Consider the following 230,686-nt stretch of genomic DNA (forward strand, 5'->3'; position numbering starts at 1 on the left):
AGGGGAAGACCAAAGTTGTATCCGATATGTGTAAACATCTCTCGGACAGTCTGCGTTATATTGTCTCTTCACCATACGCGCATGTGACTTTGGCTGAGGAGCTTCAACATACGAGACATTACCTGTCCCTTGTACAGCAAAAGTACGAGGAGGATCTGGAATGGGACATCTGTGCTGACGAACTGGCAAACGAAATCCGGTTGCCACGGTTGGTCATTCAGCCGTTTGTGGAAAACTGCATTGAACATGCCTTTGCCAACACTGCGCCGCCTTGGCATATCCGGATTACCGTGAAGCAATATAACGGATTATGGGCTTTGGAGATCAAGGATAACGGAGAGGGGTTTCCACCCGATAAGATCCAGGAGATTGTAGCCAATATTCAGGCATCGGGCTCCGGAATGAACCAGACGGCCGATCGTGCTACAGCCCTTGGTAATATGGGGATTATCAACAGTGTCAATCGACTCAAACTAATGTATAACAACCGACTCTTTATTAATATATTTAACAATCATTCTGAAGAGCAACATGGAGCAACGATTCAGATCATCGGCTCACTGACGAAAGATTTTTACTAGCGAGGAGGCATAGGCGATGTATAATGCGATGATTGTAGAGGATAGCAAGCCGATATTACGTAATATTAAAATGCTCTTGGAAACGCTGAGCTTCCCGATTCGTGTAGCGGCTACGGCAACGAATGGAGAGGAGGCTTTGGCAGCGATAAAGCAGTCATCGATTGATCTGTTGTTGACCGATATTCGAATGCCAAAAATGGATGGTCTGTCCCTGATTGAGCAAGCCAAGCTTGCCAACCCGGATCTGAAGGTCATTCTAATTAGCGGATACAGCGATTTTGAATACACAAGAAAAGCATTGAACCTGCAAGTGTTTGACTATTTGCTAAAACCTGTCGAACGAGAGGCGCTTGAAGAAGTCATGGGTCGGGTAATTGACCAACTTGATCAACAGATGTCCAAGGAACTGCTGGATCTGCAAGAAATCATTCATCCCCAATGTGAGACTACGCTCAAAAAGGGGGAGGATTTTCCGCCCTTATTCAGCCAGATGATGATGATTATGAGCAAACAACCCTTCACCGCAGGGAATGAACGATGGGTGCAGCTGGAGCTTGAGGTGATGGTGAAGGATTTTTTCCCATTCTATTCTTGTCGTGTGTACACCAGCCAAACGCCATATCAATTTATTGCCTTTGTTAACAAGAGTGCACTTGAGGTGTATTCTTCCGTACACGAATGTCTTGAATCCTTGAGACGGCATTTGGTTGCGCATGACATCTATGCGATTATTGGAGGACAACTTCTATTGGCTGAGTCTGGTAATCTGCCTGAGCTCTATCACCGCATGTCGTCCATTATGTCTGAGCAGCAACGGTTGAAACAAGGAATAGTGTTGGATACCGGGAATCCGGTATCAATGGCTAGATCCGAGACAGGCTGTCTGGATTCGGTGCTGGAATCTGTTTTTGTACAGATGATACAGGCCCGGCAGAAAGAACGGTTTGCTCTTAAGTTATCTGAATTGTTGAATCAATGGGCAGAGGAAAATGTACATATGACTGAGGTGGAACGGTTTATTGGATTGATCGTAGACACGTTTGCTCATCTGTACGAGGAACAGGGCTCGGGCATGAGATTGGGGTTGGAGCTTCGGGCAAAACAATTCGTCCAGGCACAGTCCTATGCTGATTTTTGCCGGGAACTGACGGAATGGACGGGACAGTGTTTCGATATGCTGCAATCCCACGTCCGCAAAAGCAAGGCGATCCTGTTCGAACAGATTGACGATTACGTAAAACTAAATAAATACTCTCCATTGTCGATCAACGACATTGCCATGAAGTTTCACGTCAGCCCGTCCTATGTCAGCAGAGTGATCAAAAATGAAACACAAATTACGTTTGTTCAGTATTACACCCAGCTTCGCATTCAGGAAGCCTGCAGACTGATGGAAAGCCAGCCGGACATGAAGTTTAAGGAAGTATCCGATTTGCTGTCGTTTAGTGATCAGCACTATTTCTCCAAGGTGTTCAAAGAGTATACAGGGCTAAGTCCTACCGAATATAAACAACAGATGCTTGGTATAGAGAACCAATCATAGCTAACAAACCCTTTTTATTTATGCTATAATACGAAACAAATACGGCTTGTTACTGAATTCATTCAGGCAATACCTATGTATATACATGCTCAACGTTTCTTTGGGTGTGTACATATATGGGTTTTTTTGCGTTTACTTGCCGGTTGATTCTACTAAAAATGGATACAGAGAGGAAGATTCACTTTGGAAAAAGAAAAGAAAAAAAGGTCATTTTATAAGAAAGGAGGAGCCAATTTACGATTAATGAGTACTAGGCTGATTGCAGCTTTCCTTGCGGTGCTTATTATCCCAACTGCACTTATCGGTTATTTCTCGTATCATAGTGCCAAAGATCAGGTGCAACAAAAAATGACAGAACCCATCAACACAATATTAACGATGACAGGACAGCATATTAACAATCTGGTCGGGGAAAAAGCAGAATTATTGAGTTATATAGACCGTATGTATGGCTCCGCTCCCAGTCAGGCAAACAACGAAGCAGTACAAGTAGGAATCGAGCAATTAGCAGATACATATCCTGATATTCTTGGCATAACTGTGGGCAGCGACCAAGGAAGTGTTATATCATCTCCAGCAATAGATGAAGCGACATATGATCCACGCAGCACGGAATGGTATTCCTATGGTATGAGTAACAATGGATCACTCTATTTTTCGAGTATTATGACAGATTCAGTATCCGGGAAGATTTATGTAGAAATTTCAAAGGCAATTTCAAATCAACAAGGTGTAGCAAGTATTAAACTTGATCTGGAGCAATTAGCCAAAGAAATATCTGATGTGGATGTAGGAGGTAATGGAAGCCTGATTGTAGTTGACTCCAATCGAACAATCGCAGCTTGGTCCGGTGCCATTGTAAAAGGTGGGGGAGGAGAGCTCGGCGGAGCGCTTATTGAGGGTATTCCCGTTCATCCGAATACAGCTTCAAGTTCCGACGACCCGATGGCATTTTCCCAATTTGTTAGAACAGATCTGGCGTATGATTTGGAGGTGTATAACGGTGTTAATGCTTTGACGGGATGGAATGTCATTGCTTTGATGGGCCATGAGGATTTTATCGCCGCAGCGAAACCCATCATGGTATCGAGTCTAATCGTCATTGCTGTATCTGTAATGATTGCCGGAGTTATTATTTTCTTCATTCTGAGATCATTTATTGTACCCATGCAAAAACTGCGAAAGGCCACTCGCAGCGTAAGAGAAGGGAATCTGTCCGAGCGGGTTAATCTTAAAACTGAAAATGAATTTGGTATATTAGCCAATGATTTTGACCAGATGACCATTTCCCTTCAATCGGTGGTTGCCGAACTTCATCAGACGTCATCGTTGTTAAGTCACTCTTCCCAAATGATTCAGGAAAGCACAGAACAAACCACCCAATCGGTTCAACATGTGGCGGAAACCATGCACCAGACTGCGGAATCAGCTGTCGTTGGGGCGGAAAACTCGGAACAAACCGCGAATGCCGTAGAAGAGATGGCGAGAGGCATCAGTACAATTGCAGAATCTGCGAGTGCCATCGTTGATTCGGCTGAAGAGACGGAGCGCGCTGTTGCTAATGGTGGAAAAACCATTAACCAGGTCAGAGAACAAATGCAACATATTATCGGAGCTGTTGAAGAAACCTCGGCATTGATTAATGAGCTGTCCAGTCTGTCCACCGAAGCCAATCGAATGAATGAAGCGATAGCGGATATTTCTCGGCAAACCAATCTTCTATCACTGAATGCCTCTATTGAAGCATCAAGAGCAGGAGAACACGGTAAAGGTTTTGCTGTTGTTGCTGGTGAGGTGCGTACGTTATCCATGCAATCCAAACAAAGTGCGGACGACATTGGCGCTACCATTGGCAAAATGCTTGATCTGATTGCAAAATCCACCTCCCTTATGAATGATAAAGTTCGCAATCAAGTTGGTGAGGGAATGCGGATCAGCCAAGAAGCTTCTGCAACCATATCCAACATTGAACAATATACAACTCATATCGTGGATCAAATTCAGGATATATCTGCTGTCTCAGAACAGTTGTCAGCCAGTACGGAGGAAGTCTCGGCTACCGTTGCCGCGATGAGTCACATCTCTAAAGTGTCGGCTGATAGCGCTCAGACAACTTCAGCAGCAGCCCAAGAGCAAATGGCGGCAATGGAGGAGATATCCGCATCTTCTGCACAGCTATCCAAAACAGCAGAGAATATGCAAGAACTGGTTCGCCGGTTTAAGCTCTAGAGTAGAAGTAAGTAAGTTTGAAACGAAACGTGTTAAGCAAAAGGCGTTCCCCAAAGGGAGCGTCTTTTGTGCGCTTAGCTGAGAGAGAGGAGTAGGAATGTGATCACTCATCCTCAACATATCCTTTCCAGCATTCCGGATGAAACGAGTTCGCAGACAATAGAGGTAGGATAATGCAATAATTCAGTGAATTTATATATGAAGAGATCTGATAAAATGAATGAAAAGCTGGGAGGTAAAGCCATGAAAAAGCCCATGATCGGTGTACTGCCTTTATATGATACTGACAAAAAAAGTTACTGGATGCTTCCGGATTATATGAACGTAATAGAGGGAGCAGGCGGGATTCCGATTATGCTGCCTTTGACAACGGATACCGAGATTATAGGAACATTGGTTAATGAATTCGATGGCTTCCTGTTCACCGGGGGACATGATCTCAATCCGGAGCTGTATCATGAGCATGCAGAGGTCGCCTGTGGAGAGTTATGTATTGAACGCGATATGATGGAGTCGGTATTATTACAAAAGGTAATTGAGTTTGATAAGCCAGCCTTTGGCATATGCCGTGGACTACAATTATTTAACGTTGTTTTGGGTGGTACGTTGTATCAAGACATTCCGACTAGCCTTCAACTTCATGTGAACAAGATCGTTAATCATAAGCAAAGTCCGCCGTATACGAATCTTGTACATGATGTACATATTGAGAAAAATAATATCCTATACGATATTTTGCAAACAGATACGATAAAAGTAAACAGCTATCACCATCAGGGGATCAAAATGTTAACGGATAAATTAACGGCCGTGGCAGTCGCTGAAGACGGACTCGTCGAATCCGTAGTCATGCCGAACCGTTCATTTGTTTTGGCTGTGCAGTGGCATCCAGAGTACAGCTACAACGTAGATGACTGTAGTCAAAAGTTATTTGCGGCGTTTGTTAATGCTTCTCAATCCCCGCGCTATAATGTCCATATTAAAGATATCACTGCATAATCTGGAGCAGAGAAAAGACCTCCTGTTTATAAAACAGAGGAGGTCTTTGTATTGGTGAATCTAGTCGTGATGATGAGTAATCCTGGTATTAGCATTGAAGTGGACTGATTATTTTAATCCAGACTTGGTGTTGGCTTGTTCTTCAGCATGAAGGGAAGCAATCAGCTTCTCGCCTTCAACATCCAGGTTTGGCAGAATGCGATCCAGCCATTTCGGAAGGGCCCAAGCTTTGTCTCCGAAAATAGCCATGATGGCTGGAACCAATCCCATACGGATGATAAAAGCATCGATCAAAATGCCTACGGCCAAGGTGAAACCAATCTGTTTGATCATGACATCATCGGTGAAGATAAAACCTGCAAATACAGAGACCATGATCACTGCTGCGGCAACAACCACGCGACTGACCTGATTGTACCCATGAATGACGGATTCGGTTCCGCGATGACCGTGGACATATGATTCACGCATGGAGCTAACAAGGAAGACTTGATAGTCCATTGCGAGGCCATACAAAATACCTGTCACAATGATCGGCATAAAGCTCAGCAACGGTCCGCCGGTATCAAAACCAAAGAGCGAATGCAGCCAGCCCCATTGGAATACAGCAGTCGTAATCCCGAATGTAGCCAGGATACTAAGCAGGAAGCCAATTGTTGCTTTGATAGGAACGATGATCGAACGGAATACGAGTAACAGGATGATCAGCGATAGCAGGATGATAATACCTACATAAATAGGGAATACCTGCGCGAGTTTAGCAGACATATCAATGTTAACAGCCGTAAGACCCGTAACTCCAAGCTTCACATCATAGGTCTGTGCGATACTCGAATCAGTCGATCGCAGATCACTGACCATTGTTTTAGTGAGCGTATCGTTAGGACCCGTTTTTGGAATGAGACTAAAGATAGCCAAATCTTCTGTCATTCCAAGCGGTGTAACCTGTGCTACGTTGTTTTGACCTTGCAGCTCCATCATCAGACCACCCAAGAGTTCCGGCGTGACTTTTGCGGAAGATTGATTAGGCTCTGCGACCAGAATAAGTGGTCCGTTGAATCCTTCTCCGAAGCCTTCCGAGATAGCATCATAGCTCTGTCTTGCATCCGTATCCAGATTCGCTGAGGAAGCGCCAGGGATACCCATTTCCATTTTCGAGATAGGTATCGCGGCAAAACCAAGAATAATGATAATCGCGATAATGGTAGCCCAACGATTCTTGATAATGAATTTCACCCATCTATCCGCAACTCCGTGACTAGCGGCTTTAGGATGTTTCGTGCTTTTCTCACGAGCTTTGGCTGAACAGATGCGTTCTCCTACCAATCCCAGCAAAGCCGGCAACAGGGTTAAAGCAACAAATACGTTGATGAGTACAGTGGCTGCTGCAACCAAAGCCATCGTAGACAAGAATGTGAGACCAATGACGAGCATACCACATAGTGCAATAATGACGGTTAACCCGGCAAAAAATACTGCGCTGCCCGATGTACCAATGGCTCTGGCTGTTGCTTCTTTGGCGCTCAAGCCTTGATCAATGATCATTCGACGTTGGCGATTAACAATGAAGAGAGCGTAATCGATTCCAACAGCCAATCCAACCATGAGAGCCAGAACGGAAGTGACACTTGGCATTTCGATGAATTTGGAGATTGAGAATGCTCCACCTACTCCGATCGCAACACCCAGTAGTGCAGTAATCAGAGGCAGACCTGCTGCAACAACGGAGCCGAGTGTGATCAGCAATACGATTACAGCAATGACCAGTCCAACAATCTCTGCGGAGCCGACCCCAATCGATACCGCTTTGAGCGTTTCGCCTGGCAAGACCGTAATATTGGTTCCTTTCTCTACTGTCATAACGGATTGAATAACAGAATCAAATACATCCTGCGTTATGGCAGACTGCTCGATTGTAAATTGGAACTGGAACAGTGCAATACTGCCGTCTGAAGAGATCAGCATACCAGGTACAGGAACACCATCCACCATCAAAGGTCCGTAGGGAGGAGGCGTGGTTGTTGCGGATTGAGCCGCACCCGCAGACTGAGCATTCTGAGCCATCTCAGCAGAAGCCCCTGAATTACTCGCTTCAGCTGCATAATCGGCAGGGTTAAGGACTTTGTCTAATGCGTAAACTTCATTAACACCTTTCATAATGGCAGCCAAACGTTCAGGTGTATCCAAACGCTCGTTGTCCGGTGCTTTGAACACAACACTTCCTTGACCGCCGGAGGCGGCTGGCAATTCTTTTGCTAATTGATCCAGAACCTTCTGCGACTCTGTGCCTTCAATCTTCATTTCAGAACTGATGTGAATACCATTGATACCAATCATGGAGATGACAATTCCCAGAATTAATACCCAGCCAATGATAAAGTAGGCAGGTTTGCTAAAAGCGGTTTTCCCCACTCTGTATAATAATGTAGACATTTATCTATTTTACACTCCCTCTATGATGAATGTGGATGGTTGGCATGTTCGAATCCTGCCCGCAAATGACTAAACGTCGTTTCCAAAAATTGATCGAAGGTGATAGCACCGGGCTTGGTATCTTCAGTAAAGACTTGTCCGGGCAGCAGCACATTGAGTCTTCCATCAATTAATGGCAGTATCGTTCCATATAGTGCGTTAATTAGAAGATAAGTATAGATCTCGTCATACTTCCCGTTGGATAAGTCTAATAAGGTATCTTGTGCCTGCGTCTGCATCCGGTGCATGGCTCCGAGGTAATGAGGTTCAAGCACGGGATGGGTCTGGGATAGCGAGAGTAGCTGATGAAGCCTTCCAATTAGTTCTGTTGTAAGTTGCATCTTGATCAGGTCATACAGCAAGTCTAACAAGGAGGCGTGTTCAGGCATTTCGGTAAGTAACTCTTCGAGTTCCGTTGTATTCTGAACGGATATTGCGCCTCTTGCTACGGCTTCTTCTTTACATGTGAAGTAGTTAGCAAATGTTCTACGTGAACAACCCACCCGATGCACGATATCTTCGACCGTAAAGCCATCAAGCCCGTGTTCAAGGGTAAGTTCAAACGCTGTAACAGCAAGCGCTTTTTCAGTTGCTTCTTTCTTTAAATGTCGCAAGTTTCGTTTAATCATTGTTCTCCGCTTATGCGTTCACCTCCCACACCATGACTATGGTTTAATTCTTTTTAAGAAGAGTACACTTACTGAATATGCACTTTGTGAGGTTTATCATAACAACATGTTGCCCATTGTGCAAATTTACTCATTGTGCAATTATTTCACATGACGTTTATACTGCGAATCAATGCTTCAACTCCTGAGGAATTGAATGGTATAATCAATAGAAAAACTTGGGGCGATAACGAGATATGAGTAGTCGTAGACAAAGTTTATTGGAAACAGCACTTGCACTATTTTTAGAGCATAGTTATGCAAATACAACAATCCAGATGATCCTGGATCAATCGGGTGTATCCAAAGGCACATTCTACAAATTCTTCAATTCTAAAGAAGATTGTTTATATTCAATTATTGATCAGCGCATGCAAGAGGATGTGTTCATTCGCAAAGAACTTGAACAAAATCACTATACATCGGATTACGACTTGCTCGTAGATCAGATTGCGATTCCTATGTCTGTACCTAATAAAGAGCGAGTATGGGAATTATATTGGACGGGGTTTTATTCCGGAGAGATTAATTCAGCCAAACTGGCTACAGTTCATCTAAAATGGCTGTCTACACGCTTGATTCAGGTGTACGGGAATGACATTAGCTTATATGCCAACGAAGGGGCAATATTGTGCTACGGCATATTACATCAGATTGCCAACACCTCAAGAAGTCTAAATACGCAAAAACCAGTATGGAGCGAAGTTGTTCCAAAAGTGTTAACCTACATTGAAGTGATCCTAAGAACGATGCACCAGAGAAATGAACATATTTTCGATTTTCAGTCACTCTATTTCCTGAATGCCGATGAGCGCAGCCATGATATGGGTTTGGACATCGATGATATATTAAAAGATTTTGATGAGTTCAACAAACGCGTTCAAAAATCCAAGGAATCGGAATCCTTGAAGCAACTTTCGAAGGGACTTTTAGGGCTTTTACAAGATAAAGAGGATATAAATATTCCTGTGATCGAAGTGGTGCTTCAAGCGTTTCACAAAGAGTACAAGTCCAGTGCATTTCAATCCGAAGCCAATAGAGTGACCGAAGCCTGTTGGTGGTATTTGGAACGGGTGAAACAACGTTATTAATATGGGGGTTGGCTAATGGCCGCCCTCTTTTTTATGCTTCAAGTACATGCGTTTATAATAAATATACTATTAGTACATCTATTAATTGTTGTTATAACAGTTATTTTGTGATGTTTAACCTATTATATTTGAAATGAAATATACGGGTAGTATATAATTGAAATGAACATATATTTCCATAGATTTGAATAACTTCACTTCGAAAGGAAGATTTATATGACTAACTCGAATAACCAGACCTCAGAGAAAGCACAATTTAATTTGTTTAGCGAAGAAAATAGTAAAGATCCATTTACCATGTTTGCACAGATGCGTTCCAAAGGCTCCGTTGTCCCTATTTCTAATCCGATGGGTGGAGAAGGGCAAACCTGGATTGTAACTCGGATGGACGTCGCCATGGAAGTGTTGAAAGATCATGCTCGATTTACGGTCGATATGAACGCTATTGATCGTGGCAATGATATTCGAAAAAATCTCTCAGGTGAGCTTGGTTCATCGGAACCTCAAACTTTTTTTACCGGAAAGTCGATGCTCTTTGTGGATGAACCGGATCATCGAAGACTGCGAAGCTTAGTGTCCAAAGCATTCACTCCAAGATATATGGAAAGCCTGCGACCGCGTGTCCAGGAAATTGCCGATGAATTAATTGATCAATTTGAAGAAAAAGGAGAGATGGATCTTGTAAAAGACTATGCTTATCCATTCCCAATCAACGTTATTTCCGAGATGCTGGGTATACCACAGGAAGATCGACCTCAGATCCACGTGTGGTCTGAAGCCATTGCAAAAGGCCTTGGTTTTGGTAAACAGGACCCTGCAGTAGCGCAACATTTGCGATCATTCGCAGAGTACACTGCACAGCTTGTGACGAACAAACGAGTAGAACCTTCAGATGACCTCATTAGTCAATTAATTGCGATTGAGGAGGAGGGTGATCGACTGAATGAGGATGAATTAATATCCATGATCACATTATTGATATTTGCTGGACATGAGACAACTTCCAATCTGATTGCAACCGGCTCTTATCTTCTTCTGACACATTCCGAACAACTGGAACAACTTAAACAAGATCTGAATCTGGTTCCTTCTGCGGTCGAGGAGTTGTTACGATATAATGGACCCGCCACTTCTTCAGGTCCTCGTTATGCTACGCAAGACACGGAACTGGATGGACAATTGATTCAAAAAGGAGATGTTGTGATTCCTCTGTTGAAATCAGCGAATCGGGATGAGCAGCAGTTCAGTGACCCCGAAGAGTTGGATATTGAACGAAAAATAAAACGGCATTTGGCCTTTGGACATGGCATCCATATGTGTCTTGGCGCTCCACTTGCTCGTGTGGAGGGTGACGTGGCGTTTACGACGCTTTTACGTCGACTGCCGGATCTTCAGCTCAGTATTCCCCAAGAAGAGATTCATTGGCACTCCGCTTTGTCATCACAAGGATTGGCATCGTTGCCCGTAAAATTTAATAGATGAACGTAGGTTGACTCACTGGAGTATGACGAATTTTCGTCATACTCTTTATTTGTAATGATGATAGAATGGAATGAATAAAGGTCAGTCGTGTCATTGATCAATGATTAAAAGCAAAGATGTATTTGAATACATCATTTTTGTTCTGGAGGTAAACGATATGAATAAAGATGAACTTTTTATGCATAAAGCCATTGAGATTGCTCTGCAAGCACGCAAAGAAGGAAACGAACCATTCGGGGCCATTCTGGTGAAAAATGGAGAAGTGGTCATGATTGGGGAAAATAAGATCAACACTTTTTCTGATCCTACGCATCATGCAGAAATTGGACTTATCCGAAAATATTGTTCTGAACATCATGTGTTTGACCTGAGCGAGTACACTCTGTATACAAGTTGTGAACCGTGTGTAATGTGTGCCGGTGCTATGGTATGGTCAAATCTGGGGAGGCTGGTGTATAGCGTATCCCATGATCAACTAGCTGAAATTGCTGGTGGCAACATCATGATCGCGTGTGAAGAAGTGTTTGAGAAAAGTCCTCAAAAGCCTGAAGTAACAGGGCGATTACTGGGCGCAGAAGGGTTAAAAGTTTTCGAAGGATATCAATTTCATTCCTAGTCGTTATCCAATAAAAAAATTAATTTTTGATAATTGCTTGATTTTTTTTTCAACGTCTGATAGTGTAAGACCTGTGATTTTGGGAAGTTGATTTATCAATATGAATTAGAGCTTTCCAGCAGATAATTTTTGACCACTTCACCAGGAAGTTAAGGCCATACGGACAGCCGGGTCAAACGCCGATTGGCAACTTACGTTGCTTTATTGATTGAGTTCAAAGCTCAAATTTTATAAGTTGGTTACTTTACAACCAGTGCAATTGCACATCAACTTGTGAAACGGTCAATAAGAGTGGTAAAGGCGAATTATTTGCTATATAGACTCTGATCCAATATTGATATACATGAAGGAGCTTTCCGCCAAAGGAATTCTTGCGAACTTTTTTGGTCATGGAGACTTCACGTCTTTTTTATGATGTATATCGATAAGCAAGTGTGATGATGCGCGATTGCGGGCATTTTTCACCTTGCTTTTTTTGTTGTCTTGTTGTCGTCACTGTATCAAACCAAATTAAACCAATTAAAAAAAATACATATTGGGATAGGAGAATGTAAAATGGGAAAAGCACTAATCATCGGCGCCGGCGGCGTTGCTTCCGTGGCAGTACACAAATGCGTTCAAAACAGCGAAGTTTTTGAGGAAATCTGCATCGCGAGTCGTACAAAATCCAAATGTGATGAGCTCAAAGCCAAGCTGGACGGCGGAAAAACGAAAATTACGACAGCACAAGTAGATGCTGATAATGTTGACGAACTGATCGCTCTGATCAACGAAGTTAAACCGGATATCGTGATGAACCTTGCTTTGCCGTATCAAGATCTGACCATCATGGATGCTTGCCTTGCAACGAAAACAAATTACATGGACACAGCAAACTATGAGCCACATGATACAGCGAAGTTTGAATACAGCTGGCAATGGGATTACAAAGAGCGTTTTGAACAAGCAGGCATCACTGCTTTGCTCGGAAGTGGATTTGACCCAGGTGTGACTGGTGTATTCTCCGCTTATGCCCTGAAACATTACTTCGACGAGATTGAGTACATCGACATCTTGGACTGCAATGGTGGCGACCACGGTTATCCGTTCGCTACGAACTTCAACCCGGAGATCAACATTCGCGAGGTTTCTGCGAACGGAAGATATTGGGAAAATGGTGAATGGATCGAAACGAAACCGATGGAAATCAAACGTGTCTACGACTTCAAAGAAGTTGGCGAGAAAGACATGTACCTGTTGTACCATGAGGAATTGGAATCTTTGGCCAAAAACATGCCAGGTCTGAAACGTATCCGTTTCTTCATGACATTTGGGCAAAGCTACCTGACTCACTTGAAAGCTCTTGAAAATGTAGGCATGACTTCAATCGAGCCTATTGAATATGAAGGCAAACAAATTATTCCACTGCAATTCCTGAAAGCAGTACTGCCTGATCCAGCATCCCTTGGACCACGTACTGTAGGTAAAACAAACATCGGTTGTATTTTCAAAGGTAAAAAAGATGGTCAAGACAAAACATACTATGTTTACAATATCTGTGATCACCAAGAGTGCTACAAAGAAGTGGGTTCCCAAGCGATCTCTTACACAACAGGCGTTCCAGCTATGATTGGTGCGGCCATGGTCATGACAGGCAAATGGAACAAACCAGGCGTATACAATGTAGAAGAATTCAACCCGGATCCATTCATGGAAGAGTTGAACAAATGGGGTCTCCCATGGGTAGAAGACTTCAACCCGGTACTCGTTGATGAGCTGCCAGAAGAAGTTAAAGAATCGGAGCTTGTTCGTTAAAATGCGGTTCGAGCAATTACCGACACCATGTTTTGTTGTTGACGAGGCGCTTATCGAGAAAAACCTGAAAATCCTGAACGGTGTTATGCAGCGTACAGGTGCCAAAATCGTGCTCGCTCAAAAAGCATTCTCCATGACTGCGATGTATCCGCTGATTGGAGAATACCTGAGCGGTGCTACGGCGAGCGGTCTGTATGAAGCACGTCTGGGCCACGAGGAAATGGGCAAAGAGAACCATGTCTTTGCTCCGGCATACCGCGCAGAAGAGATCGACGAGATTATCTCCATCTGCGACCATATTATTTTCAATTCTTTTTCACAGCTTGCCAAATTCAAGGATAAGGCGCTTCAGGCTGGCCGTAAGGTCGGCTTGCGCGTCAATCCTGAATGCTCTACCCAAGAAGGGCACGAGATCTATGATCCGTGTTCTCCGGGTTCACGTTTTGGCGCGAAACAAGAGGATTTCCAAGCAGATCTGTTGGAAGGTGTCTCCGGACTGCACTTCCACACACTGTGTCAGCAAAATTCTGACGATCTGGAGACTACGTTGAACGCGGTTGTCGAGAAGTTCGGACAATGGTTGCCGCAAATGGAATGGATCAACTTCGGTGGTGGACACCATATCACGCGTGAAGATTATGATATTCCAAGGTTGGAAGCTTGCATCAAGCGTATGCAGAATGATTATGGCCTGGAAGTATATCTGGAGCCGGGAGAAGCTGTTGCGCTGAACGCGGGTTATCTAGTGACTTCAGTGCTGGACTTCCATAAAAATGGCATGGACATCGCCATTCTGGATACTTCAGCTACATGCCATATGCCGGATGTGCTGGAAATGCCATATCGCCCGCCGCTGATTGGTTCGGGAGAGGTGGGAGAGAAGGCTCATCTGTATCGCCTTGGTGGACAAACCTGTTTGTCTGGTGACGTGATTGGGGATTATTCGTTTGATCAGCCTTTACAAGAAGGTGACCGTCTGGTATTCGAGGACATGGCGATTTACTCCATGGTGAAAACCAACACGTTCAACGGCATGCCGCTTCCAGCGATTGCAGTTAAAAGAAAAGACGGCGATTGCGAAGTTGTTCGCGAATTCGGATATCAGGATTTCAAAATGAGGCTGGCATAAACGTTCATTATATAGAAGGTATTAATATAGAATTGTTTATAAAAAAGAAGGGAGCCTGGAGACAGGTTCCCTTTTTAACGTCCAATGATGTTTTAATGATTAGATGTAATGATGTTTATCATCGATGTCTATCAGTAAGGTTAGGTGATGTCTAAATGGAATCAGGCGACTCGGTTTAAACTACAGTTTCGGGTTAATTTTCTGGTTTTGAGGCTGCTCTTGCGGCGTAAGGAAAGATCGGTTCTCTTAGCTCAAAGTCATAGGTCATGCCATCCACAATGCCGACTACACTCTCACTGTCATACAGCTCCAGCAGAAAACCAGCCATTTGTTCCGCCGTATGGAATTTAGGAACTCTACCCTCATATTCAAACTCGTCTACATTAAAGGAATGTTTCGCAAATTCCGTCTCGGTTGCAGCAGGGGCGAGCACTTTGGCTTGCATTGCTGCATTCTTGCCTTTCAACTCCTGCGCAAGCCCTTCTGTAAAGGCACTTACATAGAACTTGGTTGCACAGTAAGTTACTGCATCGGCTACAATGGTATATCCTCCACCAGAGGAAATATTAATGATCTGTGTGCCATCGACATCTGCATAATCACGTACATACAGGGAAGAAAGAATCGTAAGAGCTTCTATATTTAGATGAAGCATCTGCTCAATTTTGGGCAGGTGTTGTTCGCCAATGGAAGCAAAATTCCCGAATCCGGCGTTGTTAATCCACGTCTCAATGGAATAAGCTTTAAGACTTTCATAGAATTCATGCACATTAGTGCCAATGGATAGATCCACTGTACGAATGACAACATCTAGATCAGGAGTGATTTCAGCCACTTTTCCTTTTAACTTGTCCAATTCATCCGTTCTGCGTGCTGCCAGGATCATATTTTTGCCACGAGCTGCAAAAGCTAAAGCCGCTTCATATCCAATACCTGAACTGGCACCGGTAATCACTGTGTATTTCATGAGAATTCCTCCTGGATCTGATTTCATTTTTTATTGTGATGTGAGCACGAGTTGATTATACTGATTAGAGCTTACTCTAAGTCAAGCTCGAATATAGAGGGGAGGTTAACCATGCATACTATTGGTGAAGTGGCCGAGTTACTACATATCAGTGCACATACGTTGCGTTATTATGAGAAAGAACAGATTGTAACACCTCTCCGAGATGCGAGTGGAGACAGGCGATACAACGAGTCCCACCTGAAATGGCTTCAATTTGTGATCAAATTAAAAGAGACTCAGATGCCTATTGCAACCATTAAGAAGTATGCATCCTTATTCCAGGAAGGGGAGCATACAGCGGGAGATCGGCTAAAGTTGCTGGAGGATCATAAAGAGTCGATTCAAAAACAGATGCATATCCTTAACACAGCCGATGAGATGCTTGAGCATAAAATCTCGTCGTACCGCACGTTCATCGGGCAATGATGTAACACACACAATGCCGATCTATTTGCCAAAACAGTGATTTTTATTATAGACTGTTTTTTATCGGTTGTTCATCAAGGAGGAAATGGAATGCATCAAAACAGAAAACAAAAGTCAAACAAGTTAAAGATCCTCTCCAAAGTATTATTGATTATCATTGGGGGATTTATAACGGCTTATGGCCTGGAAGCCATATTGATCCCGAATAATGTCTCAGATGGTGGTGTCACAGGTCTGAGTATCGTAGGATCACAGCTGTTTGGATTACCGCTGGGGATGCTCATCGGGATTATTAATATTCCGTTTGTATGGCTCGGGTACAAGCAGATTGGTAAAAGCTTCGCATTATATTCAATCATCGGTATTGCGTCACTGGCGATCAGCACCAGTCTGATGCACCATGTACCAACGATCATCGAAGGGGATACCTTGCTCGTTACGGTGGTCGGCGGGATTATCATCGGTTTCGGTATGGGTCTTGCATTACGTAATGGCGGGGCATTGGACGGCATAGATATGCTGGCTGTACTTCTTTCGCGCAAAGTACCTTTTGGAACCAGTGATCTCATTCTGTTTCTCAACATGTTTGTCTTTATTGTCGTTTCTACCGTGTTCGGTCTGCAAGGAGCGATTTTGTCAGGACTTGCGTATTTTATTGCTTCCAAAGTAATACATATTGTTGAAGAGGGATTAAGCGGCTCCAAAACGTTTAAAATTATTACCACTCAACCTGAGATCATGGTTGAAACCATCCGTGACCGTCTAGGTCGTGGTGCAACGTACACCGAGGCGTATGGTGGATACTCCAATGAACAATTCAAGGAAATTACTTGTGTCATTAACCGGATGGAAGAGAGCAAAATTAAAGATATCATTCATGAAATTGACCCATCTGCTTTTGTAGTTGTATACGATGTAGCTGAAGTAAGAGGTGGCAATTTCAAAAAGAAAGATATTCACTAACAACGTAATCACTATAAAAAAACGCGCCAGAGAGGATCTCTTGGCGCGTTTTTTTGGTATACACTACATATTGTTTATGAATACTTCGGGCTGCTCCAGCTAACATTTTTCAGTGAAAATGGTACTGAAACTGCTGTCAACCCCTTCAACAAACAAAGGCACAGCATAAACAACACCGATATCTGATAAATCCTGGTTTAAATTCATATCCTCAATGACTAGAATGAATTTGCCATCCACACGATCTTTTCCCAGGATCTTCTGATGAAAAGCGATAGCTTCATCCTCATGAAGTGAAGATCCCGCAGAGATCATATCCATGCCGATTGCTCGTAGTGAATCAAACACCATGAGGTAACTGGCAGCTGATGCGGCAAACCCAGGGTTATGATCACTATAACGAACAGGGTCTGAGGAACGAAGCTTCCCAAAACCTGTACGTATGAGCAGCAAGTCAGAGCCTGCAATCAGGTGCTCATAGGGCTCCAGGTCGGCTTTGGTAATCAATTCGTCATCACTTTTGGGAATGTCGAGGATCGTAGGATGAGAGAAAATAAAATCGTTTAATGGAAGCTCACTCAGTTTTTTGCCTTTGGGATTAAAGTGCCAAGGCCCATCAATATGAGTGCCGCTATGGTTGAGGGATGTGATGATAAATTGGTTATACGGGTCCCCTTGAGCTATGCTTGATTGCTGCTGGATCTCAACTGGGGGATTATCTTTATATACGGGAGTATTTACGCTAAGCGGATAGGATAAGAGCAGACGTTTCATTAGTTGTTCTCTCCTCTGTAATCGATGTGCACAGTTCTGAACAAGCACCCTCTCCATAGTGAAACGGCTAAACATGCTCTTTCACTTATTGATTGCTAATGGAAGCTTGAGCTCATTTTATGTAAGGATTCTGAACCTCATGCATAACTACAGTTCACTTATGGAAAACTTCTGTAGTGCGAACAAATAATATGGTTTCATTAATGGGAGGTTAGTATAATGACAAATCAGGACCCGCAAGAGCTTCTGAAGCAAAAACACGAGCTGGATGAGCAAAAAAAGCAATTCACTAATTTTTCCCGAAATATCTCAGGTCATGGTGAAGTTGAAGCTGGCCAAGAGTTCAGTGTTGACCGTGTACCAGATGATCAAAACCGTATGAAATCGGTTGAAAACAGACGCGGCGAGGTCTAAAAGTTCAAAATTAAGCTGATCCTTTAGGGGATCGGCTTATTCATGCGAAGCTTTGTAACACAGAGGACTGTGTATGGTAGTTGCACAAAAGAGAGGATATAGAAGGTGGTCAATCGTTGTAAAAGGTCGTATATTATTACTATGTGGATTGTGGAGTGAACATGGACCACATCGCAAAATGATAAACGATTTTACATAGAAGGACGGGAAAAAATGGACTTTAAACCACTTGCTACATTTATTGACCGCATGACATCCTGGCGTATACCGTGGGCAGAGGTATTGGTGATGCATCGAAATGATACTGTTTTCCATTATCGTAATGGTTACGCCAATCTGGAGGACAAAACGCCTATTAGCGATGGAGCAATCTTCAATCTATACTCCATGACCAAAATCATGACCTGTGTGGCAGGACTGCAACTAGTGGAGAAAGGTGAAATACTGCTAAGTGATCCACTTTCCGATTATTTGCCCGAATATGCCGATATGACGGTGAAGAAAACGATGGTAAACGGAGAGGTTCGACTGGAAAAGGCGACAAGAGCCATTACCGTACGCGATTTGTTCACCATGACCGCCGGATTCTCCTATGACGTAGGTAGTCCAAGTATTCAGGAAGCCGTAAAAAACACCCACGGAACATTGCCAACACGTGAATTCGCGAAAGCGCTAGCGAAGGAACCGCTTTTGTTTGAGCCAGGAACACATTGGAATTACAGCATGTGCCATGATGTGCTCGGAGCCTTGGTGGAAGTCGTCAGTGGTAAAAGCTTTGGTGCGTATCTCCGGGACGAAATCACCGGACCACTTGGTATGAACGACACAACGTTCAATCTGAACGATGAGCAGCAGAAACGCCTTATTCCGCAATATGCATACAATGACGAACTTGAAAAGGCTGTACGTATGGATGGGAATGGATTCCGTGTAGGTACCGAGCTGGAGAGCGGTGGCGCTGGGTTGTTATCAACCGTCAGCGATTATGCACGGTTTCTGAACGCGCTTACTGGACGTGGTACAAGTCCTGAAGGTGTGCGCATTTTGTCACAAGCTTCAGTGGAACTGATGCGAACGGATCATCTGAACGAGATGACTCGCGGTGATTATTCGTGGGATCATATGTATGGATACGGCTATGGACTAGGTGTCCGTACACATATCTCGAAAGCACGCAGTGGTTCGCTGAGCCCGCTTGGTGAATTTGGATGGAGTGGTGCTGCTGGTTGTATGGCTATTATTGATCCGGATTCAGAGCTTACGGTCATGTATGCCCAGCATTTGCTGAACAGTCAGGAAGGATATGTTCAACGACGCTTACGTAATGTGATATACTCCTGTCTATAAATTATATCGTTTTGAAATATGGAAGAAGAGCCGCTAATCAGCGGCTTTTTTATGTTATATGGATTAATAACAAAAAAATAGATTGATATATATTTCTTTATTAGAAAGGGTATGTTATCATTCTTAGGAAAATAGTACTAGTAGGAGGATATGCTTATTGAACATAAACCTATATTAATTACATAGTTTGATCAAAAGTACACTCTAGCAAGACTTATTAAAATGTTGAGATTATGCACGATTAAAAATTAGAAATGAGATTTTAGATGTTTATTTTATTACTCAGAGGAGAGTCATCAATGATACACCCTAAATACAAAGCAAAATGGGCTTCACTTGCCTTACTTACCTTAATCAGCTATGTTCTGAGCGCATTGCTCCTGCTGCCGCCCAATGCCGCTGCCAAAGGAGAGCAAATCTCAGCTAAACAGCTGGAAAGTATGAGCCGGCTTTCATTTACGCTTCGTGATGCCAAGCAAACGGCATACACGGTTTATATTTTTGCTTATGATGAACAGAAGAGCACGCTGACCGAGGAAAATGGTTGGACGAAAAATAAAAAAGGAGATAAAAGTTACACTGGAACCTATCGGGCGGCCTTGCTGAAAAAAGGTGCAGCATACGGAACAGTGCAAGCAGCAAAACTGGATCTGAATACGATTATTTTGCCTCAAACCTGGAACTTCGTTGTGAAAGGCAAAGAGGCGAGTACACCAGATATGCTGATGATCACGGACTGGGGAACTTCTAATTTCAATGAAGTGAAAACGTATATCGTTCGTTCCGGGGAATTACGCCGTGTCACATATGTCGATAATAAGGGGAAAAAAATTGACGATGCATACTCCGCGATCAGAGATGGTGGAATTCGTACTCTTACAGGTGCCCGAGTGCAGTTCAAAAATTACAACAACCTTCAATTCGTCTATGGCGTTAATACGTTTAAGCTGAATGTGAACAAATTGGAAATGCGGTTGGAAGATACGCGCAACCTTCGTACAAGAGATTGGCCGAACTCGGGTGTTGGCGATCGTGCTTACCTGAAAAGCCTGAAGGACGCTGCATTAAAGGGTGCATTGCCTGGGCGAACGGACATCAAGATTGGCATGACGCTTCAAAATGCACAAAAAAAGCTGGGGAAACCCAATTCTCGTTCTAACGAAGAATGGGGAGCGTTCTATTATTACTCTAAATTCGGCGTTGGATTCGATTCATATATGCACGAGCTTACCAATAAATCACGTATTGCCGTTTTTGACCTGTACAATGAGAAGCAAAATCTTTCGCCATGGAATGTGAGAATATGGATGGGGAAACCGTCCTCAGAATATTACAATGAAGTCGTAGGTGGTTATGAGATGGTATATCATTTGGGTAATCACGCCATTGTATTTAACTATGAGGAAGAAGAGGACTTGATTGACTTTACGAGTATATATTAAGTGGTATAATCCAGAGAATTGAATATTCATGGGACTGTATAAACAAACAAAAGCCGCTAATTAGCGGCTTTTTTTAATGTGCATAAGATACACTATTAGTTATTTTATTGGTGTGTTCTCGGCGCTTTGTACAGAACGTACACGATTAACCAAGTAGATGCCAACGGATACGAACAACAATGCGGCCAGATTCTTCAATTCCAAGATCGTTTCACCGAGGAATAACGCTGATAACAATGCACCAAACACAGGGATAAGAAAGTTGTATACAGATACTCTTCCGACCTTATTGTACTTAAGAAGCATATTCCATAGACAAAATGCAACGGATGACAGCAAGGCCAAATAGATCAAATTACTGGTGGATTCCAGGGTGAAATGAGTGACTCGTCCGCCGAGTAATAGACCTAACAGCGTAAGCACCAGTCCACCAATGAACAGGCTAACCCCTGTAATGATTAGAACATCGATGGTCGCGGTGAGACGTTTTGCGTAAAGGGCTGTAACGGAAAACACAAGGGCTGCTAAAATAATGAAACCTTCGCCTGTAAATGAAAAGGAAAAAGTAAGCAGATCGGTATGGAAGTTTACGATAATGACGCCAACGAATCCGAGCAAGCAGCCAACGATTTTATTTCTGCTTAATTTGTCGTTCTTATAGATGAAATGGGCAAGAACAACACTGAAGAAGGTCGTCGTTGCGTTCATAATGGAACCTTTGACACCTGTCGTATTAGCTACGCCAACGTAGAAAAACATATACTGCAAACCGGTTTGCAATATACCTAACATGATAAGGCTTGTCCACTGAGTCCTGGATAATTGCAGCTTTTCTTTTCGAACGATACGAGACAAGAGTAATAGCAGCAAGCCCGCCAGTGTGAATCGATATCCGGCAAAGACGTATTTGGAAGCAATGTCTTCCGGCAGAATGTTAAATGCGATATATCCAAGTTTGATGGACGGGTACGCACTACCCCATAACAAGCAACAAAGGCTCGCTATAAGCATGACGAAAATGGGATCACTAAATTTACTCGGTTTGTGGTTTTCAAGGGTATTTCTGTCTGTCACTTTCAATCTTCTCCTCACATTTTATGCACATATGTATGTATCTAATATCCTCACTGACCATACCACATATCGCTAATATTTGTAATGATAATTAACTCCTTAATATAGCTGAGAAGAGTAAATAAGACGGGAAGAAGCCAAGTCACTGATGAATTTTCAATGTACTTTCATGTTTACTTGGAGAAATTTCCAGAATGAAAGCGCTTGTCAAATCGAAAGTAATATGATAATTTAATATCTGTAACCGGTTACACATAGAGGAGAGCAACTTATGACAACAATTAAAGACGTAGCTCAACAGGCGGGCGTATCTGTTGCCACTGTATCCAGAGTCATCAATGATAGAGGTTATGTTCACGCGGATACACGCAAGAAAGTGGAAGATGCTGTGAAGGCACTTAACTTTTCGCCAAATGAAGTGGCCCGCTCATTATATAAGCGCAAGTCCAAACTGATTGGCCTGTTGTTGCCGGACATTGCCAACCCCTACTTTCCGCAGTTGGCTCGCGGTGTAGAGGATGGGATGCAGGAGCAGGATTATAGACTGATATTCGGAAACAGTGATGAGGATGAACGGAAGGAGCAGGATTACATTCAGACGTTTATCCAGAACAATGTGGTCGGTGTAATCTCTTCAACGAACTACCCTCATTCTTCAATATATAAAAACCTGAAGATTCCCGTCGTGTTTTTGGATAGAACATCACTGGATCGTCCATCCGTGTATGCGGATGGCAGGGAAGGTGGAAGACTAGCTGCAAGGGAGATTATCCAACGCGGCAGTCGCCGGATCACAGTTATGCAAGGACCGTCACAGATCAGACCAGCTCAGGATCGCTTTGAAGGGGCGATAGAAATTATCCGTGATGCTGGGTTAGATTACCGGGTAATCCAGACGACCTCATTTTCAATTAACGAGGCAGGTATATGGGCTGAAGAATTATTCAGGAAGTATGCGGACACAGATGGGGTGATTGCCAGTAATGATATCGCAGCCATGGCAGTACTGCATGAGGCCTCACGAATTGGAAGGAAGATTCCTGATGATGTCCAAGTGATTGGTTTCGATGATATACCGATGAGCAGCCTGTTATCGCCGGCATTGTCCACCATCCATCAGCCAGCATACGAGATGGGAAGAGAAGCGGCGGGATTACTTATCAAGCTTGTGGAACAAGCTGCAATAGAGAACAAAAACATACAGTTGCCCGTAAGCTTCATCGAACGAGGCACTACGAGAAAGGTGAGATCAGATGGCTAAAATATGTGTAATTGGAAGCAGTTCAATGGATCTGGTTGTTACTTCGTCAAGACGGCCGGGGGCGGGTGAAACCGTTCTCGGAAACAGCTTCAAAACGGTCCCTGGCGGTAAGGGAGCCAATCAGGCTGTCGCTGCTGCACGACTGGGGGCTGAGGTTGCGATGATCGGCCGGGTAGGCGACGATGCTTTTGGCAAAGATATTTTAGAGAACTTCAGAACAAATGCTGTAAATACGCAAAATGTGAAACCGGTTACACATTTGGAAAGTGGAACGGCTCATATCATTCTGGCGGAAGGTGATAATAGTATCGTAGTGGTTGAAGCGGCGAATCGCGAAGTCACCCCTGCATACGTCGATGAAGCAGCGGAAGTGATCCGCAATGCAGATATCGTACTGATTCAGCAGGAAATCCCGGAGGAAACTGTTGTTCATGTCAGTGCAATGTGTGCGGAGTTCGGAACACCATTATTGCTTAATCCAGCTCCGGCGAGAAAATTGCCGCAAGAAGTTATTGATAACGCTGCATATATCACACCAAATGAGCATGAGGCCGAGATTTTGTTTCACGGTATGAGTCCGGCACAGGCATTGCGCCAATATGCGAACAAACTGTTCATCACGGAAGGCAGTAAAGGGGTTCGTTATTTTGATGGCACAGAGGAAATTCTAGTCCCAACTTATAAGGTGCAGGTAGTCGATACGACTGGTGCAGGGGATACGTTCAACGCCGCATTCGCAGTTGCTTTGGCTGAAGGTCAACCGTTGCAAGAGAGTATACGCTTCGCTAATCGGGCTGCATCGTTGTCAGTCACCAAGTTCGGAGCGCAGGGCGGCATGCCAACGCGTGATGAAGTAGAGGAGAGCTTGTAATGAAAAGATACGGCATGTTGAATAGTCACATCTCCAAAATTCTGTCTGATCTGGGTCATACGGACATGATTGCGATTGCGGATGCAGGTCTGCCCGTACCGGACGGAGTTGTTAAAATCGATCTGGCCCTCAAACTGGGAACACCCAGTTTTCAGGAAGTCGTGGAGCTTATCGCAGAAGATATGGTCATTGAGAAAATTATTGTGGCAGAAGAAATTCACGAAGGCAATCCTGCAGCTATGCAATTCATCACGGATAAGTTCAGTGAGGAAGCCATCGATGCTTCCGTCAGTCACGAACAATTCAAAGTATTAACTCGACAGGTGAAAGCGGTCATCCGCACAGGCGAAGCGACACCGTATGCCAATTGCATTTTACAATCGGGAGTCCATTTCGGTTAAAAGGAGGTTGCGTAATGCATATTCAGATGCAAAACATTCATAAAGCGTTTGGCACCAATCAGGTGCTGAGCGGAGTGGATTTTGAACTAAAAGACGGTGAGGTTCATGCCTTAATGGGGGAGAATGGAGCCGGCAAATCCACACTGATGAACATTCTGATTGGTCTCCATGAGCGAGATCAGGGAACCATCAGAATAGACGGAGAAGAAAACTATTTTGTAAGTCCGAAGGAAGCAGAGAAGTTAGGGATCACCTTTATACATCAGGAGCTAAACGTGTGGCCTGAAATGACAGTGCTGGATAATCTCTTTATTGGTAAGGAAATGACATCATCCTTGGGGCTGCTTAATACGAGACAGATGAAAGCGCTTGCCAAAGAGCAGTTTGAAAAGTTGTCCGTTGACATCCCATTGGAACGTCCTGCGGGAGAATGCTCTGTCGGGCAGCAGCAGATGATAGAAATCGCCAAAGCACTTATGACAGATGCCAAGGTTATCATTATGGACGAGCCAACAGCCGCCCTCACGGAGCGCGAGATACAGAAACTGTTTGGTGTAATCAGCTCACTGAAGAAGGACGGAGTATCCATCGTGTACATTTCTCACCGCATGGAGGAGATATTCACGATCTGTGACCGGATTACCATTATGCGTGACGGCAGAACGGTGGACACTCAGCCCATTCCACAGACAAGCTTTGATGAAGTGGTACGGAAAATGGTAGGTCGTGAACTTACCGAGCGTTATCCTGTCCGGAATCCTTCTTATGGTGAAGTTGTTCTGGAAGTAAGGAATGCCAGCAGCAAAGGATTGTTCGAGAATATTAACTTCACGGTGAGAGCGGGAGAAATCCTCGGTTTCTCAGGACTTATGGGTTCTGGGCGAACCGAGATTATGAGAACAATCTTTGGTTTGGATACGTTGGATAGCGGTGAAATCTTCATCCGCGGCAAAAAAGCGAACATTCGTAAACCGGCAGATGCAGTGAAACATGGAATTGGATTTATTACCGAAGACCGGAAGGATGAGGGGCTGGTATTAGACTTCTCCATTCGCGAGAATATGGCGTTGACGAATCTGTTCAGTTTCTCGAGCAAAGGTTTCATCTCCGCTTCGAAAGAACAAGATTTCGTGGATACATTGATCAAACGTCTTCAGATCAAAACACAATCCTCCGATACGGCGGCAAGGAATCTATCCGGGGGTAACCAGCAGAAGGTGGTTATCGCGAAATGGGTTGGTATTGGTCCAAGCGTACTTATTCTGGATGAACCCACACGCGGAGTGGATGTCGGAGCGAAGCGCGAAATCTATGAATTGATGAATGAACTTACAGACCGTGGGGTTGCAATCATCATGGTTTCGTCGGAGCTACCTGAAGTGCTTGGCATGAGCGACCGGATCGCAGTTGTGCATGAAGGACACATCAGTGGCGAGGTTGCAAGGGAAGTAGCAACACAAGAACACATTATGACATTGGCCACAGGGGGACAGTGATATGACAACAATGCAGGAAAATAAAACGGCTAAAAGCGGGTTCCGTTTCTCAAGCGTGATACAAAAATTGGGACCGCTGCTCGGCTTAATCATTCTTATTCTCATCGTATCGGTGTTGAATCCAAGTTTCTTGGAACCGCTTAATATCTTGAATTTATTGCGTCAAGTCTCGATTAATGCACTGATTGCCTTCGGTATGACGTTTGTTATCCTGACGGGTGGAATTGATCTGTCAGTTGGATCGATCCTGGCTTTATCCAGTGCTTTTGTAGCAAACATGATGTTGTCCGGTCTGGATCCAATCTTGTCCATCATTATCGGGGTAGCACTCGGTGGTGTCATGGGTATGGTGAATGGACTGATGATTACCAAAGGAAGAATGGCTCCGTTTATCGCTACATTGGCAACCATGACGATATTTAGAGGATTAACGTTGGTGTACACAAATGGTAATCCAATTACAGGACTAGGGGATAACCTGTTGTTCCAACTGTTCGGCCGTGGATACCTGCTGGGCATTCCGGTACCTGCAATCACGATGCTGATTACCTTTATGATTCTATGGATTATTTTGCATAAAACGGCTTTTGGACGCAAAACGTACGCCATCGGCGGTAATGAGAAGGCTTCCATTATCTCGGGTATCAAAGTTAATCGCGTGAAATTTATGATCTACTCCCTGACAGGCATGCTCGCTGCTCTGGCAGGTGCAATCTTGACATCTCGGTTGAATTCAGCACAACCAACGGCCGGTACATCCTATGAGCTGGATGCAATCGCAGCGGTTGTATTGGGTGGTACAAGTCTTGCCGGAGGACGTGGACGAATCGTCGGTACCCTGATCGGTGTTCTGATTATCGGCGTACTGAATAATGGATTGAATTTGCTCGAAGTAAACTCATTTTACCAAATGGTTGTGAAAGGTATCGTCATTGCCATTGCCGTCCTGCTGGACCGCAAGAAAACAGCATAAGGAGAGAAGCGAATATGAAAAAGTGGACAATAACATTTGTAAGTGTGATGATGATTATCGTTCTGGCCGGATGCTCTTTGGAACCACCGGAATGGGCCAAACCTGACCCTTCCAAAAGTAACGGACAGAAAAAAATAGGTTTGTCGATCTCTACGCTAAACAATCCATTCTTTGTATCTCTAAAGGACGGGGTCATGGCTGAAGCCAAAAAACAGGGAGTACAGGTCATCGTGGTGGATGCACAGAACGATTCGGCCAAACAAACCAATGATGTGGATGATCTCATTCAGCAAGGAGTCAGTGCACTTCTGATTAACCCTGCTGACTCTGCAGCGATCTCCACAGCGGTTCAATCGGCCAATAGTGTGGGCATTCCCGTGATCACGCTGGATCGCTCCGCAGACAAAGGCGAAGTGGCAGCATTAGTAGCCTCGGATAACGTTAAGGGTGGACGCATGGCAGCGGAATACTTCGTGGAACAACTCGGTGAAGGAGCCAAAGTTATTGAACTTGAGGGTGTGCCTGGCGCTTCTGCAACAAGAGAACGGGGTAAAGGCTTCCATGAAGTGGCTGACAAGCAACTCGATGTGGTTTCCAAACAATCTGCGGATTTTGATCGGTCCAAAGGATTAAATGTCATGGAGAACTTGTTGCAAGGTAATCCGGACGTGCAAGCGGTATTTGCCCATAATGATGAGATGGCACTTGGTGCGATTGAAGCGATTCAAAGCTCGGGTAAAGACATTCCGGTCATCGGATTCGACGGCAATGATGATGCAATCAAATCCATTAAAGATGGAAAATTGACGGCAACCGTCGCTCAGCAGCCTGTACTAATTGGTCAACTGGCGCTGCAAGCTGCTCTGGATGTGCTCAGTGGCAAGCAGGTGGAGCCATCGATCCCGGCTGAATTAAAGCTGGTAACGAAGGAAAACGTGAACGAATAAATCATGACATGCAATGTTTCTCGTCTTGTGGAGAAGAGCATAGGGATATAACCAAGCCGCTAATTTAGCGGCTTTTTTTCATTTTATAGGTGTGGACATCACATCAAATGGACCTATTGGCGTTTAAAAGCCTACAAAAGGTGCCCCAATTGAATGGTAGTTTTTATTGTTTTGGATTGCTCCAAAAGAATGTTTTTGGATATGTATAACCAATCCATTGATTGATATACTAGCATGACGTTCTACACAATCTTCACAATACATAAGGAGGAAGCTTATCTTAATGATTCATTCCTGTGCGGAATAGAAAGAAGGCGAATGACATGAAACATCTAGTTGAAGAAAATCTCCAATCGGTAAGACGGCAAATCGCATTGGCCTGTCAGGCCTCAGGGCGTGACATATCGGACATTACCTTGTTGCTCGCCACCAAAACGGTACCGCTAGAGAAATTACAAATGGCTATTCAAGCAGGTGAGGTCCTTTTCGGAGAAAACAAAGCTCAAGAACTTCGGGACAAATTTCCACTTATGGAACAAAACAAACAGGTAGAATGGCATTTTATCGGACATCTGCAAACAAACAAAGTAAAGGACGTTGTTAAATATGTTACGCTCATTCATTCCGTAGATCGTCTGAAGCTGGGTCAGGCGTTACATAACCAGCTTCTCAAAGAGAATAAGACTCTAGACATTCTAGTTCAAATTAACACCTCCTACGAAGAAAGTAAATTTGGGGCCTCTCCAGAAACAGCCATTGAGCTTGTAGAACAATTAACTCAATTCGAAACGTTGAACGTAAAGGGCTTAATGACCATTGGAAAACTGAATGCAACGAATGAAGAAACACGGCATTGCTTTCGTTTGTTAAACCGTATTCGCAATCAAATTAAAGAGAAAAATATTCCGCGTGTAGAAATGGATATTTTATCGATGGGCATGTCCGGTGACTTCCAGGTCGCCATTGAAGAAGGAGCTACAATGATTCGTGTAGGAACAAGTGTATTTGGGCCACGGTATTTACCAGACGAATATTACTGGAATGAAAACACACGCATCGATGATTAAGTGAGAGGTCGTGTTAAATATGAAGACAGCATCTGCTTCATTACGTGGTCGCGATCTGATCTCACCGATGATCGCCGCCTTAATATCTGTGATTGTTAATTACGGGGGTACATTTATTCTTGTGTTTCAAGCTGCAAAAGTGGCTGGTTTAAGCCCGGAAATGACGGCTTCCTGGATTTGGTCCATCTCGATTGGGGTTGGAGTAACGGGGATCTGGCTCAGTTATCGATACAAGGAACCGATTATTACAGCCTGGTCTACACCGGGTGTGGCGTTTCTCGTTTCAGCATTAGCGGTGACCCCTTATCCAGAAGCTATCGGCGCTTACATGATTTCAGCAGTCGGATTTATTATTTTGGGTATGTCAGGCATGTTTGAACGTTTTGTTCGACTTATTCCCCCAGGCATCGCTTCCGGATTGTTAGCAGGTATCTTGCTACAGTTTGGAATATCGGCCTTTGGAGGGGCTAAGCTTGATCCTTTGCTTGTTACTGTGCTGTTTGCCGCCTACATCGTGCTAAGAAGGTTTACTTCCCGTTACGCCATAGTTGGCATATTGGCAGTTGGTTTGATTTATTTAATATGTATGGGAAAAACGGACTTCAGTACGATCCAATTGGCGGTCGCTTCGCCTGTATTTGTTTTCCCCGCGTTTTCGTTAAATGCTTTACTTGGCGTTGCTCTACCACTGTTCATTATTACCCTGACAGGGCAGTATATGCCCGGAATGCTAGTTTTGCGTAATGATGGATTCAAGACAAGTGCCAATCCCATTCTGGCGGTAACAGGTTTGGGATCACTGCTTGCAGCCCCATTCGGATCACATGCTTTTAACGTGGCGGCTATTACCGCAGCGATATGTACAGGAAAAGATGCACATGAGGATGCAACAAAACGGTACATAGCGGGGATTGCTTGTGGAATCTTTTATATTTTTGTTGGTATTTTTGGCGTAACCTTAGCTGCACTGTTTTTGATTCTTCCTGCTACCTTTATTGCAACATTAGCCGGACTGGCGTTGCTAGGAACAATTGGTGGCAGTCTCGCGAATGCATTAACGGAGCCTAAAGGACGCGAAACCGCATTGATTACCTTTCTGGCGACCGCAGCCAATGTGACCTTACTTGGTGTTGGTGGTGCATTTTGGGGACTATTTGCAGGAATGATGGCGCATCTACTAATGAATAGTAGAATTCCCAAAAAACGATTTGGATCGAATAGATAAGTTCATTATTGAGAGGAAGATGTTCATGAAACATTTGGAGAAGCAAGATCAAGTCATAGGAAATGCTGTCCAGCAAGAGCTTGCACGGCAGCGGAATACGATTGAACTGATTGCATCAGAGAATTTTGTGAGTCAAGCTGTGATGGAAGCAACGGGTTCCGTATTGACCAATAAATATGCGGAGGGGTATCCGGGCAGAAGATATTATGGCGGATGTGAGCATGTCGATACCGTCGAAGAGATAGCGAATCACCGCCTTAAAACGCTTTTTGGAGCTGAACATGCGAATGTGCAGCCTCACTCCGGTGCTCAGGCAAACATGGCTGTTTATTTTGCCTCGGTGGAGATCGGTGACACAATCCTTGGTATGAATTTATCCCATGGTGGTCATTTAACACACGGAAGTCCTGTTAATTTTTCAGGGAGATTGTACAATTTTGTTCCATACGGTGTCGATGCACATACGGGCCGTATTGACTTTGACGAAGTACGTAAACTTGCTCATAAGTATCGTCCACGCATGATCGTTGCAGGTGGAAGTGCATACCCGCGGACCATTGAGTTTGAATTATTTGCCCAGATTGCCGCCGAAGTGGGAGCACTTTTCTTTGTAGATATGGCGCATATAGCGGGAATTGTTGCCGCAGGTTTGCATCCTAACCCGGTACCACATGCACATTTTGTTTCAACTACCACACATAAGACCTTACGAGGACCACGAGGGGGAGCCATCTTGTGCGGGGAGCCGTGGGCACAGTCGATCGACAAAGCTGTATTTCCGGCAATTCAGGGTGGTCCATTCATGCACGTCATAGCGGGGAAAGCGGTGGCATTCGGTGAGGCATTACAACCTGATTTCACAACATACATGGAGAGTGTTCTGGATAACGCCAAAGTATTGGCTGAAACATTAATTAATGAAGGACTCACCCTTGTATCAGGAGGAACAGATAATCATATGGTGTTGGTTGACTTACGATCCATTGATCTTACAGGCAAAGTAGCCGAGGCTTTACTTGATGAAGTAGGGATTACGGCAAATAAAAATGCAATCCCTCACGATACGGCAAGTCCTTTGGTTACGAGTGGTATCCGCTTTGGAACACCGGCTATGACTTCAAGGGGGCTTGGAGGCAGGGAAATGAAAGAAATCGGTCAGCTTATAGCGCTTGCCTTCAAGAATCCAACGAACTCGGATGTCAAAAAACAGATATTAGGTAGTGTCCGCGAAATCAATTCGCAATTCCCTTTATATGAAGGGCTTGAATAGTTTAAGAGCAGAAACATATGTAGCCTGCAATTGATCCTGATGGATTACAATTGCAGGCTTTTAATGTTGCTTGCTTAAATTGAAGACTTATTTTTTTGAACAGAATAGATACACCATAAGTGAAGTTTAAGACATACCCTAGTAGGCTATTCCTACACGAGACTGCACATACTCATCAGATATTAATTGCTGATAAGCAAACTCTGCCGTATCGATTACAGATATTGAAGTTCCACCGTCTGGCAAGTAGTTGCGCTCAACCCGATACTTACCAAGCGATTCTCCATCATATAAATAGGTGGGGCATACAATCGTCCATTCCAACTCTGAGGCCTTGAGAATGTTGTACATTTCCAGATGCTCTTCAGCTGCGCGCGTTGACTTACGTTTGGATTCGGAGGATTGAAAACGAAACAAGCCAGGATCCGTTCGACTTTCCAATATTCCTGCTGTACCAATGGTAATGATTCTTCTGATATGCTCCTGAGCCATAGCCTCAACAATTAATTTCGTGGATTGTGATAATGTAGTCGTTCCATCTGTACCTAAGGCACTAACAACGAGATCAGCACCCTGAATGGCGTGATGAATATCCTCTTTGGCTAGAGCGTTTCCTTGAAGCAGGACGAAATGGTCATCGCTGATATGTACCTTTTCCGGGCTTCTTACCAGTGCAGTTACTTGATGATTGGAACGTAGGGCACTAGCGACAAAATGACTTCCAACCCGTCCGGTAGCTCCTAACACTAAAATTTTCATCGCAAAAACATCCTTTCAAATCCAATTGGAGAGCATGTTCTCCATCATAATACAATCTTCGCAAGTCGATGTATGCCTTCCTCAATCTGATCCTCATCCACTTTCGCAAAACCTAATATCCATCCTTTTCGATGACTCTCCAGGCAATATCTACTAAGCGGATACACGCGCACACCTTGATCAAGAGCAGCATTCGTCAGCGCTTCTTCATCAAATGACATTTCTGATTCTAGAAGCATATGTAATCCCGTTTCCACACCACTTAATGTATATCGTGAGCCTAACCCAGAAGCAACAATGGCTTTAGTCATGACTTCGTGTCTGCGTCGGTATATGTTCCGAACTCTTCTCATATGGCGCATAAAATGACCACGCTCAATAAAATGAGTTAGCGTTAACTGTTCCATAATCGGAAGATGACGATAAGTCAATTCTTGAACTTGGGTAAGACGATCGATGGCTATTCTGGGCCCGATGATAGCGGATAGCCGAATGCCAGGTGCAACCATTTTGGAAAAACTCATCATATAAAGCGTATTCTGAGGTTGCTGACTGAATATAGTCGGAAGTGGATCTCCACGGTACCTAAATTCGCTATCGTAGTCATCCTCAACAATCCAATATCGATGATGAGCAGCCATGTGCATTAATTGTTGCCTGCGAGGTTCTGACATAATAACACCTGCTGCGCATTGATGAGAAGGTGTGACATATACGAGTTTTGTCTTTGGGTGAATATGATCTACACATAATCCATACTCATCGACTGGAACCGAATCGACTTGCATCCGGCGGTGTTTCATTGCCATCCAAGCAGCAGGGAAGCCGGGATCTTCTACGGAAACTCTATCTCCCTCATTTAAGAGGGCCTGAGCGATTAAATCAATGCTATGTTGTGCACCGGACGTTAACAAGATTTGATCCAATTCGATATGAATGCCTCGTTCAAGTGACAAATAACGCTGAATCTGCTCTCTTAACGCCAGTAAACCTCTGGCATCGCCGTAAGCCCAAAGATCCAGATTGGGTTCAGTGGAAGCTTGTAAAAAAGATTGCCTCCAGGCTTTTGTGAAACTTTCATCCAGATAAGGCTCGTGGGGATTAAAGTCTATCTCGATCTTACGGCGGTCTCTATTGCCGAACCAACGATGCAGATGACCAATAGATTCGGTTAGTGCAGGTAGTTCGGGAGGAAGCGGCCCTTGGATCGTGGTTTCTTCTGATGAACGCGGTGCGTATGCCCAATCACTAACCCTTGTCCCTGCCCGACGGGAAGTTACCGTATACCCTCGGCTGAATAATTCCTCGTACACAATCTGTATGGTTGACCGTGAAACACCAATCAATTGGGCGAGTTCGCGGGATGGGAGCAATAATTCACCTGGTCTCCATTTTCCAGTTGTAATATGTTGAATCGCTTGATCCAAAAGTTGCTGCCAGATCGGGCGAGGGTCATCTCGATTCACTTTTAGCATAAATTCAACTCCAATATGGGGCGTTATGGATTGCTTTTAATTATGTATTTACGGTCGTTATTGGCACTCCATTGATTGATATATTATCATGGAAAAAGTTTGATTTGTAAACAAAACAGAGTTGTACTAAAGGGTTCTTTATCATGTGTTCAATTTATTTTGGTCGTTCCTGGCTGGTTCATACTCGATTCATATTCAAGCCATAGACAGTTCATCATGTTCGGTTACACTACTGGAGTACTACCACAGAGATTCCTAATCCATAGACTAGACAGGAGAAGATGAGATTGACACGAAAGAAACGAAGTTCTATCGCAGCCATAACCTTGGTGCTTGCGATGATGTCCCCAATGTCGGCCATGGCCACACCCGCTACCAGTGATGGTGGTAGACCTACGTATGATGTAACTAAAAAGGCAGCAAGTGAGAAGGCGAAGATACTTACCGAATCATACGCTACGACAAGTGTACAGTACGCACTGATGGATGGGGGCGAGATTGTAATTTCCGGTCAGGCCAGCAAAGATGGCTTAAAAAACAACATTCCGCTTTCGTCTGATACCATGTATGGCATTGGTTCAACCAGTAAAATGGTACTTGCTACCGCCGTAATGAAGCTGGTGGAACAAGGTAAAATCGATCTTGATGAGCCTGTCGTGAAGTATATCCCAGACTTTAAAATGAAAGACAATCGTTACGATAAGATTACACCACGTATGCTCCTGAATCATTCATCCGGACTTCTCGGAACGTCAAGTAACAGTGCAATTCTGTTTGGAGATCATGATACCTATGCACATGATACGTTACTGGAACAATTGGCGACGCAACATCTGAAGGCCGATCCTGGTGCATACTCGGTGTATAGTAACGATGGTTTTACATTAGCTGAAATTCTGGTTGAACGGGTCAGCGGCATGAGTTTCACCACGTTCATGCACCGTTACATAACGGAACCACTTGGGATGGATCATACTAAAACACCGCAGGATATTGTGGACCTTAGCCAAATGGCAGCAACATATTCCTCGTCTCAAGAGGAGAAACTTCCATTAGAGACTACCAATATGATTGGGTCGGGAGGTATCTATTCCACCGCAGAAGACCTAGTCCAATTCTCGAAAATCTTTACAGGTGAGGTTGAAACGGTTCTTTCACAGCAATCTGTAGAGGCCATGCAGCAAGAAGAATACAAAAGAGGCATGTGGCCGGAAGAAGGCGATTCGTCCATTGGCTATGGCCTGGGATGGGACAGCGTGAACCTGTTTCCTTTTAATGATTACGGCATTCAGGCTGTAAGCAAAGGTGGCAATACGATAACCTATCATTCCTCATTGATTGTGTTACCGGAATATAACATGGCTGCTGCCGTAACCTCTTCGGGTGGTCACAGCTCAACCGATCAATTGCTGGCAACCGAACTGTTGCTTGGTGCGCTTGAGGAAAAAAATATTATTTCAGAGCGTAAACCGGAGAAGTCACATGGTGTACCGGTAAAAGCAGCCATGCCGAAGGAACTTACAAAGCATACGGGTACGTATGGCGGTGGTGCAAACATGTTATTGAACTTGGCCGTGAAGGATGGTGGACCATTAACGCTATCTAACTTGTCCTCTCCTAACAGCCAAGATCAGACATATACTTACAGCGCTGATGGCTCATTCATTAATGATGAGGGTACGGAAAAGCTCAAATTCGTTCAGGAAGTCAACGGAAACACATACTTGTGGTCTCGCTCGTATCAGTCTGTTCCCGGACTTGGACAAGTTGCTTCTTCTGAATATAAAGCAGAAAAGCTTGAAACTAATGAACTGTCTGCAGAAGTAAATGCAGCATGGCAGAAACGGCAGGGCAAAGCATACGTGTTGGTCAATGAAAAATACACATCCACATTGTACAATGCAGCTATGCCGATCATTCCCATTCATACTTTTAATGAGCTGCCTGGTTATATCTACACCAATAAAATTATGGGAGCTAACCAAGCCGTAAACCAATTGCAAATTCCTGGATTAGCAGGACGTGACACAATGGAGTTCAATTTCTATGAAGAAAATGGTGTGGAATACGTTACAGCCGGAGGCAATGTCTATGCCGCTCAAGATATCATAAAACCGATCTATGCGGGAAGACATTCGAAGACAACAATTCAAGCGAATGGTCATGCTACATGGTACTCAATTCCTGCATCGGCCGCAGGTAAAGAAATGACGGTCAAGATGTCTTCAAACAGCGCATTTGCTGTATATGACCAAGCAGGTGTAGGTATTAATCATACAGTGGTCAGTGGAAAAAATGAAATTGTATTGCCTGAGAACGGAACCATTGTGTTTGCGGGTGAAGCTGGTTCTAAGTTCGAGATTGTATTGACAACCAGAGAAAATTAATAGATGATAAAAAAACTGTACAACAAGAAGTCGCGGAAATCGCGGCTTTTTTGAGTTTTAAATTTTAAATAATACGTTTTAAAGTAAATGTACCTTTTTCAGATTTGCGATGTAATATTGGGTTTCGTAAAGCTTACCTAAAGGGTAAGTATAAAGAGGGCTTTTACTGGTTGGAAAAAAATGATGGAGGAAAATGTTGCAAGTGGAAAGGCAAAGCATTGATTGTTAATATACAGTAAATAATAACAATCAAATAAGCAGAAGATCGACAAAAAGGTTAACAGCAATACGGATTTCAAAGAAAATAATGATTATTCGGACAACCGAGACGGGGAGGACACATGAAAACAACGAAGATCTCATTTTTTATACTTTCACTGATGCTGCTCCTGGTGAGCGGTCTATCAGGGTGGGTTGGGAACGCTGCTGCAGCATCCGATTCAGGTAAAACTTATATTATCGGAACCGATATCACATTTGCTCCATTCGAATATCAAGACGAGAATGGTGATTATGTAGGTATTGATATGGATTTGCTGGATGCCATCGCCAAAGACCAAAATTTCAAGTACCAAATCAAAGCTCTCGGATTTAACGCAGCTGTACAGGCACTTGAGGCCAATCAGGTTGATGGTGTCATTGCAGGGATGAGTATTACGGATGAAAGAAAAGCAAAATTTGATTTCTCAGAGCCATATTATGATTCAGGCGTAGTCATGGGTATTAGCGCGAATAATGATACCATAAAGAGCTACGAGGATCTTCGTGGTAAAAAGGTCGCCGTGAAAACGGGTACAGAGGGGTACAGCTTTGCTGAATCCATCGCTTCGAAATATGGATTTACCATTGTTCCATTCGACGATTCTTCCCAAATGTATGATGATGTTAAGACCGGTAATTCCGCCGCCTGTTTTGAAGATGAACCTGTACTAAGATTCGGGGTAAAACAGAATAATGGTCTGAAAGTGGTTACTGACAAAGAAGACGGGGCTTCCTACGGATTTGCGGTAAGTAAGGATAAAAATCAGGAGCTTCTGGAGATGTTCAATGCTGGTCTCGTGAATATCAAAGCTAATGGTGAGTATGAGCGCATTATTGCGGAATATGTTGGAGAGAATGCCCAAGTCGCCAATCAAGGTCGCTGGGAGCTCATTCAGAAATCTCTTCCTGCCTTGTTTAAAGGTCTGGGGAACACACTTATATATACGATTGTGTCACTGTTCTTCGCGTTTATTATTGGTTTGATATTCGGATTCATGAAGGTGGGACAGAACAAATTCCTACGTGGTGTTGCCACTGTATTTGTAGATATCTTCCGCGGTATTCCGCTGATTGTCCTGGCATTCTTTATCTATTTCGGGATTCCACAGGCGATGGGCTTCACGATGCCATTGTTCTTGGCGGCTATTCTGACACTTAGTTTGAACGCAGGAGCATATGTAACTGAGATTATCCGAGGCGGGATTCAATCGATTGATCGTGGTCAGATGGAAGCTGCCCGTTCATTGGGACTTCCTTATCGCAAAGCAATGATTAAGATTGTCATTCCGCAGGCAGTGCGGGTTATGATTCCATCCTTTATTAACCAGATGGTGATCACGCTGAAGGATACGTCCATCCTATCCGTTATTGGTCTTGTAGAGTTGACACAATCGGGTAAAATTGTCATCGCAAGAACGTTCTCCTCTTTTGACATTTGGTTAACGGTTGCGGTTATGTATCTGATTGTTATCATCACATTGACCAAAGTTGCTGATTATCTGGAGGTGAAGGTTCGTCGTGGCTAAAATTAAAGTTGAAGGTTTGAAGAAAAGTTTCGGCTCGAATCAGGTTCTCAAGGGAATTGATGTAGCGGTCAACGAAGGAGAAGTCGTCTGTGTCATCGGACCTTCCGGCTCAGGAAAAAGTACCTTCTTGCGCTGCATCAACCAATTGGAGGATATCACAGCAGGTCGAGTTATCGTGGATGATCAGGACCTCAATGATCCTAAAACCAACATTAACAAAGCGCGTGAAAATATCGGCATGGTATTTCAACATTTTAACTTATTCCCTCATTTTAACGTCTTGAAAAATATAACGTTTGCGCCAAGAGAATTAGGGGTTTTAAACGCAGAAGAGGCTCGAAAAACGGGCCTTAGCTTACTCGATCGTGTCGGGTTGTCTGATAAAGCGGATAGTTTCCCCACTCAACTCTCGGGCGGGCAAAAACAACGGGTTGCTATCGCTCGTGCGCTTGCCATGAACCCGGATGTGATGTTATTTGATGAACCAACTTCGGCACTTGATCCAGAGATGGTAGGCGAAGTTCTGGGGGTTATGAAAGATCTCGCCAGCGAAGGTATGACGATGATCATTGTTACACACGAGATGGGTTTTGCACGTGAAGTAGCTGATCGCGTCATCTTCATGGACGGTGGATATATTGTCGAGCAGGGTACCCCTGAACAAATATTTGGAAATCCGAAGAATGAACGGACGATCAGCTTTTTGGAAAAGGTACTCTAGAACTGATCAAGACTATACAGTTTTCACATTGAAAGTCGCTAGTTTTAGCGGCTTTTTTTGTTATATTTATGAGGTGATTTAATTTAATATATTTGAATACCAAATCAAGCAAGAAAGCGAGGTCTGTACTCCATGGAAAATGTGTCACAGGAAGACAAACTGGAATCCATCAAAGCCTTTCAATCAACCATCCGCAAATCGGAAAATGCCTTAGTGAATATGACTCAGAATAGTAATAACACAACATTGCTACAGAAACGTCTCCAAGCTTTTTACATTGGTCTAGCTTTGTTGGATAAACAGTGGAATCAAAAAGCTCATTCATACACGAAGGAAGATATAACAGAAGCCCGTCTTGTCTTGATTGGATTGTTTCCATCCCTTGAGAGCATGTATGCCAAGGCCAAAGAAGGTAGCCCTCAAAAGACTCTTCTGGAAAGAAGAATGAAAGCATTTCATCTTGCCGTTCATGCCATGGATGATCTCGCATTTTAAGTATTCCAACATTACAAATCTTCTACAAGTGAAACCGCTGAATATATATCAACGTATCCGTTGTTTGACAGGAAGATTGGGTATGCGTAATGGACCATGGATACAACTATGTCTATCGAATGGAGACTGATCATGGGCGGAAAAACGTATCATGCTGGATTACCCCAAAAATCGGGAAATAACTTCATGAATGCATTGGTATATGATACCTATGGAACACCAGAAGTCCTGCGATTGGAAAAAGTATCTGTCCCTATGCCCAAGGATCATGAAGTGTTAATTGAGGTCCATGCGACTTCGGTAAATTCATGGGATTGGGATCTCCTTCGTGGGAAGCCATTTGTTAACCGCATCGGCGCGGCAAGGCAGCCGCGTTATCGAATTCTTGGCGCAGACGTCGCAGGGCGCGTAATCGCCGTTGGAGCATCTGCTACACGGTTCAAACCAGGAGACGAGGTGTTCGGAGATCTTTCCGGTTGCGGGTGGGGGGGATTCGCGGAATATGTATGTGCGGCTGAGGAGGCCTTGACACTCAAGCCAACCGGTATCGACTATGTGCAGGCAGCGGCTATTCCTCAAGCAGCCGTTCTGGCTTTGCAAGGTCTACGTGATCGGGGAAAGCTGCAAAAGGGGCAGCGTGTTCTGATTAATGGCGCCGGTGGCGGAGTCGGAACATATGCCATCCAATATGCCAAATTGCTTGGGGCTGAGGTGACTGGCGTTGACAGTGCTGAAAAGCTCGACATGATACTTGCTGTGGGAGCTGACTATGTGTTGGATTACAGGAAAGCGAATTTCACTGCTGTAGGTGTACAATACGACCTGATTCTGGATGTCATCGGAAAGCACTCGGTTTTTGCTTTGAAACGTGCACTAGGTAGTGGAGGCAGGTACGTAATGATCGGAGGCCCAATGCCCCGTATTCTTCTCAATCTGATATGTGCACCGTTCATTGCCAGACTTGAACATAAGAAAATAATGCTTCTTATCCATAAACCGAATCATGAGGATCAAGAGGTGTGGAGAGAACTTGTTGAATCAGGAGAAGTCGTGCCGATTGTTTATCGGGAGTATGCGTTAAGCGAAGCGGCTCAAGCCTTTCGGGATATTGGAGAAGGCCGTGTGAAAGGAAAAGCCGTCGTCTCCATCAAGAAAATGGATTTATGAATATGAAGGGCATTATGAAGGTTGTTTGTCGATTCGTAATCAAAATTATAAGATCATAGTTCCGTCCAGGTCGCTAAATTAGCGGCTTTTTTTGTGCTTTCAAGTGCTATTGGAAATACACCTTGACAATAAAAAGTTCTTTAGTTAACATTGCATCAATGACAGTGGATACTGACATACAGGAAGGAGGGATATAAACATGTCCATCAGCAGTAATCTTAGCAGTAAAGAAAAATTAATGTTGACGGCCATCGATTTAATTTCAAAAAAAGGCTATAAAAGTGTGACGACACAGGAAATAGCCACAACAGCCGGACTAAGTGAGAAAACCTTGTTTCGTCTCTTTAAAACTAAACAAAACTTGTTAGAGACTGCCTTTGACCAATATCATTATGCAGAAGAGATGACAAGGATCTTCAATGAAAAACTGGTATGGGATCTGTATACAGATTTGTTGCTAATCAGCAAGACATATCATAATATCATGAACCGTAATCGAAAATTGTTTATGATTAGCCTCAAGGAAGTAGAGAATTTACCCGGTTATAGAGAGAGAACGGTAAAGCATCCTCAACAACTTTTGGATATTCTAACCAATTACTTTAATATCATGTATGATAAAGGAAAGTTGGCTAAAATCAATCCTGAACTGCAAGCTTTTTCATTCATGTCATTGAATTATGGTGTATTCATAAATAATCTCGAAGAAGAAGTGCTTTTTCCAGGGCTCTCATTGGAAGGCATCATTACAGAGAGTGTATGGACGTTTACTAGGGCATTAACTCCCTAGTTTTTTTAAGCTTTTTAATGACAGTAAGTACTGACAGACTAAATATATTCAAAAGAATTGAGGAGAGTATGATGAACACCAATAAAGAAGCGTTATTACTCCGTGTTCTTGTTTTTACACTGATTATATCAGTCATGAATGGAATGATGTTTAATGTTGTATTACCTGTGATTGGCGAAGAGTTCCAACTTACTGCTTCTCAATCGAGCTGGATCGTTACAGGTTATTTAGTTGTATATGCGATTGGTACAGTGACTTACGGGAAACTTACCGATAAATACAGCATGAAGGTTCTAATTTCGTTTGGTCTTTGGATATTGGCAGCAGGCTCTCTTCTGGGGATGGTGGCAACAGAGTATTGGATGGTTATTATCGCACGGATCGTGCAGGCTGCTGGTGCAGCGGTCATACCTGCATTGGCCATGATTATTCCCGTTCGATACTTCGCACCGGAGAGACGCGGGCAAGCCTTGGGTACCTCTGCCATTGGCATAGCTCTTGGAAATGCCCTTGCTCCGATCGTGGCCGGATTTGTATCGAGCGCTTTGAGTTGGGAATTTCTTTTTGTGATCCCATTACTTTCTCTTGCTACGCTACCTTTTTATCGAAAATACCTGGATGATGGAAAAGGCGGCAGTGAAAAAATGGATTATTTGGGTGGAGCGTTATTAGCAGGAACAGTTGCTACACTTTTGCTTTCATTAACCCAATCTAATGCATGGTTCCTACTAACCGGGATTATCTTATTGCTACTGTTCATCGTGCGTATTCGTTATGCGGAAGTGCCGTTTGTAAAACCGGCCTTATTTCAAAACAAAGCCTATTCAGCTGGAATGGGAATTGCATTCCTTCTGGTCGCTATCAGTCCTGCGATTCCATTTACTACGCCACAATTGCTCTCGGAAGTACATGGTCTATCCCCAGCATGGACAGGTGTCATTATGCTACCTTCTGCGCTCGTAGCTGCACTTCTCGGACGCAGAGGTGGAAGGCTCGCGGATGAAAAAGGGAATCCTTTTTTACTGTATACGGCATCTTCACTACTTGTTGTTGGTTTTATAAGCTTATCGTTAGTTGTAGGTGCTACACCGGTCTTGATTTCCTTTTTTCTTGTTTTTGGTGTTCTGGGTCAGTCTTATATACAAATTGCGGTCTCAAATACCATTGCTCAGACGCTTCCCAAAGAGCAAATTGGAATAGGGATGGGGCTACTATCCATGTTTAACTTCATTGCAGTGTCTGTGTCTACTGCTGCCTTAGGAAAGGTTCTTGACGGGGGAACAGCAACGCTTCAACTTAACCCTCTGCTTCAAAATAAGACAGCTTTTGTGTACAGTAATATATTTATTGTGCTCGCCTTGTTTGTTATTGCGATGACTATGCTATATATGCTTCAATTTGGACGTATGTCCAAAACTGTTCATCATTCGAGTTCATCTTAAGGATGAACATAAAATGAGAGAGGTCTGCCTAATGAATGACAGACCTCTCTTTTTCTTTTTGAAGCTTAGGAAAAGCGATAGAGACGCACACCGTGTGTTGGCACAGTCGAAGTTAAAGAATTCAGTGTAATTTCAGCCGCATCCCCGCTCCACAATTCGCTACCTTCGGTAATACCGGACAGTCCGATCTTATCAAAAGACAGATCCACGGGAAGGGGGTTCTCTCCTGTGTTAAATACAGCGACATAAGCGGAACCATCCGCATGTTGGGCAGTCCATACAATAAGATCTTCTTGGCGTAAGGCTTCTCTGGCTCCGTAACTCTCGCGATGCATTCGCAGAACCTCACGATTGGTTAACAGGGACAGCGTCCATTCGTCGTTATCTCGCAGTTCACCACCAAAAATGAGCGGGGAACGGAAGATACTCCACAGTGACATCATCGTTAATTGCTCGTCAGGTGTGAACCGAGTCCAGCGATCCGCTCCACCACCGTCTACAGAACGGATACCGATATGACCCAATGGCAACATATCACAGTCTGGCCAGCAGCCAGCTTGGGGAACCCCTTGCCACGTCCGGCAGCGATCAAACATATCCAATAACAGCGGCCAAAGATCCCAGAAATCATCCGTAACACGCCACATGTTTGCATGTGCGGCTAAGAATTCCGAGTATTCCACCGGAGCAGGCCCAGGAGAGAGACTCAGTACCATGGGGCGCCCGGAGCGCTCAATCGCTTTGGATATCATCTCAATCTCGGGCTGATGAGTATCATAGAGCCTGGAAGCAGCGATATCGTCTACCTTCACCAAGTCAACGCCCCATTGGGCATATAATTCAAAGAGCGAATCGTAATAGGCCTGTGCGCCTTCTTTTGAGCTATCGACACCATACATATCCGTATTCCACGGACAGATGGAGTTCGGATGAGCAATATCGCGCGCAGTGGCGGTTGTGCCCAAGATCGAAGTCCCTGCATGTGCAGCTTGACGTGGTATACCCCGCATGATGTGAATGCCAAATTGCAACCCCAGACTATGAACGTAGTCGGCTAATGGCTTAAATCCCTGTCCACCTGCAGCAGAGGGAAACCGATTCTCAGCAGGCATAAGCCGTGAATATTCATCCATGATTAGTGGAACGAATGGACGATATTGCGAAGAATTGGCCAAAGGCTCGTACCATTGAATGTCTACCGTAATATAGCTCCAGCCGAAGTCTTTAAGATGTTCTGCCATGTACTCCGCGTTGCCACGAATTTCGTCTTCCGTAACAGCCGCACCGTAACAATCCCAACTGTTCCAGCCAAGCGGTGGAGTTGATGCTGCAAGCGTATGATTCATGGGAATACTCCTCTACTGATTAATTATTGCTCTCGCTAAATTCATCATAATAAAGGATTTTATTAATATCTACAGTAATGTTGAGTGTGTAATAGCAAAATATTGCGGTTAGTCGAAGAATAATTTACGGTACACAAGGCTTTCACCACCGCTTCGAAATTCGCCTGGCGTGACCCCGGTTATACTGCGAAAAGCTTTGATAAAATAACTTCCACTGGAATAACCAACTTGTTCGGCGATGACTTCAATGCTAAGAGTAGTTCCGCGCAGCAGTTCGAAAGCTTTCTCGGTACGTACACGGGTCAGATAAGCACCTGGAGTCAAGCCTGTACTGGAGGAAAAGCGACGTATAAAGTGATATTTGGAAAGGGAAACATACTCGGCAAGGTGATCAATACTGATCATCTTGGAGTAATTGTTCTCTATGTATTCAACGGCTATTTGAATGTTTTCAGACCAATTCTCCCTGTTGCGTAATGTTGTTCTCTGTAAGCGGGTCAATTCTGTCATGAACTGATATACGCTGGATGATGCAATCAGAGGATCAGTGATTCTGCCTGCCGCCGCATCAGTCACGATCATACGCAACAATCGGATGGGTGTACAATCAACGGGGAGATTGGGAACTTCTCCCGCTTCCCGAAGGAATTTTCGCCAATGGGAGAGAATAAGAGTGGGCCTGAACAACAGGAACAGAAACTCCCAAGGTTCTTTTGACGCTGAATCATAGTAATAGCGATGTGCTCCTGGAATTTCTGCCAAAAAAGCTTGTCCTGCGGAAACATGATGTATGCAATTGTTTGACTCAAATACACCTTCACCCGAAGTTGTGTATTGGAATAATAGAAGAGGCCCGTCCGAACGTTCAAGTCCATCCCAATGATAAGAAGGTTCAGTTATTGAATCACTTCCGGCTGCATAGAGTACACACAGTTGGAGCTCTTTGTCTTCGGCGAATCGAAACCCATAAGTTCCTCTGGGGATATTCATATCAGCTCTCCTTGTTGCCCCAAATTTTGCGCATTTATGCGTTATACCAATACATTGGTTGCTCCTCGATCTTATCAAAACAAAGCTTGTTTGCCATATGTAATGATTCAATGTTATCGGCGTGACAGCACCAGTTCGGTACTAATCCTTTGTGTATACACTCTTGAATAAACCGAACACCGACAGCTGTAGCCAATCCTTGCATCTTATGTTCCTCAAGTGTGATGATATCGATCTCCGCATAACCACCACCTACATACGGAGAAGAGCAGACGCTAACAATTTCACTATCTCGAGTAATAAAATGCGCAATACCATTAGCAATAAAGTGCAGTACAGAGTCCCATACAATTGAATAGTAGGAGTAAAAATCATTAATGTACTTCGTTGCGATGGATGGAGTTAATTCTACGAGGTTAAAGTGTTTACCTAAAGTGTGAGTATCTCCTTGGTATCTCTCGGTAAACTTCATCTTATTGAACGAAAAATATGTGCGTTTAATTTTCTTTGCGTTCGGTAATTCATAGTTATCAAGTAAATCGATCCAATCTTCCGAAAATAGTGCCAGTGCATAAAAATCTATTTTATGATTCTCTTTGTTTATTAAAAATCGAATGACGTCATCATTAAATTTTCGATTGCTTGCCGTCCCCAATAAACAGTAAAAACCACCACAGCTTGTGATCAGGTCTGAAGTTATGTTGTGCTTGTTATTTACGAATACAGTTCCTTGTTGTCTTTGCTCAAGTACGGAATACACAAATACAGCTCTATTCTTGATCTCTATGAGAAGAGGAAGTATCAAATGAACCTCTTGCCATGGTAGAATTTCCAAAACTACACCTTCCTTTGCGTTTATCATGCTTATATAGGGTAGAATTTCTCTTCTCAAGCAGAATCAATTTCACTGCGCTCCGCGAATGAAAATATCCACTAGTCTCTGGCCTAATGATAAATTGGAACCATATTTATTCAGGTTATCTTCCCGATTACCCATTAGCATCATGGTCGAGAAGGTCTCTGCCAGAAAAAACGGATCGTCCGACCGTAGTCTGTTTTCATCCATTGCCCGTTGAAAATGAATGGCTAACACTTCGTGAATATGATGCTCTGCATCCCGTATGTCCTGAATCTGGACCTGGTCAAGAAAAGGCTCAGCTTCTCGGAGCATCGTGACAATCTCTGCATGTGGATTGGCCAGTCTGGCCTCTGCCAAACACACAAGCCCCGACTCCAGACTCTCGGATTGATCGAGCACATGCGAGGTTAATCGGCTCACATTCTGAAGCATCGTTGTGAAGGCAACTTTAAACAGCTCTGGCTTGCTGGTGAAATGATAATAAATGGTTGGTTTTGACACGTTACATGCTTTGCCAATTTGCTGAAGTGTAACTGCTTCGTAGCCATACTCCATGAACAGCTTTGAAGCTGTTTGTATGATGGTTTGCTGAATGGAGATATCGTCATCGCCATGTTTGGGTCTTCCAGGCAAACGTTTGTGTGATTTTTCTGTCATTGGACTTCCCTCCATGAATATTTTATGACAAATAACGATGGTTAGCAAAATCATCTTGTAATTATACTTACCGGTAAGTATAATTTGTGAAGAGTTAAAATAAGAACATATTATCCTCATGACAAGGTGGTTTTAGGGTTGAAAACAGCACAACGTACAAACAAATGGAAAAAGATAATCATATGGACGATCTTGTCCATCGTTATCATCGTAGCCGGAGCTTTCGTATATCTTAATTCGGTAACGTATAGTCCTTCTGAACGAGCTGAAGCGGCAATGATAAGTGATGCACAGGTTAATGTCACCAAGATTAAGGACGGTTACCGGTTTGAACCCGTGGGTACAGAGGTAACTGAACCGAATATTATTTTTTATCCGGGCGGTCTGGTCGAACCTGAAAGTTATTCTCCGCTTGCCAGAGCAATGGCAGAAGAGGGACACCGCGTATACATCGCGAATATGCCAATAAACTTGGCCATTTTCGGTCAGAACAAGGCTGATTCCTTTATAGAGGAACACCCCGATGAAGCATTTGTTATTGGCGGCCATTCATTGGGAGGCTCATTCGCATCACGGTATGCTGCCGAGCATACGGAGAAGTTGAAAGGCGCCTTTTTCTTGGCTTCTTATGCAGATGAAGGAGGTAGCTTGAAGAATACTGACTTGTCTATCTTACAGATTACAGGTTCCGATGACGGAGTGCTTAACCGGGAAGACTGGGAGAGCGCCAAAGCAAATCTTCCAGAAGACACAACATACGTCACTATTGAGGGTGGGAATCACGGTCAATTCGGCTCATACGGTATGCAAAAAGGAGACAATCAGCCTGCTATTACGGAAGAAGAACAGTTGGAAGAGGTTGTCGTAGCATTACGGAACTGGATGGATAAATTAAAATAATATAATACATGTGTCGAATGATCATGATTCGTGATACGATTAAAGTCGCTATTTTAGCGACTTTTTTTTAGTTGAAAAATAACTCTGTGCACTATGGAGCAGGACTAACTGCTTTTATTGATTGAATTTCATTTCAATGATAGGCTTATAAACGGTAGACAGCATAGCAAGAACACCTAAAGGAGAAAAGATTATGTTTTTCAGAAAATTCGCTTACACATTAGTAATCATCCTCGCCGCATTATTGTTCTCCGGTTGTACATCAGAGTCCTTACTGGACGTCGGATCACCTCAAGTTTCGGAGGATATGGGATTCGATGAGGTTGCCAATTATATCTCGGAGCATAAAGAGCTCCCACCCAACTATATCACCAAGAAAGAGGCCAGGGATCTGGGATGGGAAGCCAGTGAAGGAAATTTACATGAAGTGGCTCCAGGTAAAAGCATCGGCGGTGACGTGTTCGGGAACCGGGAAGGACTACTCCCTAACAAAAAAGGCCGGATATGGTATGAAGCCGATATCAATTACACAGGAGGACGGCGCGGAAGCGACCGAATTCTATACTCGAATGACGGTTTAATCTATAAGACGACAGATCATTACAAGTCATTTGAACAGTTAAAATAAACGGAGGTCATGATATGAGCAATATTCAGATTGACGGATACCACATTCACAGCAAGGAAGAATTGCATCAAGTACTTCGGAATCAGCTTGAGTTAGACGAGAACTACGGAGGCAATCTGGACGCGCTGTGGGATGTCTTAACCGGGGCTGTAAGCATGCCGCTTACCGTTCAATGGCTTGGCTTCGAGAAGAGCAAAGAAATTCTTGGAGATTACGCAGATCAAGTCATCGAATTGTTGCGGGAAGTTGAAGCGGAGATCCAAGGATTTACGTTGGAATTATATTATTGAAAATATGTTTGGTGTGATGAGGCGATGGGCAACCATCGCTTTTTTGGTCTTCAGATTCTCATCAGATTCTACTCAGACCCATGTCTAGATCATGCTATTTTCATGGCTTAATAATCAAGGTTGGGGTTAGTAGACTTCCTTATACTTTAAGCATGGAATAGGTTAGGCGGGAGTGTAATTGTACACTAGCGGTTGAATATGTAAGCGTATACCACTCCATAGCGAACCATCTTAATGTCTGGATTGATTATTACAACTAACACCATTTAGGGGGCAGAAAAATAATGAGAGCCGTTTCAAAAATGCTAGGAGCATGTCTCGTAACGAGTGTCGTGCTGGTTTCCGCAGGTTGCGGAAACGCTGCAGAGAATTCCGAATCGAATACCAGTGACCCCAACAGTCCGATTACGTTTACCTTCTTTGGCGCAGATGCAAGTCCTAACTGGAACAATATGCAGGATGCTGTAGGGAAGAAAATTACGGAAGAAACGGGTGTAACCCTTAATGCAGAATTCGATATCTCAAGCGGAGGAGGAAACGACCGGATATCCCTTATGGCCGCCAGCGGTGATTACCCGGATTTAATATTCCCTAAAGGTAACCTGAGCAGACTCGTTGATGCTGGTGCAATGATTGATCTGACGGATCTGATCGAAGAACATGCACCCAATTTGAAAAAAATCTATGGTGAGCAGTTTAATCGCTTGAAATATAGCAATGAAGACCCATCCATATATTGGATTCCAACGAATGGTGCAATTGATCAAGAAAGCTTCGATGCCACGAATGGTGCTGCTATTCAGCACCGAGTAGTCAAAGAGCTTGGATACCCCGAGATCAAAACCTTGGAGGATTATGAAAATGTCCTGCGTGAGTATTATAAAAATAATCCAACTACCGATGATGGCCAACCGACAATCCCGCTGACACTCAGTGCAGATGGATGGCGGCGAATGATCACCGTTACCGATCCGGCTGTGATGGCAACTGGAGGACCTGGGGATGGTGAATATTTCATTAACCCAGACACATATGAAGCTGTTCTTCATTATAAGCGTCCTGAGGAGAAAGAATATTTCCGTTGGTTGAACAAAATGTATAATGAAGGTCTAGTGGATAAAGACAGTTTTGTACAAAAGGATGATCAGTATAAGTCCAAAATCGCCAGTGGACGTGTTCTATCGGTGCTTGATCCGCTTTGGGGATTCAGCGATGCGGAAAATGCCCTTAAAAGTGCTGGCAAGGACGACATGACTTACGGATTCTATCCGGTAACGCTGAATGACAGCTTTCAACGCAAAGATTTTCAGAATATGGGCTTTGATGGATATGGTATCGGCATAACCGTTAATGCTGAAGACCCTGTCCGGGCCATCAAATTCCTGGATTGGCTTTCTTCTGAGGAAGGTCAAGTGTTGAGGAACTGGGGGATTGAAGGTGAACATTACGTTGTGGAAGACGGAGTTCGCAAAATACCGGCAGATATTCAGGAGCGTAAAAACAAGGACAATAGCACATTCAGCAAAGAAACCGGTATAAACTTATACACTATTTTTGGTGCTCATTATGGAGACGGTGTCAAAGATTCAACGGACAACTATTATACAACCAACTATCCTGAGCAGATCCAGGAAGGTTACTCTGATATTGAAAAAGAAACGCTGAAAGGTTACGGCATTACAACTTGGAAGGAGCTCTTTCCTAACGGAGATGAGTTCCCGGTGAGAGAATGGGGCGCTGCTTATAATATGCCGATTCCTACGGATAGCGGAGATTATAACGTGGTGTATCAGAAGACACAAGATATTATCCAGAAACGGATTGCGGAAGCAATTACATCCTCTCCGAGTGCCTTTGAAGGCATATATGACAATATGATTTCAGAACTTGATAAAGCAGGTGCAGTTGGGATGGAACAGCAGTACTCAGAGTGGATTAAAGATCGTGTTAGATTGTGGACGGGAAAAGAGGTCAATTAACTATCGGATATGATCACAATAATGGTTGGTTTACAGATCCGAAGATAAATACGTCAAGAACTAGAAAGCATCGAGCCGTTCTGCATGGCTCGATGTTTTCAGTTTACATTGAATGAACTTGTCATTATTTTAGTAAGACTTCCGTTGCATCACGTCTTTGTTTGATATATTTACCGGGGGAGATGCCGACCATTTTGGAAAAACTGCGAATGAAATTGGCATAGTCACTAAAGCCTGATTGAAAGCATGCATCCGTAATACTCATTCCATCAGACAGATGAAATTTGGCCCGTTCTATACGACGACCCAAAATGTAGGAGCGGATTGTTAGTCCGGTATGCTTTTTGAATTGTCTGCTGATGTATGTGCTGTTCATATAGAATGCATCGGCAAGTTTGCGAAGTGTAATATCTTGATTTAGATGAATTTCAATATAATCCATCGTTTCACGAACCAGCTCGGGCATGATGTCATTGGGAACAAATGAGTTGTTGTGAAACCAGACGTTAACCAAAACCAACAATTGGGCTACCGCTGCATTAATCTTGATGTCCGTGCCATAAGCATCCGAAGCAAGCAGTTCCTCCAGTTCGTTTGTCCATTGCATCATCATTTTCAAGCTTTGATCGTCCAAATGTACGATATTGCCCTTTCCTTTGGGGCGATGATCAAAACATGACAACAGATTAGTTGATGGTGTAGACAGCTGATAAAGGTATGTTTTTTTGAGATTGATTGTAATGCGCTCATACTCGGATTCATCTAGAATAAAGGCTCGGTGCATCTCCTCGGGTGACATCACAAGCAAATCCCCCGGTTGCACATGATAGCATCGATTTTCTACATAAAAGTGGACATTGCCACGTAGGAACAGGTAAATCTCATATGCATTATGGCGATGATAGATCGTTTCTAGCTTATACGTTGTTACGCGGTGCAGATATAAGAGTTCAGGCTGGATGGGATCGTAAAAACACTCAGAGGATCCACTCATGAAGTACCTCCCGTCATTTCACGCAATAAATAGAGCGGTTAACGCAATGAAATTGTACTCAGCTTAACTTAAAATGTAATCATCCTATCATGATACCTTTTGTATTGCAAACGCTTTCTTATAAAAGACGTAACAAATAACGATTATTAGGGGGATTATTTCGATGAATCAACATACTACACCACATTCAGGTGAGCAAAAGCAGCAAGACCAAGCAGCCAATCTAGGGGAGATTGGAAAGCTTCGTCCAAACGGGAACCCTTTGGTGGCCCACAAATTCGGAGCCGATCCCTATGCTCTGGTATTTAACAATAGAGTCTACTTATATATGACAAGTGATAAGCTTGAATATGATAAGGATGGTCTTCCTCAGAAAAACAGCTATAGTTCAATCAACCGGATTACGGTCATTTCCTCAGATGACTTAATCAACTGGACTGATCATGGGGAGATCAGAGTTGCCGGACCTCAAGGTGCAGCAACATGGGCTTCGCAATCATGGGCCCCGGCAGCTGCTCATCAAATCTTGGATGGCGAGGATTGCTTCTTTCTATATTTCGCTAACAACGCCAGTGGAATCGGGGTATTGTCTGCACCAACACCTGTAGGTCCATGGGTAGACCCCATCGGAAAAGCACTTGTTACAAGAGAGACTCCGGGAGTGGAAGACGTAACCTGGTTGTTCGATCCAGCTGTAATTGTAGATGATGATCATCAGGCTTACCTTTACTTTGGTGGGGGTATTCCGGAAGGGAAAGCAGGAAGACCTGATACGGCAAGAGTTATGCGGTTGGGAGACGATATGATCAGTGTTGTTGGTACAGCTAAGGTTATTCAGGCGCCTTATATGTTTGAAAGCTCAGGGATACATAAATATAATAATAATTACTACTATACGTATTGTTCCAATTTTGACAAGGGAGATCGGCCAGAGGGCAGCCCGCCACCTGGTGAGATTGCATATATGACCAGCGTTCAACCAATGGGTCCATGGACATATCAGGGCACGCTGCTTCAGAATCCCGGACACTTCTTTGATATTGGCGGCAACAACCACCAGGCTATATTTCAACTGGCAGATCAGTGGTACATTGCCTATCATGCCCAGACATTATGCCAAGCCATGAATATCCCCGAAGGTTACCGTTCAACACATCTGAATCGAGTCGAGCATGATGCGGCTACGGGTAAGATTAAGAAAGTACATGCAGATTATCAGGGCGTGGATCAAATCAAGTACTTCAATCCCTATGCGCGGGTAACGGGTTCCACGATTGGATGGAGCAGCAGAGTATCCACTGAGCAATATCCGGACTCGGGTGAGATGTCTCTGTCGGATTCGAATATCATTGCCGCCAAGCTGCAAAATGAAAGCTGGATAGCTATATCCAAGGCTGATTTTGAAAGTGGAGGACCTTCTACCTTCTCAGCCATGATTTCGAATCAAGGAACCGAAGGTACGTTGGAGCTCCGTATGGATCGCACGGACGGACCTTTAATTGGAGAACTGATTGTTCAGCCCGCCACCGAATCGCTTCAATGGATGGAAGTAACAACCAAAGTTACGGGTGCGCAAGGTGTGCAAGACTTGTACATTATCTTTAGAAGTACAACAGACAGCTCAACTATCCTTTTGAGAGAATGGCAGTTTAATAGAAAAAATGAGGTGTAATTAAAGCATGTATCCAAATCCGATTATTTGGGCCGATTACCCAGATCCTGACGTGATTCGTGTAGAGGACACATATTACATGGTTAGTACAACCATGCATATGATGCCGGGATGTGTCATTCTGCGTTCATATGATCTGATCCATTGGGAAGTAGCTACCTATGTGTACGACACACTGGACGATACACCCGCGCAACGGCTGGAAAATGGTCAGCAAATATATAGTAAAGGCATGTGGGCCGCATCCCTTCGTTATCATAAAGGCATGTTCTATGTCATTTATGTCGCAAATGATACCCGTAAAACGTACTTGTACACGTCGACCTCCATCGCAGGTGAGTGGAAGAAGCAAGTAGTGGAGGGATTTTACCATGATTGCTCTTTATTTTTCGACGATGATGAACGAGTGTATCTTGTGTACGGGAATACCGAGATCTATCTGACTGAATTAAGCTCTGATCTGACCGGTCCCAAACCGGGTGGAGTGCATCGCTTGATTGTAAAAGAAGAGCAGCCTTATCACCTTGGTTATGAAGGAGCACATTTCTACAAGATCAATGGCAAATATATTGTGTTCCTAATTCATATTACGAAAGCTTCCGGCCGGAGAACACAGGCTTGTTACGTGGCTGAATCTCTGGAAGATGTCTTCACTGGTGGAGAAGTATTTAATGACGATATGGATTATTTTAATTCTGGTGTTGCTCAGGGTGGCATCGTGGATACGCCGAATGGGGACTGGTACGCAATGCTGTTTCAGGATCATGGGGCTGTAGGGCGAATTCCTGTTTTGGTTCCACTCCATTTCGATCAAGGTATTCCGATATTTGCGAGCAAAGCTCCAAAGCAGATTGATATTCCGAGCACCAGACCAGAGCACCGTTATAATCCGTTAATAGGTAGCGACAATTTCAATTATGAAGCCGAAGAAGATGGCAGAATACGCCTCCATGACTTTTGGCAATGGAATCATACCCCTAATCAAGAACTCTGGTCTGTCACAGAGAAACCCGGGGTTTATCGTGTTCGGACGGGACAGATCAGCCCGAATCTGACATTCGCCGTCAACACACTAACCCAGCGTTCAATGGGGCCCGCTTGCGAAGCAATCGTTACGCTTGATGGCAGCCGTCTGAATAATGGCGACTATGCCGGGCTGTGCTTTCTGATTGGTTCATACGGAATGATCGCTCTTACGAAGCAGGATAACCAGTTTTACTTGGTCATGCATGCTAGAGATGGTGAGGACTCGACCATATTTGGTAATCTGATTGACCAGGAGCCAGCTACGGAGCATGAACGTATCCCTGTGTCAGGTCCAGTAGTTAAACTAAAAGCATTCGGAAATTTTGAGAACAATCTGGATGAGTGTTCTTTTGCCTACTTCGATGGGATGGAATGGAGAGATATCGGGATTGTCCATAAGATGATATATAAACTGGATCATTTTATGGGTTGCCGAACGGGGTTGTTTGTATATTCAACCCAAATGGTTGGAGGAACAGCTGACTTTTCGAATTTCGAATATTGTGTGATTAATCCGGAAGAGAAACAATGAACATATGTAAAAGCCGCCCAACGGCGGCTTTTCGTATTCAATAATTACAAGTTGTTGTACAATGATATGGATTCAAAGTTGACAGAGAGAAAAGAGTTGTTCAAACCGAACTGGGGGCATGTCGTCATGTATAAGAGATGTCTGGACATAACAAAATGGACCTTTATTCTGTTCCTTGCTGTGTCGATACCAGCAGGTCATACCGATGGAAATTCCAAACAACATCATTCGCAGCCAGATGGGCAGCAGATCCAACTTCCCGCGTTGTATGAGAAATATTCTCCTCCCATAGTAGTCTCTTTTGTCAGGGAAACCGGAGATGACCTTGAGCGTATGATTAGCCAGTTGCCTGGGGAGACGATGCTGGATAATCGCTGGACTCGTTTGTATGAGAAGGAGCTAGGAATTCAGATTCACTACGACTGGATTGCTAATGGAGATGTGTACAATCAGAAATTGGGTGTATCCCTTGCTGCAGGACGTTTCCCTGATGTGGTCAAAGTAAATCCATATCAACTTAGACAACTGAGCAACGCTGGATTGATTGAAGATTTAACCCGTGTGTACCAAGAGCATGCTTCACCACTTACGAAGAGTATATTAGAGGCAGAGGGAACAGGAGCATTTGATGCGGCAACCATTGACGGCAAATTGATGGCTATTCCCGAATCTTCTTCCTCCATTGAGACTGCACAATATCTGTGGATTAGAACCGATTGGTTGGAGAATCTGGGGCTGCGGCCACCTGAAACGATGGAAGACCTTCTTCAGATTTCGAAAGCGTTTACAGAAGGAGATCCAGACGGAAACGGAGAGCAGGATACGTACGGACTTGCGCTAACGAACCATCTATGGGATCCAGTTATGGGAGCTGCAGGACTGATGTCAGGCTATGGTGCCTATCCTACGATATGGGTTAAAGATGCGGAAGGAAAACTCACTTATGGAGGTATTCAGCCTGAAGTTCGAGAAGCTCTGAAAGCATTGCAAACGATGTATCGTGAAGGCCAGCTTGATCCGGATTTTGGCTATAAGAGTGGGAGCAAAGCGTCTCGAATGGTTCAGGATGGAAAGATAGGGATGCTCTACGGGGAACAGTGGACATCCTTTATGCTTCAGACCACCCGTGATACGGATAACGATGTAGAATGGCAGGCATATCCCATTGTTGCAAAGTCTGACCAGAGTCTGTTTGTTCCGCTACGTTCCAACACTGGTCAATACTTTGCTGTAAAAAAAGGCTTCTCTAATCCAGAGGTCGTGGTTAAGCTCATGAATCTGCATCTGGACATCAACTGGGGGGATCAGGCACAGTATGAAACATACTACAATGATGACTCCAAAGCGGTGTGGATGCTCTCACCGGTGACTCCTTTTCCCGGTAATAAAAATATAGATGCTTACAAACAAATTCGGGATGCCAGAATTACAGGGGACTACTCTGCTCTGCAGAATGAAGCTCTCGCCATTCACAAACGAATTGTAGCCTATGATGTGAACCATGTAGAGAGCGGCTGGGGCTGGAAACAAACCTATGGGCCAACGGGTGCTTTTAGCATTGCAGATTCTTATGAACAAAACGGTCAACTTCTCTATGACCAGTTCACTGGCGGCATTACGGATACCATGGTTGATCGACAAATCATTCTTCGAGATCTTCAGCTTGAAGCCTATATGAACATTATTCTAGGCAGGTCGATCGATGAGTTCGATCAATTCGTAGAGAACTGGCGCAAGCTGGGGGGAGATCAGATCACATCGGAAGTTAACGCGTGGTTTCGCACCAGCAAGCCAAAGGAATACTAATGTTCACTTTATTCATACAAGGAACCAACTCAGCCTTTGGCATTGGAGGTGAACGTATTGATCAAGATCCCTGCTAGATCATGGCTTAATAGTATATTTGCGCGATTAATAATTACCTATCTGGTATTCGTGCTTCCACTTATTCTTCTTGGAGTGTATCTGTATCATTGGAGTTACGACAATGCAAGCCAGGAAATATCGTTGTCAACGGAGAGACGGTTGAACCAATATGTCGTGGAATTGAACAGAGAGATGGAATGGATGGAATTACAGCAGTTTGATATCGTTGAGGATCGAAAATTGAATCGTCTGGCGATTCTCTGGGATATGATGGATCAGGTTGAGCGGCGTGATACATTAAATTACCTGACCGAACGACTCGCTTCATTTAAGAACAGCACTGCTTATATCAAAAACGTTCATGTACATATCCCTTCTGTCGGCAAAAGTATATCCGCGATCCAAGGCATCGACGATTTCAATAAAAGTTCTTACCTATACTTCGGTTCAAGCATGCAAGGAAAAGGGACACGTTTCACGGTGAAGGAGGACACCCTGAACCTCAGTGCCGTCAGGCTGACCGGCACGAGGGGAGAGCCCCCGCTTTTTGTCATTCAAGTGGAGCTGGACACAAATCATTTTCAAAATGAACTCACACGACTTAATCTGTACCCGGAGAGTTCGACTTTCCTGATTGAGGACAAAACGGGGCATGCCATCACAGATAACCATCAAGCTAGTGTTATTCTCGCGAATTACCGTGAGCACAGTATAAAAGGTACACTGGATGGCTTTCGGATGAAGGTGGGGGACACCATGTATCATGTGAGTCAGTTGCATATGGACACCCTTGGCTTATCCGTAGCTACATATCTACCCGAGGCCATTGTCACCAAACCGCTTAGCAAGTTCTATCATTGGGCTTGGCTGTTTGCAATTACATCATTTGTTGCCATCACGGCGTATCTGTATTCTAGCTACAAGTTGATTCATATTCCGTTACTGTTATTGGTGAAAAGATTCAAAAAAATGGAGGGAGGCATGCTTGATGTTCCCATCGCGCATAATCGAAAGGACGAATTCGGCTTCCTCTACACCCGTTTCAACCTCATGATTGAAAATCTTCAATCCCTGATCGACCGGGATTTCAAGAAAACATTGATGATGCAGCGGGCCGAGTTGAAACAGCTCCAATCCCAGATTAATCCTCATTTTCTGTACAACAGCTTCTTTATTCTGAATTCACTGGCAAGAACAGGGGAAACAGAGCGTATTGAGCAGTTTACTAACATGCTTGGCGAATATTTCAGGTTCATCACCCGGAATGAAACCGATCATGTGAAGTTGAAAGTGGAAGTGGAGCATTCACGAATCTATACAGAGATTCAACAATTACGATTCTCCAGACGAATCAAAGTTGATTTTGGGTCACTCCCTGCTGAGATGGAACATATTCACGTTCCCAGACTCATTATTCAACCGATTATTGAGAATGCATATGAACACAGCCTTGAAAAGAATACGGCCTCCGGTCTTCTAATTATCGGGTTTACTATGGAAGGTTCATATGCCGAGATTACCGTAGAGGATAATGGAAGCGAGTTGGATGAGCAACATATTGAAGCTCTTCAGCAACGCTTGCATAAAGACGGAGGTACGGATGAAATGACCGCGTTGATAAATATCCATCGACGCCTGGTCCTGACGTATGGAGAAGGAAGTGGCCTTTTCCTATCCAGAAGTAAATTGCAAGGATTAAAAGTCACAATTCGAATCCAGTGGAAAGAAGGAGAGAACGAATGTATCGACTTTTGATTGTAGATGACGAGGAGATTATTACGGATAGTCTCTATGAAACTTTCGCCAGACATATACCCGACCAGCTTGATGTATGTAAGGCATACTCTGCTACAGAAGCATTGTCCTGGATGCAGCGTTCTAGAATTGATATTGTTCTAACAGACATTCGCATGCCGGGCATGAGTGGCTTGGAACTGACAGAGCGAATTCAAGCCAGTTGGCCGAATTGTCGCGTCATTTTTCTGACAGGACATAGCGATTTTGATTATGCCTATCAAGCTTTTCAGATGGCCAATGTACGTTACTTGCTCAAAACGGAAGGTTATGACAAGGTGATGTCTGTTGTCGAAGATGTGATGGAAGAGATCCGGCAAAGTCACAGCATGCTTGAATTGTTGGAACATTCTCATCAAGTCAACTCTCAGCTTGCACGGATTCAACAAAAAGAGTACTTGCGGAAGCTGCTTCAAGATTGTACAGCAGTTATGGCTTCTACTAATGATATGCAGGACGAATTATTCAAAAGAGATATCAGATTACAGATAAACTCGCCGATTTATCTCATACTGGGTCGGTTCAATAATCCGCCAGAAAAAGGTTCGGACATAACAGAAGTCCAGGAATCTGTTCGCATTATCGGTTCTTCTCTAATGCATGATCGAACAGCGTACGTCAGCGTAACGGACCATTATGGAGATACAATCTGGTTGATTCAGCCCAAGCAGGAAGAAGAGATGTCCAATGATAAACTTGTACGGTTTCTAGAAGGCACACTGGAACTGGTACAGGAAGCTTGCATGGTATCTCTTGGCGTATCCATTGCATTCTCATTAAGCAGTCAAAGCTGCGAATGGTCCGAGTTAACCAAACAATATGAACGTCTGAGATTACTCCAGTGGATGAAAATAGGGGATGGCGTATCCATGGTGCTCACGGATCATCGCAATGACCTCTCATCTGACGTACCCAAAGAATCCATGCGTATCTCAAACCGGATTGAGATTATGTCAGGATATTTGGAAACGGGGCGAATTCAGCCTTTTTACGATATATTTGAGGAACTTGCAGGCGAATTGTTGCAGCAGGAGATTACGATGGAACGTGCAATGGAAACCTACTATAATCTGGCTTTATTATTACATTCGACAATCAATCGGTGGGGTCTTCAACAGAAGATTCCTGATCAACGAAGTTTGCTGCATTTAGGGGAGTATACATGCATGAAGGATGCAGTTCAATTTTTGTATCGTGCTGCCGATGAATTAGTCCGGTACAAGAGGTCCAATGAACAGGAACGCGCTAACGTTGTCATTCATTCTTTATGCAGTTACATCAAGGATAACCTTGAGAAAGATCTTTCTTTAGTAAGATTGGCTGAACTTCATCATTTCAATCCATCCTATCTATCCCGATTCTTTAAGCAGGAAATGGGAATTAACCTGTCCGAGTTCATTGACGACTGCCGAATAAGAAGAGCCAAAGAATTGCTTCAGAACCCGAATTTTATGGTACGTGAGGTCGCACTCCAAGTGGGATACGAGGCAGCACATTCGTTTACCCGACTTTTTAAGAAAATAACGGGAATGACCCCCCAAGAATACCGGGAATCCCTTTTGGTACGTTAATTGTGAATTCTCAGGAATTGGCTAGCTCAAATAACCACAAAAAACGCAGGGAGAACATCTCCTGCGTTTTTCTGTAGTTATTTAACAAAAATAGCACATCGGCAATCCACCCTAGGCCGTGTGGATTTTTTGTCGTCTATAAGCATTAGGACTCGATCCGGCGTACGCTTTGAACTTTTTATAGAACCAATCAATATCCTTATAACCTACCTCAATCGCTATCTCATATATTCGCAGATTCGTGGAAGACAGCAGTTGCTGGGCCTTTTCCATACGTTGCTGGAGCATATAATCATTGAAAGACATCTTCTCTTCCAGTTTGAACTTCTGCCCAAGGTAGGCACAGTTAAAATGAAGCATATCAGAGATCTTCTTCAGCGTGATTTCATCACTCAGATGATCCCGTACATAGGCTTTGACGATACGAATCACATGACTGGAGTGCATGGGTTTACCATTCATTTGAACAGGCGTTTTGAAGAACGACGACGTTTTGTGTGCCGGATCGGTTTCAAGGTGGGATCGAAGTCCGTGCAGACTGTTAAGTAAAGAAGAGGGACTAACAGGATACGGTAGATAATCATTCACCTGATACGTAAGGGCTTTGCGTACGAACCTGAAGTGATCTCTTCCACCCATCAGGAGGATGGGGATCTGACTTTTTTTTCGAATCTCGTTGCATAACCAGAGCCCCGCGGTATCGAACCTCTCTGTATGTACCATAACAAGGGAAAAGTCTCGTTCTGACAATGCGGTCAAAGCTTCGGACGATGAGAACACACAATTTGCGATAGTATATTGAGCTTTGCTCCGTAGCAACATCTGTTGCAACTCTCCGCACAAACGACGGCTGAAATCCACAAGTAAAATATCATACATGAAGCAATACCTCACCTTCTGCTGAATTGTAATCCGCCAGATTTAACTCAATGATGACTTAATTTCATTATGGTAATAAAAGAAAGCGCATACAATGTGCATATTTTTGTAGAGAGTGCATTTCTTTACCAATTGGAACCCAGAATGCAATTTGTACGCACAAAATCACAGAAATCTATATTCAGCCGGGGTAAACACCTGTATTTTGGCAGGTTGTTTGCGCTTTCATTTGGGCGATACACTGTGAGAGCAAAAGACAATCAGGGGGGAAGACGATGAGAAAAAACAAGTTCATGCTACTGAGCCTGGTATTCGCGGTTTTGTTGGTGATTGCTGCATGCAGTTCTGCACCTACCGCTCAACCCGAGCCGGAAAAGACAACACCACAGGAGGAACAAACACCCGTAGAAACCGAGCCAAAGAATGAAAACTCTACGCCAGAAATGGACTTTGACATGGGCGGCAGAACGATCAAAGTTGTTGCTTGGTGGGACATGGAAATACAGGGGAACAACCCGGACAACATTCAACGCCTTGAGAATCTCGAAGCGCTGAAGAAAAAACACAACTTTAATATTGAATACGTTTCCATTGATTTCGGCGAATATCAGGAGAAGGTAGTTGCTTCGCTGATGGCAGGGGAACCACTTGGTGATTTGGTGAGATTGGGCAAAAACTATGCCATTCCCGCATTGACCAAACAAGATCTCTTGTGGCCAGTGGATGATTATATTAAAAACGACAAAGTATTTAATCAGAAAACAACGAAGGAATATATGCAATATGAAGGCAAAGGTTACGGCTTTACCGAGGACCAGTCTTCTTTTATCAACGGAATTTTCTATAATCGCACCCTCATGCAGGAGCTGGGCTTGAAGCCATTGCAGGAATATGTGGATGCTGATGAATGGAACTGGGATACATTCCTCAGCGTTGCCAAACAAGCGAACAAGGATCGCAACAACGATGGCAAGCTGGACACTTGGGGACTCGCTCAGACGGGATTGCTTGAACCGATTCTGTATTCGAATGAAGCTTCCCTGACCCTAGAGGATAAGCAGAACCTGGAAGATCCCAAAACGAAGGAAGCGCTGAATTTCCTGTCCAAACTGGCTACGGAAAAGGTCGGCAGAGCTTCTGAAGGCGGCGACTGGACTGAGCCGTCCACGTTCTTCCGTCAAGGCAATACGTTGATGTATTCAGGTGCCATGTACGAGGTTGAAGGCATTATGACAGACATGAAGGATTACGATATCGGTTTTGTACCATTCCCTAAAGGTCCAAGTGCATCAGCGTATCACTCTGGAGAGTCCCGTTACCAGGCTATAACGATTCCTAAAGCAGTAGAGAATCCGGAACAACTGATGTACATCTGGGAGAAAATTAATGAGATCGATTCGATCTATGAGTATCCGGGCCAATCCACACTGGAGACACATCTGACCGATGAAGCAGATATCAACAACGCCAGAGAGGTTGCAGAAGGCATGCTGGTTCTCGACCATAACACCTTCCCGTCCTTGCCTTTCTGGGACTTTGATGGAGAGCTCAAAGAAGGAGTATCTGTATCTACGCTGATTGAGAAATACAAGGCACCTTTCCAGGCTGCGATTGATGAGGTATACAAATAAGCATCATGACACACGGGCAGAACGCACCAGTGATGGTGCGGTCTGTCCGGGTTAGTCAATCGTCCAGTTCTCGCAACCTTAGAGGAAAGGGGATACATTCGAACATGCGGTCACGTAAGAAAAAGGGACTAATCTTGGTGCTTGTCCTGGCCCTGGTACTCTCCATATGGACGCTATATCCATCGCGGGATCGTTATCCGGGGACGGTACATGCGCTTGAGGACTTTGACGCAGTATCGGCAACCGAGGATTCATTCAGTTATGACCATTATCTGACTACTCATGCCAATGCGGCTAAACCCGAGAAAACAATACGCATTGAAGGCGAATCTTATGTTGAGGCAACTGACGGAGAATTCGAGGTCGTGCAAGGTTATGCCGGACTGGATGGGAGCGCTGTAATTACGCCGGAAACTGGAACCATTCGTTGGGATGTTCCCGTTCAAATGAGCGGTTTGTACAATATTCGCATTCACTATTACCCTGTAGAGGGTAAAAGCTCGGGTATTGAACGCAGACTCGAGGTGAATGGGGAGGTTCCTTTTAGAGGGGCCGATGTTCTCTTGTTTGACAGGGTGTGGGGGAATCGCGAGGATAACGTTCGTCGTGACGATCGGGATAACGATCTCAGGCCAAGACAAGTGGAACAGCCCGAGTGGCAGTTGACTTCCTTCAAGGATAGCGGAGGCTATTTCGAGGAGCCCTTTCAGTTTTATTTTGAAAAAGGTAACCCGCAGTTATCGCTCACTTCATTAAGAGAAAGTATGGCGATTGATTATATTGAGCTGTATCAGGAAGGGGAGATCCCGACCTATGCAGAGCTTGAGGCAACTTATGCCTCACAGGGGCTGAAACCAGCGGCTCCAGTCATGCTGAAAGTACAAGGGGAACAAGCAGTCAGCAAGTCTTCACCTACACTGGCACCCATCTCGGATCGTTCGAGCCCATCGCTAGAACCTTATGATGTGTCCAAAATTCGCATGAATGCGATCGGGGGTATCAACTGGAAGCTGCCGGGTGAATGGATCGAATGGGAAATCGACGTGCCTGAAGACGGATTGTATCAAATCGCGTTAAAGGTAAAACAGGATCAATTGCGCGGTATTTACGCAACCCGCAGTCTGACGATCAACGGGGAAGTTCCGTTTAAAGAAATGAAACGCATTCGTTTCAACTACAGCCCATCCTGGCAAACTCAGGTGCTGGGGGCGGCAGAAAATCAGCCTTACCAGTTTCATCTGGATAAAGGGAAACACCGGATTCGAATGACGGTAACGCTAGGCGACATCGCTCCTCTGCTTCGTACCGTGGAATCCAGCGTGCTGGAATTGAATGAGATGTATCGCAAAATCCTGATGATCACCTCCAACAGCCCCGATCCGCTTCGGGATTATCAGTTGGAACAACGCATCCCGGAGATGACGGAAGTCTTTGAACGACAGGCAGACACGCTCCGTTCTGTAGCGGATTATCTGGAAAAGGCAACGGGTGAGCAAAGTGATAAAGTTGCCGTGCTTCACGCCATGGTCATGCAGCTTGAAGATATGGCGGCCAAGCCGGAGACCGTTCCTAAACGACTGGATACGTTCAAAATTAACGTAGGTGGCCTGGGTACCTGGATATTGTCAGTACGTGAACAGCCGATCACTCTGGATTACCTCGTCGTGTCTCCGCCGGGTGAAGTCTTGCCAGATGCGGAAGCGACGGCCATTCAGCAGGTGAAACATGAGCTGGGTGCATACGTGGCTTCGTATACCGAAGATTACGACAGCATCGGTAACGTGGAGCAAAAAAAGGATTCCATTACTGTATGGATCACGACTGGACGGGATCAGGCTCAGGTATTGAAAGGCATGATCGATGATTCGTTTACTCCGGATACGGATGTATCCGTGCAGCTGCGTCTCGTGCCGCCCAACATATTGCTTCCCGCAACGCTTGCAGGTGAAGGACCCGACATTGCCATGCAAATGGGTGAGGACATCCCTGTAAACTATGCGATGAGAAGTGCGGCAGCGGATTTGAGCAAATTCCCCGACTTCGAGGAAATTGCGGGTCGGTTCCGTGAAAGCGGGTTGACACCATACCGGTATAACGACGGTGTGTATGCCCTCCCGGAACAGCAACATTTTCCGATGCTCTTTTACCGCAAAGATATCCTGAACGAATTGGGACTGGAACCGCCGAAAACGTGGCAGGACGTGTATAACGCCATTGCTGTGCTGCAAAAGCATAATATGGAGTTTTATCTGCCCATCGAGGATACACTGAACAACGCAAACCTTGTGCCGAACTCGACTTTTGCGATGCTGCTGTACCAGAATGATGGCACCTTCTATACGGAAGATCAGAAGAAGAGTGCCCTTGATTCGGAAATTTCGATGGATGCGTTTAAACGCTGGACACAATTCTATACCAATTATAAATTCCCGCTTAAAGCGGACTTTCCAAACCGCTTCCGTACCGGTGAGATGCCGATTGGAATTGCGGACTATACAACCTATAACATGTTGACAGTTTTGGCTCCGGAAATTCGCAATCTCTGGGACTTTACCATTGTTCCTGGTACGCAGCTTCCGGACGGTTCCATCAGGCATGAGGTGGCCAGCGCAACAAGCGCGGTAATGATGCTTGAGAACGCCAGCAACAAGGAAGCTTCATGGAAGTTCATGAAATGGTGGACTGACGAGCAGACCCAGATTGAATACGGACGAGAAATGGAAGGTCTGATGGGGGCGGCAGCCCGTTACCCAACAGCCAACATTGAAGCTTTGAAACAGCTTCCTTGGCCCGTCAAGGATTATGAAAATCTGGAGAAGCAATGGAAATGGGTACAGGGGATCCCGCAGCTTCCTGGAGGTTATTTCACGGGACGGCATCTGGATAACGCTTTCCGTAAGGTGGTCAATGCGAATGAAAATCCGCGTGAAGCCTTATCGGACTATGTTCTGTACATTGATGATGAAATTGAGTTGAAGCGTAAGGAATTTAATCTGAAATAGAGGAAAGGGAGGGTAACGGTTGCAAGCTAAAACAACCAAGACAGCCGCCGCTCCTGCCGTCCATACCCGCCAGGTCGGCTGGTGGTCCCTTTTGAGAAGGGATCTGTATCTCAGCAGGCATTATTATGTGTTGATGGCACCGTTTATGCTGATTTTTTTCATGTTTACTGTCATCCCGGTCGGCATTTCACTGGGGCTCAGCTTTTTTCACTTCAACATGCTGGAGCTGCCGCGATTTGTCGGGTGGCAAAATTATTCCCGGCTTTTCCTGAATGACGACGTATTCCTGATCGCGCTCAAAAACACACTGCTTTTTGCCGTAATCACGGGTCCGCTCAGTTATATCGCCTGCTTTTTGTTTGCATGGATCATCAACGAGCTATCTCCCAAAATTCGAGCGGTCATGACGCTGGTGTTCTATGCCCCCTCCATATCGGGAAATGTCTTCTTCATCTGGCTGATCATCTTCTCAGGTGACAGCTACGGGTATATGAATGGCTTCCTGATGCGCCTTGGTGTCACACTGGAGCCGATCCAATGGCTTGCAGATGAGAAGTACGTGCTCGCGATTGTCATTATTGTACAGCTGTGGCTCAGCCTCGGAACCAGCTTCCTGGCCTTTATTGCTGGACTTCAGACCATCGATCGTTCTCTGGTTGAAGCAGGCACCGTGGACGGGATCAAGAATCGCTGGCAGGAACTCTGGTACATCACCCTGCCTTCGATGAGACCGCAACTGATGTTTGGTGCGGTGATGCAGATTACGGCTTCATTCGCAGTGGCCGAGATATCGATTGCATTGGCCGGTTTCCCAAGTGTCAACTATGCAGCTCACACCGTCGTCACACATCTGATGGACTTCGGTACAATCCGTTTTGAGATGGGATACGCTTCTGCCATTGCAACCGTGCTGTTTGCGTTGATGCTTGGTACGAACGTTTTGACGCAAAAAATGCTTAGAAAGATAGGTGAATGACAATGACCAGCAAAGTACGTGCCGTGTTTGGCATGCCAAAAAGGCTGAATCGGTCATTTACCGTCAGCCTGATGTTATTCGCACTGCTGGCCGTGTTCGGATCATTTATGGTGCTTCCGCTGATCTATGCTGTCAACAATGCATTCAAACCGCTGGATGAGCTGTTTATTTTTCCGCCGCGATTCTGGGTGAATAACCCGACAACAGAGAATTTTGCCGATCTGATCAACCTTATGGGCAATTCATGGGTGCCGTTATCCCGTTATATTGCTAATACCCTGCTCATTACAATCCTGGGGACGGCAGGACACATCCTTCTTGCATCCGCCGCGGCTTATCCGCTGGCGAAATATCGTTTTCCAGGTTCGAAAGTGTTGTTCACGATTGTCATTCTGTCTCTGATGTTCTCACCGCATGTCACGGCGATTCCAAACTACATGGTCATGTCTTGGCTAGGATGGATTAACACACACGCTTCCATTATCGTGCCATCGCTTGCTTTCTCCCTGGGACTGTTCCTGATGAAACAGTTCATGGAGCAGATTCCCGATGCGTTGCTGGAAGCAGCCAAAATCGACGGTGCCAATGAATACCGCATATTTTGGAGCATTGTGATGCCGAATGTAAAGCCGGCATGGCTCACGCTCATGATCCTGCAGTTCCCTGCATTATGGGGGACGGACGGCGGGAGCTTCATTTACAGTGAAAATCTGAAAACGCTGCATTATGCGCTCAGTCAGATTGTACAGGGAGGGATTGCTCGTGCAGGTGTTGGTGCGGCTGTGGCCTTGCTGCTGATGATTGTACCGATCACGCTGTTTATCATCTCCCAGAGCAGTGTCATGCAAACGATGGCCACTTCAGGCATGAAAGAGTAGAAAGGAGGCAGCGAGGTGCGGAGAAGCACATGGAAAAAACGCAAATCGATCATCATGGGCATGATCTGCCTCCTGTTGTTCGTTCAAGAGGCATCATATGTGAGTGCAGACGGTAAAACGGATGCGTATCATTACTCCTTCTGGGGTGACGCAGTTCCGGCACCAGCGGCATATGAGGCAACAACCATTATCACCGGCAAGAAGCTGAACACGATTCCTATGAAAGAGCCGAGCGACATGCATGTTACCGCCAATCAGCACGTCTTTGTGCTTGATTCGGGCAATGGCCGCATTATAGAGATGGATCGCAACCTCAAGCTGGTACGGACGATTGATTCATTTAAGCAGGAAGGCAAGGAAGATCATTTTAAAAATCCACAGGGGTTGTACGTTAGCGATCAAGGCCATCTGCTGGTCGCCGATTCGGATAATCATCGGGTCGTACATTTGGATGAAAAAGGCACGCTGGTCAAGATTGTCGCAGAGCCCAAATCGGACCTGTTAAAAGCGGATTTTCAATTCAAACCTATGCGTGTTGTTATGGACAAGGGGGAACGTATCTACGTCATGGCCGAAGGCGTATTTGATGGATTCATGGAGTTCAGCGCCGACGGTACGTTCTCATCGTTTATTGGAGCAAACAGAGTTCAGGTAGACCCGGTGGAGTATCTATGGAAACGCTTCGCCACACGTGAGCAGCGCAGTCAGATGGTTATGTTCACTCCGACGGAATTTACCAATCTGGATATGGACGAAGAAGGCTTCATCTACGCGACTAGCGGGGATCGGGGCAAAGATCCGGTCAAGAAGCTGAATGCACAGGGCACAGACATTTTGCGCAGAGAAGGCTATCAGACCCCGCAAGGTGATATGGTGTATACCCAGGAAGCGGGGCCATCCCGTCTGATTGATGTGGACGTGGGGGACAGTGACATGTATTCCGTACTGGATTCCAGCAAGGGCCGAATCTTCACCTACAATGGAGACGGGTATCTGCTCCATATTTTTGGCGGCATCGGAAACCGCCTTGGCCAGTTTAATACACCTGTTGCGCTGGAACGTGCGGGAGACCGGATGTTGGTTCTGGATAAAGCGCTTGGCGAAATCACCGTCTTTCAGACAACTGAATATGGACGCACGCTCCATGAAGCAGTTCGCAGTTATTATAACGGTGACGAGGAGCAGTCCAGTGTACTGTTTGCTAAAGTTGCCGAGATGAACGCCAATCTGGAATATGCTTATGCGGGAATCGGCAAAGCACTGCTTCGTCAGAAGGAATACGGCGAATCTGCGAAATACTTTAAGCGCAGTATGGAACCTAAAGGTTATTCCAAAGCTTTTCTTTTGTATCGCAAAGAGCTGATGCGTGAGCATTTTTCATGGATGATGTCCGGTTTATTCTTGGCTGTCGCTGCGTTTGTTACCGTCATCATCGTTCGCAGGCAGAAAAGGAGGACAACGAATGCAGGCATCAAGTAAACAGTTATATCAGTACCCGCTGCATCTGATCTTCCATCCGTTTGATGGATACTGGGAATTAAAATATGAGCGCAACCAGAGGAACTCACTGTTGATTGCTTTCATGATTCTGGTACTGCTGGTCATCACCAAAATTTTACATGCCCAATACAGCGGTTTTCTGATTAATCTCAGTAATCCCAAATACCTGAACAGTTTGCTCGAAATGGTATATGTGATCGTGCCGGTCCTCTTCTGGTGTGTGGCTAACTGGTCGTTAACCACCTTGATGGACGGGGAAGGCAAGTTTTCTGAAATTTTTATGTCAACCTGTTTTGCACTGGTGCCTCTTTTCCTAATCCATTTTCCTTGGATCTGGCTGAGTCTTGTGATCTCTGCACAAGAAACTGCCTTTTATTATTTCTCCAATGCACTCGCCGTCGCCTGGACGGTGTACCTGTTATTTGTGGGAAATATGACGGTTCATCAGTACACACCAGCCAAAACGATACTCACGATGCTATTGACACTTGTAGCTATGGCCTTTATGGCATTTCTGTGCCTCTTGTTCTTTAGCCTTGTACAGCAGATTGTATCGTTTGTCGTAACCATCTATCAGGAATTAGTGCTTCGGGGCTAAGGGAGGAGGAGAATGTGATGAAATATGCCGTAGCCAAAAAAATAACAGGAATGCTGCTCGCGGGCAGTCTGCTGCTCAGCGGATGTCAGTTCTCGTCAGCACCACTGACCAACCAGGCGGTATCTGCCGCAGATCAAACGGACGTTCCCTCCCTGCCTCCCGGAGAAAAACTGAAATCATCTTTCAGTAATACCCGCCTTCCAGGCATGATTGGCATTGCACAGAATGATCAGCTTCAGCTGTTCATTCACGAAGAGACTGCCGAGATTGCAGTGATTCACATGCAGAGCGGGCAGATCTGGCGCAGCAATCCTGAAGATCGTGAACAGGATGGAATTGCCGCAGGGATAAACAAAGACCTGTTGTCTTCACAAACCAAGCTCAGCTTCTTCAATAGTCTGGGTCAGAGCAGCACGGTGAATTCTTTCACGGACAGTGCCGCACACAAGCAGATCAGCTTCGAGTCACTGCCAAACGGCGTACGGGTGAATTACCAGTTTGGCAGCACCGAGCGATCCATTGAAGATTTGCCGATGAAGATCAGCAAAGAGCGTTTTGAGCAAAAGCTGCTTGCACAGTTGGATAAGACCGGGCAGCGGGCCTTGAAGGTCGGATATGCAGAGGACAAAGAAGAAGGTACTTACGTCCGGATTGATAAGGCGATGCAGGGACTTCAGTTGTCCCGAGCATTGAAAGCTTTTGACACAGCCGGTTACACACCAGAGGACCTGGCTCAGGATCATGCCGAGTTCGGCATTGAACAGGAACGTAGCGGACCGCGGCTGTTCATGATCACGATGGAATATGAGCTGGATGGAGAGGATCTGTTAGTTCGTGTTCCTTCATCAGGCATTCATTTTCCGGAGGAATATCCGATCAATAACATATCCATACTGGAGTATTTTGGTGCCGGAGGATTGAATGAAGAAGGCTCCATGCTGGTGCCGGACGGATCGGGGGCTCTTATCCATTTTAATAATGGGAAGTTGCAGTATCCTGCCTATCAACAAGATATTTACGGACCGGATATGACGATGAAACTGCGGGAAGCAAGTTCGAATGAAGCCAAAGCCCGATTGCCGGTGTTTGGACTTATTCGGAAAGAGGGGGCGTTCCTGGGTATTGTTGAGGAAGGGGATGCCGTTGCCGTTGTGAATGCCGATATCAGCGGCAAGCTAAACAGTTATAACAACGTATATCCAAGCTTCTATGTTGTGAACAAGAGCGATGTGACACTTCAGGCAAGCGATATGGTTCGTACACTTCCGAAATTTCAGAAGAATCCGACCGTGTCCGACTTCGCCGTTCGATACGCTTTTGTAGGGGCGGATAAGGCCTCGTACTCCGGGCTTGCCTCTCTTTATCGGGATTATCTGATGCAAAATGGCGGACTTCCCGAGCTGAGCGCCAGTAAGGATCAGAATGATGTTCCGTTTTATCTGCAACTGTTCGGTGCCATGACAACAAGCCAACATATGTTGGGCATACCGTACGATTCAACGGAGGCTCTGACGACGTTTGATGAAGCCAAAAACATTCTCACCACCTTGAAGGAGAAGAAGGTATCCAATATACAGGTTCGCTATGCCGGGTGGTTTAACGGAGGGCTTTATCATAGGATGCCCGATTCCATTCACGTGGACGGTGCCGTGGGTGGCAAAAAGGGATTGCGGGAATTCAGTGCATTCACCAAAGAAGCAGGCATCGGCTTTTATCCGGATATTGCTCTGATAAATGTGTTATCCAAAAAAGGATTTAAACCGTCTAAAGAAGCTTCCCGAACCTTAACCCAGGAACCGGCGGTTATGTATCCGATGAACCAGGCCATACAGCGTCGTGACAGGGATCGTTCACCTTCCTATGTGCTGTCGCCCAACTTGCTGGAGAACGTGACGGCAGAGATGCTGGATGAACTCAAGTCTCTTCAAAAAGATGAACTTTCGTTGAGTCTGAATGACCTGGCCGCTCAGCTGAACAGCGACATGAATCCGAAAAAGTTGGTGGATCGAACGGAAGCATTGGGCTCTGTCAAGAAAGCACTTGAACAGATCAAACAGCAGGTAGGCCCTGTCGTTGCGGAAGGCGGAAACGCTTACGCACTGCCATATGTAACCGGGTTGACAGATGCTCCAATGAATAGCAGCCGTTTCAAGCTGGAGGATGAAGAGATTCCATTCTATCAGCTCGTTGTACACGGCAGCATTAGTTATACAGGCATGCCATACAATCTTTCTACTTATACGGACGCAAGACAGTATGTATTGAAGTTGATTGAATATGGAGCGAGCCCTTACTTTGCCTGGTTCAATGCACCAAACCATGTTGTGAAAGAAACAGATTATGATCAACTCTATGCGGCGAATTACGAACAATGGATGGATCTGGCTGCTGACATCTACAATGAGGTCAACGACGTAAACCAGTCATTTACGGGACGTTCCATGATGTCTCATGAATCCATTGAAGAAGGCGTGTTCCGGACCATGTATGAAGGCGGCGGATTCGTAATCGTCAATTATAACGACTTCCCTGTAGATGTTGACAACGTTACAGTGGAAGCCCAAAGTTATGTGACTGGTGGTGAGCAGCTCTGAAGACGCTCCTGAAATGGAAATGGGGAAGTCGTACGTATGCTCAGCAGAAAGCCATGTGGGGCGTAATTTACGTGCTCCCCTGGCTCATAGGTTTTGTGTTATTTTTCTTCATTCCGCTGTTAGCCTCTCTGCGATACAGCATGAGTACAATTCAGGCCAACGCGGAAGGCATAGCGATTCAGTTCACCGGTGTCGCTAATTACATTCAGGCGCTAACCGTCAATACGAGCTTCAACCGTGCGTTAATCGAGGCAATCACAGACGTACTCATCAACGTACCTCTAATCGTTATATTCAGTCTGTTCCTCGCTGTCATCCTGAATCAGAAGTTCAGGGGCCGGGCTGTTGCCCGGTCGATCTTCTTCCTGCCCGTTATTCTGGCATCGGGAGTAATTATGACGCTGGAGAGCACCAGTCTGATTGAAGCGGTGAACCAGAGCAGTACAGGCGGCAGTTCACTCGGGACATTTGAACTCGAAAATCTGATGGTTAATGCCGGAGTAAGCGACTGGATCGTTACGTACCTGAGCAGCGCCGTAGATCGGATCTATCAGATCGTCAGTCAATCCGGTGTACAGATTTTGATCTTTTTGGCAGGCATCCAGACAATCTCCCCTCAGCTGTATGAGGCTTCGAAGATGGAAGGAGCTACGGGTTATGAAGCATTCTGGAAAATTACATTTCCGATGGTCAGCCCGCTGATTTTTGTCAATGCGATCTATACAATAATCGATTCGTTTGCCAATAACGCCATGACAGAACTGATCCGGGATACCGGCTTCGTCAAGTTCGACTTTGGTTTAAGCTCCGCCATGGCATGGGTCTACTTCCTGGCCATTGCCATCATTCTCGTTATCGTATCCATCATCTTCTCGAAGCGTGTCTTCTATCAAGATTAGAAAGGGGGGTGCTCTACGTGACAACTTCACGATTATTATCGCTGGAGCATTGGAAAGGCTGGCTGTGGGCCATGATCCGGTTTGTCCTGATTACCGGGCTGTCCTTCGTTATCCTGTTTCCCATATTCCAGAAGGTGTCAACGTCCATCAAGGATAAAGGCGATCTGTATTCCGCAGTGGTCGTGTGGATCCCGCAGAACTTCTCCATCGACAATTTCAAGCAGGCTATCCGCGTCATGGATTACTGGGCAACGCTGTTTAATACATTTGCATTATCTGCAACAACCACACTGCTGACCACTGCATCCTGTGCGCTTGCAGGGTACGGATTCGCCAGACTGAAGTTCAAGGGAAGCAACTGGCTGTTTGCCGGGGTAATCCTGACCATTCTTGTTCCACCGACGACCATTCTGATTCCGGTATACCTGAATCTGAAGAGCTTTGATCTGATGGGACTTATGACGCTTATCACAGGCAAACCGGTTAATCTGCTGAACACCTATTGGCCGTTTATTCTGACCGCGATTACAGCCAATTCACTCAAGGCTGGTTTATACATCTTCATTTTCCGGCAATTCTTCAGAGGTATTCCGAAGGAAGTGGAGGAGGCGGCCTATGTGGACGGTGCGGGCATCGGCCGAACATTCTCAACCATTATGTTACCCAATGCGATTCCGTCCATGGTTACGGTCATGTTGTTTTCGTTCGTATGGCAGTGGAATGACAGCTTCTATACAACAACTTATCTGACTTCGAGTAAAGTCATGTCGACCCAGTTGTCATCTCTTCCTTATAATCTGGCTCAGCAGGTTACTGACGGTGCAGCCTCCCAAGCTGATCCGTTCTATCTGAGCATGATTCAGGATACAGGAATTCTTCTTGCGATTCTGCCTTTGATCGTCATCTATCTGTTTGTACAACGATATTTCGTAGAGAGTGTTGAGCGTACAGGAATCGTCGGTTAAGTTCAATTCACCTGTACCTTTGGCGCGGCGATCAGGCTGGATAAGGAAGGAGGGATTCCATGGAACATTCCACTTGTAAAAAGGGGGCTTGCTGCGATCTTTTGCAAAACTGTTCATTTCAGAACCGCAACCCTTCGCTCCGCAGAATTCCCTTGCTGGTATGGAATGGGTTGCGGGAGCGGGCTCCGACCTGAGCGATATGCTGGTTTAGGAATGCGACGACAGCGTTACTTCGCAGTATAGCAAGGCATTACATCAGAAGAGGAGGAATTATAGTGAAGAAGATTTTGACATCTTTCAAACTTTTAATCATTCTTGCTTTATTGATCACCATTGTTCCATGGGGAGGTAACCGAGCCGAGGCATGGGTGGGCATGCCGATGGGTAAGCTTCACGTTAACGGCAAAAACCTGGTGAACAGCAACAATCAGCCTGTGCTTCTGAACGGTTGGCATCAACCTTCAGGCGCCTACTGGACATATCAGGATAGCAATTATTACCTCAATCTACACGGTAATAACCGTCATGCAGCTACTCTGGCTTATCTGAAGGACATTACCGATACATTTGCGGATACCAGCCCGAAATACGGAAGCAATCATGGCTGGAATATGAATCAGGTACGTCTGTTTATCGACCGTCAGGATATGGGAGATGTGGCTGCTGGTACATATAACTTTGCCGGTGTGCAGACCGTTACGCAAAATGTCATTATTCCGTATATCCAATATGCCAAGAGCAAAGGCGTATATGTGGTCCTGGGACTCGACTTCACATTAAAGGATGATCAGGCAACAACACCTGCCAACCTGCAAAAATTCAATGAAATCTGGGGTTATCTCGCTTCACGCCCGGAGATCAAAAGTGCAGACAACGTTCACTTCGAACTGATCAACGAACCTGTGAAATCCTATGCCAATGGACATTGGGGTGGATACAACGGGGAAAATGACTTTGTGGATCACTGGAATGACCTGCGTAATTTCCAAAATTCCATGATTTCAACAATTCGCAGCAAAGGTGCGGACAATGTCATCTGGGCGGCAGGTCTGGGATACAACCAATTTTACAGCTTAACGGCAAGTCATCCATTGACTGACCCGCTCAACAACTATGGATATGCGGTTCACTGGTACCCTGGTTATGGCGCATATGACAATTTCTCAATCCTGCAAGACCAGTGGAATACCAACGTGAAGGCAGCCGCTGACAAATATCCAATTAACATTACCGAGGTGACCTGGTTCAAAAACAAACCTGGCGATTCTGCTTATTGGAACCTGTTCAATGGCAGCAATGAAGGTTTCGGTACCAATACCAAAACGATCTTCAACGCAGCAGGTAACGTCAGCATTGCAGCACATATGAACGGATTCATTCTAAGTGAAGGACCACGAAGCTCTTTTGCTGATCCAACGGCCGGCCTGAAGTGGGACGGGGATGCTTCACGGAGTGCCATGGGACGATTCCTGTTTAACTGGTACCATGAACGTGCCCAGACTTACCCGGGCAGTGGATCAGGTGGACCAACAACAGGGCTGGTATCCGGTGCAACCTACAAAATTGTAGCCCGGCATTCTAACAAGGTTATTGATGTTCCGGGTGGTCTAAACGAAAACAATCTTCAACTCCAGCAGTGGAGCGATCTGGGTGGCAACCCTCAGAAGTGGGTTCTGACCTCGATCGGCAGCGGCAACTATACACTGACAAGTGTGAACTCACCAGACAAAGTCATCGACATTCGCAACGGTACCAACACCAATGGGGAAGTGGTCCAGCTCATGAGCAACCTGAACACAACCGCTCAGCATTTCAAAGTGAATGACCTTGGCAACGGATACTGGAGTATCATCAACGTGAACAGCAACAAAGCGATTGAAGTCGCCAACGCTTCCACGTCGGATGGTGCCAAATTGCAGCAGAACACCTACACGGGTGCAACAAATCAACAATGGAAATTTGTTGCCGTCAGCAATTAAAAAAACAAAACGTTAAACAGAACCTTCTCAAGCCATTCCTGGTCTTGGGGAGGTTCTTTTGCGTTTATTTTAATACTTTGGCATGCAGGCCGTGCGAAGGTAAGTTGCAACTATAGTTGTGCACCAAATAGCAGAGAGACATTTATTTTCATGCAAGCATTGTACGCTGTAGTACGAAAATGTACCATAAGAAAGAAGTTGTACCTTCACTAAGAAGAAATGCCCGGTGTATCATGGAACAGCTACCTAATCAAAGAGAAATGTAAGCGCTTGATAAAAAAGGGGGGGTACATATGCAGCTCCTATGGTCCAAATTTTCACCCGTGTTCCGCCGTTTCCTCATTTCCTATCTTGTCATTCTGATGATTCCTCAAATTGCGGGATATGCCTCTTATCGCGCCTCCATTGAAGCGGCCCGCTCCAGCTCTATTGAGAACAGCTACAAGTCGCTGAGTCTCGGCAAAGAGATTATTGAGCGAAATCTTCTTCAAGTCGAAGCCTTTACCAGACAGCTTGCCGTCAATCCGGATTTGCAAAATTTAATTGCTGGTCCGAAGCCGCATGATCTCTACAATGTATATGGTATGAACCGCATGCAGCGCAGTCTCTCCATGTACAGCAGCACCAATGAATACTTGTCCCATTTCTTCATTCACATTCCAAACTACAATGCCATTATCACACCAAGAACCGTATATTATCGTCCAGAACATTATTATGCTGCCAATCAGCTGGACGGTATGTCGTTTGAACAGTGGTATGACCAAATTTTGAAACAGCCGCACTTTAACGAGATCATACCGCTTCGAAACTATAAACGTGAAATTGTCGGTACCGTGCTTGCAGATGTTCCGGCCATCACATTTCTGCAATCTCTTCCTCTGAACAGCTTCAACAAACCGCAAGCGACGATTGGTGTCATGATTGATCAGGATAAGATGGCGAGCCTGACTCAAAATATTGTGGATCAATATGGCGGCTGGACTCTCGTCACCGATGCAGAAGGACAGATCATTTTCTCGCTAGGCATTGGCCAGGCCGAGGCTGAGCAAGTGGCACAAAGTCAGCGGATCGAAGGTAAAGCTGCCGAAACGGAGCAGAATGCGAAGAATGTACAGAATGTGCAGAGCGTTCAGCCTGGAAGTGATGATCGACTGTTGATATCGATTCAATCCAGTCAAAATGGATGGAATTACATGGCAGGCATTCCCGAGAAAGCACTCATGACCAAAGCGGACCAGATTAAACAAGTCACACTGGCCTTTACTTTGGCAACGATTGCCCTGGGATTGCTGTTCGGGTTGGTTCTGGCTTATCGGAATAGTGCCCCCGTGTACAAACTGTTGGCCACTTTCCGGGAACACATCACCGATTCTCCCGGCAGACGGGGGAATGAATATGATTTCTTGGCAAGCCATATTAACAATCTGATTGCAAATAATGACTCGCTTACAAATGCCATGAATGAGCAGATTCCATTATTGAGAGACGGTTTTATCAAACGGTTGTTAACCGGGGAATTCTATACCTCCACGGAGCTTGAAGTCATCTCATCACAGGCACACATTTCACTTCATAGCAGCAAGGGCTTAGCAGGTTTGGTGAGAGTAAACGGCTATGCTAATCCGGACAGTGAAGAGACGATTCATGAACTGGGCGTCGCGAGGCTTCTCGTCAAGCAGGTACTTACAGAGTGGAATGCCCAAGTACTGATTACGGATTGGGGAACGGACCAGATTGCTTTTGCTTGCCCATTGGATGCAAATCCACTGAATGAAGCGATGCGAAGATGTGAACAAGAGCTGAATACTTTAATGAAAGTGATCTACAGGGAACATCGGATATCTACAACAATTGGTACAGGTGCAGCGTATGAGGTCTGGAATGATGCAGGTCGCTCATTTGACGAAGCCAAACAAGCCCTGGATTATGGCATTCATATGGGAACAGATCATTTGGTGAGATTTGAAGATACGATGAAGGAAAATGAAATGTTCTATTATCCGATTGAGTCCGAACAGCGCCTGCTGAACACAATCAAAGCCGGGGAGCCAGAAGAGGCGATACGTATTCTGGAGCAATTATTTCTTCGCAATCTGGAGGAGCGGGAACTGTCCTACGAGATGACGCAGCAGTTCATCATGGAGTTGAAAGGGACCTTCCTGAAGCTGGACGAGCCAAAATTCAAGCTGGATGCCTCCCTGCTGGAGGAATATAAAAATCGGGTGACCTCTATTCAGATGACCGAAACGATCGCTGTGCTGCGTGGAAAGTTTAAGCAACTGACAGAAGACATTTGCGGTGACTTCCAGACTAGAAGAGCAGGGGCACATGCGGATACGATGATCGAAATGATTGAATTTATTCAACAAAGTTATGCGGATGCAAACTTGACGATCTATCGAATTGCCGAGTACATGAGCAAGTCGGAGAAGTATATATCCCAACTGTTCAAAGAACATACGGGAGAAAATCTATCTGATTACGTAGAACATGTGCGCATTGAAGCGGCTTCCAACCTGTTGCAGTCCACTGGTCGCACCATTGACGAGATAGCCGAGGCTACCGGGTATAACAGTGCGCATTCATTCCGACGAGCGTTCAAGCGGGTACGCGGCATTTCGCCAAGCGTGTTTCGGAAAATGGATGGTCATAGCGGTTAATGTAGGCTGTTTACAGGGATATATATTCGTATTATGTACGTTTTCAGTGTAACTGTACCTTTACGCCTCCCCAGAGAAAATCTTATGATTACCCCGAAAGTAAGCGCTACCAATTGTGATGAAGCTCATTATGAATGGGAGCCTTGAATGGGGGGATGATTCTGAGAACAACAATGACAAGTGAATCGAAGTCCGTAGAAAAGACAAGTAAATTGTCTGCCTTGCAGCGAGCATTATCCAGAAGCTGGAGGCGACATTGGCAGCTGTATCTGTTAATCCTGCCACCAATTGCTTACTTTATTATTTTCAAGTATGTACCGATGGTGAATGCGGTGCTGGCGTTTAAAGATTACAACGTCATCAAGGGAATCTGGGGCAGTCCATGGGCCGGAACCAAGTATTTTGAATTGCTTTTTCAAAATCCGGCATTCATCACACTCATCAAGAACACGCTTTACATTTCGTTTTACAGCCTGATTGTCGGTTTCCCGATTCCTATATTACTGGCACTCGCGCTGAATGAAATCAAAAACATACGATTCAAAAAAATCGTGCAAATGGTGACGTATGCTCCATATTTCATCTCTACCGTTGTAATGGTCTCCATCATTATGCTCTTTCTGTCTCCTCGGTTGGGTATTGTCAATACAATCGCAGGTGCTCTTGGTTTTGAAGCGGTGAATTTTCTCGGAGAGCCCGGACTGTTTCGTTCCATCTACGTATTCTCCGATGTGTGGCAGGGAATGGGATACTCCGCTGTCATATATCTGGCCGCTCTCGCGGGTGTTGATCCATCCCTGTACGAAGCCGCCAAAGTGGACGGAGCCAACCGAATGCAGAAAATCATTAATGTTGATCTGCCTGGACTGCTTCCGGCAGCCGTCATCATTCTGATTCTGAGTGTAGGCAACATCATGGCTGTCGGATTCGAAAAAATATATTTGCTGCAAAATCCGCTCAACCTGTCTGCCTCGGAAATCATCTCCACGTATGTCTATAAAATAGGGTTGCTGAATGCCAATTACAGCTTCGCTACTGCGGTTGGCTTGTTCAACTCGGTAATTAACCTGGTTTTGCTATTAATCGTAAACGCGGTCGCCAAGCGACTGTCCAACACAAGCTTATGGTAACGGGAGCGAAAGGAGGAGCACTAATTCATGTCTAACACACAAACAGATACCGGTCGTTCCCGAATCAGGAGCAGCAGTACAATCCGCGAATCTTGGGGAGATCGCGTATTTATAACGGTTGTTTATTTCATGCTGACGGTGGTGCTGATCGCCGTGTTGTATCCCTTGATATACATTGTGAGTTCTTCGCTTAGCAGCCCTGCTGCCGTCTCCTCAGGAAAAGTCTGGTTGTGGCCCATTGACCTGACATTCGATGGTTACAAGTCTGTATTACGCAATGATCAAGTCCTTACGGGGTATGCCAATTCCCTTTTCTACACAGCCTGCGGTACGTTGATCAGCGTGGCTCTGACCATCATGATTGCGTATCCGTTATCCAAAAAGACATTTGTTGGTCGCAGCTCACTAATGATGTTTATCACCTTCACCATGCTGTTCTCTGGGGGCTTGATTCCTACCTACCTGGTGGTCAAAACGATGGGGCTGATTGATACCCGCTGGGCACTGCTAATACCCAATGCTATCTGGGTCTGGCAAGTCATCATTGCACGTACGTTTTTCCAGAATTCAATACCGGAAGAGCTGTCCGAAGCAGCAGACATCGATGGGTGCAGTGACATCCGTTTTATCTTCAGTGTCATCCTGCCGCTCGCCAAACCAATCATTGCCGTGTTGTCGCTTATGTACGCAGTCGGTCAATGGAATGCATACTTCGACGCTCTCATTTATTTGAAATCACAATCGCTCTACCCGCTACAGCTGATATTGCGCAGCATTCTTATTCTGAACAGCAGTACGGGAAATATGGACGCTTCAGAAATGATCAAACAGCAACAGATGGCTGAACTCATGAAATACTCATTAATTGTCATGGCCAGCCTGCCGGTTCTGATTATCTATCCTTTTGTACAACGATATTTCGTGCAAGGCATGTTGATTGGTTCTGTCAAAGGATAGGTTCATTTTATTATTCATAAGGGAGAGGATTGTATTGAAAAAAGCGGGTTTCATCATTCTTGCCTGTATGCTATTTACCTCGTTGGTTCTTGCCGGATGTTCCAGTTCTGAAAAGGGGAACGGAGAAGGCGGCGATTCGTCAGGCAAGACAGCCATTAATGTGTTTGCACACCAAGGCTCGGACACCAATCTGTCCACCAATAAATTCACGAAGAAAATGGAAGAGAAATTTGATATCCAATTCAACTGGACCACGGTTCCATTCGATGGTGCAGCCGAGAAAAGACAGATTTCACTGGCTTCCGGCGATTATCCGGACTTGTATCTGTTAATACCGTGGGTAGATCGGTTCTCCCAGACAGACTTGTTGAAGTTTGGCCAACAGGGGGTAATATTACCGCTGAATGATCTGATTGAGAAACATGCCCCGAATATTAAAAAAGTGCTTGAAAGCAATGACTATTATCGGGCCATGAATACCGCTCCAGATGGAAATATCTATGGTCTGACAGGTTTGAATGAATGTTTTCACTGTTCATACCCGAACAAGATGTGGGTCAACACCAAATGGATGGAACAATTAGGTTTGACCGAGCCTGCAACGACAGAAGAGTTTAAGGAAATGCTTCGGGCATTTAAAACCAAAGATCCAAACGGAAATGGTAAGGCAGATGAAGTGCCCCTAAGTGGTTCTACCGAGAATTTTGGGGTGCACATTATCCCTTATTTAATGAACGGTTTTATCTATGACGATGATCGGAATTATCTCATCGTTAACCAAGGGAAAGTGGAGACCGTTGCGAATAAGCCGGAGTGGAAAGAAGGACTTGCGTATATCAAATCCCTGTATGATGAAGGGCTGATCGATCCGGGGGCCTTTACGCAGAACGTGGGTGCTTTCAAAAAGATCGGTGATAATGCCGATGCACAGCTTCTCGGTGCAGGAGCAGCGATGCATCCATCGTTATTTGTAACCACTGCCGAAGGTTCACCTTACGGAAATGATTACAATCCCATCCCTCCACTGAAGGGACCGAATGCAACCTATGCTACGTATAACTATCCAATCGATCCCGGAGCGTCTTTTGTACTGACGAACAAGGCCAGCGAGGAAACACAGATTGCAGCCATTAAGCTGCTGGATTATTTCTACACCCAAGAAGGGACCATGGCATCTTATCTGGGAGAAGAGGGCACAAGCTGGCGTAAACCACAGGAAGGCGAAGTGGCGCTCAATGATCAGATAGAGCCGCTCTACAAAGCCATTCCGCTTCCTTCCGGAGAAGAACCTCGCAATGACAGCTGGGCAGCATTGAGTCAGTACAATCATCACCGTGCCTATCGTGACGCCGAAGTACAGGGCAAGGACATCTACGCCAATGACGGTTATGAACGGCGACTGTATGAGGCTACATTATTGATGGAAGGAAAAGAGCCAACGGACGTTTTCCCTCACTGGGCACTCTGGGTTGACCCGTCTCTGGCGGATGAAACAAGCATGATGCAGACTAATCTTAAAGACTATATCGATCAAAATGCGCTGCAATTCATTACGGGAGCGAAAAGTCTCGATAAGGATTGGGAAGATTATGTGAAAGGACTGGAGGGACTGAACATCAATCGTTATCTGGAAATCATGCAGTCTTCCTATGATGCTTCTTCTATTTCCAAATAGTTGAGGTGTCCCATTGCATGCATCAGGTGGAACAAATCAGATATACATTGAAACGAGGTGTCCCTTTGTTCACCAACTTTGGCCTGAATGAAGTCAGGTTGACAAAAGGAGATTTTGCACATCGGCAGCAGCTTGTGCAAACCTATTTGATGTCATTTCGTATCGAACGACTTATGCACACGTTCAGAATCAATGCAGGAAAACCATCGTGTGCAGAGCCTCTGAATGGATGGGAAGCCGAAGATTGCGGCCTAAGAGGACATTTTACAGGACATTATCTCTCGGCATGTGCCAAATTGGCTTTTGCCAATCAGCATCGGGAACTGACGTCGAAGGCCAACGAGATAGTGGATATCCTGGAATCCTGTGCACGTCCGAACGGATACTTAAGCGCCTTCGAGGAGGATCAGCTTGACCAGTTGGAAAGCGAGCATAGTCCAAAGGTCTGGGCACCGTACTATACCCTTCACAAAGTAATGCAAGGACTCATCGACTGTCATATATATCTGGGGAATATGAAGGCTTTGCAGCTTGGAGTGAATATGGCCCATTATATATCCGGACGGTTTGCAAAGCTCTCTTTTTGGCAAATCGATGGCATTCTCCGCTGCACAAGGCTGAATCCGGCGAATGAGTTCGGAGGAATGGGAGATGCCCTTTACTCACTCCATGAACTTACCGGAGATGCGAAAATACTGGAGCTTGCACATTTGTTCGACAGAGACTATTTTATAGATCCGCTTGTTAATGGTCAGGATATGCTTGCAGATCTGCACGCCAACACGCATCTTCCCATGATCATAGCAGCAATGCACCGTCATGAGATCACTGGCGAGAGCCAATACAGAGAGGCAGCAATACATTTCTACAAATTTTTGAAAGGAAGAACATTTGCCAATGGCAATAACAGTTCAAAGGCTTTCGCTCCTGTCCAAGGCGGAGTTTCCGAGAAATCGGAACATTGGGGCCATTTCGGAAGGTTGGAAGATGCACTGACAGGTGGAGAGAGTGAGAGCTGTTGTGCACACAACACCGAACGCATACTGGAGCGATTGCATTCATGGTCCGATGGAGTTGAATATCTGGAACATATGGAATTACTTAAATATAATGCCATATTGAATAGTGCCAGCAGTCAGACAGGGCTGTCTCAATACCACCAGCCAATGGGAAGCGGTGTAACCAAAAATTTCAGCAGTGCCTATGATTCCTTCTGGTGTTGTACGGGTTCCGGTATCGAGGCGATGAGCGAGCTGCAGAAAAACATCTGGTTCAGAAGCGGAAACAGATTGCTGTTAAATGCATTCATCTCGTCAACCGTAGAGTGGAGCGAGCACACCCGCATTGAGCAGTGCAGCAAATATCCCGATACGCTTGTGTCTACCCTGGTGATCAAGACGGTAAGACCCGTGATATTGGCATTGTACCTGAAAGAGAAGTCTGTCGCAGCGGTGAAAATCAACGCCAGTGCCCCAGATGTGCAACATAAGAATGGTTACATCGTCATTGAGCGAGAATTTCATGATCGGGATATCATCGAGATTGAGATTGATGCCAAGCTGCATCTGGTTCCACTGCAAGGTTCGGATAGCAAAGCCGCGATGATGTATGGTAACATTTTGCTGGCACAGCTGGGGGATTACAGAAGAGTGAAGGGAATGACGGCAGGCAATCTGCATGAGAAGATCGTCAGACTTCCCGGGGAGGAACTGGCATTCGTTGCAGAAAGTGAGCAAGGAGAAGTCCTGAACTTCATTCCACTGTTTCGGGTGGAAGAAACAAGATACAGCGTTTACCTGGATCTGGGGAATGACGCTTCTCCTGCTCGACCATTCTCCGTGGCCGAGACGGGGAGCGCAGCTTATGAGTACGAGACAACCAGCAACCATGAAGACGCATTTAATTCCTAAAGAGGCATGTCGTACAGAGAGAGAAATGATGATGATGTTGCCTATATTGGCACAAAAAAACGTTCCCGATTCGCAGCTATCAGATGCGAGCCGGGAACGTTTTTTTGTGTGATAAGTCTCATGAGAGGATCTACATATCATTGCATCAGCTCGGGACGATGCAGATGCTCAGATTTATCTTAGAATTCTTTTCAGCGCCAGAAGATCCGCTTTCCGAGGGCGATGGTCGCTGAATTTAGCCTGGCCTCAACCATTGTTCAACGTCCGCAGGACAGGTGCAATGGCACGGACACATCCGCTTAGTACATGCGATATCTTCCGCTTAGAGCCAGCATGCTGAAAAAATACAGGCAATTGTCGTAATAACGCCGTTCTCCCTGACGCAGAGGCGTGTTCCAAAATTTGCGAACAAATGAGGCAGCATGCGGACCATCTGCAGCCAGTGAAGCCATGGCATTGGTAGCCAGCAAACCAACAGGATGCAGTGAAGGTTCGTCAAAAGGCTCACCCTCAATGGTATAACGACGATAATCAGACATTTCAATATCACTAAAGAAGGACTGAATCCGATTGGATTGTTCGATCTGCCATGGATCCTTGCGGAACCATTCCCAGTCCAGCGCAATATTGGCAGCAGTACGATAGGCATCACTGTAAAAATGCCTGAAATCCCCATGTGGCTGTATTGGGGCAGGAGAGCCGTCAAAGTTCGCATATTCTGGTGAAAGTCCGGTGACGGGATGGCAGGCTGTATGTAGGTAAGACCGACTAGAGGTCGCCGCTTCTTTCCAAAAAGCCTGATCTTCTTCATCCGCATATTTCGCGAATAGTTCATAAAAATGAGGCAGATGGTAGGACGGATCGCTAAACGGTGTTTCCGGAATGAATTTGATCAGTTTTGTTTCCGGGTCCCACATGGGGTCACCTTCGCCGTTTTCACCTTGATGTATACAGGCACGAAGGATCTTGCGGGCTTGTGCCTTGTAATCATAAGGTTCAGTACCATCCCCCCAGCGGTTGGCGGCGAAAAACAGCGCCATGGCAAAAAACTCCTCGCCATCAGGAGCAGGTCCTTGCGAGAGCCGGGTACCGTCAGGCTTGCAATGCCAAGCGAAGTAATCTTTGTATTGACCCTCGGTATGCTGCATGAAGGTGTGGGAGAAATTCCAGAGTCGATCAAATTCGTCCTTCTTGTCCATCTGAACAGCCATCATCATGCCATAGGACATGCTCTCAGATCGAACATCGAGATTACCGGTATCTAGCAAATATCCCTTGTCCTCACCCATGGGATAATATATTCGAGTATTTTCATCGCCATAAAACAGCGCGTTCCATGTTTCATCCAATCTGGTCGTAATCTCATTCTGATCGTAGCCTAGCTTCAAAAACAGATTCGTATACATACCCGTATCCAACGCGCCTTGACCTGTGATATTCATGCGTTTCCTCCTTCATCAATGCGGTTTTTCAAAATTATAACATGGAAATAGTATACAAATTAAAGCGTTTACATGAAAAATTATAGGTGTTCTGATCCGCATGTTATTGTACTTAACTTAAAATGATATAGTGGTTGAAATCCTATACTTTGTCAGGTTGTTGTAAAATTATGTAAGCGATACACTTTGGGAGAAGGATCACACCTGATCTAATCATAATACAAGCTGTGGTCCTTTAAATTTGGTTTGAGGGATGATCAGAATCTAGCCGAAAGGATGTGATGGTGATTTATGCTCCGGGATTCAGAAGATGCAGGTGAAAACACGGAATTCACTGCACCGCGTGATCCAGTGGGAGTGACAGCTTCGTCAGTCAAGCCCGCAATTGACTTTGAATCACAAGGATATCGCGACATGATTGGCCGGTCTCTTCTGAACAAAGGGATTAATGTCAGATTAAAACGAGCCATTGAGAAGGCAAAAAACGGCGAACCTGTTGTTATTGCTTATATTGGAGGCTCCATTACCCAAGGTGCTGGTGCAATACCTATTCATCTTCAAAGTTACGCTTATCGGTCGTATGAATCGTTCAAGTTTATGTTTGCGATTTCAAAAGATAGTCCGATTCATCTGATTAAAGCAGGCGTAGGTGGAACTCCTTCGGAATTGGGGATTGTACGTTATGATCGTGATGTGTTACGTGGAGGTACGGTTCAGCCGGATATTGTCATAATCGAATTCGCAGTGAATGACGCAGATGATGAAACTCAAGGGAATTGTTACGAGAGTCTGGTGCTCAAAGCACTTGCTGCCGATAACAAGCCAGCAGTCATCTTGTTATTCAGTGTATTTGAAAATGACTGGAATCTGCAGGATCGTCTCGCCCCGGTTGGCTGGCATTATGATCTGCCAATGGTAAGTGTGAAAGATGCTGTCGTAGATCAGTTCAACATGACAATAGATGAGGGTAACATTATTTCCAAAAAGCAATTTTTCCATGATATATATCATCCGACCAACATAGGGCATCGGATTATGGCCGATTGTTTGGAATATTTGTTCGATGTGACGAATCATTCTGAATGGGATGAGCAAGATCATGATAATAAAAAAGCTCCGCTAATTGGAGATGATTTTGTTCATGTGAAGCTGTTGGATCGGAAAAACGGCAATAACATTGCCCTTATCGATGAAGGCTCTTTTTGCAAAACGGACACGGATCTGCAGATGGCTGAGATGGATGCTCATGAATATGGTACACCCCAGTTCCCCAACAACTGGATGCGTTCGGGAGAGGGAAGAGGGTCTCAGAGCAGCTTCAACATAAGCTTGCAGTGCAGACGCCTCATTCTGATCTTTAAGGATTCGGGTAGCGACGAATTCGGAACTGCAGATATCAGGGTAGATGGGGTATTGGTCCAAAAAGTCGATCCGCGTAAGATCAACTGGACCCATTGCCATGCATTACTTCTGCTTGACGAAGAACAAGTTAGGGAGCACTCCATCGAGATCGACATGGCAGAAGGTCATGAACATAAATGCTTCACCATTCTGGGTTTTGGCTATGTGGATTAATTAAGACGGATAGTCATTCATATGTTCGGAGGAAAAGAGAATGAAATTGATCTCATCAGCAGTAACGGGATATGACCAATATCGGGAGAATATACCACGTGGAGTCATGGAGATGATAGAGTACCCTTCCAGGGCGGTTGGCAATGCCCGTAAAGCGATGGTGTATACCCCACCAGAGTTTTCTTCGACAAGAATGTATCCTGTACTTTTTCTTTTGCATGGGATTGGTGGAGACGAAACCGAATGGCATACTCATGGTTCTCCCCAAATTATTCTTGATAATCTGTACAACGATAACTTGCTTGAGCCGATGGTTATTGTTTTCCCCAATGGTCGCGCAATGTCGAACGACCGGGCCGAAGGAGACTTGTTTGAACCTAAAAAAATCAAGGCATTTGAACGATTTGAATCCGATCTGCTTCACGATTTGATCCCTTACATGGAGTCCAACTATCCTGTGCATACAAGCCGGGATAAAAGGGCAATCGCTGGTTTATCCATGGGTGGAGGTCAAGCCTTAAATATCGGATTAAGCAATCTGGACCATTTTGCATGGATCGGTGCTTTCTCTGCAGCCCCAAACACCAGAAGTCCGGAGCTGCTTGTTCCCGATCTTTCGAAAGCGCCTTCATTACTCTCGCTGTTGTGGATCTCTTGTGGTGAGCAGGACAATCTTATAGAGATTAGTCTTGGAGTTCACCGATATCTGGCACAACACGGAGTACCTCACATTTGGCATGAGGAAAGTGGAGGACATGATTGGCCCGTATGGAAGAACGATCTGTATCTGTTTTCGCAACGACTTTTCAAGTGAAATCTGCTGAAGATCATTCATATCGGATTGTAGTGTCAACCAAATCTATTAAAATATCAGGAGGTATCATTTTATGTTCAAATTCGGTAAAAAATTAATGACTGTTGTTCTTGCAGCTTCCATGAGTTTTGGTGTATTCGCAGCAACATCCAGTGCTGCAACAGATTATTGGCAAAATTGGACAGATGGTGGAGGAACGGTCAACGCCGTGAATGGATCTGGCGGGAATTACAGCGTGAATTGGCAAAATACCGGGAACTTTGTTGTCGGGAAAGGGTGGACATATGGCACACCTAATCGGGTAGTCAATTACAATGCCGGTGTGTTCGCTCCTTCAGGTAATGGCTATCTCACCTTCTATGGATGGACTAGAAACGCTTTAATTGAATATTACGTGGTGGATAGCTGGGGAACGTATCGTCCGACCGGAACGTATAAGGGCACGGTGAACAGTGATGGTGGCACATATGACATCTATACGACGATGAGATACAATGCACCTTCCATTGATGGTACGCAGACTTTCCCTCAGTATTGGAGTGTTAGACAGTCCAAGAGACCGACTGGTGTCAATTCTACCATTACGTTCAGCAATCATGTGAATGCGTGGGCGAGCAAAGGGATGTACCTTGGAAATAGTTGGTCCTATCAGGTAATGGCTACAGAGGGTTATCAAAGCAGCGGAAGTGCAAACGTAACGGTTTGGTAAAAATGATGTAATGTAATTCAACGTCTGCACTTGCATTTGATTTCAATTTTCCGGAAGCGTTGAGGAACCGTTATTCAGCAGATTAACGGACCTCGACGTTGCCGGATTCAAGCTTAGCAAAGGAGAATAATTGAATGAGGAAGCTAGTATGGTTAACTTTAATTGCCATGGTTGTTAGTCTGAGTGCTTGTTCAGCCGGTAATTCTCAATTAAACGATGACATGGTTTTCGTCGAAGGAGGGGCTTTCAAGAGCAGTAAGACGAGTTTTACTAATAAAAATGAAACGCTGGACTCCTTTTATATTGGCAAATATGAAGTGACTCAAAAAGAATGGATGGAAATTATGGGGGAAAACCCGTCTGGCTTCAAGGGAGATGATCTGCCCGTTGAAATGGTCAGCTGGTATGACGCAGTCGAATACTGTAATCAAAAAAGTATAAAAGAAAACCTGAAACCTTATTACAATATAGACAAGGACAATCTGGATACGAATAATCACAATGAAAACGACAATATCAAATGGAATGTAACGATCAACGAAGGTGCCAACGGTTACCGTTTACCTACAGAAGCAGAATGGGAGTACGCTGCAAGCGGAGGCCAAAAGAGCTTAGATTACACATACAGCGGAAGTAATAATCCGGATGAAGTTGCTTGGTACTGGATAAATGCCGGCGAAAATATTCTGACAGGTGATTGGAGCTGGCCCGCTATTGAGAGTAATCGTAACCAAACCAAAAAAGTCGGAACTCAGAAGGCGAATGAGTTAGGAATCTATGATATGTCTGGGAATGTGAGAGAATGGTGCTGGGAGTGGTACAGCGATCCGGAGGGACCCAATCAAACTTGGCGAGTTGTGAAAGGCGGAGGCTGGATGGGCGGTGTCAATAACAATGAAATAGCATTCCGAGGCAAATTTGATGCAAATGGTTTTGGGCCTGATCAAGGATTCCGTATTGTGCGCGGAGAATAAATTCTCTTGCCTGTTAGTGGATTACTTCTGAGCTCGACCTATAATTTATCGGGTGAAAACCTATAGTTTATCAGGTTGTTGCACAAAAATGTAAGCGTTACACTTGTATTGTCATTCCCGGCGCTTCGTTATAATCGGAGCGTTCTTATAATACGACTGATAGATACAATTCTAAGTTATCGATTAATGATGGTTAGACTGGTAAAAATGTAACTTATTATACAATTGCATACATCTTCAGATCCTGAAATTCTCCAAGTTGTGCGAGCAGACAACAATCCTGCTGTTGTTCTGCTGTTTAGCGTTTTCGGAACAAATGGAATCTACCCATAGATATAGATAAAATACATGCAGCTGATCACGGACAAAAGAGAGGTGAGCTAATGTACAAGGTCATTGTCGCTGATGATGAGCCGTTTATGCTAGAAGGATGGAGAACGATGATCGACTGGCGAGCTTGTGGATATGAACTCTGTGGGACGGCAACCGATGGGGAGGAAGCACTTGCTTTGTTCAACTCGGTTGAACCGGATCTTGTCGTTACTGATATTCAAATGCCTGTTATGGATGGTCTCGGTCTGATTCACACCTTGCGAGAAGATCTCGCTTATACCTCCAAAATCGTTATCGTTACAGGATACTCCGATTTTAATTATGCCAAGCAAGCCATACGGTATCAAGTCGATCAGTATGTGCTTAAACCTCTTGTTCCCGAGGAAATTCATCAAATCCTTATGGAAATGATAGAACCTCTGGACAAACGTAGAAATGAACGACAACAGCAGAATGGAATTATGGTTACAGATGAAGCCTATGAAAATCATCTTCATGAATATCAAATAAGCGAAGAATATAATTTAGAGCAAATGATGAACATCTCCAAAGAGATCTTGGCGTTGATTGAAGCAGGAAACACATATTCCATCGATAATGCAGTGAGGGCATTGCTAAAGAAAAGTGAGAAAGCAGAAGTTTCATTGGAGTGGATACATCATGTCATCCGATATATCCATGGGGAGTTGCTACGGAAATATGGAAAGAGAGAGGTTTGCAGAGAAATACTATGTGAAAAAGAATGGCATGAGGCTGCGAGTTGGACTTCTGGCACATTGCAAGACCTGTGTGTTCGACTGTCCGAGCAACTTTCCCAGTCTGAATCGAAGCAAAAATCGGGTACAGGAGGGCTTGTTGCAGAAGCGCTGAATGAATTGAAACAACACTATCGAAGTAAAATTAAATTACAAGATGTAGCTAATCGTATTCACGTGAATTCTGCCTATCTGGGTCAACAGTTCAAGCGGGAGATGGGAGTCAGTTTCAGTGACTATGTGCACCAGCTTCGTGTTGAGGAGGCCCGTAAACTCCTGCGACGTACCAATATGAAGATTACTGACATTGCATTCAGTCTGGGATATCATGATGCTGAATATTTCACCCAAAAATTCAGAGCACATACAGGGGAGCTTCCATCCGTCTACAAAAACAAAAATCAAGGGTGATCATATGCGTCATAAATTCTGGATGTTCCGTAAGGTTAATGATATTCCTCTCCGATCAAAATTTCTGCTTATTTATGTACTAAGTATTCTCCTTCCTGTAATAACGATTAATATCTTCTTCTATCAACGAACCTCTGCGGATATCAAAATTAGAGAACAGGAAAATCTGCGCAAATCCATCGACAGGGCTGCGGGGGAACTGCTTGGCATGATTGATGAGAGCGTTGCTCTTAGCCGAATTATTGCAGCAGACGATTCGCTATACGAGGCATTGGATCGGACCTATTCTTCCCCCGTCGATTATTACAATGTGTATCATGCATTTCTGCGAGATAAATTAACACGGTATATGTCAGCGAATATTCTGGAGGTACGTATCTATACGGATAATGATACCATTCAGACGGGCAGTCATTATATTGTGATGAAAGACAAGAATGTACTTCCTGGATTGAAACAGCTGAAATCCACCAGTGGGGGCATTCTTGTTGTTGATTATGTTGAGCCGTCCGGATTTAACGCGGGAAGAAGGATCAGTGTGATTGGCAAAATGGATACCTACACTTCCTATGCCAATTACAACAAGTATTCCAAGATCGATCTGGAACTTAACCGGGTGTATAGCATTTTGAATCGCGAGTCAGACAGTCTTCAGCTGCGTCTGGTCGATAGCAACAACCGTACTGTCGTTTCAAGCGGAGAATTCAGCGAAACCACCATATCCAACCAGGATAACGAATCAATATCCAAGGAAGCTGGCGATTCTGGTTATACACTCGAAAAGTCATTGGGCAATTTAGCGTACCTTAAGGGTTGGAAATTGATTGGCGTTGCCGATACGCGTCACCTTGACCACCTGTTGCAAGAAGCCTTCAAATCCATTCTGGGATTACTGGCAATAAGTATAGTGGTCCCCTCTGTGTTGATCTATATTATTTTGCGCTCCTATCACTATCGGATTCGCAAGTTGTCCAGACATATGGAGAAGGTTCGCAACGAACGATTCGATCTAATTGAAATTCAGGAAGGGCGCGACGAGATTGGCGGGCTGATTCGTACATTTAACATCATGATTGGTAAAATTCATACGTTGATTAATGACGTATATAAACTGGAAATCCGTCAAAAAGATCTGGAGTTGGATCAAGTAAGGACCGAATTGTCCATGCTCCAGAGTCAGATGAATCCCCATTTTTTATTTAACACTTTGAATGCCTTGCTGGTCGTTAGTACGAAAAATGGATATACAGAAGTCATTGAGATTATTAAAAGTCTGTCCATGCTGATGAGACAGTTGCTCAGTCATTCTGACAATCTGATTCCTTTGCAAGAAGAACTGCAATTTACGAATCTGTATCTCCAGATTGAGAAGTTTCGCTTTGGAGAGCTGTTTGATTACACCTTCGAGGTTGACCCTGATGCAGCTTCGTTGCTAATTCCGCGAATGAGTATTCAACCGCTCGTCGAAAATGCCTGCAAACATGGCTTGCAGGCGCGAAAAAATGGCAGACAGATCAAGATAATGGCGAGACGAAATGCTTCTGAATTGCTAATTCAGGTGATCGATAATGGAATTGGCATGGATGCAGGGAGACTAACCGAGCTTCTGAGAGATATTCGTTCTGAAAGACCCAGAAACGGTGAACATGTAGGACTGCGCAATGTCTACCGCAGGTTGGAACTCTTTTATGAAGGAAATGCGATATTCGATCTAAGCAGTGTACCGGGAGAGCAAACCATTGCAGGATACCGTATACCAATCTCCAGGTTGGAACAGAGGAAATAGGAGGTAAACTCTCATGTATAAAGTATTGCTAGTGGATGATGAACCGTATGCCATTGAAGGATTACAACTTCTGATCAATTGGGAAAAGCATGGATTTGAAATCAGAGGTGTGTGCGCCAATGGTGAGGAAGCCATTCGTATGATACAAGAAGATCAACCTGATCTCGTGGTGACAGACATTCGTATGCCTGTCATGAATGGGCTTGAGCTTGTAGAAGAAGCACGACGATTGGAACATGAGTCTGTGCTGTTTGTCATCACGAGTGGATACAGTGACTTTAATTATGCCAGACAAGCCATTCGATTAGGTGTCTCCAACTATTTAACCAAACCCGTTGACAGTATGGAAGCAGAGGATATGCTGGTTCGTCTCCGTATGCAATTGCAGGAACGTGAAAATCAGGAGCGTATTCGGGAACATGCCAACGAGCAAAGGATCAAAGCGTTTTTGTCCGCAATGATTAAGGATAAGCAGACTATATCGGAGCAGGAGATGTCAGAGACCCTTCCTCGTTTGAACAAGTCCCATTGGGCATACCTGCGGATAGCTCTTCAAGGAGATATTCAGGAAGCCTGTTTAGTAGCTGAACAAATGGCTGACGCAACAACTAGTTGTTATGTGTTAGACAGAACAAGAGACTCATTGGGACTGGTATGGGGTGAAGAAGTGAATGATAGCGGGGGGACTTCTGAAGCAGTTAAAGCTTTTGCCCAGCGTTTGATGAGCAATATGCAAAATAACGGCTGCGAAGATATTCATATCGCGGTTGGTTCAACGGTGAACAAACTGGAGCTTTTATCTGAATCCTTCTGCTCCGCTCAGGAAGTTGGGCGTTATTTGTTTTTTAATCAAAAGCGCCTGTTGTTTGCCGAAGAAATTCAGCTGGAGAATTGGCAGTTTGATCCGGAAACACTGTCAGAGGTGGACCATATTAGCGAGTTGCTTGAGAACGGTTCTGTAGAGGAACTCTCAAGCTGCATTCGTAGTGCCTTTGAACTGTTTATAGAGATGAAGGCTGCGCCAGAGATTGTACATATTTTCTCTACCCATATTATATTCCGCGGACTGTCCTTGTGTAGAGAATTAGGAGGAGAATCTAATGCTCTAATGAATGAATTGGCAAGCGGAATCCTGGAGAAGGGCCAACGAAATATCGAAAAGGTTGCTAGCAATCTGGAACATTTCTGTTTGCAATGCAAGTCAGAACTGGCTATTTTCCGGGAAAGAAAGCTTGGTGGCATTCAGGCAACGGTTGCTGAATATGTGCAGATGCATTACAGAGAGACGTTTACCATCCAGGAACTCGCAGAACGATTCTACGTGAACCCAGTCCATTTAGGGCAGTCTTTTTTGCGAAAGTACGGCAAAGGTGTAATCGAGGTAGTACATGATCTGCGAATGGAAGAAGCGAAACGTCTCCTCCAGCATACGAATCAGACATCAAGTGCGATCGCAGAGCAGGTAGGGTACCGCAGTTACCAGCATTTTCTAAGACACTTCGAAAAACGTACAGCCATGAAACCTTTAGAATACAGACAAAAGTATGTGAATTAAGACTTGAAAAAGAAGAACCTCTCCCGAATAAGACCTGCAATTACAGGGGGGTGGACCTTAAATATATATATTTTGAAACCGCATACATTTCTTCATACTAAAAACAGTAAGACATACCACTTCCAAGGAGGGCAAGTACATGGGGGGACTTAAGAAAAAGAAGCTTTGGGGTTCCGTATCACTCGTTCTGGCTTTAAGTTTGGCACTTGCAGGATGCAGCGGTGACAATGAGAAAGCGACTACACCGGATGGGAAAGAGGTACTGAACATTACGGCCTTTATCGGAACGCCAAATCAGGCGCCAGCTAAAGACAACCGAATCTACAAGAAGATCCAGGATGAGCTCGGCGTCAATCTTGAGATGGAGTTTCTTGTGGGTGATCTTCAACAGAAGCTCGGCGTTATGATTGCCGGTGGCGATTTCCCTGACTTGATCACAGCAGATACCAAATTGGTATCAGCCGGTGCGGTTATTCCGCTCGAGGATCTCATTGAAGAGCATGCACCTAATCTGAAGAAGCATTTCGGTAAAGACTGGAACCGGATGAAAGATTCCAGTGACGGACACATTTACTGGTTGCCTAACTATGGAGTGTATACAGGGGAGTTCATTAGTAACTATTATTCTGGGCCAGCATTCTGGATTCAAAAGTCCATCCTGAAGGATGCCGGGTATCCGACTCCTAAAACGTTGGATGATTTCACAAAGTTGGTTCGTGATTATGCAGCCAAGAATCCGACGATTGATGGACAACCGACGATTGGCTTTACTACACTGGCATCTGACTGGCGGACGTTCCCTTTGCTTAATCCACCAGAACATCTTACGGGTCACCCTAATGATGGGGGCGTAGTCGTGGATGAGAATGGAGTGGCGAGTGTTTTTGCCGACAAGGATATCTCCAAACGTTATTATAAGGAACTAAACAATCTGTACAATGAAGGATTGCTGGATAAAGAAGCCTTCGTTCAGAACTATGATCAATATCTGGCCAAAATTTCTTCGGGACGTGTACTTAGTATGTTCGACCAGCACTGGAATTTCCAAGCCGGCGAAGACCCACTCGTAGCACAGGGGAAAATCGGCCAGACATACGTAGGTTTCCCGCTAGTCTATGATACAAGTATCACAGATCATTATCTGGATCGTCCGGTCATTAACTTGAACAATGGTTTTGGTATCAGTAAAGATGCCGAAGACCCTGTCGCACTCATTAAATTCCTCGATAAGCTTATGGATGAGAAGTACCAGAAACTCTTGTCATGGGGTGAAGAGGGTGTAGACTATCAGGTGAATGAAGAGGGAAGATTCTATCGTACACCAGAGCAACGTAAAGAGCAGGATGATCCGGCATGGAGATTGGTTAACAAAGCGGAAGGTTTCTATGCTGCGGCACCAAAGCTCGAAGGAACATTTGAAGATGGCAATGCCATTGGAGCGATCAACCAACCTGAGGAATTCTATGACAACCTCAAACCGGAAGATAAAGAGCTTCTGGATGCATATGGCTTCAAAACATGGAGTGACTTCTTCTCTCCTGCACCAGAAAATCCAGTGTACTATCCAGCATGGCAGGTCGATCTGAAAGAAGGCTCTGATGCTGCGGTAGCGAACAAACAAATGACAGACACTTCATTGAAATTCTTGCCTAAAGCGATCATGTCAAAACCGAATGAATTCGATAACATTTGGACTGAATATGTAGACGCTTACAAGAAAATCGATATTAAAGCTTATGAAGACCGAATTAATGAACAACTGAAATGGAGAATCGAGAACTGGTCTGTTAAATAAAAAAATGCGGCAATGATTCACTCGGAAGGTATTAACCAAAGGAATTACTCAGGCGAGTACCTTCCGGGTATCATGCATAAAGTCGCTGTAAGCCAATAGGAGGAGTGAAAGATGGCGAACACGCCTGGAGCCATACCAGAGCAAACCACCCGTACAGTCGTTGCCAAAACACCAATGTTAAAACGGTTGCGCGGACAAAGACAACTAATGTTCATGTCATTGCCCATCGTTGCGTACATTCTCGTATTCTCGTATTATCCCATTTGGGGCTGGGTTATGGCCTTTCAGAATTACAGTCCTGCCAAGAATTTCTCCCAGCAGGAATGGGTCGGGCTCAAACATTTCAAGTTTTTGCTAACTGATGATGCTTTTCTTAACGTGCTTCGTAATACCATTGCGATGAGTGTAATCAATATGGTACTCGGATTTGCGACAGCCATTATATTTGCCATTTTACTTAATGAGATCAAGAATAAGTTCTATAAACGAACGATTCAAACGATATCGTATTTGCCTCACTTTCTCTCATGGATTATCGTGACAGGCATCGTGGCCAGTTCACTGTCTGTAGACGGCGGGATTGTCAATGTGGTGCTCATGAAGTTAAACATTATTCAAGAACCTATCATGTGGCTCAGCGTTCCGGAATATTTCTGGGGCATTGTAGGCGCATCTCATGTGTGGAAAGAAGTAGGCTGGAATGCCATTATTTATCTGGCGGCCATTACGTCGATCGATCCCTCGCTCTATGAAGCAGCAGAGATCGATGGTGCGAACCGATATAAGAAAATGCTGTATGTGACCTTACCCGGAATCAAATCCATTGTTATCATTTTGCTGATCATGAATATGGGCTGGATTCTGGAAGCTGGATTCGAAGTTCAGTATCTGTTAGGTAATGGTGTGGTTGTCGACTGGTCACAGACGATAGATATATTTGTCCTGAAATACGGACTACAGATCGGAAATTACTCTTTGGCTACCGCAGCAGGCATATTCAAGACAGTAGTTAGTATCACGCTGATCTTTGCAGCGAATTCTATTTCCAAACGGCTCGGGGAAGACCGATTAATATAAGGGGGACTAGAGATGGGAATCAATAAATCTCGGCTTGAACCGATTGTCTTCCATACGTTAAATGGTATACTGATGATCGCAATCGCGATTGTTACCCTGTATCCGTTTGTGAATACACTCGCCGTATCGTTCAATGCCGGTAATGACACCATCCGGGGTGGGATTTATCTGTGGCCTCGGGTATGGACAGATCAAAACTACAGAGCAGTATTTGCAGGAGGAACCATCTTCAGCGCCTTTGGTATATCTGTGGCGAGAACAGTTTTGGGGACAGTATTAAGTCTATTCTTAACCTCCATGCTGGCTTACACATTAAGCCGAAAAGACTATATATTACGAAAGCCCATTACCATTATTGTTGTTCTTACGATGTATTTTAGTGCAGGTCTTATTCCAACGTACTTCCTAATGAAAGATTTGCATTTGTTAAACAACTTTCTGGTGTACATTATTCCTGGGTTGATCAGTGCTTTTAATATGATCGTTATTCGAACCTATATCCAGACACTACCTGAGGGACTGATCGAATCTGCCAAAATTGATGGTGCTGGAGATTTCAGAACGTTCATGTCCATTATTCTACCGCTGTGCCAACCAGTGTTGGCTACGGTTGCACTGTTCATTGCAGTCGGCCAGTGGAACTCTTGGTTCGATACGTTCCTCTATGCTTCTTCCAAACAAAACCTGAGTACGCTGCAATATGAGTTGATGAAACTATTATCTTCTTCCATGAATTCCAACAGCAGTGCAGCCGTTGCCAATGGGGCAGATCTTGGCGCTGCACGCAACATGGTCACTCCTGTATCTATTCGGGCAGCCATTACAATTGTTGCCGCATTGCCGATCTTGGTTGTATATCCATTTTTGCAGAAGTATTTCGTTCATGGCTTGCAGCTTGGCGGGGTAAAAGAGTAAACTTGATTGGTAAACAGATTCAGTTAAAGATTAATAATCCAGAACGGCCACATGCGTGGCCGTTTTTGACTTGTTTAGAGCCTTTTATCCACAAAGGGGAGTTACACCAGAAGAACGAAAAAGTTTTGTTCAACAATATTGTTGACAATCTATTTGACACTACTGTATTATAAATTGTTTTACTTCTATAAATTGCAGGAGTGCCAATAGCGCAAGTGCTCCTTATTAAAGAACTGTCTACAACACCTGAATTTCCCAAGCTTTAACATTGTTGACGAGGAGACTAAAGAAAATGAAAGTACTAATTGTGGAAGACTCCATCTTTGTACAGAAATTGGTCCGGAAGCTAATTATGGATCATATTACGGATTGCGAGATTCAGATTGCAAGCAATGGAGAGCAAGGATATAACTTATATCAGGCATTCAAGCCTGATCTTATCATAACGGATCTGCTAATGCCTGGTTTGAATGGACAAGAAATGCTTCGTATGATTCGGGAAATCGATCGGGATGTACATATTATTATTTTATCCGCGGATATCCAGAAGGCGACACGTGAAGAAGTAGAGAGTCTGGGAATCTCAGGCTTTTTAAATAAGCCCTTAACTGTTGATAAAGCAAATACGTTAGTTGAATTAATTCGGGTGACCAATCATGCTGAATGAATTGCAGAAGGATTTGCTTACTGAACTTGTGAACGTATACGTGGGACAAGCTGCCAATATGTTATCAGAGATTGTTGACAGGCATATTGTATTGAACATTCCTGATGTAGAACTGATTTCTTTCTCCGATGTTGATCGGAAAGATCGGAGATATAACATTTTTTTCAATGAAGGGCATCTATTCAGGTCTTCTCTTCAATTTGGCTATGAGTTTCAAGGAAAAGCTTTTTTGATGTTTCCCGCTGAGCAGGCTAAAATCCTGGCAAATATGTGTCTTGGGGAGCTCACTGAGACCATACCTGAAAACTTCCGCTTGATGGATACCGATCTGGATGTGTTGAAAGAAGTCAGCAATGTCCTTCTCAATGCCATCATTGGAGAATTTGGCAATTTCCTTGAGTTAAAACTTGAATATGTACTGCCGGATATTGAATTAATTCATGGTACTCACTCTGATCCGGAAATACTACTTCAAAACGAAGTATATGTACTTGTTCTCCATACATCGTTTTTGCTCGCCGAAACGGACGTGAAAGGAATAATTATTATTGCGTTGAGTATGAGCTCCATCTCCATTTTGCTAGACAAAATTGATGCATTGCTAGGAGCTGGCCATGAATAATCTTCTATCACAAGCACTGAAAAAAGCCAATATAGGCATGCTCATTGTCGATAGACAATTGAAAGTTGTTCTTTGGAATGGCTGGTTGGAACGCTTTACTGGAAAAAATGCGGAAGAGGTTATAGGACTGAATCTGCTTGAAGTCTGCCCACGGTTTAAGTCGAACATGTATCAGAATATTTTGCAAAATGCGCTGTATCACGGTCAGAGCAGATTTTGCTCAAGCGCTTTACATAAGGCATTCATTCTCCCGAGGGAAGGCGAGGATGAATATATATTCAGACAAAATATGCACGTGGAGCCACTCTATCTGGAAGATCACAGTTATGCCCTTATTCAGATTACTGACATGACGAATACAAATACCCGTGTGTATAAACTTAAAAATCTGATTAAAGAACTTGAGACGGAATATACCACAATTAAAAAGTCCGCGAGAATGAGCAAACATCTGTCTTTGCATGATGTGCTTACCGGTCTGCCTAATCGTCTTGCTTATAATGACCGTCTTGCCTGGTCAATTAGCAATGCACAAAGACACGATAGCAAACTTGCTGTCATGTTTGTGGATGCCGATGGATTCAAGCAAGTGAATGATACATATGGACACGATGTTGGGGATCAAGTGTTGATGGAGATGGCAAAACGTTTCAGAGAAACGATCCCGAGCACAGACATGGTGGCCCGGCTCGGCGGGGATGAATTCACTATCTTAAGCCATCTACAGAATGATCAAGAGGCTATAACAATCGCCAAAAAGTTGGATGCTGCATTCAGTACGCATTTTAAAATTGCTGGAAACCATATTAATCTATCCATAAGTATAGGCATTAGCCTGTTTCCAACCCATGGACAAGAGCCTTCTGAACTTCTAAGATATGCCGATCAAGCCATGTACACGATTAAAAAGAATGGCAAAAATGGTTACGGAATCTATGAACCTGAACATGTTGAAGAATTCTAAAGATGCCTTTTAATAAAGTTGCTATAATAGCAACTTTATTTGTCTATACGATTAACATAAGAAAAAATACGTTTCTGGTGGTGCGTAGATTGAACGAAATGGTTGGTGCGATAGTCGCACTTTTTCTGTTTACTTCGGAATTTACGATTAAACACTTTTCGCTACGATAAAATTGTGATAATTCAAGTTAGTTTTGTTCATTTAAATGCTCTTGAGATTACAGTACACTTAAAATAACATACGAACGGAACATACTAAACATGAGAAGAAATGTGAGGAATTATACTTCGTTGGAGGGTTAAAAGTGAAGACCAAAAATATCTGGTTTAATCAACCTGCTAGAACATGGGAAGAGGCATTGCCTATCGGAAATGGAACTCTTGGAGGCATGATTTTTGGAAAAACACAGATCGAGAGAATTCAGCTTAATGAGGATAGCCTGTGGTATGGTGGCCCGATGCAGCGGAATAATCCTCAAGCCCTTGAATCTTTATCTCAGATCAGAAACCTGATTTTTGATGGCAAGATTAGTGAAGCAGAAGAACTCGCAGCAGATACTCTGGTAGGTGTTCCTGACGGGCAAAGACATTACGAGCCATTAGGCGACTTTTACATCGCTATGGATCACAGTGGACAAGAAGCGAATGATTATCAAAGACATCTCGATCTGGAACATGGTAAGGTAAACGTGCATTATACCGTAGATCAATCCATATACAGCCGTGATTATTTTGCTAGCTACCCGGATCAAGTGCTCGTTGTTCATCTCAAATCCAGCGTACCTGGAAAGTTATCTTTCTCCACTATTTTTGGCAGGGGAACTGTTCTGGAATCATCATCATGGTCCAATATTCTCAAACATCCTGTTGGTTTCCAATCCTATCTGGATCGGATCGAGAAGCGTGGAACGAATAACTTGATTATCCGAGGAAGAAGTGGGGGAGAAGAAGGAATTCGATTTTGTTGCGGGATTCGCCTTATATCTGAAGGGGGGCAGGTTCATTATTCAAGCGGACAGCTTTCTCTTAAGGATGGTAACTCAGCGACTATTCTAATCTCGGCCTGCACAGATTTCCGAATACCCAAGGAACAACTCGAAGCAGAGTGCCTCCGAAGAATTGAATCCGCTTCCACAAAGTCATATAACGAACTGCTCGCCGATCATGTCTCGGATTATCAATCCTTATTCGAAAAGATGGATATACATCTTGAAGATGATCATACAGATGTTATCTGTTCCGAACTTCCAATCGATCAGCGCCTTGAACGGCTTAGAGCTGGTAAGCATGATCCGGAACTGATAAGTCTATACTTTCAATTTGGTCGTTATCTGCTTATCTCAAGCAGCCGTCCAGGTTCTTTACCGGCAAATCTCCAAGGGATATGGAACAAAGACATGCTTCCTGTATGGGATAGCAAATATACGATTAATATTAATGCACAGATGAACTACTGGCTCGCAGAGAGCTGTAATCTGTCTGAATGTCACGTTCCATTGTTTGATTTTATAGAGCGACTGCATGTTCGAGGAAAGGAAACTGCTAGCATCATGTACGGATGCAGGGGGTTCGTCGCCCACCACAATTCGGATATTTGGGCTGACGCTGCTCCGCAGGATGTATACATGACATCGACGTTTTGGACCATGGGAGGAGCGTGGCTTTCATTACATCTGTGGGACCATTATGAATACAATCAGGATGTTCAGTTTCTTCAAAAAGTTTACGCCACGATGAAAGATGCGGCTATGTTTATTCTGGATTATCTGATAGAAGATCCTTCCGGCAATTGGGTAATATGTCCTTCCTCCTCACCGGAGAATCGCTATATCTTAGATAATGGAGAATCGGGGGCTTTATGCTTTGGTGCTTCGATGGACAATCAAATTATTAGAGAACTCTTCACGCGCTGCATTGAGAGCACCCGGATATTGCAAGAAGATCAGGAATTCGGAGAACAGCTCCGTAATGCGCTAACCAAAATACCGGAAACCTCCATTGGAAAACATGGCCAAATCCAAGAGTGGAGTAACGATTATGATGAATTGGAACCTGGCCACAGACATATTTCCCATTTATTCGCTTTGCATCCGGGAACGCAAATTACGGCGCAAGCTACGCCTGATCTGGCTAAGGCAGCTCGCGTAACACTCGACAGAAGATTGGAACACGGTGGTGGACACACCGGATGGAGCAGGGCGTGGATTCTCAACATGTGGGCACGATTAGAGGAGTCGGAACTTGCACACGATAACATCGTGGAACTTCTACGTTCCTCCACGTTACCCAATCTGTTTTGTGATCATCCTCCATTCCAAATTGATGGGAACTTTGGAGGTACTGCAGGTATAGCAGAGATGCTTCTCCAGAGCCATGACGGAGTACTCCGATTGTTACCTGCTTTGCCCGCAGCCTGGCCAACAGGATATATTCATGGTATTCGGGCTCGTGGCGGATTTGAATTAGATCTGGAATGGGAGGCGGGTCGTCTGTTGAATACCAGAATTCGCTCTATTGCAGAAACTTCTGTAACCGTATCCTATCAGGACCAAAAGATAGAATTAACCTTTCCAGGCCCGAATTCCATGATTGAATTGAAAGGAAACACCTGGATTTAATAGAATGATCAATAATAAGTTACCGATTTACATGAGCGAATATCGCCCGACAGAATTGTCGGGTGAATTAGATCTTTTTCTTTTCTGAGCTAAGATAAAGCCATTGATTCAAGCCGAATCAACGGCTTTTTGGTGTGAAATCACTGTTTTTAATAGTCCTTTCGCGCAATAAATATAACGATCTATGCAATGAAATTACAGATTGCAACCTATAAAATGTAAGCATATTACATATTTGAGTATAATTAATGAAACCGCTTCCAGATGGGAGGAGAGTAGTTTCTGGCGGGGGTATTTTCGTTGGAAGAAAGGGGACAAAAGGATGTTATCAGTACTACTGGTAGATGACGAGATGTATGTACGAAAAGGGCTGTATGAGCTCATAAGCTGGATTGATCTTGATATGGAGATTATCGGGGAGGCAGAGAACGGTCTAGAGGCACTGGATCTGATTGAACGCCTGCAGCCAGATGTGATTATAACCGATATTCGTATGCCGATCCTGGATGGACTGGAACTTATTCGTGCCGTAGAGAAAATGCCTCATCTGGAACCTGTGTTCATTATCATCAGTGGTTATCATGACTTCAAATATGCACAGCAGGCAATCAGATACGGGGTTCATGACTATATTCTGAAGCCAATTGATGATGAAGAACTGACGGCGACGTTGCAGAAGTCGGCTAATCTCATTTGCAACAAAAGAAAACATATACTCATGGCTGAGGGACAGGCCAGTAGCATCATGTTGGAGGATCTGATCAAAGGTCATGTACAGAAGCAGGATGAACCTCGACATGCCGAGATGCTCGGGATCAAGCATAATTCCAATCTGCTCATGACTTTGATTGAACTTCAGACCGGATTAGATGAAATTAAAATTACCATTGAACAGGTACGTGAAGCAGTACAATCTCTCGAGAGTAACTTATGCCAAATGTTCATCAGTGAGCAACAGCACGGCATGTTTGCATTATTAATGTTGTGGTCTAAACCTGATCAAGGTGGCATGGCGTTACAGGATAAGCTGCATTCTATTCATATAACACTGAGCAAAAAGCTTAATCTGGACATCGGTCTTTACGCAGGAACACTCGTCAAAGAGATTGGAGATATCCCACAATCCCTTATGGCGGCTAAAGAAGCAGCCAAGCATAAATATGCAGAAACTGGTGGTGTCGTGCGCTATACGGAGATTAAAGACAAACCACTGTTTGTTTTTAATGTATACCAGGAGGAGGTAGATCAATTAATCTTGAGCCTGGAAGAGGGGGATAGGGCAGCTTACCACAACATTGTAGAAGAGAAATTCAAATTGTTTCATATGAATCGATTTTCTCCTCAGGCTGTAGCTGGTTCTCTGTTGCATTATATAACGGGTATTCTCGCTGTAGTCCACGAAATGGATGGTACTGATGAAGGGCTGCAGCAGCTAAAGGAGCTGGCACAACAAAGTCATGAAGGGTGGAATTTAAGACTACTGAAGAATGCTTTTCTCATGGCGCTGGAGGAAGCCGAGCATTATGTGTCTCATTTGCGAATGGAGCGATCCAAAGGGGATATCAGCAGGATCAAACGGTATATTGATGCTAATTATACCGAGAACATCAATCTCAAAAGCATTGCTGCGCTCTTCTACATGAATCCCGTTTATCTTGGGCGGTTATTCCGCAAAAGCTACAATCAGTACTTCAATGACTATCTGCTGAACCTGCGGATTCATGAGGCGAAGAAGTTACTGCGGCAGACGGATCTGAGAATGTACGAGGTCGCTGCACGCGTGGGATTTCAGAATGCAGATTATTTTGTAACCCAGTTTGAGAAGCTCGTTAAGTTATCGCCTACAGAGTATCGCAATCTCCTTATGGGAAATGAACAGCGAGGTGCACAATGCCAAGATGGAACCTGAATTACATGAAGCTTCGAGATAAGCTACTGCTGATGTATGTCCTGTCCGTGTTTATTCCCATTGTTGTTACCAATGTGGTGTTCTACAATGTTACATCCGCCAATATTCGTAGTCAGAAAACTCGTGATGCCGGCATGGCCTTGAACAATCTGAAGAACGACCTGCGTGTAACCATTGATCAGGGCGTCGGTCTCTCTTATTCGTTATATACGGATCCTGTGTTCAATGACACCATCTCGCGTTCGTTTCGAAGTCATTTTGAGTACATTGACGCTTATAATTCGTACCTGAAAGGGCAATTCTCCGGTCAATTGAATCAGGGGATTCGCTGGTATCAAGTGTATACCGATAATCCTACCATTCTATCTTCCGGTTATATTGATCGTTTAACTGATGTGGTCCGAAGCTCAGACTGGTACGTTCAATTTCAGGCATACTCCGCTCCTTATCCGGCTCTGATCTCATCTGATCAAATGTTAAGTCTGGTACAAAGGCTCGACAATCTGGACACTGGGGGGAGAGAGCAGTTACTTAAAATTGACCTCAACATGGAGACGATCAAGCAGTATTTTCACAACAGCGGATTCGATGGAAAAGTGTATTTAGTTGATCCAGGAGGACACATCCAATTTTCAAATGATTATACAGCAGAAGCATCTCTGATAGGGAAACGTTACAGTGAGATCCAGTTTCCGAACAAAATGATTCCCTTTGAACTTACGTATACAGGCATTAACTATCTGGAAGGGTGGTCCCTGCATGGCGTTATGGATGAAGAAATTGTGCTGAAGGAGGTACGGAAGTCCCGTTCCTTCGTGGTTTGGCTTGCTTGCATTAATTTTGTCTTGCCTTCCATCATCATCGCGGCCATGTCCAGATCCATCCATGTCAGACTGGTGCGGATTCTAAAACATATGAAAAAAGTGAAAACACAGAATTTTCAGACGATTCCTCCTGAAGATGCAAGAGATGAGATCGGTCAGCTCACGATGGAATTCAATCGAATGACCGAGACGATCCATAACTTGATTCATGAGGTATATCTAGCTGACATTCAGAAGAAAGACCTAGAGTTAAAACAGCAGCAAGCTCAGCTTCATGCACTCCATAGCCAGATCAACCCTCATTTTTTGTTTAATACCCTGGAGTCGGTACGGATGCGGAGCCTCATCAAGGGCGAGAAAGAGACCGCCAAAATTGTGCATAACATGGCCAAGATGTTTCGCAAGTCGATCAGTTGGAATCAGAATGATGTGACAGTGAAGGAAGAACTCGAACTCATCGAGAGTTTTTTGCAAATTCAGAAATATCGCTTTGGCGACAAACTCCAATACAGAATTGAAGCTGATCCTGCGGTACTGATGTACCGAATCCCCAAGATGGTAATTCTCCCCTTTGTGGAAAATGCAAGTATTCATGGTATTGAATCATCTCCGGGTGTAGGCATCATTCAACTCTTCGTTTCGACTGAAATTGACCACCTACTTATCCGACTAACGGATAACGGAATAGGGATGTCACAAGCTAGATTGGAAGAATTGCTGAGCTATCTGAATCAGAACACGGATATGGGAGAGCATGTTGGCATGAAAAATGCGTATAGTCGCTTAAAACTTTGTTATAAAAATCACTTTACATTTGACATCCAGACAGGGGAAGGAGAAGGGACACGTATCCAAATTAAGCTTCCACTTGATCCATCAGCCAAGCCAGGCGACTAAATATGAGGGATATACTTTTCAAAGTAGGAGGTACACTTTCATGGGTAACTTTGAAAGCGCTATCTTGATATATTGAGAAGGCTTAAAGACACAAACAATACTTGAAGGGGGCATTTGCTACATGTTTAGAAAAAGAAACATTATAACAGGTCTGGCAATTTTACTGGCTGTAACGCTGGGAGGTTGCAATAAAGCCAGTCCGCAAGCCTCTTATCCTGACAGTAATGACAACACCCCAGTCACCTTTAAATATTTCACGTTTGGCGGTGGCAAGAAGGATATTCTGGCAAGCAGCACGACCATTGGCAAGAAGTTACAGGAACAAACAGGTGTTGACTGGAAGATGGAATATCTGGTCGGCGACGGTGCAACCAAGGCAGGTGTCATGATTGCGAGTGGGGATTACCCCGACATCATCGACTCCAGTGGTGAAATGGCCAAGTTGATGGATGCAGGATCTTTTATCCCACTGGATGAACTGATCGATCAATACGGGCCTAACATCAAGCGGGTATACGGGCCTTATATGGACAAATTCAGACAGGAGGATGGAAAGATCTATTTCTTGCCATACACAGCCAACATTGGTTATGTGTCAGAGCCTAACTTCCAGACCGGCTTCTACATTCAGCGGGCTGTGCTCAAAGAGTTTAACTATCCCAAGATCAAAACGCTGGACGAATATTTTGACTTGATTGAGCAATACAAGCAAAAGCATCCGCAGATCGATGGAAAAGAAACCATCGGCTTCGCCACACTTGCGGGTGAGTCGGGCAGCTTCTTCACCCTGCTAAATCCGGCCATGCATCTGGCAGGTTATCCAAACGATGGCAGTGTGATGGTGGATATGCAGAGCCATGAAGCCAAACTGGTAGCCGGATCTGATTATCAGAAACAATGGATTCAGAAGCTGAGCGAAGTTAACGCACAGGGGATGTTTGATCCCGAATCCTTCACAATGAACCAGGATCAGTATCTCGCCAAGTTGACGTCCGGTCGGGTTCTGGGATATTTCAGTTACTCCTGGCAGGTTGGAGACGCAACGAACAACCTCAAGAAGGCTGGACTTGATGATAAACGATATGTATCTCTACCGATCGTATTTGATGACAGTGTCAAAGACCAGTATGTGGACCCGCCAGGTTTTGTGAACAACTATGGTGTCGGAATTACCGTAAATGCCAAAGATCCCGTGCGAATTGTTAAATATTTTGATAATTTGCTCAAGGAAGAAAACCAGATTCTGGTGCAATGGGGCATTGAGGACGAGACGTATAGTGTGAATGACGAAGGTCGCTTTTATTTCAAAAATGATGACCAACGCAAGGCACATGAAGATCCCGAATTAAGTCGTAAGTTCGGCTTTGACTATTTTAATTACAGCTGGCCTCGTTACGGTAATAACTCCGTACTGGAGGATGGCAACGCCTATGGACCAGGCAATCAACCAGAAGTGGCTACCTTTAGTTACACGGACGGTGACAAGCTGTTGTTAGAGAAATATGGTGTGGAGACATTCACAGAACTATTCAGCACACCGGATGAGCGTCCTTGGTCTCCTGCTTGGTCCATTGCATTGGAGCAGGGCTCTCCTGAACAGATTTTCATCACCAAGGCAGAAGATCTCCAGAAGAAATATTTACCCAAAATGATTATGGACTCGCCTTCCACGTTCGAGAACACATGGAATGAGTATATGAGTCAATTGAATCAACTGGACAAGAAAACATATGAAGCTACGATAACACAGGCAGTGAAGGATCGTGTAGCTGGCAAATGGTGAGTGCAATCCATAGAGACCATAAGGAACGGGGGAATATTCACATGTTAAAAGCGAAAGTTAGAATAGCAAGTTTAGCTGTATTAGTGACTGTTTTGCTGGCTGGGTGCAGTCAGAACAATTCATCATCACCTTCAGCCACAGGTGATGATGAGAACAGTCCAGTAACGTTCTCATATTATATGTTCTCTCCAGGCAAGAAGGATACTCTGGCAAGCGAAACAACAATCGGTAAAGTGTTGCAAGAACAAACAGGTGTGGACTGGAAGTTGGAATATCTGGTAGGTGATAGTGCGACAAAAGCCGGTGTCATGATCGCCAGTGGAGACTATCCTGATGTCATTAGCTCCAGTGGTGAGATGTCCAAGTTATTGGATGCCGGGGCCTATATTCCGCTGGATGATCTGATTGAGGAATACGGCCCTAATATCAAAAGAGTATATGGACCATACTTCGATAAAATGAAAAATGCAGAAGACGGAAAAATCTATGCGCTGCCTTATACGGCTAATCAGGGTGAGTATTCAGGTAGTCCAAATGTTGGTGGGGGAGCCTTCTGGATTCAGCGCTCTGTGCTCAAAGAGTTTAATTATCCTAAGATCACTACACTGGATGAATATTTTGATCTGATTCAGGATTACAAGGAAAAACATCCAACAGTTGATGGTGCAGAGACGATCGGATTTGTGTCACTTGCAGGTGTGGCCAATAACTTCTTCACCTTGCAGAATCCAGCGATGCATCTCGCCGGTTATCCGAACGATGGCAGTGTCATGGTGGACATGACTACCCATGAGGCGAAAGTCGTCGCCGGAACAGATGCTCAGAAAAAATGGATTCAGAAGTTAAATGAGATTAATGCTCAAGGGATGCTGGATCCGGAATCCTTTACGATGAACAAAGACCAGTATTTGGCCAAACTGACTTCGGGTCGTGTGTTAGGATACTTCAATTATGGCTGGCAGATTGGGGATGCGTCGAAAAACCTGCTCTCGGCAGGCATAGATGAGAAGCGCTATGCACCACTTCCGATCGTGTTTGATGAAGGAATTAAGGATCAATATGTTGATCCTCCCGGCTTCGTCAACAACTATGCAACCGGTATCTCGGTGAACGCCAAAGACCCTGTTCGTATCATCAAATACTTTGATAATTTGCTGAAGGAAGAGAATCAGGTTCTGGTGCAATGGGGCATCAAGGACGAGACGTACAGTGTGGATGAGATGGGCCGCTTTTATTATGCAAATGAAGATCAACGCAAGGCTCATGATGATCTGGAGCTCAGCCGTAAATTCGGGTTCACCTACTTTGGTACAGATTGGCCGAAATATGGCGGTGAATCTACACTAACCGATGGTAACGCTTATAGCCCTGGCAACCAGCCGGAAGTGGCCGCTGCATCTTACACCGAGGGAGACAAGAAATTCCTTGAAGCCTACGGTATCCAAACTTTTAGTGAATTGTTCAACAAACCGGAAGAGCGGCCTTGGTTCCCGGCTTGGTCCATCGCATTGGAGCAAGGATCACCTGAACAGATCTTCACGACCAAATCGGATGATTTGCAACGTAAATACTTGCCGGAAATGATCTTGGGAGCACCCTCGAATTTTGATAAGCTGTGGGATGCCTACATGGCTGAATTGAACAAATTGGACAAAGCTGGTTATGAAGCGACCATTACCAAAGTTGTGAAGGATCGAGTCGCAGGAAAATGGTGATACGAACACTTTAAGTACGTGTTCAAGAATTCCTTTTTTTGAACAAACTTGTTAAAACAAACTGTACATGCGCAGGAGAAGACGAAAGAACATAAACTCCGGTTTCTCCTCGCATGATGAACAGCATAGGAAAGGAGCAGGTTCACCGTGGAGAAACCTAATGTCTACCTTAACTCGATGCCGCCAGCCTCGAATCCGAAGGGAACCAGAGCACATTCATTCTTCAAACGTCTTGTGCAACAACGAACACTTGCCTGGATGTGTATACCTTTTGTCATCTGGGCTTTTATCTTCAAGTACCTGCCGTTATGGGGATGGACCATGGCTTTTCAGAATTTCAAACCGGCGAGATCCTTCTCGGATCAGCAGTGGGTAGGCTGGCAGCATTTTAGTACGTTATTTGAAGACAATACCTTCTACCGGGTGCTGCGCAACACACTTGTCATGAGTTCCATTAAACTGGTATTGGGATTTGTGACAGCAATTACACTGGCCCTCTTGTTGAATGAACTGAAAAATGTCATATTTAAACGCTTTGTGCAAACCGTTAGTTATCTGCCTCACTTTATCTCGTGGGTTGTTGCCTCCAGCATTGTATTAACCGTACTGTCACCAGACGGAATTATCAACCTGCTCCTGATGAAGCTTCACCTGATTGATAGTCCGGTACTATGGATGGGAAAAGGTGAATACTTCTGGGGTATTCTTGGGGCAACCGAGGTGTGGAAGGATGTCGGCTGGAACACTATTATCTATCTGGCAGCGATTACGGCAATTGATCCAGCGCAATATGAGGCTGCCGAGATTGATGGAGCCAGTCGCTTCAAACGGATGTTATATATCACGCTGCCTGGTTTGAAACCGGTTATTGTGATCTTGTTGATCATGAACATGGGAAGTATTCTGGAATCCGGATTCGAGCCGCAATATCTGCTGGGTAACGGGATGAACATGGATTATTCGGAGAATCTGGACATCTTTGTACTGAAATATGGATTAGGGATGGGGAACTTTTCCTTGGGTACAGCAGCCGGCATATTCAAAACTGTGGTCAGTTTTGTCTTCCTTTTCTCTGCGAACTATATAGCGAAAAAAATGGGAGAGAGCAGACTATTCTAAAAGGAGGCCTATGCCATGCGAAAAGGAAACACATCCCGCTTGCGGAATAGCAGTACCGGGGATCGAGCGTTTGACACCATTAACATGATCTTCATGGTATGTCTGATGATTGTGACGATCTATCCCTTTGTTAATATGATTGCGGTATCCTTCAATAATGCGAACGATGCCATTCGGGGGGGAATATATCTATGGCCCCGTGTATGGACACTGGACAATTACAAATACATTTTTGGCGAATCCGATATCTATCACGCAACGCTGATCTCGGCCCTGCGTACGGTCATTGGAACCGTGGTCTCCGTCTTCTGTACAGCCATGCTTGCTTATACGGTTAGTCGTCAGGAATTTGTGCTTCGTAAGTTTGTTACAATGTTTTTTGTGTTCACCATGTACTTCAGCGGGGGCTTGATCCCCGGTTATCTGCTGATTCGAGACCTTGGATTGATCGGTTCTTTCTGGGTGTATATCATTCCGGGTGTAATCGGTGTATTCAATATGATCGTCATCCGTTCTTTTATTGAAGGTCTTCCGGAAGGCATTCTGGAGTCAGCACGTATAGATGGGGCAGGGGAGTTCACGACATTTATCCGTGTTGTCCTGCCACTAACGATTCCCGCAATGGCAACCGTATCACTCTTTGTAGCCGTTGGGCAATGGAATTCCTGGTTCGATGTATTCCTCTACAACTCTTCCAATAAAGAATTAAGCACGTTGCAATACGAATTAATGAAGATTCTGCAAACTTCAACGACCTCAGCGACTTCATCAGCAAGTGATGCTTATCAGTCTGCCGAGAGCAATGCAACGGCGGTTACTCCAACATCAATTCGAGCGACGATGACCATTATTGCGAGTGTTCCTATTCTGATGGTGTATCCGTTCTTGCAGAAATACTTTGTACAGGGCATGACGATTGGTGGCGTGAAGGGATAGTCATGATCTGCATATCATTTCATTGAATTATGTCAACGCAACAAACGATACCGTATTAGCGTCTATTCATCCATAGAATAACAACAGGAGTGAAACAAATGCATGTAAAATGGATGACGATGATTGGTGCCGTCCTCGGATCTGTGCTTATAGGGGTGGGGACGGCAGCTGCGGAAGAAAATTTTGTTGATCTTAAGTATTCAAAGTGGGCAGAGGATGGCATCACGTATATGGCGAAACGGGGAACAGTAGCCGGATATGGTAATGGGATCTTCAAGCCTGAGGCACTTGTGACACGGGCACAAGCCGTCACTTTTATGGTACGGGAGCTTTATCCAGATCAGCTTCAGAGAGCAGTGGATGGCACAACCTATTCGGATGTTCCAACGACACACCCTTTCCATCGAGAAATCATGATAGCTGCTAAAAATGGACTTGCGAGTGGTTTCCCTAACGGAACCTTCCGTCCGGATGCACCGCTTAGCCGCGCAGAGACTGCGGCCTTCCTTACAAGGGCATATTCACTCTCGGAAGGAAAGAAGCCCGCAAAATGGACCGATACGGACAAGCATTGGGCTGCAGCGCCTATTCTTATTATGAGCTCCAACGGCTTGGTCGGTGGTTATTCGGATGCCACTTTCCGTCCAAATCAAGCTGTCACGCGCGCTGAATATGCCGTATTCATGGCGAGAGTCATTCGCTTCGAACGCGAAGCAGCCATTCGGGCGCAAGATTGGGATAAGCTGATATCTTATATGACGGTAAGTGAGCAAGTGGGTCAGATGCTTATGCCCGATGTTAGGCAATGGAATGGTAAAGCGACGACGAGCGTTAATGAGGGGCTGAAACGTAGTATCCATGATCAAGACTTGGGCGGACTTATTCTTTTTGACAAAAATATTGTTGACGTGAGGCAGCTTACAACGTTCACACATGATATGCAAAGAGAAGCAGGTGACATTCCGCTATTTCTTAGTATCGACCAAGAAGGTGGTGTGATTAAGCGAATACCAGACGGTACGAATCTGCCAGGTCAGATGGCGCTGGGCGCAACTGGAGATGCAGCGCTTGCCGAAGCGGCTGGTCAGCTGACGGGGGAGGAACTGAAGGCACTGGGAATTCAGATTAACTTTGCGCCAGTGCTGGATATCAACAGTAATCCAGATAACCCCATCATTGGTATACGCTCGTTTGGCTCGGAGCCAGATTTGGTAACGCGACTAGGTCTCGCAACGATAAAGGGCTTGCAGCAATCCGGGGTGATGGCGGCAGTGAAGCATTTTCCGGGTCACGGAAATACGCAGGTAGACTCCCATCTCGGAATGCCGGTACTAACTCATCATCGCGAGCGGTTGGATGCGGTTGAATTAAAACCATTTCAAGCGGCGATTGAAAACGGGGTAGAGATGATTATGACCGCGCATATTGCTTTTCCTGCCATCGATAACGAACATGTCACTTCACTCAAAGACGGTGAACGTGTGCCGATTCCAGCTACCTTATCTAAAAAAGTACTGACAGGACTTCTTCGCGAAGAACTGGGATATAAAGGTCTCATCATTTCCGATGCATTCACCATGAATGCCATTGCGGAGCATTTTGGGGAGAATACATCGGTAGAACGCGCCGTTTCCGCAGGTGTTGATATCATCCTTATGCCAAAAGATTCAGCAGCAGCCCATCAAACGCTGGTGAATGCGGTGAACAATGGAACGATCAAGGATGAAACCATACACGCATCTGTGAAACGAATCCTGGAGATGAAAGCGAAATATGGTTTGTTTGAACGTAACCAGACTCTTGCGCAAAAGCTAACTCAGCTTAACGGTATTATTGGATCGAAGGAGCATCGAGCGGTGGAGCAGAAAATCGCAGAACGAGCGGTCACCGTACTCAGCAGTCGCGAAGTTATGCTTCCAGATCAAATTCAGCAAGGCGATCGGGTTGTGATTGTCGCAGCCGAGCAGGATCAGGCGAATCAGCTTGAAAAACAACTGTTGCAAGCTGCTAATAACCTGTCGTTAAAGACTGAAATTGCACTTGTTGGACAAGGCAAAATGAATGAAACGCTCCAGGCGATTGGCAAAGCGAATTATGTCATTCTTGCTTCTTACCAATTCCGGAATGTAGCCAGCCAGTTCGGTTGGAGCGATTATCAAACCTTGATTAATGCACTGAACAAGAGTAATCTGCGATATACGCTGTTGTCATTGGGTAACCCTTACGAGATGATCTATCTTCAGAACGTGCGCTCAGGGCTTGCGGTGTATGGAAAGCAGGAGCCAAATACGTCTGCCGGGATCAAAGTTTTACTTGGTCAATTGAAAGCTGGAGGACAGTTGCCCGTTCAAACGGATTAAAGGTCAATCAATGTAGAGAAAATGAAGAAAAAAGACGGATCCCAGCATACGGAATCCGTCTTTTTATTTTAAACTAAACGTTGATTTCACCGATTCATCTACCACGCCATCACTCGGATATTTCTTCGCTGCAAACAAATTGGAGCAGCATCTTCACAAATTGCTCCGTCATCCGCATATCCAATGCATGATCATGAGCAGCACGAATCGTTACCATACGTTGGAGCATGGCCATCATCGTGGTGAAGATAAACTGAGCCAGATCGAGCTGAGGGGACGGATTCTTAATACTGCCGTCAACAACACCTTGGGATAAAGCGCCCATCAGGAAATGATTTTCTTTCCCATTCTGATTGAATCGATCGTATGTTTCTCTTAATTCAGGACTAAAATCATACATCTCATAGTTGATATCAAATAATTGAATAAACCGGATGTAGTCTGGATGATCCTGGGCATAAACAACCCATGCATTCAACATCACCGTGAGTTGTTCTCGCCCGTTCATGTCCTTCACCGATGTAAGGCTAACCTCATCCGTTAAATGTTCAATCAGTTGCATCTGAATGGCCAGAAGAAGCTCATCCATAGACTGAAAATGTTTATAAAATGTCACTCTGCTAAGTTCAGCTTTCGTACATACATCCTTAATCTTCACTTGCAGCAATCCATATTTCAAAAAAAGCTCCTTACCTGCTGCAATCAAATCATCACGATGTTTATTTCCCAATTGTTGATGCCAGTTTTCATTCACTTGTATACCGTTGTCCTTTCTTCGAACGAAATGCGTTCAAGGTAAGTCCGAGAGAAGCGAGCAGCATAATTGCACCAAAAATATACGGGAAGTTTATGTTTTTGTCAAACAATAGTCCTGCGATCAGCGGACCAATCACCGTCCCGAGACTGGAGAATGTCGTATTCAGACCCGATGCATAGCCTTGCCGATCTCCTGCATTTTTGGATATTAACGTGCTGAGTGAAGGCCGCAAAAACGAGTTAAAGGCAAAGAATAATGCAGAAGCGAATAACAGAAAGGTCAGGTTTACTTTAATTAACATTAATAATAAAGCGATGGGCGTAATAATTAGGGAAAGACGGATTAGCTTAATTTCACCGATTCGCTGTACGAACCAATCCAAAAGCCAGATTTGCACAACGATACCGATAATTGCGCCCAAGGTAATAATGATGGAGATCGTTGCAGCGTTGAATCCGTATTTTTGTTCTGCAAAAAGCGCGAATACGGTCTCATAACTCATGAGGCCAAAGGTCATGACGAGCAGCACAATCAAGTATTTAAAATACGGTACTTTAAATGAACTCCAAATTTTCTTACCCAAGTGATCTCCCTTTTGAAGTCGGATGGAGACGGTTCTTTTTTCCGGGGGAAGTGTCTCAGGCAGTAGCAGCGTCATCAGTGCAGCAACAAGTCCCAGACCAGCAGCGAAGAAATAAGGCATACGAATCCCCATCTCGGCGATGAGACCACCCAGACCAGGCCCGAGCACCATTCCCAAATTCATGGCTGCACCAAAATAACCCATGCCTTTCGCGCGGGTCTCAGGCGTTGTGATATCCGCGACATAAGCGAGATTCGCAGGAACCATTAAACCAAGACTGATTCCCCCGATAATTCGTGCGACATACAAGAGAGGCAGAGCGGTTGAAAGTGCAAAGATCACATCCGAGACAACGGAAAGAAACATGCCGGCCATGATCAACTTTTTACGTCCAAAGCGGTCAGATAATTTTCCTCCCAGTGGTGAAAAGAAGAATTGAGCTGCCCCGAAGGCTGCCACTAGAAATCCGGCGACGGTACCTCCCGCATGAAAGAGCTTCAAGTACTCCGGCAAAATGGGAATAAGCATCCCTTGCCCCAATAAAGCGATAAACAGATTTAACATCAGAATGAATAGTGGAAAGCGAATTGATTTTGGTAATGTACTCATGCTTGTCGTAAGCTCCTTCATTAACATTGTGTTAACCTTTACAGTATGTAAACCATTTTAAATGATTCGAATGAGATATGTAAATGTAAATCTTTTTTAGGTGAGTAGAGCTATAATTAAATTCATATGGAGGTGGGAACGCGTGAATTTGGAGGAACTGTTTACGGTACATGTGAACATCGAGAAAACATTTGATTTACAGAATAGCGAAGGTAATTCAGTTGTCATGATTACTTTTACAGGTCGTGTAACCGGAAAGTACTTTGAGGGAATAGTGCTGGATGGAGGCGTGGATACTCAGATTATCGGGAAGAATGGTGACCCGCATACGCTATCGGCAAGATACATGCTTCAAGGGACAGATCACACAGGAGATAGCTGCAAAATTTATATCGAAAACAACGGAAACATCGATAAAACGCTGAACACTGCTTTATTTCGGACTTCTCCCAAAATGATTACGGACAGTAAAGCCTTATCCTTTTTGAACCATGAGACATTTGTGGGAGAGGGTTATCCAACGGAGTCAGGAGTAGATATAAAAATATATAGGACACATTGATACACGGAACAGAGGAAAACTGTTTTATTCGTGTGCCGCGGATAAATCACATGCTGTTATGAAGAGATAGAGTCGCTAAGGAGCGGCTCTTTTTTTCGTTATGCGATTTTATGTCCATCTTTATATGTATTCCTTTACATTTATTTAACAAAGGGTGGATACAGCGCAGACACTTCTCCCCTATAGTATGATGAGCGAAAATAAACCAATAATATGCGGATTAAGGAGAAGACTAAACAATATGATGATCAAAAAAATCGGGATTTCAGTCGTATCACTCACCATGCTAACATCTGCGAGTATGTTTGACGTATATGGTGCAGGTTCCAAACGCATGATCGAAGTTGCTGAACAATCGGCTAATGTAGTCGTGAACGGACAAAGGGTGGAAGGAGAGTCTTTTCTCTACAATGGAGTTACTTACGTGCCGGCAAGAGCTGTTGGGGAGGCACTGGGACAAGACGTAGACTGGGATAACAACACCCAATCGGTGTTTGTTGGAGCAAAAATTAACGATCAGCAGGGATACCGCGGTACCAAAACGCCATACCCTTTTAAGGAAACGAGTTATACTAAAGCTCCTAATGGATATGAACCCGTATTTATTAATTACATAGGCAGACATGGTTCCAGACATCTATCCAGTTCCAAGTACGACAAGACGCTCTATGAACTGCTCGACATCGCTGAGAAGGATGGGCAGGCTACCAATCTGGGCAAAGAGCTGAAGAAGGAAATTGGTAAGCTTATGAAAGTTGAAAAAGACCATTATGGCTTGTTATCCACTACGGGTGAAGAAGAACTGAAAGGAATAGGAAGCAGAGTCGGACAGAACTTCAAAGAACTATTCACATCAGATAAAAAAGTAATCGCTCAGGCCACTTTCAAAGATCGAACGCCCCAGAGCAGAGATCAGTTTATTGATGGATTAAAGGAAAGTTTGGGAGATAACAAGGTAGACATTGTGGCTTCAGCCTTTGAAGAAGGGAAAGATCCTTATCTGCGGCCCTACGACCTGGCTACGAAGTATAACGAATACGTGGAAGATGGAGACTGGGTTAAGTTATACGAGGATTATGTCACACAGAGCACTGGAACGCGGTATGCAAAAGACGTCCTTTTGCAATTTTTCTCTGAAGACTTTTATCAGCGATTGAATTCTGGAGAGTTCGAGTTGAAGGATGAAAAAGGGAAAGTGAAACTCAGTAACCCAACGGAAGCTGCTTCTAATTTATACGAACTGTACATTATATCTTCGAATATTAAAGGAGAAGGTGATTTCGAATTCGGGCGGTATTTTACGAACAACCAGTTAAAGTGGTATGAGAGCGTTGATAATATCAATGACTTTTATGAAAAAGGTCCATCCTTAACATCCACGGATCTGCCGCAGAATATCATCGCACCCCTGGTCAAAGAATTAATCGTGTCTACCGAACAATCCATTCAGCAGAAGGACACGGCTGGTATATTTCGTTTTGCTCACGCAGAAACCATTATTCCACTATCTTCATTCCTGGATATCGCCGGAGCTAATGTGAGTATCGACCAACCGCAGGACGTGACCGAAAACTGGAATGGCTCAGTCATCTCACCGATGGGAGCAAACATCCAATGGATTTTGTATTCCAATGGTAAGGATGACCTCGTAAAGATGCTTAGAAATGAAGAAGAAATCGCCTTTCCGATCGAAACAAAGACCTACCCATACTATAAATGGGATGATGTGAAGACATATTACCAAAACAAACTGCAGAAGGTAGGCGTGGAACTGGACAGCAGTTTGGAAGATAATATTGAGCTTTTACAGAAGAAGTTCTAGTCGGGGAGAAGATATACGATTATAACAAGATAAAGATAAAGACGAAAAAGATGAAGAAAGCGACTCTCTCCATGGAGCTGCTTTCTTTTTTTGCATGTTAACTAAATTGGACAAATAAAAAAATTCAAAACAAAATGTGACCAAATGCCGTCCTTAGGAGTGTTAGAGGTATAAAGGAGGGCATAACAACCATGCAGCGATCAGTGCCCCAGCTGGGCGATCATGTGATGAAAGTCTACGAGACATATGCGGATACGCTGTTCCGAATTGCCATGGTGAACCTTGGCAGACGGGAAGATGCGGAGGAAGCCACTCAGGATACCTTCATCAAACTAATAGAAAAAGCCCCTACATTCAACGATGCAGAGCATCAAAAAGCATGGTTGATTCGGGTCATCACCAATCATTGCAAATCCTTATTAGGCAGAGGCTGGCGCAAACGGGAGGTCAAGCTGGAGGGTGTCGATGCTCTTACCGCGGACAACCCGGAAGATCACGCGCTGATCGAACTCGTGCTGTCACTGCCCCTCAAGTATAGATCGGTGGTTCATCTGTATTATTACGAAGATTATGCAATCCGAGAAATCAGCGAGATTCTGGAGATTAGCGAGTCAGCAGTGAAAATGAGATTAAAACGAGGAAGAGAGCTGTTAAAACTGGAGCTGGAAGGAGAGGAACTGTAATGAAGGAAGAACAATTCAAACAAGACTACAAGAAAGCGGTGAATCATATGAAAACAAACGAGCAAATGAAAAAACGGGTAGAGCAAGCTTTGAATACGCAACATCAGGGGCCAAAACGTCAACGCAAACCACTATATATCGCAGCAAGTGTCGTTATCGCTGCCAGCATTGGATTGGCTGCGCCGAGTGTGTGGCAACAATTCAATGGACCAGCCGCACCAACTCCTCAAGTGGCAGAGGTGACTCCGGGCGCGTCGTTTGATCCGATTGTGATTCCAAAGATGGAATTGCCGGATTCACAGGGTAAAGGCGCGATGGCAGATATGCTGCAATTGGTTGTGTATGGAGGAAACGTCTATACACAGTCCCCAACATTGCTTGAAGGCGCACATGCACTCAACCTGCGTGGCGAGAAGCTTGGCACAACAACTGGTGGCATCCATGAGCTGAGCGGTCAGGATAAATACACAGAACTTGCTTCCAATATTGGCGAAGCAGACATCTATGCGGTGAATGGTTATGATAAGGACTTCCGCATCATGTCTTACACTGAGATCGATGGTCAGGTGTATGCTCAACTATTCGACAAGAACAACGGAATCACCATTGGTACGGGTGCCGACCTGATCGGCAAGCTGCATCTCGAAGGTAACGTTGCCTCGGCACAATGGGAGACTTTTGATAGCTGGAACAACGGAAAGCAGCAGTTTCAGCCGTTAGCAGTGGATGAATCACTGGAAAGCTTCATCTCTGCGTTATCTGCTGCTAAACCAATTGCAACGAGTCCGGAATTGGAAGAGAATCTCTACGGCAAAGAAGATCGCAAGATCATCTATCTCACCTTGGAAGATAAAACACAGGTTCCACTGGTTCTGTTCGGTGAAGGTTTGGTTCGTTACGGTAATGTTCCTGTATTTCTCGAAGTTGAAAAAGGCGCGTTTCAATCCTTCTGGAACAGCTTGGGCGAGTAAGGAGAACACGGAGATACGATTGAATGAAGAAGAGCGAACAGGGCACTTAAGTGTGCTTTGTTCGCTCTTTAGATTATCGGAGGAGTTGTTTAATTAAAATTTTTGTAATACACCAAATGATCGGTCCACTCATCATTTTCGTGTATGAAACCTTTACGGACACATTCAAATTCCATACCCACGCTTTCAGCTAACTTTACAGAAGGGGTATTATCCAGATTAATATGGGCTTCTATACGGTGGAATTTCAGATGTTTAAATGCAATATGAAGAGCTGCATTCACAGCTTCTTTGCCGTAACCTTTTCGCCAATACTGATTATGGATCGTATATCCGAAGCTTCCCCATTGAAAATCATCTCTCGCCAAGGTTGCAATATCAACCATACCCAGATGTGTGCCATCTTCCTTGCTAAAGACACCGAATACATAAACCGCATCTGTACGCGCTAACTCCTGGTGTCGATCCACCAGATGATGGAACCAATCCAGTGTACATTCACTCATATCCATTTTCCCTTTATCATGGCGGTGCTGGGAGGGCAAGCGTTTTTCAAATTCATTTAACCAATTCTCATAATCGTTTTTCTGTAATGGTCTGATGACTAATCGTTCTGTCTCTGAAATATGATCAAACTTTTCTGCTTTTAATTTCAAAATGACATCTCCTTTGAATTGAATTTTTATTCATGGCATAGCATTGAAATACTCCATAACCACGCCGCGAAACTCTAAAGCGGCTTTGGAAATATACCTGTTTTTATGTGAAAGTAGAGCGATTTCCCGAACGAGTCTATGTTCCTCTACCTGAAGATATCTAATGCGTTCATGCGGGTTTCTGGCTGTGCTTGGTATAAATGCAAGACCGATCTCCGCTTCAACAAGGGCTGTTAATCGTGCAGGCTCATCACCTTCATACACATACTTCGGTACAAAACCAGCGGATTGACATGTAGAATCTACCATATCACGAACACCATAGCCTTGTTTTACCCCAACAAACGACTCGTCCTTAAGCTCGGCTAGTTGAATGCTGCTTCGTTCTGCATATCGATGACCCATAGGAACAGCGACTACGATCGGATCGTCATAAAGTATCTGACATTCGATGTCGTCACCTTGAATCGGAGGGGAGGAGAGACCAAAATCCACCTCGCCCCGATATAGAAGCCTGGACATGTTTTCTAACGAAACCATTTGTACATGAAACTGAATGTCCGGTTGATTTTTGCGAAATTCTCGTAGTATACCTGGCAAAGTACTTGCCGTAGTTACCGCCAATTGCAGTATACCCTGATCTTTGTTGGAGAGGTCAGCGATTTCCCGCTTTCCTTGTTCCAATTCAAATAGGGCTTTTTCAGTTCGCTGAAGAAATGTTCTTCCAAAGTCGTTTAGTCGCAGCTTTCTTCCGATTCGATCAAATAAAGGGACTCCCAGGTCTTCCTCTAATCGTTGTATCGTTTTGCTCAGAGAGGATTGCGTAACATGTAGCCTTCCCGCAGCTTCCGTAACATGCTCGCATCGGGCCACCGTCAGGAAATATTTAAGTTGAAGAAGCTCCATTTGCACCATTCCTTCATTCCTTCTAGTTCATCAAATCATAACATACAATGCGTTGGAATAAATGAATACTTTCAAGTAAGATGACAGCAGAAGAAGGAGTGATGCACTGATGAACGTTCGAAATAAAGGATTGATGTTGGCTGTGGGACTCGGAATTATGTTGAATCCGTTGAATTCCTCCATGATTTCGGTGGCAATCTCCAGGCTACAACAAGTGTACCAACTTGGTTTTACAGCCGTTTCGTGGATCATTTTATCATTTTACATTACCAGTGCTGTCGCTCAACCCGTCATGGGCAAGTGTAGTGATTTGTTTGGCCGCAGGAAGATCTTCCTCATGGGTCTTGTTATTGTTTTTGTATCGTCCATGCTAGCTCCGTGGTCTCCCAGTTTTTCGTGGCTCATCGTATTCCGGATCGTTCAATCGATTGGCACAAGCATGATGGTGGCCGTCGGAATGGCGATTGTAAGAATTAATGTGACTGACAAGCAAGCCACCGCATTGTCTACTTTGGCGATATTCCTCTCCGGAGCAGCGGCCATCGGGCCATTTATTGGTGGAGTATTGATACATTGGTGGGACTGGCACAGCATATTCATCGTTAATATTCCATTTGTCATGGCAAGCTTTGCGTTCGCCTGGAAAACAATTCCGAAGGACGAGTCTTCTCCATCGATCTCTAGTCACATGTCGGTTCGGCAATGGCTTGCATTAATTGATGCACCAGGCATCCTGATGTTTACGGTAGCTTTGGTGACTCTGCTCATCGGATTACTGTCAGTAAATTCTACAGGAGATATTTCTACATGGCATCTGCTGACAGGAGGGATCGGGTTAATTACACTTGTCATGTTCATCCGGCATGAATTAAAAGCAGCCAAGCCATTCATCCCTCTGCGAACGTTTGCCATATATCCCGAGATGACTTGGGTGAATGTACAATACATGCTGGTGAACATCCTGTTTTACGCACTTTTTTTTGGAGTTCCAACGTATTTGAAGCAGGTACGTCATCTCAACGAAGTTCATACAGGAATGAGCATGCTGGCTTTGGGATTATGTTCAGTCATTATTGCTCCGATCGCAGGGCGCTGGATTGACAGATCGGGATCACGGCCAGCTTTAATCGTATCAGCTTGGTTAATGACCATTGGCTCTGTACTCATCGTATTCATGAATGAAACTTCTCCAATCTTTGTTGTCATTGTTGCCTTGGCTTTATTTGGCATAAGTAACGGTCTAAACGCGGTTGGCATGCAAGCAGCTCTGTTCAAAAGCACACCCAAAGAAATGATAGGTGTTTCATCGGGGATTTTTAATACATCACGCTACCTGGGGACCATCATATCATCGTTATTGATTGGTATCGTTATGGGGGATACATTCAATGTGACAGGATTTCAGACGCTTGGAATTATCCTTACGGTATTAGCTGCATCACTGATCATCATGAGCGTACGCCGCGAGGCAGATGCGGTGAGTCCAGAGTAAATAAGCAAGCAAATAAAATAGTGAATCCACGAGCAATACCACGTTTACACCCAATGAATCAATAGCTCTATTGGGTGTATTTTTTGTTTTTCACCAAGTTGTCAGAAAGAGTTGATCCTTTCTTGAACGTTTAGGGTAGAAGACGTGACGTTGATTGAATTAGGTAAAAATAAAGATATAATAATTTTGATTATTAGGTCTCGCATAGCATTTTCTATGCATTTAATATCAGGAATCAACAGGAGTAATCGCAAAGTACATGTGGCAACATATCGTTGTAGCGTACTTTGTGAAAATTTTCTCTTATCCTAAACACACGAATTACAGGAACGTCCTAATCTGATATTAAATGCAACCAGTGAGTAGCAGACCTGATCATAAGCAAATATTTATCACTAAAAATCAACAGATTTTGAAAGGAGGCAACATAAAGAATGGCTATTGATACGGTGTTATGGAGCAGACTGGTGACTGGTTTGACACTCGGATTCCACGTTATTTTTGCAACGCTTGGTGTTGGTGTACCTTTGATGATTGCTATTGCAGAGTTCATCGGTATTCGGAAGAAGGATCACCATTACATATTTATGGCAAAGAGGTGGTCCAGAGGATTTGTCATATCTGTGGCGGTTGGTGTGGTGACAGGTACAGCGATATCGCTGCAATTGGCACTGGTGTGGCCGAATTTTATGAAATTGGCCGGGAATGTTATTGCACTGCCACTATTTATGGAAGTATTCGCGTTCTTTTTTGAAGCGATCTTCTTGGGCATTTATTTGTACACGTGGGATCGGTTCAAAAATCCTTATATCCACTGGTTGCTGACTATACCAGTTGTTGCCGGGGCAGGGATGTCTGCTGTCTTTATCACGACAGTAAATGGATTCATGAACCAGCCTGAAGGCTTTGTCATGGAAGCAGGTCAATTCTTGGCAGTGAATCCTGTACAAGCAATGCTGAATGCGGCGACGTTCTCCAAAGTATTTCATGTATTAAGCTCGGCCTATTTGACAGGAGCTGCTCTGTTAGCTGGAATTGCAGCCTTGGCGATGCTGAGAAAAGGGGTGTCAGCCTACCACAAAAAGGGCCTGAACCTCATGATGGCCGTTGTTCTGGTCTTCAGCTTATTAAACTCCTTAGCCGGAGATGTATCTGCCAAGTTTTTGGCTGAGCATCAACCGGAGAAGCTCGCGGCTGCCGAGTGGCATTTCGAGACGGAAAGCGGCGCGGATCTGATCTTATTAGGATGGCTGAATGCTGAGCATGAAATCATAGGTGCTCTCCATTTGCCGAAAGTGCTCAGCTTTCTTGCCTTTGGAGACTTTAACGCCGAGGTAACCGGGCTGAATGAATTTCCACCCGATGAGCATCCGCCGTTACTTGTGCATTACTTGTTTGATCTGATGGCTGGAATCGGTTTCGCACTGCTTGCGATCTCATCTCTGTATTTCCTGTTTGTGTTCTGGAAGAAACGCAACCAGTTTAACAAGTGGATGCTACGCATGGTTGCACTCAGTGCACCGCTTGCATTTCTGGCCGTTGAGATGGGCTGGTTCTATGCAGAGATCGGGCGGCAGCCCTGGATCATCCGAGGTTATATGCGCGTAGAAGAGGCCGCCACTTCGTCACCGAGTGTACGAATTTTATTTTTCGTCTTCTTGCTTCTGTACATCGTGCTTGGCGTCATCTGTGTGCTCGTGCTGAGACGTTTGTTCAATAACAATTCTGCTGAGCTTGAGATGGAGAAATGGTTGAAAGAGAAGCATGATCAATCAGCCAAGGGAGGGGAGCAGGCCTGATGAGTTATGAATTAATTGGTATATCGGTACTCTGGCTGTTCTTGTATGGCTATCTTATTGTAGCTTCGATTGATTTTGGAGCAGGTTTTTTCGCCTTTTATGCACGCCTGACCAAGCAGGATCATCTGATTAATCGGCTGATTTCCCGGTATCTATCACCGGTGTGGGAGATCACCAACGTATTTTTTGTCTTTTTCTATATTGGCATCGTCGGGTTTTTCCCGGATACCGCTTATTATTATGGCTCCGCGCTGCTTGTCCCGGGAAGTATTGCCGTCATTCTGCTTGCTATTCGGGGGTCGTTTTATGCTTTTGAGAATTACGGTTCCAAAAATAACATTATATATTTGTTTTTATACGGAGCTACGGGTTTGCTTATCCCGGCATCGTTGTCAGTGGCACTGACACTGTCTGAAGGTGGCTTTATTCTAAAGCAGGGGGAGACGGTTTCCCTGGATTATTGGGCGCTGTTCACCAATCCGTTATCGTGGAGCATCGTTGGACTCGCCATCGTATCCGTATTGTTCATTAGCGGATCATTTCTTACATTTTACGCTTCTCGGGCAGAGGATCATGCGGCATTAAAACTGATGCGTAACTATGCTCTGTTCTGGAGTACACCGACCATTATTCTCGCGCTGACTGCATTTATCTATTTGGGTCAACACAATGAGCGTCATTTTCAAAACATGATGGATTTATGGTGGCTGCTGGCGCTATCCGTTGCATTTTTCATGATTGCCATGTGGCTGTTATATAACGGTCGCCGTTACGGATTAGCTTTTATTTTCATTATGCTGCAATTTTTCACAGCCTTTTTCGCTTACGGCATTGGGCAGTATCCTTATATTCTTGATCCATATATCACGATTCAGAGCAGTGCCACACCGCCAGCAATGGGTTTTGCCCTAGTGGTTGTGTTTATCGGTGGGCTGTGCCTGTTAATTCCTTCTCTTATTCTGGTCTTCAAACTGTTCCTGTTTGATGCGGATTATGTGAAAGGGAAAAAATAAAGGAGGAGCTTTCTGTGAAGAGAAAAGCCAAATCCAATCTGATCTCGCAGCAAATGTCGTTACAACGAACAAACAGGCTGCTCCTTGCGATCATTTCGCTGGCGCTTGGTGTGACTATTATAAGTCAGGCGGCATTGGTGGCTGAAGCAGTCCAACAGATTTTTGTAGAGAAAGCTTCCTTCTCATCGGTGATGCTGCTGCTTGGGCTATTGCTGGCAGTAATGGCTGTGCGCACACTGTTGACGTACGGCAACGGGAAAGTGGGCTTGCGTATGGCAGCACGTGCCAAGACAAATATGCGAGCTTCTGTGTTGCAGAACCTTACCCGCGCTTCCATGCCTTCAACCCTTCGTGGACAGACGGGAGGAAAGGTCAGCGTTGCTCTGGATGCTGTGGATGAAGCTGACAGCTATTTCAGTCAGTACATGCCGCGTATGATGGAAGCTGCAATGATTCCGATACTGATTCTGATCGTTACGTTTACCCAGCACGCCAACACAGGCTACATTATGCTGTTTACAGCTCCGTTTATCCCGTTGTTCATGATTTTGGTGGGACTCAAGACAAAGAACAAATCCGAAGAGAAATACGCGCAGCTGGCCGAGTTTTCCGGTACATTTCTGGATTCGCTTCAAGGGCTGGTTACGTTGAAAATATTCGGACGGGCTAAACGTCAGCAGCAGGAGATTGAGCGAAGCAGTCTGGGTTATCGGGATGCCACGATGGGCATTTTGAAGATTGCGTTTACGAATACGTTTATGCTGGAATCGATTGTGATGTTAAGCATCGGGATTGTCGCGCTCGAACTGGCTATTCAGCTACTCGTGTTCAAATCGATGAGCTTCCACACGGCCTTTCTTGTGTTGTTGCTCGTACCTGAGTTTTACAGTCTGTTGAAGAATACAGGAACGGCTTTTCACAGTGGGCGAACCAGTATGGGGGCCATTCGTAAGGTGGAAGAGATGCTTGGGGACACAAGTGACGTAAGTATGCCAACCATAGATGAGAAAGCCGAGAAGGATACACATATCGATGATACAAATGATCTAAGGGTGCAGCAGGACGAGTTACGCACAACTCGTGCCGAGTTGATTCCAATGCCACCAACCATTGAACTGGACCACGTTCGTTTCCAGTACGCACCGGATTCCTTTAGACTTGAGACAGGACAGGTCTCGATTGGACCGGGAGAACAGGTTGCCATTGTAGGCAAAAGCGGCTCCGGTAAAACAACGCTGTTGCATCTCATTGCCGGTTTGTTCAAACCAGATTCGGGAGCGGTTCTGGTTAACGGAATGGAGCTTTCGCAACATGATGAAACTGCATGGTTTGAGCAAGTTAGCTACATTACACAGCATCCGTATATTTTTGCAGGTACCTTTGCTGAAAATATAGCGATTGGAGCAGGTCGAAACGTCTCCAGAGCTGAAATAGAGCAGGCGGCAGAGGAAGCAGGACTTGCTGGCGTTGTCGCTCAGTTGGAGCAGGGATTGGATACGTTTGTTGGTGAGGGTGGTCGGGGGCTATCTGGTGGGGAAAAGCAGCGACTTGCCTTGGCACGAGCTTTTCTGAAGAAACCAGCCGTTATTTTGTTCGATGAACCCACAGTAGGACTGGATCTTCACACCGAACGGGTACTGCAACAGTCCATTGCATCATTAGCCAAAACAGCGACGATGATTACGGTGGCACACCGTTTATATACGATTCAACATGCAGACAACATTTTGTTTATGGATAATGGGGTGTTGGTGGATTCAGGACATCATGAAGCGCTTCTGGTGCGCCTGCCTCAATATGCGGAGATGGTGGATGTACAACGGAAAGGAGGGTTAGCATGAATGAGCTGACGATTCTGTCAAAAGCGATGATTCAGGAGCGCAAGGATATCTTGCTTTCCATTTTGGGCGGATTCATCGCCGGCATTGCAGGGGTAGCTCTTTTTTCCGCGAGTGGATACATGATTTCGCAAACGGTATTTGCGCCACCGCTATATACCTTAATCGTACTTACCTCGATGGTCAAACTGCTCGGTTTCCTTCGGGCGGCGAGTCGTTACGCAGAACGCTTATATTCTCATAGGGCGACGTTCTCCATGCTCAGCCGTTTGCGGACATCCTTTTTTGCCAAACTGATTCCGGTGACACCGGGTATCATGAACAAAAACCGAAGCGGAGATCTGCTTGCGCGGATCGTGGGTGATGTGGAAAGCTTGCAAAATTACTTTTTGCGTGTCGCCTATCCACCGATCATTGTTGTTATGGTGTTTTTGGCTACCATGCTGTTCACTTCGGCTTTTTCAATCTGGATTGCGTGTTTGCTGGTACTTGGCATGCTGATCACGGCTTTTGTTGTACCTGGCATTGTTTTGTTGGGACAGCGAAAAATCCACGGACGTGTCCGCCAGCAACGGGCTTTGCTGTCCACGGAAGTGACCGAAGTGTTGTATGGTTTCCGGGATCTGAAAGTATACGGCCAATTGGAACAGCGCGAGCAGCAGCTTCAGCAGGCTTCCGCTACATTGGCAACAGAACAGAAACAAGCCGCTTCGCACTTGCTACGAGGGCAATCCATGCACGTTTTTGTGACGTATCTCGTGACATGGGGAGTGCTTGCCCTGAGCGCTTTCTTAATTATGAACGGAGTGTTCGCTGGTGTATTCCTCGCCATGCTGATCCTGGCTACGCAGACTGTGTTCGAAGAAGCTGCGGCAATGGCAATATTACCTCTATATAAGCAGGACAGCGAACACGCAGCTCAGCGACTGTCAGAAACAGTGCCGACCTCAGAAGTGTATTCTGTGCATCCAAACGGTGAAGTGTCAGCCGATCATGCGGTTTCGATCGAGTTATTTCATGTTAACTTCCAATATGATGGGGAATGGAGACCGGCGCTGAGGGAGCTATCCTTGCAGCTTACAGCAGGCTCCAAAACTGCGATTGTCGGGCCGAGCGGGTCAGGTAAGTCAACGATTATCGATCTGCTACTCAAGCTGCGTACACCACGGTCTGGCGATATACGGTTAAACGATATTCCGGTGCAGGAACTGAATGAAGAGAGTATTTGGCAAAGGGCAAATGTTGTGTTGCAGCAAAGTCATTTCTTCCGAGGAACCATTCGGGATAACCTGCTGCTGAATGGAGAAGAACATTCGGATGAAAAACTAATGGCTGTTCTGGACAAAGTACAACTGCCAAATAAGTCGTTGAACGACATGGTGTATGAAAAAGGGGAGAATCTGTCGGATGGCGAGAAGCAGCGGCTAGCACTGGCACGCGCCATGTTGCGCAACGGAAGGTTATGGCTGCTGGACGAACCGACTTCTTCTCTGGATTACGTCACAGAGCAACGTGTATTACAGCATCTTCTGGCACAGGCGACCGAAGATACACTTCTCCTGATCTGTCACCGACTGACGGGATTGGAAGAGATGGATCGGATTGTCGTCATGGACCAAGGCAAGATTGTAGAATCGGGTTCTTTCTCCGAGTTAATGGATCAAAAAGGTTATTTTTATGAAATGAAGCAAATTGAACGACAAATGATTGGAGACGCCGGGGCGTGAAATATAGTCTATTACGTAGAAAATACTGTCGGTTGTCGAACAATTTAATAAATTAACTTTTATAAATACTTATAGACCCCAAAGGATGCGATGCATATGCTCCTTGGGGTTTTATTTGATATAATAGTTCTTTATGTCAATAAAGGAGATGGATGATGGGAAAATATAAGTGGGATATTGTTTTTTATTTGGCCGTATTTTTGTTTGTTGTGTACATGAAGATGAATGAACAATCTCTGTTTTTAATACTTGGGGTCGTTCTCACCGCTACTCTGATTATGTTTACCATTCGTATTTTTTATCCTCTGGGTTGGGAAACACGTATGGACCGCGTCGAGGCTTTTTTACGCAGACAGGAAAATAATCCAAGGCTTTATATCTATTACGTTCTCGCAAACAGACTTGATGATGAGTTGGAACGCACAATAGAGCGCATCAGAAATGAAGACACGAATAAAAGAACCCAAGCAGTCTACAATGCAGCTTATGGCATCTATCACAATGACTTGGTAGCTGTTCGTACTGCGGTGCAGAATATGCGTAGATCGGATTATCGTACATATTATGAAACGTATTTGCTTATGGAAGAAGGAAGAAGTGATCAGGCGAGGGAACACTTGAAACCCATTAGTAAGCTCTGGATGAGATCCACGCTTCTTGCAGCGATCGAACTAAAATCGGGTCACCGCGAAATTGCGATTCAGCAAGCTCAAGAAGCCATGCGTGCTGTCAGAGGTGTCCATCGTTATATGATATTTAAGGAATCAGAGAAATACTAAATGGTGAACAGAAATCTTTCTTGTTATCTATTACAACTGACACGGATAAAAGCTTGTTCCACATAGGAGCAGGCTTTTATCTTTAGTATGTTCATGGAACATCCCATTAATCATAATGTTATAGCGTAGAAACGCAAATGATGTATAATGACGCAGGAACTCTATAATCAAAATCAAATATATATAAATTCAAAATAGCATGAGCTGAGGTGTACGATGAATCGCTTATTACTCGTAGAAGATGATGAGAACCTGGTGTTTGGTATTAAATACACATTGTCCAATGAAGGATATGAGGTCGTTGTGGCGAGTAGCTTGGTAGAAGCCAGACAGGCACTGCAGGCACAGTTGATCGATCTGATTTTGTTGGATGTCACTTTGCCTGATGGATCGGGATATCAACTATGCCGTGAGATTAGGGTAACGTCGCAAGTGCCCATTATCTTTTTGACGGCTTTGGATGAGGAAGCAAACGTGGTCGCTGGGCTTGATCTCGGAGCAGACGACTATGTAACCAAGCCTGTTCGAACCAAAGAACTTATTTCACGAATCAAGGCCGTATTACGACGTAACAACAAGGGAAAACAAGATGTGAGCTTATGGATATCCGATAACATCCAGGTGCGTATTTTAGAAGGAACTGTACTCAAAAACAATAGTGAAGTTACACTGACCGCACTTGAATATCGACTACTATTGATGTTGGTCTCTCATCCAAAGCAGATATGCAGCAGAAGTTTAATTCTGAATCATCTCTGGGATCTCTCTGGCGATTTCATTGATGATAATACGCTCTCTGTCCATATCCGCAGGTTAAGAGAGAAAATCGAAGATATTCCTGCAGCACCACAGTATATCGTAACTGTTCGGGGGATCGGATATAAATGGAATGTAGAGGTTATAGGGAAATGAAAATGATTGAAGTTTTGCGAAATCCCGAGTGGAAGTCCCTCGCCATTAAAGTACTTGCTCTGCAAGTTCTTTTGTCGTTTATGATGTTCTTTTACATGCAGCATCAAGTTGATGGCATCAATACAACCATAGTTAATCAGAATAGCGCCCTAATCGGACATTTGTTGATGAAAGATCCCCAGTTGGAGAATGAGGTGATTCACTTTGTTACCCAAGGAGCTCAGGCCGATGAAATCGCAGAGGGGCAACGCATTCTTGCACAATACGGTTATCAGACAGGCATGCCTTTAGAAGAGCAACCTGCTCTTACAGGACGAGCATTACCCTTGAAAACAGCGACTCAATTACTGATGTTCCTGATTCCACTCCTTATTGTACTTCTGTGGGAGTATCGTAAATTTTTCATAAAAATCAGAACGATTTCCCATGCGGCGGAGCAGGTTGTGGAACAGCAATTCGATCAAAAACTGCCTGAGACGGAGGATGGAGACTTCGGCTCGCTCGGCAGGAGCTTTAATGCAATGGCTGGGAGATTATCCAACAGCCTGGAGTTACTCCGGCAGGAAAAAACCTTCCTGCGCAATCTGTTATCCGACATTTCCCACCAGCTCAAAACACCCCTGGCTTCTCTGATTGTGTTCAATGAAAATCTGCTGAATGATCCCGGGATGAAAGAAGAAATGAGAAAGACCTTTCTGGAACGAAGTCGGCAGCAGCTTGATCGAATGGAATGGCTCATCATAAGTCTGCTCAAGCTGGCACGAGTCGAAGCGGGAGCAATTGGATTTCGAAAAGAGAGGATCCAGCTAAGGGAGATGATGGAGAGCGCTGTCTATTCACTCCGGACGGTAGCAGACCAGAAACGGCAAAACATAATCATCCTCGGAAGTGAGAATACGTATGTGCAAGCAGATGAAGAATGGCTTAAGGAAGCTGTCATGAATTTGATAAAAAATGCACTGGAACACACCCCGCCTGAAGGGGAGGTTCGAATCTATTGGGAAGAAAACGCACTGTTTGATACAATCATTTTTCAGGACAACGGCGAAGGTATTCATCCCGATGATATGCCTCACATTTTCAAGCGATTCTATAAAGGCAAGAACCATAACAAGCCCAACAGTATAGGGGTTGGTCTGGCTTTGACCAAATCAATCATTGAGGAACAAAACGGGATCATTACGGTGGAGAGTGTGCTTCAAGAAGGAACGACATTCAGGATTTCGTTTTTCAAAAAAGAGTGGACTTAAGAAGAAGCTTACGATAATGTAAGCTTCTTCTTCACTTCAACGTAAGATTCCACACCTATAATAACAATCAAGCAATGTTAATCATACAACTGGAGGTACAACAGGATGGAAATTTTGAGGACCGAACATTTATGTAAAATATATGGAAGTGCTGAGTCTAGGGTGGAAGCATTGAAAGATGTTAACCTGTCCGTTAATCAAGGAGAATTCGTTGCGATCGTGGGCGCCAGCGGATCTGGCAAAAGCTCATTGCTGCATCTGCTCGGGGGAGTGGATCAACCGACAAGTGGCCAAGTCATTATTGACGGTATGGACCTCTATTCTCAAACTGAAAATGAATTGGCTGTGTTCAGAAGACGCAAAATCGGTTTTATTTTTCAATCATACAATCTGATCCCGGTGTTAACTGCGGAAGAAAACATTAAATTGCCAATGCTGCTTGAGAATAAACAGGTGGACGAGGGTTATCTTGAGGAATTATTGAGCGTGCTGGGACTCAGCGATCGAAGGCAGCACCTTCCGTCCCAATTATCCGGCGGGCAACAGCAGCGAACTGCCATTGGACGTGCATTGATTAATAAACCATCGATTATTCTGGCGGATGAACCAACCGGCAATTTGGACAGCAAGAACAGTAAAGAAATTGTGGATCTTCTTACCTATTCCGTCAGAAAATACAATCAAACCTTGATTATGATCACGCATGATTTGAATGTAGCCCAGAGAGCGGACCGAGTTGTAAATATAAAAGATGGCACACTGTTGCAGCAAACAGGGGTGAAAGATCGTGAATAGGTATACCAGTCTTACCCAAAAATATTTGCTAGGGCAGAAAAAAAGATCAATACTAACGATCGTTGGCATTATTTTATCTGTGACTCTACTTACAGCAATCGGAACCATTGGTCTTAGCTTCAGAGACAAAGTAGTTCGGCAAACCGTTCTAGAGTACGGGGGTTACCATGTTTCTTTTAACGGATTACCTGGAGAAGCAATCTCAAGAGTTGTCAATAATGCATCGGTAGAGAGTGCTGGGATCATTAGCAGAGAAGGTTATTCGGTCATCAGCAAAACGAGTGAGAAAGAAAAGAAGGAAAATCCGTTTGCTGCACCTTATCGGTATTTGAATCTCAAAGGTTATGATACCGATGCGATGGACAAGCTTCAGGTTCAGTTGGATTCAGGGAGGCTGCCGAAAAATTCGCATGAAGTTATTCTTTCGACCTGGAGTCTGGATCGTTTTGTGACCAAACCAAAGCTTGGAGATTCGATTACCCTGAGTCTGGGAGAACGAACTGTCGCATCAACCGGGGAGATCAAACCCATCAATGGTCTGGGTGATTTTGGCTGGGATCTTGATGAAGGCTTTCGTCCCCAAAAAGAGAGAGAATTCACCGTTGTGGGATTTATGAAGACAGGTAGTAACGCTTCGTGGTCTTCCAACTTCATCTTTCCAGCCATCACGTATGAAGATAATGTAAAAATAGATGCAGATAAAAATTATTTTATATATGTCAAAATGAAATCGATGAATCAGATTCAGGCGAAGGCGGAAGCGATAATATCTTCATTAAAGCTTGACCAAGTGGATCAAGGCTCTGCCGTAGCATTGGATAAGGAAATTCAATATAAAAATATTCGAGTCGAATATAATAATGAACTGCTTAAGTTATATGGCAAAAGCACCTATGAAGGTGTAAACCATAGTTTGTTATATGCATTCGCAGCAATCATCATTATTATTATGGGTTGTACGAGTGCAGTGATATATAATACGTTTCATATTTCTGTTCTGGAGCGGACTTCCCAATTCGGAATGCTGCGGTGCATCGGGGCTACACCATCGCAAATACGTAAACTAGTTCTCAAAGAGGCGACAATACTTAGTCTAATTGCCATTCCTATTGGATTACTGACGGGAACTGTCTTTATGAAACTTTTGTTTTATAATATCAGCTTTTTGGCGTTGGGATTTCTGAATGATATGCAAATGGTCATCTCCCTGCCAATTTTGATCATCGCCGGGGTATTGGGATTATTGACTGTTTATCTGTCGGCAATCGGACCTGCGAGACTGGCAGCGAAGGTATCCCCACTTGAGGCGATTCATAGCTCGGGAAGGACAAAGGTGGAGGACATATCATCTGTCCGAAAATCAAAGCTGCTGGGAAAACTGTTAGGTATCGAAGGGCAGTTTGCTAGTCGAAACATCAGGCGGAACAAAAAACGCTTCCGCATCACTGCCTTTTCAATAGTGGTCAGTATGATTCTATTTATTGTCTTTAGCGGACTAGCTGGTTTACTGGGGCAGCCATCGGAATCAGGTATCGATTATTCCTACTCGGTTATGTATGAAGGACCTTCCAAACGGATCGATGATTCCGTATATTCTGACATTGTTAAGCTTGATGCAGTAGAACAGGCTTACAGGTTTTATAGCAATCAGATGATGGCGATATATCCCAAGGAAAAAGTTAACCCCAAATATTATGAAATCAGTCCAGGTATGTATCCTGTAGCCATAGGAGAAGAGTATCGAACAAGCAACAACTTTATAGAATCTTTTGGTAATAATGGCCTTGACGCTCTGAAATCCAAACTCACCGCCGGTACGGTCAACATAGAGAAGATGAACAAGGAAAATGGTGTTATCATTAATCAAAAACTAAGAGTAGTAACCGATGATGGCAAACAGATAGTTACCGATCAAACTCAATTTAAGGTTGGGGATCACATCAAAGTACGCAGTATGGATAGTGAGAATCAAGAATATAAGACTGTGACGGTAACTGGAATTGTTGATCAAGGCTTGTTGTCGAGCAACTATAATGAAAGTGCTATCCTTGAATTCATAACGACGCCTGAAGTCGTAGAGAAGGTCACAGGAAACGATACGTACTCCAGAATCTTTATTCTTGCCAAAACCGATGTTTCCAACAAACCAATTACGGACTATCTCAAATCCTTACCCCAAAAAGATGCAGGTTACAGCTACACAGATAAGGTGGAGCAACTGGCCCAAGCAAAAAACGACGCGACAACTGCCAAGATCTTTATATACGGATTTATTGGTGTCATTGTCCTGATTGCCTTCCTGAATATACTGAACACTGTCAGCACCAACCTCATTCTACGCACCAAAGAATTTGCGGTGCTCAAAGCGATCGGCATGACACAGCATAATATCGGGAAAATGATTCTATTAGAAGGTGTTATATACGGCCTGTACGCTGCAGTATACGGTAGTATACTCGGAGCAGTACTCAGCTATGGGATACATCATCTCTTCAAAGGTGCTGTCGATGTAGGTTGGGTCATTCCATGGTCTAGTATTGTTCTTGCTTGTGCAGGCGCCATGGCAACAACACTCGTTGCAACAGCTTGGCCGATGTATCGATTGAACCAAACGAGCATCGTTGAGGCATTTAGAAAGGAAACATAGTCAACTATACAACAGATGATTACTTAAAAAGCCGCATAAATAGATTGCGGTTTTTTTGGTTTTAAGAACGTATTTTCAATACCTTTACATCACAGCAGATGATTCAGCCGTTTTATTTTTCTTCGCAAGCGGCTTTTTCCACAGGGTTCGATCATACAAATATGGCTTTACATGATATTCCCATGTATTCTTTTTCGGGAACATACGTTCCGAAAAAGTGATATTTATGAAAACCATAATCCAAGAAGGTTCGTTAGACTCCTTCGCAGGAGTCCGTTTAATGGTAAAATATCTAAAAATGGTTCATGTTGGGGGATACGCATGTATAAACTGATGATCGTCGATGATGAATTGCTCATGCGGGTTGGAATTCGTTCTATGCTGAATTGGGAAGAGTACAATTTCCATGTTGTTGGTGAAGCTGGAAATGGTAAAGAGGCATTGAGCCTGGCACTTGATGTAATGCCGGACCTAATTATTACAGATATCAAGATGCCGGTTATGGATGGACTGCAGCTTATACAAGAGGCCTCCGGCTCACTAAAAACCTGTAAGTATGTCATCCTGAGTAATTTTGACGAATTTCATTATGTGAAAGAGGCACTGAAACTTGGCGCTACAGATTACTTGATTAAAAGCGAGATCACCGAATCCTCCCTTATTGAGCTCCTGAGCACGGTTGGACAGAAACTGCAAAGTGAACATGTTCATCCAACCAATCCACCCTCTATCGCGCAGGATTATTCCAAGAATCTAAGATATCTAAAGGATAGTTTTTTTCAAGATATTGTAAGCGGATTCATAAGTGGAGAGGACATCGTCTCCAGAGCAGAAGAACTGCATTTTCGTATCCATTCGGACCAGCTGGTTGTCATCAAGTTCATCGTGAACTATTACGAGGACGCAAAGAGGAAATATGTTGAGAAGGGGGAAAAGCTACTCCGATTTTCAATTCTTAATATTATGGAAGAGATTATTCCCTCGAAGTGGGAGAAGGAGATTTTTGTTGAAAGTTCTTCTGACTATTGGGTGATCGTCAATGTACATCCTGAGAGCCAATCTGTACACACCGATATAAATAAACTATGTAACAAACTGCTGTCTTCCATCAAAGACTTTATGAATCTGTCCCTCACCGCAGGTGTAAGTACGATGGTTTCGGGCTTCCCTCACATTAAGAAGGCCTGCCAAGAGGCGGAAATGGCTCTACAACATGGGTTCTTCACAGGTAGCAACAAGGTATTGTATTACGAGTATATGGTCGAATCCCCAGATCGACAGGAAATTAAGGGGGCTTTAAGCCCGCAACAAGAACGAGATTTGTTGAAGTTATGGGTAAGCAAAGACAACAATAAAGCGAAAGAGTTCCTCGAAGGAATCCGATTTAATCTGGAGCAGCTACGAGCGGATGAGAATAGCATTCGCAAGCAATATATCCTGGTACTGGAAATGATACATTCCCATCTTTCCCGAGCTACGGAAAGAGGTACAGCTTCTTTAACGGAAAAATCGCCATATGAAATCGTTCTAAAGGGGGAGTATTGGGAGGATATTCACCAAGATATGCTTGCCCATATTGCGTATTACTTCCAAACCGATTCCCAAAATAAACAGGAAAGCACCTACACCGATCTGGCCACTGAATTGATCGACAAGTATTATGCTGAGGATATTTCCTTGCAAGGCATCGCAAGCCAAATCAGTGTTAATCCGTCGTATTTAAGCCGGGTGTTCAAGCAGGAACGAGGAGAGAACTTTATCACGTATTTGACCCGAGTTCGCATTGAACACGCTAAAACGTATCTATCGAGCAGAGGAATGAGAGTGTATGAAATCGCAGAAAAGGTAGGCTACCATAATTACACGTACTTCAGTAAGATTTTCAAAAAATCGGTAGGTGTCACCCCTGAGGAATATCGAGAGTTACAGCAGGGATGAATATGTAATCGGTGAATAGAGGTGCAGCATATGAAGCATGTTCGGCCTTTCCGAATCAAGTACAAAATTATGGTGATCTGTATGACCGTCATTATCCTTCCGGTATTGGTGATGACGATCAATTCGTATTACTCCTCAGAGCGGTTATTGGCACAGAACTATACAACGCTGCTCAATGATCTAGCCAAACAGACGAATATTCGCATTGACGAGTTCCTCAAGGAGATTGAGAAAATTTCATTGCTGGCCAGCAATGGTCTTAGTGACAATCTGTCAGCCACTCATGAAGGAAGTTTTCCGATCCAGGATTTCCTGCGAACGGGTGACGAACAGCATGAGATTGCCGCATACAACATTCTGATGAATTATATCATGATGAAAGATCGTGTATTCTCCATCTACCTCTACAATATGAACGGGGGACAGGACCTTTTTGTCAGTCCGCATCAACCCATTGATCCGAACTACAAAGTAGCGAATGAATTATGGTTTAAAAAGTTCATGCATGATAATGATCGAACCATTACCCTCACAACACGAATCGACGAGCAATTGGAGAATAAAATACTGGCAGTGTCACACGCTCGCAAAATTCATGATGTGTCTAGTGGAGAGCTGCTTGGTGTAATCGTTGTCAGTATTGATATCAAATTCATCGAGATTGTCAATCGAAATTTGCAGGAAGGGTTACGCTCCAGATTCATGATCGTTGATGAGGATGACAAAATCGTATATAACGTGAACGAACGATTAATTGGGACATTGTTCAGGGACAACGTGCGTCCACCTGAAACATTCAATGTCGTGGTGACCAGTCCCCTTAGTCAGCAAAAATGGACAACTTACTTATATATGCCTTTGGATGAGTTGACTGCGGATGGCAAAATATTGGGCCGTAATCTGGTGACGCTCGCCATAGTCATTGTTCTTTTTGCTGCCGTCATATCCATCTTTCTATCTCACGTGATCACAACGCCCATTAAAAAACTGCTACGGAATATCGCGTTAGTTGAGAAAGGTCAGTTTGAACAAGTTGAACCTATTGGCTCAAGAGACGAGATTGGACACTTATCCATTCGATTTAATAGAATGTCTCACGAGTTGAAGCGGTTGGTCGAACGGATGCAGCAAGAAGAGATAGAAAAAGCCAAGGCCGAGATGCGTGCGCTCCATGACCAGATCAAGCCTCATTTTCTATATAATACCCTTGGGTCGGTGAAATGGATCGCCTCGATGCAACAAGCTGACAAAATCGTGGATATGACTGATGCCCTAATCTCGATGCTCCGCTATGCCACAAAATCTGATGGAACCCTCGTAACGATTCGTGAGGAACTCGATAATATAGCCAATTATGTAACGATCCAGAATGTCAGGTACTATGATTGTATTCAGATGAGATATGAAATTGAGGATAGAGTGTTGGATTATCGGATGCCCAAAATGATCCTGCAGCCCATTGTGGAGAATGCAATTTTTCATGGCCTGGCCGAGCTAGAGGAAGACGGAATCATCACCATTCGGATTCAACTGCGAATGGATGAAGTTGTCATTGAAATCTGCGATAATGGCGTGGGTATGGATCAACATACGATGCAGAACCTCATGGAAGAAAAGTCCGGTGCAGGTACAGGAACCAATGGAATTGGACTGCATAATGTGCAGCGACGAATTCAACTTCATTTTGGGAAACCTTATGGAATACAGGTGGAGAGTATAGTAGGTGAAGGTACCAAGTTCTCCATTTTGCTGCCTGCCATTTCAGAGTTTAGATAGAACCAAAGGGCTTGCAGTATGAACTGCAAGCCCTTTGGTTTACCCCTTGACGCTTCCTAGCACCAAACCTTTGGTAAAGTATTTCTGTAGGAACGGATACACGAGTAAAATCGGAATGGCTCCCAAGAACATTTGAGCTGCGCGTCCCGTTCTGGCGTTCATCATGGATAATAGCTGCGTATAATCCGAGCCGGATTTCAGCATGATTTGCTCAAAACTTTGCAGAAGGGTCTGCAGGTAGCTTTGTAATGGATAATTGGCTGGATTGTTCATATAAATAATGCCATCGAACCACGAATTCCAGTGGGCAACGATACTGAACAAACCAACGGTTGCGAGAGCGGGCTTAAGAAGTGGGAGCAGAATCCGAAGCAATACCTGTACTGGACCAGCACCATCGATAATGGCTGATTCTTCAATCTCCTCGGGCAACCCTCTAATGAAATTCATGAGGATAATCATACTGAATACGGGGAGAGCCCCAGGCAGGATCAAAGACCATATGGAATCGATTAGTCCCATTTTGACCACCACGAGATAGGTTGGAATTAATCCTCCACTGAATAACATGGTTACAATGAAAAATCCCATATAGATGTTGCGCCCCATTAATTTTTGTTTGGATTTGGAGAGGGGATAGGCCGTGAGTACGATCAGAACCAGATTCACCAATGTTCCGAGAACGGTTCGTTGGATGGCCACCCAGAGAGAGGAGAAAAACGACCCTCCCGTTAACGCAAATTCATAGGCTTTTGTCGTAAATTCAACAGGCCAGAATGTAACACTCCCCGCAGATACAGCTGCGCTGCTGCTGAATGAAACAGCCAACAGGTTAATAAACGGCAGGATACATAAGAGAGAAATTAGAAGCAATATAGTGTAGTTTAAGATAAGAAATACACGTCTGCTCATACTTTTATCATGGATCATAATGTGAGTTCCTCCTCCTTCTTAGAAGATACGATAGCCAGCCACTCTGTAAGCCAGAATGTACGATACAGCAACGAGAACACTGGAAATGATGGATTTGAATAACCCGACAGCGGTTCCGATCGAATATTGAGCCTGTTGAATTCCCAACCGATATACATAGGTATCAATAATATCACCGGTCTGATAGACAACAGGGGAGTAGAGATTATAGATCTGGTCAAAGCCGGCATTCAGTACATTTCCTAACGACAGCACAGTCATTAAGACAATCGTTGGCATGAGGAGAGGCAAGGTAATATAGATGGTTTGCTTCCAGCGTTTGGCGCCGTCAATTACTGCGGCCTCGTAGAGTCCTGGATCAATACTGGTCAGTGCTGCCAAATAAACAACCGTGCCAAAACCAAAGCCTTTCCATATGTCACTTACAATCATCGTCCAGGGAAATATAGAGGGGGTGCCAAGAAAAGAGATCGGTGCAATCCCGAATACGCCTAAAAAGGTATTGATAATACCGTCAGAGCTCAGTATGTCCAGCATGATGCCAGCCATAATGACCCAAGAGAGGAAATTTGGAATATATACAAGCGTTTGAAATGTACGTTTGATTCCACTGTGCAGGACTTCGTTAAGGAGTAATGCGAAAATAACGGGCACGATTATCCCGCCGATAATCTTGAAGACAGACATGTACAGTGTATTCCAGATGGTTCTTACGAAGTTCGGCTGATTGAATACGTGCGTAAAATTATCCCATCCCACCCAAGGCGAGTTGAAGCCGAGTCCCGGATTGTATTTCTGAAACGCGATAATAAGTCCGTAGAAAGGAATGTAACTAAAGATGAAGACCAAGACCAGGCTTGGGATCAACATGAGATGGTAAGGACTCTGCTGTTTCCATTTTCTCAACATTCATATTCCTCCGTTCATCGTGCGGGAAATGTAATCGCTATCAAATAGAGGGGTGAGATCACCCTCATCCCCTCTTTATGAACGAGATTATTTTGCCCCGTATGCCTCATTGACTGCCTGGGTTGCATCATCGCCTCCGGCTGCACGCCAATTCTGGACAATCACATCGAAATAATCGATACTTTCACTTCCCATAATGATCTTGGTAAAGCCCTCTGTCAGGATATCATCCAAGGTTGTTCCATAGCTTGACAGGATCTCTGGTGTAACACCCCATAAGGCTGTCTTCGTATAGTTTTCGCTGTCGAGTACTTTTTTGGCTAGGCCATATGCATTTTTGGGAGCACCTTGTTGCAAATAATCACCGACTGCACCAGGGGTTGCGTTCTCCATGAATTCAACACTGTTATTATATTTTTGCCACATACCCGAAGTCGTGAGTCCACTGGTATCCTTGGATTCAAGGGCAGCCGACACCGCCTCGAATTGCTCGTAATCGGAATTGGGGTTAAGTACACGGAAGGCTCCAACAACATGGGCAATATCGTTATCCAGCAAGGCAGATAGCGTTTCTGTAGATTCCTTGCCATTGCCTTCATCCACGATATAAGCATAGTCGTTCAAAATCTGGATTACTTTCTCGGGGTTCTTGAATCCCTTCTTCATGACAATATAATTGTTGTTGGCGAAAAAGATGGATTGTGTGGCTTCCTTCCCATCAACGGTAGGGATGATATAAGGGTAGAAGATGGCGTCCTTACCCAGATTGGATACGGTATCGACACCCGGATTATAACCCCACCATTGGTAATAAGGCTGCATTCCCACTTTGCCGGCGACAATGTCCGCGTTCATCGCGTTGAAGTCTTTTATTGCAAATTCCGGATCAATAATGCCTCGCTTGTACCATTCCGACCACTCCGCCAGCGCATTCTTCATCTCAGGCTGTACAGATCCGTATACGAGTTTTCCACTGGCATCTTCCATCCACAGGTCCGGATGCGCATTCCATGCGATCGCGAGCAGGTTGAGGTAGTCCAACGATTGGTCTACTGCTATGCCGTAACCGCCATGCTTTTCCATGAATTTCAGTGCAATATTCTTGATGTCTTCCACAGATTTTGGATCCTGGAGTCCCAATTCTTCTTTCCAGTCGTTCCGAATCCAGATGAAGTCTGGTTGTTCAATTAATCCCCAATGCATCTGCGGTATCCCGTACAGCTTGCCGTCCTTCTTTCCAGACTCGTAACTGTCCGCATCTGCTTCCATGTAACCTTTGAGACGATCCGAAGCGTGTTGATCAAATACTTCGGAGAGGTCCATGACCATATCTGCTTCGACCAGCTGTCTCAGTTGTGATGGATTAACTCTGAATACGTCAGGAAGATCGTTCGATGCGATAGCCAAATTCAATTTGGTATCATATTCATCGCTGACCCAGTCTGTTTTGACATCGATATTAAACTTCTCTTTGTATCGCTTAATCCACACATTGTTGGTGATATCATCGCCCTTTGGATATTTGGCAGAAGAGTATTCTGACGTTACGGTGTGAATGGTTGTCGTTCCACCCTCGTTGGAATCCGGGTTCGTCGTTGGATCTTTCTCGGCACCGCTTCCACTGCTACAGGCAGCAAGTAATAAGGTTGACATGCACACAGACAAGAGTAAAGCTTTCGTTTTCTTGTTCATTTCTTTTCCCCCTTATCAGTCATATTTCAATAATGCTTTCTTGAAAATATTCTAAACGAGAAAGGGGAAAGGGGATATAAAGGTTATTGACGAGAACCCATACGTTTTTTTACTTTTGAGTTGTAGCGAAGAAAAGCTAAATAAGCGTAGTGCACTTTTTTTACTCTATACGCCTTCTTTTTTTACTCATGTCTCCAAAAATTGCTTTAGATGACGATCGATAAGGAGTGAATCCACTTCGTTAGCTCCAATCCCGAAGCAGTGTCCCCACTTGGACTCAATGGGCTGAAAAACAGCATTCGGCATATGTTGAACATCATACGCACTGTCTTCTGGTGTAAAAAACAAGTCACTGGACCCAGGCATAACGAGGGCAGGAGATGTGATCTTACGCAATGCCTGTTCAAAGTTGCGATCATCTGTGGGATTATCACTAATGTCTCCATATATTCCTGTACGAAGCATGGTGATTAAGTCGTTAGCATCAAAGGATAGAAACACCTGGTCCCAGTAATCTTCAACATAAGACTTCAAGGTATCGTAACCTTCAGATTGATGCAATTTCTCCAAATAATACGCCTGCGAAAACCCCCATGGAGCATAAACTCTCCCCATTGCAGCGAGACCAGCAACCGGAGGGAGCTCATATCTGCCATTTTTAAAATTGGAATCTGCCTGTAACGCTGCGATCATTGCTTCGAATACCAACTGTGTATGGGGTCTGCTTTTTGCTGTTCCGCCAAAGGGGGCAATTCGTTCGACCATCTCCGGATAACTCGTGCCCCACTGAAACACCTGCATGGCTCCCAGAGACCAGCCAACAACGAGTTTAATTTTGGAGATACCGAATTTCTCAGTGATGAGTTGATGTTGGGCACGCACATTGTCATACATGGAGATGAGAGGAAAGTTCTCTCTATCAAATGGGGCAGGGGTATTGCTCGGAGACGACGATAATCCGTTACCCAACATATTGGGCACAACGATAAAATACCGACTGGGGTCCAGTGCCTTGTTCACTCCAATTAACCATTCATTATCTGTGTGAAGTCCAGCAAACCATGTTGGAACGACAATAACATTGTCTTTTGCCAGATTTAAGGTTCCATAAGTCTTGTATGCAATAAAAGCTTGAGGGAGCTGTTGTCCCGATTGAAGTAATGTATTGCCAAGGTGATATGTTTCATAATCGTTCATGGATGGATTCTCCTTATAAAAGTAGTGATAACTTGATTTCACTCTACAATACGTCTATCATCAATTCAACGAAACGTTGTTGAATATAACATTCATTTATTTTGAACAAAGGAGGTTTTGGATTCATGGAAATACGACAGCTAAAAACCTTTTGGACCCTTGCATCGACTTGCAGCTTTCATCAAACTGCTGAATTATTGAGTTATGTCCCGTCTACCATAACCATGCAAATCAAATCGCTTGAAGAAGAGTTGGGCGTGAAATTGCTGGATCGATTAGGTAAAAAGGTTGTATTAACAGATGCTGGGCAGCAATTCCTGCCGTACGCCACTAAAATCTTAAACGATGTAGAGGAAGCGAAGTGCATATCTAGTCAACACGGGGAATTGGCGGGAACGGTAGTTATTGGAGCGGACGAAGTGCTGTGTGCTTATCTTCTTCCAGCCTTGTTCAAACGTTTCCGAGCGGACTATCCTGGTGTGCGATTATTGTTCCGCCCGTTGTCTGGTCAAGAGCTTAAATCAAGTCTGAGGGAAGGGCATACGGATGTCGTTTTTGTATTGGATGAGCACGTGGGTGCCAAAGATCTTCACTCCACGTTTTTGAAGAACGAAACCTTTCAAATGGTGGTTTCACCCGATCATATGTTAGCATCGCGTTCCGCGTTAGTTATCGATGACTTTCACAAACAGCATTTTTTGCTGACCGAAAAGAACTGTTCTTATCGTGCTTATTTTGAACAATCTCTTCTGAAGAAAGGCGCAGATGTGCTGACAGAGCTGGAGTTTCATAGTGTAGAAGCCATTAAACAATGCGCAGTGGCAGGTCTCGGGATCGCTTTATTGCCTGAAATGGCTTTGAAACAAGAGTTAAGCGAAGGGGAACTGGTTGCATTGCCTTGGGATTTAACAGATATATCGTTTTCTGCACAAATGCTTTGGCATCGAGAAAAATGGATATCTCCATCCATCGCTGCTTTCATCCAGGTCGCCAAGCGTGAGCTAAGTTGATTGTTCAGAATTTGTTTAGATGTATGTGTTAAAATATTCTTCACAGACATATATGGGGGATTAACAATGGAAAGAAAGATTCGAAATTCTGCAAAAGCATTGATCATCAACGATGGAAGGATGCTTGCAATGAAGCAGGATGATCATGATGAAGTGATCTATATCCTGCCGGGCGGGAGCCAGAATGCAGGGGAGACATTGACCGACGCTGTGAAGCGTGAAGTCGGAGAAGAAATCAGAGTAGAGGTAGAACCGTTATCATTGGAATTCGTTATTGAAGGGGTATACGGTGAAGCTCTTCATCGTGTAGATTTTGTTTTTTTGTGCGAGTACATAGGTTTGATGGACACAGATAGTTCTATTCTGCCAAGTGACGAAAATCAAGTGGAATATGAATGGCTCGAAATTAAAAATATAAACGAACTACCTTTATTTCCTTCAAAATTACGAAAGCAGATTCTTAGATTGGTTGGGGGAGAACCCACGGTTATGTATTTAGGAAATGAGGAAGATGAGGAACTGTATGGTTAGTCGTGTCTAACACATCGAAGCCGAGAATGAATATGAAGTGATGCATAAACAAGCGGAAGTCTTTTATTTATATAAGGAAAGGCTATTTCTAAGGACGTGATGGTCCAGTGAGATAGCCTTTTTTGCCGTTGAACAAAGTGTACTGATCAATTCGAAAATGCCCCTAGACTAAGGGGTTACATAAGGCAAGGCCCACCAAAGTGAGGTGTTACATATCTTGTTCTTTCACACCTGCTGTCATATGTTTCTGACCCCACATGACCATGGATTCAATTAAAGGAACCAATTCCTTGCCTGATTCGGTGAGTGAATATTCCACTCTCGGTGGTATCTCGTTATATTGCTCCCGATGCACGATACCGGAATGAATCAAATCCTTCAAACAGTTCGTTAGCATCGTTCCGGTAATGCCAGGTAATCTTCTTTTTAATTCATTGTAACGTATACAGTCATTTTCACTGAGGATTGCCAGGATCGGAAGATTCCACTTGCCTCCAATGACCTGAAATGCATAAGTCGCTGGACATAACTGATCGAAATTAAACTCGTATTTCACTTGATACCCTCCAATAGTATACTTTTTGATACTAAGTCAGAAAAAGAATCGTACTTGTTCAGAAGATTGTAGACATTATAATCAAACTAACACAAGGAAATCAATTCATAAAGTTAAAGGCGGGATACATGTGAGTAACGAATCTATGATGTGTGATCTGGAAACCGGCATATGTGGTGTGAGCGAAGAAGAGGCTATGCAAGAAATTAATCTGAATCACGTTGGGAAAAAGGTAACCATTTATTACGCAACAGATCCGATTTGCTCTCACTGCTGGGCGCTAGAGCCGGTGCTTCATCGGTTTGTTGAGGAATACGGTCATTATTTTACGTTGGAAATCAAAATGGGTGGGCTACTGGCTAACTGGAACGGTTTCTCGGATGGCGCTAACGGAATTCAGAAACCTTCAGACGTTGCAGGGCATTGGAGGGAAGTGGGGGAACATTCACGTATGCCCATTGATGGTTCCCTTTGGCACGATAATCCAATACTTTCTTCCTATCCGCCATCTCGCGTATTTAAGGTCATTCAGAGTACACACCTTGGTAAAGAGCATGAATTTTTAAGACGTGCGCGTGAAGCCGTGTTTGCATTTAATCAAAATATTGGAGAAGATGATGTGCTGACGGATATCGTCAATCAACTGGGTTTGAATGGAAAAGAAGTGGTTGAGGCGGCTGCACAGCAATCTGCACAAGATTTATTAGAGGAAGACTTTGAGCGTGTCGCCAGTTTGGGAGTTAGAGGTTTCCCATCCATTATCATTGTAAATGAAGAGAACCAAGGGATGAAAATTGTCGGAGCACGTTCTCTTGAAACATATGTGCAAGCACTTCAGCAGGTCTTGGGTGTTGATCTGAAACCAAAACAGATACCCTCGTTGCAGCAGAAAATCAATGAGGGACGCCTTCTTTTTTCTAAAGAAATGGAGGTCATGTACAATATCGAAAAGAGTGATGTTGCATCCTATGTGAAATCTGAATTGGCAGAGGACACATATCATGTGGGTTATATTTTGAATGAGATGTATATTAAGCATATCTGAGAAAAAACAAGAAATCTGTAGTAGCACATTATCCTTAACAGAATATTCCTGCTTCGGCACACGGTTGTGTTATTCGCACAGGCAAGTCGTCCACCCATTGCGTAGACTAAAGTAGATCAAGTCAAGTGAGGTGAATTCCATGGTTAAGACCAATGAAATACACGTCAAGGCAAAACGGCTCAAAGATCGTCCAGTCTGCGTGACTCTTCTTAACGGCGAAACGTACGTCGGGTACATCTCTGGTGTCAATCACGCAGGGGTAGTGATTACCGGAGGCGGAAAGCTTACTCAGGCCGCAATCTCAGCACCCTCATCTGAAGGAAGTGCTCGCAAAAGTAAACCTAAAGCAGAGGCTACAAGAAAAACAGTAACCTCTCGAAAGCGTAAACGGACGAACAATACTCGTAAGTCGCAGGTACGATCTCGGTCGATGTCTTCTCGTTCAATCTCTCGGCAAGCTCAGGTATCATCATTCATGCCTATGTTAGGTTCATTGTTAGGTGGTGGCTTTGGCGGACTTGGCGGTGCAGGCTCGATTGGAGGTATGTTAGGCGGTGGTATGCGGTTGTTTGGCATGATCCAGCGGTTTACACCTGTGGTCAAAATGGGGTATGGCATGATTAAGCAGATTCAGCCATTTATGGGGGCGGTTCAAGGGCTGATGACTCCAGCAAGCCAGGCTGCGGCAGAAGCCGAAGGTGAAGAGGAAGCACAACGAGGATAATACTTGAAATGAAAATCGTGAAATAGTGAAATAGAACACAACCTTCGTTGCATTTGGGAAGGAAGGATTGCTAGTATGTTGAGTGATCTGATCTCTTTCTGATCTGTTATTGTCTTCTCAGTTAGATGCTTAACTACAAGCTGCTCTCCGTAAGCCAAACGGAGGGTGGCTTATTTGCTTATGCTGTATATGAGGTTTGAACCAACTCGATTCCGCATACTTGCTCAGTGCTAACGAACCTCAGAAACCTTATTCGGGTCAATATTAAGCCATTAAAAGTCGCCCGAATCGGGTTAAATAAGACTCCCTGTGATTGTAAAATTCCTTCGTTGCGAGGAATAAATACTGCGATTTTCAATACGCGTCTAACATTTATCTTTGATACCATGTAGTTCGGCCGACTACCCTTATGCAGCAAAAAGCACCGCGCGCAGGGAGATGCACGTGGTGCGAAAAACAATGCTGATGTTGCAGAGTAGGAGAATATTCTATTCCGCTCTGATTAAGCCTGTTTTGTTTTAAGACGAATGACGTTCCACGACGCTTTGTTCAGTACAGCTTGCACTTTACCTTGATCTACGGTTGTGTGCCCGCCGTTGTGAGGAAGAACGTTGCGTGGGTTTTCCTTGGTATTGGTTGCTTTTAAGTCGTTGTTCTCCAATACGATATGCTCCACAAATGTGGTTTCTCCGAAGGAACGCAGATCCACATTCAGTTCCAATTTCTCATCCAGATGTCTGTTCACCGCAAAGATCGTGATCGTGCCATTCTCTTCATCATGCACACTGATTGCTTCGAGATAAGGAACATCTGTAAAGTCTTTGGAATCATATTTAGGTGAAGTAGTGATGGAACGCAACACTGTACCACGACCGAAGTTGGATGCATGCATGAACGGGAAATATGTCGTCTGGAACCAGATCGCTCCGTTATTTTCCGTCATGATTGGTGCAATGGTGTTAATCAACTGAGCAAGACAAGCCATTTTTACACGGTCGGCGTGCTTGAGAATGGTAATCAGGTAACAACCCACGGCTAGTGCATCTTCATGCGTGTATACATCTTCAAATTCAGGAGGAGCAATCTGCCAGCGTTCTTCCATACGACTTGTGCCAATGGATTTCCAGACATTCCATTCATCCAGGGACAGCATCAATTTCTTTTTACTGCGTTTTTTGGCTTGTACAAAATCACAGATCGAAGCCACACTATCAATAAATTGATCCAGATCCAGCGATGTTGCCAGGAAGTCATACGTGTTGTCTTTGTTGTTATTGTAATACTGATGCAGGGACAAGTAGTCTACATTTTCATAGGTGAGATCGAGTACAGTTGCTTCCCAATCTGCAAATGTCTTCATGTCACGGCTGGAGCTGCCACATGCAACGAGTTCAATCTCTGGATCAACCCATTTCATCGCTTTTGCTGTTTCGTTCGCAATACGACCGTATTCATATGCAGTCATTGCACCAATCTGCCAAGGGCCATCCATTTCGTTGCCAAGACACCAGGTTTTGAATTTATGCGGGTCCTTGTAACCGTGAGAGATACGCAGATCACTCCAATATGTGCCGGATGGGTGGTTGCAGTATTCAATCAGGTTTCTGGCCGCATCAATACCGCGAGTACCCAGATTTACAGCCATCATCACTTCGGTTCCAACCAGTTTGGCCCAATCTGCAAATTCATTCGTACCTACCGCATTCGTTTCAATCGTCCACCATGCGAGTTCAAGTCTGCGTTTGCGCTCGGCTACCGGGCCCACACCATCTTCCCAGTTGTAACCGGATACGAAATTGCCACCTGGGTAACGAACGATAGGTACATTCAGCGCTTTGATCGCTTCAATAGCATCCTGACGGAAACCTTGAGCATTCGCAGTAGGGTGACCTGGATCATAAATACCGCCGTACACGGCCCGTCCCAGATGTTCTATAAATGAACCATAGACACGTGGATCTACTTCAGCAATCTGAAAGTCTTTATCGATAAGCATTTTGGATGTAAGCAATGGGAAAACCTCCATAGAATTAATTTTAGGTGCGTCATGGACTTTATTTCACGTTGAATTCGCATAAAAGCAAAATCAACTCATTGATTTGTTATCTAATGTGTATCATAATGCTATTATATTGAGCAAGTTCATTTTATAGGGTTCGCTAAAAAACGAATCCTAAATCACTAAATATAATGGATTTTATAGAGATATGGGAGTGAAGTTCATGATGCTTGGCACGGATGCCGCGTCCTTAATCATTTACGAGGCCCTCGCAAGCGAGGCCCGTCTAAATATCGTTCGCTTATTATTGCAGAACAGAGAAATGCACATTAATGCGCTGGCCAAAGAACTGTATCTGAGCAAAGCCATCGTGAGTACTCATGTGAGCAAGCTGCAAAAAGCCGGGATTGTAGGCAGTCGCATGAAGCGGGAGAATGGGGGCACATATAAATACTGCTTTATTCTGCAAGAATTCATGACGATCAATCTCTCTCCTGAACCCGTTGATGCTCCGTATCATGAAGTATCTATTCCAGTTGGTCACTACACGGATTACGAAGCCTGGCCCACCTGTGGAATTGCAACAACAACACAAATGATTGGGCAATATGATACGCCGGCGTGCTTTATGGACCCGGATCGGGTTAATGCGGGTATACTCTGGTTGGCACGCGGGTTCTTGGAATATAAAGTCCCTAATTATCTGAATACAGAACAGCATCTCCAAGAGATTGAGATTTCACTCGAACTCAGTTCGGAAGCACCTCAAGTTAATGAAAACTGGCCTTCCGACATCCGTTTCTCGCTTAATGGAAAACACCTGGGAACATGGACAAGCCCCGGGGACTTTGGGGATCGGAAAGGCAAGCATACACCGCTGTGGTGGAAATTGGACGTTAACCAGTATGGTGTTCTGAAGGTACTTCGTATTAACAGAGAAGGAACGTTTATGGATGGCCAGCGTATCTCGGATGTGTGTATCCACGATCTGCAACTCGATTCATCGACCTACTGGACGTTTGCATTAAGGCCGGAAGAAGGGGTGCCCGGGCGTGGTGGTCTGACACTTTTCGGGAAAGGGTTCGGTAACTACGATCAGGACATTTTGATTCGATACTATTACGAGGATGCAAGGGAATCTACGCCTATTGATGTATAAAATTCCTTCTTTTATGTCAATTTAATAAGACAAAGCACACATAGACGAATTGCATGTAAATTCCATAGTATTGGTATTGACAACGATTACATGGGTGGTATAAGATACAGCTAAATAAGGAGTGTCACTGATTCGATCAGGCACCACCACAGTCTGGATTTCACAAGTTTGTTTGACTTGTGCTCTGGACCATGGTGGTGCTTTTTGCATATTGGGGGTGAGAACATCATGAGGTTCAAAAAATCGTTAAACAACAACATCGCTCTGGCAGAAGATGCCGAAGGCTACGAAGTCATTGTGATCGGGACCGGAGTTGGGTTCAAAAAAGTGAAAGGACAATGGATTGAACGGGAGCAGATTCAAAAAACATTTCGAATCGGCTCAGATGACAAATACCAGCGATTGGAGCAATTTTTTAATGATATCCCGCTGCAAGTCATTAACGTCACCGATCAAATCATTGAGCATGGCCGGAACCAAATCGGTAAAAAGTTGAATGATTCCATTCTGCTCACCCTGGCTGATCACATTCACTTTGCGCTGGATCGCTTCAAGAGCGGTGTGGACGTGCAGAATCCGCTTCACTGGGATATCCGCAATCTGTATCCTGTGGAATACCGCATCGGAGCCTATGCCATCGAGCTAATTAACGAAGCTTTTGAGGTAAGTTTGCCATCAACAGAGGCAAGCTCCATCGCTCTTCATTTTGTGAATTCGCAGTTTGATTCCGGCAGTATGAATCAAACGATCAAGATAACCCAGATGATTAATGACATATTAGATATCATGACGGATCATTTTGGAATGACACTGGATCAGGAAACCACTGATTTTTCCCGTTTCGTTACCCATCTCCGATATTTCATCGTTCGACAATTGAACAGGGAAGTGCTTTCCTTCAAGGATCAGCAGTTTCTGTATGACGTATTGTCGGAGCGATATCCGTCCAGCTTCCAGTGCGCACTTAAGATAAAGGAAGAGATGGAGCAGCAGCGCGGATTCGCAATTACTCCCGATGAGATGGTATACCTCATGATTCACATCGAGAGAGTGACATCCCGTTCCGACACGGGTTGATCTCAATACAACCAGCTTGGAGCTATACCACATGATTATGAATATGGAGTGTTACTGATTCGATCAGGCACCACCAAATGTTTCCGACTCCGCTATCTACGGCGAGCCGGGTTGGCATTTGGTTTTTTTTCGCCCAAAAAAGGAGGAAGCAGCATGAATCATCGGGAGTTGTCGAAAGAAATCATTCACTTAACAGGAGGGCAAGGGAACATAACGCAAGCCTGGCATTGCATCACACGGCTACGATTCAATGTTCGTGATGAAGACAAGGTTCAGCTTGAGCAGATCAGAGCATTGGACGGTGTGCTCGGAGCCCAATTTCAGAGTGACCAGTTTCAAGTCGTCATCGGAAATAAGGTCGCGGCCGTGTATGAAGAGATTGAGGTTCAACTGAAACCGGATGGCAAGCCGCAACCCGAAGCAGGTGCTCCACGTTCCAAAGGCATTAATGCTGTATTGGATACCATCTCGGGTATCTTCACTCCCATCCTTCCTGCCATCATAGGTACAGGTATGCTGAAGGGTATTCTGGCTTTGCTGGTTACACTCGGAGCAATCCAGGAGACAAGTGGAGAGTATCAGATTCTGTCATCTATAGGGAATGCAGCCTTTTACTTTTTACCTTTTCTGCTTGCTGTCTCGTCTGCTCGAAAGTTCAAAGTCAATGAATATATTGCCTTGACCCTCGCGGGTACATTATTGTATCCAACCATCCTGAATGCATATTTGGCAAATCAGCTGGAGCCGATACGTTTTCTCTCACTGCCCGTGTCCATTGTGAATTATACCCAGTCTGTCATTCCAATCATTTTGGGTGTGTGGCTTCTGAGTTATGTTCATCGCTGGGTGGATCGATTCATTCCTGGCCCAGTCAAAGTGATCTTCACCTCGATGATTGTATTAGTCATCACGGTTCCCATTCTGCTCATTGCCATTGGGCCACTCGGGAACTACATCGGTATCTATCTAGAAATGGGTACCTCCTGGCTTTTTGCTCATTCAGGTCCGTTAACGGGAATTGTTCTTGGTGGATTAATGCCATTGATCGTCATGACAGGCATGCACTATGCGTTTTTCCCGGGTACGTTGCAGAATTTGAGCAAACTTGGATATGACGTGCTTTTGTTGCCGATCAACCTTGTGACCAATATGAGTCAGGCGGGTGCCGTGGCGGCCGTGTTTCTCAAAACAAAAGACAAGTCCATGAAGTCCATAGCCTTATCTAGCGGCATCTCTGCCTTGCTCGGCATCACCGAGCCAGCATTGTACGGGGTAACACTGAAGTTGAAAAAACCATTCTATGCTTCACTGATCGGTGGGGCCGCTGGCGGCGGGTTTATTACTGCAGTTGGTTTGAAGTGCTTTGGCTTTGCCGTGCCGGGACTGCTGGCCCTTCCGTTATATATTGGCCCAGGCGGAGGCATGTCTAACTTCTGGTATGCTCTGATCGGTATCGGCATCAGCTTTACCGTTTCATTCATACTGACTTTACTGCTCAAGTGGGATGAGCAGAACACACATAGTAATGTGGTATCCGGTTCATCTCAGCATCTATCCCAGCCGCATCAAGCCACCACCACTGTTGTGACTGATGAAGAGGCAAGAGCTGTAACCGTACATTCAATTGAGGAAAAGAAAGGCGAAGTATTCAGCCCGCTCACTGGTGAAGTCGTGCCGCTTGCATCTCTACCGGACAAAACCTTTGCTGAGGAGATGACCGGAAAAGGTATTGCCATTCTTCCGCAAGAAGGACGCGTGACAGCCCCATTTGACGGGATCGTCACCATGGTTGCCAAAAGCAAACATGCGGTCATGTTAACGTCGACGAGCGGGATTGAAATTCTTATTCACGTTGGATTGAACAGTGTGTCGCTCAAAGGGAAATTTTTTGACGTGAAGGTTACTACAGGACAAGAAGTGAAGAAGGGTGATCTGCTGTTGGCGTTCGACCTGGATGGCATCCGGGATGCTGGGGTTAATCCGGTCACACCGGTCATCGTAACCAATACACCAGATTACCTTGATGTGGTACCGGTTCAGGTGAAGGGGGTGATTCCGATGAATGAATTGCTTCTCCTCACTGTTCGCTAACAGCTGTATGAAGGCGTACTTTTTTTAAAAGGACTTACGAGCAATATAAAACAACTTTGTACTCACCCAAAAAAGGAGAGAAACCACATGACAAAAACAATTAAACACTCATTTCCTGAAGGATTCTTATGGGGCGGAGCTACCGCGGCCAATCAGCTCGAAGGGGCCTATGACGCAGATGGCAAAGGACTTTCTACTTCAGATATGGCGCCTTATATCCCTCATGAAGAGCGTAACGGGAAAGATTTCACTTTCGACGTGGATTCGGTTCAGCTAGAACAATATCTAAGTGGTAACTCAGGCGTCTATTTCCCCAAACGGAATGGCGTAGATTTCTATCATCGCTATCAAGAAGACATCGCACTGTTTGCAGAGATGGGATTCAAGGTATTCCGACTTTCCATCGCGTGGACACGCATCTTCCCGACAGGAGAGGAGGAAGCTCCTAATGAAGCTGGTCTGGCATTCTATGACAACGTACTGGACGAGCTGCTGAAATACGGGATTGAACCGCTCGTAACGATCTCACACTACGAAATGCCCGTAGAATTAACCCGTAAATACAACGGTTGGGAAAGCCGTGAGATGATCGATCTGTATCTGAAATTTGCCAACACGCTGTTTGACCGTTACAAAGATAAAGTGAAATACTGGATTACCTTCAATGAAATGAATATGATGCTGACAAGTCTGTACACTGGCGGCGGCATTCTGGAAGATAAAATTAAAGGGACACCGGAGCAGGTAGCCTATCAGGCAACTCATCATCAATTTGTAGCAAGCTCACTGGCTGTCAAAAGTGGTAAAGAGAAGATGCCAAATGCTCAGATTGGCTGCATGATCTGTCGTCTGGAAACGTATGCTGCTTCTAGTAAACCGGAAGATGTGTTGCAGACGATGAAGGAAGATCAGATGAACCTGTTCTACCCAGAGGTGCAGGCAAGAGGCGAATATCCATCCTATATGCAAAGATATTTTGAGGAAAACGGCATTGAACTGGTTAAAGCTCCTGACGACGATGCCATTATTCGGGACAATACCGTGGACTTTATTGCTTTCAGTTATTACATGACGTATATCGGAAAATATGACCCGAATGACAACAGCAACTCGGGTATGCTGGTAAGTCAGATCAAAAACCCTCATCTGAAAGCTACCGAATGGGGATGGCCTATCGATCCAATTGGTCTTCGCGTCGCGCTGAACCGATTGTATGATCGTTACCGGATGCCGCTCTTCATCGTTGAGAACGGCCTGGGTGCTACCGACACACTGAAAGAGGATGGAACAGTGCATGACCCTTATCGCATCAATTACTTGCGCAGCCACATTGAGCAGATGAAAGAAGCTGTCGCTGACGGTGTAGAATTGATGGGATTCACGAGCTGGGGACCTATAGATATCATTAGCTGTTCAACCTCAGAGATGGGTAAACGTTACGGATTTATCTACGTGGATCAGGACAATGCAGGACACGGTTCATTGGAAAGGACCCGCAAGGATTCCTTCTACTGGTACAAACAAGTTATTGAAACGAACGGAGAAACCCTGTAATCATAAAAATTCTTACACGCCGCCCACATGGGCGGTCTTTATTTTGCACTAGTAAGATTAGGAATAATTATGTAGAATTGCGATATTAAAACAAAAGGAGTGAATTCAATGTCTAACAAGGTGATTGTGCTTTAGGTTCACAAAAGGATATTTGCGTTACAGAGATTCCTTTTGTGAACATTGCAGTACGGGAAACCGTCCCAACAATGTTTACTGGAGGAGATCATTATTAAATTTAACGAGGTTGTTAACATTAGCAATACACATGTACTGTCGGTGGTAACCGAGTTGTTTCATCTGGAGGGGTACAATATTCAGCTTATTCCTCCTCATGAGGGAGGACGGAATGTCGTATACACCTGTGAGCAAGAGGGATGTGAATCGCTAATTCTACGAGTGTCTTTTTTGCCTGACAGAAAGCGTGAAGATTACATTGCCGAACTGGAGTATGTACGGTATTTATTTGATCATGGAGCCAGTGTTTCGAATGTAATGAATTCCAAGAATGGCCATCTGCTGGATGAGATCACTTATGCTGAGCATAAGTTCTTTGTAAGCCTGTTTAATAAGGCAAAGGGGATGTTGCTGGTAGAGAACCATTATCAGTATCGTGAAGGGGTTCCGCTTACCGAATACTATTATAATAGCGGTAAAGTCCTGGGCAAAATGCATCAGCTATCCAAAAGCTATGTACCCGTTCATCGTCGGCATCATTTTGTGGACAGATATAATACGGAGCGTATCGAAAGGTTGGTCCCTAAGTCATTCTCTCTGCTCAGAAGCAAAATGGTGGAACTTCTCCAAGCGGTAAAAGAATTGAGTTCGACTCAGGAGACGTTTGGCATGATCCATTTTGATTATAATGACGGGAATTATTCGATTGATTTTGATACGGGACAAATCACGGTATATGATTTCGACAATTCCTGTTTGGGCTGGTACATGTTTGACCTCGCAAGTCTGTGGATGAACGGAGTCGGTTGGGTTCAATTTGAAGCTGATGCAGACAAACGTAAACAGTTCATGGATGAGTATTTCCAAACCGCGCTCTCTGGATACACATCAGAAACCCAAATCTCTGCTGTCATGCTGGAGAAGCTGCCTTTATTTATTCAAGTCAGCCTTCTGGAGAATATTTTGGATCATTTTGAGGTGGCGCAACGCGAAGGTGAAGAACCAGAAGAAGATGACGAGGTTCTGTTATATCTCATTAAATGTCTGGAAGAGGATATACCATTTAAGGGTTTTTTCCATGATATCTATTCGAGTGAAGCACCTTTTGAATATGAGGAGCGCTGAAGGATCTAGATCCTAATTAAACCATGAATAACCAATGATTCTAATGATTTACCAAGGTATAGAGGCAGCCGGATTGACAGGTTGCCTCTTTTTTTGTCTACATTTGCTACTCGAATTTGGAAGGAGGCACATTGTAGAATTTTTTGAATGCTTTGGAGAACGTAAAGGGGTCGGGATAGCCCAGAAATGCGGCAATTTGCTGGATCGTATATTTTTTCTCGTACAGATAATCTCTGGCCCGATTCATTTTGATTTGATTAATGTACTGCCCCGGTGTGATACCGAGAATTTTTTTGAACAAAGAAATAAAATATTTCTCAGAGACGCCAGCAATAACAGCAAGTTCATTCACTCGAATGGCACGATGCAAATTCGCATCCACGTATGGGAATACGTTCTGTAGAACTTCCAGACTCGCTTCAATTTTCCTCGGTTTTCGGTCTTTCAAAAATTCACCGTGATAGAAGCCTTGCCCATGTAATTCGAAAATTTTGGCGATCACGAGAAGAAGAGCGGCTTTCATGTAAAGTGGACTTCCGGTAGCGCCGCTACTCTGCTTAAACCTTCGGTAGGACGAGGTGAACAGCGTTGATTCCTCCTGAATCAGGTTACCAGGTACGATGCCAGGGAGCTGAAACTCGCCAAGAATCCGTTTTTGATCAGCGATGCTGAAATCAAAGTGTATGTATATGAACCGGCAAAGCTCTCCTGTCGTGGAAGCAGTGTAGGGCATATCCGGATAAAAAAACACGACGTCCCCCGTGGCCGCCATATGCTCGACTCCAGCGATGGTAATCTTGACAGAACCTGATGTAATGAACCACAGATCGTAATCGGAATGTGACTTATGTTCAATCCAATGACTGTCATGCGTTTGTTCCAGATAAGAGCTCATGCGAAGCGTGACATACTCCGAAAGCTCGTCGATTATACTCATATTTACAGTTCTCGATTGCATCGAATTCAGCCGAATCCTCTCTACTTTATGACATCTTTCATTTTCCCCTATCATATCAAAGGAATTACCCTTTGTTAACTATCGTACGATTTGACATCTTTTGAAAACTATCACACATTCCGATTCCATCCCACTCCCCTATAATGAACTTATATCGTTACAAGGAGGGTACTTAATGAATGATATAAGCACACAGCATCCGAAAGTAGTCGTTATTGGCGCAGGAAGCCTGTTTTTCGGTCGTCAGTCCATCTGGCAGATGGTTCACTCCCCCTATTTGAATCAGGGCACGCTGGCTTTGGTCGATACGGACGAGGAACGGCTCTCGAAAATGGTAACTCTGGCGGAGATGGTCGCTAGGGAGAACAACGTATCTTTAAAGATCGAGGGCTCGGTCGACCGTAGAAAGGTACTTCCCGGAGCCGACTTCGTTGTACTCAGCTTTGCGGAGCAATCGGTGAAATATCGTGGCATCGACTGCCAAGTCTCTCTAAAATATGGGATTCGCATGTGTTCCGGTGATACGATCGGCCCGGGTGGGATCTTTCGCGCGATGCGGGAACTGCCGGTGATTATGGAATGTGCCAAGGATATTGAGGAACTGTGTCCAGAGGCCTGGGTGATCAACTATATTAACCCGTCAACCGTTCATGGCATCGCATTACATCGCTATGCACCGAAGCTTAAGTCGTTTGCGCTGTGCGATAGTCATCATATGCCGCATAAAAAAGCCTATTACGCGGTAAGAGCTGGCATCATTGAAGAGAACAGTCAGTTCACCACAGAAATTGACCGAAAATTCGATTTCCGCATCGCTGGAGTCAATCATTTCACTTGGCTGCTCAAAGCCGAGTATGAAGGAAACAATGTGATGCCCACGATCGCAGAAGCCATGCGCAAGATGGCAGGTGAAGAGAACAACGGCGGTGATCGGGGAGCCAAAGCTCTTTTTAACGATGCCATTACCTACGAACTGTATAATATTTTCGGAATCATTCCCACTTGCACGGCACATACGAAGGAATACGTTCGATATTGGCAAGGGCTTGGCAAGACAACGGACACGATTCCTCCGTTATCAATCTGGGAGACAGAGGATAGGTATCAGCGGCATGATGAGATGTGGCAGCAGGTGGATGACTTCCTTGCAGGTACTATACCGATTGCCGACTATATGAACACATTTGGCCCGGATCATGCGACCGATATCATTGAAAATATGGTGGGAAATTTGGGCAAGAAGTTCTTTGTCAATACACTCAATCAAGGTGCGGTAACCAATATGAATGCAGATTCCTTCCTGGAACTACTATGCGATGTAGATATGAATGGTGTGAGACCACTCCATGTAGGCGAGATGCCGCGTGGGATCAGAGGGATGCAAGAACTTGTATTGGATACGCATGAACTTACGGTGGAAGCTGTGCTGGAACAGAGCTATGAGAAGTTGCGAAGAGCGATGCTCACTGACCCGCTCGTGAGTTCCATCCATGACGCGGACCAGATCATCCGTGAATTGTTGGAACTGGAGCGTCAGATGATTCCAGACGTTTGGTACAAGGATAGACTACAGTTCAACTAGGAACAGATATCGATAGAAGACCACGTCGTTTCCTTCAAAAGGATTAACGTGGTCTTTGTTTTTAACAATTACCATATGTCATTTAGGAAGATATTCTATTGCACTTTAAACAAGCCAGCATGGTCTTCATAGTACGAAGTAATAAAATCACGAAATTCTCCAACAGAAGGGGATAACCATTTTTGTTTGACCCAGGAGAGGCTAATTGGATATATCGCTGAATTATCAGTAATTTTTACATAGCTTAACCCGAGTGTTCTACATACGGAGATAGGAAGTAATGCAACACCCTGATCAAGTCTGATAATTTCGAGCAGGGTATGAGAATCGACCTCAAATGCAAGGTTGGGAAGGAAGCCTGCTTTCTCACAGAGGGTGGTTGTAAACCGGCTATATTCCTTATTATCTGCAAGCGAAATATAGGGCTCATCTGCAACAACACTCAATGAGATGCTTGTCTCTCCGACGTATGCATGATTTGTTGGCACAACCAGAACAATATCCTCCTCGACAAGCACAACACTCTCAATTTCCTCATCCTGAATCGGATGCCCCGTAATGCCCAGATTCAACTCACCTTTCTTCAAACCTGTAATAATCTCAGCGCGCGTTCCTATGCCTTGATGGAGCTTGGTATCAGGAGAAGCGTTGATGTAGTCACTTATGAGACCGGTGAGGAAGCGGGTATTCGTAATGGAGATCCTGATCGTATTGGATATATGATGTTCCTCCGCTTTAATCTCCATCTCTGCATTTTCAATTTCAATAAAAATTCGGTTTACGTGTTTCAATAAGATTGCACCTGAGGCATTTAATTGAATGTTTCGTCCTCTCCTGTGAAATAAAGGCGTGCCCAGTTCATCTTCAAGTCGTTTAATCGTCAAGCTTAGGGAAGGTTGAGCAATATTCAATTGTGCAGCTGCCTTGGAGATGTGTTCAGTATAGGCAACGGTCTGAAAGTATTTGAGCTGAAGCAATTCCATTTGTCTGCACCTCTTATTTATTTTGATAAATATATATAGTACTTATTATGTATTATATTAAATTTAAATATTGATGTAGAATTTTTTTATGAGATACAGTTCAAATTTTTATATAACAAAACTTAATTAATGTATGAGGCAGGTGTCTTTGATGAAAATCGATGTGAATAACATAGCTAAAAATCTGAATACACCCCTAACGGCTCCGGCATATCCAATGCCACCGTACAAATTCGTGAATCGTGAATACTTGAACATTATTTATCGAACTGATGAAAAAGCGTTGCGGGCAGCCGTGCCCGAGCCTTTGGAAATTACTGAACCTTTGGTTAAATTCGAAGTGATGTGGATGCCCGATGTATCTGGACTGGGCGCCTACACGGAAGCTGGACAAGTTATCCCTGTGCAATTCAATGGGGAGGAGGGCGATTATGTGCATTCGATGTATGTAGACAATTTCCCCGCGATTGCAAGTGGTCGAGAACTCACCGCCTATCCGAAAAAGCTGGGCGCACCGAAGTTGTATACCGATTCAGATACACTTGTCGGCACACTTGATTATGGAACGCTGCGTGTAGCCACGGCAACGATGGGATATAAACATGTAGAGATGGATAAAGAACTCGCCAAACATGAGATATGCCGACCTAACTTTATGATTAAGATTGCGACAGACTATACCGGGCATTTAAGAGTATGTGATCTGATCCGAACTCAGGTTACAGACATCGAAGTGAAAGAGGCTTGGACAGGACCTGCGCGGCTGCAACTGTTCGAACATGCATTGGCACCTCTAGCAGATCTGCCTGTGTTGGAAGTTGTGTCCGCTTCTCATATCCTTACCAACTTAACCTTGAACGCTGCACAACCTGTATACAACTACCTGGAAGAGAAATAAGGAGGAAAAATAAAATGAGAATTGCAATTGTAGGAGCAGGATCATTGGGAACCATCGTAGGTGCATACCTGGCGGATGGCGGAATGGACGTTGAGTTAATTGATGCATATCAGGAGCATGTTGAAGCTTTAAATCAGACGGGTGCTAAAGTGACGGGTACTACGAAGTTTCAGGCAAAAGTAAAAGCCATTACGCCTGATCAGAAATCGGGACAATATGACCTCGTTTTACTTTTGACCAAACAACTCTATAACGACTCCATTCTTCAGGAATTACTTCCATTCTTGAAAGAAGACAGCATGGTGTGTTCGTTGCAGAACGGGATTCCGGAAGAAAAAGTCGCTTCTATTGTTGGTGAAAAACGCGTCATCGCAGGCTCTGTTGAGTTTGGCGCTACGTTTATTGAACCAGGTGTATCCAGTCTCACAACGGAGTACACTCAATTTAAGCAGTATGCTTTTCAAATTGGTGAATTGAATGGTGTAATCACTGAACGAATTCAACAAGTGAAATCGGTGTTGGACCTTGTGGGCGGAACACATATTTCCGATAACCTGGTTGGAACCAAATGGTCCAAATTGCTGATCAACAATGCATTCAGTGGGTTGTCAGCTGCATTGAATGGGGAATATGGGGACATTATTGATCATGAAGCCGGTATTGTGAGTGCAGCTCATATTGCAGACGAGACGATTAAAGTTGCTCGTGCTAATGGGGTCACATTGGTTAAAATGAATGGATTCGACATCGCTTCACTCGAACTGAACAGCGAAGCCGATATCCCTGAACGAGTGAAAACATTACGTTACGTGATGGAGCCATCCAGACTGCTCAAAGCAAGCATGCTTCAAGATCTGGAGAAGAACCGCAAAACGGAAATTGATTATATTAACGGGGTAGTTTCAAGCAAAGCAGAAGGCACCGGAATTGCGACACCTTATAATGATTTGGTTGTAAAGCTGGTCAAATCTGCTGAAGAAACACAAACCGTTCCTGATTTTGACACGAATATAAAAGCTTTTGAAGAATTATTAAGCACACATAAATAAAATTTATATATTTACAGGTTCATTAGCAGAAAATCACATTAAGTAGGGATGTCCTCCGTCATATTTATGACTTGTGAGACATCCTGTTTGTTGTATTGGCTGTTGTATTAATAAATCTAGTCTGAATTTCAGGATTCTCCAACCAAACTCTGATGTAGAGCGTAATTGATATGGATCCGAAGTCTGCTATGAATAATCAGTTGTTATACGAATTCGGTTGAGCTAATGCCGAGAGGTGATTACGACAAAAAAACAGCATGCTGTATAAGGGATTAATAACCGTTGGATAATAATGACATTGACAACCGCAGGTTTTTCCAAAATAATAGAATGTAATTGAATACTGGTACCTTTAATTCAGTCCAGAGAGGCTGGCAAGGGCAGCGGATTTCATAATCACGCGAGAATCAGGGCATATCCCGTCATGGGATGCTCTGTGTCTTCGCGCGGGTTATGATACAAAAAGAGGCTACTTGTCAGTGTAAAACCTGATGAAGTAGCCTCTTTTTTCTGCTTTTTTTGGTATCAGATACACTTTATGTTGGGGGTATTCTGATGAGCAAACAAGATCAAGAGTTTTCATGGCAAGCGGTGCCGAAAGGACAAAGAAACAACTTTTGGAAGACGTTATCCGTCATGCTCGGTTTTACATTTTTCTCAGCAAGCATGCTGGCAGGAGGCACATTGGGCGTCAGCTTGACGTTCATGGAGTTCATTGGCATCGTGCTTGCAGGCAATCTGGTGCTTGGTATCTACACAGGGGCACTGGCCCATATCGCTGCCAAAACAGGCTTGTCCACACATTTGCTCGCTAAGTATGCATTCGGTGCAAAAGGGTCGTATCTGCCTTCGTTCCTGCTAGGCTTCACACAGGTCGGATGGTTCGGAGTCGGCGTAGCCATGTTCGCCATTCCAGTCGCGAAAGCGATGGACTGGAACGTGTATCTGTTGATTATCATATTTGGACTTGCCATGACGGCATCGGCCATCTTCGGTATGAAGTCACTCGTCATTCTCGGTTATATCGCAGTTCCTGCGATTGCCATTCTCGGTGGTTATTCCATGTTCGAAGGTGCAGGTTCGCTGGGTGGTCTGCAAGGGTTGCTAGATTACACGCCGACTCAGTCACTTACTGCTGCGGCAGCATTAACGATCTGTATCGGATCATTCATCAGTGGCGGAACACTGACACCTGATTTTGCCCGGTTCTCCCGGACATCCAAACAGGCAGTTACCGCAACCGTTATTGCTTTTTTCCTGGGCAACTCGCTTATGTTTCTGTTCGGAGCAGTTGGCGCAATGGCGTATAACCTGGCTGATATCTCGGAGGTCATGTTCCTGCAAGGATTGATCATCCCGGCGATCATCGTTCTGGGCTTGAATATCTGGACGACCAACGATAATGCACTGTACGCTTCAGGTCTTGGTTTTGCCAACATCACCAAAATTTCAAAGAAATTCTTCGTCGTTGTTAATGGCATCGTCGGTACCGTATTCGCCATGTGGATGTACAACAACTTCGTCAGTTTCCTGAACGTACTTGGCGCGGCGATACCATCCATCGGAGCTATTATTATTGCAGATTACTTCATTGTGAAACGTAGAAACTATAAGCCTTTTGCGGATATGTCTTTCAAAAATGTAAACTGGGTAGCGCTCGTCGCTTGGGCCATCGGCGTGGCATTCGCTCAACTGGCTCCTGGCGTAACACCATTGAATGCACTGCTTGGTACAGCAGTAGCTTATATCATCTTGATGTTGATTGTTCCTGCCAAAGAATCCAAAGAAATGGGGAAAATAAATGATTATACAGAACGCAAAATTGCGGGGTAAAGAAGGATTATGGAGTATTGTTGTGAAAGACGGGAAGTTCGAACAAATCACACAATCACTGGAAGTGACCGACAATGAAGAGATCCTTGATGTCAACGGATCACTTGTACTGCCACCATTTATCGAACCTCATATTCATCTCGATACAACGCTAACAGCAGGCGAGCCGGAGTGGAATCTAAGCGGAACGCTGTTCGAAGGCATCCAACGCTGGTCAGAGCGCAAGGTATCCCTGACGCTTGAGGATGTCAAAACACGTTCCAAAACGGCGCTAAAGTGGCAATTGGCACAGGGCATCCAGCATGTACGGACTCATGTGGACGTTACAGATCCAAGCTTGATCGCAGTTAAAGCGATGCTTGAAGTCAAAGAAGAAATGGCTCCATATATGGACATTCAGCTTGTTGCTTTCCCACAGGAAGGCATTCACTCTTATCCAAACGGTGCGGAATTGCTGGAGGAGTCACTGAAAATGGGCGTTGACGTGGTCGGTGGTATTCCACACTTCGAATTCACGCGGGAATACGGCGTTGATTCCATGAAAGTTGCGTTTGATCTGGCTGAAAAATACGATCGGCTCATTGATATTCATTGCGATGAGATCGATGACGAGCAATCTCGTTTCGTAGAAGTCGTTGCCAAGGAAGCCTACGAACGTGGATTGGGTTCACGCACAACGGCAAGTCACACAACAGCAATGGGGTCGTATAATGACGCTTATACGTACAAGTTGTTCCGCCTGCTTAAGATGGCTGATTTGAACTTTGTCTCCAATCCGCTAGTCAACATTCACCTGCAGGGACGTTTCGACACGTATCCGAAGCGAAGAGGTCTGACACGTGTTAAAGAGTTGCAGGAAGCAGGTCTGAATGTATGTTTTGGTCACGATGACATCTTCGATCCGTGGTATCCTCTGGGTACGGGCAACATGTTACAAGTGCTGCACATGGGGATTCATGCGTCGCAGTTGCTTGGTTACGACCAGATCGTGAATTCGCTTGATCTCATTACCAAAAACAGCGCAAGAACGTTACACATTGAAGATGTATACGGTATTGAAGAAGGCAAACCCGCTAACTTTATCGTACTTGAAGCAGAGAACGAGTATGAGGCTGTTCGCAAACAAGCCGGTGTACTGTATTCCTTCAGAGGCGGTCGTAAAATTGCGGAGTCGAAACCGAGGGACACTTCAATCATTTTTGAAGGCAGTTCAGAGAAAGTTACTTTCAATAAATAATCACGCTTTCCTTGAAAGTCGCTATTTTAGCGGCTTTTTTTCTTTTTTGTACGAATCACACCATGCATTATACAACCCAACATTTAACTTACCTTAAGGTTTCCACTAGCAGCTTGCTTCCCGCCTTTCTTACGAACAAAGCTAAGAATCAGCAGCAGCAGTGGTAACAAACCAAATAAAAAAATGGACATATTACCAAGAAAATCGCCCAAAGCTAGCGTTTCCTCCAGGTTTTTGGGTAAATAAGCAATCAAATAGAGCACGGGTAACATCGCAAATTGTATTCCGGTAATATTTTTGAGACGAAACAAATCTCGTATACCAATGGATGCAAAATAGTGCTTGAAGGCATAGGTTGCAAAAATTTGCATTAGCCAAAATACGATGAAAAGCGATTCATAGCGCTCAAATAAAAATCCTTCAATTTCAAAACTCCGAACCATATCAAACGTTGGCCACATCCGTGTCTCAACACCCGACAGAGATAAATTCCCCACGACTGTAACAATTGTTACCATATATATAATCGTACATATAAGTATACTGAAAATAGACGTCTTATTACTTGCCTTCACGTCTGTCATATAAGCTGTGACGATGAGCAAAACTTCATATCCGGAATAGGAGAGACAAGAAGGCTTAAGTCCCTTCAATACAGGCATAATCCCCTCACCTAGCATGGGTCTGAGATTATTGATATCAAACATTTTCGTACTCAAAAGGAACACCAGTGCGAGCAATGCTAGCGTAACGGGCAGAACGATTGAAAAGACACGAATGATGACCATAAGACCACCCGTTAGCATGTAAATACCAATCCACAAACTAACCATAATGGTGACCCAGCTAGGGGTACGCTCAAGGATGTACATACTTGTAATTTCAGCCATGACTCTGACTTCGAATGAACATAGAACAATAAAATATACGATAATTAGAATTCCTAACAGATAAGAAATCCATTTTCCCGTGATTTCAGGAATAAACTCGAACACCGTTTTACCGGGGAATCTGCGACATAACGTTACAAGAAGAAGGCTGATTGTCGTTACGATCAAACCAGCCAGAATGACGGAGATCCATACATCTGGTGTTTTTACCGCCTTGCCAATCGTACGAGGAAGCGTTAGTATTCCTGCACCAAGGATGGAGTTAATAACTACAATTATTACTTCAGAGGTACTGATTGTTGTTGCGGATGTCCTCACAGGCTTCACTCCAAAATGGGAAATTTGTTTGTAGTGTTACCCAATGAAGTTATTTTATGTTATTTAAAATAAATAGAAAAAAAGTGCAGGTTGTTTTTGGTCTGTTCGTAATTACACACAGTATCCTAATAAGTTCATGAATTTGTCTCACTAGTTAAGATATTTCTTGCGAAACAGAAGGGGAGATATTCCAACATTTCGCTTGAAACAGGTAGAAAAGTAGGGAGAATATTGAAATCCTATTTCAGTCGCAATACGATCTATCGACCATTCCGTCGAAACCAGAAGCTGTTTGGCACGCTCTATCCTGAATTGATGTAAATATTGAACAGGTGTCACACCGTACTTCATTTTCATGCAACGAACGATGTAGCTAGGGTGGAAGTGCAATGCTGACGAGAGAGTTTCATTGGTGATTTCCTCTTGGTAGTTCTGTTGCAGAAATAAGGCTACGCTCTCAGCAAGGCGTGAAGCAGGTGTCTTGGCCATATCTGAGGTGCCATTTTCGAGTATAGCCAAAAAACGGAATAGCAGCTGTTGCTTCTCCCAGAAGGATTCTCCCACGGGCAATAGTACAAGCTGGTGCATCATATCAAATGCGAGCTGGGGGTTTAGCAATGTGGTTTTCTTAGGTATTCGTATGGACTTAGGCTTATCAAATGGCGATAGCGGAATTGCTGCTTCCGACTCTTCTATTAAGGGACCTTGATGCCAGTCCACATGCTCAAAATGAACCCAGTAAAACGTTGCTTCCTGTTCGCAGGGCCTGAACGAGTAATGCTCACCTTCCGGCAGTAATACTAGTGCATCACCTGTAGCAAGTGTCCATTCCGACCCGTTCTCACCGATATGTAGTTCTCCATCGACCACGAGTAGCACATCAAACAGGCCGAAATTTCTTCGATTCGGATGACGGTCTCCTACACGAAACGTTGAACGACCAGATTCCCAGTAATATGGAAGGGGTGGGGTTTGTAACGCAACAATGAATTCTTTGTCCAATGAATCAACCTCATTTTCAGTGTCATTTTGTATAGAAAAAAGCTCATTCCATTACTATTATGGCTTTACGAAAAAGCATATACTCGACGTTGTAAAGAGTCAAATTTTATAAATTCGAGGTGTGTGTAATGGGACAAAAGCAAATTGAAATTCAAGACCAATTTTGGAATACATATTCTGATCTTGTACGAGAAACAGTCATTCCCTATCAATGGGAAGCTCTGAACGACAGGGTGGAGGACGCTGAACCTAGTCATGCCATTCGAAATTTCCGTATTGCTGCTAGCTTGGAGCAAGGCGATTTTGGTGGTTGGGTATTTCAGGATAGTGATCTCTACAAATGGTTGGAGGCCGTTGCTTATTCGCTCCGTCACCATCCCGATCCGTGGTTGGAGCAGATCGCCGATGATTCGATTGAATTGATCGCTCAAGCTCAACATGACAATGGTTATCTGAATACCTATTTCACAATCCAGGAACCTGGGAGACAATGGACCAATCTTTATGAAGCGCATGAGCTGTATTGTGCAGGTCATCTAATTGAAGCCGCAGTAGCGTATTATCAGGCGACAGGCAAGCGTAGATTACTGGACATCTCTTGCCGATTCGCTGATCTGATTGATCGTATGTTCGGACCCAAGCCCGGACAGATAAGAGCTTACTGCGGGCATCAGGAAATTGAGTTAGCATTGGTCAAGCTTCATACCATTACAGGTGAAGAGCGATATCTGAATCTTAGTCGGTTCTTCATAGATGAACGTGGTAAACAGCCTAATTATTTTATCAAGGAGTGGGAAGGTGGTAACCGGACAAACATCTGGTCCCATGGAACGCCTAATCTGGAAATGTATCAATCTCACCTTCCTGTTCGTGAGCAAAAAGTAGCGGTTGGGCACTCTGTTCGGGCAGTTTACATGTACACAGCGATGGCTGATCTTGCGAGATTAACAGGTGACGACGGACTGAAGGAGGCCTGTGAACGACTCTGGTCGAACACAACAGGCAAACAAATGTACATTACCGGCGGCATTGGTTCGACACATCTCGGGGAAGCTTTTACGTTTGATTACGATCTTCCGAATGATTCCGTATACGCAGAGACCTGTGCTTCCATTGGTTTGATTTTCTGGGCGCGCCGCATGCTTCAATTGGAAGCGAAGAGTGAATATGCAGATGTTATGGAGCGAGCGCTGTACAACAATGTTCTCGGTAGCATGTCTAGGGATGGGAAGCATTTCTTCTATGTCAATCCACTTGAGGTATGGCCAGAAGCAAGTCTGAAAAATCCAGATAAACATCACGTCAAGCCCGTCCGACAAAAATGGTTCGGTTGCTCCTGCTGTCCTCCAAATGTCTCACGCTTACTAAGTTCATTGGACGATTATATATACGATATATCAGAAGAAGAGAGATCGATCTATACTCATCTGTATATTGGAAGCAAAGTTTCCTTTCAACTTGCCGACAGTACAATCACATTGCATCAACGTTCTAATCTGCCTTGGAACGGTCATGTTGAATTCTCGGTTCAGCTTCCCAAGGATAGCGAATCTGTCGAATTTGAACTTGCGCTACGTATACCGGATTGGTTCCAGGAGGAACAGCCCGTGTTGAAGGTGAATGGAGAAAGACAAGATTTTCATATTAAGAATGGGTACGCAAAAATAAAGAGAAGTTGGTCAGATGGAAATATAGTAGAGTGGTTGCTTCCGGTTAAGCCAAATTTAATTGCTGCACACCCATCCATTCGGGCAGATGCTGGCAAAGTAGCCATTCAACGCGGCCCGCTCGTGTATTGCATCGAAGAAGCAGACAATGGAGCCCCGCTCACTACAATCACGTTGGCTGCGGAGCCACAATTAACGGAGTATGCTGATCCAGATCTACTAGGTGGTTGTGTCATCATAGAAGGCGATGGTCTCGTGCCTGATGACAGCAATTTATGGTTAGACGGGATACCGTACCGTTCTTATATTAATCAGAGAAAGGCTGTACGTTTTAAGGCCATTCCCTATTATTTGTGGGGGAATCGCAAGGCTGGTGAGATGAGCGTATGGCTCCGTTTTTAAAGAGGACGTAGGATCACTGGAGGCTTTTTTCGCAGTCACTTTCAAAATAAGCATAATAGAAAAAACGAAGGCATTGACCTTCGTTTTTTTTTCTGTTTTGATGAACTCCACCGACTAGTCACTTTTATAAAACTGAATTTATGTGACAATCATGACTCATGACATTTGGATGCTGCTAACCGTGGCGATATTCAAGTTCTGACAGACATAATCAACAAGATCAGGGAAACCGATAAGTGAGCAATTATAGCCCAATATTGATAAAAAAGTTGCGAAGCTATGCTGCTTTGGATATGATTAATTAATTGATGATTAAGATAGTGAGGTAGAAAAAATGATCGCAAGAACAGAAGAAGACTTTAATGGTTTGAAAGAAATCGGAAAAATTGTTGGTGCTATTCGAGATGAATTGGTACAAAAAACAGTTCCAGGCATAACAACTAAAGAGCTTGATGATCTAGCTGGAGCACTTTTTGAGAAAGCTGGTGCAGTGTCTGCTCCAAAAAGTGAATATAATTTCCCGGGATTTACTTGTATCAGTGTTAATGAAGAAGTGGCACATGGTATTCCGGGAGAGCGGGTTATTCAAGAAGGGGACATCGTGAATATTGATGTGTCCGGCTCCAAGAACAGCTATTTCGCAGATACGGGAATTTCGTTTGTCGTAGGCGAAGGTGAAGAAGTATTAACGAAAATATGCGACGTTGTTAAACTGGCATTCGAAGCAGGACTTAAGAAAGCAAAACCGGGCTCCAAAAAAAGTGGAATCGGAAAAGCGGTATTCCAAACGGCCAGACAGCATGGACTAACGGTTATTAAAAACCTTACGGGGCATGGTGTTGGACGTGCGATACACGAAGCCCCTGACCACATCTATAATTATAATGATCCATCGGATGATGAATTGTTAAAAGAAGGCATGGTTATTGCATTCGAGCCATTTGTCTCAACTTCAGAAGAAGAAGTATTCCAGACCGGAGACGGCTGGACCTTTGCTACTAAAAACAGCCATGTAGCTCAGATCGAACATACGATTATTCTTACTAAAAATGGTCCAATTATTGTTACTCAATAAATTTGTGCAAACTTGAAGTCGCTAAATTTAGCGACTTTTTTGTTTTCTTGTGTACGTTATAGCAGATCGTAATATCTACGTTAACTTATTAATTTATGTTGAATTTATGGAAGGATTTAACGTATATTTAGGATCTGATGAAAAATAAGAAATGCCCCTAATTTTTCCTGTTATAATTTTGTAGTTTTATAGATTAACATAGCAATTCCAATACATATGTTTACTATAATAGTGCGGACAGTGGTGAGGTAATGCGAAATGAAAAATGAAGCATGTACATTCAACTTTTTCCACTCAGACTTGAAAGGATCGTAATTGTGCTAAAAATAATTAATTTTCTTCTCTTCTTGCTAATCATTTGGGTAGTCATTTTTTATCCTTTTCGTTTGGTTTGGTTTGAAGGTGTAAAACAGATTCCTGCAGATCTTCATGGTGTTTATTTACTTTTCTTGTTCTTTGGATATCTGATCATTTCATCTGCGATGGGACTTATAGTTGGCAAGATGTTTTTCAAACGAAAAGAACAGTAAGTCTGAGTAAAAAGGGAGGTTTGAGATTGGACAGAGACATTTTAATCAATCAATTCTTAAAACTGTTTCCTGAATTTTGCGATTCTTACATAGAGCACTTGGAATTAAATCAAGAGTTTTTAGGTCATGTGTTTTTCGGTGATGAAGTGGCTACTTATGTAGAAGGATTGCTTCGTGAAAATAACGACAAAGAACAAATAGAGAAATTTTTCAATTTTTTTGAATGGATGGCAACTCAAACGATCCTTTATATTGTACAAGTGTTATCTACTACGATCTTGTATGATTTAGGTGGACATACAGATATTTTGCAAAAAGCTCAATGTTATATGAAGCCGCATACTAAAAGACTTTCTTATGAAATAGAAGATTTGCACTCAGGGAGATATTTCTCGTAGAATAATCTGCCATGTATTCTCCAAAACAGGAGGCGACATATGAATACCATTCTGAAAGTTATAGAAAAGCTAAAGTTGAAGGTCTTACATATTGAAGATGTTCCAGAGTCATATAGTTCTGATGTTTACAAACTTACTCTTGTCAGTGGAGAAAATGTATTTGTGAAAATCCCATTTAATAAGGATAAACTATACCGTGAATTTCAGATCCTCGAACGATTAAAGGGGGTAATACCTGTTCCTAAGGTATTGGACATTTGGTACGGGGATGAAAGTGCTGTTGGAGCGTTGCTCCTTTCAGCACTTCAAGGTATGCCTTTTACAGGAGAGATGGATGAGCGTCTTTCTTATCAGATTGGCATGTATCATGCTATGCTCCATGAGGTTAAAACTTCTGGGTATGGTTACCATGGAACTGATGGTTTTAAGTTACTTGACCAAAATAATTGGAGATTATATATCAAAAGTAACTTTGAAAAGTGGAAAGAGCCCTGTAAAGAAATTCTCGACTCTGAATTGTATGAGAGATGTATTCATCACTTTGATGGTGTTTTCTCTGCTTTACCGCATCCTGACGGACCATGCATTGTTCACATGGATTTTAGACCAGGTAATATATTGGTGAATGGTAACGAGGTTGCTGGTATTATTGATTTCGAGAGCGCTCGTAGCGGTTCCTCGGAAATAGATTTCACAAAAGTGAATCGATATATTTGGAAAGTCAATCCGAGAACTAAGATCCCGTATATTAAAGGCTATGAATCAATTCGACCTATGTTGGATCTGGAAAGAGTGCTGCCATTTTACGATCTGTACGATGCTTTCAGCGCAGTTGTTTGGTGTAAAAATAGAGGCATTGAAAAAAATCGTATGTTCCTTCAGGAGAATATTCTTATTTTAAGGAATTCTGTGGGTTATTGAGTAGAATTGATTATACATGATGGGGCTTAATCTCATATGTACTCCATATAATTGTATGCGGTTTCAAGACACCCTAATTGATATAATAAATTCCGTAATTACACCTGGCTTCAAAATAAAAAAATTTGATGAGCATCGTGACTGGGAAAATGAAAATATCCAATGGAAATTTACAATTGAGGCAAATAAATAAATTCAAGATTTATCCCTAGAAAATTTGCTCTTTTGTCGGAGTGACTTTTTCGTGCATAAATTGCAAGGTATTCATTATGTATTTCCCATAAGCTTACCTTGAAGGGAGGGACTACTACGATGGATTGGTTGGACAGGATGAATGGTGCCATGGAATATATCGAATCAAATCTAGCGGACATTATTTCAATTGATGAAATAGCACAGAGAGCCTGTTGCTCTACCTATCATTTCCAGAGAATGTTTCCATTTATTACTGGCGTATCATTATCGGAGTATATTCGACGTCGACGGTTGACATTGGCAGCATTCGAACTGCAGACAACAGAATCAAAGGTTATTGATGTAGCTATGAAATATGGATATGATTCGCCGGAGGCGTTTGCACGAGCCTTTAAGAATCTTCATGGTATTATGCCTACATTTGCACGCAATACAGGCAACTCTCTAAAAGCCTATCCTCGAATGTCCTTTCACATTTCAATTAAAGGGGATGTCGAAATGAATTACCGTATTGAGCAAAGAGATTCGTTTGAGATGTTTGGAGTATATGGGATTATCAATGCAGATCAAAAAACAGCATTCGCTGAAGTACCTCAATTCCGTATAAAATGTGATGATGATGGCAGCGTTGATCATATGAATGACTTACTGGGACGTTTTGGTGATACCATGTTGCATGCCGCCCTCTATGATCACACGAAAGAATCTTTCAAATACATGATCTGTTATCATGCACCTAAAGGACTTGAGATTCCAGAGAGATTCACAAAACTTGCTGTCCCAGCATTAACGTGGGCGGTTTTCCCCGAGCCGCAAAGTGATATGCAAAAACTATGGGTACGAATCTATTCTGAGTGGTTTCCGACATCTGAATACGAACAGGTTGAGGGCCCTACTTTCGAAATGTATTATGGAATGGCACGGCATGGAAATGTTTCAGGAGAAATCTGGATACCGGTGAAGAAAAAATAACGCACTGATGTTTGCGAAATGCAGGCATTAACGAAGAAGACAACGGAATAAATTCAGCGTATAGTATGGGTCATCCCCACAAAGGATGGCCCTATAACTTGCCGTTACAGACAGCGCCATTAGAGGGAAAGGGAAGATTGTTTGATTATTTTTCTTGAGGGGGTTAGATATGGATATTAAAATACGAGAAATAATATCAGCTGATTATGCTGAGGTTGTTTTTTTATGGAACGATGTGCTTGGAATGAGCAATGTTAATATTGCAAACTTTCGAGAGACTATGGAAGAGATGAATAGGGAAGGGAATTATAAAACATTTGTCGCATTAATAGAAAATGAAGTGGTCGGATTTGTAACTATTGTTCAAGCTTTATCTGTTGGCGTTCCAATTGGTTATCTACATATTCAAGGTCTTGCGGTTAAAAGAAATGTTCAACACAGGGGAATCGGAACAAAATTACTAAGACAGACTGAAAATTATGCCCAAGAACGGGGAATAGCAAGTATTATATTATGTAGCGGAGTTAAGCGAATCGAAGCCCATGCTTTTTATGAACATAACGGCTATGACAGAGATTCATATTGCTTCGATAAGATGATCGACCTAACTCAAGGTTAAACGGCACTAAATAGGCCCAACTCACTCTGTAATCACAAGAGTAGGATGTTGGGCTTTTTCCGTACTGCATTACACATATTATTAAAACAACCTATACATACGAAGTCATTGATGGATCATATTTCTTCGGTACTGATAAGGCGTAACTCCGTATTCCAACTTGAACAGCTGGATAAAATATTGATTTTTTTTGTAACCGACCATTTGCGCGATATCGTGGACCCGTAGTTCCGAATCTTGAAGCAATTGAGAAGCTTTCTCCAGCCTCTTCCTGGAAATGTAGTTTGACACATTTTCGCCCGTCTCCTGTTTAAACAGTTTGGAAAAGTAGACCGGATGCAGATGTGCAACTTTGCCTAGTTCATCCAAGCTAAGGCCATGTGACAGGTGCTCTTCGATATACGTTTGTACTTTGTCGATGATGGTTTGAATGGACATATGTTTGTTGTTTGTGATGCGACTGACCCGTTCCATGAGAGTTGACGATAGTTCATCAGGATACTGTAACTGGTTGAATATCCAATCCACGGTCTCGGTGGTATCACGATCCTTGTCCGTCAGATACGCATATCGAATGATCTCCATGAGAAAGATTACTTTTTGCTTTCGGGAACGGATATGATCATATTTTTTAATAATGTGTCCGGCTGACTCCCCATCACCACATGATGGAGAATGGTTGAATATGGCTATGAAGTCTTCTGAGTGTACATCTTCATTAAGGAAGAACCTGTAGAATATCTGTCGGGTCATGTTTCGATCAGTTAACAAAAATGGAGGAGACACGACCGATTGCTCCAGTTTGATAGTCAGTTCTCCAGCAGCTTCTTCAGGAATAAAAGCAGTCAGTCGGGTTCCGGTAGCCCATACGAGACGATCCAATTTGTCTCCGACAGCATATTTTATAATACTCTCCTGTTCTTGTGTGAAACCTTCCAGCTTGAGACAGCAAAAATGGCGTTCCCCTAGAAATGTAGTATAAGCCTCATACTCCTTACTTAATGTCCCGTTATGACCCAGCAGCGAGAGCAGAAACGCCAATCCATCGAAGTTTTCCCATACAATAGATTGGGCGGGCCTTGTCTTTGCAATATTGTTAATGGCTTTGGACATGGCTTTCTCCACGTCATCTTTATCGACAGGTTTGAGCAGATAGTCGAGTGCACCCAGACGAATTCCCTGTTGCGCATATTCGAACTCGGAGTAACCGGAGAGGATGATAACTTTGGTTGACAAGCCATGTTGGTGGATATGTTGAAGCAGATCGATACCAGAGACTTCGGGCATTCGGATGTCAGTAATCAGAATGTCGATGTGATTTTGAGTCAGCATGTCCCTTGCTTCAATCGAATTGGTCATCGTCTCGATCTGGTCAATGCCGAAAGTGTTCCAATCGAGCAAATGCTTCATGTACTCCACGACGTAATGTCCGTCATCCACAATTAATAAACGCATATCAGCTATCTCCTTTCATCTCGGGAATACGGATGAGCAGCAGGACGGACAAGCCGCCCCAATCATTGGTAGTAAAATGTAACCCACTACGTTCGCCGTACGTATTTTTCAGACGTCGATTTACATTCCAGAGCCCTACACCTTTGATTCCTTCAGGCGGGGAATCGCTCTCAAGCCGAGTCTCCAGGTTGCGGATATCGTCCAGTGAAAGACCCTTCCCGTCATCAGAGACCTTGATCGTTATCGCATCCTCCGTCTGTTTTACATCAATAGTTACTCGATGGGCACCTTGTTGTCCTTCAATCCCATGTTGAATCGCATTTTCAACTACGGGCTGGATGATCAGCGGCGTGAGAGAAAGGGAGGCCAGCTCCGGCGGAAGATCAATGCTGTACTCCATTTTTTTGCTAAGCGCCATAATAATCAGGAAATGTTCTGCAAACTGAAGCTCGCTTTCCAGCGTGACCTCATGCTGATCCAATTTGGTTAAATAACGATAATATTCAGCTAGATGTTTGCTCATGCGCATGACCGAATCAGGTGAAAACTGGGCCACCGACATGATGAAAAACAAACTATTGTACAAAAAATGAGGGTTGATCTGAGCCTGGAGTTGTTGAAGTTCCGCACTTCGCCTGAGCTCCGTTTCGGTCTTCAAGGATACGAACAGATCCTGGATCTCGGTAACCATATGATTAAAACTTTTAAACAGGCTGTAGAATTCTCTATCCGTATTTTCGGTAATACGCGTGTTGTGATTGCCTTGTTCAACCTGTGAAAACTTTCGCTCCAACAAACGAATATTACGGTAATAGTTCCGGTAAAACGTAAAGATCACAACCAGCCCAAGCGTAAAAACGGCTAAAATACTGGCAAAAAAAACCTTGCGATTGCGGTCAAGCGGCTGCAGGAAATCATTCGTCTGTGTATATGTAATCAGATAGGCATCGATGGATTCAATATATCGGGAAAGAACATAGTAATCGTCCGAATTGGTGTGATAATCATATTTTAAAGTGACCTCCGGCTGTGGAGAAACCATATCGGTAACCGCTTTCAAGAGTTCGTTATCGACTTCTTTTTCACTCCATAACTGATCAGTGTTAAACAGAAATAGAGCGTTTGAGCTGTCATTGTTTACAGCCTTTTTCAGCAGATTTTTCAAATAATCGGTATTCAGCTTTACCCCAACAACGTACTGAGTCGGTTCATTTTGTCCGGATTTTTGGATGTAAGGATAGAGGGCAAAGTAATACAAGCTATTGCCGACGATTTGCCAACCCCGTTGATGAACATCCTTGAAAGGAATTCGTGCCTCTGGCGTATTGTTCGTGGACAGAAATGTTTCTTCAGACTTCCAATAGATGCCGATGGACTCGATGGAGCGACTGGATAGAAGCGTTTGCCGCAAGCGATCAACGATATCGTTTTTCTTCATTTGCGAATCGTAATTGCTCAGCTCGATCACATGCCTCTGATAAAACCGGACATCACTGTCAGCTGCATACTGAACCCCGTACATATTTGCCTCGTACATCACTCCATCAAGAATTCCTTTCACATAATCAAGCTGGTTTTTGGAAGCGCCGATCAGATTTTCTTCCAGTGTCTTGGAACTCAATTGATTCATTACGAAAAACAAACTCAACGTTAACAACAGAAAAAAAACAAAAAAATAAATGAATCGTTTCATATACATTTTTCTGATCATATGTGGTTCCTTTCATAACGCCAAACGTAGAAGTGCAAACTCCAGATCGGATTATCCTTAATATAAGCCAAACCTTCGAAAAGCGGAAGGGCAGCATAGGCAATACATGAAAGCGGTTTTAAATTGCTTCAGGTTGGGGTGATGATCTTGAAATTTTGGCATTTTGGAATGAAAGCGCTTTTGTTAAGCTTATCTTCAAGGATCGCTTTTGAAGAGCCATCATAGAGGAGGTATGCAACATTAACGAAACTGTGCCCGCCAGATCCCCGAAAAAAACAAAAACAAAGATTCCCCAGCGATCTTCATTGAAAAAGGAACTTAAGAAAAGCTGGCCTTTGTACGTACTGTGTATTCCCGCTTTTGTGTTTGTCTGCATCTTTTCCTATGGCCCGATGGTAGGATTGCTCATGGCATTTCAGGACTACAAACCATGGCTTGGCATCACAGGTTCACGATGGATCGGGTTAGATAATTTTGAACGAATTTTTCAGTACAAAGAAGCCACACAAGCAATCGTGAATACGCTGATTATCGCCGTTTCCAAAATTATCGTCGGCATTATCGTACCAATCGTCATGGCTATTTTGCTGAGTGAGATCCGAAATATGGGCATTAAGAAAAGTGTGCAGACACTAGTGTATCTGCCGCATTTCTTGTCTTGGGTTACTGTGGCAGGATTAATGATCGACATTCTCGGATTAGACGGAGGCATCAATCACATCTTGACCCGGATTTTCGGAACCGATCCCATTTACTTCTTGGGTGATCCTGATCTGTTTCGATTCACGGTTGTCATCAGCGACGTGTGGAAGAGCTTTGGCTTCGGCATGATTGTTTATCTGGCTACCATTGCCGGGATCAATCCTTCCTATTACGAAGCGGCTGAGATCGACGGGGCCACACGCCGACAGCAAATTCGGTACGTCACTTTGCCAAGCATGTTGCCCATGATTATCGTCATTTCTACCCTGAGTCTAGGCAATATTCTGGACGCAGGCTTTGATCAAGTATTCAATCTGTACAACCCGCTTGTCTACAGTACAGGAGATATCATTGACACCTATGTCTACCGTTCATCCTTGTTAAACGGGCAATACGGGTTCGGGACCGCTGTTGGACTGTTCAAATCGGGAATCAGCTTGATTTTGATCGTTGTCTCCTACAGGCTGGCCTATAAATATGCCAATTACAAAATATTCTAACAAGGAGGGAGAGGGATCATGTACCATAAGACGACAGGCTATAGAGTATTCTCATATTTTAATTACGCGTTTATGATACTGGCTGGTCTGGCGTGTTTTCTGCCACTGCTTCATCTATTGGCACAATCGCTCAGCAGCAAAGCGGCCATTAGTGGGAATATGGTGTCATTTTGGCCGGTCGGATTCAACGTGGACGCCTATGTCAAAACGTTCAACAATTCCAATTTTAACGGTGCCATGCTGACATCCATTACTCGAACCGTGTTGGGTACAACCATCAGCATGTTTATCCTAATCTGTGCCGGATATGCCCTGTCCAAAGAATTCCGGGGACGCAACGTGCTCATGTGGTTTTTTATCTTCACCATGCTCTTCTCGGGGGGCTTGATACCTTCTTACATATTGATCACAGCCCTTGGATTAAAAGACACGATATGGGCTCTTGTGCTGCCGGGTGCTTTCGGTGCTTATAACCTGATTCTTCTCGTCAATTTTTTCAAAACGATTCCAAAAGCCTTGGAAGAAGCAGCTTTCATTGATGGAGCGTCCTTCTTCGTCATCCTCAGCAAAATATATTTACCATTATCTCTGCCTGGCATAGCGACCGTATCCCTGTTCATTATGGTGGGGCACTGGAACTCCTGGTTTGACGGAATTTTGTATATGTCGGATGCCAGCAAGTATCCGTTGGCTTCGTTCCTGCAAACCGTTGTTGTGCAGAGCAACATGCAGAACATGGCGATGAGCCAGTCCGAGGTGGCAGCCATGTCGGAGCAAAGTATCAAGGCAGCTCAAATTTTTGTCAGCACGCTACCGATCATTTTGGTTTATCCATTTTTGCAGCGTTATTTCGTGAAGGGAATCGTACTGGGAGCCGTCAAAGAATAGTTAGAGTAAAGGGGACATGAATTCATGAAGAAAAGAAATGATTTGTGGAAAACGGTAAGTCTGGTCATACTGTCGGCCATGCTTGTGGCTGGCTGTAGCAAAGGGGAGAGTGCTTCCGAGACCGCACCGGCATCGGTACTCAAAGACGGAAAATATGATCCTCCAATGACGATCACCATCGCCAAACAGCAGGATGAAAATGCGGGAAAGTATATCAATGGGGAGACCTTGAATGACAATGTCTTGACCCGTTGGGGTGAACAAAATCTGGGCATCAAGATCCAAACCACCCTGCTGGGCGGAGATGCCAGCCAGTATAATACCAAGCTGCGGCTGGCGTTGACGGGTTCGGAAAAACTGCCAGACGTTCTGCCCGTCTATGATACCATGCTGGTCAATGATCTGATCGAGTCGGGGCAGGTCAAGGAGATTACGGAAGACATCTCCACTTACATGCCTGACCGGCTTAAAGAAATATACAAACAATACCCGACCACTTTCAATCCAGTGGTTAGGGATGGCAAGGTGTACGGGATGGCCATCGCGCCCAATCTGACGGAAGGCGAAGTCATGTTGATCCGCCAGGACTGGTTGGACCAATTGAATTTGAAAGCGCCAACAACGATTGAGGAGTTTGAGCAAGTCATCGCTGCGTTCAGCAATGAGGACCCGGATGGGAACGGCAAGAAAGACACATACGGCTTTACATTCTCGGGTAAAGATTCCTACAACACAGGCTGGGTCAGCGATCCGGTCATGATTTTCAGCGCATACACGGGTAAACATCTTCCAAGGCAATGGCATAATGACAACGGCAAACTCACCTATGGATCTGTCGCTGCTGGCAACAAAGAGGCACTTGCCAAGTTACGCGATTGGTATGCAAAAGGGTACTTGAACAAAGAATTGGCCACCCAAGGGGCTTGGGACGCACTGTCCGATTTTACGGAGGGGAAAGCTGGCATTATCATTGGTCGTCCTTGGCTTTACGACAGTGTGAAGGACGTAGAGAAGAACGTAGAGGGTGCAAAAATTAGTGCTTATCCGACCATTCAAGGCGTGAACGGTGATAAGACCTATCAGTCCGCCCAATTGAACGATGGTGTGTTCATGTTTAATAAGGACTTTCAGAACATGGAAGCCTTCTTCCTATACTACGATAAAATGTACGACGCAGCGTTCAGCACGGGAGATTTCAAATACGGCTACGCTCAGGGATACGATTACGATATCGTCAACGACGAAGTGACTTTTGATCCAACGAAATTTAATAAGCCATTAGAGGCTATACAAGGCGTTGGGAAGATGGCATTCACCAAAAACACACCGAGTGTTGATGGTCCCGGCCAATCGTACTATGATCTGGCGAATGGTGTTAAAGCCGACACGGGCGTCCTCATTCAAAGCGCTTCAAAGGACCAAACGACCCAGGACGGATACCGGATTTCATATGAAAACAAGGATGTTTTGCTGCCCAATGCGTTTAATGGTCCACCAACACCAACGATGCAAAATGTATGGGAACAGTTGACCACCATGGAACAAGAAACTTTCACCAAAATTATATATGGCAATGAGCCGCTTGAAGCATTTGATACCTTTGTCACACAGTGGCACGAAAAAGGCGGAGACACGGTTATCGAAGAAGTTAACGAATGGTACAACCAAGCCAGCGAGACGGATGTTATGACACTGATGAATTTGAAATAAAGTCAATTTTCACCTGAACCAGCCTTCCAACAACAGGGAGGTTGGTTTCCTAAAAAAGGAGATGATGAGACATGATCAAAGGTAAATCGTGGATGGCTGTCGTCATTGCATTGATGTTGTTAACTGTTCATTTAACGTCCTCAGCACAAACCGTTCATGCGGCTGGTGAAGAGACCAAGATAGCTGCAACACTATTTGTGTTGAAAAATGAATCTGACGTATCCAATGCCAAAATCCATTGGGCACCTGTATCGGGGGCGACTGCATACGAGTTGTACAGATCCGAGAACAATGCGCCATATACGTTAATACAGACCTTAACAGGTATAACGACGGATGATTACGAGCTCAACTTGGGTAACACGTATAAATACCAAGTGAAGGCATACGGTGGGACTTCCTTGTTAACCTCTGCGATCTCGCCAGAATACACCCCTTACAGTCTTCCAGATAACCTCACAACTTTTGATAACACAACGCAATCCACACTGATGCTCCCGAATGAACTTAAAGTGGGGGATACCTACTATAGGTTTAACTTTGTACAAAAGTCATCAGGCGGTTTTGGCGAAATGATTCAACAGACGTCAACAGATGATATCACATACGGTAACGACAAAGTGGTCCTTTCCTACACGGATCACCCCGATCTGGCGAATTCCAAGTTTGAAGGGATTAACATCCTGTACCATGCGCCTACGAATAAATTTGTTTTTTGGGCTCACTATGAAAACAGTACAGACTACACGCTTGCCAGAGTATCTGTGGCTTCAGCAACGCCTGGAGAAGACTTTACATTTCACAAAAGCTTTCGGCCGGAAGGGAACGAATCCAGAGATATCTCCATTTTCAAAGATGACGATGACTCAGCTTATCTGATCTCTACCGCCAATAATAATTCGGACACGATTCTGTATAAGTTAACCTCTGATTGGCTGGATGTGGATCATCAAGTATCTGTTATATATGAAAATCAACACAGGGAACTACCTAAAATGATCAAAAAGGATGGCATTTATTATTTGTTCTCTTCCCAAGCAGCAGGATGGTATCCGAGTATTCCTTTGTATTCTTCCGCAGCAAGCATAGACGGAGATTGGTCTGAATTACGGACCATTGGCAACACATCAACCTTCTCGGCGCAGTCGGGTTCCGTTATGCGGGTGAAGCCAAACACGGGTGACAACGTGGTTATGGTTGCGTATCGCTGGATGTTCGGTTGGGCAGGTACACAAAATGGAACAACAGAGGAACGATTGCTTCCCGTGTGGTTCTCCGATGGTTATGCATTTTATGATTATTTTGATCAAGTCCTGTACAACACAAGCGATGATACGCTAGTTCCAGTCCAAAATGGAAAACTCCTGTCACAAGGTAAACCGGCAACAGCGCAAACGGCTACCGGAACGAACCCTGCAAGTTATGCGAATGACGGCAACTATCAAACCGAATGGGTGGGCACAGGCAGTTCCTGGCCACATTGGTGGAAGGTCGATCTTGGCTCCGTTCAAGCATTGAGTAATGTACAAATCTCCTGGTGGATGCAAAAAGGCTCTGAAGGATTTTACAAATATAAAATAGAAACCAGCACGGATAATGTAAACTGGACCGTGGCGTTGGATCGAACTAATAATACATCTTATGGCTTCACCTCAGATTCTATATCGAACACTGACGCCAGGTATGTACGGATTAATATGTTAAATGCGACGCTCCATAATAACCCTAACAACTGGTATACCCCAAGGTTATGGGAAGTGAAGGTATTTGGATCGGGTACAAATTAAACGATGTATTTAAAAGAAAAGAAAAGAAGAGAAGAGAAGAGAGGTAACGGTGTGAATAATCAATTAACCAATGGTGGCATCTGGTATGATTCAAGCGGTCAGCCGATCCACGCCCATGGTGGACATATATTATTCCATGACGATTATTATTACTGGTATGGCGAAGATCGAAGAGACGATATATATGTGAGTTGTTATCGTTCCAAGGATCTATTCAACTGGGAGTTTCGAAGCCATATCATTACGATATCTACTCCAGTGGCATCCATTCGAGTTCGGACGAATCTGAGATTAATGAGTGACAAAGGCGGAAAGGTCAATCTCGAACGACCTAAAGTGCTGTTCAACGCGGTGACCAAGAAGTTCGTACTTTGGGTTCACTATGAGAATGGTGATAATTATAACGATGCCGCATGCGCCATCGCCACCTCGGATTATCCGGATAGCCATTTTGTTTATCATGGCAGCTTTAATCCCTATGGGTATATGTCGCGTGACTGCACACTCTTTCAGGACGATGACGGAAAGGCATATTTCATTTCAGCTGCAAGAGACAATGCGGATCTTCATATCTATCGACTACAGGAGGATTATCTTAATGTGGAACGTCTTGTCGAAACGTTGTGGCAGGGGGAGTATCGGGAGGCGCCAGCCGTATTCAAGCGGAATGGAAAGTATTATATGCTGAGTTCATTTTGCACCGGTTGGGAACCCAATCAAGGGAAGTTCGCGATAGCTGATACGATGGATGGCCCATGGGGAATGCTCAGCGACTTTGGGGATGAAACGACGTATCGAACGCAGCCAGCGTTTGTGCTGAAGCGATCAGAGGAGTACCTGTACTTTGCGGATCGCTGGAACGGATCGGACTACTTTCAGTCCAGCTATGTGGTACTACCTATTGAGTTCAATGGGGACATTCCCATTCTAAAGGATTATGCCACGTTATCTTTGCGAGAAGATGCACATCTGATTCATTTTGAACGCTAATTTAACGATAAAACGACTGATGAGAAAAGACCTTGATCCTACAAAAAATGTAGGTTCAAAGTCTTTTTGCACAAATTTTAAAATTTCAAATCTAACGAGTAACGATCGCGAAGTACGGATAAATGGTGGAGCTCATGTCCAGCCATAACATATGCTATCGATCGAGTTGAAGCAGGATTCTCACTGACGAGTCCTCTACAGAGCCAAGCTTCCGGCGTGAGGCGACGGAGCATCAGAATGGTTGAGCGGCGTGTAACGGCATATTCTTCGCTCAAATCGGCCAGTGTATACGCATTGAAGGGATGGCTCTGCATAAGCACGTCCTGATCGTAACCGGGATGATTCGTTTTGTCACCTCTGGCGATACGAAGCAATCGGCTGCTCATAATGCGTTCGTTATCCAGAAGATGGCCGATGACCTCCTTCACGCTCCATTTGCCTTCGTCGTAACGATAATTTGCTTGCTCCTCTGTTAATGAAGAGAGCAACGTTGGTACGATATTGGCTTGCAGTTCCAAGCGTTCGATGATGTTCCCTTCAGGCACAAGCCGGATATAACCTTCATAAAAAGCTCCATATTCATCTGTGTTAGGTCGTTCAACCATGGTAATGCCTCCTTCGGTATTCATAACTATGGAATATATTGTAGCATATATCTTGCTACCAGCATTAAGATAGGCCGATCCGCTTGATTGGCAGAAGGGCCGTTTCATGTGATTTGAACATTATATATCGTTGGGGTGACTACGTCTAATCTGTACGTCCTATGCCTTTTTTCTGAACAAACTTCTCCAATACCTCCAAAGACTCAGTCACATTTTTGAAGGGCAACGTGTCCAGCACTTGTTCCCGGTAACTCTTTTTTGCCGCTGCGCTGAGACGGGAGTCAAGTATGCTGAGTATGCCAAGGTCGGTTTCACTACGAATCAAGCGACCCGTTCCTTGCCTTAACCGAAGGAGCATGTCCGGTACAAACACCTCCATGAACGGATTCTTCGTTACAGATGCCTTATATTCATACACAGGATCGGAAGGAACAGGGAAGGGCAGACGGAAAATAATAATCTGTGACAGGTCAGAACCCTCGATATTCACACCTTCCCAGAATACTCCGGTACCCAGGAGTACACCTTTGCTTTTCCTGAACTCAGCGATAACACTGTCCTGGGAAGATCCCTCTTTTTGAACATGGACTGCCCATGTATTTTCACTTCCCCTTGAAGTCAACTTCTGGTGAATGTACTTCATGTCCTCCTTTGCTGAGAAAAGGACGATGGTTCTACCGTGAGTCAGATTACAGAGTTCAACCAGTTCCTTATAAGCTGCTTCAAGATAGTTTTCGCGCTGGTCATGGTCGTAATATGGAACGTTGTTCGAGATGTACATCATGGCATGATTGGTGTAGTCAAAAGGGGAGGATTTGCGATCCATAAACTCCCCTCTGTAACCGAGGGAATGTGTCAAATATGAGTATTGTTCCTCCAGTGTATCTCCGCCTTGGCACAACGTCGCCGACGTTAGGATGACGGGCACCTTGTCATTAAATAAAGCGTATTTTAGAAATTGGCTTATATCTTTGGGACAGATGCTGATCGTGGCTACACCTAGGGGACTACTCGCCCATGAGAGATAGTTATCTTCTTTTTCTATCAAGACATGAATGAGGGCAATAAGCCCGTTGATGGCTTCAAAAGCATCATCTATTTCCCGCTCGTGGCGTGAGGTCAAAATGGAAAGGCGTAGACTGAAATCTTTCAAATCACTCAACGCTTGGTTCAACGGTATTCCTATAATCTCCGACACTTTGATTCGGTCGTTATCCTGCTTGGTGTGGTGGAGCAGATCCACATTTATCTGTTTGAATATATGCCGGGCACATTTTTTAATAAAATTGGATTGTGAAAAGAGCTCTTTATCCCCGGTCTGCTTCGTGAGCAGCTGCACTGTGGTATCCAGAACGCGGCAGATTCCCCGGTAAGTGAACTCCAGAGTTCTGGCGTCTCGAACTTTTGCTTCCAGATTATGCGCTTCATCAATGATGATCAGAGCAGGCTGTTCCGAGATGATGCTCTTCGTTCCTTCTTTTTTCTTCATCAAATCCCGTATGAGCAGATCCTGGTTCACGATAATAAAATCAATCTCGTGAGCTTTTGCATTCAATTTTGCTCTCATATCATAAAATAAACATGCATTTTTATGTTGGCAACGTTCAAATTTGCAATCATTCACGGAAACGTGAGACCATTCGGCATCACTAACTCCAGCTTTAATATCAGCTCGCTCATCAATCTCATAATCTAATATGCGCTGGGCAAGAGGAGACACGGAGGGGGAGAGATCATCAGACCTGATTAATTCCGCAGCCCTGCTTCGGCAAGCGTACTGACCCATGCCTTTCCCCACAACGGAACGAACCGTTGAGAATCCCAACCGACTGCCAATGATCCTTAAATCTTTATGTATCTGTTCCGAAAGCTGAATGGAGGATGTAGCTATAATGACAGGTTTCTGAGACATTTGATTCGTGAGCAGACTTGGTATCAGGTACGCAAAAGATTTGCCGATTCCAACACCAGCTTCAATCATCGCATGATGTCCATGGATATAAGCATCGGCGATATCGAGTGACATGTCTTGCTGTCCGATCCGCTCTCTAAGACCGATTCGGGGGAACCGGTCATATATTCGGAAGATCGCGTTAACCATAGAACGTTCGATTTCCTTTTGCGGTTCCCGTTGATTTTTTTTATAGAGTTCATTCAACCAATTCATAACGCTCGCCCTCCTTCCGAATGATGATCTTCTTGTACTACATTTTGGAGACGATTTACTTCACAATGGAGTGTTCACGGCATTTTTTAATCTGGATACGCCTTCCTGTAATTGTTCATCTGACAAATGTGCAAAAGATAAATAGATCCCATACTTCGTACCATCAGATGTTGAACTGTTGACTTCTGAGTATACCACACCTTGTAATCTAGCCGATGCCCGAAAGGCCTCATAAGTGGTCACATTACCTCGCCACCAGCCAAACACGTGCAGACCTGCTTCATTCTCTACCCAATCAAACCATGTCGAGAGCTGCTGGTTCAACAGTTTGAGTAAGAGATGGAATTTACGACTGTACAGACGATTCATCCTGCGCAGATGCCGCTCATATTGACCGCTTGTCATAAATGCTGCTAATGCTCGTTGTTCGATCAGGTTGACGGGTCGTGGCTCGTATAATGCCTGCGCCTTTCTAAAGGTATCCGCCAAGGCAGGGGGAAGAACCACATAGCCAAGTCGTACTTCTAAAGGCAAGGTTTTTGTGAAGCTGCCGAGGTAGATAACACGACCTGCTTTATCAAGTGTTTTTAGCGGTTCAACATGCATTCCGCGATATCGGAATTCACTATCATAATCATCTTCGACAATCATGGCATCATGCCGATGTGCCCAGTCCAGCAAGGTTTGTCTGCGCTCAAGGCTGAGCATCTCGCCAGTAGGAAATTGTCGTGACGGCGTGACAAACAACATGCGAGCTGCCCAGTCTTGAGGTACAACTCCCTGGCCATCAAGATTGGCTTCTATCAACTTTGCACCCGCAGCCCAAATAGCTTGAGATATCCCGACATAACAAGGACTCTCTGTTACTACATAATCCCCTGGATCTGCAAGTAACTGAGTGAGTAGAGCTATGGCTTGCATGGAACCTGCAGTCACGGCGATATGATCCGGATCGACTTGAATTCCCCGCATTCTCCGAAGATAGGCAGCAATGGCTTCTCTCAATCTAGGCTCACCTGTTGAACTCACCATAGCAGAGGTTGTTTCCAGGTGATGCTCACGATGCCTTATCTCTGCATACAATCGATTATTCCATTCATCGTAAGGAAACTTGGAGAAATCAGGTTGGTATTTGCTAAAGTCGATCACTTCGTCGCTCTCCATACTGAAACTATTGGTATGTGCATCTCTTTGAATCGTCTGTTGTCCCAACTGCTGAATACGATTCCCCCAGGCTGATAAGTGATGGGTACACGCTTTCTCGGTGGACGCATCATTGTTCAAATCCAACTGATACGCGACAAAGGTTCCTCTTCCATGCTCAGAAAGAATGTAACCTTGCGCAGTCAACGTATCATACACTTGATTCACGGTTCCCCGGGAAATGTGATACGTCGCAGCCAACTCTCTGGTCGAGGGTAACTTCTCACCATATATTAGATTGCCTTCATGAATAGCATCACGAATCGCATGATAAAGAGCCTTCATCTTGGTATATTTTCGGTTTAAATATGAACTGTAAGCTACGTGAAATTGCATATGCCCTCCAGAGTTATCATTGAAGTGGTACAATAAAAATCGAAATTATTGGATCTTTTTATATGACCATTCTCATTTTATACTAAATCATAGTTTAGAGCGATGCCTTTATTGAAAATCACCCCAAAGTTAATAGGAGGTCTACAATTATGCAAACAGGTACAGATCGTGTAAAAAGAGGAATGGCTGAGATGCAAAAAGGTGGCGTCATCATGGACGTTATGAATGCAGAGCAAGCTAAAATCGCTGAGGCGGCAGGGGCAACAGCAGTTATGGCTCTTGAGCGGGTGCCTTCTGATATTCGCGCAGCCGGCGGTGTAGCCCGCATGGCAGATCCAACGATCGTTGAAGAAGTTATGAAAGTTGTGTCTATTCCAGTTATGGCCAAAGCACGTATCGGTCATTACATAGAAGCCAAAGTGCTTGAATCACTGGGTGTGGACTATCTCGATGAAAGTGAAGTTCTTACTCCTGCAGACGAAGTGTTCCATATTGATAAACATGAGTTCACTGTACCATTTGTATGTGGAGCCAAAGATTTGGGAGAGGCTCTTCGCCGTATTGGCGAGGGAGCATCCATGATTCGTACAAAAGGCGAGCCAGGAACGGGCAACATTGTAGAGGCAGTTCGTCATATGCGCCTAATTAACAGCCAGCTTCGCAAAGTTCAAAACATGTCCAAGGACGAGCTGTATGCTGAAGCCAAAAACCTGGGTGTAGCTTATGAGTTACTCCGCGAAATTCATGAAAATGGCAAACTTCCTGTCGTAAACTTTGCAGCAGGTGGTGTAGCTACTCCGGCGGATGCAGCACTAATGATGCACCTTGGAGCAGATGGTGTGTTTGTAGGATCAGGTATTTTCAAATCAGATAACCCTGAGAAATTCGCTCGTGCCATCGTTGAAGCTACAACACATTACACGGATTACAAACTGATTGCCGAAGTATCCAAAAACTTGGGCGCCCCTATGAAAGGGATCGAAATTTCTAAGTTGGCTCCAGAAGAGCGCATGTCCAACCGCGGTTGGTAAGATTGCAGGGTATCTGGTTGAATAGGTAGTTTGAACTTTTATAGAGAAGAGCCGATCAATTGAACTTAATTGATCGGTTTTTTTGTCGTTACTGTCTAGTTTGTTGATATGTTCAAAATGCTGTGCCTATAATAAGCGGTATGAAGGAAGGTGCGGACAATTCGCTATTTATATGAGTTTATTCAACATCAGGACGATCTGCCTATGAAACTCTTCGTGAACTCTGTGAAGCATATTGATTTTCATTGGCATAAGGAAGTGGAAGTTGTATATGTTCTTCATGGTTCAATCATCATGTATTCGGACCAGCAGCAATATACACTGCATGAAGATGATGTGATCGTGGTTAACAGTATGTCAGTCCATAAAATCGAACGCACCAATCAGGACAACGTGTTATTGACACTGCAGTTCGGTCCTGAGTTGATGAACAATAATGCGTTTATCTCCTGTAACTCTGCCTTGAATGTGGAGCAGGATGCTTCCTGGCTGCATAACATTAAACAATATCTTGCACAGATGGTATGGGAGATCAACAAAAAAACACCGGGTTATCAAAATTTCACTATGGGCAGATTACAGATGTTATGCGGCTGCCTGCAGAGGTATTTTTCCAGTGGAACAAATTTTGCATTGGAAAACGGCAGCAAGGATTATGACTATAAAAGACTGAACAGAGTCCTCACATATATTGATTTACACTACAATGAGAAGATTACGCTGCAGGATATGGCCGATTCCGAACATTTAAGTCTGCATTATTTCTCCCACTTCTTTACCGACAAAATCGGGATACCTTTCCAAAAGTATTTGACGCTCATTCGCTTGGAGAAGGCTCAGGCTCAACTCGCAGCAAACGATAAAAATATTTCGGAGATCGCGCTGGATTGCGGATTTGCGAACGTGAAGCTGTTTAACAAATACTTCAAGGAAAAGTACGGCTGCACGCCCGGTTCCTATCGCGAATCTTCGCGTACACCGGAACCCCATCAGTTGAATGTGAACCGCAAGCCCAAAACGTATGAGGAATCTTCAAGCGGAGATTATTACGAGATGGAAACGTTAAATGCGATTAGCTCACTGTATCGATATCTGGATGCTAAGGTAGACGCCGATCATGACACACTCTCTGTACCGTCTACACATATGTCAGAACAAACTAGCATTGAAATATGTGCGGATCAGAGGTCGTCTGTCTATGAAAAGCATTGGAATATGACCATGACGGCAGGGAGAGCCATTGAAGGTTTGCGTGAAGATTGGCGAAAGCAGTTCTCCGAGCTGAAAGGAAAAATACCTTTTCAAAATATTCGGTTTCACGGCATTTTCAATGACGAGATGATGGTGTACAGCGAGAACGAGCAGGGCATGCCCCTTTATAACTGGTCTTATGTGGACAAGTTGTATGATTTCCTGCTGGATCAGGGTGTTCGGCCATTTGTGGAATTAAGCTTTATGCCGAGCCAGCTGGCGAGATCCAAAGAAACGCTGTTTTGGTGGAGGGGGAATATCAGCCCACCATCCGTCCCTGCCAAATGGCAGGCGCTTGTTGCCGAGTTCGTTCGCCATTGTTTAAATCGTTATGGGGCGGAAGAAGTGAGACAGTGGTATTTCGAAGTCTGGAACGAACCTGATCTGGCTGGTGTTTGTTGGGCAGGAAGCAAGGAAGAATACTTTGCGTTTTACGAATCGACCGTTCATGCCATCAAATCGATTTTGCCCGAACTGAAGGTAGGAGGGCCGGCTATGGGTTACGGATCTCTCTGGAACGATACCTGGGCTGAGGATTTTTTGGCTTATTGCAGTAAACAGGAATTGGCTCTCGACTTTTTTTCATTCCACATCTATTCGGAGTATCCCAAGCTCAAAGTTGAAGATGATCGTTTAACCCAAATCATGCATCCTGCTTTTTATAAAGAGAGTATTGAGCTTATGCGACAAAAAATGAATGCGTCATCGTACGCTCATGTTGAACTTCATGTCACGGAGTGGAACTTTTCGCTGTATGACCGAAACTTGCTGCACGATACCATGTTCATGGCTCCATTTGTCATTTACCACACCATGAACACGCTCGGTGACGTGAAAGCGATGGCTTTCTGGTCCTTTACCGATGTATTCGAAGAAAGTATTGTTCCCTCTTCTCCTTTCTACGGAGGTTTTGGCCTGATTAACCGCGATGGGCTGAAGAAACCCAGCTATTATGCATTTGAACTTATGCAAAAGCTTGGGAATGAGCTGCTGGTCAAGGGAGACGGGTATGTCGCAACCCGAAAAAGGGATGGAAGCATGCAGTTTTTGTTCTATCACTATGTGCATGTTGACCGGCTGTTTGCTAGTGGAGACTGGTCGGAATTATCCTGCTCAACCCGTTATGACGTATTTGAGGAAAAAGGCAGCAAAGCTTATGAACTTACCCTGAGTAATCTCGAGGGAACTTATAAATGCACCAGTTATCGACTGGACCGGGAGCATGGATCGGTATTTGATGAGTGGATCCGCATGGGATCACCCTATTCCTTGACGGAAGAAGAAATTCTCTATTTAAACGGAAGGAGCGGCCCGGTGATGGAGACAGAGATGGTAAGGGCTGATTGTTGGCGCAAGGAATTGGTGCTCCCTCCTCATGGCGTGATGTTACTCATTTTGGAAAGACAATATTAGAAAAAAGTGCTCTTAAGACATCCTTTCAGTATTGAAGGGATGTTTTTTGTTGTTTAATTCTTTTGCAGGCTGGCAAGCTAGAACTGTAGCGATGAATTGGGCAAAAAACGATCCATGACGTGGCAAGTTCCAACAAGAAAGCGTTAACACAAATCGATATACTATGGTTGTAGCAGCATAGAGGAAGACAGGGGGAGTTTTGGATGAAGCGTTTCATGAAATGGATGACAGATTCGTTTGCGCCAAGATTGGAGGCGTTTACGAACAATATTTGGGTTTCTTCGATTCAAGAAGCCATCATGGTCGCCATTCCGATGATTTTCATCGGTTCAATTATCACATTGATTTCAATTTTGCAGGATTTCATTCCGGGAATGCCGGACCTGACACCCATCACAACATTCAGTTTTGGTTTGCTGGGGTTGTTTATTGCTTTTTTGACACCTTATGTCGTGATGGAAAAAAGAGAACGACACAAAATTAAGTTGCTTGCGGGAATGACGGGGATATCTCTGTTCGTCATGCTGCTTAACCCAACACTAAACGAAGACGGCACCATTCAGTTCATTCTTGAACGATTCGGACCTTCGGGGATGATTACAGCACTCTTAGTAGGTGTATTCGTTGCGCTTGTAATGATCTTGTGCAACAAATTTTCGTTCTTCAAAAAGGGATCTTCACTTCCCGAATTCATTATGGATTGGTTCGATTTTCTCGTCCCGATCGCTCTGGTATTAACAACAGGATGGGTGCTTGTATATCAGCTTCATTTTGATATTTTTGGACTGATCGTGAACGTATTTGAGCCGATCAATGCCGTGGGGCAAAGTTTAATCGGATTTTTATTGTTCAACTTTATCGGCGTAGTACTGTATTCCTTTGGCGTAAGCCCGTGGGTTATGACACCGATCTGGTACGCCATCTGGATACCTGCAATTGAAGAAAATGCAGCACTCGTCGCAGCGGGACAAGCTCCCGTCAATATCAACACATTTGAAACCTTTTTTTCCGGATGGCTGGGTATTGGCGGAATGGGAGCGACCTTGCCGTTAGTTGTTTGGTTCCTGATGGCACGTTCGAAAAAGCTGAAATCTGTCGGCAAGGCAACTATTATCCCATCCTTGTTCAACATCAATGAACCCGTCGTGTACGGAGCACCGATTGCCTTTAATCCATTACTCATGGTGCCGATGTGGATAAACTCACTTATCACACCGGTGATTGTATACTTGGCTCTCGACTGGGGTTGGGTTCGAATTCCGAGCCAGATCTTCCAGCTATGGTATACACCGATCGGCCTGTCCACCTACATTATGTCCGGATTCAATGGGCTCATCTTGCTAGCGGTTGTTCTGGTGATTGTATTTATTGTCTGGTTTCCGTTTTTCAAACTGTATGATGCACAGGAACTGAAGAAAGAACAGGAAGAAAATTAATATCAGAAGGGTGAATACTATGGATAAATCAATCAATGAATTATTGTCAGCATTGACTCTGGCAGAGAAAGCTTCACTCTGCGCAGGATTGAATATGTGGATGACAAAAGGAATCGAGCGGTTAAACATTCCGCCAGTTCATATGTATGATGGGACAAACGGCATCCGTAAAACGAACAGCGATGAAGAAATGGGTATTACAACGGAAAATGTACCCGCAACCTGTTACCCTACGGGTTCAGCCATCGGTTCTTCGTGGAATACGGAATTGTTGCATGAAGTCGGTGTGGCACTGGGACGTGAATCGAAAACGATGGACGTCGAGCTGCTGCTTGGACCTGGTGTAAATATGAAAAGAACGCCGCTTGGTGGAAGAAACTTCGAATACTATTCGGAAGACCCATACTTGACGGGGGAACTTGGTGCGGCGTTTATAAACGGGATCCAAAGTGAAGGAGTGGGTGCTTCTGTCAAACACTTTGCAGGCAATAACCAGGAGTTCGAGAAAATGGTGACCAGTTCGGAAATCGATGAGCGGACGCTTCGCGAAATTTACCTAAGCGCCTTTGAACGGATTATTAAGAAATCCGACCCATGGACAGTCATGTGTTCCTATAATTTATTGAATGGAACGTATACAAGTGAGAACGAACATTTGCTGCATGACATTTTGAGAGAAGAGTGGGGATATGAAGGTGTTGTCTTGTCCGATTGGACAGCTGTCAATGATCGCATACGTGGTCTGAAGGCCGGGCTTGATCTGGAGATGCCGGGTCCCGCCCATTACAATGCCAAAGCGATCATTGAAGCGGTCCAGAACGGAAGCCTGTCCGTAGAACAGTTGGATCGAAGCGTGAGTCGTATTTTGAAACTGGTTGAGCGGGTAACGGGCAAAAAAGATTTGGAATCATCTCCAGATTCCGACTATCATGCACTTGCACGTAAAGCGGCGGCCGAGAGTATCGTGCTTTTGAAAAATGAAAACTCGATTCTTCCCCTGGGGAAGGAGTCCATTGGGTCAATTGCCGTGATCGGACGATTTGCCAAAAAACCGAGAATTCAGGGAGCGGGCAGCGCGAAGGTAACACCTACAAAAGTCGATATTCCATGGGACGAGATAAAGAATCTGGCTGGGGACGCCATGACCATGAAATATGCAGAAGGGTACCCGGAGGATGACTCTGTCAATGATGAGCTAATTAAAGAAAGCGTCTCATTTGCCATGAATTCCGATGTTGCTGTATTGTTTGTGGGCCAACCGGAATATGCCGAATCGGAGATGCATGATTTGCAAGGCATTGATCTACCCGAGCATCAGGTAAAATTAATTCTCGCGGTAGCGGCGGTTCAGCCCAAGTGCATTGTTGTGACGAGTAGCGGCTCCGCACTGGCAATGCGTCCATGGGTACAGCATGTTCCTGGTGTGATTCATTCATGGTTGTCGGGTCAAGGCATGGGTAAAGTGATTGCAGATGTATTATTCGGACAGACGAATCCATCGGGCAAGTTGTCTGAGACCTTCCCTGTCAAACTGTCGGACAACCCCTCACATATGCGAATTCGCGGAGAGAACGGCAAGCTGTATTATCGTGAAGGCCTTTTCGTAGGTTATCGATATTATGACCGGAAAGAACTGGCACCTCAATTCCCGTTTGGACACGGATTGTCATACACATCGTTTTTGTATACGGATCTGGAAGTGGCACAGACCCTTACCGGTGTGACTGTGTCTTTCCAATTGAAAAATACCGGCAAGCGCAAGGGGAAAGAAGTTGTTCAACTGTATGTTCACGATGAAGAGTGCACATGGACCCGTCCAGAGAAAGAATTAAAAGCGTTCACTAAAGTTGAACTCGAGCCGGGTGAAAAACGCAAGATTACTTTTGAACTGGAAGAGAGAGACTTTTCATACTACAACACCAAGTACAATCGTTGGGTGGCAGAGACCGGATTTTTCCAAATTTCACTTGGCAGCTCGTCCAAAGATCTCCGAATTACGGAACGTTTGCATTGTGACTTTGGTAAGGAAGAAATCACTTTCCACAAATTCAGTCTGCTCAGTGAGTGGATGTGTGATCCGGCAGCGAAAAAGGAATTGGAACATTGTCTGAATGAAATGAACAAGCATGTTACAGACAAGGTATATCTTAATGAGGAGTTTGTGGGATTCTGGGCAGATTTCCCGATGATCAAAGTATTCCAAATGTTCGGTCAACAATGGATGAATGAACGTTCACCTGACGAAATTATTCATGAACTTATCACCAAAGTTAATCAGGCACGAAGTGAAAGATAACGATATAAATATCAATTGATATGAGAAGACCTCCTAATGGGGGTCTCTTTGTATTCATCACGTAAATGATATTGATTATTGTTCTCATTTACAACCTTCGACATTTACTATATACTAACAATAATGATTTTACATATTGGTCAAAAAGATCAAAGAGAATTCAAAAGGGAGAGATTATTTAAATGTTAGTATCCGTTAAAAAAGGGATGATTCTATGTTTGATTACTGCAATGATTCTGGTGCTCGCAGCGTGCTCAAGCAACAATGGTGGCAGCGAAGATACGAATGGCAGCTCACAGCAAGCTGCGGAGAGCAGCGCCTCGAATGCAGCAACAAACGGGGAACAAACCGACGCAGACGCTTCAACACCTGCTGAAACAACTTACCCGGTAACCGTTTCAAACTATACAACAGAGAACGGCACATGGGTGAAGAAGGAGCAAACGTTTGACAAGGCACCTGAACGAGTAGTTGCTAATACCCAAGGTGCAGCCGAACTGATGATTCGCCTTGGTTTGACAGACAAGCTTGTAGGTGTAGCTGCACTGTTTGGAAGTGTACCTGAAGATATCGCTGATGAATTTAAACAAATTCCTGTGCTGGCTGAAGGTTATGTAGGCAAGGAAGTGACCATAGGTGCTTCGCCTGACCTGGTTGTGGGGCGTGGTGGATTGTTTGAGGATGCGGATTGGGGTGTTGGTACAGTAAGCAGCTTGAATGATATGGGGATCAAAACGTATGTACAAAGCACCAGTGTTCCTGATGCATCGTTAGATAGCCTGTATCAGGATATTACTGAATTAGGTGAGATATTCAACGTACAAGCGAATGCAGCCGCATATATTGAGACGCTAAAAGCACGCGAGACTGCATTGTCGGCCCGAGCTAGCGCTGAAACGATCAACTATGCATCTTTTTCGGATAATGGTGATGGAACCATCGGAATTTATAACGGAAACGGAGATACATTTATTGAAAGTGCAATGTCATTAATTAATATGCATAATATGCTCATTAATGAAACCGGAACACTCAGTCTGGAGAAGCTCATCGAGCTGAATCCGGATGCCCTGATTATTTCCAGGTATGCTGGAGGAATTGATCCTGAACAGACAATTGAAAAACTGCTATCCAACAAGCAGGTACAGAACATCAATGCAGTTAAAAACAAGAAAATCTACATTATTGATTTCAACAACTTCTGGGGCTACGGAGATTCCATCTTCACAGGTGTTGAAGGGCTCGCTGATGATCTCGGTTTGTAAAGGCCATTTCAGCTAGTGAACATTCGTGCCTACAGATTGTTTCATGAGCTACGTGTATAGTACCAATGAAAGCCGCTATTTTAGCGGCTTTTTTTGGTATAAAAGAACCAAGATCCTGTCCCTAACCGAGGAGAAGATCTTGGTTCTTGGCACTACTGGTTATACTAAAGCAGTTCCGCCAGTGCTTACTTCACTTCCAGGCTCCATTAACATGATATGACATTCCTTTTCGGCGGAAGGCTTGATCTCGACTCCCTTGGGTACGATATACATCTCATCCTTACGAATCTTCACTTGCCCATCACGAAAATCTATTATCATTTCCCCTTCGAGCACAAAAAACAACTTATCGGTTTCCTCATGAACATGCCACTCAAAATCTCCAGCAATCTTTACGATCTTAAATTGATGGTTATTCATTTCTCCAATGAGTTTCGGGGACCACAGATCGTTGATTTTAGCAAATTCCTCATTCAATTTAATAGCTTGATAATGCATCGTAATTCCTCCTGTGTAATGTTCGTTTAAGTTCAGTATACTGATTTAGATTTAGGCGTAACATGGATGCCTGTTGAAATCAGGATGGATTATTGATGAACCTCTGACGATACGCAGTAGGAGAGACACCATTTTGTTTCTTGAACACTCTACTAAAATAATAGGGATCGGCAATGCCCACCGTTTCAGCAATCTGTTGCACAGAAGCGTCATTTGCCAATAACATTTGTTCTGCCATGTTTATACGATATTTCAATATATATTCTGCTGGCCCCATGCCTGCATGTCTTCTAAACACATAGGAAAGCCGGTTACGATTAACGTTATTTTGTTCTGCAAGCGATGCGATAGTCAGACTTTGATCATAGTATTTTTGAATATAGGCAGAGACCCGTTCAAATAAAACAACTGATTCACAACTTTTTTGCTTATGGTCAACACATAACAAAGTTTCATTCAGCACATCGCGAAACAGCATTTCTGTCTGAAACCTTGAAATACCTCCATGCTGGTTATACACATGCCAAAGACGCATAATTAATTCGATCAGACGAGGGGATTGGCCCGTTGATAATTCAAAATGCTGATGGGAGAAGCTTGACTCTTCCAGATCTGAACTACATATTCGGTATAAAACCAAGATATACTCCCAGTCATTTTTATTAAACACGGTCTGATCCAGTTTCATTTTTGCTCCCCCATGCACAACTTTTCCTGGTGAAAAGATATAGGGCGTCCCATCAAATTGAAATTGTATTTTTCCTGTAAGGGGGAACACGAATCCAGGGAAGGAATCGGTATAGTCAGCGTGAGGAACCCCTGGATTTCTAGCATATCGATATATTCCTTCTACTTGAAAAGGAATGTGTGCAAAATGTGCTGCTAACTGATTAACGTCTACTTTCACATTCCGTACCTCGTTTCAATAATGTTGCCAGTCCTGTTGAGATAAAAGGCTGTAGATCTTACTACAACACTATTGATAATCATTATCAATGTCAACATATTAAACAAAGACCTTTTCAAGAATCACGAGAGTACGAAACCTCTTTTTTTACATCTGGGCAATTGAATCGATCTTGTGTTAACATGTGCACTAACTAATCCAAATGTCTGCTTGAGAAGGGGAACCCATGTCCATTCGAATTAAAATGCTGCTATCTTTCACGAGTATGCTCGTAATAAGTCTGTTGTTCATCCTGCTAACGGCAAGCCTGTACACGATTGCGGCCACAGGGGATCTGCAGAGTTTTCGTGATATATACAAGGTACATTATCAGATCAATCCACTGAGTGACCAGGGAGAATCGATCTTTCAAGAGATGAAGTTTCTGGCTAAAAATGATCCTGACGACCTGCAGAACAAGGTCTTGCTGCGTGAATATGACATGAAGCTGAGAGCTGAGAAGTCAGGGCTCTACGTCAGACGGGAGAATAGTCAGATCTTCGAATCGCTGACCTTCAACCAGCCGGAACTGAGACAAGCTCTACCTGCCTACGATCTTAACAACTATCAGATTCGAAGCACCTTCAATATAGGTGAGCGATTCTACGCGTATGCGAAATTTGATTTTCAATACTCGGATGGAGAACGGGGAAGTATCTTCGTTATTCGGGAGCGAAGCCCCTTTGCGGAACTTACTCGCAAATTACTGCCTGTGATGTCACTTCTGCTAATCGGTGTCCTGATTATCACCAATCTGCTACTGTTCCGCTGGATCACGCGCAGTTTTATTAAGCCGCTCAATCAACTACGAAGCTCAGCCGAACATATTAAAGATGGCAATCTATCCTTTGAGATTCAGCTGAATTCCAATGACGAGGTTGGGCAACTCAGCGAAGCATTTGAGAGTATGCGGAATCAATTGCAGCGCTCCTATGCGTTACGACAGCAGGACGAAGCAAACCGAAAAGAGCTTATCTCGAACATTTCGCATGATCTCCGTACGCCGATTACCAATATTAAAGGTTATATTGAGGGTATTCGTGACGGAGTGGCCAATACTCCTGAGAAAATGGAGAGTTACGTTAATATCATTCACTCCAAAGCAGTTAGTATGGATAAGCTGGTGGATGAACTGTTTTTATATTCGAAGCTCGACCTGAACCAGGAACCTTTCCTGTTCAAAACAGTTGATCTCGCTGATTTCCTGGAAGACAGCATTGAAGAGTTGAGATACGATCTGGAGGACAAAGGTGTTGCCTTGCATTGGAATAACCAGTTGTCTGGTCCCGCTATGTCTGCTGTGGATCCGGAGAAGTTAAAACGTACCGTTGTCAATGTGGTGGATAATGCACTCAAATACATGGAGAATGACAACAAACGATTCGAGATTACACTTCAAGCTGATGAGAAATGGATTACGATGGCGTTTAAAGATAATGGCAAGGGGATAGCCGAAGAGGCACTGCCTTATATATTTGAACGTTTCTATCGGGCAGAACAATCCCGCAACTCGTCAACGGGTGGCAGTGGACTTGGGCTAGCTATTGCCCGGCAAATTATTGATGGACATGGGGGCTTCATCTGGGCAGAAAGCAAGCCTCATAATGGCACGAGCATATATATCAAACTGAAACGGCTAAATGAAGAGAGGGACTAATGAGTCATGGCAAACATTTTGATCATTGAGGACGAAACAACGATTGCGGAACTGGAACGGGATTATTTTGAGCTTAATGGATTTTCCGTGGATCTCTGCCACAATGGAGATGAAGGTCTGAAGCAGGCATTGGAGGGGGACTACAATCTGATCATTGTTGATCTGATGCTTCCGGGACTCGACGGCTTCGAATGTTGCAGGCGTATTCGCGAGGTGAAGGAGGTGCCCATCCTTGTCGTTTCCGCGAAAAAGGAAGAAATCGACAAGATCAGGACATTTAATCTGGGCGTGGATGACTTTATTACAAAACCGTTCAGCCCAAGTGAATTGGTTGCGCGAGCCAAGGCTCATTTAACCCGATATGAGAGACTGCTTGGCAAAAACAAACCAACTGAGCAGGATGAAATCCACATTCGGGGGCTTCACATTGACAAAGGATCACGCCGTGTTTTCGTTAATGGAGAAGAGGTGGCGATTACAACCAAGGAGTTCGAGTTACTTGTATTTCTTGCGAGTCATCCCAATCGGGTATTCAGCAAATCTGATCTGTTTGAGCGTATCTGGGGCATGGATTCCACCGGAGATATTGCAACGGTAACCGTCCATATTCGCAAACTGCGTGGCAAGCTGGAGACAGATCCCAAAAATCCAGAGTATATTGAGACCGTCTGGGGCGCAGGCTACCGATTCACTGCATAAGTTTCCTGAAAATTTAGAGCCAGTTTATATTTTGTTAATAACTTTATCCTTAGGAGTTTCTTTTTGTCCTCTATTCTATAGATACAGGCAACTACAACCTATAGAGGAGGAATTCAACCATGAATTCGACAACCCGCAAAATCGCTACATTTCTAACCATAACTGCATTAGGTACAGCAGTATTCCCGCTAACTGGGAATCAAGTACATGCAGCTACATACGTTAATACCATTGCGGCAACAACCGCACAGCTTACTCCACAGCAGATTGATGCTGCTGTCAAAGAACTGAATAGTTTGGGGATCATGAACGGGTACGCAAATCAATCCATGGGTGAACATCGAGCAATTACCCGTGCAGAGTTAGCGTCATTGGTTTTTAAAACATTTCATTTGGAGAGCAAAACAGGAGAAACCTTAGAATTAACAGATGTTAATCCCAATGCATGGTATTCGCCATATGCCTCAAAGCTTGTTGAACTCGGCATCATGGAGGCACGCGATGGACAATTCCAGCCACAAGCTCAAGTGACAGATGCGGAACTCGAACAGGTCGTATCCAAAGCGATGCAGCGTGACGTAAAATCTGTTCAGCATTGGATGAGCGAGTTCTACTCCGAGAACGGTTCAGCAACACGCGGCGAAGCAGCGGTGCTATTGCAAACAGCTCACCGAGCCATTCCTTCGGAGCAAGCTCAAATCCAGAGCGTTAGATCGCTGAATGCCATTACGTTAATCGTCACGTTTGACAAACCACTGACAGCAACGGATGAAGCTTTTGCCAAGGCACAATCGGACTTTGCGTTTAGTGGTGGACTGACCTTAACCAATATGCCCCGTTTGAAAACAGGCTCGATTGCCACTTACATCGTTCCAACGTCCGTACAAGATGCTGGTGAAGTGTACAGCCTTACTTACAAAGGTCAAGATGCTGGTTCCTTTGAAGGCAGTGGCACGAAAATAAACATGACCACAGCTAGTCAAGTCACGAATGATACATTCGAGATTGAAGCATTGCAAGAGAACGGAGTCGTGGATTACGGTTACATTATCTCGGCTTACAGCGGTGGTCGAGGCGCGAATGCGTTCGTGCTGAATGATCAAGAACAAGCCGGAGGCAAAACGTTTCAAATCATCTCTTCCATGCAGGCAAGACAAGTTGTAATTACGCCAGAAGGCGGCGAGCCCATCATTGCCAGATATGTGCCGTTCACACAATCGACAGACGGCAAACAAGAACCGAAGTTCCGTTTGCCTGAAGGTCAAGTGTTGAAACCAGGTGTAACATATACCGTATCTTCAGACTGGGCAAACCTCGAAAATGCTTCATTCACTGCAAAATCGTTTGATGCGCTAGAGGTTGCAAGTGCTCAGGCTGTGAGTGAAACCTCCATTGAAGTTACACTTGCCCAAGATCCCGGAGATGAACTGTTCTCTGGTCGTAGTGTAACGTTAACAGCACCTAGCGGGGAAGTTCTGACAGCCACCTATAAATACTCAAGTCGAAAAGGATCTACAGGTGTATTCGACATTACGAATGACGGAAAGCTGACTCCAGGTACGACCTATACATTAAACCCAGTTGGGGATTGGAGCGTCTCTTCTTCGGTTACCCTGACCCTGGAGTAAAGGAGGCAGTATGAGTAAGTCGCTGATCATCGTTATACTAATAAGTAGTATGTTTATCTTGCAAGGCTGTGTACCTGAGTTGAAAAACGACTCGAATGTGGGACTTCACTGGAAGAACAGTTGTTCAAGGCGGTAGAGGATAGAGATAACGAAAGTATTAAAAAATGGATTCAAGCCGGCGCCCATATCAATGCTCAGGATCAGAACGGAAGAACGGCTGCCATGATGGCAACTTATAACAACGATCTGGCCTCAGCAAAAATATTGATTGAAGCTGGTGCAGATGTAAATGTACAAGATGATATGAAGAATAACCCATTCCTGTATGCTGGCGCTGAAGGATACTTGGACATTTTGAAATTGACGATCGAGGCGGGAGCAGACCCAGCGATAACGAATCGATATGGAGGAACGGCACTTATTCCGGCTTCGGAGCATGGATATGTGGAAGTGGTACGGGAACTCCTGACCCAAACTTCAGTGAATGTGGACCATGTGAATCAATTGGGATGGACAGCGCTTCTGGAAGCGATCATATTAAACGATGGCAATGCACAACAGCAGGAGACCATTCAATTACTTATTGAGCATGGAGCAGACGTAAACATAACAGATCGTGATGGTGTGTCACCGCTCAGTCATGCAAAGAAGAGAGGTTTTAAGGAAATAGAAGACATTTTGGTACGGGCTGGAGCCCAATAGAAATGATCTAGTGTCAATAAAGAAATCAAAATGTTGAGCTACATGTAAATGGTATTTATAGAGCGCCTGCTTCCTTCGATGCTGAGGGGCAGGCGCTTCAATATATTAAAAAATGAATATCTCTGCTTTGAAATTTTCTATAGTGTACCACTCTGCTTCCAGATAAAATGGAAATACCAACCATGTAAGCGCTATCTATTAGTTGCAGTGCAGTTCTCTTTACCATATTGGCCTGCACTCAGTAATATTAACTTTTACATGTTGGAATCATTCATGGAGGTGTATGATGAAGAGGAAGTCTTGGTATACTTTGGCGGTAACAGGTATTGTTTCGTTGTTTTTTTCAGTAAGCGCTTTCGCGGGTTATGTGTTCTGGGAACCACTAACCTATTTTAACGCGAGCACATGGCAAAAGGCGGATGGGTATTCCAATGGGGGAATGTTCAACTGTACCTGGCGGGCTAACAATGTTAATTTTACAAGTGATGGAAAGCTTAAGCTTGGGTTGACCAGTTCTGCACAAAACAAATTTGATTGCGGAGAGTACCGATCCACGAATACGTATGGGTACGGCTTGTATGAAGTCAGTATGAAACCTGCCAAGAACACAGGCGTGGTTTCCTCATTTTTCACATACACAGGGCCCTCACATGGCACCCAATGGGATGAAATTGATATCGAATTTTTAGGGAAAGACACCACCAAAGTGCAGTTTAATTATTATACCAATGGGGTTGGCAATCATGAGCAGATTATCAATCTGGGTTTCGATGCATCCCAAGGTTTCCATACGTATGCATTCGATTGGCAGCCGGGACATATCAAATGGTATGTTGATGGTGTCCTGAAGCATACGGCAACCAGTAATATTCCAAAAACACCGGGCAAAATTATGATGAATCTCTGGAATGGAACGGGTGTAGATAGCTGGCTCGGTCCTTACAACGGTGCCAATCCGCTGTATGCAGAGTACGATTGGGTCAAATATACGAGTAATTAAGTAGACTGAAGCAGCCGTTAGCGGCTGCTTTTTTCGCTATACAACGGTATTGTAATTATTCAATCTATATATTCAATATCCAATATCCTAAATTAATGCAATAAATGTTGCAATATTAGTATGGGCATAAATATCATTCATTCATTATGATTAACGTGTAAGCAACATTACATAGACTGGGGGAACGAAGTTGGACACAAGTAAAAAGAGACGCGTAGGCAGCTTGGTCATGATTGGTGTATTGGCCCTATCAGCAGCTTTGAGCGGATGCAGCAACGGAAACGACAAACAGACAGAAACGAGTGCACCGGCGACAACGTTGGAGCTCAAAGATGGGAAATATGATCCACCCGTATCTATTACATATTTACGGCCATGGGGTCCAGATGTGAAGTTTAAGCCGGGTGAGGATCAGGATAACAACGTGCATACCAAATGGGCCAAGGAGAAACTCGGTATTGAGCTGAAAAACCAGTGGATATCTCCTTCCACCAATAATGCATTTGAGACAAAGCTGCGCCTATCACTGGCGTCCAATGCTGAAATGCCTGACATCATTTCGTATCGCGGCGAGTTCAATCTGGTACGTGAATTGATTGAGTCTGGAAAATTTGTCGATGCTGGCGAGTTGTTTGACCAATATGCAAGCGATACATGGAAAGCAGCCGTAAACGAAGATCCTTCTGTATGGTATCCATACATGCAAGATGGAAAAAGAATCGGTATTCCCATTCTGGACTATGCCTATAACGGCGATCCTGTCATGTGGATCCGTGAAGACTGGATGAAGAAATTCAATTTGGAAGCACCTAAAACCATAGATGATCTTGAAGTTATTATGGAAACGTTTACGAACCAAGATCCAGATGGCAATGGGAAGCAGGATACCTACGGATTGACCATTGGCTTCAAGAACTGGCTTAACACCTGGATGTCAGAAGCCGGATGGGTATTTGGCGCTTATGGTACCATGCCGAACCAATGGAATCTGACGGAAGATGGAAAACTTGAATACGGTTCCGTGACACCCGGTGCGAAACAGGCTTTAGCCAAATTACAAAGCTGGATGAGCAAAGGATATATCCCGGAAGAAGCCGGTGTGTATGACGAGACAAAGGCAGCCGAAGAATTTACTGCTGGAAAAGCAGGTATTGTGGTAGGTCCTCACTGGATGCCATCCTGGCCACTGGAGGACGTGAAGAAAAACAATCCTGAGGCTGAATACAAAGCGTACCCGATTCCTTCCGGTCCGAATGGTCAGGCAGGGAGACATGGTACGTCGAATGGAAACGGCGTAGTTCTGATTAACAAAGACATGAAAAATCCGGAAGCCTTTTTCACCTATCAGAACTATCTCTTTGATCACTATGCAAATCCTAAAGAAGGCGACGAGTTCGAACATGGATTTGCCGAAGGATACGATTGGGTTATGGTCGATGGGAAACCATCAACTGATGCAAGTCTAACGGGCGGTTACGCTCCCGAGAAGTACACGTTAACTTTTGATGGAGCGCGTATTCCGAGTTTGAGCATGACAACACTCGCGAAGCTGGCAAGTGGTGAAGAACCAACAACGCCTTTTGAGAAAAAAATCAAATCAGGTGTACCTACACCTATGCTTGATGCAGCCAAAATTGTATTGGATCAAAAAGATATCGTGTTCAATCAGATGTTTACCGGTGCACCTTCCATGACGATGCAGATGAACAATGATATTTTGACGAAGATGGAGAAAGATACCTTCTCTCAAATTGTATATGGCAAAACCTCTGTGGATGCGTTCGACTCATTTGTTGAGAAATGGAAGTCTTCCGGCGGAGATCAGATTACGAAAGAAGTTAACGAGTGGTATGATTCCGTGAAAAGCGGAAAATAGTACGAGGACTGAGACGCGAGTATTACTTCGATGCATCGTGCTCACATAAGCAGACAAAAGGCATTGCTGGATATGAACTCCGGCAATGCCTTTTGCTATGCACTATGAAAACGGGGAAAACGGTGAGTCTGGCAAAACGTTAAAGTCTGGTCGGAGTATTGCCTAAACCGGCAGATTTTCCCGATATTCTTGAGGAGTAAGATCATAAAATTTCTTGAAAACTCGTATGAAATAGGCGGTATTGTTGTAACCGACAAGTTCAGCAATTTCAAATACCTTGGCAGTTGACGTTCGCAAATGATAGGCTGCTTTCTCCATCCTTAATCGGTATACATAGGCAGTAAGTGCTTCACCGGTCTCCGCCTTATATACCTTGGACAAGTATACTGGATGCAGATGCACATGGTCAGCAATGGCAGGCAGCGATACATCACCGGCCAGGTGAAGGTCTACGAAACTCTTGACGCTGCGTACAATGGTGCTGTGATTGTCTCTGAGCTCTTGTTCGGCATCATCTCGTATGTAATAAAGCGTACGTATGGACCAGTCCTGCAACTGCTGTGCAGTAGAATAGCTGGGAGCATGAAAATAACGATTGGACTCCGCTGGAATCAATGATGATATTTGTTTACCATTTTTATGAATGATGTACGCAAATGCACCAGCAAGCGCAAAATACACCTCAATGGTTGACTCCACAATATCATGATGTTCACTCGAATGCAGCAATTCCTCAAAAATATGCCTGATTTTTTGTTCCACATCCTCAAACCGCCCAGCTTCCAATAGACTGATCAACGTTGGCGGCTGATAAAGTGACCTGATCGTATGAAGCGGATTGGCGTCCGTTTCATCGGAAGCTGTGACAAACAAGCCTTGAACTTGCCCCATCCGTTTACGCATGGACATAACGGCCCGCTCATAGATTTCCCCTATTTCGTGAGGGAACTTGCCCCAGTTAGAGACAGAAATCGAGATCGCACCCTTCAAGTATAACTTAACATTCGTTTGAATCTGGGCAGCATACTGCTCAAGCAGGGTCTGAGGTGTCTCATTCCTGTTATAGCTCATCGTTGTGGAGTGCTTCATGCTAACCAGAACAACAATGTAATCGTGAACGTCTCGTGTGTGCCAGATATGGAAATGATTATGCATGACTTCACTAATGATATTACATATCGCATATTCCATTAGGGCCAGGTCACCGTGTGCCATTTCAGATAGATGTTTCTCCATGCGAATAACCAGCATACCCAGGTCTTCACCTATGGAGTAGGGAAGCTCCAGCAGATCAAGCTTGTCTGCCAGTGTCTTCGGATCATAGACTTTTCCAGTCAGCAATTCATGCAGCATTGTGGATTGAAGCAAGGGCAGGTGATCCTGAAAGGCGTGTAAAGCTCGTTGATGGGAGGCTGCCGTTTCCCACTTTTCTTTAATTCGATGAACGAGGCGTTGGACCGTTTCAATAAGATCTTCATCACTAACCGGTTTTAGCAAGTAATCAAAGCTTTCCTGGGCAATAGCCTGTTTTGCATATTCAAAATCAGCATGACCTGATAACAGAATCGTCTGTACATGGGGCCATTTTTCATGAATCGCTGTAATAAGCGCTATACCTGACATTTCGGGCATTCGTATATCTGTAATGACAATGTCAATGTCGTGGTTTTCCATGATTTCCAACGCTACCGAACCGGATAAGGCTTCATGTACTGTGCCAATCCCGCAGCTTTCCCACGGAATGGTCTCGGCCAGCGTTTCCACGACTGATCGTTCATCGTCCACTAGTAATAATTGCAGCATGAGTTGCTCACCTACTTGTTAGTATTGTCGTGCCATACGATGTTAACTTTGATCCCACCTGATTCAGAATGATCATAGGCCAGTCCTGATCCATCACCATAGAGAAAAGACAAGCGTTGGTGGACATTCCATGTGCCACATCCCATGTTCTCATCCAGCGGTTTGGTAAGATTATTCCTTAATTGTTCAAGCTGTTCATCAGACATGCCAAGCCCGCTATCCTCCACTGTAATCGTGTACACATCATTCTCGCAATCGGCATAAATTTTGATCTCACCATTCTCGGATCTGGGTTCCAAACCATGAATAATAGCGTTCTCAATAATAGGCTGAAGGGTCAGTCTGGGAACTGTTTTATCCAAAATAGCATGGGGGACGTCGATTGTAAAATGCATTCGTTCCAATCGCAGTGACTGAATTTCCAAATAATTTTTGACCATCGTCAACTCTTCCCGAAGCGTGGCTTGATCCTTTTCAGACCTGGTTATGTATCGGTAATACTCTCCCAGATTAAGTGCCATGGCTACCACAGCTTTCTCATTTTTCATTCGGGCCATGTTCTTGATATAGAAGAGACAGTTATAGAGAAAATGCGGATTAATCTGCGATTGAAGCTGTTTAAGCGTGGCTTCGCGACTTCTCAATTTTTCCTCGTATACATTCTCGATTAACTCTTGAATTCGTTGTGCCATGATGTTGAAACGTGCAAATAAAAGACTAAATTCATTCCTCGCCGTATGATGCAACCGAACGGAAAAATCCCCGGTGGATAAACGATTCGTTCCTTTCACTAACTGTAGAAGTGGAAGTTGCACACTGCGATAGAGTGTATACAGCACAACAACGCTCATCACGATCAGAACCGCAATTGAAGCGTAAAAGAGATTCCGGCTGCTCGTAATCGGTTTTAATATTTGCTGCATGGGAACATAGTCAACATAGTACCATCCGAGGCTTTTGGATTGAATGTAAGAGACGTAATATTCCGTCTTGTTCAATGTTGTGCTGAATCCACCACTGGTCTTCAGATCTGCTTCTTTCAGAGAGGGCAGGATGGCCTTCAAGGTATCCTTTCCGGAGCTATTACTGATTAAACCATAATCCGGGTGGAACATAAACGGATCACCCTTATTGTTTAACTTGTTTTGATTCAGCAGTGCGGTTAAATGGTAATCCGGAAAACTGATTTTGGTAATTAACCGAGCTTTGCCGGGTTTCGCCATCGCTGTCGTTGGATCGGTCGTATACCAGATAAACTGATGATCGGCATAGGTCCACGACTGGGACAGCGGCTCCGTGAATTCGTTATCCCTATAGGGAATATAGGCATAATAATCCGTTGATATCACTTTCTTCATCCGGGGGAAGTACAGCGTAATCGTCGAGTGCCATTTACTCGCTGCGTTATACAGATTCATCTTCTCCAGAATGGCGCTTCCGACTTTTACACGTTCATAAGGTACGTCCTTGTAGTCGGGACGTTGATATTCCTGAATACTGGAATCTTGTCCAATAGACATCCCATATAATGATAATTGGTATATATTGGATTCTACTGAATCCGCAAATGTCGAAAGATGATTCATCGTGTTGTTCTGAATCTCATGTTCGATAACTCGTACGCTTTCCCGGTTCGAGTATGTGTAGAGAAACAATACCAAAATAAGCAGCATCACAAACAACAATGTAATTTTGGTAAAGACATTCATGCGTGTGAGCAAAGTTCAACCTCCTTAATCTCATTAAAATAGTGATATCGTTGTTGCAATATTAGGATATAGATCGCAAATTTCCATTGCTATAATTTTAATATACAAGTTCACGATGACTTGTAAAATATAAATTTTAGAACATGGGGGATGCAGGAGTGAAGGAACATACGTTAGAAACGCCGCATAAACGGCGCTCCACCAGGGTCAAACAGCGCTGGAATATGCAACGGAATTGGACCTTGCATATGATGCTCGTACCAGCCGTATTGCTGGCACTGGTGTTTCAGTACATACCGATGGGCGGCATTGTAATTGCTTTTCAGGATTTTAAGCCTTACTTGGGATTTTCTGAATCCAAATGGGTTGGTTGGGACAATTTTAGATATTTATTCTTATATCCGGATGTAGGTCAGGTGATCTGGAATACACTAGTCATTGCATTTTTCAAAATCATCGCGGGACTGTTCGCCCCATTTTTGTTTGCCATTTTGCTCAATGAAGTTCGCTTAACGGCATTCAAAAGAGTGAGTCAAACGCTTGTGTATCTGCCACATTTCCTGTCATGGGTTATTCTCGGTGGGATTCTGCTCGACATCCTGTCTCCTCAGGGCGGCATGGTGAACCAGCTTGTCGTAGCCTTTGGAGGAGAACCGATCTTCTTCCTGGGAGATGGCACATGGTTCCGTATTACGCTAATCGTCAGCGATGTCTGGAAAGAATTTGGTTTTGGTACGATCGTATTTCTGGCTTCTCTATCCGGAATCAATCCTGCGCTCTACGAGGCTGCCGAGGTGGATGGGGCCAACCGCTTCAAACAGACGCTGCACATTACAATTCCAGCATTGATGCCAATCACAATTGTATTGATGACGCTCTCTATCGGCAATATCCTGAACGCCGGATTTGATCAGGTGTTCAACTTGTACAATCCACTTGTGTATGACAAAGGCGACATCATTGACACCTTTGTATATCGACTCGGGATCTTGAACGGGAAGATGAGTTTTGCCACAGCAGTGGGGTTATTCAAATCAGTGGTAGCTACCATTTTGATTGTTATATCGTACAGAATGGCTTACAAACTGGCTAATTATCGAGTTTTCTAGAGAGGAGAAAAGGGCTTGTATTATAAAACAAAAGGATACCGCATATTTAGTATCGCTAACTATACTTTTCTTGGGATATTATCGTTACTCTGCATTTTACCAATTATTCATATATTGGCTGTTTCATTCAGCAGTATGGCGCCGGCATCATCGAATCTGGTCAGCTTCTGGCCCATTGGTTTCACAACGGATGCTTATGTAAAAACCTTCGGAAATTCAAATTTCATCAACTCGCTTCTGGTGTCTCTTAAACGGACTGTGCTTGCCACGATCATCGGTATGGTCATCATGCTCATTACCGCATTTCCGTTGTCGAAGGAAGATATCAGCTTTAAAGGTCGCTCGTTGTATACATGGTTCTTTGTATTCACCATTTTGTTCAGCGGCGGTCTGATTCCCAGTTACATTCTGATTCAGAAGCTTGGTCTGATGAATACGATCTGGGCGCTTATTCTGCCCGGCGCGCTGTCCGTGTGGAACGTCATTCTGATGATGAACTTCTTCCGTGGTCTGCCGAAAGAACTTGAAGAAGCAGCCTATCTGGATGGAGCAGGTCATATCAAAACGTTGATTCTGGTCTACGTCCCACTGTCGCTACCGGCAATCGCAACCTTGTCTTTGTTTACAATGGTGTATCAGTGGAACTCCTGGTTCGACGGAATGATCTACATGTCTGATATTAAAAACTATCCGCTTGCTTCTCTGTTACAGACTATTATTGTTCAGCAAGATCTCAGCAAAATCAACGTGGATCCTTCCATGTTGGAGAATATCTCGCAGCGGACCGTACGCGCAGCACAGATCTTTATCGGTGCGCTTCCGATTCTGATGGTATACCCGTTTTTACAACGTTTCTTCGTAAAGGGAATTGTTATTGGAGCAGTCAAGGAATAGCTAGACTATGCAAGGATAACTGAGCTGAGGGAGGAAGTAAGATGAGAAGAGGACTGGCATGGTTGGTCGCATCAAGTTTAATGGCTTCACTTGTTTATCCAGCAACTGCTGGAGCAGAAAGTGTAAAGGGTCAAGCGGAGGTGGGAAATGTGCAGGCGAAAAGCCTGCACTCCTCTGTTCCCTATACAGACCTCACCGGGCATTGGTCACAATCTGCAGTTACACGGTTGCAAGAGTTGAATGTATTGAAAGGTTATACGAACGGTACATTCAAGCCTAATCAGGAAATTAGCCGAGCTGAATTCGTTATGATTTTGGATCGGGCCTTTGGTTTCACGGGTAAAGCGACGATTGATTCGTATGCGGATATGACTTCAGACGATTGGTACTATGATGTAATGGTACGAGCGAATGGTTCCGGCATCATCGAAGGCACAGACCGTAAACATCTCTCACCGCAAAAACCGATTACCCGCCAAGATGCAGCGGTTATGGTAGATCGAGCGTTTCAGCTTTCAACGATTACAGGTGAAGATAATGAACGATTGGAATTTCAGGATGCAGATGATATTTCCAGTTATTCAAAGAAAGCGCTTACCTATCTGGTGAAAGAAAATATTTTAAATGGCTTCCAAGGTAAATTAAATCCGAAATCTCCGATTACACGAGCAGAGACAGCGGCCATGTTGTCGGCGATGATTACCGATCTGAAAAGTGCTCCTGGTATATATGAGTCCCGGGTGGATGGCAACTTGATTATTAAATCGACGGATGTCACGTTAAAAAATATGATCGTCAATGGAAATCTTCTGCTGGCAGAAGGAATAGGTGAGGGTTCTGTGGTGCTCCAAGGCGTAACCGTTACAGGAAGTGTCATCATTAAAGGCGGAGGCAGTCATTCCATCGACATTAGCAACTCCAAGTTGAATCGAGTGGTCGTTGACAAACGGGGTGAACCCGTCAGAGTTGCCATTGCGGGAGAAAGTAACATTCAGGATCTGCATGTCATGCAAAAATCCATTCTGGAAATCTCTTCAGACAGCCTCATTAATTCTATGAATATTCATGCAGAAGCGACTCAGACCCGAGTGGATACCAAAGGTACGATTCAACAATTAAGTGTTGATGCGAATGATGTTGTTATTAATGGAGAGAAAGTGAAACAAGGTTTGCGTACATCCATGGCAGGGGAAGTTCAGCAACCTGCATCGTCACAGCCTGGGGATTCTACGAGTGTGGCAAACACGCCAACGCAATCTGCTCCAGGAGGGCAAACACCATCCAACCCATCGACACCAAGCAATCCTGCGGGTGAAAAACCGGTGCCTGCTACAACGATTCCGCATGATCAATGGGAACTGGTCTGGAATGATGAGTTCAACGGGCCTGCGATTGATGCCTCCAAATGGACCGTGCAGGATACAGGTCTGGTTTATAATAATGAAATGCAGTATTACAGCCCGGATAACACTCGTATTACGAAAGATCAGAACCGAAGCGTATTACAGATTGAAGCGAAAAAAGGTCCGAAAAATGGTAAGGATTACAGCTCTGGCAAACTGATCTCTATGGGAAAAGGCGACTGGACCTACGGTAAAGTGGTAGTACGTGCGAAGCTTCCTATTGAAAAAGGCATGTGGCCTGCCATCTGGATGATGCCTACGGATGAAGCACATTATGGCGGATGGCCGGCATCTGGTGAGATCGACATTATGGAGCTCATTGGTGGCAATGAGAGTAATAACAAGGTATATAGCACATTGCACTATGATAGTGTGAAGCCTGATGGTTCCCATGGACATGATCAGGGAAGCCTTACTCTTCCGGAGGGAGAAACGTTTGCTGACGATTATCATGATTTCCAGGTGGAATGGTTGCCGGGCATGATCCGCTTTTATGTAGACGGTAAACTGCATCATGAAGTGACTAACTGGCAAACCAAGGCCGCGGGCCAACCTGAGTATTATACGTTCCCTGCACCATTCGATCGTCCATTCTATCTGATTCTGAATCTGGCAGTTGGCGGAGACTGGCCGGGCTCCCCTGAGAGCGACTTCACTTCTGAAACGATGAATGTTGATTTTGTACGTGTGTACTCTTATAAGAATCTCAACACATGGCCTGATGTAACAACCAATCCCATCGAGCCTGTACAACAGCGTGAACCACAAGCCGATGGCAATCTAATCTACAATGATCGTTTTACGGAAGGGTCTGAAGAAAATGGAGTGCCTCTACAGTGGAAATTTATTACGAATGCTGACGGAGCGGGCAGTGTGCAAGTTGTAGAGGATGAGCAGAAAGGCAAAGCAGCACAAGTTAGTATTGAAGCATCAGGGACTGAGAACTATTCGGTTCAACTTACTCAGATGCCCATGTACATGAAGAAAAACAAAAAGTACAAGATACAGTTTGATGCGAAGGCTTCTGCTAACCGCACGATTATGTCCAAAGTGAACCAATTCGAAAAGAGTTGGACGAATTATTCGGGTGATAACACCTTTGAACTCACGACTGATTGGCAATCCTATGACTATACCTTCAATATGCGGGATGGATCAGATAATAATGCCAGATTCGAATTTAATTTGGGATTGGATGATAAAACCGTTTGGCTTGCCAATGTTCGACTGATTGAAGTGGGTGATGCTGATCCGCTAACTGTTGAACGAAACGCGTTACCTGATGGCAACTTCGTTTACAATGGAACGTTTGATCAAGGTAAAGAGCGTCTGGGATTCTGGTCAAGCAACATTCAGGAAGGTGCAAAGGCTCAGATCGGTGTAAACAACTTCTTGAAATTCCCGATTATGGAGCGTCAACTGGTTGTGGATGTTACGCAGACAAATGGTGAACCACAACAGGTTTCGGTGAACCAACCGGAGTTGCAACTGGAGGCGAATTCAACGTATGGATTCTCCTTTGATGCCAAGGCAGATTCACCACGAAGTATGGATATCGATCTTGTCAGCAGTAATGGGCATACGGTGCAGGTTCATCAAGGACAAAACATCTCATTGAACCAAGAAATGAAAACGTATACCGGAGAGATCATTGTTGGAGATGGACCAGCAATCGCACAATCCGAACTTAGACTGTTATTCGGAAGTTCAAACGGCAAGGTATATGTGGACAATGTGCGTCTGACCAAACGAGGCAAACCGCTGTCCGTGAATGGCTACGCACATATCCCTGCAACCGAAGCCTGGGAAATGCAGGGCTTGCAACTGGAGGACTCCGTAGAAGGCGGCAAACACGTCAGCTACATGGATCAGGGAGATCTGCTGCAATATAAAATTGATGTGGCCCAAGAGGGGGAATATGTACTCTCTGCCCGAATGGCCAGTGGTAAAAGTGATTCTGAAGTACGATTCAGCATTCAGGATGAACAAGGTACAATCGTTGCTCAGTCCGAAGTGAATCTCGGAGACACGGGGGGATGGCAAACATACAAAACTGTGTATTTCCCAGGGGTCAACTTGGCAGCAGACAAATCCTATTATGTGAATTTTGAAGGAGCAAATTATAATACCCGTTGGGTGGATATCTCACTAAACAAAGTTCAAAACAGCCAGCTTGCAACAGATCTGAATCATTGGGAGCTAATTCCTAATGATCTGACAGCTTCACATGAAGAGGGCGAAGGATTAACGATCAACTTGCCTGGTACAAGTGAACACTGGTGGGATGCATTGCTGCAACAAGGTGAGATCGAACTGGATGCAAATAAATCATATCGACTTACCTTCGAGGCATCCGCTTCCAGTCCTAAATCTATGCAAGCGGTCCTTTCTCAGAATGCAGGGGATTTTGTGAAGTATTTCGAAGAAGAAGTGGAATTAACTGCTGATCCACAGTCGTATAGTTATACCATCACCATGGGAGATACTTCTGATTCGGCAGCCATACTTGCATTCGGACTAGGATATCCGCTACCTGCAGGTGAACACTCGATTAACATCCATAACATTCAGTTATATGAAGTTAATCCGAATGCAGATCAAGGAGGGCAACCAGCTCATGTTAATCTTATTTCCAATGGAGACTTCTCCAAAGGTCAAGACAGCTGGTTTACCTACGCGGATGGTAATGCAGCTGATCTTGAGATGCAAGTTAGCAATCAACAGCTTCATGCCAAGATTGGTAATGCTGGACAGAACCCCTGGGATCGTCAAGTCATCAATGAAGGATTTGGCATACAGCAGGGTTTTAAATACAAATTAACGTTTAAAGCCAAAGCGGAGAAGTCCAGAAAAGTGGGTCTGGGAATTGGATGGGTCGACGCAGCTGCCAACTATGAATGGCATGGATTCTTTGGGGCACGAGTTGATTTGACTCCAGAAGAACAGGAGTTCACGTTTACATTTGATGCAACAGAAGCCAGCTATGCGAATACTCGCATCTCATTTGATCTGGGTAACATCGACGGCGCAGAAGACGGTAACACAACTGTCTCTTTGTCCGATGTCAGCTTGATTAATCTGGGTCCTGCCAATTAGCTTCTACTCTCATCCTCTTAGTAGCTAAAAACGTAGAATAAAGTTGCCTTATAGTGACATCATAAAGAGGTAGTACACATCTCAGTTTCCAGAGGAGGATCTCTTTTATGGCTGACCAGAAGAAACGAAAAGAAGCTGCCTGGAAGTCACGAAAGCAAGAACAGCATCCCCATGGTAAAATCAAATCGCTAAAAGAATTATCCAGCGAGTATGAAGAGAAACCTACTACGAATTAAACGAAAGACTGCCGGTGAACATTGCTGGCAGTCTTTTTATATGTTGTAAACATGGAGCGCTAAGTGTATACACTATATCCTAAAAAACGAATGAACATAAGATATAGTGTAGATATAGTTCGTAAATAACTGTGAACAAATTATCAAATCGTTGACATTGCATGTTATTTTAATTAGAATACGCAATGGACTTCAGGTTAAAACAGAGATGAGTATCTTTATGTTTCGTTTTTATGTTTCGTATAGAGCATAGCTGTTAAATCTTTAATCCTAACGACGAATATGGGAGCGTTAATAATACAATCCTATATGAAGATTAGGATTTTTTGTTTTTAGCTTGGAGTATAAATTGAAAGTTGGAGGCTGGCTTTAGCATGGACAATTGGTTCAAACTAAAAGAAAGAGGTACGAGCATTCCCACAGAGATTATCGCGGGGATTACAACATTCTTTACAATGGTATACATAGTGATCGTAAACCCAGGTATACTTAGCAGCACGGGCATGGACTTTAACGGAGTATTCATAGCAACGGTACTGGCAAGTATTGTCGGAACCCTGATTATGGGCATATGGTCCAATTATCCCATCGTCATCGCGCCGGGTATGGGACTGAACGCATTCTTTGCATATAGCGTCGTTGCCGGGTATGGCGTGTCTTGGCAGGTTGCACTGGGAGCGGTATTTATCGCAGGGATTTTGTTTATTATTTTATCACTTACTTCATTCCGTTACATGTTGCTAGATGCCATTCCTGCAAGCTTAAAACATGCCATAACCGCAGGGATCGGATTGTTTATTACAACGGTAGGTCTTCAAAATGCCGGCATTATTGCCGATTCGGAATCGAATTTGATTACAATCGGCAACCTGGCTGAGCCAATGGCTTATCTGACTATTATCGGATTGATTATTACCGTTGTGCTGATGGCTTACAAAGTGAAGGGTTACCTGTTCATCGGCATGGTGGTTACAGCGATACTTTCCTGGATCATGGGACTATTCCAAATGCCGGAATCCATTGTATCCATGCCGCAAGGTCTCTCGTCAACGGCTTTGCAACTGGATCTGGCAGGTGTATTCTCGAATGGCTTGTATACAATCATATTTACATTCCTGCTGATCACACTGTTTGATACGACGGGCACGATGCTCGGCGTTGCCGAACAAGCAGGATTGCTGAAGGAAGGTAAATTTCCACGCTCGCGTGGCGCACTATTGGCAGATGCCGTAGGAACAACCAGTGGCGCTTTGCTCGGAACAAGCCCAACCTCAGCTTACATCGAGTCGAGCACAGGGGTGGCTGCAGGAGGAAGAACGGGACTGACGGCGGTAACGGTAAGTGTGCTTCTTGCTCTGACGTTGTTCTTCACACCGATCGTAAGTGTAATTTCAAGCATTCCGGCGATCACTTCTCCGGCACTGATCATTGTTGGCTACTTTATGATTAACGTTATCAGCAAAATCAAATGGGATGATCTCGAAGAAGCATTTCCTGCCTTCCTGATTATCATCCTTACTCCGCTCACGCATAGTATTGCAACAGGGATTGGCGTAGGCTTTATCTTCTATCCAGTACTCAAGCTGCTTCGTGGCAAAGGTAAAGATGTTCATCCAATCTTCTATATCTTTGCAGTATTGTTCTTCATTCAGCTTGTATTCCTGGACCACTAAAAATGGTCTAAACCCTAAAGAGAACTGCTCTAACAAGCAGTTCTCTTTTTTTGCAGTTCATATTCCGTTCATATTCCCGTCACGAAGGGGACATCTTACATGGTTACACTATATCTATGCCGCAAGAGCGGCTCTACAGATATAGAGACAGGAGAAGATGGATGTGGGAAAAACAGTGGATATAACAACAACGGGGACTAAGGGCCGCAAAAAACGGAACTTATGGTTAAAAATAATTGGAGGTATTGTCGGCGCGCTGGTGCTGTTTATGGGTATCACGTTTGTTGTTCATACCATCAGTAATGGGATTGAGAAAAAGAAAATTGAATCATATGGCCAATATGTTAATGTCGATGGAAAAAAAATGAATGTATCCATTCAAGGCAGTGGTGAACAAACGATTGTGCTTTTGCCTGGGCAAGGAACCCCATCACCAGTGATTGACTTCAAATTGTTAATCGATGAATTAACTTCTGATTACAGAGTTGTAGCAATCGAACCTTTCGGTTATGGATTAAGTGACCAAACCGATTCGGAGAGAACAACGGAGAATATCGTCAGTGAAGTTCATGAAGCTGTACAACAGCTTGGGATTAACCGCTACATTCTGATGGGCCATTCCATCACGGGACTATATGCAGCGACGTATGTGAACACGTATCCGGATGAAGTTTCCGCTTTTGTCGGGATCGACAGCAGTGTTCCGAATCAACCTGGGATGGATGTTAAATTACCTTTGAACTTAATGAAATTTCTTAAACAATCAGGGCTGATGAGAGTAGTTGCAAAAGTAAGCGGTGATTCAGATGCATCACTTGCATACGACGAACATACCAGAGAACAGATGAGGTTGATCTCGAATCAAGTCTCAACTAATCCGACAATGATCAATGAGCTGGAACACTTGGGTTCCAATTTCAAAAATGGAGAAAACCTCACTTACCCTCGTGATATGCCAATGCTTCTATTCGTTCAATCCAATAACGAGCATAATCCACAATGGATTCCGCTGCACGAAGAGCAAGCGAAACAGTCTGCACAGGGCAAGATGATCCCGATGGAAGGTTCACATTACCTGCATCATACGAAATATAAAGAGATCGCTGAAGAGTTCAAATCTTACATGAAACAACTCCATTAGAGATTGATCATTATTGAACTACGGTACCGAAATGGGTACCGTGGTTTTTTCTGATACAAGCAGCAAATTTACTGAACCAATTGTGCCATATCCGGCTGTAATTTGGTTCGCAAAGCATATAACATGATGGCCCCTACAAGAAACGCGACGGCATCCGCAATAACAAGTGACCAGATCACTCCATGAAATCCATTCAGTTGATTCGCGATATACAATACAGGAATCAGCGTAATTCCTTGAATGATGGACATCACAAAAGCGGCAGTTCCTTGGGCTGTAGCTTGGAAAATTCCAATAAACAACGAAGTTAATCCTGTAATAAACAAGGATAAGAAGGTCACATGGAGAATGTAGCTACCCATTTCAATTAATTGTGGATCAGTCGTAAATAAACCAATCAAGTGGTCAGAAATCAGATAAACGATAACGCCGAACAAGACAGCCAGGGCCAGAATCGTTTTAATCGTGAATCCAATGGTTTGTTTCATGCGTAATTTGTTCGCTGTAAATGAGAAGGCAATCAACGGCACGACTCCCTCGCACAGACCCATCAGAATAAACTCAGGAAACTGCAACAAACGCGATGAAATCCCATACCCTGCAATGGCCTGATCCCCATATTCGACAAGAAAAAGGTTAAGAATAAGCGACATGGCACCCAAGAAAACACTCATAACAAAGACGGGAACTCCGATTTTGAACACATTGCTCACAATCTCCTTGGTAACCTTGAACCATTTCAAGGAGACAGTTAAGAACGAGCTCTTATAACTGATCTGGAAAGCGTAGAATGCACTTGCAACCATGTTGGAGATGACTGTTGCAGATGCGACACCAATCACGCCCCAATGGAACACAAAGATGAATAGCGCATCAAGAATAATATTCACCACAACACTGAGCATCATGCCGATCATTGACGTGATTGCTGAACCTTCTGAGCGCACGATATTCTCCAACGTGAAAAACAAGATGACAAATGGAGAACCGATAAGCATGATCGTGACATATTCTTTCGTAAATCCGAAGGAGTCGGGCGTTGCCCCCAGCCCATGAACAATAGGCCCGATCAAAGGGAGACCAACAGCTAGTACGATAAGTCCAAGAACTAAACTGCTGTAAAAGGCAAATGAAGAGACATGCTTCAGATCATCCACTTTTTTCTCACCCAACAAACGAGAGATGAATGTGCCGCTACCTATGCCTATTAAGTTGCCTAGCGCCATAATTACTGCGAATAATGGCAACGTTAGGGCGAGCGCGGTTAACATGGCCGTATTGCCCAATGTACCAAGGAAATAGGCATTCAAGATGGAATAGATGACACTCATTGACGTGCCCAGCATCATCGGGATAGCGAAGTGAGCTACAGCTTTGGCGATTGGTGCTTTTTCAAAGTAATGGAGGTTTTCTGCATCCATGTGGATCACTACTTTCATCATTAATTTTTGATTTAATCTAACACCGTTAGATTGAACCTTACAGTGTTAGATGTTATCATGAACTTATGAACCTGTAAAGCATAAACTTACACTGTTAGATTAAAGGGCGGATAACGATGAAAAAACAACAGCCTCAGATTTCGGAAGATAAGATTTTGGAAACCTCATGGGAGCTTTTGGGAGAAGAGGGCATTGAAAAATTCAGCATGAGGCGTTTGGCAGACAAGCTGGGCATTCAGGCTCCATCTCTATATTGGTACTTCAAGAGCAAGCAGGCACTTTACCAACGGTTAGCCAACCAGATATCCAAAATTATTTTGGATGAATTTCAGACTGATGGGAACTGGAAGGAACAGATGGAAGGGCTTGCGATAACTGTACGGAATGTACTCAGCCGATACCCGTGTTCTACCCAGCTCATGATGATGACACTACCCCACGAACCGGACATGATCCGGTTCACCAACCGCATATTGCTCTGCATGGAATCGACGCCACTAGAGCAAGAACAAAAACTACAGGCCGTGCTCACGCTTGTGAACTATGTGTTTTACTTCGTTCTGGACAATTACCAGCATCAGCGTAATATCTCTGCTGTTGTTAAGGACAACGAGGAACTTCAGGGTGAAGAGATGATTCACCTTCTGGACGCCATGAGTGAGAAGGAAGCTGGAATATTCAGCAGGATGTATAAGAGCGGTATGTTTGAGGTGATGGGAACGGACGGAGCGTTCGAGTTCGGCTTGAAGCTTATATTGTTGGGGATCGAACAAGTGGTCAAGGAGCAGGAGAAGTAGGTGTGTGAAGCAATGGAGACAGTAACGAGGATTACTGAGTGGTAATTAGATAGGTAAAATAACAAAGAATGATAACAACAACCTGCTAAAACAGTGGTTAGTTGGTGTTATCATTCTTTGTTGTTCGAGGATCAAGATGATGATTCTATCGGAAGCTGCAACGCCAGTGATTTTAAAAAGGTTACCGACAATTTAATTACCCTTCGGCATTTTGCTCTCATCCATATACAGCAGGTTCCATCGGTGACCGTCCAGGTCGGCAAATCCTGCGCCATACATCCAGCCATCCGTTTCACCCGGCTTGCCAAAGATGGTTCCTCCGGCAATCTCTACTTTTCGAATAAAAGCATCAACTTCCTCTTTGCTGTCAGCACCAATGGAAAATATAACTTCTGCGCTGTGAGAAGTATCTGTGATTTTTGAACCTGTAAATTTCTCAAACGCTGCATCTGGAAACAGCATGATCGTTGTTTGGCCAATGACAAGCTGGGCTCTCTCGTTACCAACATTCTTCCCATGGAATCCAATCTCATTGAAAAAGGTAGTGGATTTCACAACGTCTTTCACCGGCAGGTTAATCCAGATATTTTGTGACATGGCTGCAGCCTCCTAGAGTATATTTTGAACACTCTTACTATACTCTACTTAAATTCAAAATTACATAATCGGGTACATGCGATTATGTAAGAGTTAGAAATAACCGGTATAATGAAGGACCGATTTATCCAACGAAGAGGAAAGCACCTGGGGAGAGTTTATTGACAAAGATGGAATTACAGTCAAGGTATCAGGTACACAGACGTATGATACAAGTCACCAGATTATGCACTGGGTCACGTTCCGTGATTGGGGAGGATCGAAGAAAACCATTACTCGAATTGCATGTCGCTTTATAGATAATGAAACGCTTCAGGATTTATTGACGAGCAACGGCTTTTCTATCCAAAATCAATATTCGGACTGGGATAAAACACCGTTCAATCCTTTATCTCCTTCGATCATTAGTGTTTGTCGAAAAAAACATAGTGTCTGAAACAAACAATCCCGGAATATTCCTCCGAATGGTTCTAATTAGTGTTACACAATTTAATAATCTTCCATCCAAAGTCGCTTAATTAGCGGCTTTTTTTGTTTTAGTAACCTCAAGACTTGACCTACAGTTAACTCTATGTCTTATACTCCGATTAGGCTTGCAAAATTATATGAGGAATTGGAGATTTTATTTATCATGGCGAAGAGCACGAATTGGAATGTTTTTGGACTCGCAATACTACTAGGTTTATTTTCTACATTAGGTCCATTTACGATTGATATGTATTTACCGGCTTTCCCGGAGATTGCACAAAATATGAATACAACGGCATCACTTGTACAATTTAGTCTTACTGCTTGTTTGTTAGGACTAGGTGTAGGACAACTCGTGATGGGTCCTTTGAGTGATGCGTACGGTAGACGGAGACCATTGTTGATCTGCATGGCAGCCTACATTATTTGTTCCTTGGCATGTGCGTTTGCTCCGAATATCGGACTATTAATTTTGTTTCGTTTCACGCAAGGATTTGCCGCATCAGCAGGAATTGTCATTTCCCGTGCGATAGCTAGAGATCTATATAGTGGACATGAACTCACTAAATTTTTCTCTTTGCTGTTGCTTGTAGGGAATTTGGGGCCTTTGGCAGCACCGATTGCGGGAAGTGGCATTCTTTCCTTCACGACATGGATTGGCGTGTTTATCTCGCTTTCATTCCTGGGAGTTTTCTTATTGATCATGACCAAGTGGAGCTTAAAAGAAACACACCCGGCCGAAAGACGTATGGTTCCCGACTTCAAACAGCAATTGGGTAATTACAGAATGCTTCTGCGTGACCGCACGTTTGTTGGCTATATGCTCGCACAGGGAATCATGACGGCAGGGGTCTTTGCTTATGTAGCAGGAACACCTTTTATTTACCAAAATATATATGGTGTTACGCCCACAGTATTTGCTATATTGTTTGCTTCGAATGGAATCAGCTTGATCATCGGTTCTCAAATTGTGGGTCGATTGGCCAAATGTATCCCTGAGCAAACGCTTCTACTATCCGGGCTATGGCTTGCTTTAATAGCAAGTGTCGCGGCTTTGGTGGTAACTTTGGTTCATGGTCCACTTTTCGCTTTGGTCATTCCATTGTTCTTCTTCGTTTGCTCAATCGGTATTACGTCTACAGCTGCATTCCCATTGGCTATGGAAAGTCAAGCTAAGATGGCCGGAAGTGCTGCAGCACTGCTCGGCGTTGTTCCTTTTCTACTGGGTGCATTGGTTGCTCCTCTGGTCGGGATCGCAGGTGAGGACACTGCCGTCCCGTTAGGACTCACTTTGTTAATGACCAGTGTCATTGCCATTGTTACTTATTTTCTACTCGTTAAAAAAATCTCGCAGCATACACCTAATCATGCCCAGTCTAATGCTGACTTTTAATATAGAAGGAACAGCTCGCCAAGGATTGGCGTGAGGCGTGAGGCATAATGAATATGATTCCATTACAAGTCGCTAACATAGCGGCTTTTTTTGGTTTTTCGTACTGAGCGCTCACTGCTTCAACTGGTATAGGTTTAATCTCTCTTGTACAGCGTTCAGGACTTCCTCCGGAACTTCCTTGACTTTGATATCTTCGCCTAGAAAAAGCAACCAATTGGTGATTTCAGTTAATTCGTCTATGTTATGAACGTTCATAAATGCCTTTAGAAGGGCTGTAGTTTGGTACGGATTCGTATAGGCAATTGAAAACTTTAAAGGATGGTACTTTTTATATTGGGCAATCGCCTTTGGGCCAAGTTCCAGAACAAGGTTGATGACCTCTTCCTGCGCATTTCGTTTTAGTTGTTCTACAATCTTTTTCGTACTCCGTCTGTTTTTCGTTGGGTATGCTTCTACACGGATGAGGTTGTCGACAGATATGATTCGTCTATTTTCTTCCTCCAAGTCAAAACCTTCAATGATCCAATGGCCTTTTTGATGATGAAGGTGTAAGAGCACGATGGGATAGGACTTTGTTTTTTTCTCTTCTTGGACAGTAACTAACAAATAACGTTCGATAAGCAAAATTTGGATGAGTTTCTCCAAGGTAGGGTGGGGCAGGTCTGACAGATCTAACAAGTCTGGATTATGGGGATTGGTCCCCTCAAAAAGCAATATTTGATTCAGATGCACAAGGTCATCTTGCTGATTCTCTGAGATAAGGCCCAACAATTTTTCAGCCAAAGATTGACGACTCTTCAGATAAGGAAGCTGTTGATTTCTTGTCGCCATAAAGGCAATGAATAACGCTTTGATTTCATTATCGGTAAACCGGACCGTAGGCAGAAGGGAGTTGTTCATGACAAAATAACCCCCGTCGCGCCCAACTTCAGCGACTAGTGGCATTCCCATCGCTTCAATTTCTCTGATATCTCGAATGGCTGTCGAACGCGAAATATTAAATTCTCGCATGATTTCAGAAATGGTAAAGTGCGCTCGGTTATTGATATACCTCGTGATGATATTAATGCGTTCTACTTTTTTCATTGGGCCCCCTAAACAGTATCATATTCTGACATGATTTAAGGTTATTATAAACCCATCAAGTGAAAACACAAATCAATTGAAAATTAAAAGAGGATGGTGTAGCAATGAGTAATTATCATTTTGAAGAAAAAGACAGTTTTATCGTTTTAGGTATTGGTACGGAGCTTAAGAGCGACTACACAGACTATGCTGGCATCAACAAAGAGAAGGCGGATTTTTGGTCCACCGTGAGGGAGGATGGAAGCCTGGACACATTAAAGTCCCTTGCTACTAATGATTATATTTTTGCTGTAAATGAAGCAGTAAATAACAAAATGATGCATTATGCTGGCGTCATGACAGAAGAATCTCTGCCAGAAGCAACGAGAGTGATCCAATTTCCTAAGGGAGAATACCTGGTTGTGAAGGGCGAAGCAGAGACGGCAGAAGCGCTCAGCAATATGCTTACTGGCATTGCTTTTGGTCAAGCTCTCCCCGCAGAAAAGGATTACGTCTATGTTGGCGGACCCAATACAACGGTTGAAATGGGACAGAAAAACGGTCTGGTATATGGTGAAATGTGGATTCCTGTAGTACGGAATTAAAGAACAGTAGATCATAAGGTCCGAAACTATTTGAAGTGCACCCATTAGAATGGACATTGGTTAACCCACGGTTGATCCGATGAAATTCTACGAGGTGCACTTTATGCGTTGACGGAGACTCACATCAATTTTGCTATCAGGTTCCACCTTAACCGTAAGTTTTCTTTTAATTTGTTGGATATTCGCTTCATACGTGAGATAGTTCAATAGATTGCTAGAAAGACATAGATTATGTTGTGCAGAATCAAGATGATTATTCAAAAGAGGCTTTTTATTCAAGAACTTATAACCAAAGTTTGAAAGATCGTTGGCAAAATCCATAATTTTCAATTGATTTAGAAACTTTTCCCTGAATCTAGCGTCTAATACTATGAGTTTTTGAGGGGTTGTAAATAAATAACTAGAGAGTAGAAGGAGCCAAAGACAACGCATGAATATGAAGAAGAAATTATCCATTTTTACCGCTTTAGCCGTTTTTCAGGCATTTGCAGTTGGTTCTGTGAATGCGCAATCAACACAGCAAGGTGACACCACGTCAGTAAACACGGCAAACGTAGAATCCGTAGAGGTGTTAAAACAAGAGCAGCCGATTGCAGAGCGTGAAGTGAAGACAGAGAGCAATAACAAATCGATCAATACTCCGTCCTCTGAAGCCAAGGAAACTAAAACCTCGACTGGCGATCAGGCAACAACTAAAACAGATAGTGAGAAACCTGCATTGGATGGGGAAGAAGCCACTACTGACGCAACGGGCACGAAACCTGAGGTTCAAGAGGAAGTGCCTGAGAAGGTTGAAACGCCAGCTACGCCAGCAGAAATAGAGCAACCATCCATTGACGGGACGTCTCCTGTAGCAGCAGGTGGTAATCTGACGTTATACATGAATAGCAACAAAATGGAGCAGGATGGAAAAACGTATCTTGCTGGCCAGCCCATGGCTGTCAAAAACGGTGTATCCTATGTTGCCATTCGTGCGCTGGTTGACCGTGTGGGGTACGGGGTCAAATACGATAACAAAACCAAGGAAACCATCATTATTAGTGGTGACGATGAACTCCGATTCAAGACGAACAGCAAGGACTACACGGTAAATGGAGAGACCAGAACGATGAAAGGCCCTGCTTATCAGCAAAAAAATACGTTCATGGTGCCGTTAACTTCCATCACTCAAGCCCTGAACATCACCTATAAAGTGAATCAGTCAGCCAAGACGGTTGTGCTGAATCTGAATACGAAACCTGTTGCAAGCTTCACCATTACCCAAAAGGAAATCTTTGCAGGCGATACAGTGGACTACGTAACTTCAAACAGTTCACCCAATGGATTGGATATCGTTGACGAACGCTGGACAGGTCGCCAGGATTCATTTGATCAAGCAGGTACATATACGATTTCATATCAAGTACAGGATGCCAACGGCCAATGGAGTGATCCTTACTCGATTACCATTGAAGTTATGACTCCTAATCTTCCTCCTGTAGCCATGTTTGCCACGGATAAAGAACAATATAAAATGGGCGAAAAAATAACATACACCGACCAAAGCACAGATGATGAAAATAATATTGTCAAAGCTGTGTGGGAGAACAATTCACTTGCTTTCTTTGAACCGGGTCCAAAAACGGTAACACTTACGGTTACTGATAATCATGGCGCTACAAACACGTACTCCAAGGTGATCACCATAACCAATGAGACCTTATATTCATTTACCGACTTCAATTTACTCTTCACGCCAGTAGGACAGAAATTCACCTTTAACGGCGGTGAAGTGACCACAATGGAGAAAGTGCCGTATACGTATATGGATGAGCCAAGTTTGTTGATCCGTAGTAACAGCCCGGAAACGGTGAATACGGAAGGCATTGTGTATAAAGAATCATCTTCGGGACAGACCCGTTTCATGATTCACCACGTGAACAATACAGGCAAACGAGTAAAAATGTATGTGATTGCCACCAATAACAATCCGAATCCGGCTCTATTCGAACAGCAGAATATGGGCTTTGCTGGACCTACACCGTATGCTACTGTAGCCGGGAAATTGTCTATTGATAAATGGTTCAAGTCGATTCAGACCGGAGCGGATCAAAAGAAAGAGTACCTTCAACCTGGGGAAAGCAAATTGATTTTGACCGAACTTAATAAAACGCCGATGAAAGAAGGACAAGTCATCTCTCTCTATTCGGATGCATATAGTGATTATTCCTTAGACTATAACGTTATCCTGGTGGAAGAAAATAAAGATCCGTTCGAAGCGTTACCATTGCTTCCCGTGCTTGATCGTGACGGAGTGCATAACCGGGGGACGTACCCGAACGCAACTCGCATCATAAAGTACGATGAGCACGTGGGACTCAAACCGGCTCGTCTGCCACTTGGTGACAATTCAAGCGATCCCAATCTGGTAGGAACAGATCCGATGGCTTACACAGACGCATCCAACGCGGGTAATTTCGGCGTATTGTACAAAATCACGCTGACCAATGTTGCACCGCGTACGCTTATCTCCTTTAACCCTCGTGGAGGGAAGTACTCCGGAGTAGCGCTGGTGAACAACCAGTTGGTATCGATTGCCGAAGGCAACGTTGCCGTTGCCAATTCAAGTGAACAAAGCGTTCTTTACCGCACCGGATCAATCGGAGAGAGCGTAACGATTCTGTTCTCAGCCGCGCCAGGAAGCAACCTGCCGGTCAATCTGCTCTTTACACCGCTCCCATCGGAGAAGTAAGGTAGTTGTCTCTTATAACGAATGCTTTGAGCGATGCGTTAATCATCGACAGAAAAGACTCCATATGGGGTCTTTTCTTTTCATAAGGCAATATGAAGATGTACGTAATGGACACAATCAAAAAGTCATATATGCCACCGCTATTTCTACTTAGGAGGAATCCATTCCGATGAATGTATTAGGGATTATATAATCAATGATCAATACAGCCAAGATAAGCGCAGCTCATGGACCAGAAAAATATTGATGGGAGCGTGACGATCGATGAACAATAGAGAACGATTTACGAGTCGGGTCGATTCGTACTTGAAATACCGCCCGAGCTATCCAAAAGAGGCTATTGACTATATGTACGATGTCGTCGGTTTACGTGCGAACAGTACCATATCAGACATCGGTTCAGGTACTGGGATCATCTCAAAACTACTTCTGGAACGCGGAAGCTATGTAATAGCGGTCGAGCCAAATCAGGCTATGCGGGAAGCCGCCGAGCAAACGTTAAAAAGTAGTCCGCAATTCGTGAGTATAGCAGGTTCTGCAGAATCTACGGGATTACCTGATCAGTCGGTTGATTTTATTGTCTGTGCTCAGGCATTCCACTGGTTCGATCAATCCGCAGCCCAAATCGAGTTTCGCAGAATCCTACGGCCTGGCGGGAGAGTAATACTCATCTGGAATTCACGTCTTACACACGGTACTCCGTTTCGTGAAGAATACAATCAACTGCTCCATACATATGGAACCGACTACCAAAAAGTTAATCATAAAAATATCTCTCAAACGATGCTGCTCTCTTTTTTCAAGGAAGGTTCAATGCATGAAATGCGATTCAGAATGAGTCAGGAGTTCGATTTCGAAGGATTGAAAGGCAGGTTGCTATCATCTTCCTATAGCCCTGCACCAGGGCATGCAAATTACGATCCTATGATATCAGCACTGCGAAATTTATTTGATAAAAATAATCAAGAGGGTACTGTTGCATTCGACTATGAAACTGAAATGTTTTGGGGAGAAGTATAGATCCCCTAATGAAACCCAGTCATATCAATAAGGAATAAGAATATAACGCCATTTGAAAGTCGCTATTTTAGCGGCTTTTTTTATTTTATTAGAACAAGTTCTTGTCCAGCTTGCTTGGATTCAGTTGTTGAAACGAACCCTGGCACACTCCTTAAAATCTTATAAGAAATTCTTGAAATTTCAGAAATTTATCCGATAGACGGGTGCTATTATACAAATACAAACAAAGACGAGGTGATGAAATGCAAGCAAAATTGGCAGCGGACGCCGTTCCCATCTCCACAAAGCGAAAGTCATGGATCAGGACAATACAAAAGCACAAAGTGATGTATGCTCTCTTATTACCAGCCTTAATTTACTTTGCCGTGTTCAAATACATTCCTATGGCGGGAATCATGATTGCTTTTAAAAACTACAACCTCGCTCTGGGACTATGGGATAGCCCCTGGGT

General features: G+C 44.2%; 179 protein-coding genes (2 of these 179 running past the window's edge). 139 read left to right on the forward strand and 40 right to left on the reverse strand.

The window, feature by feature from the left end; all coding sequences use genetic code 11:
- The 4 genes from MKZ12_RS14525 to MKZ12_RS14540 all read left to right on the forward strand — a co-directional run.
- Positions 1-581, forward strand: partial view of a histidine kinase gene (locus tag MKZ12_RS14525; protein WP_339261101.1) — the end only. Its footprint begins 1,183 nt before the window's first position; the window shows 581 of its 1,764 coding nt (coding positions 1,184-1,764); its start codon lies beyond the left edge, outside the window; the stop codon is at positions 579-581.
- Positions 582-597: 16 nt separating this feature from the next.
- Positions 598-2,124: a response regulator gene (locus MKZ12_RS14530; RefSeq protein WP_339261103.1), complete on the forward strand. Its 1,527-nt coding sequence runs from the start codon at positions 598-600 to the stop codon at positions 2,122-2,124.
- Positions 2,125-2,367: 243 nt separating this feature from the next.
- Positions 2,368-4,353: a methyl-accepting chemotaxis protein gene (locus tag MKZ12_RS14535; RefSeq protein WP_339261105.1), complete on the forward strand. Its 1,986-nt coding sequence runs from the start codon at positions 2,368-2,370 to the stop codon at positions 4,351-4,353.
- A gap of 243 nt (positions 4,354-4,596) precedes the next feature.
- On the forward strand, positions 4,597-5,352 hold the full coding sequence (locus tag MKZ12_RS14540) for a gamma-glutamyl-gamma-aminobutyrate hydrolase family protein (protein ID WP_339261107.1): 756 nt from the start codon (positions 4,597-4,599) through the stop codon (positions 5,350-5,352).
- Positions 5,353-5,460: 108 nt separating this feature from the next.
- Here the strand turns inward: MKZ12_RS14540 and MKZ12_RS14545 are convergent, their stop codons facing one another.
- Positions 5,461-7,785 carry an MMPL family transporter gene (locus MKZ12_RS14545; protein WP_339261109.1) on the reverse strand — a complete coding sequence of 775 codons (2,325 nt, stop codon included), beginning with the start codon at positions 7,783-7,785 and terminating at the stop codon, positions 5,461-5,463.
- 20 nt (positions 7,786-7,805) lie between these two features.
- Entirely contained in the window at positions 7,806-8,453 is a 648-nt protein-coding gene (locus MKZ12_RS14550) for a TetR/AcrR family transcriptional regulator (RefSeq protein WP_339261110.1), read from the reverse strand.
- A 236-nt stretch (positions 8,454-8,689) separates the two neighbouring features.
- On the opposite strand from MKZ12_RS14550, the gene MKZ12_RS14555 reads away from it, so the two are divergent.
- The 5 genes from MKZ12_RS14555 to nspC all read left to right on the forward strand — a co-directional run bounded on the left by MKZ12_RS14555 (position 8,690) and on the right by nspC (position 14,604).
- A complete protein-coding gene (locus tag MKZ12_RS14555; protein ID WP_339261111.1) occupies positions 8,690-9,583 on the forward strand; it encodes a TetR/AcrR family transcriptional regulator in 894 nt (297 codons plus the stop codon).
- A 216-nt stretch (positions 9,584-9,799) separates the two neighbouring features.
- The gene (locus MKZ12_RS14560; protein WP_339261112.1) at positions 9,800-11,065 is read left to right on the forward strand and encodes a cytochrome P450; all 1,266 of its coding nucleotides are present in this window, start codon (positions 9,800-9,802) and stop codon (positions 11,063-11,065) included.
- 157 nt (positions 11,066-11,222) lie between these two features.
- Positions 11,223-11,681 carry a nucleoside deaminase gene (locus MKZ12_RS14565; RefSeq protein ID WP_339261114.1) on the forward strand — a complete coding sequence of 153 codons (459 nt, stop codon included), beginning with the start codon at positions 11,223-11,225 and terminating at the stop codon, positions 11,679-11,681.
- A 555-nt stretch (positions 11,682-12,236) separates the two neighbouring features.
- Positions 12,237-13,475 carry a saccharopine dehydrogenase family protein gene (locus tag MKZ12_RS14570; protein WP_017688530.1) on the forward strand — a complete coding sequence of 413 codons (1,239 nt, stop codon included), beginning with the start codon at positions 12,237-12,239 and terminating at the stop codon, positions 13,473-13,475.
- Between the two features lies 1 nt (position 13,476).
- Positions 13,477-14,604, forward strand: coding sequence for a carboxynorspermidine decarboxylase (gene nspC / locus MKZ12_RS14575; RefSeq protein ID WP_339261418.1), 1,128 nt, complete (start codon positions 13,477-13,479; stop codon positions 14,602-14,604).
- A 193-nt stretch (positions 14,605-14,797) separates the two neighbouring features.
- Here nspC and MKZ12_RS14580 read toward each other — a convergent pair whose 3' ends face one another.
- On the reverse strand, positions 14,798-15,571 hold the full coding sequence (locus tag MKZ12_RS14580; protein WP_339261116.1) for an SDR family NAD(P)-dependent oxidoreductase: 774 nt from the start codon (positions 15,569-15,571) through the stop codon (positions 14,798-14,800).
- 111 nt (positions 15,572-15,682) lie between these two features.
- On the opposite strand from MKZ12_RS14580, the gene MKZ12_RS14585 reads away from it, so the two are divergent.
- Complete coding sequence (locus MKZ12_RS14585) at positions 15,683-16,039, forward strand: MerR family transcriptional regulator (protein WP_339242617.1); 357 nt, start codon at positions 15,683-15,685, stop codon at positions 16,037-16,039.
- 90 nt (positions 16,040-16,129) lie between these two features.
- The gene (locus tag MKZ12_RS14590; RefSeq protein WP_339242619.1) at positions 16,130-17,002 is read left to right on the forward strand and encodes a YitT family protein; all 873 of its coding nucleotides are present in this window, start codon (positions 16,130-16,132) and stop codon (positions 17,000-17,002) included.
- Between the two features lie 99 nt (positions 17,003-17,101).
- On the opposite strand, the gene MKZ12_RS14595 is transcribed toward MKZ12_RS14590, so the two are convergent.
- The gene (locus MKZ12_RS14595; RefSeq protein ID WP_339261118.1) at positions 17,102-17,776 is read right to left on the reverse strand and encodes a cyclase family protein; all 675 of its coding nucleotides are present in this window, start codon (positions 17,774-17,776) and stop codon (positions 17,102-17,104) included.
- A gap of 219 nt (positions 17,777-17,995) precedes the next feature.
- On the opposite strand from MKZ12_RS14595, the gene MKZ12_RS14600 reads away from it, so the two are divergent.
- From MKZ12_RS14600 to MKZ12_RS14610, 3 genes are all read left to right on the forward strand, one after another.
- Entirely contained in the window at positions 17,996-18,190 is a 195-nt protein-coding gene (locus tag MKZ12_RS14600) for a hypothetical protein (RefSeq protein ID WP_339261119.1), read from the forward strand.
- Positions 18,191-18,403: 213 nt separating this feature from the next.
- Positions 18,404-19,537, forward strand: a complete 1,134-nt coding sequence (locus MKZ12_RS14605) for a serine hydrolase domain-containing protein (RefSeq protein WP_339242624.1) — start codon at positions 18,404-18,406, stop codon at positions 19,535-19,537.
- Positions 19,538-19,836: 299 nt separating this feature from the next.
- Positions 19,837-20,979, forward strand: a complete 1,143-nt coding sequence (locus tag MKZ12_RS14610) for a DUF4309 domain-containing protein (protein ID WP_339261120.1) — start codon at positions 19,837-19,839, stop codon at positions 20,977-20,979.
- Positions 20,980-21,078: 99 nt separating this feature from the next.
- On the opposite strand, the gene MKZ12_RS14615 is transcribed toward MKZ12_RS14610, so the two are convergent.
- Positions 21,079-22,053 (reverse strand): DMT family transporter, encoded by a 975-nt coding sequence (locus tag MKZ12_RS14615; RefSeq protein ID WP_339261122.1) that lies wholly within the window; start codon positions 22,051-22,053, stop codon positions 21,079-21,081.
- 271 nt (positions 22,054-22,324) lie between these two features.
- On the opposite strand from MKZ12_RS14615, the gene MKZ12_RS14620 reads away from it, so the two are divergent.
- The 9 genes from MKZ12_RS14620 to glyA all read left to right on the forward strand — a co-directional run bounded on the left by MKZ12_RS14620 (position 22,325) and on the right by glyA (position 31,564).
- Positions 22,325-23,314, forward strand: coding sequence for a LacI family DNA-binding transcriptional regulator (locus tag MKZ12_RS14620; RefSeq protein WP_339261124.1), 990 nt, complete (start codon positions 22,325-22,327; stop codon positions 23,312-23,314).
- Positions 23,307-24,185 carry a ribokinase gene (gene rbsK, locus MKZ12_RS14625; RefSeq protein WP_339261126.1) on the forward strand — a complete coding sequence of 293 codons (879 nt, stop codon included), beginning with the start codon at positions 23,307-23,309 and terminating at the stop codon, positions 24,183-24,185. The genes MKZ12_RS14620 and rbsK overlap by 8 nt, the downstream gene beginning before the upstream one ends.
- Positions 24,185-24,586, forward strand: a complete 402-nt coding sequence (gene rbsD, locus MKZ12_RS14630) for a D-ribose pyranase (RefSeq protein ID WP_339261128.1) — start codon at positions 24,185-24,187, stop codon at positions 24,584-24,586. Before rbsK ends, rbsD begins: the two co-directional genes overlap by 1 nt.
- Before the next feature lie 14 nt (positions 24,587-24,600).
- Positions 24,601-26,082: a sugar ABC transporter ATP-binding protein gene (locus MKZ12_RS14635; RefSeq protein ID WP_339261130.1), complete on the forward strand. Its 1,482-nt coding sequence runs from the start codon at positions 24,601-24,603 to the stop codon at positions 26,080-26,082.
- Between the two features lies 1 nt (position 26,083).
- Positions 26,084-27,055, forward strand: coding sequence for a ribose ABC transporter permease (gene rbsC / locus MKZ12_RS14640; protein WP_339261132.1), 972 nt, complete (start codon positions 26,084-26,086; stop codon positions 27,053-27,055).
- Between the two features lie 14 nt (positions 27,056-27,069).
- Positions 27,070-28,002 carry a ribose ABC transporter substrate-binding protein RbsB gene (gene rbsB, locus MKZ12_RS14645; protein WP_339261134.1) on the forward strand — a complete coding sequence of 311 codons (933 nt, stop codon included), beginning with the start codon at positions 27,070-27,072 and terminating at the stop codon, positions 28,000-28,002.
- Between the two features lie 323 nt (positions 28,003-28,325).
- Complete coding sequence (locus MKZ12_RS14650; protein ID WP_339242635.1) at positions 28,326-29,069, forward strand: YggS family pyridoxal phosphate-dependent enzyme; 744 nt, start codon at positions 28,326-28,328, stop codon at positions 29,067-29,069.
- A gap of 19 nt (positions 29,070-29,088) precedes the next feature.
- Positions 29,089-30,294, forward strand: coding sequence for a benzoate/H(+) symporter BenE family transporter (locus tag MKZ12_RS14655; protein WP_339261136.1), 1,206 nt, complete (start codon positions 29,089-29,091; stop codon positions 30,292-30,294).
- Positions 30,295-30,319: 25 nt separating this feature from the next.
- Positions 30,320-31,564, forward strand: a complete 1,245-nt coding sequence (glyA, locus tag MKZ12_RS14660; RefSeq protein ID WP_339261138.1) for a serine hydroxymethyltransferase — start codon at positions 30,320-30,322, stop codon at positions 31,562-31,564.
- Between the two features lie 138 nt (positions 31,565-31,702).
- On the opposite strand, the gene MKZ12_RS14665 is transcribed toward glyA, so the two are convergent.
- Entirely contained in the window at positions 31,703-32,323 is a 621-nt protein-coding gene (locus tag MKZ12_RS14665) for an SDR family oxidoreductase (protein ID WP_339261140.1), read from the reverse strand.
- A 44-nt stretch (positions 32,324-32,367) separates the two neighbouring features.
- Entirely contained in the window at positions 32,368-33,798 is a 1,431-nt protein-coding gene (locus tag MKZ12_RS14670; RefSeq protein ID WP_339261142.1) for a PLP-dependent aminotransferase family protein, read from the reverse strand.
- A 281-nt stretch (positions 33,799-34,079) separates the two neighbouring features.
- On the opposite strand from MKZ12_RS14670, the gene MKZ12_RS14675 reads away from it, so the two are divergent.
- The 7 genes from MKZ12_RS14675 (at position 34,080) to MKZ12_RS14705 (ending at position 42,587) form a co-directional block, all read left to right on the forward strand.
- The gene (locus tag MKZ12_RS14675; RefSeq protein WP_339261144.1) at positions 34,080-36,185 is read left to right on the forward strand and encodes a serine hydrolase domain-containing protein; all 2,106 of its coding nucleotides are present in this window, start codon (positions 34,080-34,082) and stop codon (positions 36,183-36,185) included.
- 341 nt (positions 36,186-36,526) lie between these two features.
- Entirely contained in the window at positions 36,527-37,972 is a 1,446-nt protein-coding gene (locus MKZ12_RS14680; protein WP_339242645.1) for an amino acid ABC transporter substrate-binding protein/permease, read from the forward strand.
- On the forward strand, positions 37,965-38,693 hold the full coding sequence (locus MKZ12_RS14685; RefSeq protein ID WP_339261146.1) for an amino acid ABC transporter ATP-binding protein: 729 nt from the start codon (positions 37,965-37,967) through the stop codon (positions 38,691-38,693). The genes MKZ12_RS14680 and MKZ12_RS14685 overlap by 8 nt, the downstream gene beginning before the upstream one ends.
- Positions 38,694-38,825: 132 nt before the next feature.
- Positions 38,826-39,188, forward strand: coding sequence for a hypothetical protein (locus MKZ12_RS14690; protein WP_339261148.1), 363 nt, complete (start codon positions 38,826-38,828; stop codon positions 39,186-39,188).
- Positions 39,189-39,320: 132 nt separating this feature from the next.
- Positions 39,321-40,355: an NAD(P)-dependent alcohol dehydrogenase gene (locus tag MKZ12_RS14695; protein ID WP_339261150.1), complete on the forward strand. Its 1,035-nt coding sequence runs from the start codon at positions 39,321-39,323 to the stop codon at positions 40,353-40,355.
- A 199-nt stretch (positions 40,356-40,554) separates the two neighbouring features.
- Positions 40,555-41,145, forward strand: coding sequence for a TetR/AcrR family transcriptional regulator (locus tag MKZ12_RS14700; RefSeq protein WP_339261152.1), 591 nt, complete (start codon positions 40,555-40,557; stop codon positions 41,143-41,145).
- A 71-nt stretch (positions 41,146-41,216) separates the two neighbouring features.
- Complete coding sequence (locus MKZ12_RS14705) at positions 41,217-42,587, forward strand: MFS transporter (RefSeq protein WP_339261420.1); 1,371 nt, start codon at positions 41,217-41,219, stop codon at positions 42,585-42,587.
- Positions 42,588-42,652: 65 nt separating this feature from the next.
- Here MKZ12_RS14705 and MKZ12_RS14710 read toward each other — a convergent pair whose 3' ends face one another.
- The 4 genes from MKZ12_RS14710 to MKZ12_RS14725 form a co-directional block, all read right to left on the reverse strand.
- On the reverse strand, positions 42,653-43,933 hold the full coding sequence (locus MKZ12_RS14710; RefSeq protein ID WP_339261154.1) for a glycoside hydrolase family 27 protein: 1,281 nt from the start codon (positions 43,931-43,933) through the stop codon (positions 42,653-42,655).
- Between the two features lie 108 nt (positions 43,934-44,041).
- Entirely contained in the window at positions 44,042-44,923 is an 882-nt protein-coding gene (locus MKZ12_RS14715; RefSeq protein WP_339261156.1) for an AraC family transcriptional regulator, read from the reverse strand.
- A 34-nt stretch (positions 44,924-44,957) separates the two neighbouring features.
- Positions 44,958-45,758 carry a GNAT family N-acetyltransferase gene (locus MKZ12_RS14720; protein WP_339261157.1) on the reverse strand — a complete coding sequence of 267 codons (801 nt, stop codon included), beginning with the start codon at positions 45,756-45,758 and terminating at the stop codon, positions 44,958-44,960.
- Positions 45,759-45,827: 69 nt separating this feature from the next.
- Complete coding sequence (locus tag MKZ12_RS14725) at positions 45,828-46,439, reverse strand: TetR/AcrR family transcriptional regulator (protein ID WP_339261158.1); 612 nt, start codon at positions 46,437-46,439, stop codon at positions 45,828-45,830.
- A gap of 138 nt (positions 46,440-46,577) precedes the next feature.
- On the opposite strand from MKZ12_RS14725, the gene MKZ12_RS14730 reads away from it, so the two are divergent.
- From MKZ12_RS14730 to MKZ12_RS14745, 4 genes are all read left to right on the forward strand, one after another.
- Complete coding sequence (locus MKZ12_RS14730; protein ID WP_339261159.1) at positions 46,578-47,339, forward strand: alpha/beta fold hydrolase; 762 nt, start codon at positions 46,578-46,580, stop codon at positions 47,337-47,339.
- A 193-nt stretch (positions 47,340-47,532) separates the two neighbouring features.
- Positions 47,533-47,967 (forward strand): ribonuclease domain-containing protein, encoded by a 435-nt coding sequence (locus tag MKZ12_RS14735; protein WP_339261160.1) that lies wholly within the window; start codon positions 47,533-47,535, stop codon positions 47,965-47,967.
- A gap of 14 nt (positions 47,968-47,981) precedes the next feature.
- Positions 47,982-48,257: a barstar family protein gene (locus MKZ12_RS14740; protein ID WP_339242661.1), complete on the forward strand. Its 276-nt coding sequence runs from the start codon at positions 47,982-47,984 to the stop codon at positions 48,255-48,257.
- Positions 48,258-48,541: 284 nt separating this feature from the next.
- Positions 48,542-50,236 (forward strand): ABC transporter substrate-binding protein, encoded by a 1,695-nt coding sequence (locus MKZ12_RS14745; protein WP_339242663.1) that lies wholly within the window; start codon positions 48,542-48,544, stop codon positions 50,234-50,236.
- Between the two features lie 124 nt (positions 50,237-50,360).
- On the opposite strand, the gene MKZ12_RS14750 is transcribed toward MKZ12_RS14745, so the two are convergent.
- On the reverse strand, positions 50,361-51,230 hold the full coding sequence (locus MKZ12_RS14750) for an AraC family transcriptional regulator (protein ID WP_339261161.1): 870 nt from the start codon (positions 51,228-51,230) through the stop codon (positions 50,361-50,363).
- Between the two features lie 163 nt (positions 51,231-51,393).
- Here MKZ12_RS14750 and MKZ12_RS14755 point away from each other — a divergent pair, with 163 nt between their 5' ends.
- The 5 genes from MKZ12_RS14755 to MKZ12_RS14775 all read left to right on the forward strand — a co-directional run bounded on the left by MKZ12_RS14755 (position 51,394) and on the right by MKZ12_RS14775 (position 59,691).
- Complete coding sequence (locus tag MKZ12_RS14755) at positions 51,394-52,902, forward strand: glycoside hydrolase family 43 protein (RefSeq protein ID WP_339261163.1); 1,509 nt, start codon at positions 51,394-51,396, stop codon at positions 52,900-52,902.
- 7 nt (positions 52,903-52,909) lie between these two features.
- Positions 52,910-54,460 (forward strand): glycoside hydrolase 43 family protein, encoded by a 1,551-nt coding sequence (locus tag MKZ12_RS14760; protein ID WP_339261164.1) that lies wholly within the window; start codon positions 52,910-52,912, stop codon positions 54,458-54,460.
- Positions 54,461-54,586: 126 nt separating this feature from the next.
- Positions 54,587-56,266 carry an extracellular solute-binding protein gene (locus tag MKZ12_RS14765; RefSeq protein ID WP_339261166.1) on the forward strand — a complete coding sequence of 560 codons (1,680 nt, stop codon included), beginning with the start codon at positions 54,587-54,589 and terminating at the stop codon, positions 56,264-56,266.
- Positions 56,267-56,314: 48 nt separating this feature from the next.
- Complete coding sequence (locus MKZ12_RS14770; RefSeq protein WP_339261421.1) at positions 56,315-58,081, forward strand: histidine kinase; 1,767 nt, start codon at positions 56,315-56,317, stop codon at positions 58,079-58,081.
- Entirely contained in the window at positions 58,066-59,691 is a 1,626-nt protein-coding gene (locus tag MKZ12_RS14775; RefSeq protein WP_339261168.1) for a response regulator, read from the forward strand. Before MKZ12_RS14770 ends, MKZ12_RS14775 begins: the two co-directional genes overlap by 16 nt.
- 111 nt (positions 59,692-59,802) lie before the next feature.
- Here MKZ12_RS14775 and MKZ12_RS14780 read toward each other — a convergent pair whose 3' ends face one another.
- Complete coding sequence (locus MKZ12_RS14780; RefSeq protein ID WP_339242674.1) at positions 59,803-60,570, reverse strand: helix-turn-helix domain-containing protein; 768 nt, start codon at positions 60,568-60,570, stop codon at positions 59,803-59,805.
- A 275-nt stretch (positions 60,571-60,845) separates the two neighbouring features.
- Between MKZ12_RS14780 and MKZ12_RS14785 the strand changes: the two genes are divergently transcribed.
- The 15 genes from MKZ12_RS14785 to MKZ12_RS14855 all read left to right on the forward strand — a co-directional run bounded on the left by MKZ12_RS14785 (position 60,846) and on the right by MKZ12_RS14855 (position 83,927).
- Entirely contained in the window at positions 60,846-62,201 is a 1,356-nt protein-coding gene (locus MKZ12_RS14785; RefSeq protein WP_339242676.1) for an extracellular solute-binding protein, read from the forward strand.
- A gap of 104 nt (positions 62,202-62,305) precedes the next feature.
- Entirely contained in the window at positions 62,306-65,203 is a 2,898-nt protein-coding gene (locus tag MKZ12_RS14790) for an extracellular solute-binding protein (protein WP_339261170.1), read from the forward strand.
- A 19-nt stretch (positions 65,204-65,222) separates the two neighbouring features.
- Positions 65,223-66,179: a sugar ABC transporter permease gene (locus MKZ12_RS14795; RefSeq protein ID WP_339242679.1), complete on the forward strand. Its 957-nt coding sequence runs from the start codon at positions 65,223-65,225 to the stop codon at positions 66,177-66,179.
- Positions 66,180-66,181: 2 nt separating this feature from the next.
- On the forward strand, positions 66,182-67,057 hold the full coding sequence (locus tag MKZ12_RS14800) for a carbohydrate ABC transporter permease (protein ID WP_278295182.1): 876 nt from the start codon (positions 66,182-66,184) through the stop codon (positions 67,055-67,057).
- Between the two features lie 15 nt (positions 67,058-67,072).
- The gene (locus MKZ12_RS14805) at positions 67,073-68,536 is read left to right on the forward strand and encodes a hypothetical protein (protein WP_339261171.1); all 1,464 of its coding nucleotides are present in this window, start codon (positions 67,073-67,075) and stop codon (positions 68,534-68,536) included.
- The gene (locus MKZ12_RS14810) at positions 68,520-69,155 is read left to right on the forward strand and encodes a YIP1 family protein (protein WP_339261173.1); all 636 of its coding nucleotides are present in this window, start codon (positions 68,520-68,522) and stop codon (positions 69,153-69,155) included. Before MKZ12_RS14805 ends, MKZ12_RS14810 begins: the two co-directional genes overlap by 17 nt.
- A 17-nt stretch (positions 69,156-69,172) precedes the next feature.
- The gene (locus MKZ12_RS14815) at positions 69,173-71,749 is read left to right on the forward strand and encodes a DUF5696 domain-containing protein (protein ID WP_339261175.1); all 2,577 of its coding nucleotides are present in this window, start codon (positions 69,173-69,175) and stop codon (positions 71,747-71,749) included.
- A 53-nt stretch (positions 71,750-71,802) separates the two neighbouring features.
- Positions 71,803-72,648 (forward strand): sugar ABC transporter permease, encoded by an 846-nt coding sequence (locus tag MKZ12_RS14820; RefSeq protein ID WP_253435651.1) that lies wholly within the window; start codon positions 71,803-71,805, stop codon positions 72,646-72,648.
- A gap of 17 nt (positions 72,649-72,665) precedes the next feature.
- Positions 72,666-73,613 carry a carbohydrate ABC transporter permease gene (locus MKZ12_RS14825; RefSeq protein WP_339242688.1) on the forward strand — a complete coding sequence of 316 codons (948 nt, stop codon included), beginning with the start codon at positions 72,666-72,668 and terminating at the stop codon, positions 73,611-73,613.
- A 275-nt stretch (positions 73,614-73,888) separates the two neighbouring features.
- Positions 73,889-75,592 carry an RICIN domain-containing protein gene (locus MKZ12_RS14830; protein WP_339261176.1) on the forward strand — a complete coding sequence of 568 codons (1,704 nt, stop codon included), beginning with the start codon at positions 73,889-73,891 and terminating at the stop codon, positions 75,590-75,592.
- A 293-nt stretch (positions 75,593-75,885) separates the two neighbouring features.
- Positions 75,886-78,255, forward strand: a complete 2,370-nt coding sequence (locus MKZ12_RS14835) for a helix-turn-helix domain-containing protein (RefSeq protein WP_339261178.1) — start codon at positions 75,886-75,888, stop codon at positions 78,253-78,255.
- Between the two features lie 275 nt (positions 78,256-78,530).
- Positions 78,531-79,385: an ABC transporter permease subunit gene (locus MKZ12_RS14840; protein WP_339243069.1), complete on the forward strand. Its 855-nt coding sequence runs from the start codon at positions 78,531-78,533 to the stop codon at positions 79,383-79,385.
- A gap of 27 nt (positions 79,386-79,412) precedes the next feature.
- The gene (locus MKZ12_RS14845) at positions 79,413-80,342 is read left to right on the forward strand and encodes a carbohydrate ABC transporter permease (RefSeq protein ID WP_253435665.1); all 930 of its coding nucleotides are present in this window, start codon (positions 79,413-79,415) and stop codon (positions 80,340-80,342) included.
- A 34-nt stretch (positions 80,343-80,376) separates the two neighbouring features.
- Complete coding sequence (locus MKZ12_RS14850) at positions 80,377-82,017, forward strand: ABC transporter substrate-binding protein (protein ID WP_339261180.1); 1,641 nt, start codon at positions 80,377-80,379, stop codon at positions 82,015-82,017.
- A 17-nt stretch (positions 82,018-82,034) separates the two neighbouring features.
- Positions 82,035-83,927, forward strand: a complete 1,893-nt coding sequence (locus tag MKZ12_RS14855) for a beta-L-arabinofuranosidase domain-containing protein (protein ID WP_339261182.1) — start codon at positions 82,035-82,037, stop codon at positions 83,925-83,927.
- Between the two features lie 299 nt (positions 83,928-84,226).
- Here MKZ12_RS14855 and MKZ12_RS14860 read toward each other — a convergent pair whose 3' ends face one another.
- Entirely contained in the window at positions 84,227-85,369 is a 1,143-nt protein-coding gene (locus MKZ12_RS14860) for a glycosyl hydrolase family 8 (protein WP_339261183.1), read from the reverse strand.
- Between the two features lie 291 nt (positions 85,370-85,660).
- Here MKZ12_RS14860 and MKZ12_RS14865 point away from each other — a divergent pair, with 291 nt between their 5' ends.
- The 21 genes from MKZ12_RS14865 (at position 85,661) to MKZ12_RS14965 (ending at position 114,481) form a co-directional block, all read left to right on the forward strand.
- Positions 85,661-86,944 (forward strand): SGNH/GDSL hydrolase family protein, encoded by a 1,284-nt coding sequence (locus MKZ12_RS14865; protein WP_339261185.1) that lies wholly within the window; start codon positions 85,661-85,663, stop codon positions 86,942-86,944.
- Positions 86,945-86,984: 40 nt separating this feature from the next.
- Positions 86,985-87,758 (forward strand): alpha/beta hydrolase-fold protein, encoded by a 774-nt coding sequence (locus MKZ12_RS14870; RefSeq protein ID WP_339261187.1) that lies wholly within the window; start codon positions 86,985-86,987, stop codon positions 87,756-87,758.
- 73 nt (positions 87,759-87,831) lie between these two features.
- A complete protein-coding gene (locus MKZ12_RS14875; RefSeq protein ID WP_339242701.1) occupies positions 87,832-88,467 on the forward strand; it encodes a glycoside hydrolase family 11 protein in 636 nt (211 codons plus the stop codon).
- A 134-nt stretch (positions 88,468-88,601) separates the two neighbouring features.
- Complete coding sequence (locus MKZ12_RS14880) at positions 88,602-89,441, forward strand: SUMF1/EgtB/PvdO family nonheme iron enzyme (RefSeq protein ID WP_339261189.1); 840 nt, start codon at positions 88,602-88,604, stop codon at positions 89,439-89,441.
- Between the two features lie 383 nt (positions 89,442-89,824).
- Positions 89,825-90,940 (forward strand): response regulator, encoded by a 1,116-nt coding sequence (locus MKZ12_RS14885; RefSeq protein WP_339261190.1) that lies wholly within the window; start codon positions 89,825-89,827, stop codon positions 90,938-90,940.
- A gap of 4 nt (positions 90,941-90,944) precedes the next feature.
- Positions 90,945-92,726 carry a sensor histidine kinase gene (locus MKZ12_RS14890; RefSeq protein ID WP_339261192.1) on the forward strand — a complete coding sequence of 594 codons (1,782 nt, stop codon included), beginning with the start codon at positions 90,945-90,947 and terminating at the stop codon, positions 92,724-92,726.
- Between the two features lie 13 nt (positions 92,727-92,739).
- A complete protein-coding gene (locus tag MKZ12_RS14895; protein WP_339261194.1) occupies positions 92,740-94,281 on the forward strand; it encodes a response regulator in 1,542 nt (513 codons plus the stop codon).
- A 139-nt stretch (positions 94,282-94,420) separates the two neighbouring features.
- Positions 94,421-96,076, forward strand: a complete 1,656-nt coding sequence (locus MKZ12_RS14900; protein ID WP_339242710.1) for an ABC transporter substrate-binding protein — start codon at positions 94,421-94,423, stop codon at positions 96,074-96,076.
- Between the two features lie 174 nt (positions 96,077-96,250).
- Positions 96,251-97,153, forward strand: coding sequence for an ABC transporter permease subunit (locus MKZ12_RS14905; protein ID WP_339261423.1), 903 nt, complete (start codon positions 96,251-96,253; stop codon positions 97,151-97,153).
- Positions 97,154-97,165: 12 nt separating this feature from the next.
- The gene (locus MKZ12_RS14910; RefSeq protein WP_339242711.1) at positions 97,166-98,068 is read left to right on the forward strand and encodes a carbohydrate ABC transporter permease; all 903 of its coding nucleotides are present in this window, start codon (positions 97,166-97,168) and stop codon (positions 98,066-98,068) included.
- 292 nt (positions 98,069-98,360) lie between these two features.
- Complete coding sequence (locus MKZ12_RS14915; RefSeq protein ID WP_339261196.1) at positions 98,361-98,735, forward strand: response regulator; 375 nt, start codon at positions 98,361-98,363, stop codon at positions 98,733-98,735.
- A complete protein-coding gene (locus MKZ12_RS14920; RefSeq protein ID WP_339242714.1) occupies positions 98,725-99,357 on the forward strand; it encodes a chemotaxis protein CheC in 633 nt (210 codons plus the stop codon). Before MKZ12_RS14915 ends, MKZ12_RS14920 begins: the two co-directional genes overlap by 11 nt.
- Positions 99,350-100,321 (forward strand): sensor domain-containing diguanylate cyclase, encoded by a 972-nt coding sequence (locus MKZ12_RS14925; RefSeq protein WP_339261198.1) that lies wholly within the window; start codon positions 99,350-99,352, stop codon positions 100,319-100,321. Before MKZ12_RS14920 ends, MKZ12_RS14925 begins: the two co-directional genes overlap by 8 nt.
- Positions 100,322-100,625: 304 nt before the next feature.
- The gene (locus tag MKZ12_RS14930; protein ID WP_339261200.1) at positions 100,626-102,938 is read left to right on the forward strand and encodes a glycoside hydrolase family 95 protein; all 2,313 of its coding nucleotides are present in this window, start codon (positions 100,626-100,628) and stop codon (positions 102,936-102,938) included.
- A gap of 322 nt (positions 102,939-103,260) precedes the next feature.
- Positions 103,261-104,847 carry a response regulator gene (locus tag MKZ12_RS14935; RefSeq protein ID WP_339261202.1) on the forward strand — a complete coding sequence of 529 codons (1,587 nt, stop codon included), beginning with the start codon at positions 103,261-103,263 and terminating at the stop codon, positions 104,845-104,847.
- Entirely contained in the window at positions 104,829-106,568 is a 1,740-nt protein-coding gene (locus MKZ12_RS14940; RefSeq protein WP_339261204.1) for a sensor histidine kinase, read from the forward strand. Before MKZ12_RS14935 ends, MKZ12_RS14940 begins: the two co-directional genes overlap by 19 nt.
- Before the next feature lie 121 nt (positions 106,569-106,689).
- Positions 106,690-108,351 carry an ABC transporter substrate-binding protein gene (locus MKZ12_RS14945; RefSeq protein ID WP_339261206.1) on the forward strand — a complete coding sequence of 554 codons (1,662 nt, stop codon included), beginning with the start codon at positions 106,690-106,692 and terminating at the stop codon, positions 108,349-108,351.
- A 41-nt stretch (positions 108,352-108,392) separates the two neighbouring features.
- The gene (locus MKZ12_RS14950) at positions 108,393-110,066 is read left to right on the forward strand and encodes an ABC transporter substrate-binding protein (RefSeq protein WP_339261208.1); all 1,674 of its coding nucleotides are present in this window, start codon (positions 108,393-108,395) and stop codon (positions 110,064-110,066) included.
- Between the two features lie 177 nt (positions 110,067-110,243).
- Positions 110,244-111,185, forward strand: coding sequence for an ABC transporter permease subunit (locus tag MKZ12_RS14955; RefSeq protein WP_339243073.1), 942 nt, complete (start codon positions 110,244-110,246; stop codon positions 111,183-111,185).
- 15 nt (positions 111,186-111,200) lie between these two features.
- Complete coding sequence (locus tag MKZ12_RS14960; RefSeq protein WP_215077816.1) at positions 111,201-112,121, forward strand: carbohydrate ABC transporter permease; 921 nt, start codon at positions 111,201-111,203, stop codon at positions 112,119-112,121.
- Between the two features lie 98 nt (positions 112,122-112,219).
- The gene (locus MKZ12_RS14965) at positions 112,220-114,481 is read left to right on the forward strand and encodes a glycoside hydrolase family 3 N-terminal domain-containing protein (RefSeq protein ID WP_339261210.1); all 2,262 of its coding nucleotides are present in this window, start codon (positions 112,220-112,222) and stop codon (positions 114,479-114,481) included.
- A 109-nt stretch (positions 114,482-114,590) separates the two neighbouring features.
- Here the strand turns inward: MKZ12_RS14965 and MKZ12_RS14970 are convergent, their stop codons facing one another.
- Both MKZ12_RS14970 and MKZ12_RS14975 read right to left on the reverse strand, forming a co-directional pair.
- Positions 114,591-115,235 carry a TetR/AcrR family transcriptional regulator gene (locus tag MKZ12_RS14970; protein WP_339261211.1) on the reverse strand — a complete coding sequence of 215 codons (645 nt, stop codon included), beginning with the start codon at positions 115,233-115,235 and terminating at the stop codon, positions 114,591-114,593.
- Complete coding sequence (locus MKZ12_RS14975) at positions 115,228-116,430, reverse strand: MFS transporter (RefSeq protein WP_339242729.1); 1,203 nt, start codon at positions 116,428-116,430, stop codon at positions 115,228-115,230. Before MKZ12_RS14975 ends, MKZ12_RS14970 begins: the two co-directional genes overlap by 8 nt.
- A 142-nt stretch (positions 116,431-116,572) precedes the next feature.
- On the opposite strand from MKZ12_RS14975, the gene MKZ12_RS14980 reads away from it, so the two are divergent.
- The 4 genes from MKZ12_RS14980 (at position 116,573) to MKZ12_RS14995 (ending at position 120,468) form a co-directional block, all read left to right on the forward strand.
- On the forward strand, positions 116,573-116,992 hold the full coding sequence (locus MKZ12_RS14980; RefSeq protein ID WP_339261213.1) for a DUF3237 domain-containing protein: 420 nt from the start codon (positions 116,573-116,575) through the stop codon (positions 116,990-116,992).
- A 241-nt stretch (positions 116,993-117,233) separates the two neighbouring features.
- Complete coding sequence (locus MKZ12_RS14985) at positions 117,234-118,814, forward strand: histidine-type phosphatase (RefSeq protein ID WP_339261215.1); 1,581 nt, start codon at positions 117,234-117,236, stop codon at positions 118,812-118,814.
- Between the two features lie 191 nt (positions 118,815-119,005).
- Positions 119,006-119,497, forward strand: a complete 492-nt coding sequence (locus tag MKZ12_RS14990) for a sigma-70 family RNA polymerase sigma factor (RefSeq protein ID WP_339261217.1) — start codon at positions 119,006-119,008, stop codon at positions 119,495-119,497.
- Positions 119,497-120,468 carry a hypothetical protein gene (locus tag MKZ12_RS14995; protein WP_339261218.1) on the forward strand — a complete coding sequence of 324 codons (972 nt, stop codon included), beginning with the start codon at positions 119,497-119,499 and terminating at the stop codon, positions 120,466-120,468. Before MKZ12_RS14990 ends, MKZ12_RS14995 begins: the two co-directional genes overlap by 1 nt.
- Positions 120,469-120,557: 89 nt before the next feature.
- Here MKZ12_RS14995 and MKZ12_RS15000 read toward each other — a convergent pair whose 3' ends face one another.
- Together MKZ12_RS15000 and MKZ12_RS15005 are read right to left on the reverse strand one after the other, a co-directional pair.
- The gene (locus MKZ12_RS15000) at positions 120,558-121,124 is read right to left on the reverse strand and encodes a GNAT family N-acetyltransferase (RefSeq protein WP_339261220.1); all 567 of its coding nucleotides are present in this window, start codon (positions 121,122-121,124) and stop codon (positions 120,558-120,560) included.
- 30 nt (positions 121,125-121,154) lie between these two features.
- Entirely contained in the window at positions 121,155-122,030 is an 876-nt protein-coding gene (locus MKZ12_RS15005; RefSeq protein ID WP_339261425.1) for a LysR family transcriptional regulator, read from the reverse strand.
- Between the two features lie 109 nt (positions 122,031-122,139).
- Here MKZ12_RS15005 and MKZ12_RS15010 point away from each other — a divergent pair, with 109 nt between their 5' ends.
- The 12 genes from MKZ12_RS15010 to MKZ12_RS15065 all read left to right on the forward strand — a co-directional run bounded on the left by MKZ12_RS15010 (position 122,140) and on the right by MKZ12_RS15065 (position 139,996).
- Positions 122,140-123,522 (forward strand): MFS transporter, encoded by a 1,383-nt coding sequence (locus MKZ12_RS15010; protein ID WP_339261222.1) that lies wholly within the window; start codon positions 122,140-122,142, stop codon positions 123,520-123,522.
- 434 nt (positions 123,523-123,956) lie between these two features.
- A complete protein-coding gene (locus MKZ12_RS15015; RefSeq protein WP_339261224.1) occupies positions 123,957-125,321 on the forward strand; it encodes a cytochrome ubiquinol oxidase subunit I in 1,365 nt (454 codons plus the stop codon).
- On the forward strand, positions 125,321-126,334 hold the full coding sequence (locus MKZ12_RS15020) for a cytochrome d ubiquinol oxidase subunit II (protein WP_339261225.1): 1,014 nt from the start codon (positions 125,321-125,323) through the stop codon (positions 126,332-126,334). The genes MKZ12_RS15015 and MKZ12_RS15020 overlap by 1 nt, the downstream gene beginning before the upstream one ends.
- A gap of 53 nt (positions 126,335-126,387) precedes the next feature.
- The gene (gene cydD, locus MKZ12_RS15025) at positions 126,388-128,175 is read left to right on the forward strand and encodes a thiol reductant ABC exporter subunit CydD (protein WP_339261426.1); all 1,788 of its coding nucleotides are present in this window, start codon (positions 126,388-126,390) and stop codon (positions 128,173-128,175) included.
- Positions 128,172-129,899 (forward strand): thiol reductant ABC exporter subunit CydC, encoded by a 1,728-nt coding sequence (gene cydC / locus MKZ12_RS15030; protein WP_339261227.1) that lies wholly within the window; start codon positions 128,172-128,174, stop codon positions 129,897-129,899. Before cydD ends, cydC begins: the two co-directional genes overlap by 4 nt.
- A 152-nt stretch (positions 129,900-130,051) precedes the next feature.
- On the forward strand, positions 130,052-130,678 hold the full coding sequence (locus tag MKZ12_RS15035; protein ID WP_339261229.1) for a hypothetical protein: 627 nt from the start codon (positions 130,052-130,054) through the stop codon (positions 130,676-130,678).
- 216 nt (positions 130,679-130,894) lie between these two features.
- Positions 130,895-131,590: a response regulator transcription factor gene (locus MKZ12_RS15040; protein ID WP_339261231.1), complete on the forward strand. Its 696-nt coding sequence runs from the start codon at positions 130,895-130,897 to the stop codon at positions 131,588-131,590.
- Complete coding sequence (locus MKZ12_RS15045) at positions 131,587-132,840, forward strand: HAMP domain-containing sensor histidine kinase (protein ID WP_339261233.1); 1,254 nt, start codon at positions 131,587-131,589, stop codon at positions 132,838-132,840. Before MKZ12_RS15040 ends, MKZ12_RS15045 begins: the two co-directional genes overlap by 4 nt.
- 105 nt (positions 132,841-132,945) lie before the next feature.
- Positions 132,946-133,635, forward strand: coding sequence for an ABC transporter ATP-binding protein (locus tag MKZ12_RS15050; RefSeq protein WP_339261235.1), 690 nt, complete (start codon positions 132,946-132,948; stop codon positions 133,633-133,635).
- A complete protein-coding gene (locus MKZ12_RS15055) occupies positions 133,628-136,282 on the forward strand; it encodes an FtsX-like permease family protein (RefSeq protein WP_339261236.1) in 2,655 nt (884 codons plus the stop codon). Before MKZ12_RS15050 ends, MKZ12_RS15055 begins: the two co-directional genes overlap by 8 nt.
- A gap of 321 nt (positions 136,283-136,603) precedes the next feature.
- Positions 136,604-138,220: a helix-turn-helix domain-containing protein gene (locus MKZ12_RS15060; RefSeq protein WP_339261238.1), complete on the forward strand. Its 1,617-nt coding sequence runs from the start codon at positions 136,604-136,606 to the stop codon at positions 138,218-138,220.
- A gap of 30 nt (positions 138,221-138,250) precedes the next feature.
- Entirely contained in the window at positions 138,251-139,996 is a 1,746-nt protein-coding gene (locus tag MKZ12_RS15065) for a sensor histidine kinase (RefSeq protein WP_339261240.1), read from the forward strand.
- Between the two features lie 39 nt (positions 139,997-140,035).
- On the opposite strand, the gene MKZ12_RS15070 is transcribed toward MKZ12_RS15065, so the two are convergent.
- From MKZ12_RS15070 to MKZ12_RS15085, 4 genes are all read right to left on the reverse strand, one after another.
- Complete coding sequence (locus MKZ12_RS15070) at positions 140,036-140,926, reverse strand: carbohydrate ABC transporter permease (protein WP_339242749.1); 891 nt, start codon at positions 140,924-140,926, stop codon at positions 140,036-140,038.
- A 21-nt stretch (positions 140,927-140,947) separates the two neighbouring features.
- Complete coding sequence (locus MKZ12_RS15075) at positions 140,948-141,838, reverse strand: ABC transporter permease subunit (RefSeq protein WP_339242751.1); 891 nt, start codon at positions 141,836-141,838, stop codon at positions 140,948-140,950.
- An 87-nt stretch (positions 141,839-141,925) separates the two neighbouring features.
- Positions 141,926-143,530 carry a hypothetical protein gene (locus MKZ12_RS15080; protein ID WP_339261242.1) on the reverse strand — a complete coding sequence of 535 codons (1,605 nt, stop codon included), beginning with the start codon at positions 143,528-143,530 and terminating at the stop codon, positions 141,926-141,928.
- 186 nt (positions 143,531-143,716) lie between these two features.
- Entirely contained in the window at positions 143,717-144,727 is a 1,011-nt protein-coding gene (locus MKZ12_RS15085) for an alpha/beta fold hydrolase (protein ID WP_339261244.1), read from the reverse strand.
- Between the two features lie 125 nt (positions 144,728-144,852).
- Here MKZ12_RS15085 and MKZ12_RS15090 point away from each other — a divergent pair, with 125 nt between their 5' ends.
- Both MKZ12_RS15090 and MKZ12_RS15095 read left to right on the forward strand, forming a co-directional pair.
- On the forward strand, positions 144,853-145,737 hold the full coding sequence (locus MKZ12_RS15090) for a LysR family transcriptional regulator (RefSeq protein WP_339261246.1): 885 nt from the start codon (positions 144,853-144,855) through the stop codon (positions 145,735-145,737).
- A gap of 66 nt (positions 145,738-145,803) precedes the next feature.
- Positions 145,804-146,268: an NUDIX domain-containing protein gene (locus MKZ12_RS15095; RefSeq protein ID WP_339242757.1), complete on the forward strand. Its 465-nt coding sequence runs from the start codon at positions 145,804-145,806 to the stop codon at positions 146,266-146,268.
- 208 nt (positions 146,269-146,476) lie between these two features.
- Here MKZ12_RS15095 and MKZ12_RS15100 read toward each other — a convergent pair whose 3' ends face one another.
- Complete coding sequence (locus tag MKZ12_RS15100; RefSeq protein ID WP_339242759.1) at positions 146,477-146,824, reverse strand: helix-turn-helix domain-containing protein; 348 nt, start codon at positions 146,822-146,824, stop codon at positions 146,477-146,479.
- Between the two features lie 130 nt (positions 146,825-146,954).
- Between MKZ12_RS15100 and MKZ12_RS15105 the strand changes: the two genes are divergently transcribed.
- Both MKZ12_RS15105 and MKZ12_RS15110 read left to right on the forward strand, forming a co-directional pair.
- Positions 146,955-147,869, forward strand: a complete 915-nt coding sequence (locus MKZ12_RS15105; protein ID WP_339261248.1) for a DsbA family protein — start codon at positions 146,955-146,957, stop codon at positions 147,867-147,869.
- A 139-nt stretch (positions 147,870-148,008) separates the two neighbouring features.
- Complete coding sequence (locus MKZ12_RS15110) at positions 148,009-148,593, forward strand: hypothetical protein (RefSeq protein ID WP_339261250.1); 585 nt, start codon at positions 148,009-148,011, stop codon at positions 148,591-148,593.
- A 502-nt stretch (positions 148,594-149,095) separates the two neighbouring features.
- Here the strand turns inward: MKZ12_RS15110 and MKZ12_RS15115 are convergent.
- Complete coding sequence (locus tag MKZ12_RS15115) at positions 149,096-150,589, reverse strand: alpha-N-arabinofuranosidase (RefSeq protein WP_339243079.1); 1,494 nt, start codon at positions 150,587-150,589, stop codon at positions 149,096-149,098.
- A gap of 226 nt (positions 150,590-150,815) precedes the next feature.
- Between MKZ12_RS15115 and MKZ12_RS15120 the strand changes: the two genes are divergently transcribed.
- The 5 genes from MKZ12_RS15120 (at position 150,816) to MKZ12_RS15140 (ending at position 157,772) form a co-directional block, all read left to right on the forward strand.
- Positions 150,816-151,751 carry an ArsR family transcriptional regulator gene (locus MKZ12_RS15120; protein ID WP_339242764.1) on the forward strand — a complete coding sequence of 312 codons (936 nt, stop codon included), beginning with the start codon at positions 150,816-150,818 and terminating at the stop codon, positions 151,749-151,751.
- Between the two features lie 228 nt (positions 151,752-151,979).
- On the forward strand, positions 151,980-152,828 hold the full coding sequence (locus tag MKZ12_RS15125; RefSeq protein WP_339261252.1) for a PRD domain-containing protein: 849 nt from the start codon (positions 151,980-151,982) through the stop codon (positions 152,826-152,828).
- 153 nt (positions 152,829-152,981) lie between these two features.
- On the forward strand, positions 152,982-154,919 hold the full coding sequence (locus tag MKZ12_RS15130; RefSeq protein ID WP_339261254.1) for a beta-glucoside-specific PTS transporter subunit IIABC: 1,938 nt from the start codon (positions 152,982-152,984) through the stop codon (positions 154,917-154,919).
- 87 nt (positions 154,920-155,006) lie between these two features.
- A complete protein-coding gene (locus tag MKZ12_RS15135) occupies positions 155,007-156,473 on the forward strand; it encodes a family 1 glycosylhydrolase (protein WP_339261256.1) in 1,467 nt (488 codons plus the stop codon).
- 276 nt (positions 156,474-156,749) lie between these two features.
- Positions 156,750-157,772: a phosphotransferase gene (locus MKZ12_RS15140; protein WP_339261429.1), complete on the forward strand. Its 1,023-nt coding sequence runs from the start codon at positions 156,750-156,752 to the stop codon at positions 157,770-157,772.
- Between the two features lie 106 nt (positions 157,773-157,878).
- Here MKZ12_RS15140 and MKZ12_RS15145 read toward each other — a convergent pair whose 3' ends face one another.
- Positions 157,879-158,709 (reverse strand): AraC family transcriptional regulator, encoded by an 831-nt coding sequence (locus MKZ12_RS15145; RefSeq protein WP_339242773.1) that lies wholly within the window; start codon positions 158,707-158,709, stop codon positions 157,879-157,881.
- Between the two features lie 196 nt (positions 158,710-158,905).
- On the opposite strand from MKZ12_RS15145, the gene MKZ12_RS15150 reads away from it, so the two are divergent.
- Positions 158,906-160,312, forward strand: a complete 1,407-nt coding sequence (locus tag MKZ12_RS15150; protein ID WP_339261258.1) for a glycoside hydrolase family 4 — start codon at positions 158,906-158,908, stop codon at positions 160,310-160,312.
- Positions 160,313-160,407: 95 nt separating this feature from the next.
- Here MKZ12_RS15150 and MKZ12_RS15155 read toward each other — a convergent pair whose 3' ends face one another.
- Complete coding sequence (locus MKZ12_RS15155) at positions 160,408-161,295, reverse strand: LysR family transcriptional regulator (RefSeq protein ID WP_339261259.1); 888 nt, start codon at positions 161,293-161,295, stop codon at positions 160,408-160,410.
- A gap of 151 nt (positions 161,296-161,446) precedes the next feature.
- On the opposite strand from MKZ12_RS15155, the gene MKZ12_RS15160 reads away from it, so the two are divergent.
- The 4 genes from MKZ12_RS15160 (at position 161,447) to MKZ12_RS15175 (ending at position 166,312) form a co-directional block, all read left to right on the forward strand.
- The gene (locus MKZ12_RS15160; protein WP_339261430.1) at positions 161,447-162,193 is read left to right on the forward strand and encodes an acetoacetate decarboxylase; all 747 of its coding nucleotides are present in this window, start codon (positions 161,447-161,449) and stop codon (positions 162,191-162,193) included.
- A 14-nt stretch (positions 162,194-162,207) separates the two neighbouring features.
- Positions 162,208-163,242: a ketopantoate reductase family protein gene (locus tag MKZ12_RS15165; protein WP_339261261.1), complete on the forward strand. Its 1,035-nt coding sequence runs from the start codon at positions 162,208-162,210 to the stop codon at positions 163,240-163,242.
- A 555-nt stretch (positions 163,243-163,797) separates the two neighbouring features.
- The gene (codB, locus tag MKZ12_RS15170) at positions 163,798-165,075 is read left to right on the forward strand and encodes a cytosine permease (RefSeq protein ID WP_339242779.1); all 1,278 of its coding nucleotides are present in this window, start codon (positions 163,798-163,800) and stop codon (positions 165,073-165,075) included.
- Entirely contained in the window at positions 165,044-166,312 is a 1,269-nt protein-coding gene (locus MKZ12_RS15175; RefSeq protein WP_339242781.1) for a cytosine deaminase, read from the forward strand. The genes codB and MKZ12_RS15175 overlap by 32 nt, the downstream gene beginning before the upstream one ends.
- An 83-nt stretch (positions 166,313-166,395) precedes the next feature.
- Here MKZ12_RS15175 and MKZ12_RS15180 read toward each other — a convergent pair whose 3' ends face one another.
- A complete protein-coding gene (locus MKZ12_RS15180) occupies positions 166,396-167,520 on the reverse strand; it encodes a GerAB/ArcD/ProY family transporter (RefSeq protein ID WP_339255179.1) in 1,125 nt (374 codons plus the stop codon).
- A 150-nt stretch (positions 167,521-167,670) separates the two neighbouring features.
- Positions 167,671-168,522, reverse strand: coding sequence for a helix-turn-helix domain-containing protein (locus MKZ12_RS15185; RefSeq protein WP_339255181.1), 852 nt, complete (start codon positions 168,520-168,522; stop codon positions 167,671-167,673).
- A 128-nt stretch (positions 168,523-168,650) separates the two neighbouring features.
- Here MKZ12_RS15185 and MKZ12_RS15190 point away from each other — a divergent pair, with 128 nt between their 5' ends.
- The 6 genes from MKZ12_RS15190 to MKZ12_RS15215 all read left to right on the forward strand — a co-directional run bounded on the left by MKZ12_RS15190 (position 168,651) and on the right by MKZ12_RS15215 (position 175,301).
- Positions 168,651-170,591 (forward strand): beta-L-arabinofuranosidase domain-containing protein, encoded by a 1,941-nt coding sequence (locus tag MKZ12_RS15190; RefSeq protein ID WP_339255182.1) that lies wholly within the window; start codon positions 168,651-168,653, stop codon positions 170,589-170,591.
- Between the two features lie 334 nt (positions 170,592-170,925).
- Positions 170,926-171,666, forward strand: a complete 741-nt coding sequence (gene map, locus MKZ12_RS15195; protein ID WP_339242788.1) for a type I methionyl aminopeptidase — start codon at positions 170,926-170,928, stop codon at positions 171,664-171,666.
- Positions 171,667-172,222: 556 nt separating this feature from the next.
- Positions 172,223-172,594 (forward strand): hypothetical protein, encoded by a 372-nt coding sequence (locus MKZ12_RS15200; protein ID WP_339255184.1) that lies wholly within the window; start codon positions 172,223-172,225, stop codon positions 172,592-172,594.
- Positions 172,595-172,633: 39 nt separating this feature from the next.
- On the forward strand, positions 172,634-173,515 hold the full coding sequence (locus MKZ12_RS15205) for an aminoglycoside phosphotransferase family protein (RefSeq protein WP_339255186.1): 882 nt from the start codon (positions 172,634-172,636) through the stop codon (positions 173,513-173,515).
- 312 nt (positions 173,516-173,827) lie between these two features.
- The gene (locus tag MKZ12_RS15210; RefSeq protein WP_339255188.1) at positions 173,828-174,682 is read left to right on the forward strand and encodes an AraC family transcriptional regulator; all 855 of its coding nucleotides are present in this window, start codon (positions 173,828-173,830) and stop codon (positions 174,680-174,682) included.
- Between the two features lie 169 nt (positions 174,683-174,851).
- Positions 174,852-175,301 carry a GNAT family N-acetyltransferase gene (locus MKZ12_RS15215; protein ID WP_339255190.1) on the forward strand — a complete coding sequence of 150 codons (450 nt, stop codon included), beginning with the start codon at positions 174,852-174,854 and terminating at the stop codon, positions 175,299-175,301.
- Between the two features lie 105 nt (positions 175,302-175,406).
- Here the strand turns inward: MKZ12_RS15215 and MKZ12_RS15220 are convergent, their stop codons facing one another.
- A complete protein-coding gene (locus MKZ12_RS15220) occupies positions 175,407-176,756 on the reverse strand; it encodes a response regulator (protein WP_339255192.1) in 1,350 nt (449 codons plus the stop codon).
- A 1-nt stretch (position 176,757) separates the two neighbouring features.
- On the reverse strand, positions 176,758-178,386 hold the full coding sequence (locus tag MKZ12_RS15225) for a histidine kinase (protein ID WP_339242798.1): 1,629 nt from the start codon (positions 178,384-178,386) through the stop codon (positions 176,758-176,760).
- Positions 178,387-178,874: 488 nt separating this feature from the next.
- Here MKZ12_RS15225 and MKZ12_RS15230 point away from each other — a divergent pair, with 488 nt between their 5' ends.
- The 5 genes from MKZ12_RS15230 to MKZ12_RS15250 all read left to right on the forward strand — a co-directional run bounded on the left by MKZ12_RS15230 (position 178,875) and on the right by MKZ12_RS15250 (position 185,044).
- Positions 178,875-179,669, forward strand: a complete 795-nt coding sequence (locus tag MKZ12_RS15230; RefSeq protein ID WP_339255194.1) for an ABC transporter permease subunit — start codon at positions 178,875-178,877, stop codon at positions 179,667-179,669.
- An 18-nt stretch (positions 179,670-179,687) separates the two neighbouring features.
- The gene (locus MKZ12_RS15235) at positions 179,688-180,557 is read left to right on the forward strand and encodes a carbohydrate ABC transporter permease (RefSeq protein ID WP_215077778.1); all 870 of its coding nucleotides are present in this window, start codon (positions 179,688-179,690) and stop codon (positions 180,555-180,557) included.
- 24 nt (positions 180,558-180,581) lie between these two features.
- Entirely contained in the window at positions 180,582-182,267 is a 1,686-nt protein-coding gene (locus tag MKZ12_RS15240) for a hypothetical protein (protein ID WP_339255195.1), read from the forward strand.
- Positions 182,268-182,338: 71 nt separating this feature from the next.
- Positions 182,339-184,054 carry a discoidin domain-containing protein gene (locus tag MKZ12_RS15245; protein WP_339255196.1) on the forward strand — a complete coding sequence of 572 codons (1,716 nt, stop codon included), beginning with the start codon at positions 182,339-182,341 and terminating at the stop codon, positions 184,052-184,054.
- Between the two features lie 51 nt (positions 184,055-184,105).
- Positions 184,106-185,044 carry a family 43 glycosylhydrolase gene (locus MKZ12_RS15250; protein ID WP_339255198.1) on the forward strand — a complete coding sequence of 313 codons (939 nt, stop codon included), beginning with the start codon at positions 184,106-184,108 and terminating at the stop codon, positions 185,042-185,044.
- A gap of 77 nt (positions 185,045-185,121) precedes the next feature.
- On the opposite strand, the gene MKZ12_RS15255 is transcribed toward MKZ12_RS15250, so the two are convergent.
- The 3 genes from MKZ12_RS15255 to MKZ12_RS15265 all read right to left on the reverse strand — a co-directional run bounded on the left by MKZ12_RS15255 (position 185,122) and on the right by MKZ12_RS15265 (position 189,355).
- Positions 185,122-185,649: a DinB family protein gene (locus MKZ12_RS15255; protein ID WP_339255200.1), complete on the reverse strand. Its 528-nt coding sequence runs from the start codon at positions 185,647-185,649 to the stop codon at positions 185,122-185,124.
- A gap of 145 nt (positions 185,650-185,794) precedes the next feature.
- Positions 185,795-187,816 (reverse strand): ATP-dependent DNA helicase, encoded by a 2,022-nt coding sequence (locus MKZ12_RS15260; protein ID WP_339255202.1) that lies wholly within the window; start codon positions 187,814-187,816, stop codon positions 185,795-185,797.
- Positions 187,817-187,876: 60 nt separating this feature from the next.
- Positions 187,877-189,355, reverse strand: a complete 1,479-nt coding sequence (locus MKZ12_RS15265; protein ID WP_339255204.1) for a PLP-dependent aminotransferase family protein — start codon at positions 189,353-189,355, stop codon at positions 187,877-187,879.
- 146 nt (positions 189,356-189,501) lie between these two features.
- Here MKZ12_RS15265 and pdxS point away from each other — a divergent pair, with 146 nt between their 5' ends.
- The 5 genes from pdxS to MKZ12_RS15290 all read left to right on the forward strand — a co-directional run bounded on the left by pdxS (position 189,502) and on the right by MKZ12_RS15290 (position 198,047).
- On the forward strand, positions 189,502-190,386 hold the full coding sequence (gene pdxS, locus MKZ12_RS15270) for a pyridoxal 5'-phosphate synthase lyase subunit PdxS (RefSeq protein ID WP_253442583.1): 885 nt from the start codon (positions 189,502-189,504) through the stop codon (positions 190,384-190,386).
- Positions 190,387-190,590: 204 nt separating this feature from the next.
- Positions 190,591-193,050: a helix-turn-helix domain-containing protein gene (locus MKZ12_RS15275; protein ID WP_339255206.1), complete on the forward strand. Its 2,460-nt coding sequence runs from the start codon at positions 190,591-190,593 to the stop codon at positions 193,048-193,050.
- Positions 193,051-193,253: 203 nt separating this feature from the next.
- Positions 193,254-194,486 (forward strand): PTS transporter subunit EIIC, encoded by a 1,233-nt coding sequence (locus MKZ12_RS15280; RefSeq protein ID WP_339255208.1) that lies wholly within the window; start codon positions 193,254-193,256, stop codon positions 194,484-194,486.
- A gap of 19 nt (positions 194,487-194,505) precedes the next feature.
- Positions 194,506-196,782, forward strand: a complete 2,277-nt coding sequence (locus tag MKZ12_RS15285; RefSeq protein WP_339255210.1) for a glycoside hydrolase family 3 C-terminal domain-containing protein — start codon at positions 194,506-194,508, stop codon at positions 196,780-196,782.
- Between the two features lie 182 nt (positions 196,783-196,964).
- Positions 196,965-198,047: an ABC transporter substrate-binding protein gene (locus MKZ12_RS15290; RefSeq protein WP_339255212.1), complete on the forward strand. Its 1,083-nt coding sequence runs from the start codon at positions 196,965-196,967 to the stop codon at positions 198,045-198,047.
- Between the two features lie 159 nt (positions 198,048-198,206).
- On the opposite strand, the gene MKZ12_RS15295 is transcribed toward MKZ12_RS15290, so the two are convergent.
- Together MKZ12_RS15295 and MKZ12_RS15300 are read right to left on the reverse strand one after the other, a co-directional pair.
- Positions 198,207-198,545, reverse strand: a complete 339-nt coding sequence (locus tag MKZ12_RS15295) for a cupin domain-containing protein (protein WP_339255214.1) — start codon at positions 198,543-198,545, stop codon at positions 198,207-198,209.
- A 79-nt stretch (positions 198,546-198,624) separates the two neighbouring features.
- Positions 198,625-199,452: an AraC family transcriptional regulator gene (locus MKZ12_RS15300; protein WP_339255216.1), complete on the reverse strand. Its 828-nt coding sequence runs from the start codon at positions 199,450-199,452 to the stop codon at positions 198,625-198,627.
- 226 nt (positions 199,453-199,678) lie between these two features.
- Between MKZ12_RS15300 and MKZ12_RS15305 the strand changes: the two genes are divergently transcribed.
- The 6 genes from MKZ12_RS15305 (at position 199,679) to MKZ12_RS15330 (ending at position 207,053) form a co-directional block, all read left to right on the forward strand.
- Positions 199,679-201,148, forward strand: a complete 1,470-nt coding sequence (locus tag MKZ12_RS15305; RefSeq protein WP_339255218.1) for a HAMP domain-containing sensor histidine kinase — start codon at positions 199,679-199,681, stop codon at positions 201,146-201,148.
- 6 nt (positions 201,149-201,154) lie between these two features.
- On the forward strand, positions 201,155-201,847 hold the full coding sequence (locus tag MKZ12_RS15310; protein ID WP_339255220.1) for a response regulator transcription factor: 693 nt from the start codon (positions 201,155-201,157) through the stop codon (positions 201,845-201,847).
- A gap of 119 nt (positions 201,848-201,966) precedes the next feature.
- Positions 201,967-203,475 carry an S-layer homology domain-containing protein gene (locus tag MKZ12_RS15315; protein ID WP_339255222.1) on the forward strand — a complete coding sequence of 503 codons (1,509 nt, stop codon included), beginning with the start codon at positions 201,967-201,969 and terminating at the stop codon, positions 203,473-203,475.
- 120 nt (positions 203,476-203,595) lie between these two features.
- A complete protein-coding gene (locus MKZ12_RS15320) occupies positions 203,596-204,177 on the forward strand; it encodes an ankyrin repeat domain-containing protein (protein WP_339255224.1) in 582 nt (193 codons plus the stop codon).
- A gap of 286 nt (positions 204,178-204,463) precedes the next feature.
- Entirely contained in the window at positions 204,464-205,177 is a 714-nt protein-coding gene (locus tag MKZ12_RS15325; RefSeq protein WP_253442587.1) for a glycoside hydrolase family 16 protein, read from the forward strand.
- A 190-nt stretch (positions 205,178-205,367) separates the two neighbouring features.
- Positions 205,368-207,053 carry an extracellular solute-binding protein gene (locus tag MKZ12_RS15330; protein WP_339255226.1) on the forward strand — a complete coding sequence of 562 codons (1,686 nt, stop codon included), beginning with the start codon at positions 205,368-205,370 and terminating at the stop codon, positions 207,051-207,053.
- 162 nt (positions 207,054-207,215) lie between these two features.
- Here the strand turns inward: MKZ12_RS15330 and MKZ12_RS15335 are convergent, their stop codons facing one another.
- On the reverse strand, positions 207,216-208,856 hold the full coding sequence (locus MKZ12_RS15335; RefSeq protein ID WP_339255228.1) for a response regulator: 1,641 nt from the start codon (positions 208,854-208,856) through the stop codon (positions 207,216-207,218).
- A gap of 11 nt (positions 208,857-208,867) precedes the next feature.
- A complete protein-coding gene (locus tag MKZ12_RS15340; protein WP_339242820.1) occupies positions 208,868-210,577 on the reverse strand; it encodes a histidine kinase in 1,710 nt (569 codons plus the stop codon).
- Between the two features lie 212 nt (positions 210,578-210,789).
- Between MKZ12_RS15340 and MKZ12_RS15345 the strand changes: the two genes are divergently transcribed.
- The 6 genes from MKZ12_RS15345 (at position 210,790) to MKZ12_RS15370 (ending at position 220,117) form a co-directional block, all read left to right on the forward strand.
- A complete protein-coding gene (locus tag MKZ12_RS15345; RefSeq protein WP_253442589.1) occupies positions 210,790-211,674 on the forward strand; it encodes an ABC transporter permease subunit in 885 nt (294 codons plus the stop codon).
- Between the two features lie 15 nt (positions 211,675-211,689).
- A complete protein-coding gene (locus MKZ12_RS15350) occupies positions 211,690-212,568 on the forward strand; it encodes a carbohydrate ABC transporter permease (protein ID WP_253435956.1) in 879 nt (292 codons plus the stop codon).
- Positions 212,569-212,609: 41 nt separating this feature from the next.
- Positions 212,610-217,067 carry a carbohydrate binding domain-containing protein gene (locus MKZ12_RS15355; protein ID WP_339255230.1) on the forward strand — a complete coding sequence of 1,486 codons (4,458 nt, stop codon included), beginning with the start codon at positions 212,610-212,612 and terminating at the stop codon, positions 217,065-217,067.
- Between the two features lie 107 nt (positions 217,068-217,174).
- Positions 217,175-217,303: a DUF6254 family protein gene (locus MKZ12_RS15360; protein ID WP_219845137.1), complete on the forward strand. Its 129-nt coding sequence runs from the start codon at positions 217,175-217,177 to the stop codon at positions 217,301-217,303.
- Between the two features lie 374 nt (positions 217,304-217,677).
- Positions 217,678-218,976, forward strand: coding sequence for an NCS2 family permease (locus MKZ12_RS15365; protein ID WP_339242824.1), 1,299 nt, complete (start codon positions 217,678-217,680; stop codon positions 218,974-218,976).
- 157 nt (positions 218,977-219,133) lie between these two features.
- Positions 219,134-220,117 carry an alpha/beta hydrolase gene (locus MKZ12_RS15370; protein WP_339255232.1) on the forward strand — a complete coding sequence of 328 codons (984 nt, stop codon included), beginning with the start codon at positions 219,134-219,136 and terminating at the stop codon, positions 220,115-220,117.
- A 68-nt stretch (positions 220,118-220,185) separates the two neighbouring features.
- Here MKZ12_RS15370 and MKZ12_RS15375 read toward each other — a convergent pair whose 3' ends face one another.
- Positions 220,186-221,538, reverse strand: a complete 1,353-nt coding sequence (locus MKZ12_RS15375; RefSeq protein WP_339255234.1) for an MATE family efflux transporter — start codon at positions 221,536-221,538, stop codon at positions 220,186-220,188.
- 137 nt (positions 221,539-221,675) lie between these two features.
- Between MKZ12_RS15375 and MKZ12_RS15380 the strand changes: the two genes are divergently transcribed.
- Entirely contained in the window at positions 221,676-222,356 is a 681-nt protein-coding gene (locus MKZ12_RS15380; RefSeq protein ID WP_339255236.1) for a TetR/AcrR family transcriptional regulator C-terminal domain-containing protein, read from the forward strand.
- A 192-nt stretch (positions 222,357-222,548) separates the two neighbouring features.
- Here MKZ12_RS15380 and MKZ12_RS15385 read toward each other — a convergent pair whose 3' ends face one another.
- On the reverse strand, positions 222,549-222,953 hold the full coding sequence (locus MKZ12_RS15385) for a VOC family protein (RefSeq protein ID WP_339255238.1): 405 nt from the start codon (positions 222,951-222,953) through the stop codon (positions 222,549-222,551).
- Positions 222,954-223,584: 631 nt separating this feature from the next.
- Between MKZ12_RS15385 and MKZ12_RS15390 the strand changes: the two genes are divergently transcribed.
- The gene (locus MKZ12_RS15390) at positions 223,585-224,814 is read left to right on the forward strand and encodes a multidrug effflux MFS transporter (RefSeq protein WP_339255240.1); all 1,230 of its coding nucleotides are present in this window, start codon (positions 223,585-223,587) and stop codon (positions 224,812-224,814) included.
- 111 nt (positions 224,815-224,925) lie between these two features.
- Here MKZ12_RS15390 and MKZ12_RS15395 read toward each other — a convergent pair whose 3' ends face one another.
- Positions 224,926-225,900, reverse strand: coding sequence for an HTH domain-containing protein (locus MKZ12_RS15395; protein ID WP_339255242.1), 975 nt, complete (start codon positions 225,898-225,900; stop codon positions 224,926-224,928).
- Between the two features lie 104 nt (positions 225,901-226,004).
- Between MKZ12_RS15395 and MKZ12_RS15400 the strand changes: the two genes are divergently transcribed.
- The 4 genes from MKZ12_RS15400 to MKZ12_RS15415 form a co-directional block, all read left to right on the forward strand.
- Entirely contained in the window at positions 226,005-226,484 is a 480-nt protein-coding gene (locus MKZ12_RS15400) for a GyrI-like domain-containing protein (RefSeq protein ID WP_339255244.1), read from the forward strand.
- Between the two features lie 430 nt (positions 226,485-226,914).
- Positions 226,915-229,215 (forward strand): stalk domain-containing protein, encoded by a 2,301-nt coding sequence (locus tag MKZ12_RS15405; RefSeq protein WP_339255246.1) that lies wholly within the window; start codon positions 226,915-226,917, stop codon positions 229,213-229,215.
- Between the two features lie 264 nt (positions 229,216-229,479).
- Positions 229,480-230,235 (forward strand): class I SAM-dependent methyltransferase, encoded by a 756-nt coding sequence (locus MKZ12_RS15410; RefSeq protein ID WP_339255248.1) that lies wholly within the window; start codon positions 229,480-229,482, stop codon positions 230,233-230,235.
- Positions 230,236-230,477: 242 nt separating this feature from the next.
- A protein-coding gene (locus tag MKZ12_RS15415; RefSeq protein WP_091018885.1) for an ABC transporter permease subunit crosses the window boundary here: on the forward strand, positions 230,478-230,686 show its beginning. 739 nt of this gene lie beyond the right edge of the window; only the first 209 of its 948 coding nucleotides appear in the window; its start codon is at positions 230,478-230,480; the stop codon falls past the right edge of the window.

The organism is Paenibacillus sp. FSL R5-0713 (assembly GCF_037973325.1).
Taxonomy (GTDB): domain Bacteria; phylum Bacillota; class Bacilli; order Paenibacillales; family Paenibacillaceae; genus Paenibacillus.

Excerpts from the sequence above, each read along its gene's own strand:
- MKZ12_RS14845 (WP_253435665.1), top strand. The coding sequence starts at position 79,413 with ATGTCTAACACACAAACAGATACCGGTCGTTCCCGAATCAGGAGCAGC.
- MKZ12_RS14765 (WP_339261166.1), top strand. The coding sequence starts at position 54,587 with ATGTATAAGAGATGTCTGGACATAACAAAATGGACCTTTATTCTGTTC.
- MKZ12_RS14680 (WP_339242645.1), top strand. The coding sequence starts at position 36,527 with ATGAAAACAACGAAGATCTCATTTTTTATACTTTCACTGATGCTGCTC.
- MKZ12_RS15050 (WP_339261235.1), top strand. The coding sequence starts at position 132,946 with ATGGAAATTTTGAGGACCGAACATTTATGTAAAATATATGGAAGTGCT.
- map (WP_339242788.1), top strand. The coding sequence starts at position 170,926 with ATGATCGCAAGAACAGAAGAAGACTTTAATGGTTTGAAAGAAATCGGA.
- MKZ12_RS15175 (WP_339242781.1), top strand. The coding sequence starts at position 165,044 with ATGATTATACAGAACGCAAAATTGCGGGGTAAAGAAGGATTATGGAGT.
- MKZ12_RS14955 (WP_339243073.1), top strand. The coding sequence starts at position 110,244 with ATGCCGCCAGCCTCGAATCCGAAGGGAACCAGAGCACATTCATTCTTC.
- rbsD (WP_339261128.1), top strand. The coding sequence starts at position 24,185 with ATGAAAAGATACGGCATGTTGAATAGTCACATCTCCAAAATTCTGTCT.
- MKZ12_RS15310 (WP_339255220.1), top strand. The coding sequence starts at position 201,155 with ATGGCAAACATTTTGATCATTGAGGACGAAACAACGATTGCGGAACTG.
- MKZ12_RS15240 (WP_339255195.1), top strand. The coding sequence starts at position 180,582 with ATGAAGAAAAGAAATGATTTGTGGAAAACGGTAAGTCTGGTCATACTG.
- MKZ12_RS14610 (WP_339261120.1), top strand. The coding sequence starts at position 19,837 with ATGATACACCCTAAATACAAAGCAAAATGGGCTTCACTTGCCTTACTT.
- MKZ12_RS14945 (WP_339261206.1), top strand. The coding sequence starts at position 106,690 with ATGTTTAGAAAAAGAAACATTATAACAGGTCTGGCAATTTTACTGGCT.
- MKZ12_RS14890 (WP_339261192.1), top strand. The coding sequence starts at position 90,945 with ATGCGTCATAAATTCTGGATGTTCCGTAAGGTTAATGATATTCCTCTC.
- MKZ12_RS14670 (WP_339261142.1), bottom strand. The coding sequence starts at position 33,798 with ATGCTAAAAGTGAATCGAGATGACCCTCGCCCGATCTGGCAGCAACTT.
- MKZ12_RS14750 (WP_339261161.1), bottom strand. The coding sequence starts at position 51,230 with ATGAGTGGATCCTCTGAGTGTTTTTACGATCCCATCCAGCCTGAACTC.
- MKZ12_RS14540 (WP_339261107.1), top strand. The coding sequence starts at position 4,597 with ATGAAAAAGCCCATGATCGGTGTACTGCCTTTATATGATACTGACAAA.
- MKZ12_RS15305 (WP_339255218.1), top strand. The coding sequence starts at position 199,679 with ATGTCCATTCGAATTAAAATGCTGCTATCTTTCACGAGTATGCTCGTA.
- MKZ12_RS14585 (WP_339242617.1), top strand. The coding sequence starts at position 15,683 with ATGCATACTATTGGTGAAGTGGCCGAGTTACTACATATCAGTGCACAT.
- cydD (WP_339261426.1), top strand. The coding sequence starts at position 126,388 with ATGTCGTTACAACGAACAAACAGGCTGCTCCTTGCGATCATTTCGCTG.
- MKZ12_RS14725 (WP_339261158.1), bottom strand. The coding sequence starts at position 46,439 with ATGACAGAAAAATCACACAAACGTTTGCCTGGAAGACCCAAACATGGC.
- MKZ12_RS15370 (WP_339255232.1), top strand. The coding sequence starts at position 219,134 with ATGGATGTGGGAAAAACAGTGGATATAACAACAACGGGGACTAAGGGC.
- MKZ12_RS15345 (WP_253442589.1), top strand. The coding sequence starts at position 210,790 with ATGCAACGGAATTGGACCTTGCATATGATGCTCGTACCAGCCGTATTG.
- MKZ12_RS14865 (WP_339261185.1), top strand. The coding sequence starts at position 85,661 with ATGCTCCGGGATTCAGAAGATGCAGGTGAAAACACGGAATTCACTGCA.
- MKZ12_RS15395 (WP_339255242.1), bottom strand. The coding sequence starts at position 225,900 with ATGAAAAAAGTAGAACGCATTAATATCATCACGAGGTATATCAATAAC.
- MKZ12_RS15190 (WP_339255182.1), top strand. The coding sequence starts at position 168,651 with ATGGGACAAAAGCAAATTGAAATTCAAGACCAATTTTGGAATACATAT.
- MKZ12_RS15385 (WP_339255238.1), bottom strand. The coding sequence starts at position 222,953 with ATGTCACAAAATATCTGGATTAACCTGCCGGTGAAAGACGTTGTGAAA.
- MKZ12_RS15220 (WP_339255192.1), bottom strand. The coding sequence starts at position 176,756 with ATGCGTTTATTAATTGTGGATGACGGACATTACGTCGTGGAGTACATG.
- MKZ12_RS14775 (WP_339261168.1), top strand. The coding sequence starts at position 58,066 with ATGTATCGACTTTTGATTGTAGATGACGAGGAGATTATTACGGATAGT.
- MKZ12_RS14705 (WP_339261420.1), top strand. The coding sequence starts at position 41,217 with ATGAACACCAATAAAGAAGCGTTATTACTCCGTGTTCTTGTTTTTACA.
- MKZ12_RS15380 (WP_339255236.1), top strand. The coding sequence starts at position 221,676 with ATGAAAAAACAACAGCCTCAGATTTCGGAAGATAAGATTTTGGAAACC.
- MKZ12_RS14925 (WP_339261198.1), top strand. The coding sequence starts at position 99,350 with ATGAATAATCTTCTATCACAAGCACTGAAAAAAGCCAATATAGGCATG.
- MKZ12_RS14745 (WP_339242663.1), top strand. The coding sequence starts at position 48,542 with ATGAGAGCCGTTTCAAAAATGCTAGGAGCATGTCTCGTAACGAGTGTC.
- MKZ12_RS14835 (WP_339261178.1), top strand. The coding sequence starts at position 75,886 with ATGCAGCTCCTATGGTCCAAATTTTCACCCGTGTTCCGCCGTTTCCTC.
- MKZ12_RS15120 (WP_339242764.1), top strand. The coding sequence starts at position 150,816 with ATGATGCTTGGCACGGATGCCGCGTCCTTAATCATTTACGAGGCCCTC.
- MKZ12_RS15410 (WP_339255248.1), top strand. The coding sequence starts at position 229,480 with ATGAACAATAGAGAACGATTTACGAGTCGGGTCGATTCGTACTTGAAA.
- MKZ12_RS15255 (WP_339255200.1), bottom strand. The coding sequence starts at position 185,649 with ATGGTTGAACGACCTAACACAGATGAATATGGAGCTTTTTATGAAGGT.
- MKZ12_RS15375 (WP_339255234.1), bottom strand. The coding sequence starts at position 221,538 with ATGGATGCAGAAAACCTCCATTACTTTGAAAAAGCACCAATCGCCAAA.
- MKZ12_RS15065 (WP_339261240.1), top strand. The coding sequence starts at position 138,251 with ATGAAGCATGTTCGGCCTTTCCGAATCAAGTACAAAATTATGGTGATC.
- MKZ12_RS15335 (WP_339255228.1), bottom strand. The coding sequence starts at position 208,856 with ATGCTGCAATTATTACTAGTGGACGATGAACGATCAGTCGTGGAAACG.
- MKZ12_RS14690 (WP_339261148.1), top strand. The coding sequence starts at position 38,826 with ATGGAAAATGTGTCACAGGAAGACAAACTGGAATCCATCAAAGCCTTT.
- MKZ12_RS15275 (WP_339255206.1), top strand. The coding sequence starts at position 190,591 with ATGAAACTCTTCGTGAACTCTGTGAAGCATATTGATTTTCATTGGCAT.
- MKZ12_RS14810 (WP_339261173.1), top strand. The coding sequence starts at position 68,520 with ATGCAGGCATCAAGTAAACAGTTATATCAGTACCCGCTGCATCTGATC.
- MKZ12_RS15225 (WP_339242798.1), bottom strand. The coding sequence starts at position 178,386 with ATGAATCAATTGAGTTCCAAGACACTGGAAGAAAATCTGATCGGCGCT.
- codB (WP_339242779.1), top strand. The coding sequence starts at position 163,798 with ATGAGCAAACAAGATCAAGAGTTTTCATGGCAAGCGGTGCCGAAAGGA.
- MKZ12_RS15210 (WP_339255188.1), top strand. The coding sequence starts at position 173,828 with ATGGATTGGTTGGACAGGATGAATGGTGCCATGGAATATATCGAATCA.
- MKZ12_RS14605 (WP_339242624.1), top strand. The coding sequence starts at position 18,404 with ATGGACTTTAAACCACTTGCTACATTTATTGACCGCATGACATCCTGG.
- MKZ12_RS15235 (WP_215077778.1), top strand. The coding sequence starts at position 179,688 with ATGTACCATAAGACGACAGGCTATAGAGTATTCTCATATTTTAATTAC.
- MKZ12_RS14960 (WP_215077816.1), top strand. The coding sequence starts at position 111,201 with ATGCGAAAAGGAAACACATCCCGCTTGCGGAATAGCAGTACCGGGGAT.
- MKZ12_RS14895 (WP_339261194.1), top strand. The coding sequence starts at position 92,740 with ATGTATAAAGTATTGCTAGTGGATGATGAACCGTATGCCATTGAAGGA.
- MKZ12_RS15110 (WP_339261250.1), top strand. The coding sequence starts at position 148,009 with ATGGTTAAGACCAATGAAATACACGTCAAGGCAAAACGGCTCAAAGAT.
- MKZ12_RS15355 (WP_339255230.1), top strand. The coding sequence starts at position 212,610 with ATGAGAAGAGGACTGGCATGGTTGGTCGCATCAAGTTTAATGGCTTCA.
- MKZ12_RS14800 (WP_278295182.1), top strand. The coding sequence starts at position 66,182 with ATGACCAGCAAAGTACGTGCCGTGTTTGGCATGCCAAAAAGGCTGAAT.
- MKZ12_RS14780 (WP_339242674.1), bottom strand. The coding sequence starts at position 60,570 with ATGTATGATATTTTACTTGTGGATTTCAGCCGTCGTTTGTGCGGAGAG.
- MKZ12_RS15150 (WP_339261258.1), top strand. The coding sequence starts at position 158,906 with ATGAATGATATAAGCACACAGCATCCGAAAGTAGTCGTTATTGGCGCA.
- MKZ12_RS14915 (WP_339261196.1), top strand. The coding sequence starts at position 98,361 with ATGAAAGTACTAATTGTGGAAGACTCCATCTTTGTACAGAAATTGGTC.
- MKZ12_RS15205 (WP_339255186.1), top strand. The coding sequence starts at position 172,634 with ATGAATACCATTCTGAAAGTTATAGAAAAGCTAAAGTTGAAGGTCTTA.
- MKZ12_RS15085 (WP_339261244.1), bottom strand. The coding sequence starts at position 144,727 with ATGAACGATTATGAAACATATCACCTTGGCAATACATTACTTCAATCG.
- rbsC (WP_339261132.1), top strand. The coding sequence starts at position 26,084 with ATGACAACAATGCAGGAAAATAAAACGGCTAAAAGCGGGTTCCGTTTC.
- MKZ12_RS14995 (WP_339261218.1), top strand. The coding sequence starts at position 119,497 with ATGAAGGAAGAACAATTCAAACAAGACTACAAGAAAGCGGTGAATCAT.
- MKZ12_RS14735 (WP_339261160.1), top strand. The coding sequence starts at position 47,533 with ATGTTTTTCAGAAAATTCGCTTACACATTAGTAATCATCCTCGCCGCA.
- MKZ12_RS14815 (WP_339261175.1), top strand. The coding sequence starts at position 69,173 with ATGAAATATGCCGTAGCCAAAAAAATAACAGGAATGCTGCTCGCGGGC.
- MKZ12_RS14740 (WP_339242661.1), top strand. The coding sequence starts at position 47,982 with ATGAGCAATATTCAGATTGACGGATACCACATTCACAGCAAGGAAGAA.
- MKZ12_RS14710 (WP_339261154.1), bottom strand. The coding sequence starts at position 43,933 with ATGAATCATACGCTTGCAGCATCAACTCCACCGCTTGGCTGGAACAGT.
- MKZ12_RS15230 (WP_339255194.1), top strand. The coding sequence starts at position 178,875 with ATGGCATTTCAGGACTACAAACCATGGCTTGGCATCACAGGTTCACGA.
- MKZ12_RS14715 (WP_339261156.1), bottom strand. The coding sequence starts at position 44,923 with ATGAATATCCCCAGAGGAACTTATGGGTTTCGATTCGCCGAAGACAAA.
- MKZ12_RS14975 (WP_339242729.1), bottom strand. The coding sequence starts at position 116,430 with ATGAGTACATTACCAAAATCAATTCGCTTTCCACTATTCATTCTGATG.
- MKZ12_RS14935 (WP_339261202.1), top strand. The coding sequence starts at position 103,261 with ATGTTATCAGTACTACTGGTAGATGACGAGATGTATGTACGAAAAGGG.
- MKZ12_RS15295 (WP_339255214.1), bottom strand. The coding sequence starts at position 198,545 with ATGCATTATCAAGCTATTAAATTGAATGAGGAATTTGCTAAAATCAAC.
- MKZ12_RS14535 (WP_339261105.1), top strand. The coding sequence starts at position 2,368 with ATGAGTACTAGGCTGATTGCAGCTTTCCTTGCGGTGCTTATTATCCCA.
- MKZ12_RS14870 (WP_339261187.1), top strand. The coding sequence starts at position 86,985 with ATGAAATTGATCTCATCAGCAGTAACGGGATATGACCAATATCGGGAG.
- MKZ12_RS15060 (WP_339261238.1), top strand. The coding sequence starts at position 136,604 with ATGTATAAACTGATGATCGTCGATGATGAATTGCTCATGCGGGTTGGA.
- MKZ12_RS14965 (WP_339261210.1), top strand. The coding sequence starts at position 112,220 with ATGCATGTAAAATGGATGACGATGATTGGTGCCGTCCTCGGATCTGTG.
- MKZ12_RS14950 (WP_339261208.1), top strand. The coding sequence starts at position 108,393 with ATGTTAAAAGCGAAAGTTAGAATAGCAAGTTTAGCTGTATTAGTGACT.
- MKZ12_RS14550 (WP_339261110.1), bottom strand. The coding sequence starts at position 8,453 with ATGATTAAACGAAACTTGCGACATTTAAAGAAAGAAGCAACTGAAAAA.
- MKZ12_RS15215 (WP_339255190.1), top strand. The coding sequence starts at position 174,852 with ATGGATATTAAAATACGAGAAATAATATCAGCTGATTATGCTGAGGTT.
- MKZ12_RS15075 (WP_339242751.1), bottom strand. The coding sequence starts at position 141,838 with ATGTTGAGAAAATGGAAACAGCAGAGTCCTTACCATCTCATGTTGATC.
- MKZ12_RS15360 (WP_219845137.1), top strand. The coding sequence starts at position 217,175 with ATGGCTGACCAGAAGAAACGAAAAGAAGCTGCCTGGAAGTCACGAAAG.
- MKZ12_RS14590 (WP_339242619.1), top strand. The coding sequence starts at position 16,130 with ATGCATCAAAACAGAAAACAAAAGTCAAACAAGTTAAAGATCCTCTCC.
- MKZ12_RS15260 (WP_339255202.1), bottom strand. The coding sequence starts at position 187,816 with ATGAATTGGTTGAATGAACTCTATAAAAAAAATCAACGGGAACCGCAA.
- MKZ12_RS14920 (WP_339242714.1), top strand. The coding sequence starts at position 98,725 with ATGCTGAATGAATTGCAGAAGGATTTGCTTACTGAACTTGTGAACGTA.
- MKZ12_RS15160 (WP_339261430.1), top strand. The coding sequence starts at position 161,447 with ATGAAAATCGATGTGAATAACATAGCTAAAAATCTGAATACACCCCTA.
- MKZ12_RS15365 (WP_339242824.1), top strand. The coding sequence starts at position 217,678 with ATGGACAATTGGTTCAAACTAAAAGAAAGAGGTACGAGCATTCCCACA.
- MKZ12_RS14570 (WP_017688530.1), top strand. The coding sequence starts at position 12,237 with ATGGGAAAAGCACTAATCATCGGCGCCGGCGGCGTTGCTTCCGTGGCA.
- MKZ12_RS14760 (WP_339261164.1), top strand. The coding sequence starts at position 52,910 with ATGTATCCAAATCCGATTATTTGGGCCGATTACCCAGATCCTGACGTG.
- MKZ12_RS14985 (WP_339261215.1), top strand. The coding sequence starts at position 117,234 with ATGATGATCAAAAAAATCGGGATTTCAGTCGTATCACTCACCATGCTA.
- MKZ12_RS14560 (WP_339261112.1), top strand. The coding sequence starts at position 9,800 with ATGACTAACTCGAATAACCAGACCTCAGAGAAAGCACAATTTAATTTG.
- cydC (WP_339261227.1), top strand. The coding sequence starts at position 128,172 with ATGAATGAGCTGACGATTCTGTCAAAAGCGATGATTCAGGAGCGCAAG.
- MKZ12_RS15130 (WP_339261254.1), top strand. The coding sequence starts at position 152,982 with ATGAATCATCGGGAGTTGTCGAAAGAAATCATTCACTTAACAGGAGGG.
- MKZ12_RS15315 (WP_339255222.1), top strand. The coding sequence starts at position 201,967 with ATGAATTCGACAACCCGCAAAATCGCTACATTTCTAACCATAACTGCA.
- MKZ12_RS15405 (WP_339255246.1), top strand. The coding sequence starts at position 226,915 with ATGAATATGAAGAAGAAATTATCCATTTTTACCGCTTTAGCCGTTTTT.
- MKZ12_RS14990 (WP_339261217.1), top strand. The coding sequence starts at position 119,006 with ATGCAGCGATCAGTGCCCCAGCTGGGCGATCATGTGATGAAAGTCTAC.
- MKZ12_RS15265 (WP_339255204.1), bottom strand. The coding sequence starts at position 189,355 with ATGCAATTTCACGTAGCTTACAGTTCATATTTAAACCGAAAATATACC.
- MKZ12_RS14620 (WP_339261124.1), top strand. The coding sequence starts at position 22,325 with ATGACAACAATTAAAGACGTAGCTCAACAGGCGGGCGTATCTGTTGCC.
- MKZ12_RS14855 (WP_339261182.1), top strand. The coding sequence starts at position 82,035 with ATGCATCAGGTGGAACAAATCAGATATACATTGAAACGAGGTGTCCCT.
- rbsK (WP_339261126.1), top strand. The coding sequence starts at position 23,307 with ATGGCTAAAATATGTGTAATTGGAAGCAGTTCAATGGATCTGGTTGTT.
- MKZ12_RS14900 (WP_339242710.1), top strand. The coding sequence starts at position 94,421 with ATGGGGGGACTTAAGAAAAAGAAGCTTTGGGGTTCCGTATCACTCGTT.
- MKZ12_RS15135 (WP_339261256.1), top strand. The coding sequence starts at position 155,007 with ATGACAAAAACAATTAAACACTCATTTCCTGAAGGATTCTTATGGGGC.
- MKZ12_RS14875 (WP_339242701.1), top strand. The coding sequence starts at position 87,832 with ATGTTCAAATTCGGTAAAAAATTAATGACTGTTGTTCTTGCAGCTTCC.
- MKZ12_RS14755 (WP_339261163.1), top strand. The coding sequence starts at position 51,394 with ATGAATCAACATACTACACCACATTCAGGTGAGCAAAAGCAGCAAGAC.
- MKZ12_RS15165 (WP_339261261.1), top strand. The coding sequence starts at position 162,208 with ATGAGAATTGCAATTGTAGGAGCAGGATCATTGGGAACCATCGTAGGT.
- MKZ12_RS15010 (WP_339261222.1), top strand. The coding sequence starts at position 122,140 with ATGAACGTTCGAAATAAAGGATTGATGTTGGCTGTGGGACTCGGAATT.
- MKZ12_RS15005 (WP_339261425.1), bottom strand. The coding sequence starts at position 122,030 with ATGGAGCTTCTTCAACTTAAATATTTCCTGACGGTGGCCCGATGCGAG.
- MKZ12_RS15015 (WP_339261224.1), top strand. The coding sequence starts at position 123,957 with ATGGCTATTGATACGGTGTTATGGAGCAGACTGGTGACTGGTTTGACA.
- MKZ12_RS14785 (WP_339242676.1), top strand. The coding sequence starts at position 60,846 with ATGAGAAAAAACAAGTTCATGCTACTGAGCCTGGTATTCGCGGTTTTG.
- MKZ12_RS14565 (WP_339261114.1), top strand. The coding sequence starts at position 11,223 with ATGAATAAAGATGAACTTTTTATGCATAAAGCCATTGAGATTGCTCTG.
- MKZ12_RS14580 (WP_339261116.1), bottom strand. The coding sequence starts at position 15,571 with ATGAAATACACAGTGATTACCGGTGCCAGTTCAGGTATTGGATATGAA.
- MKZ12_RS15155 (WP_339261259.1), bottom strand. The coding sequence starts at position 161,295 with ATGGAATTGCTTCAGCTCAAATACTTTCAGACCGTTGCCTATACTGAA.
- MKZ12_RS14790 (WP_339261170.1), top strand. The coding sequence starts at position 62,306 with ATGCGGTCACGTAAGAAAAAGGGACTAATCTTGGTGCTTGTCCTGGCC.
- MKZ12_RS14700 (WP_339261152.1), top strand. The coding sequence starts at position 40,555 with ATGTCCATCAGCAGTAATCTTAGCAGTAAAGAAAAATTAATGTTGACG.
- glyA (WP_339261138.1), top strand. The coding sequence starts at position 30,320 with ATGAAACATTTGGAGAAGCAAGATCAAGTCATAGGAAATGCTGTCCAG.
- MKZ12_RS14545 (WP_339261109.1), bottom strand. The coding sequence starts at position 7,785 with ATGTCTACATTATTATACAGAGTGGGGAAAACCGCTTTTAGCAAACCT.
- MKZ12_RS14650 (WP_339242635.1), top strand. The coding sequence starts at position 28,326 with ATGAAACATCTAGTTGAAGAAAATCTCCAATCGGTAAGACGGCAAATC.
- MKZ12_RS14820 (WP_253435651.1), top strand. The coding sequence starts at position 71,803 with ATGTGGGGCGTAATTTACGTGCTCCCCTGGCTCATAGGTTTTGTGTTA.
- nspC (WP_339261418.1), top strand. The coding sequence starts at position 13,477 with ATGCGGTTCGAGCAATTACCGACACCATGTTTTGTTGTTGACGAGGCG.
- MKZ12_RS15390 (WP_339255240.1), top strand. The coding sequence starts at position 223,585 with ATGGCGAAGAGCACGAATTGGAATGTTTTTGGACTCGCAATACTACTA.
- MKZ12_RS14905 (WP_339261423.1), top strand. The coding sequence starts at position 96,251 with ATGTTAAAACGGTTGCGCGGACAAAGACAACTAATGTTCATGTCATTG.
- MKZ12_RS15290 (WP_339255212.1), top strand. The coding sequence starts at position 196,965 with ATGTTAGTATCCGTTAAAAAAGGGATGATTCTATGTTTGATTACTGCA.
- MKZ12_RS14555 (WP_339261111.1), top strand. The coding sequence starts at position 8,690 with ATGAGTAGTCGTAGACAAAGTTTATTGGAAACAGCACTTGCACTATTT.
- MKZ12_RS14860 (WP_339261183.1), bottom strand. The coding sequence starts at position 85,369 with ATGAATATCACAGGTCAAGGCGCGTTGGATACGGGTATGTATACGAAT.
- MKZ12_RS15090 (WP_339261246.1), top strand. The coding sequence starts at position 144,853 with ATGGAAATACGACAGCTAAAAACCTTTTGGACCCTTGCATCGACTTGC.
- MKZ12_RS15145 (WP_339242773.1), bottom strand. The coding sequence starts at position 158,709 with ATGAGTATAATCGACGAGCTTTCGGAGTATGTCACGCTTCGCATGAGC.
- MKZ12_RS15035 (WP_339261229.1), top strand. The coding sequence starts at position 130,052 with ATGATGGGAAAATATAAGTGGGATATTGTTTTTTATTTGGCCGTATTT.
- MKZ12_RS14880 (WP_339261189.1), top strand. The coding sequence starts at position 88,602 with ATGAGGAAGCTAGTATGGTTAACTTTAATTGCCATGGTTGTTAGTCTG.
- MKZ12_RS15070 (WP_339242749.1), bottom strand. The coding sequence starts at position 140,926 with ATGATCCATGATAAAAGTATGAGCAGACGTGTATTTCTTATCTTAAAC.
- rbsB (WP_339261134.1), top strand. The coding sequence starts at position 27,070 with ATGAAAAAGTGGACAATAACATTTGTAAGTGTGATGATGATTATCGTT.
- MKZ12_RS15325 (WP_253442587.1), top strand. The coding sequence starts at position 204,464 with ATGAAGAGGAAGTCTTGGTATACTTTGGCGGTAACAGGTATTGTTTCG.
- MKZ12_RS15020 (WP_339261225.1), top strand. The coding sequence starts at position 125,321 with ATGAGTTATGAATTAATTGGTATATCGGTACTCTGGCTGTTCTTGTAT.
- MKZ12_RS15045 (WP_339261233.1), top strand. The coding sequence starts at position 131,587 with ATGAAAATGATTGAAGTTTTGCGAAATCCCGAGTGGAAGTCCCTCGCC.
- MKZ12_RS14885 (WP_339261190.1), top strand. The coding sequence starts at position 89,825 with ATGTACAAGGTCATTGTCGCTGATGATGAGCCGTTTATGCTAGAAGGA.
- MKZ12_RS14600 (WP_339261119.1), top strand. The coding sequence starts at position 17,996 with ATGACAAATCAGGACCCGCAAGAGCTTCTGAAGCAAAAACACGAGCTG.
- MKZ12_RS14695 (WP_339261150.1), top strand. The coding sequence starts at position 39,321 with ATGGGCGGAAAAACGTATCATGCTGGATTACCCCAAAAATCGGGAAAT.
- MKZ12_RS14675 (WP_339261144.1), top strand. The coding sequence starts at position 34,080 with ATGAGATTGACACGAAAGAAACGAAGTTCTATCGCAGCCATAACCTTG.
- MKZ12_RS14635 (WP_339261130.1), top strand. The coding sequence starts at position 24,601 with ATGCATATTCAGATGCAAAACATTCATAAAGCGTTTGGCACCAATCAG.
- MKZ12_RS14910 (WP_339242711.1), top strand. The coding sequence starts at position 97,166 with ATGGGAATCAATAAATCTCGGCTTGAACCGATTGTCTTCCATACGTTA.
- MKZ12_RS15125 (WP_339261252.1), top strand. The coding sequence starts at position 151,980 with ATGAGGTTCAAAAAATCGTTAAACAACAACATCGCTCTGGCAGAAGAT.
- MKZ12_RS15280 (WP_339255208.1), top strand. The coding sequence starts at position 193,254 with ATGAAGCGTTTCATGAAATGGATGACAGATTCGTTTGCGCCAAGATTG.
- MKZ12_RS15115 (WP_339243079.1), bottom strand. The coding sequence starts at position 150,589 with ATGCTTATCGATAAAGACTTTCAGATTGCTGAAGTAGATCCACGTGTC.
- MKZ12_RS15285 (WP_339255210.1), top strand. The coding sequence starts at position 194,506 with ATGGATAAATCAATCAATGAATTATTGTCAGCATTGACTCTGGCAGAG.
- MKZ12_RS15400 (WP_339255244.1), top strand. The coding sequence starts at position 226,005 with ATGAGTAATTATCATTTTGAAGAAAAAGACAGTTTTATCGTTTTAGGT.
- MKZ12_RS14665 (WP_339261140.1), bottom strand. The coding sequence starts at position 32,323 with ATGAAAATTTTAGTGTTAGGAGCTACCGGACGGGTTGGAAGTCATTTT.
- MKZ12_RS15095 (WP_339242757.1), top strand. The coding sequence starts at position 145,804 with ATGGAAAGAAAGATTCGAAATTCTGCAAAAGCATTGATCATCAACGAT.
- MKZ12_RS15080 (WP_339261242.1), bottom strand. The coding sequence starts at position 143,530 with ATGAACAAGAAAACGAAAGCTTTACTCTTGTCTGTGTGCATGTCAACC.
- MKZ12_RS15245 (WP_339255196.1), top strand. The coding sequence starts at position 182,339 with ATGATCAAAGGTAAATCGTGGATGGCTGTCGTCATTGCATTGATGTTG.
- MKZ12_RS15040 (WP_339261231.1), top strand. The coding sequence starts at position 130,895 with ATGAATCGCTTATTACTCGTAGAAGATGATGAGAACCTGGTGTTTGGT.
- MKZ12_RS14940 (WP_339261204.1), top strand. The coding sequence starts at position 104,829 with ATGCCAAGATGGAACCTGAATTACATGAAGCTTCGAGATAAGCTACTG.
- MKZ12_RS14530 (WP_339261103.1), top strand. The coding sequence starts at position 598 with ATGTATAATGCGATGATTGTAGAGGATAGCAAGCCGATATTACGTAAT.
- MKZ12_RS14655 (WP_339261136.1), top strand. The coding sequence starts at position 29,089 with ATGAAGACAGCATCTGCTTCATTACGTGGTCGCGATCTGATCTCACCG.
- MKZ12_RS14595 (WP_339261118.1), bottom strand. The coding sequence starts at position 17,776 with ATGAAACGTCTGCTCTTATCCTATCCGCTTAGCGTAAATACTCCCGTA.